Raw genomic sequence first — 230,686 nt, 5'->3', positions numbered from 1 at the left:
CGATGGTGGCGCCCCAGCTGCTCTTGTCGGTAGCCGGGCGGTGCCGCAGCACGAGCGGATCGCGATCAAGCAGCGTTACGACCCCTTTCCGCAGTTTACCCGTTCCTTTCCCATGGATAATTCGTACCCGGTAGATCTCTTTCTCGTGGCAGGCTCGCAGATAATCCGGCACCAGATCGCCAATGACACTTGGGTCGAAGACGTGCAGGTCGAGCACGCCGTTGATCGGGTATTCGGTTGGTTCGGAAGGCGTCATCGGAATATTGGAATGGAGGAGGCAAGAAGATCTACTCCGTGCGTTCGGCTTCTTCCGCATCGCCATAGATGCGCACGACACGCTCACCGTCTGCATCGATTGAGGCCCGGTACATGCCTTCGGTGTTGAACGGCATGGCTACCGTGCCGTCTGCATCCAGCGAAATGACGCCGCCGGTTCCACCCAGGTTGGGCAGGGCATCGTGGATCACAGCATCAGCGGCATCAGCCAGCGCCTGTCCGCCGTGCTGCATGCGCGCCGCAATGTCGTGGGCAACGACGCTGCGGATGAAGTACTCGCCATGGCCGGTTGATGAGACCGCGCAGGTGGCGTTATGGGCGTAGGTGCCCGCGCCAATGATCGGCGAGTCGCCCACGCGTCCGAACTGCTTGTTCGTCATGCCTCCGGTCGAAGTACCCGCGGCCAGATTCCCGTCGCGGTCGAGCGCTACGGCGCCGACGGTGCCAAGCGGTGCGTCCATGTCTTCGGAGAGGCGCAGGCTGGAGGTGGCATCGTCGCTTCGCGCCTCACGGGCCTGCTGCAGGCGGCGCTCCGTGTGGAAGTACTCATTGTCGACGCGCTCCAGGTCGAAGCCGTCTGCAAACGTTTCAGCGCCTTCCCCTGCCATCATAACATGTGGCGACTCATGCATGATGGTGCGCGCCAGCTGGATCGGATTGCGCACCGTGGTCACGCCGGTGAGCGCTCCGGCGTGACGGGTTGCACCATCCATGATAGAGGCATCCAGCTCTACGCGATCGTCGCTGGTAAAGACCGCACCGTGTCCGGCGTTGAAGAGCGGGTTATCTTCCATCACCATAATGGCCGCCTCCACAGCTTCGAGACTGGTGCCACCGTCTTCAAGCACTGCATAGCCCGTGTCGAGCGCTTCGTTGAGTGCTTCGCGATAGGCTGCATCTTCGTCATCGGACATCGCATCCGATGAGATCACTCCGGCTCCGCCGTGGATGGCCAGCGCGATGGGGGCCTCCGTCGAGGGCTCCGACGACGCCTCACTGTTGCATCCCAGAAGCAGGGCGCTTCCTGCGAGAAGACTTACCGTAGCGAGTATGCCGATAAGGGAAAAGAAAGTGTACCGCATGATAGACAGTAGGGGTCGGGTAGCGTATACGAAAACACACGAGCAGGGTAACGCCTGCATCCCGCAACCTACATAACAGGTGTGAGAAAGGCCACCGGCTTTGTGGCAGGCTCCTGTGGTGCGTTGCCAATACGGCACGCATCCGCCAGAATGACGCGCCGCGCCATGATTTCACGGCTCTTTTTCACGTATGGAGTGGATTGCGGTAGATTGGACTGCAATTTGCTGCTATAATGTGTCCACCAAGTACAGGTAAGGAACAAGTCAAGGCGTACCGTATTCGTGACAACTTACATTTGCGTTTGGTTTGGCTCGGCGTGAATATTAAGCGTGTACAGTTAAGATACGCCCTGACTTCCACTGGCGTTTACGTAGCAATAGCAGCAGATATATGGCGAAGGACAAAGAAGTCGTAACCAAGACGAAGAAGGACACCAAGTCCTTCAACCGGTATGATGCGCTCCAGGACATGAGCGACGAAGATCTCATGTCGCAGTTTCAGGCCGGTACCGTGGAGGCATTCAATATTCTTGTGGAGCGGTACTCCGACCGGCTCATGCAGTACCTCTATCGCTTTCTGGGCGATATGAAGCGCTGCGAAGACCTGTTGCAGGAGACGTTCCTGCGCGTACACCGCAACCGCCACTCGTACCGGCGCATTGCAAAGTTCTCGACGTGGCTCTACACGATTGCTGGAAACCTGGCACGCTCCGAATATCGCAAGCGCAAACGCCGCCGGATGCAGTCCATCCAGTCGGTGAACCGGGACAACGAAGAGTACGAGATGGAAATCCCGGATGAGTCGTTCTCGCCCGATAAGCACGCGGAGAGCACGATTCAGGACCACTACATTCAGGAGGCGATGAACGAGATCCCGCCCGCCTTCCGCGAAGTGGTGGTGCTGCGCGACATCCAGCAGCTGGCCTATGACGAGATTGCGGAGATCACTGGCCTGCCCATGGGCACGGTCAAGAGCCGCATCAACCGCGGACGAACCAAGCTGCAAGCGCTCCTGAAGGACGTCTACCCCTTCGAAGGCGAAAGCTGATGCCCGCACACCATACAGGTTCAGGGGGATGCAACATACGTTGCTTCCCCCGACACCCAGACCGCGCGCCATCGAGATACGCTCTCGGTGGGGCGTTTTTGTCGGTGCGTCTACGCTGGTACCCATGAACGAGAATTGTGAGCAGAGCCGACAATCTCCCTCGACGGACGGGCGCAAGCAGATTCTCGTGTACGTGTTTTAGTGTAGGAAGAAACAAGTGTAAACGTGCCATCACAAGCCGCTCCCCTGGAGAGGGGAGCTGTCGCGCAGCGACTGAGGGGTGGATCCGAAGCGGTACTTCATGTGACGCTCCCAGCCTGTGAGCCGTATGCTTCTGCCAGGGTGGAAGAGATGTTCGTAGAGCGCATGCCGTTCTGGGCTACAGGTCGCTAAACATGTACACACTCCCCGTTAATCCATACTACCGATACCGAAGGCGTCTGCGATAAATCCCGATCACAACTTCGTTACAATCCAGCCTTGCAGATCTGCGGGGGGGGGGGGGCTACTCTATAGGTGCATTTTAGCTGCCCGTCTGCGTATGCCGAGTGACATATCTATCGGCATGCGCCCCATACGATCGCCGTCGGTACGAGGCGTGATCGGGCTCAACGCTGTACACGGTTGTTTTGCTGCCGTTGCGCTGTACTCGTCTGCTTTTCTGGTTTCCTTTTCTGTGTCCCGTGCTGGTTCGTTTTTCTTGGCCTTCGACGGCCTCGTGTCTGCGTTCTTCGTCTCTACCGTCTTTACTCTACCCCATGCCGCTCCTGCTGCTGGGCGGGCTGCTCCTTGTTGCAGGCTGCGACTCGTCTGTAGATCTGCAACAAGATGATGCAGACCCCACGGCACGTACGGTGCCCGATGATTCATCGGGGCTGGCACTGGCGCCGATGCCCACCGGGTCCGAGCTGCTCACGCCGGGCGATCCGGCTCCGAAGAACAATGCCGACGCCTCCGCCTACGGCTGCTACCTGGCCTCGCGTCCCTATTCAGACGAGGTGGCCTTTCATAGCCGATATCTGCACTTTCCGGAGGAGGTTGTTGCCGAAGCGGGGAACGATACGCGGCGCGTGATATGGAGCGTTGCGGCTCGGACTGAAACCGCCCCGGCCCTCACCGGAGTCCGGTACATGCACTGTATCCTGCCCGACACCGACGCTGCGGAGCAGTTGGCGCGGGAGCAGATTCTGGAGACAGGACTGGAAGCGGCGGCGTATAAGGCGATCCAGGATGAAGAGGGGGTTGCATCGAAGAGTGGAGGGTGTACAACCATCACAGTACGAGAGGTGCTGTTCTGTGTAGGACCGGTTGACGGCCCGTTCCACACCTGTGATTATATCGAGTACGACATCACAGTCTGTGAAGACGATTCAGATGAGGGCAGCAGTAGCTTTCCTGACGGAGACGATGGGGGAGCCAGTGGCGGGGGCAATGAAAATGGAGACGACGGCCAAGGATGTAATACAGGGGATGGCCCGGCCACGAGCCCGGTAGAGAGCACACCTCCCGGATCAGACTGCGAGCCGGTCGATCCTTGCGAAAGCGACAACCCACCTGCGGATTGTGACGATGAGGAGGATGACGCTACCCCTTGCTCGGAAGTGGAGTTTGACAACGATACGCATGCTGAGATCATGGAGACGCTTGATGAATTGGGAATTCTTGAGTCTCTGAAAGACGAGTCAAACTTTGGGGCGAACCAGGGAGATCGATTGGAGAACGGACGTTGGATCGTTCGCAATGAGGATAGTACAATTGAGACAGAACCGTTCGACCAGACAGCAGACTCGCCGATTACACTTGGGAACCCAGGCCCTCCACCTGCGAATGCAATTGGATCGATCCATACGCATCCGTTTTCTGACGGAGAGGTTTTCACTGACCACGATCTCGTAGATGAAGCCGTCACAGATGAGGTTCTTGAAGATTATGGCGTTGATAACCTTGCAAATCCTGACTCGTTTCCTAATATAATATACGATAGTAAACCAAGTCCAGGTGACTATCAGTTCTCGTCTTCCTTTCTTGAACTCGACTATACCAATGAATCACATCATTTTGTAATAGATGAAAGCGGTGTTATCGAGTATCAGGGGGAAGACACTACCGGAGACGGAAACGTGGATAATGAGGGAAGCGCAGAATTTGAGCGATGTGGTTTCTGATTTACTGAAACCCTACCCATACAAAATTATGTTTAGTATAAGTTTAGATAAGACATGCATAAAATTATTCTTCTCACAGTCGCGTTCTTTGCTTTTACAGCCGCTGCACCAGTGGTGGCTCAAGAAGCCCCCAACTGTTCAGGCGTCACCAACGATCAGGCTGAAAATCGACTTGAAAATACTCTTACCGAGGATGGTTGGTTCTCTTCCCTCAAAAAAGAGAACTATGAGGTACCACCGGCAAGTGAGTTGCGGGTCATGACCAATGAGCAAGACCCCGAGGCCTGTGCCGAAATTGGACGTGGGGTAGGGGAAGACTCCAAATACGACTTTTATCTCTATACAGCAGGGTCGTACTATTTTGCGGTAGGCTACCCGCGTCGTGAAAATGGCGAATGGTCGTCCCCAGTTGGTGTGCTTGAAGTGTATGATGAGGATGCAAATGCTATTGCCTTTTTTGTCCCGTAGATGTTTCTAATCCCAGGCACAGAAATTCGGCTTTCAGGTCGAAATGCGTTTTCTTTCTCGACGTCCTCTGCGAACCTGCTGGATCGTTGCATGTGCCTTCTGCCTGCTTGCAGCTTCGGGCTACGCCCAAGACACCCCCAACTGTTCGGGCGTAGCCAACGATCGGGCCGAAAGGCTGCTCGAAGATGTTATCACTGAAGAACAGTGGAAATCCCGTCTTGAGTCATACAACATTGATGTATCATCAGTGGAAGAACTGCATGTTATGACGAATGAACGAGACACTGAGGCGTGTTCTAAGATTGGGCTGGACGTCGAAGCGGATTCTAAATATGACTTCTACCTCTACACGGCAGAACCGTATTACTTTGGGGTAGGCTTTCCCCGCCGCGTGGATGGCGAATGGACCACCCCCAACGGCATACTTATTGTATATGATGAGGAGGCAAACGCAGTTGCAGGATCACCGATATAAACCATATCATGCACTATCGACGTCCTCTGCGAGACTGCTGGATAAGACTGCTCATTCTCTGCCTGCTTGCAGCTCCGGGCCACGCCCAAGGCGACCCCAACTGCTCAGAGGTGACAAACGAACGAGCCGAGCGCCTGCTTGAAAATGTGCTTACTGAGGAAAGTTGGATATCTTCCCTCGAAAAAGACAACATTGATGTGCCACCAGTAAACGAGTTGCGTGTCATGACCAATGAGCAAGACCCCGAGGCATGTGCCGAAATTGGACGCGGGGTAGGAGAAGACTCCAAATATGACTTCTACCTTTACACAGCAGGACCGTACTATTTTGCGGTAGGTTATCCGCGTCGTGAGAATGGCGAATGGACCTCCCCTCGTGGTATGCTCACCATCTACGACGAGAATAGAGATGCCGTAGTTATATATGTAATATAATGTGTTTTCCTCAAAAGCGTATAAGATTACTAATTAAGCTTGTGGTCTCACTCATTCTCACAAGTGCAACCAGTGGACTTGCGTATGGACAGGCAAATGGCTGTCATGGAGTTGAAAGTAACGCCCCGCAGTCGTATATCCACAATTTTATCACAGAAGACTGGGATAGACTTGTTGAAGCAACACCTGGTTCTGAGTCGTTTCCGCCTCCTTCTGCTGAGTCCCTGCGAGTCATAACGAATGAACGGGACGCCGATGTTTGTGATGAAATTGGGCAGCCCCACGAAGTAGATGACTTTCAAAGTTACTTTTATACGGCAGGCGAGTATTACTTTGAAATGTACTACCCAAAGTACGATCCTGATAATCCGTCGACGGAAGGTCCGGTATTCATAGTTAATAAAAGAGACGCGGAGGGAGAAATACGCTCAATCTTTATGACGATTTAAGCTTTGCATGGGACAACAACTGAAAGAAACTTGCTCAATGCAAACGGGAGAAATAAAACCATTCGATTTACAAATATGCTGCGTTACAGAACGTGAGCACATCTGAATCGTGTTCAGTGCTATCGAGCACCTATACACTATGTCAAATGGATACCAGAGCTATCGTAGCTGCCCTGCTTCTCCTCCTTATAATGCCAAATGAACTTGCACACGCCCAGGCAACTGGCTGTCCCGAAGAAGGCAATAACCGGGCCCGAGCACAGGTGACGAGCATGTTAGACGGCCGTCAAGATATACTTCAGCGAGACGGCATCGACGCCTCTCCCAGCGAACTGCGGCTGATGACCAACGACCAGGATCCTGATGCCTGTGCTGAGCTTGTTCGCCCTTATCTAAACATGGAAGAAGGAGAAGATAGTTATCGCTATCAAAACTTTTTCTACACAACCGGGGACTACTATTTTAAAGTTCAGACCGTTCGTCCGTTAGAGGAGCGTCCTGGGGACGACCCCTGGGAGCCCTTAGCTGGAAACATTATGGTCTTCGACACTGAGTATAATCTTGTTGCTATATACGCGTAACAACATATCTAAAGGCCATGTATGCACAACCCCTCTGGCAACGCTGCTGGCTCGTGGCGTGGATGCTGTGCCTGGTCGCGGCTCCGGGCTATGCCCAAGATGTCGATGTTTTCCGTGGCGAGGATATGCATGGACAGACGAGCGAACGACCATACATCAGCTATGGAGATTTGCAGGGGGTGTCTATAGGGCGTGATGGCGCCGACGTGCAGACCCTGAACCGTGGTCTGGTATTCCAGGAGCTGTTGGAGGTCTCTTCAGTCGATGCCATCATCAATATGCTGGGGGAACCTGTATCGGTTGATCAAACCCGCCATGCGACAACATTGGACTACGAGGGAGCCCGCATTGAATACTACGAGCATGAGGGCTCAACTGGCGTCATAAACATTGAGATAGATGGTTGCGATTGGTCATTGACTGTTGCAGGGACCCGGTTGTATCCAGGCATGTACGTTGAGGCGTTGAGTCCATCTGTGCAAGCCGACCGCAAGGCGGGTGATACATCCACATTCGACGCTCAAGACATCGATAGCTTTATGGCTATCCCCATTGCAGCTCCTGACTCGGGGCGGGGCGGAGCCCCAGAAATGATGCAAGAGGGACGCGCGCAGTTCTTGTTGTTTGCGAATGATGAGACCGATGTTGTGGAGATGATTCGTTTCACTCGTCTGGGTCCCTGGTAGGCACAACTCGGAGCGCAGAGCAGTAGCGAGCGAGGTTTGAATCGAATATCAGCGCCTTAACGATTCGTATGAAAGCAAAACTGACCTCGCTGGCTTTCCTGCTTTTGTTATGCCCCATACTGGTTTCGGCACAAGCATCTTCATTCGACACCATCAACCGAGACGAGGTAGAGATTGGAGGGGCAATCACGTACGGGGATAGTGCTGATGATCTTACATCAGCATTCGGTGATCCCGAACATACCAGGGACTATTACCTGGAGATGGACGAAAAGACAGAGGTGCAGTACATCTACGCTGATGGCTCGGAGTTCAGGTTCATAGACGACAAGCTGCACAGTTTCAAAATTGCATCTCCCGACTACACATTGTCGCTGGGGGAGGCTCAGCTTCAGATCGGCGATTCGCTGGCGTCAGTGGCGTCTTCGTTTCCCAATTCACGCAGCTATATGGAGAACGACGCAACGGCGATGATCATCGGGTTGGGAACCGGTGACCATGACGTTTTGCTTGTTGTCTTTGATGCGGAAGAGACAGTGTGGGAAATCCGCCAACGCACGTTTTGACACACGCCGATGCGTTGTCGTGCGCGCCGTCGAAATATCAGACCACTCGCTCTACGAGTACGATCTGACTGTGGCCTATACCGCTGACCAGGGATGGACAGTCGTGGAGAAGACATTGATCGATGGAGCGGCTTCGTAAGTGCGTATTGCTTGTGCGGAAGCACACGACGACACGCGAAGGAGGCGCTTAGAACAGAAAGCCATGCGCACATCTCCAGCGGCACCCCATCCGCTCCCTACACCGCCACCGCACACGCTTCCAGCGCCTGCTCCAGATCGGCCCACAGCGCATCCGCGCTCTCTAAGCCGACGGAGAGGCGCACCAGTCCGGGCGTGATGCCGTGATCGGACTTTGCGTCGTCGGCCACTACGCCGTGGGTGAGCGAGGCGGGGTGCTGGATGAGCGTGTCGGTGGAGCCGAGGCTCACTGCCGCGGTGATGAGTGAGACCGCCTCGACTGTCGCCCGCGCGGCGTCGTACGTGCCCAGCTCGAATGAAATCAGCGTGCCGGGGCCGTCCATCTGCCGTGTGTAGCAGGGAGCGGTATCGTATCCCGGAAAGTGCACGGCCTGCACCGCCGGGTGCGCCTGCAGCCGGTCGGCCAGGGCGGTGGCGGTGGACTGCGCGCGCTCCACGCGGGCCGGAAGTGTGGGCATGCTGCGATGCATCAGGTAGGCGGCGTGGGGATGCAGCAGCGCGCCGGTAGCCACCCGCACATGACGCAGCGCCGCGGCCCAGTCCGCATCCGAGGTCGAGACGACCCCGCCCATCACATCGCCGTGTCCGCCCAGGAACTTCGTTGCGCTGTGCAGAGAGAGCGTGGCCCCGTGCTCCAGCGGACGCTGAATGACGGGCGGCGCAAACGTCGAATCCACCACCACCGGCACATCTCCTGCTTGATTCACCACCGCCTGGATATCCACCAGGTCGAGCGTCGGGTTGGCGGGCGTCTCGATCATTACGAGGGCGGTGGTGGAGCGCATCGCCTCTGCAATCGCATCGGGGGCGGCCCACGATACATCGATCCCGAGCAGGTTGCTGGTGAGCAGGTGGTCGGTCGTGCCGTAGATGGGGCGCACAGCTACAACATGCGGCGTGGCATTGTTGTCACAGAGCGTGCGCGTGGCCATCAGCACAGCGGTGACGGCGGCCATGCCCGAGGCATACGCCACGGTGTCGGTGGCGCCCTCCAATTCGGCAACGGCCTGCTCGGCCCGGGCTACCGTGGGATTGTGCAGGCGAGCGTAAACGGGCGTCTCGGCGGTGGATGCACCGTGCGCCAGCTCGGTGAGACTGCGAGCGGCAGCGTCCATATCGTCGAACGGATACGTTGACGACAGGTCAATGGGCGGCGCGTGCTTGCCCAGCGCATGAACAGAAGCGCGTCCGGCATGAACCGCGGTGGTGTACAGATCATCAGAAGCAGGCATAGCGCATCAGGGAGCGATGGGACAAGAACGTAACGGGCTCGTATAATCGGAAGCGCTTACAGCATCCGCAAACGTTCCGAATTATCTTCGTTCGATTCTGCTATGGCTACGCTCGACCAAACGGACTGCGAAATCCTCCGCATCCTACAGAAGAATGCTCGCATCCCCAACAAAACGCTGGCTGAACAAGTCGGACTCGCCGAATCCACCTGCCTGATGCGGGTGCGGCGGCTGCGCGAGGAGGGCGTCATCTGCGGCACGCGTACGGTGGTGGATGCGGAGGCGCTCGGCATTGGCGTGCAGGCGATGGTGGCCGTGCAACTGCGGAGCCACTCGCGCACCACGGTCGAGCAGTTTCAGCAGGCCGCGGTGCAGCGCCCAGAGGTCGTGGCCTGCTACCATCTGGGCGGACGCACCGACTTTCTGCTGCACGTCACCGTTCGCGATCCAGCGCATCTGCGCGACTTGATCCTGAGCGCCTTCACCGCCCGCGACGAGGTGCAGCAGGTCGAAACCTCGCTCATCTACGACCAGCAGCACACCGACGCCTGGCCCATCTATCCGGAAGCGCGCAAGGATTAAAAGATTTGTGATTTTGGATTCCACAGGAGCATTGCAACTCCTCCTTACAGTAAGATCTCTGGCTTCGCAAATGCGACGACACCGCCCTCAGAAAGTGAAAGCAAGTATACGCTATCACTGTCGATTTCTAAGTCATGAACTGGAAAAGGCAGGGTGAATTGAAATTGATAGGCTCCTGTTTCCTTATCAAAAACATCTACACGTGTGCTGGTTAGTACGTCTTGCATGTCATTTTCTTCATTCACTACAGCACCCGAATGGAGCGCGTACACGTACTGGTTATCGGTATCCAAACGTAGCGTCATCGTTGGGTACACATTGCGTGGAGGCTCCATCATGTCAACGCCTTCGCGGGCTCCAAGAAAATCAGGAGGGTTCACGTCATGCGGTGCCGACGTGTTGAAAACAACTTCACCTGTTTCAGATATGGCAACGATGTGGCTTGCGTGCTCAAAGCCCATGTACGCGGTACCCTCGTCTAAAACTGTAGGCCCCTTTTTGGCCACGAAGTTTTCCTCAAAGGGGACAAACGCATCTCCAAATTCGCTGAGTTGTACTTCCCAAGCCAGTTCGTCAATGACGATACGCTCGTCTTCATTAATCTGCAAAGCGTGCGCATGTGCGAGTACGTTCGGATCAGACGGTCGCCGAACTATTTTTGTATTCCCTATCCCAGGTTGGAATGGTACAGGTACATTTACACGATGCATGAACGTTCCTGTGTCACGGTCAAAAATAGACAGGAGCTGATTTTGTACGTCTCGGAGTGCAATATATTCGTCCTGAATAATGTGAAAGGAGCCCAGCCATTCAATATGACCGGGACCCGATCCTTCTTCTCCCACGTGTTGTTCGAATGATCCATCGGTGGCGTTAAATATCCAGAGCGGTCGTTCGCCTCGAAAGTCGCCAACAAGAACTGCCCCGTCATGAACGTCGATGAACCGTGGATCTACCAAAAATAATTAGGATGTATGTCGTCGGCCGTACGCCATAGCTCTTCCCAATCAGGCTGGATAACTTCAGGAACGTCAGCTACAGAAGCATTTTCGGGATTCAGATTATTACTGGAAGTGTAAGCAGAACCTTGATTGTCATGAGTAGTGATTCCGCAGCATAGTAAAACGATGAGCGTTATAGGAAAAAGGGGCTTCGTTTGCATGGCTACACGCATTTTCAAATATGAACGTTTAAAACAAAAAAGGGGCATACACTGCTTCGCAATGTATGCCCCTCTGGAACGGCTTGTGGAAGGTATAACGCTTTAGATCAACTACTGCATCTACCCATCGATTGCTATTGTGGCATTGCCATAGAATGAGATGCCCATGTACTCAAAGTAGATAGAAGGATCCGACTCGCATTCAATATCGCCTGAACTGCGACGTATATTTCCCATCATACCAGCTTCTACGACATCAGAGCACGTTGCGTCTTCAGACAAAACGGCTTTTACCGAAGGATGAACTTGTCCGGGTACTGTGACAGTTTCGTACGCCGTAGGCTCATCCTCTTCAGGAGAAGGGGCGTCTGCATGCACCACAGAAGTTCCCAGAAATGCGACAGAGAGAATCAGGAGGCTCGCGAGGAGTCCACCTCGCTGGAGGTTCAAAGCAGCCATAAGATGTTGGGCTTTGAATGATAAAGATTATGTTTACTTCAAAAGCAGGGTACGAGAAAAAAAGAATACCAAGCGGCCTCACGTGCGTTTGCATTTTCTTAATATTGGGGTCAGATTGAAGAAGTCGATCGTATCTGGCTCTGCGTGCACTCTCCTCAACTGTTAGGAGACGGAGTTTGGAATGCACGACTGCACACAGCTTCCATCTACCATCGTCCATCTCGCGATCCACCCATCTTGACCTGCTTCCGCAACAGCACACAAGCCCGCACCAGAAGTCAATCCAAAATCCGGACGTAAACCTTTCGTCGGGGGCGAATCCTCTTCGGAGGCCGAGCCGTCTTATGCTCTCCGGTAGTTCCCCTCCGTATCCCCAAGAGCACACTGATGAATCGCTTTACGCTCTCGATGGCCTGGCGCGATAGCCGAGGCAGCCGCGGACGGCTTCTGCTGTACCTGTCGGCGCTGGTGGTAGGGGTGGCGGTGCTTGTAGCCATCAACGGGTTTGGGGATAACCTGACGCGGACCATCGACAACGAGTCGCGGCAGCTTCTGGGGGCGGATTTTGCCCTGGAGCGCGACAGTGCGTTTCCGGATAGCATCCGCGCCGTGACCGATTCGATTGGCGGCACGCAGGCGCAGCGCATCTCGTTTTCGTCGATGGTGACTTTTGGTGCTGACGGCGGCACGCGTCTCTCCACCATCCGTGCCACTGAGCCGGGCTACCCGTTTTACGGTGCGGTGGAAACTACGCCCGAGGACCGCTACGACGGCTTTGCCGAGCGCGGCGAAGCGCTGGTGGATGCCACGCTTTGGAACGAGTTTGCCCTGTCGGAGGGCGACTCCATCCGCGTAGGACGCAACTGGTATCCGGTAGCCGGGCGCGTTGACCAGATGCCCAACGAAGCCGGCATCGCCTCCTCGTTCAGTCCGCGGGTGTATGTGCCCTACGCCGGACTCGACACCACCCTCCTTGGCCCCGGCAGCCGGGCTGAGCATGAGCTCTACTTTCAGTTCGATGACGACCGCGATATAGAGGCGCTGGTCGACACCATCCGTCCAGCCATGGAGGCGGCGGATGTAGACATCGACACGGTCGAGGAGGCAGCAGGCAACTGGCAGGAGGGGCTGGGCAACCTGTATCGGTTCCTGAGTCTGGTGGGATTCATGGCGTTGATTCTCGGATGTATTGGCATTGCCAGCGCCATGCATGTGTACATCCAACAGCGCCTGACCTCGGTTGCGGTGCTGCGCTGCCTAGGTGCAAAGTCCGGGCAAACCTTTCGCATCTACCTGACGCAGGCCGCTGCACTGGGTGCGCTTGGCGGTGCACTGGGCACAGCGCTGGGCGTGCTGATGCAGGTGGGCGTTCCATACGTATTGGAAGACTTTCTGCCTGTACCTGTCGCGTTCTCGGTGTCGCTGCGCGCGGTGGGGCTTGGACTTGGTATGGGCACAGCGGCAACTGTACTGTTTGCGCTGATTCCGCTCCTCCCGGTGCGGCGCGTGTCGCCGCTGCAAGCGCTGCGGCATCAGGAGGCGGGAACCGGCGGGCGAGACTGGGCACGCTGGGCCGTGGTCATCGCGATTGGCGGAGCACTCACGGGGTTTGCTGTAGCACAGGCGCCCACCTGGCAGATCGGACTCGGCTACGCAGCCGGACTGGTAGCGGTGTTTGGTGCGCTGGCTGCGCTCGCGTATGCGCTCATGGTCGGGCTGCGCCATCTCGTGCCTCAGCAGTGGAGCTACCCCTGGCGGCAGGGGCTGGCCAACCTGCACCGGCCTCACAACCAGACCACCGTGCTACTCGTGGCGCTGGGACTCGGTACGTTTCTGATCGCTACCCTGCTGATCTCCCAGGAAACGATCCTGTCGCAGATTCGCATCTCCGGCGAGGGCGAGACGCGTCCCAATATGGTTCTGTTCGACGTGCAGCCCGACCAGGTGCAGGGGATTACCGAAACCATTGAGAGCGCCGGAGCGCCGGTGCTCAACGCTTCGCCGATCGTGACGATGCGCCTGTCGGCGGTGAACGGACGCCCAGTTAACGAGCTGCGCGAAGATCCTGAGGTGCGTACCACATGGGCACATCGCCGCGAATACCGATCAACCTATCGTGATTATCTAACGGAGAGCGAGAAGATCATTGCGGGCACTTTCGTCACTGAGCGGGTAGATGGGCGCGAGCCTGTGCCCGTATCGCTTGAAGAAGGGATTGCCGACGAACTGAACGTATCGCTGGGCGACCGGCTTACGTTCGACGTGCAGGGGCAGCCTATCACCACCGAAGTGCGCAGTCTCCGCGAGGTCGACTGGCAGCGCATCGGCACTAACTTCTTCGTGGTGTTTCCGCCCGGTGTGCTCGAAGAAGCCCCGCAGATCTACGCCATGCTCAGCCGCACCAACAACACCAGTCACGCCACAACAGTGCAGCGTGCAGTGGTCGACGCATTCCCCAACGTATCGATTATTGATCTGACGCTGGTGCTGCGCACCGCGCAAGATCTGTTCGACCGGCTCGGGTACGTGATTCGCGTTATGGCGCTCTTTAGCGTGCTTACCGGGCTGCTTGTGCTGCTGGGTACGCTGCTCGTAAACCGCTACCAGCGGGCTGGAGAGAGCGTGCTCTTGAAAACACTCGGCGCCTCGCGCACAACGGTGCTTAAAATTTTGGCCATTGAGTATCTCTTGATTGGGGCGCTTGCTGCCGCAGCAGGCATTGGACTGGCCATCGTAGCGGGCTGGACACTCGCTACGTTTGTCTTTGATGGCGCCTTTGCAGTGGCTTGGGGCGAACTCGCGATTACCTTTGTTGTGATCGTAACGTTGGTTCTCGGACTCGGACTATTCAACAGCCGTACGCTTTACGACAAACCACCAATGGATGTCTTGCAGGCCGAAGCATAAGAACAAACCCCGTAATAGCGATAGCTCTCTCTGGTACGGAGCAGTATACGGAGCAACAATGCATGTGGGGCGGCACGCCGGCGCATTTAGCTGGATTCAACTGCACTTAGCTTCACTTTAGGTCTACACTTAGCATCCGGTAAATTCCGTACCATGGAGCAACGCATTAGACAAGCGCTTCCGAAATTTTGAACGCATTCTATGCTTGAACATTCGTTTACATGTCCATACTGTTGGGAGACGCTCACCGAACAGGTCGACCCGGTTGAGGGGACGCACGAGTACGTGGTCGACTGCTGGGTCTGTTGCCGGCCTATCCAGGTGCGTGCAGTGGTGAAGGACGGTCGGATCGTCTCGTTCGTTGCCCAGCCCTCAGGGGGGCACGCGTAGCGCCTCCAACGCGTCGTATCCATCACCACTGCGCGTCTGATACGAAGTCCACCTTCTGGGTTAGCACCCATACGTTTGATCCCTCATTCCGTATCCAAGAATCATTCTGTGAACGCATACCATGCCTGACACCGCAACGCAACTTTCTCCGCAAGCTGTACAAGACCGCGTCGACACCGTGCGCGAGCGTATCGCACAAGCCTGTGAGCGGGCCGGGCGCGATACCGATGAAATTACCATCGTTGCCGTGTCGAAGACGTTTCCGATGCAAGCGATTACGTCGGGGATTGCAGCCGGGCTCACCCACTTCGGCGAGAACCGTGCACGTGCCCTCCGCGACCGCGCTGAAGAACGTCCGGGTCAGTGGAAAGGGGGAGACGTATGCTGGCATATGATTGGACATCTGCAGACGAATAAGGCCAAATTTGTGGCCCGCCATGCCGACCGGTTCGAGGCCCTTGACAGCCCGCGCCTTGCCGAAGAGCTTGATAAACGCGCGGCGAAGAACGATCGAGTTATTCCCTGCTTTGTACAGGTGAATATTAGCGGTGCCGATCAAAAGTACGGGCTTCTTCCCAATGAACTCCATGATTTTCTGGATGCATGCGAGGCACACGAACATCTGAAGATTGATGGGCTCATGGGGATGGCTTCGTTTGTGGATGATTCTGAAACGGTACGTTCCGAATTTGCGCACCTGCGCACATTGGCTGAAACGTACACTGGAGGCGCAGCAAACATATCACTCGATCATCTTTCGATGGGAATGAGCAACGACTTTGAGGTGGCCATAGAAGAGGGGAGCACGATGGTCCGTATCGGAAGTGCTATCTTTGGTCCGCGCTCGTAAGGCCAGGCCTTTGGAGGCGGTCACCTGGGCGGTGGAGATGCTACGTGGTCACGCAAAGAGACTCGTGCAGCCCAGAAAGCAGGTCAATCTGAGGAGTACTCATAAATGACACTGTGTGCAGAACAGGCGAAACAGAATGGAGGGCTCCTCGTGAAACACCTGTGGCAGGTTTGTGCAATCGTAGCCCGTAATAGTCATGGTTAAAGCCGGGTTTTAAAGTCAAGCCTGGTCAAGTAACCGCTGGTGCCCAGATCACATGAGTACGTTCGGTGGCTGCGTTGCGCTGCAACGGTGTAGCACAGATCTTGTAGCATAGATCTTGCGCTGTTAATACGCACTGTAACAAACACCCCGCAACAGACTCTGCTTGAAGAGCGATCAGGCAGTCCTGAAGACGGCATCACGATTGAAACAGGGGCTGTTTACTGCTCACAGTCTTTCCCACACCGACAACTCAGCACATGAAGCTTACGCCCCTCGATATCCGTAAACAAGACTTCGACCGCAGCCTGCGCGGATACAGTGTGGAAGAGGTTGAGAACTTCCTGGAAATGGTGGCTGACCAGTGGGAAGAGTTGGAGAACGAGACGCGGCGTGCGAAAAATCGCGCCGAAGAGCTCGAACAGCAGATGTCGCACGTGGAGAAGGTCGAAGATGCCCTGCAAGAGGCGCTCTCGGCCACACGTGAGAACGCAGAACAGCATCTGAGCAATGCGCGCGACAAAGCAGAAAACATTGTTGAGCGTGCCGAAGCAAAAGCAGAGCGGATCAAGGCCGAGGCCGTAAAGGAGCGCAACGCCATTCAGCAGCAGACGCATGCCGTTGAGCAGCGTCGCCAGCAGATCGCGTCACGGCTGCGGGCGTTCCTGCAAGCTGAACTCGAAATGCTCTCGGAGTACAGGAAGGGCGACGCCGATCCTCAGGAGATGCCGCAGAATCTGCGCTCAGATATCGGGTCGCTTGATACACTGGCGGACACCGATATGCAGCGTGATATGCAGCGTTCACCCGCCGAAGCTACATCCGTTCAGCAGAGCGAAGCTGCGCCCTCAGAGGCAACGCCCAAATCCAAAAAACATGAAGCATCGACGCCTGAAGAGGCCGTTGTAGAGGCCACTGAACAAGCCTCGGAGCCGGTTCCTGAGGCGCCTCCGGAAGAAAAACCGGTCGCTCGTGATGAAGCGGATGCATCAGAACCTGTTTCGCACGAGGAGAGTGAAGATGTTACCGACGAGTTCGACTTTTCAGACGTACTCGGTGGAGGCGAAGACGAAGTAGAGAGCAGCACAGTAGCTTCTGCTAAAGAGACGCCTGCTGAAGAGGCAGAGATGGAGTTCGCTTCGATGTTCGACGAGCCTACCCAAGATAACGGCCCTTCTACTGAAGAGTTCGAATCGCCAGCGGCCGAAGTCGCCGAGGAGACAGAGGAAGAAGACGACGAGGAAGACGACCTGGAGCGAGCGATGCGTTCGCTCTTCCCGGTCCTTGAAGCCACAACAGGTGGCAAAAAGAAGTCGAAGAAGGGAAATAAGTCCAAAGACGCTTCATCGAGTTCAACCTCAACCTCTGAAAAATCGGGCGCAGAAGCGAGTCCGAGCGAGTCGCAGTTTGAGGCGATCAAGCGCGACGTACAGCAGCGGGAGTCGAAGCAGAAAGAGAAGGGCGCTTCGCAGAGCAAATCGCGTCGAACGAAAGACGAAGACGAGGCGTCGACAGAGGAAATCGAAAAGATCTGGAGCATTCTGGAAGACATGGACTAATTGGCCCGCTTTCGGAGCCGAACGAGTTGCATGTGTTGCTTGTATTTGCAAGCATAGAGAGGGTAGCGTGGCCCACGCGCTGCCCTCTTTTGTGTTGACCTCCTGCATAGTTTTCTGATTGTCATATGGCTGCGTCTGTACTGGATCCCGATACCCATCTTGCTCATGTCAATACAGCTGCGGAGGCGGTCCGTGCGCTTCTATCTGACATGCCACGCATTGGGATCATCGCCGACCCTGTAACCGAGCCGCTTGTTGAAGAGATGACGTCTGCAACAACGATCGATTTTGCAGACGTCCCGCATCTTCCAGCACTGGGCGAGACCAACGAGCATCGATTTATAGCGGGCCAGCTGTGGGAGCAGGATGTTCTCGTTGTGTCCCATGCCCTGCATCTATACGAGGGCATCTCGGCGCGCGAGAGTGCGCTGCCGGTTCGCATCATGGGGGCGCTTGGCATAGAGACCCTTATTGGAACTGCCGCAGCAGGGAGCGTGAACCCGCATCATACGCCAGGCGAGGTTATGCTTCTTGCTGACCATATCAACCTGCAGGGTGCCAACCCGCTTGAAGGGCCAAACGTAGACGCATGGGGGCCGCGCTTTCCCGATATGAGCAACCCGTACGACCCAGCGTTGCGTGAGGCGGCGCATCAGGCAGCGCTCCTGGCGGGCGAGCGTCTGCAGGAAGGGATCTACCTGGGGGTGCCCGGACCCAACACGCAGACAAAGACCGAATATCGCTTCATGCGTCACGTAGGCGCTGACGCGGTGGGCACAGGTCTGATTCCTGAAGTCATTGCGGCACGTCACATGGACCTCCGTGTGCTCGCAGCTGTGGTTATCACAGATGCCTGCTTTGCAGACACCCTCGAACCGACGTCCGCGGCGGAGGTAGCTCAGGCTGCTGAAACGGGGCGTGCGCGCCTGAAGCAGGTGCTCACGCACTTGATGCCCCGCCTGTAAGCGTCTGTTTCTTGTCTGGGCGGATGCGTTTGCATCCCCCTGAGACCCTGAACACGCCCACCCCACAGAGCACATGCGGCGTCTTTGCTGCATGTGTGCACGATGCACGTTTTTGCTTCACCTGTACAGCCCAAGTTTATGAGTCACTTCACCCCGATTGATCGCCTCTCGCTTCCGGATATGGAAGAAGATATGCTCGACTGGTGGGCCGATCATGACGTGTTTGATCGTACGCTGTCGGAACGCGAAGGCGCACCTGCCTACACGTTCTACGAGGGCCCGCCCACGGCCAACGGGCGTCCTGGTATCCACCACGTTATGGCGCGCTCTATCAAGGATATCTTCTGCCGGTACAAGACCATGCAGGGGTTTCAGGTGGCGCGTAAGGCTGGGTGGGATACGCATGGGCTGCCTGTAGAGATTGAGATCGAGAAGCGCCTTGACCTGCAGAGCCGCGCCGACATTGAGGAGTACGGCATTGAGGCCTACAACGCGGCCTGCCGCAACAGCGTGCTCGAATACAAAGACCTGTGGGATGAGCTGACCACCCGCATGGGCTACTGGGTTGATCTTGACGATCCGTATGTGACGTTCGAGACCGATTATATTGAGACGCTCTGGTGGCTCATCAAGCAGATCCATGAGAAGGGGCTGCTCTACAAAGGCTACAAGATCCAGTGGTATAGCCCCGGTTCGCACACCGTGCTCTCTTCGCACGAGGTGAGCCTTGGGTATGAAGAGACGCAAGACCCGAGCGTTTACATCCGCTTCCCCATGCATGGCCAAGAAGATACCTACTTCCTGGCCTGGACGACCACGCCGTGGACGCTCATTTCGAATACAGCGCTTGCTGTGGGCCCCGACCTTACGTATGTGCGTGTTGAGCACGACGACCCGCATCAGGGCCAGGAGACGCTTATCCTTGCCGAAGAGCTGGTTGATACGGTGCTGGGCGACGAGCCTTACAAGGTTGTGGAAACGATGCCGGGCAGCGACCTCGTGGGGCAGACGTACGAGCCGGTCTTTCCGTACTTTAAGGAGAAAGCCGGTGCAGAGGCTGCCTGGCATGTTGTACCGGCCGACATTGTGTCGACTGAAGAGGGCACCGGCATTGTGCATATGGCACCGGCCTATGGGGAAGAAGACTATGGCGTTGCGCAGGAGCAGGGCCTACCGCTCTTCAACCCGATCGATACCGACGGCTGCTTTACGGAAGCGGCCCCGCTGGTTGAGGGGGAGTGGTTCAAAGACGCTGATAAAGAGATCACGACCGACCTTAAGAAACGCGGTCTGCTCTACAAACATGAGACCTACCTGCACAATTACCCGCATGACTGGCGTAAAGGCACGCCGCTGATGAGCTACCCGGTTGAGAGCTGGTTTGTGGAGACGACGGCGGTCAAAGAGCGGATGGTTGAGCTAAATAAGACAATAAACTGGCAGCCGCCGGGCGTGGGCGAAGGACGTTTTGGTGAGTGGCTGGAAAACAACATCGACTGGGCGCTGAGCCGCCGCCGCTACTGGGGCACGCCGCTGCCCATCTGGCAGAGCGACGAAGACCCCGAGTACATCGAAGTCATCGGTTCGGTCGACGAGCTGCGCGCCAAATGCGGCGACCAGCTGCCAGACGACGACGCTGAGATAGATCTGCACCGTCCCTTTGTAGACGAACTTACCTGGCCGGCCCCCGACGAGGTAGGAGGCACGATGCGGCGCGTCCCCGACCTTATCGACGTGTGGTTCGACTCGGGTGCTATGCCGTTTGCGCAGTGGCACTACCCGTTTGAGAACAAAGAACAGTTTGAGCGCAACTTTCCCGCTGACTTTATTGCGGAGGGGGTAGACCAGACACGTGGCTGGTTTTACACGCTGCATGCGCTGGCTACGCTTATCATGGACGACGTTGCATACCAAAATGTGGTCGTAAATGGTCTTGTGCTCGATGACAAGGGCAACAAGATGTCGAAGTCGAAGGGCAACACGCTGGAACCGTTTGAGGTGATCGACGAGTTTGGGGCCGATGTGGTGCGCTGGTACATGATGAGCAACACCCCGCCGTGGGAGAACATCCGCTTCTCGAAGCGCGGACTGCGCGACCTGCGCCGCAAGTTCTTTGGCACGCTCGAAAACGTGTACAGCTTCTTCGCAACGTATGCGAATATCGACGGCTACACCTACACAGAGAACACCGTACCGCTGGAAGAGCGCCCTGAGCTCGACCGGTGGATCATCAGCCGTCTGCAGACGACGACCGACACGGTCACAGACTCACTCGACGACTATCACCCGACCAATGCAGCGCGGGCGGTAGAGCAGTTCGTAGATGACCTGTCAAACTGGTACCTGCGGCGTTCGCGCCGCCGGTTCTGGGCCTCGAAGCAGTCGCAGAACGGAACGGCAGAAGATGGCGGAGAAAGCGTACCGGCATCCAGTAAACAGGCAGCCTACGATACCGTGTATGAGTGCCTGGAGGCCGTGTCGCGCCTCATGAGTCCGGTGGCTCCGTTCTTCGGTGACTGGCTCTACCAGGCGCTGCACGAGGGCAACGCCAATCCAGCAAAGGACTCCGTGCATCTGGTCGACTTTCCAGCAGCCGATGACGAGCGCCACGACGAGGCGCTGGAGCATCGGGTGGGACTGGCACGCACCATCTCATCGGTCGTGCTGTCGCTGCGCAACGAAGCGGAGATCAACGTGCGTCAGCCATTGGGGCGCCTCATGGTAGTAACCGGCACGGGCGTCTCCGAAAACATCGTCGAACAGGTGCGCGACATCATTCTCGACGAGGTGAACGTGAAGACCATCGAATACGTCGATGGCTCCAGTGAAGTGGTTGAGCGCTCGGCCACGCCCAACTTTAGCCGCCTGGGTCCACGCCTGGGTCCGCTCATGCAGCCGGTCAACAAGGCCGTGCGTGCGCTCGACGACGACGCGATCGGGCGCTACCTGGAGCAGGGTTCTCTTGACCTGGAGGTGGAGGGCGAAACGGTGCACCTCGGGCCTGAGGACCTGGAGATCTCCAGTGCCGGTATTGAAGGCTGGCTTGTAGAGCAGCACCGCGACGTAACGGTGGCGCTCGATACACAGATTACCGAAGCGCTGCGTACAGAAGGGCTGGCTCGCGAATCCGTGAAGCGCATCCAGAATCTGCGCAAGGACGCTGAGTTTGAGGTTACCGATCGCATCACTATAACCTATGATGGATCGGATCGTATCCAGGCGGCTGTGAACGCATATGCCGATTGGATACGGAACGAGACGTTGGCCCTGGAGTTGCAGCCCTCCAATCAGCCTACGGGTGAGGCAACCCAGACTTTTGAGATTGGTGACGAACATCTCACAGTAGGCATCCAGCGAACGTCTCGCACGTGAGCGGGACCTGCCGAGCTATGCGAAAGAGAGATGCACATCGTACGCCCTCTCTCCAAGCGTTCGCACCCTCGCGCCTACTCCCTCCCTTGTAGTACGATATCTCTTATGCCAGATACAACTTCTTCCTCGGGTTCGAACACCGCGTCTTCTCAGGAAGGCCGTCGCAAAGAACGGCAATCGCCGTTCTCAGACGAAGAGCTTCAGCACTTTAAGGAGCTCATCATGGAACGGCGGCGCAAAGCCAAAGAAGATGTCGAACGGATGCGAGCGCAGATTGAAGAATCGCGCGAACAGGCCGGTGACAATACGGCGTACAGTTTCCATATGGCCGATGCCGGTACCGATGCTATGGAGCGCGAAAAGCTACACCTGATGATCGCGCGACAGCAGAAGTACATGGGCTACTTAGACCGAGCGCTTGAGCGCATCAAGAACGGCACGTACGGAATCTGCAAGGTGACCGGTAAGCCAATTGCAAAGGAGCGGTTAGAAGCAGTGCCCCATACCGAGATCTCTATCAAAGCCAAGAAAGAACAGAAAAAGCAAGAGCGTCAGTAACTGGGAGCCTGCTTCGGGCCGAACAGCCCGCTTTCTGTATAGTCCGCTTTCTGCACAGCAATGTATGGTGAGTGGTGCACAGTGCACGAAGAGAGGGATCTGCTCCCTGTGCCGATTGACTGCACGGCTGACTATACAGGCTGAATATGCAGACTGACGTCTTCTTTTCTCCGTCTATGTCTCTGTTTTTGTGCTGTATGTATGCGCGTTCTTTGGATTTCTCTCATTGTTATCGGTCTTGATCAGGCCACGAAATGGTTGGTTTTAGAGCTGATGTACCGGCATCAGTCCATTTCTCTTATCGGTGATTGGCTGCGCTTTACGTTTACTGAAAACCCGGGCATGGCCTTTGGCATCCAGTTTGGCCCGCCCGGTACGGTGGCACTCCTTGCGGTACTGGCCACTGGGCTCGTCATCTATTACATTGTGCAGGTGCGTGCCCTCTACCTGCCCTACCGGGCGAGTTTGGCATTTATTCTGGGCGGTGCTATCGGAAATATCATTGATCGTGTGTTCTATGGCGTGTGGCTGGGATATGGCGGCCTGTTCGAAGGACGCGTGGTAGACTTCATCCACGTAAGCCTATGGCAGGGCTTCGTGCACCCCGGTGTGCCCCTGATCGGGGGCAGTTATATGGAGCTGTTCCCAATATGGAATGTGGCCGACATGGCGATTGTGCTGGGAGTAGTTGGGGTACTGTTCTTCCACAACGCGTTCTACGAAGAGATGCTTGCTCGTGAACAGCAAGGCGAGAACGCGGTAGAGCAACCTACCCACGAGGGAGAAGCCCATTCGTCCAGTACAGAACGCCCTGCATCCAACGGGGTGCCTCCGGCTCACTCTGCAGATGCTAACGTTGCGCCACGCAACGAACCCCGGCGCGACGACACGTCTGCTTCCTCGTCGCCTGGTGCGTAACTCCGGCTTATACCGCCCGCTTTTATATTCTGCCTCATGCAGTGGTGCTTTCGTTATGTCTACAGACACCTCCCACATTCGCAACTTTTGCATCATCGCACACATCGATCACGGAAAAAGTACCCTGGCCGATCGATTGCTCGAGAGCACAGGCACCATAAGTGAGCGCGACCTGCAAGAGCAGACGCTCGACGATATGGACCTGGAGCGCGAACGAGGAATTACAATTAAGAGCCACGCGGTGCGTATGAAGCACACGGCTCCGGATGGAGAGACCTACACGTTTAACCTGATCGATACACCCGGTCACGTCGACTTCACCTACGAGGTGTCGCGTGCGCTCAAGGCGTGCGAAGGCGCGATCCTGCTTGTTGATGCTGCGCAAGGCATCGAGGCGCAGACCATCTCGAACGCGTACCTGGCTCTGGAGCAAGACCTGGAGATCATTCCGGTCATGAACAAGGTCGACCTGCCAGTAGCACGTCCCGACCAGGTCGCCATGTCGCTTGAGGAGCTGCTGGGCGAGCCAGCCGAGGATATCCTGAAGATCAGTGCTAAAACGGGCGAGGGCATCGACGAACTGCTCGCCCTCATCATTAACCGCGTCCCTCCCCCCACAGGCGACGAAGATAAGCCGCTCAAGGCACTCATCTTCGACTCCATCTACGATTCGTATCGTGGGTCGGTCGTCTACGCACGTGTATTCGACGGCACCCTGAACAAGGGGGATGCGATGCGCTTCATGGCCACGAAGCAAGAGTACGACGCCGAAGAGCTGGGCGTATTGCGCCTGGGACGTCAGAAAGTTGACACGCTCAAGGCGGGAGACGTAGGATACATTATCGGCTCCATCAAAGACGTGTCGCACACCCGTGTCGGTGACACGATCACGCACAAACACAATCCAGCAGACAAAGCGATTCCGGGTTTCAAAGAAGTGAAGCCCATGGTGTTTAGCGGGGTGCATCCCACGCAGTCTGAGGACTTCGAGGATCTGCGCAGCGCGCTTGAAAAGCTGCAGCTTAACGACGCCTCGCTCACATTCGAACCCGAAACGTCAGCCGCACTCGGGTTCGGGTTCCGCGTGGGCTTTCTGGGACTGCTGCATATGGAAATCATTCAGGAGCGTCTCGATCGTGAGTTCGGGCTCGACATCATCACCACCGTGCCCAATGTGGAGTATCGCGTGCGGGTCAGCAACCCGGGTGACGACGACCAGGAGCTTGTCATCGTCGACAACCCCAGCGAGATGCCCCATTATGGTGATATCGACGCCGTCTACGAGCCGTTTGTTGAGGCCGATATTATCGTGCCGAGCGAGTACATCGGAAATATCATGCAGCTCTGCGAAAATAGGCGGGGGGTCTACGTGAATCAGCGCTACCTGGATACCGAGCGCGTCAACCTGCAGTATGAGCTTCCGCTGGCTGAGATCGTGTTCGACTTCTATGATAAGCTCAAGAGCGTGAGCCGAGGCTACGCCTCGCTCGACTACGAATTCCTGGAATACCGAGAGAGCGACCTGGTCAAACTCACCGTACTCATCGACAAAGACCCCGTCGACGCACTTTCTACCATCGTCCACCGCGACAAAGCATACGAAATTGGGCGCAAGCTTGCCAAAAAGCTGAAAGAGAAGATTCCAAAGCAGCTGTTTGAAGTGCCTATTCAAGCATCGATTGGGCGTCGCATCGTAGCACGCGAAACCGTAAAGGCCCAGCGTAAGGACGTGACTGCGAAGTGTTACGGCGGCGATATTACACGTAAGCGCAAGCTTCTTGAGAAGCAGAAAGAAGGGAAGAAGCGTATGAAGCAGGTGGGCGAAGTTGAAGTACCTCAGGATGCCTTCCTGGCTATCCTGTCGGTCGATGATTAAAGGGATTGCAGGGTTCAGGTGTAGTAAGAGATGCGAAGTTTTTTTCTACGGGTGTGCATAGCCTGGCTGCTTGAGCGCCTCCACTCAAGCTGGATGTCCGTATCCCATAACGGTTCTGCCAGGCTGCAGATAATGCTTGCCGGTGCCGTGCTGTGCGCTATGGTGCATGTGCCCACGACCGCGGCGCAGAGTCTGATTGAACGCTACAAGCAGACGCGCCAGATGCAGCTGCTGGATCAGCTCTACCCGACGTCGCCGCTGCAGCCTCCGCAGAGCCGACCGTATCAGCATATCGCTACAGCCCTCGACTCGCTGTTCGAAGAGGCTGGCGCTCCCGTGCATGAAGCCCCTCAGTTTGCGGTTAAGCGGATGCGTACAGCACATCGCTTCGAGAAAGGCTGGCTGCAAGAGACATTTTCTGATACGGAGTGGTCGTTTTTCGGCCCGCAGCCACAGCGTACGCTGCTTGACACGACGCGAACGGTAGACCTGCGTGCTCGCATGCAGGCTCACTTTGGGGCGCCTACCTACGTGCTGGCCGACGACCTGCAGCCCAACCGAGAGGACTTCGACCAGTTTGCCTACTGGTTTGTGGTAAACGACTCAATTCCTGTTGTTGTGAGTGATGCCGACGGGCCTCGCAACCGGGGGGTCATTGTAGCGACCGAGCGCCGTTGGCGATCTGCTCTCCCCGAGGTGCGTGAAGCGGTGCTGCAGCCGATTCGCGAAACCCCCGACCGGGCTCCTTACGTTGACTATTTCTACGACCGCGTAGACCGTCGCTGGTATCGTGCTGGATATGACGGGACCCAGTTTTTCCTGGAGCCTGTATCTCGCCGAGCGCTTACTCCCGGACGGCGCCCATCACCCCGCACGCCGTAGCGGTCGTTTCGCATCCTTCTGATTTCTCTCCTGTGCTGTGGCTGACCGGTCTTCCTCTCGTTCGCGTAGGCGCAACGACGCCCCCTCTCAAAAAAGCGAGTTTCGCCAATGGATTGAGGCGATCGTTGTCGCCGTTGTAATCGTGCTGATCATCCGCACGTTCTTCTTTGATCTGTTTCGCATCCCTACGCCCTCAATGGAGCGCAACCTGCTCGTGGGGGACTACCTGTTCGTGTCGAAGCTGCACTACGGCACCCGCCTGCCGATGACGCCCCTGGCGGTGCCGTTTGGAAGTGCCTTCCGCGACGACCTCTATCTCGACGCGCCACAGATTCCCTACACCCGTCTTCCTGGCTTCTCGTCGATCGCGCGAGGCGATGCGGTTGTGTTCAACCTCCCGCCCGACGACGGCCCTATTGACCGTAAGATGCACTACATCAAGCGTGTCATTGGGATGCCTGGCGAAACGCTCCAGATTACGGACAAGGTGGTCACGGTCGACGGGAACCGTCTGCCGCTGGGGGAAGGCATGCAGTACTTCTGGACGGTACGCAAGTCCGATGCCCGGTACCAGGTGTCACGCAGCGAGCTTGAAGACCTCGCTATATCAGCTTGGCGCGAAAACCCGGATGGCGAGATGGCACGCACGCTCGCTACCGCACGTGCTGCACTGGAGGTGCGCAACTGGTCGTGGGTTGAAGACGTAGAGCCGCTCGTGCTGCGCAATACCAACTACGACTCCGTGCTTTATCCGCCCAACCAGGGGTTCACGCCCGATAATTACGGACCGCTTATCATCCCGGCTGCAGGAAAAACGGTCACGCTAAACGATGAAACATGGCCTGTGTATGAACCCGTCATTACGCGTTTTGAGGGGCGGTCGGCGCGGGTGATGACCGACTCAACGTATGCTATCGACGGCGAGGAGACAACCACGTATACGTTTGAGCAAGACTACTACTTCATGCTCGGCGATAACCGCGACGATTCAGAAGACAGTCGCTTCTGGGGGTTCGTTCCCGAGGATCATATTGTAGGAAAAGCCCTGTTCACGTACTTCTCCTGGGATGCAGAGGCCTTTCGTCCGCGTTTTAACCGGGTTCTACGGCCCATTCAAGATGGAGCCGTATTTACTGACACGCCGATCCTGGAAGACGGAAACCTGGTCGAGGCGGCTGCCACGGACGGCGAGTAAGACGCGCAATCAGCATACTCGCTGGCACGCATCAGGATACAGTGCGTTGGACATGCTTGGATATGTACCGTTGGCTAACCCTTTTTGCTAATCATGCCGAACATACCGTCACCTCCAACACCGCCTGAGTCGTCTGCATCATCGGGTAGCGTTGCTTCACGGATTGTTGCAAAAGTGAGCAGCTTTATTGGCCGGTTCTGGGTTGTCGCGCTCATTATTGGCGTTACGTGGTACCTGGTACAGGGAATGGGAGCACCCGTCGAACTCCCGGAAGATGTGCGCTCAGCCCCCGACTTCGCACTTGAGTCGCTGGATGGCAGTAGAGTACAGCTTTCTGATTATCGCGATAACGTTGTGGTCTTGAGTTTGTGGGCAACTTGGTGCGCTACGTGCCAGCAGCAAACCCCCGGCTTTGTTCAGGTGCAGGAAGAGTACGAAGAGAAGGGCGTTCAGTTTATTGGGCTCTCGGTTGATCAGGGAGGGCTTGAAGATGTGCGCACCTTTGTCGAGCAGCGCCAACCCGTCAACTACCCCATGGTGAATAGTCCGCGGGTTGCCTCGCAGAAGTACGGAACGACCCGAGGCATACCACGCACATTTGTTATCGATACAGATGGAATGATCCGATACGAGCACACGGGCCTGTTTATGACAGGAGAACTCAAACCGGTGCTCGATGCGGTGCTAAACGAAAACCAGGAGGCTTCTCTTTAAGATCAGAATATCGGCAATCGTGTCGAGCTGCAGGCGTTCAGGTAAGAGAAATAAGAGGAGAGCAAGATGTGCTTATGATGAGACGTGTTGTGCCTCCATGTGGTCTTTGAGGTTTGCCAGCAGTGTCTTCACCTCACGCTCGTTGTAGCGTTTGGCAACAGCCTCGGCAGCCTTTTTGAGAACAGGCACGGGGATGTCGTACTTTGCCTCGTAGACGACGCGGGTGCCGTTATTTTGCTCCTTAAAGGACCAGGCGATCTGCCCTTCAAGCCCGCCTTCCATCTCGAATTCGACATGTGAAGGCGGGTCGTACGCCGTTGCACGCACCTCACCCTTGAAGCGTATCCCCAGGAAGCTATACACATATGAGGCATGCGATCCGCCATTGGGGAGGCGCTCAATCAAGGTGGACTCTATCAGGCTGGGGGTGATGTCAGCCTGATGAGATGGCTCGTCCATGTAAGCAAATACGTCTTCAAGCGGAGCACCGATGTCAATCTGATCACGAACGTATACCATGGTGTTCGGTCGGGCTTTGTTTGATTGCAGGCCATCAGATAGAGAACAACGAGCGTCTGAAGAAAAAGAGCCGCTCAACAGGGAGCCCCCGCTACCGTGTTTCCTCGTCGCGTACGACGTCGAACATAGACGCGCCATCATTGCGACTTCGAGACCCGTGAGGGGCTTCAGGAGACGCTTTTGATGTCTCGTTTCCTGCTTTCGATGCTCCGTTAGGTCTGTTTTTTTGCTTGTTCAGCGCGCGCATCGCGTGGTTCATTAGCGCTTCGGTGTCGAGATCGTCGGCAGAGAGTGTGCCGGCGTCTCTTTCGCGCGAGCCATCTCCGGTAGAAGTAGGAGTGCCGTTGTCACTATGCAGATCGTTCAGGCGCTCCTTCAGCTTGCGGAGGCGATCGGCTGCAGTTTCTCCAGTAGCGTTTTCGTCGGCATCCGCAGAATCCGTCTCACGGGTAGCTGCTTTTGGAGAAGAGGAACGATCTTGCCCGGACGCTTGCATCGTTTCTTGTTCAGGGTGCCGGTGCGTATCGATAAGGCGCGCAATCACCTCATCAATCGAACAATCTTGCAGCGTTGCCTGTCGGGCCAGCCATGACCAGAGCCGCTTCGGAAGGGTCAGGTCGCGTGTCTCAAGAGCATTTAGAGGCGATGTAGCGTCGCGAGAACCAGGTGAAACGTTGGACATGGCAGGGTAGTGCTGATCAAGAGTAGCAGACAGTCCATACAGGATGCTACTCACGTGCTGTGCAAGTGAATACCTGTATGCACTATGTGATAGTCTCAACACAGCTCAGGTGTTTGTACCAATGTATCAACGAGCAGGAATGCCGGGTAACACAGAGGTAACGATGTGTGGTGTGAGGACTGCGGCCTGGTCCTTCGTCTTTGCGATGCTGCTTCAGGGGGCTATTCCTAACTATACGTAGTTGTATTGCGCAATAAGTGCTATGGCTGAAGATGAGGCGGTGGGGTTGTAGGGGCCGGCCGTGCATGCCAGCGTCCTTCAATCGTAAACACGGGATCGTCACCTTCTTTAGCCATCTCAGCATACACATGACCGGCTACGTCTGTGTCGGTAAGATGCTCAACGGTAACGGTGCCCGACTCAGCCTCGAAGGCTCCGTGCACCGGATGCTGCATGAAGATGATAGCGCCTGCAGGCAAACTCGCATTCTCTGCGTCCGGGCTTTCCTTATCTGTTGCAGGAGTCCGGTCAGCCCATTCGGCGGGCAAGATCGCATACTCTGTACGCTCCGAGAACGGACGGGTCCAGTAGAACGACCATCCGGTAGACCGGGCGTCGAGCTCAATGCCCGGTGTAGCACTGTTTATTTCGCGAACGTACGCATCCCCCCGAACGGTGTCGCTGATGAGTCCGTCCATGACAAGAACAAAGGTGCCCCGCTCTACATCGTCGTAAATATCATTTTCGGAACAGGCGGTCATTAGCAGCGCAAAGAACAGCGCAAACAGTACGCCGGACATTCTCACAGGCAGGGATCTACGGCGCGGCGCGTAGACGGAAGAGACAGACGAGTGCAGGTCGTTTTTCCTGTTGATCTGCGTGGAGTCGTGGGTATCTGTAAACATTCGTTTAGTGCGTGTAGAGATCAAGATAGAACCACCGGGGAGCGTCGTTGCACTCGTGCCTATGCACAGGGTTCAGAGCTCAAAACCGGCGCTTTCAATAGAGACATGATGGTGCTGTAACGCCCCATGCTGCTCCGTTACAAAAAAGATGGGCGTGAATCCGTTCGAGCACTTCTGCGTGCATGAGCGTCCCGCATTCTGAAGGAAAGTCATGTTATATGATAGGGGTTGACGTTCTTGCTATTCTCGTGGCGGTAGGCTACACCGCCAGTCTGCTGGTACTTACGGTGTATGGACTGCACTGGGGGTGGTGGGCATGGATGCGCAGGCAATATGCTGTAACCGGCTCTGATGCCCCGTCTTCCTGGCCAGTGGTTACCGTGCAGATTCCGCTCTACAACGAGCCCGAGGTGGCGGCGCGAGTAATCGATGCCTGTGCACAGTTAGATTATCCCGCCGACCGGCTTCACATCCAAGTCCTCGACGACTCAACCGACTCCACGTCTACACAGGTTGCAGAGCGGGTAGCATACTGGAGGCAGCGAGACCGGTCTATTGCTCACATCCAGCGCGACCATCGTGCCGGATACAAAGCAGGCGCCCTGGCCCACGGTCTTGACCACACCGAGGCGCCTCTCGTTGCGATCTTCGACGCAGACTTCGTACCGCCCGCCAACTTTCTGCGAGCGATGGTTCCGCATCTCGCAGGTCCGGAGGTCGGCATGGTGCAGGCACGGTGGGCTCACCGCAACACCCGGTCGAACTGGTGCACGTGGTGCCAGGCTGTGGGACTGAACGCACACTTCGGACTCGAACAGGCCGGACGCCATGCTGGGGCGTTCTTCATGCACTTTAACGGTACGGCAGGCGTCTGGAAACGCAGATGCATCGAAGAAGCAGGCGGATGGCAGTCCGATACGCTCACCGAAGACCTGGATCTGAGCTATCGTGCGCAGCTTTCTGGTTGGAAGCTGGTGTATGTAGACGACGTTTCGGTTCCTGCTGATCTACCAGACACGGTGGCTGCATGGCGTACGCAGCAGTTTCGCTGGACGAAAGGGGCTATCGAGACAGCACGCAAGCTTCTGGGCCCGCTCTGGCGGTCAGATGAGCGGATGCGTGCGAAGGTGGCCGGGACCCTGCATCTGCTGGCGCATCTCGCGTTTCCTGCGATCATAGGGGCAGCACTATTACACGCTCCGCTTCTGGTAGCCGCTGCGTACAGCAACGCAATTCCCTCAGCCTTGCTGCATGTGCTCACGGCTGGGGTGTCAGGGTTCGTTGCTTTTGCCGGGGCCGTCTGGGTAGCACAGCGGGCTGCGGGATGGTCGGTAGGAGACATTGTGCGCGGGCTACCTGCTTTCTTTCTTGGATCGATGGGGCTGGCCGTAAACAATACAAAAGCGGTATACGCTGCGCTACGGGGCAGAGCCATTCCATTCCGCCGTACCCCAAAAGGAGCGAAGACACAGGCGGCCCATGCAACGTCATTTACCACGCGTGCTGCAGAGGCGCTGCTCGGAGGGTACTGCGCATTGGGCGTAGGAGCATTGTGGATGCATCAGGTCTGGATTGCTCTCCCGTTTCAGGGGGCCCTCGCAGCCAGCTTCCTCCTGATGGCTCTCACTGATTGGTGGCAGCACGCCAAAAAGCACCAATCGGGGATGTCTCAGCCAGATGGCATACATCTTGAAGCTAAGCAAAACGGGGTGGGACCCGCTATCCCCGGTTATGACGATGTTGCGGCGCGCCGATGCGAAGAGGATGCAAACCCTGTCTGAGCTCTTTCAAAACAGCGGTACGCGTCGTACGTTGAGGGACTGTCTATCCTGTTATTCCTTTGTTACCGGCGACACCCCCGTATATGGCTGTATCCGTCATCCAAGATGCGCTGCACCTGTTGCGCGACGGCGCGTCTTCTACTGCTATTGAGCGTCTGGAAGCCGCTGTTACTGAGACGCCTGCCTATGCAGCAGCATATGTCCTACTGGCACGAGCCTACGAAGGGCAAAGTCAGTGGCGGCTGGCGCGCACAGCCTGGAACCAGGCACACGTGCTGGTGCCTCATAGCGCCACTGTGAAAGAAGGGCGGCGGCGCGTCTGGAAGCAGCTACAAGACCTGCAAAAGAAAGAGCGTTCCTCTGCTGTCCAGCACAACAGTCACGATAAGGGAGCCGCAGTCAGAGTTAGTCAAAACAGCGCGTCTGAAGACAACACACAGACCGAGGCCAGCCCTGTCTCATCGGAAAATGAGCGCGCAGCAGCGCCAGCGCCGAGATATGATGCAGAGAAGGCCGCTCAATCTCTTGAAGAGAACCGGGCTCAGGCACGCTCAGATCGTGAAGGTGAGCCCGAAGCAGCGGATCCGGAGGCGCGCTTGCCTTCCATCTCGTTCGACGACGGCCCGAGTGACCTGGAGGCATTGCGAGCCCAGACCAATCAGGCGGTAGAGCAGCAAAAATCCACATCGTCCTACTCCTTTGAGCCTGATGGAGAGCCCAAGCACTCCCTCGACGAGACCGATGCAGACCTGGACCGTTTGATTGAAGACCTGCAGGCGGCTCGCATCCCTACCGAGCCAGACATCGACGACGTACCTACCCCTGATCTCGACGACGATATCGAGGACATGGTGTCGGAGACGCTTGCGCGCATCTATGCGTCGCAGCAAAACTACCATGAGGCCGCTCGCATCTATATCCAGTTGGCTTCGCAAGAGCCCGATCGTTCTTCAGAGCTCCTGAAACAGGCGACGCTCATGCGGCAGAAAGCGGCTGCACAAGAAGGGGGCGACAGGCACGACGATGCTGGATAGAGGTGCTGCATCCTACGATACGTGGTACAGGCTTTATTACGAGGAAGAGGACACTTCAGAAGGGGCGTTGTGCGAGCCGTCGCCTGTCGATCCTGGCGACGTTCCAGAGCGACCGTCGCCCATTTGCTCTGTGGCTTTGGGAGCGTGAAGCTGAACCGGGGCGGCCGGGTGCAGATCAAGTTCGAAGAGGCGACAGCTTATCCCGACGTACACACAGCGTTTAACCAGAGCACGCTGTGTTGACGTAGAGGTAGAGGAGGCCGGAACGATAAGCTCTTCCACGTCATGCATCTCTATCAGGTCGTGGAGCTCTCTGGGAGTCCCCAGAATTGCGGTGCCCTGCACCCGCAGGCCAACGCGCTCTGTTTCGTTATCGACAAACCCGACGACCGTGCGTTCAAGCGATGGCTCTTCGCGGATATGACGCAGCGCGAGTACGCTGGGGCTTCCGCTCCCATAGATGAGCACGCGCCGTCCGTTTGAGCGTTGCGCCGCGATATACTGTCGCAGGCCGCGAAACCCAAACCGGATGCCAGCAATAGCTGCCGTTGCGATCATCCAATCAAGGACGACGATTGCGGGAGAGAGGTGCTCTCCGAATCCGGCTATCCATGCGGCCGAGACAACAGCGGCTGATGCAACGCCCGATCCTGCAACCAGCCGAAGAAACTCAGAGGTGCCTGCGTGGCGCCAGATGCCGTGGTAGAGGCCAAAGGCATAGAAGACGATTACTTTGATTGCCATAACTGCAGGCAGGGCCTGCAGCATGAGCCGGTCGTAGGGGGCCGGCGGAGCGCCATCGTAGCGCAGGTGAAAGGCGAGAACGAGAGCGGCGCCCACAAGCAGCAGGTCGGCGATTGTGCCGATAAGAGACTTCCAGTAGGGGCCGCCAGCAATGGCCTGCATGACTGCGCCGAACTTCTGCGTTGCCGTCTTGCGCTCAACGCGCAGCGGAATGTCGATGCGCGGGTAGTGTGTTGCCCCGGCCAGGTAGAGTCCGAGAATGGCACAGACGCTGATTCCGAAAAGAAGCAGCGCGATAAAGAGCGGGGTAGACGCCCAGTACGTGGCAATGGCAACCGCTCCGAAAAGAGCAGAGAGGCCCCAGAGCAAGACAACAGCCTGCCGTTCAGAGAGTCCCAACAGCACCAGTCGGTGCATGGTATGGTCGGTTCCTCCTTCTGTGACTGGGCGGCTGTTCAGGATGCGGGTGATGGTGACAAAGGTGGTGTCAAAGATCGGCACAGCCAGGACCATGACGGGGATAAGCGTAGCCGCTACGGGCTGGCCCTGTCCCTGCACCGTAAGGGCAATCGTGGCCAGGGTAAAGCCCAGCAGTAGGCTGCCGCAGTCGCCCATAAAGATGCGGGCCGGCTTGAAGTTAAAAGCGAGAAAGCCCAGTGTGGCCCCCGTAACGGCGAGCGATACAGCAGCAACGCCATAGAGTCCGGCAAGCCAGGCAATAGTAGCAAGCGCCGTCGTGGCAATGGCAGTGAGCCCTGCAGCCAGACCATCCATGCCATCAATGAGATTGACCGCGTTGGTAATCCCAACGACCCAGAGAAAGGTAAGGGGGATGTGTATCCAGAACGGCGCGCCCCGCCAGAACGCATAGCCGGCATAGATGAGAAGCGCAGTAGCTACGATTTGAACAACGACCTTGCTCTCAGGGCGGATGTCAAGCGCATCATCAGCAAGCCCAGACGCGAAAACGAGCCCGATGGCAAGCCACACGGGCCAGCTGTAGACGTCAAAGAGTCCAGCAAAGCTTAGTCCGCCTACGAACGCTGCGAAGATGGCGGTGCCGCCCATCAGGGCAACGGGGGTAGAATGCCAGCGCTCGTCGCCTGGCCAGTCAATCCATCCTGCGGTGCGCGCGCTCCATATGACAGCAGGCGTGACGACAAGAGCGAGGAGAAACGATGTAACGAGGCTGTAGAAAAGTGAACTCAACGCATCAAACTCTGCCAGCGCGGCGAGTGAAAAAAAGGGAGGAAAAAGGAGCGCATGCATATAAAGCACAGAGCGATGTTAGAAGGCCGTGCAGGCAGCCCGTATAGGGGGCAGGCAGAACTGCGGAATGTTAGGAGGCCGGCGTAATGAACCGGGACGTACGGTATGGTTCGAAGTACAGTTATGAGGCGATGTAGTGGGGGTGGGCACGCATACACGTATGAAGCATGCGATTGAACGCAGTAGCAGCACGCGCATCGGCATCAGTTACGGCAGCGCGAGCGCGCTGTCCGGCAGCGCGGCGGTGGGCGTCGTCGTCTGCCCATGAGGCGAGCGTATGGGTCAGCTGCTTTCCTGTAGGGGTAGGCAGAACCGATCCGCAATCGTTTTCGCGCAATACGCGTGCCGCCTCGCTCTCCTCAGGCCCGAGAAAGAGAGCTGGACGACCAGCGGCCATCACGCCATACAGTTTGCTGGGCACGACCAGCCCTTCCAGTGAGGGTCGCATGGTAACCAGATGAATGTCGGCAGCACTCAGGCTATGTGCAAGGGTTTCAAACGGTTGGTATGGAAAAAAGCGGACGTTATCCAGTCCGCGTTCTGCGGCCAGGGTCTGCAGGCGCGCTTTACGCGGCCCTTCTCCGACGAAGACGAGCACGGCACGGGGCACCTGGTCATGCAGGTAGGTAGCTGAACGCAACACAGCATCAAAGGGGTGTGCCAGTCCCATATTGCCAGAGTACATGACCACAAAACGGTCTTGTAGTCCGTGCTCTTTGCGAAAGCTGTTCTCGCTGTGCGGAATGGGTCGGACGGTCTCCGGGGGCCAGTTTGGAACCACACGGATATTCTGTTTCGGATACCCACGGGCGGCAATGCGCTCCTGCATGCAGCGACCCACCGTAACAACACGGGTGTGCCGGTGCAGCGCCCAGCTCGACACGCGGCGTAACAGGCGAGCCAGGAGCCCGTTTTGCGAGAGCACGCCAAGCTTCTCGGCTACTTCCGGGTAGACATCCTGCGCCCAGTGGATGGCGGGCACGTTCCAGTACCGCCCCAGAAGCGCACTTACGACAAGCTGTAGTGGCGGGTCGGTTTTTGAAACTACGACGTCGGGGCGGGGAAGTCGGAGCGCACGAGCCAGGAAAGCAGGATAGAGCGAGGCATAGGCAAGCGCACGCCGCAGCGTGCTGGCTCGCGTAAAGGCAAGTGCTGCTACCCGTTCAACGGCTACCCCATTGCGCACAGCCGAAGCCGGTTCGCCGTCAGCCGGGCCGGCCAGTACAGTAACGCGCCAGCCATGGCTAATCAGGCGTTCGGCAAGCTCGGCAAGAATGGCACCAGTGGCTCCCGTGTTTGGGGGATAGACCCGGTTGATGAACAGCACATGTGGTCGAGAGTCGCTCAAAAGAGAAGCCATTCGCTATGAGAGAAGAGCATACGTACCTTTTACGTTGCATATGCCTCTACAGAGTACGCCTAACATAAGATGCGAAAAGAGAAGATGAAAGAAAATGACGATGCGAAAAAGCGCTTTCGTCACAAAATGTTCTTTTTTTGGGGCTTCATGGTGCTATGTGGGGCGGATGCGAGCAGGTAATCCCGCAACGGTGTAGTGAGAGCCCACCACGAAGAGTATGTCTTCGGGAGAGGCCCCTTGCTCAAACGCGGCGATGTGGTCGGCGAGAGAGGCGGGAGGCAGGGCAGGCCACCCGTAGTCTGCGAGGGCATGCGCCAGGTGGTCGCCGGGCAGCGCCCGGTCGCTGGCGACCTCGACGGGCCATACGGCATCGACCCGGTGCGACTTGAGCACATCGAGCAGTTCGCCAAGTGGTTTGTCCTGCATCACGCCAAGCGCAACAATGCACCGGCCCGGACACGAGGGAAGCGATGCGCAGGCGGCTTCGAGACCGGCCGGGTTGTGGGCTACGTCGATCCAGATAGGGGGATGCGTGCCGATGCGCTCCATGCGACCATGTAAGCCCGCATAGGCACGAACAGCGCTCAGTCCACGGGTAACGGCGTCGGAGGTGAGGCGAACGTGCGAATGAAGCTCAAGCGCACGCACAGCGCAGGCCGCATTCTGTTTCTGATGAGCACCTGTGAGATCAAGATCGAGGTTCGTGTAGCAAGCACGGGGCGTAATGAGCGTGTCGCCGGAGGTACGTTGAGCATCGTGCCAGCGCGTCGTGCGTGCGGTCGGGTGCAGTTGGGCGTGCTGCGCGCGAACGAGTTCCTGTATGGCTGCTTCGGCTTCGCTCGGCAGGGGCCCAATAACGACGGGTTGATCCGGCCGGATGATGCCGCCTTTTTCGCGGGCAATCGCGGCGTGCGTATCCCCCAGTAACGCGGTGTGCTCCAGTGCAATCGACGTAATTACGGCCACCTCGGCGTGTACGATATTGGTGGCATCGAGGCGGCCGCCCAGTCCTACCTCTACGACAGCGAGGTCGACATTCTCGCGGGTAAAGTACTGCAGGCTGAGGGCTACGGTTGCTTCGAAGAAGCTGGGCGCGATGCGTTCGAATGCAGGCTGTGCATCCGAAACCATGCCGCGGAGCGTGTCTTCAGGAATTGGGGCGCCGTCGATGCGCATGCGCTCGGTAACCGACCACAGGTGGGGCGACGTGTGCAGGCCGACCCGGTGGCCAGCAGCTTGCGCGATGGCAGCGCTCATGGCTGCGGTGGAGCCTTTGCCGTTAGTGCCGGCAATATGAAGCGTGGGGAGGCTGTCGACTGGAATGGTTAGCGCTTCGATGAGCGCATGCATCCGGTCGAGGCCGGGTTTGTAGCTGCTGTCAGCGGTGCCCGCATACCGGGGCAGTGCGTGCAGCACATCGAGAGGGTCGGTAGCAGTCATGGTTCGCTCAGGCGCGTGATGCGGCGTGTGGTGCGGCTCTCGTGCGTCAGCGAGAGGTGGATCGCGGTATCAGGAAGCAGGTCGCCCATGCGGCTGGGCCACTCGACGCAACAGACCCCGTCGCCGTACAGGTAGGTGTCGTATCCCAGTTCGTACAGCTCGGCAGGGTCGTTGAGCCGATAGGCATCGATATGGTACAGGGGGAGGCGGCCCCCCTCGTGCGTATGTACCAGCGTAAATGTGGGACTGCGAATGGTAGCCGGGTCGTAGCCCAGCCCGGCCCCGATTCCTTTCACCAGATGCGTTTTGCCAGCGCCCAGGTCGCCGTGCAGTGCAAACACATCACCAGCGTTGGCACGGTCGGCGAGCTGCTCTCCCAGCGCATGGGTGGCCTCGGGCGAGGTGCTCTGCAGGGGAAGCAGATCGGACCAGCGGTCGGTGGTTGCAGGGGGCTTGTTCATCGTGCAAGCTTATCCATCATCAGGCGGGATCGATCAGATGCTCGTTGGGGCGCGAGCGCAGGTTGTAGGTGTTTGACATGGCCGCGCCGTAGGCACCGGTTGTTGCAATGAGTACCACGTCGCCCGGTTCGGTAGCGGGGAGCCGGCGGCTGTATCCGAGCACATCGCCGCTTTCGCAGATCGGGCCGACTACGTTGACGGTTTCCGCTTTGGGCTGGTCGAGCTTTGTCAGGTTCACGATCTCGTGGTAGGCCCCATAGAGCGCCGGACGCATGAGCGTGTGCATGCCGGCGTCGAGTCCGATGTACGTGACTTCGCCCTTCTTCTTGGTCTGCGTGACGCGTGCAACGAGTGCGCCGGCTTCGGCTGCGAGAAAGCGGCCGGGCTCCATCCACAGGGCGTACTGAGGATGCGATTGCTTAAATGCCAGGAGCTGCTCATCGAGCGCGTCAAGGGGCAGGCGGTCGCCGTTGGGGCGCTCCGGGACGCCCAGTCCGCCCCCTACGTTGATGACCTCCACGTCGGGGAAGTCGGCAGCCAGCGAGCCCAGAAACTCAGCGATCTCAGCCCAGGGTTCAGCGCGGGTGATGCCGCTCCCGACGTGCACGTGCAACCCCTGGACGCGAACGTTGTGCTCGTCGGCGAGGGCACGGGCATGTGGCAGCTCATCGGGCACGATTCCAAACTTCGACTGCGCGCCGGCTGTGCGCACGTGGCGATGGTGGCCGTGGCCGCGTCCGGGATCGATGCGCAGGAAGAGCGTTTTCCCCGCAAACACCTCAGGGTGTGCTTCAAGCGGCTGCACGTTATCGAGCGTGACGCGTACGCCGCGCTCGAAGGCGTGGCGATACTCGCTGAGTGCGGCAAAGTTGGGCTGGAAGAGCACGCGCTGCGGATCTACGTCGGGGACGGCCTCAAAGACGCGCTCGACCTCACCGGGCGAAACGCACTCGAAGCCAAGTCCTTCGCGGTAGACACAGCGCAGTACATCGGGGTGCGGGTTGGCTTTTACGGCGTAGTACGGCTGGTCGACGGCATCCAGCTTCATAAGCTGCTGCGCCCGGGTGCGTAGTGTGGGGGCGTGGTAGACGTATCCGGGTGTTTCGGTGGTGTCGGCAATATGTATCAGCGCGTCGCGTTCTGACTGCCACCATAGCGGCGTGGCCTGCGCCTCGGGCTCGGTGGTGTCGAAGAGCTCGGCCCACGACGGTCCGAAGAGCTCGTCGGCAGGGCGGGCGCTGAAGCGCTCGGCGTGAAGTTCGCGCACCAGGCGGGGGGCCTGTTCCGCATCCACGACAAAGCTGAAGTTGAGGTCGCTCGCCGCCTGCGATACGAGGTAGATGTTCTGTTCGTCGAATACTTCCAGGGCCGGACCGAGGTCGCTGAGCAGCGCCCGGATGTGCCGCCCTACAAGACTCACTACCGCGCAGGGCCCGATGACCCGTGCGTTGCAGAAGGCGTTTAGGTCGCGCACTACCTGATCGATGGTATCGGGTTCGAGAGCATTGGCTACGGGATCGAGCGTAACGGTGACGTTGGCCTCAGACGTGGCGACCATGTCGATGGAGACCCCGTTGTGCTTGAAGACGCTGAACACATCAGCGAGGAATCCAACCTGCTGCCACATCCCAAGCGTTTCCATAGAGATAGCCGTCACGTTGCTCTTGGCCGAGATGGCTTTCACCTGGGGCCCATAGTCGGGCACATCGTCGCGGATGACGGTGCCCTGCATATCGGGAGCGTCGGTGCAGCACACGTGCAAGGGAATCTGGTGCGTGCGGACCGGGTCGATGCAGCGCGGGTGCAGCACGGAAGCCCCCATCGTGGCGAGCTCTTGCGCTTCGTTGTACGTGAGCTGCTTTAGCAGGCGCGCCGACGGGATGTCGTGCGGGTTTGCCGTGAAAAGCCCCGGCACGTCAGTCCATATCTCAAGGCGCTCGGCTTCGAGCTTGGCGGCGAAGTAGGCGGCCGAGGTGTCGGATCCGCCCCGCCCAAGCAGCACTGTCTCGCCGATCTCGTTGCCTGCGATGAAGCCCTGGGTGAGTACAGCTGTGCTCTCGGCATCGTGCAGATGGTCCTGCAGGATCGGGTCGGGGTAGAACCCGCAGGTGGCCGACAGGTAGCGGCGGGCAGGATTGAGGTGGGCCTTGCGCTCAGAGCGCAAGACCTCGCGTGCATCCACCCAGCGCGTGCTGATGCCTCGTGCGTTCAAGAAGGCGGCTCCGAGTCGGGTAGAAAGCAACTCCCCCTGCGCCATGAGTGCCGCCTGCTGACGCGGAGATGGCGTCTGGTCGGGCAGTTCATGTACGAGCCCTTCGACGCGTGTGAGGGCTTCATCCAGGGCTGTTGTGTCTACACCGAGATCGCGCGCCAGGTCAAGGTGCTGTTTGCGAATCGCGCTGAGATGCTCGGTGCGTTCGGCCGGTGCAGAGGTATGCAGAATAGCATCAAGGCGGTCGGATATGCCGCTGAGGGCACTGCAGACCAGCATAGGACGGGCACCCTGCTCTATATGCTGTTCAGTGAGTGCGGCGATGGTGTCCCAGCGCGCGCGAGTCGACACGCTGGTGCCACCAAACTTACAGACGACCCAAGAGGATTCGGAAGCAGACATACATTGAAAAAGGATTGTGCACGATACAATACAGCTGCCGACACGTACCGTTAGGCTGCCGCTGGGTTCGTTGGCGGTAGCATCATTGCTGATTCCGTATCATTGCGCAGCCGAGCCGTGTTGTATGGAATGACGCTCGCGCGGCATGCATCCACCGGCCATGTCAGATCCGGATGTAGCACTTCGGTATCGATCCTCCACGAGGCACTGGATTTGGGATAGAAAGAGATGAGTAGGTCGATGGATGTTTTCCGCGCTCACACTACTATACGTTCATTACACCATCATGCACTTGTACGTCAACAAAGCATGCGGAGCTGGTGTTACTGGTCTGCTTCTACCTTTGTGTTGTTGACCATGTAGACGTCGCATTCAGGTAGACCTCGTAGGCGTCTGCATCCAAGGATTCAAAGGAGGGAAGCGAAACGCATCCTGGTACTACAAGCGCCGCAGCCACCACGACACTGCTCCAGATGAAGCGCCTCATAAGCGAAGGTCCGGGTGTAGGGGGGTAAGATGAGAAAACAAGCATGGTCTGGAAGCCTGCGGAGATGATGTGTGGAGATGAGATACGGAGATGTTCAGCAACGGGCATGCCCCTGCTGCATGACCTAACGACCAGACCATGCAGTAGGGGCATGCTGTTTATGAGAAAAGCTATTTGCAGCAAGAAGAGCAGCGGGTAGCAGCCGAGCCGGTAGACACTACGACTGCTGCGACGGCTGGCTGTCGGGGCCATCAGTCGAAGCATCGCCATCGGCAGAGAGAGACTCGGGGGCGCCATCGCCTTGCGCGTCGGTAATGGCTTCGACCTTGAAGTCGTCGAGCGCAAGCCCGTCGATGATATGGTCGTAGCTGGTGAGGTTGGTCGGGAGCAGAATCTGATTCTCGCGGCGCCCGAGCTTGGCCAGGGCGTGCAGGTACTGCTCCGCAAGCTGCAGCTTCACAGCCTCTTCGCCGCCGGGTGCATTCACGGCGCGGGCCACCTGCTCGATGGCTTCGGCGGTTGCGTCGGCAATGGCCTTGATCTCTTCGGCGCGCCCCTCGGCTTCGTTGATGCGCTTCTCGCGCTCCCCTTCCGACTCGTTGATCAGTTCCTGCTTTTCACCCTGGGCATCATTGATAGTTGATTCCTGCTGTCCTTCAGAGCGTGCTACCGTAGCGCGGCGCTCCCGCTCGGCGGTCATCTGTCGCTCCATCGCCTGCTGCACGGTGCGCGGCGTGTCGATGTTTTTGATCTCGTAGCGGTGCACTTTGATGCCCCAGGTCTGCTCGACCTCGCTCAGCACGTCGACGACACGCGAGCTAATCAGCGCACGCTCCTGGAACGTGGTGTCAAGCTCCATGCGTCCGATAACCGAGCGTGTGGTAGTCTGCGCCAGCTGGATGGCGGCAAATCGGTAATCGGTAACGCCGTAGCTCGCGTTTACCGGGTCGGTTACGCTAAGGTAGATGACCCCGTCGACACGAACGCGCACATTGTCTTCGGTAAAGCAGTCTTGCGGCTGCACAGGGATCGCCTGCTCGCGCAGGTCTTGTTTGTACCGCACCTCATCAACAAAAGGGATGAGCGCGTGGAATCCGGCTTCGAGGGTTTTGTGGTAGTTACCCAGGCGCTCAACAATCTGAGCCTCTTGCTGGGGCACGAGTCGGATAGCGCGCAGGAAGTGATAGGCCACATAGATGGCAAAGATAGCTAACAGCGAAGCGCTGAGCAGTTCGACGGTATCGTACATAATCAATCAGGCGTAAGCGTGAGCAGAAGGGCGTTAGACAGCCCGTTGGGGCCGGGGCCGCAGGTTAGGACGGGTTCGTCTGGTTGCTAATTTTGGAGGCGCCTTCGAAGAAGGTTTTCAGGTTCGCAGCCTCGACGGGGAGGACCGACACGTTGGCTTCTTCAATGATGCCTTCGAACTCATCGATGTACTGCTCGGTGAGCCGCATCTTCACAGCAAGCGAGCCGCCGGGCTGGGCGATCGCGTCGGCGATGCGTTCGATACCATAGGCGGTAGCCTCTGCGAGCAGCTCCATCTCACGAGCCTGCCCCTTTGCTTCGTTGATGCGCCTCTCGCGCTCGCCTTCCGAAAGCAAGATAGCCCCCTGCCGGTTGCCGGCAGACACGTTGATGCGGGCATCGCGCGTCCCGGTTGATTCGACAACTTCGGCGCGCTTTTCGCGCTCCGCCTCCATCTGCTTCTCCATCGTAGACGTGATCTGCTCCGAGGGCTGGATGTCTTCGATCTCGTAGCGCATCACTTTCACGCCCCACGGGTTCGACGCTTTGTCGAGCTCCTCTACGATCGCTTCGTTCATCTCGTCGCGCTCGCTGAAGGTGTCGTCGAGCGTGATCTTCCCAACCTCGCTCCGCATGGTGGTCTGGGCCAGGTTGATCGAGGCAAGCTTATAGTCGTTGATGCCATAGCTGGCCTTGTAGGAGTCCATCACCTTCAGGTAGATGATGCCGTCCACATCCACCTCGATGTTGTCGCGGGTGATGCATTTCTGCGGAGGCACGTCGATCACCTGTTCGCGCATCTCTTGGCGATACGCAACGCGATCAACGAAGGGGATGAGAAAGTGAAAGCCGGGTTTGAGCGTTTTCCGGTACTTGCCAAAGCGTTCGAGAATGGCCTCTTCGCGCATCTCCACCACAATAAACATGTTGTAGAGTACGAAGAGCGCAAGCCCGAGAAAGAGTAAGAGGGCGGTCCACATAGCGAGAGAGCGTCGTAGGGAAGATTCGGTAAGCGAAGGTTTGCACCCGGAATAGCCAGGGCATGCAGGGCGTTATTTCTGTAAGGCAGGTGCTGCTGGTGATAAGAGCCGAGGAATCAGGAAGAACGCGAACCGTCGCGTGAGCGAGGGGGCGTTTCGGACGAGGACGATCCGTTGGTGCTGCTGGCTGACTCCGAAGATTGTTCTGATTCGTTGAGCGCATCTGAGAACTCCTCGTCGAGGGCCGCATGGTCTATGGGTTCGATGACCCACGTGAGGTTATCGCGGTACAGAATGCGGGCCTTGGCTCCTTTCGGAAGCCGGCCCTCGGTGGTGCGGGCGTCCCAGGTGGCGCCGCGAAAGCGGATGCGCCCGGGATCCTCATCGCTGGTTTCTTCGACGACGTCTACGACCTGACCCATGGCCTCTGCGTCTTCGTTTGTCATCGCAAGGGAGAAATCACCGCCAAAGTAGCGCATTGCAATGGGGCGTAGGGCAATGGTTAGCGCGGTAGAGGTAAACAGCCAGACCAGCGCAGCACCCAGCGGATCCGAAATAAGCCCTGTCAGCGTTAGCAGTCCCGTCAGAATCCCACCGACTCCGAGGAAGAAAGCAATGCCGCCGGGCACAAGCAGCTCAAGCACCATCAGCAAGAAGCCGCCGAGAAAGAAGGTCCAGGTAAGCAGGTCTGCGTCCATTGCCGTTGGGTATGAGTCGTTTCAACTGGTACACATGCGACGGTGTAGCTGCGACTACATTACACTGTACGCCCGAACGGCGGCGTCGTGCCCTCGGCACGGCTTTTACGGCAGCGCTGTTTCGACTTTGTCTCAGATGTCCGCGGGTTGTCCTGCAACGCCCTGGAAGCGGACACAATCAGGAAACAGGCCCCCATATTTGCCTGATGAAGTACTATCTTACGAAGCAACATATAAAACAGCCTGCATATCTTCCAGTGTCAGACCTGCTGCCACATGACGTATACTACATGACGGGTAGGAGGCGAGAAGCAGATGCGAGGTAATGTGCGTTAGCGGCCCATTCGGTATCCGCGTGTACAAAGCTTAGCGAGATGTCAAGTTTAGCGTGATGTTGCCGGGGCGGTCAGTTGAAGGCGTTCGTCGGTCTGTTCCAGGAGGTCGTCGGTGAGGTGGCTGGCAACGACGGCAAGCCCGCCTGCATCCCGAAAGGATGTGAGGGCGTCGAGTGTGGCGGTGCGTGCCTGGTCGTCGAGGCTGCGCAGGGGTTCATCCATCAGAAGCACGTCGGGGTCGGAGACAAGTGCAGCGGCGATCTGCGTCTTCTTTACCATGCCGCTGGAGTACGTGGCAATGCGCTGGTGGCGGCGCTCGTCGAGGTCGAGTCGATCGAGCCAGGTGGATACGACCGCCTTGCCCGCGTCGGCATCGCTACCAGATCCAGGCCAGGCGTTCCGCGAGCGCATTACCCATTCCAGGAGCTCTACGGCCGTAAGCTGCTCTGGCAATACAGCCTCGGCATGCACAATGCCCACGTGCTGCAAGTACCGGTGCGGGGTGTCGTGAATAACGAGATCACCGTACGTGATCGTGCCCTCAGACGGGGTGGCGAGCACAGACAAGAGCCGCATGAGGGTCGTTTTGCCGGATCCGTTGGGGCCGGTTAGTACGGTAAGCGTGCCTGGGTCGAACGAGTGCGAGAAGTCTTCGATGACAGGCGCCTGGCTGCCGTACTGTTTGGTAACGGCGTGGGCAACGAGAGCAGCGGCCATAGACATACAGAGAACGATGAGAGCGAGTAGCGGTGTGGGGACAGGCGAATCCGGTGTTATGCCAGACGTTGGCGGTACGACAGCTCAACACGGGCGGTTGCGAAGAGCGCGGTTGCCACAGACACAACGGCATAGATGCCTGTCCAGAGCAGCGCGTCGGTGAAGAGGTATGCGTTGCTGAACAGCGCGATCGCGCCCATGCTCATCGCGAAGGGCGCAAGCCAGCGGGCGGCCACGAACCAGCGGGTAATGACCCAGTCGAGGGGGCGTTGCAGCGAAAGGTGCAGGGCCGGAGGAGCCATTTCGGGGCGGGCAAGCAGCAACACAATACCGTTCTGGGCCAGCAGAAAGAGCGCCAGGTAGCCAGCTACTACAACCGGTGCTACGCCCTGGTAGACCAGTCCCCAAAGAAGCACGTGCCCCAGCGCTACGAAGCGGCCCAGCGGCAGGCGACGGTCGAGCTGACGCAGCGCGGCCCACGTGGCCGGGCGCCAGCGTGATGCGACCCAGTACAGGCTGGCATACGGAACAGGGTCGCGGTCTGAGATGCCTACGCTTCCACCCAGCACCTCCTGGAAGAAGGCGTGGGTCTGATAGTAAAGGCGGTCGAACACAGGTGTAAGCCCTTGCATGCGCCAGACAGCCCAGCCGAGCACAGCCGTTCCGGCGGCTACGCTTGCCATGCCGGCGCCAAGGGCAGTGAGAATGCCTTCTCCGATTACGCCAGCGGCGCCAAGCAAGAAGCAGCGGGTTGTGCTGAACAGGTAGGGTACGAGGCCACGGGGTACGCTAAAGCCAGCGCCGCTCGTTTCACGAATGCGGGCATACCACTGCCCAGAAGCGCCGGTGCTCCACGCATGCGATACAGGCCCCAGAGCCACCGTGTCCACAAATCCGTAGAGGGCCACGCCGGCAACTACCAGCACCCCATTGGCAAGCGGAGCCACCGCCCCCCCCGCCAGGAAGGCAAGCAGGAGTGCAGGCAGCAGAAGCAGTCCGGTTGTGCCGGCCCAGCGCATGAGCTGGTAGCCGAGCAGGGCGCGCGGCGTAGGGTTTAAAAGCTGCAGTCCCGTGGCATACCGGTCAGGAAAGAGCATGTTAGACGCAGCCACCGACACCACGGCGGCGCTAAGCAGGGCCCAGTACCGCATGAGGGCTGCATGCCCCTCTGGTGTCGATGAAAAGACGCCCTGCACCACAATCGTGCTTACTACAGCGAGCAGCACGACATACGCCCCAAGCGCCAGCGGAGAACGAGCACGAAGTTGAGCGTACAAAGACACGGTGTAGCTGCGTTAAGAAGATAAAGCGACAACAGATTCGGCTCATGCACGCAAGGGCGTAACTGCACGTTCCCCTGCGCCTGACATCCACGCTCGTGTGTTGTACGTTATACCCATCCGCGACCTGCGCATCACCATATTGCGAATGTATTCATGCCAAACGCCACCGCAAGAGCGCTCGAAAAGCGTCTGTTAAGTGCATTTCCTCCGAACCAGCCCTACGTGCCCGATGATTGGCAGGTGGCCCTCGTGCCTGGAGTGGTGCAGTCATTTTTGCAGCATCGTCTGCTTGAAAAGCTTGACGAGGTGGTGCATGCCATGCGGCAGGAAGAGATGGCGTGGGTAAACGACAACGACTCTCGGCTGGAGGCGGCCCGTGCTAACTTCGAGAACGCGCTCCGCGAAAATGGACAGATCCCTACATCCGCCTGGCGCTCTATGGTGCGCAAGGCCAGTCATATCGGGGTTTCGTACCTGGTGCGCCCGGTGCCCACGGCGGCGGCGTATCTGTTTGGAGGAAGCGACAAGACGCTGGCGGTGGCGTACATCGCCTACCGGATGCAAGCGCTGGCGCCCTACGAATACCTGCGGCAAGGGCTCGACGCCTTCGCGCGGCACCGTGACGTGCAGCGGCTGGATGCGAAAACGTTTCGCCAGACGCTGACGCGTATCGATCGGATCCTAACAGAGGAGTACTCGGTTGACCGCTGGCTCGACACGCTGCAGCCCCTCTTTGAAGCAGCAGAGGCTGCCTACGAGGAAGAAGGATGTCCGGTCCGCGTCTTGCACCCGTTTTTTGCGCACAAGAAGCAGACCCTGTATGCCGATCGCCTGCGCGAGCTGCCCGACGACCGGTTGCTGACCCGCGATGAACTGCGCGCCGTGCTGGAGGGGCGAAGCGCAGGCACCGGAGCGTTCTCGGTCGAAGACTTTGGCGCACTCCTCGACAGCTTCGACGACGCCCCCGACACGCAGCAGAGACCCAGCCAGTCGAGTCGTTCCGACCGTTCCGACACGTCTGCGCCCGCCGAAGAGCCTTCCGGTGAGCCAGCCAATGACTCGGTCCTTTCGTCGGCACAGTCGCTGCTAAATGACAGAGAGCGTCCCCGCTCCTCTGATGCGGTAGCCGACGACGAACCAGCTGAAGCTGCACCAGACGAACCGGAAGCGTCGCCGCTCGGTAGTGCGCTGCGCGACGACTCGGACGAAGCGTCGCCGTGGGAGTCAAGCTGGGGGGTGCCAGCTCAGCCCCGGCCTGTATCTGACTCCTCTGTAGACCGCAATGCATCAGACAACGCATCGGGAAAAACATCGGGCAACGCACCAGAAAATGGGACGCAAGATGCGACGCAGGACAAGAAGAATGGGCCTACGCCCCGGTGGAAACAGTTTCATCAGGGGAAGGCGCAGCCGTCATCAGAAGGCGGCGAGTCTGCGTCTACAGCACGCTGGAAGCAGTTTAGTCCGCGCAAGAACCAGTCGTCAGAAGAGTCTGCAGCGGTGCAAGACCGTCCCGACGATGTCGAACAGCGCATGCAGGCCCTCGAAAACGACGTTATGGGTGCCGCCAATGCGTCGAAGCGTGACCTGTTCGTCCGCCAGCTTTTCAACGGGTCGACCGATCATTACATGAAGGTGCTCGCCCAGCTGCGCAGCGCCGATTCGTGGAACGAAGCCTCCCAGATTATTGCGCAGGAGGTCTTCCGAAAGAATAAGATTAACATCTATAGCGATGCAGCCGTCAGCTTCACGAACTCAGTAGAGCGCCGATTTCGTTAAGGTGTGCCCGAAAGGCAAGCAGGCGAGCGGTATTCGTACCAATATCATTCGGTTCTTCAGTGTAGTATGATGACCGCTCTACGGACGAACTGGTGGCGCGTGGGAGTGCTACTGCTGATACTGAGTGGAGCGGGAGCTGTGCAGGCGCAGCCGCTCCCTTCGTGGCCCGGGCCGGCGCTTACCATGCTCCTGCCGGGTGAGCCGCTCCCGTCGGCGCAGCGCCTGGCAAGCGGCGCACCCGGACCGGAGTACTGGCAGCAGGACGTAAGCTACAAGATCGAGGCAACGCTCGACCCTGAGGCGAAGCGTCTTTCGGGCACGGTGACCATCACGTACGCGAATAATGCTCCGGATGGGCTGGAGCATCTCTGGATCCAGCTGGAGCAGAACGCCTTCCAGCCCGAGAGCCGCACCGCAGCGCGCACGGGAGCGCGGTCACGCTTCGGCGGCGCTTTTGCTGACGGCGGTTACACGTTGCGTGAGGTGACCCTGCAGCAAGGCAACGACACGTCGAATCCGACCTACCGTGTAGACGGTACCCGCATGCAGGTGATGCTCCCCGAGGCATTGGCCCCGGGCGACACGCTTGCGCTCACCGTTGCGTACGCCTATACGCTGCCCGAGCGAGGCGCCGACCGCACCGGATGGGCACAGGTGGAGGGCGGACACGTCTTCCAGGTTGCGCAGTGGTACCCACGTCCGTATGTATACGACGACACGCGGGGGTGGGACCCGCTCCCGTACCTCGGCCAGGGCGAGTTTTATCTGCACTATGGTTCGTTTGATGTGCGGCTCACGCTGCCGCGCGAGTACGTAGTCTCTGCCACAGGAGCGCTGCAAAACCCCGAACAGGTTCTTACGGATACGCAGCGCAGCCGTCTACGGCGGGCACGGGCCTCGGACCGCCCCGTTGCCATCATTGCCCCCGACGAAGCTGGCACGGCGGCCACGCGCCCGGCAGGACCTGATGTGCTTACCTGGCACTTTCAGGCAGACGACGTGCGCGACGTAGCCGTTGGGGCATCTGACGTGTTCGTGTGGGAAGCTGCCCGCGCTTCAGCGCAGACCCATGACGTAGAGGTTGCGGCGTTCTACCCGCCATCAGCCCGAGGAAGCACGCAGCGAGACGGGTGGGAGGCCGCCGTGCGCTACCTGCAGTATGCGGTTGAGCACCACTCTGCAAACTGGTATCCGTACCCGTACGACCGGGCCCAGCAGGTGGCCGGGCCGGTGCGTGGCATGGAGTACCCCCAGATCGCCTTTGCCAGTTCCGACGCGCGCGGACGCGGGCTGTTTGCATTGACCGACCACGAGCTGGCACATACGTACTTTCCGATGCTTGTTGGTTCTGACGAACGGCGGTATGCCTGGCTTGATGAGGGCCTGGTCTCGTTCATGGGCACGTACGCACGCGCCGCCTTCTATAACCAGCCGATTGCGCGTCAGCTGCAGGCACAGGCCGAGGCGGTAGCCCGACACGCCGAGGCCGCCTCGCCCGGTGCCCCCACGGTCATGACACGCGCGGACAACATACCCCGCAGCGACTTTGGATTCCTGGCCTATCAGAAGCCAGCCGCGGCGCTCCATGTACTGCGCGAGCATGTACTGGGGCCAGACCGCTTCGATGCGGCATTTCGCGCATACATCGACCGCTGGGCCTACAAGCACCCCACTCCGTATGACTTCTTCCGAACCATCGAAGACGTTACGGGCGAAGATCTCGCCTACTTCTGGCGCTCCTGGTTCTTTGCGCACGACACGCTCGACCAGGAGCTGGTTTCGGTGGATACGAGCGGCGAGCGACCCTCGATTGTGGTGCGCCAGAACGAAGATATGATACTGCCCATGACCCTTCGTCTTACCTTCGAAGACGGGGACACCGGCACCGTGCAAGTGCCAGCCGATGCGTTCAAGTCTACCCGTACGCACACCGTACGCCTGGGTCCAACACAGCTCCCTATCGCCGTAGAAATCGATCCCGACCGCATCCTCCCCGATACCGACCGCAGTCATCATGAGTGGAGGGCGCCGTAGCAGCAAGGCAGTCGTAGGGCTCTGCGAGGCTATGATACATTTGTGAATAACCGGTCGATAGCACGATAACAGCCGCTACGGCATTGTACAAAGGGCCGCATCATTTGGCATCTTCCTGTCAGTACGTATCTTGTGGAGCCTATATGTAACTGATAGCCCCACCCGCTGATAGTTCTGTCTTTGTATGTCTTTTTCTGTTGCCCTCTTGCGCGGCGCGTTTGGGCTCGCCGTTTTTATTTTCATTGCGTATCTGTTTTCAACCAATCGAAAAGCCATTGACTGGAAGCTGGTCGGAGCCGGGGTCGGACTTCAGTTGGTGTTCGCGCTGCTTGTCCTGAAAACAGGTCCTGGCGAGGTACTTTTCGACACCCTCGCCAGTCTCTTTAACACGGTGTTGTCATTTACTTACGAAGGGTCAACATTCATCTTCGGCGAAACGCTCGGTAGCCCGGCTGAGGGACCGTTTGCATTTCACGTGCTGCCAACGATTGTCTTCTTTGCTTCGCTGATGGCGGTGCTCTACTATCTACGCGTCGTGCAGCCTCTTGTGCAAGGAGCAGGCTGGCTCATGCAGAAGACACTTGGTATTTCGGGATCCGAAGCACTGGCTACGGCCTCTAACGTGTTCATCGGACAGACGGAGGCGCCTTTGGCCGTAAAGCCGTACGTAAAGGGCATGACACGCAGTGAGCTCTTTGTGCTCATGTCAGGGGGAATGGCAACCATTGCGGGCGGTGTGCTCGCGGCGTACATCGGGTTTTTAGGGGGCGAGTCGGATGCCGATCGTATCCTCTTTGCCAAGCATCTGCTCTCGGCGTCGGTGATGAGTGCTCCCGCGGCTATCGTGATTGCGAAAATACTAATTCCTGAAACCGAGGAGTCAGAGACGAAAGGGATGGATGGTATTAATTACGAGCAGCCCAGCGATAACATTCTGGATGCGGCGGCTGATGGAGCATCGGAGGGATTGAAGCTTGCACTGAACGTAGGAGCTATGCTACTGGCTTTTATCGCGCTCATCGGCGTGATCAACGCAGGCCTCAACTGGATGGGCAACCCTACCGTGTTCGGCATGCAGCCATACGACATCAACACGCTTGTGGCCGAGTGGTCGAACGAGCGATTCGACGGCCTCTCGCTGCAGGCCGTTTTTGGGTTTGTGTTTGCGCCGCTGGCCTGGGCAATGGGCGTGGAAGCTGCTGATATACTCAGCTTTGGCACGCTCCTGGGCGAGAAAGTCGCCGTCAACGAGTTCATTGCATTCGCTTCACTCAGCGAACTGCGTGGCGTGATGAGCGAGCGCTCTATCATTATCGGCACGTATGCCCTGTGTGGGTTTGCAAACTTCTCGTCGATCGCCATTCAGATTGGCGGCATCGGGGGCATCGCGCCCGAGCGCCGCAGTGAGATTGCAGCGCTGGGGCTGCGTGCCGTACTGGGCGGTGCCCTCGCGTCGTGGATGACAGCGACGATTGCCGGCGTACTTGTTGCCTAAGCACGCGCAGTACAGTTGACAGCAATACAGTTGACAGTAGACTGGCAACGCGGCCTATTTTTCGGCATCGCCGTTTTCGTCCTCCCCAAAGTGGTCGAATCCACCCGGACGCATGGGGATGGCGGTGCCATTGCCCTGCTCCACAAGCACGCCTTTTGCTGCATCGGTTACTTCGCCGATGATTGTGTATGTGGTGTCGTCGAGCGCCTGTAGCGCAGACTCGGGGGCCGCGAAGAGCAGCTCATAATCTTCGCCACCGAAGAACGCATACACGTCCACATCGTCGCCGAAGTGATCGGCTACGTTGCGCGTTTCAGGGTGCAGCGGAAGCGTTGGTGCAAAAAGCCGGGCGCCGACGTCGCTGGCCTCGCAGACGTGGTGGACTTCAGACGAGAGTCCGTCTGATATGTCGATCAGGGCGTTGGGGCGAAACCCGGCGTTTCGCCAGCGTCGTATCGACGCTTCCTGGGCAGGCGGCGCCAGGTGGCGGCGGATCACGTACGGAAACGCGTCGAGCGCAGGCTGAAAGTCGTCGCCCTCTTCTTCAAGCCGGTTACGCTCATCTGCCAGGATCTTCAGTCCGGCATACGATGCTCCCAGATCACCCGTTACGCATAACACATCCCCCGGCTCGGCCCCGCTGCGATGTACCACCGCATCCTCGTCGGCGGTGCCCCACACGTTCATAGAGAGCGTGAGCGCATGAGCACTCGTGGTATCGCCCCCGACTACGGTAACGCCGTAGGCATCGCATCCCTTTTGGATACCTTCGTAGAGCGTGCGCAGGTGCTCTACCGTAATATTCTTGGGGATGCCCAGTGTAACCGTCGCGTACTGGGGCGACACGTTCATGGCCGCCAGGTCGCTCACGTTTACGGAGATCAGCTTGAAGCCGAGATGCTCCATCGGCATGAACGTGCGGTCGAAGTGGATGCCCTCTATGAGCGCATCGGTCGTGTGTACGTTTACAGTCCCGTCAGACTGCCGAATAACGGCTGCGTCGTCGCCAATACCAGTTACGACATCGTCGGGCAGGTCGGGGCTGAGGGCATCGCGCAGGTGAGCAATAAGACCAAACTCGCCAACGTCAGAGACGTCGGTGTACATTGGAGCATCTGGATCCATGTGTGGAATAAACAGGTAGTTGGGGAAGGCAGTGTGCTATGTACAATCCTCGCAAGAGAGTTTTAAATGCGAGGCACGGAGTCATGTTGAAGGAGAACGTGTGTGCACCTTCCGTGTGTGTACCTTCAGCGTGTGCGCCTGTAGCGCACGTAGTTTCTGCAGCCCCGATATCGCACAACGTGACGGAGCTGATACAAAGAGCGGGTGCACCAGAGGAAAGACGGCAATATTGCAGGAATGTGAGATCTTCCTGCGGCCATACTGCAACGACCTATTGGACATGGGGTTTAGGCGACACTTCATTTTTCGAACGCACGTCAAGCCTATGCCCACGTCCGAACACGCGCCAAGAGATTCCTCTGCGTACGCCCCCAAGAAAACCCTCGTTGTAGCCGGTGGCGGCGGCGGTGATGCCCTGGCCGCTCTTATGGTAGCCCGCACGCTGAACCTGAATCCCGAAGATGTGGTGTATGCCACTATTGTCTGGGAGCGCACGATCTACGACCCCCAGCCCGGTCCACGCGGACCAGAAGACTTCGAGACGATTAACGAAGTAGGGCGCTACAACCATGCGATCGGACCGCAGAGTGCGCTGGCAGAGCCTGCTGTCACGTTTATTCCTCGGCTGGCCGATGCGTTTGATGTTACGTACTACCTCATGAACATCCGCCGTGGGGCCGTGCATGTACAGCAGCAGGTCAAAGAGCTGCATGCGCTCCACGGATTCGAAGACATCCTGGTTGTCGACGTCGGGGGCGACATTCTTGCTCGGGGCGATGAAGAAACGCTTCGCAGCCCTACCGCTGACGGGCTCACGCTTGCGGGAATGCACGACGCCCCGGTGGATGTCCGTATAGCGGTAACCGGGTTTGGGCTCGACGGGGAGCTCACCGACGAGCACATGCGTGAAATCCACGATGAGTTGCCCCTCGACCCAGCGTATGGGAAACCGCGTCCTATTGCATCTGAGACCGCTTCGGCGTTCATGGACGCCTTTCAGTGGCTCCCCTCGGAGGTGTCAGGGATGACGTGTGCATCGGCGCTCGGGTATAGCGGCACCGCCGAGATTCGGAGCAGCGGGCTGCGCATCTGTCTGAACGAAGATAGCCATACGGTGCGTGTATATCCATACGAGCCGGTATGGAAGCGCAACCGGGTTGCCCAGGACTGCCGCGACACGACCTCACTCGACGAGGTGGAGGCCATTGTGCGCTCGTTTGGACTCACCTCTGAGATGGATTACGAGCGCCGCTCTGCCGAAAAGCTCGAAGCGCGGGGCGACAGCGTAGCGCCCACTGTGCTGAGCGAAGATGTACTCCAAACGCTCGACAGTGAGTTGATGCAATACAGCGACGACGCGAAGCGTGACGGAGTCGACTACCTGAGCATTCGGCGCATCGCGAAGGTGCTTGGTCTCAACCGGAGCGAGCTAAACGGCTTCAAGAAGTACCTGGCCGACACCCACCCCGATCGGCTGCGTCCGCCGGTGTGGGTGTGTTAGCTGGCTGCGTGTTGCTCGGAATCGCTCGCACCCCAAATTAAGAAATCAAAACAGGTTTTAGTACTCATACCCTTCAACCTCCTCGGGCGTGAAGTTAACCCCGAGCCCGAGGGCCATGCGGTTTACAAAGTTGAAGTAGGAGGTCACCATTGCCGTGTCGAGAATGGCCGTGTCGGAGAGGTCCCTGTCGCGGAGCGCTGCGATGTCGTCTTGCGTTACGGCACCGGGGGCAGTGGTGAGGGCACGCGCATACGCAACGAGCGCCTGCTCACGCTCTGAGAGCACCTCCTCTCCATCCCCCTGAAGCACGGTGTCGATGCGTTCATCGTCGTCCCAGTAGGCGTTGAGGGCCGCACGGTGGTGTTCTACGCAGTAGGCGCAGTCGTTGGCACCGGATACGACCACGGCGATAAGTTCGCGCTCGGCCCGCGACAGGTCGGTGCGAGCAAATAGCAGTTCGCGGTACAGGTCGTGGTGGGCACGCATGGTTTCAGGACGCAGGCTGTGCACCTTCATGATGTTAGCCGCCTTGCCCCGCGTTGTCGACACATGGTCGTACACGGCTTTAAGGGCTCTGGAGGCGTCGTCTTCGTCGATCGTTTCAATCCAGGCCATAAAAAAAGATGTCTTAAAGAGGTATTAAAGAGGAAAGCAGGACTGTAAAGAGGGAAAAAGAATACCCGCAGGCCGCACGGCCGACCCGGTCTCATCCCAGGGAAATCGGGCCGTTGGTGGGGGAGCGGCGCAAATCCCGTACGCGCGTTTACACCACGTGTTGGATGCGCCGTTTTGCCGCGCAGCCAGCGGGAAGTTGTGCATAGCAAACACGCAAGCGAAGCAGATGCTCAGGACGACCCAGAGGGCGGGTCGTAGCGGTCGCGCAGAAACGAAAGCGTCTGTTCAACCAACACGTCGGAGGGAGTATCAGGCGCGCTGCTGTGTGCCGGGTCGGCCTCTTTGACAAGCGCGACCGTGGCCTTGTACTGCTGCAGATATGTGCTGCAGGTTTCGCACTGGTTAATATGCCGCTCGAACTGGGCGTTCGTATCGGGATCGAGTCGGTCGTCAAGATAGGCCTCCAGGAAGCCGTTCACCTCTTTGCACGTGAGCATCCACTGGCGGCGCCATTCTGTAAGGAAGTTAGCCATGTAAGAGATTATGCAAATTCAGAAGCAAAGTGATTGTCAAGCAGTCCGCGCAGAGCTTGCCGCGCACGGTGCAGGCGAACACGTACGGCTCCGCGACTGATATTCAGAATATCGGCCGTTTCTTTGGTCGAGCGTTCTTCGAGGTCGCGCAGCACAATGACCTCACGGTATGATCCCGAGAGCTGGTCGAGTGCGTCGTGGACCAACTGCTTACGCTCAGATCGCTCCGCAGTCTGCTCCGGATCCCACGGTTCAAACGAGCCGGTGTAGCGTCCGAAACGGAACGACGGCTGCAGGCGCTCCATGTCGTCCTCGTTCATAGGCTGCTCGCGCTTGTTCTTGCGCAGCCAGCTACGGGCAATGTTGATGCCGATGCCCGTTACCCACGACGTGAGCTTGGAATCGCCTCGAAACGAGTCGAGGTTCTTGTACGCCTGCAAAAGCGTTTCTTGAACGAGACTACGGGCGGCCTCTCGGTCATTGACGTAACGCAGAATAACGTGAAAAAGCCGGGAGGTCTCCGATTCAACGAGAGCCTCAAAGGCAGCACGGTCGCCGTTGAGGATAGCTTCGGTATCGACGCGAGAAGAATCATCAGCCACGGCGTTGTACAGTAGGTGCAGAAGACACGGCGCACGTTACGGGAAAGCTACGTGCCTTCAGGATGCAGGGCGTTACACCGCTGACGTGCGGCGTTCTCACCGGTTCGCATCCGCTTCTGTCTCCGTGACGTGCTCTGAATCCTTCAACCATCCTTGCACAGCCCTTGCACAGCGGGTTGCGCAACGTAACGTCTCGCTCAAATACGTCTCATGCGTAACCTGACAACGTTATTTTGTAAGCAGGAGGAATATTTTGATCCGAACATGAGGCCGAGATTTATGTGTAATGTATGATTGTTTCATGCTCAAACAAGCGGCTCCGCGCTTTCGTAGCGCGACGACGCGGCTCATGCCACGTGTTATACGACCTTATTTATACGACCTTATACGGTGTATCGGCAAGCACAGACCAGCAGCTGCAGCGTCCGCTTCAGGCGTCTTTGATCAGTACCTATTTAGCTTATGAACCTTCCCCGCCACGAACAGCTAAGCAACTGGCTTCGCACACGCATTGCCGACGGCACCTACGAAGCCGACGAGCAGCTTCCATCGGAGCATACGCTCTGCGACCAGTTTGACGTGAGCCGGGTAACGGTGCGCCGCGCGCTGCAGACGCTGGAGAGCGAAGGCCTCATCTACCGCAAGCAGGGACTGGGCTCGTTCGTACAAGACCAGCGAATGCGTCCGGGACTGGTTCGTCTTACCGATTTTGCGGAAGACATGGCCCAGGCTGGGATTGCAGCGTCGTCGCGTATTGTGATGAACACGAACGTGGAAGTGCCAGCATCCGTATCCGCAAAGCTTGGCGTAAAGCCAGGCACGACGGTGCGCCGTCTCGACCGCACACGCCTGGGCGACGGGCAGCCGGTGGCTTTTGATTACACCTGGCTTCCGCTTAACTATGCGTCGCTCATCGAGCCGTACGACCTTGCTGAGCAGACGATCTACAGCATTCTTGAGACGGAGCACGACGTTGAAGTGCGTCGCGGGCAGTATCGCATTGAGGCAGCGAATGCCTCCGACACGGTTGCAGAAGCGCTGGGAGTACCTCCCAGAACGGCGCTTCTACTAATTTCGCGCCTCTCGATTGGCGCTGAGGATGCTCCCATCTACTACCAGCAACGCTACTACCGGACCGACCGGGTGGCCTATGAGCTGGAGTTGGAACGCGGCACCACCCCGCAACCGGCCGCTGCCGGCATGTCGCTACACGACTTCACGCCCGTGTTCTTGTCGGATGCCGACGGATCCTCCTAACTCGTCTTCCTACAGGTTTTTCTACCTGCAGACCAGCGGGATGCGACCGTTCGCTGTTGTCTGATGCGCGGCAGTACGCTGTTTAGTTCACGCCGTTTGCGGCACATAACGGGCCTGTTTGGCGAACCGTTGCTTACAGGCTGTGTAACAGAAGGGCTACGCCATTGGCCGTTCTTATCGTACCTTTTTCCACCATCCTGTCTTCTTCATGGCTACCGAACACGATCTTCCCGTAACGCCTTATGCTGCTTCGAACATTCAGGTGTTAGAGGGCCTGGAGGCGGTACGCAAGCGACCGGCCATGTACATCGGCGATGTGGGCATTCGCGGCCTGCACCATCTGGTGTACGAAGTGCTCGACAACTCGATCGACGAGGCCCTGGCCGGTCACTGCGACGAGATGACCGTCACGATCCACGAAGACGGCTCCGTGTCTGTCAAAGACAACGGGCGCGGCATCCCGGTCGACGAGCATCCGACAGAGAACCGCTCCGCTCTTGAGGTCGTGATGACGGTGCTGCACGCCGGTGGTAAGTTCGACAAAGACAGCTACAAGGTGTCGGGCGGACTCCACGGGGTGGGGGTGTCGTGCGTGAACGCGCTGGCCATCCGGTTTGTGGCGACGGTGTGGCGCGACGGCGCGGTATGGCAGCAGAGCTACCGGTGCGGCGTGCCCGAAGGGCCGGTCACGAAGCTTCGCGCGATGCGCGACGACGAATCCACGGGCACCCACATCCGCTTCTGGCCCGATGGCTCGATATTTAAAGAGACCGACTTCCGATTCGACACCCTCTCCGACCGGCTGCAGGAGCTTGCATTCCTGAACCGGGGGGTACGCATCGTGCTCGAAGACGAGCGCGAAGAGGATGAAGACCTGCGCTGCGAGGAGTACTACTCGGAGGGCGGACTGAAAGAGTTCGTCGAGTATCTCGACGAAGCGCGCAACCCGATCATCGATGATACGATCTACATCACCGACGAGTCGGGCGAGGTGCCGGTGGAGCTGGCTATGCGCTACAACGACAGCTACAACAAGACCGTGCTGTCGTTTGTAAACAACATCAACACGCACGAAGGAGGAACCCACGTGTCGGGCTTCCGCCGCGCACTCACGCGCACGCTGAAGGGCTACGCGCAGAAGAACGGCATGCTCAAGAAGCTGAAGTTCGACCTCTCGGGCGATGACTTTCGTGAGGGACTCACAGCCGTGCTCTCGGTGAAAGTGGCAGAGCCGCAGTTCGAGGGCCAGACGAAGACCAAGCTGGGTAACTCAGAGGTGCAGGGCATCGTCGAGTCGCTCATCAATACCAAGCTCGGACGCTGGCTCGAAGATCACCCCAATCAGGCCGAGTCGATCATCAACAAAGTTGTGCTGGCGGCCCAGGCCCGGGCGGCTGCGCGCAAGGCCCGCGAGCTGGTACAGCGCAAGAGCGCCTTCACGAGCGGCGGGCTTCCTGGAAAGCTGGCCGACTGCTCCTCGCGCAATCCGGAAGAGAGCGAGATCTACCTGGTAGAGGGCGACTCCGCTGGCGGATCGGCTAAGCAAGCCCGCGACCGTCACTTCCAGGCTATCTTGCCCCTGCGTGGAAAGATCCTGAACGTGGAGAAGGCACGGCTCGATCGCATCCTCGAGAACAACGAAATCCAGAATATCGTGACGGCCCTGGGCACGGGCCTTACCAGCACCGAAGAAGAGTTTGATCTCTCACGGCTGCGCTACCACCGCATCGTAATCATGACCGACGCCGATGTGGACGGTGCCCACATCCGTACGTTGCTGCTTACCTTCTTCTACCGGCAGCTGCGTCCACTCATCGAACAAGGGTACGTCTACATTGCCATGCCGCCGCTCTATCGCATCCAGCAGAATAAAGACGAGTACTATATCTGGAGCGATGAAGCGATGCGCACGAAGATGGCTGAACTGCGTGCCAATGGTAAATCCAAGCCCAGCCTGCAGCGCTACAAGGGGCTTGGCGAGATGAACCCGGAGCAGCTCTGGACGACCACGATGGACCCGGACACACGTAAGCTGCAGCGGGTGTCGATCGACGACGCTGCCGGGGCCGATCGGATGTTTAGTACCCTCATGGGCGATGCCGTAGAGCCTCGCCGCAAGTTTATCGAGCGCAACGCAAAGTACGCTACGATCGACGTGTAGCGCATGTAGCGTTATTTTTAACAGTGACGCTGCGCCTCGCACGCTGGTACCGCACGGTCGTGCGGGTCGGCAGGATGCGCAGCGCGGTCCCCTCACGGAGGTCTATCAAGCAGGTATATGAGCAGTCGTGACCTCTCTATCGTCGTTCCCATCTACAACGAGGCCGACTCGTTGCCTGAGCTGGCACGTCGTCTTAAAGCGGCCTGCCACGCGTATGCATTCGAGGTCTGGCTCGTCGACGATGGCTCAACCGACGACTCGTGGGCGGTTATCGCAGCACTCCACGAATCAGACAAACGGTTTCGGGGGATTCGGCTGCAGCGCAACTACGGTAAGTCGGCTGCGCTCGCGGTTGGATTTGACCACGTGCAGGCGCCTTATGTCATTACGCTGGATGCGGATCTGCAAGACGACCCCGACGAGATTCCCGCACTGGTCGCTCTGCTCGATGAAGGGCATGATCTGGTGAGCGGATGGAAGCGAGAACGGCAAGACCCGCTGTCAAAGACAATACCGAGCCGCTTCTTCAATGGCGTGACGCGGCTTGTATCGGGCATCGACATCCACGACTTCAACTGCGGACTCAAGGCGTACCGGCGTGAAGTTGTGCAGTCCATCAATCTATATGGGGAACTGCATCGGTACATTCCGCTTCTGGCCAAATGGGAAGGGTTCGACCGCATTACGGAGAAGTCCGTACAGCACCATCCGCGCAAGCACGGAACGACCAAGTTTGGGTTAGAGCGATTCGTCCGCGGATTTCTTGACTTCGTGTCTGTACTCTTCCTTACACGGTTTGCGGCACGTCCGATGCACTTCTTCGGAGGCGTCGGAACGCTCAGTTTCGTGATGGGAGTGGCTGTAAGTCTGTGGCTCTCTGTCGAGAAGCTCGTTTTTGGGCACCCCCTCGGCGATCGTCCGCTGTTGCTTCTGGGGCTGCTACTCATTCTATTCGGCGCCCAGATGTTCACGACCGGGCTCCTGGGCGAAATGATTGTTCGCCCGCGCATGGAAAAAACTGCGGCATACCGTATCGCAGCGCGCTACGACGACCGCGACATCGACGCTCCAACCCGTTCGTCATCCCGCGAAACCACCCGCGCTGAAGCCCCTGGTATGGACCCTGCTCAGCACCGGTAGTATGTGGCGTCGCAACAGGTTCTAAGTCCCAACAGGTAGGTCTGCTCAGCAGGGCGATATCGTCCAAGAGACAGGGAGGAAGCGTATAAACGACCAGAGGTCTATTCCGCTGCTTAGCGAGATAGACCTCTGGTTATTTAGGCAGCCTCTGAAAACGCTGTGCGAGCTACGTGCCCGCCTGGTGAATCAGATGCTGCATCACAAGTTAGGAAGAAGCGGCCCCCGAAAGACGTGGCTTAGCAGATAGCGTCTTTAGTAGGCACCGTCAAAGTCTTCGTAGTACTCGTCGTCGTAAAAGTACCCCTCGTCTTCGTCGTCGAAGTCATCGTCGAGATCATCAAGATCGTCGAGGAGATCGTCTTCGTAGTACTCGTCGTCGAGGAGGTCGTCGTCAAGCGTCTCGTAGGCGAACGGATCGTCGAAATGATACATCGTGTCGTCTACAGAGCCGTACAGGGTATCTTCGTAATACATAGCATGTAGGGTGTTGTCTGTTAGCGAAGCCACGGAAAGTTGGGGGAGTGCGATGCACTCATTAAAAACGTGGGTTCAATACGTGCGATCGACGCATAAACCAAACAGCAGGTTTCCAAAGTTAAGTAGAAGCTATAATTTCACGAAACCTGCCTTCTGATTGAATAAGAAGGTATTGTGAATGCAAGCTACATGCAGTAAAGCGTTTTGCCTACATCCGATGGTTTAGGCGATGTGCTCTTTTGGCGCACTGCGTATCAGGCTGTACGAGATGATGGCTCGCGATATAGCGATCCTTTTTCAGGTAAGAAAAGAGAATTGGGTCACTTTCGGCAGTGGACCGAAGTGCCAGTGTAGCCGTGCTATCTGCTATATGCTGCCACGTATCGATCAAAATACCCATTAAGCTCTGACTGGCAGTGAGCCGGTTTGGAATCTACGTGTGTTCACGCTCGTTATGAACATGATACACTACGGTCAACCCCTTAACGAATCTACTAACAACCCCTCTGTGCACCATGGCTGCTGAACAACATAGCGCATATCCCGAACCTTCCGACTTTAAAGTGATGCGTCCCTCGTATCATGAGAAAGATGACGGGTATGTCGTGGCGACCATCGCGATCTCTCCGTTCAAAGTATCGGGAGAGAGCATGACAAAGGCAGGGGCACGTCGCGCTGCGATCTACGAGGCATCGAAGACGTACCATTCATATCACCCATCGTACTCGGTAGAAAACCCCTACCCCGATCACTTCGTGGATGGTGAAGGAGCGACATGGCACCGTGTCCCGCCCTTCCAGCGCACTACGTACGGAGACTACCGGTTCATTGACGACCAGGGTGAGGAAGAGTACGCTGACATCGAAATGATGCTTATGTGGGACGTACGCCCTGAAAAAGAAGTTGAACCGGCGGACGCGTAACCTTCGCGTCCCGATCCCGCGCTACACGCTGCACCGCACGTGTCGCCGTGTTCTGCTGCCGTGTTGTGCCAGGCTCCCTGTTATGCCAGCCGTTGCAGAATGCGGCGTAGCGTAGACTTCGGCAAAAACCCCGTGTGCGTGTAGCGGATGTCCCCATTCTGATCAATGACATAGGTTCGAGGAATTGCTTCTCCGGGAAAGTGCCGTGCTGCCAGCGCTCCAGAAGCAATCTGCGGGTAGTTGAGTCCTTGCTCTTCAGCAAAAGGCTTAATCACCCGTACTCCCTGCTGGTCGGTAGCCAGTCCGACAAACTGGACCCGCCCGCTCCATTCTTCCTGCAGGTCAACAAAGCCGGGTAGCTCCACGCGACACGGCGGACACCAGGTAGCCCATACGTTCACGACCATCACCTTGTCGGCGTGGTCGGCTGTGTCGAACACATCTCCGTCGATCGTTTCATGCACAAACGTGGGGGCTGTGGTGCCGGGTGGATCCAGGTCAAGAATCGGAGGCCAAAACTGAAAGACCATGTAGGTGAGCACGCTCACAAGTACGGGCCAGTGCCAGTAGGTCTTTATGAGATACCACCCATACTGTACAGGTGTGCTACTGTCGGATCTGTCAGGAGATGTACGGGACGCGTCTGTTTCCATAATAGGTATGCGCGTATCGGTGCGCTGAAAACTGAGAAGGTGCTTTGTCGAAGAAGCCGGTATTAGCGACGTTATCGCTCAGGGGCGTCCTGAAAAGTGCATTCAGGCCATGCAGGTGGTACCTTTGTAACGAATCCAGTAGGTACGTTATGTTGGAGGATGCAGTGTGTCATGAAGGTGCACTTCTAAATAAGCCCCACTTCTGCTTGTTCTGCCCGGTCTCTGGTGGGGGACCGGGCTTTTTTTGTTGTACTGTCTTCGCTTGCACTGTCAGATACTGGTTTGTAGTCAGTTGGTTTGTAGTTACAAGTGGAAGGGGCGATATAGATCCCCGATGATAAATGGGTAGGGCTTCGATAGGCGATTGGGCACCCGCGCCCTCGAAGTCGGCATCAGCCCAACGAAAAAGCGGCCTCTCCCTGAAGGGAGTAGGCCGCTTTTGAGGGTCTTTCGCTGGTATAGCGAGCGATTCAGAGAGAGTTAGTCATCATTCCGAGAGCCACGAGAGCCACGAGAGGAGCTCCCCGACGAGCGATCGCTTCGGCTCGTGCGCGACCCGCGGGAGGTCGAAGACGATCCGCTGCTGCTTCGTGTGCGCGAACCGCTTGAAGAACGGGTCCGCGAGCTGCCTGATGAGGAGCGCGTGCGTGAGCTGCCTGATGAGCGAGTCCGCGAGTTGCTTGTACCGCGAGTACGTGTGCGCGATCCACTGCTGCTCCGCGTCCGGGAACGCTCTGAGGAGCGTGTTCGAGGCGCTTGGCGACGGGTCGCATCTGGGCGGCTCGGGGGCTGGCGTACGCGCTCAGAGGGAATAACCACGCGGCGGGAGCGAGCATCGTCGGTCCGCGCTTTGCGCTCGGATGAGCGAGCCTCCCGCGGCGTGGCGCGCGAAGAGCCGCGTGTACGTGCTTTGTCGCGCTGCCTATCCGGATTCAGGATCGGGCGCGGAGCCATACGTTCAACGCGCCGGACCTCGCGGTTTTCTTCACTTGCACGGTCGGTGCGGTCGCTCTGTGAGCGACGGTCGGAGCGCGCTGAGCGATCGCTTCGAGCCGAGCGGTCGTTTCGTACGGAGCGATCATCGCGGGTCGTGCGATTTCCGCGCTCGGTGCGGGGATTCTCCGATGTGTCTCGGTTGGTGCGCGAACCGCGCGACGTCGTGCTGCCGCGTTCGGTGCGCTCTCCCCGCACAGTGCCTCGCGACGACGTGTCGCGGGCAGAGCGTCCGCCGCGGGCTGTCCGGTCGCTTCCAGACGTGCGCGTGCCTCGTGTGGTGGTCCGGGATGAGCCGGTACGCTGCGAGTCGCGCACGCTTGGCGCGCGTGTGGTTCTGGTAGAACTCCGTCCCGTCGGGGTACGTGTGGTGGCGCCACCGCGGGTTGTAGTGCGGGCGGTACCGCGCCCCTCAGCTGTCCGGGGGGTGAACGTGCGCGACCGGATTGGACGGTTCGACGCTACGGGGAAGGTAGACCTGCCATAGTAATGGTTGTGTATGCCGCCGTAAAAGACCGATCCGCCGCGGTAGTAGTACGGACGGTGGAAAAACGAATGGCGGTAGTACGGGCGATAATGATACGGGCGGTGGTAGAACCGTCCGTATCCAAAAGAGACGCTAACGAACGTTCCGGACCGGTAGAACGGGTCATGGAAGAACGGATCGTAGAAAAACGGGTCGTAGAATACCACAGGGCGTACATGGCCGGCGCGGTAACTGTGCAGCGGACGGTGCGACTGGCGCGACGTGTAGCGTGGAGTGCGAACCAGGCTTTCGCCATAATAGGCTTCGTAGAAGGCCGGGTCTGCACGCTTGATAGCTGCGACCTCGGCCCAGTAGGTATCCTCGTCGATGTATCCGTCGCGGTAGTCCAACTCAAGCTGCTCAGCCCAGTCGAGCAGCTCTTGCGTTGTGAGTGGCCGGTTGGGACGTTCGGCGTGCCGCGGCCGTTCCTGCGTTGTAACCGGGGCCTCCGAGCGAACAGCCGGGCGCTCATGCTGGTCGCTCGTCTGCAGCTGCGTGTAGCACCCGGTGAGCAACAAAGGCAGCACGAGCACGCTCAGTGGAAGTATACCGAGATAGCGTGTCAAAATGCCTGTGTTGGTTCTTGTAGATTCCATAACTATACCCCCTCTTGAGTACCAGTACCGCTAAATGCCAATAGCACGATGCAGGCTGTGCGATGCTGCTAAAAGTTGCGCGAAATAAGGCACATGCTCCTGCTTCTTATTATCGTACACAGTATGTTAGACCATTGCATGTACTACTTGTTGCGAAAGCCGCCTGTACATGCGGCAAAGTAACACAGTGTAGCAACATAGCGTACGTCGGTATGCTGCTCGACATGCTGTACACAGATTAACGTAGCAAGAGGGGCGTTTCGTGCCAGTGAAAGTCATGTTCACGAAGACGCACTTCTTGCGCTGCCTGCCTGTGGTCTTGCCTCCACATTGGTTTACCTTCACCCTTCTGTCCTTACCCCATGGCTGACGCCGTTACCCCCCGCGACGCCGACTATTCGCAATGGTACATCGATGTAGTACGCAAGGCCAAGCTGGCCGACTATTCCCCCGTGCGTGGATGCATGGTCATTCGTCCCAACGGGTATGCGCTGTGGGAGCGCATGAAAGAGACGCTTGACGGACTGTTCAAGTCTACGGGCCATGAAAACTTCTACTTTCCGCTGTTCATCCCTGAGCGGTTTCTGGCTCGCGAGGCCGAGCACGTTGAGGGGTTTGCCAAGGAATGCGCCGTCGTTACGCACTCGCGTCTTACGCTAAACGAAGACGACGAGCTCATCCCCGACCCGGAGTCGAAGCTGGAAGAGAACCTCATTGTACGGCCCACCTCCGAAACCATCATCTGGAACACCTATGCCGACTGGATTCAGTCGTACCGCGACCTGCCGCTGCTCTACAACCAGTGGGCGAACGTCGTGCGGTGGGAGATGCGCACGCGTCTCTTTCTGCGCACCATGGAGTTTCTCTGGCAAGAAGGCCACACGGCACATGCTACCAAAGAGGAAGCTGTTGAGGAAGCCGAGCGAATGCTCGACGTCTACGCGACTTTTGCCGAAGAGTACATGGCCATTCCGGTCGTGCGCGGACGCAAAACCCCCAGCGAACGCTTTGCGGGCGCGGTCGACACGCTCTGCATTGAGGCATTGATGCAAGATGGAAAAGCGCTACAGGCAGGTACCAGCCACTTCCTGGGGCAGAACTTCGCGAAGGCGTTCGACTGCACGTACACCGATCAAAATAACGAAGAGCAGTACGTGTGGGCTACCTCGTGGGGCGTATCGACGCGGCTCATTGGGGCACTTATCATGACGCACTCCGACGATCAGGGCCTCGTGCTGCCCCCGAAGCTGGCGCGCGACCAGGTCGTTATTGTGCCGATCTATTTCAACGATGAGCAGCGAGCACTCGTGCTGGAGCATGCACAGCGTATCCAGAACGAGCTCAGCAGCGCCGACATCCGCGTGAAGCTTGATGCCGACGATAATCAGAAGCCCGGCTGGAAGTTCAACGAGTATGAGTTGCAGGGCGTGCCGCTTCGAATCGGCATTGGCCCACGCGACATCGAGAACGGAAACGTTGAGCTCGCACGCCGCGACACCGGCGAAAAAGAAATTGTACCGCAGCAAGGACTCGCCGCACGCATCCAGAATACCCTGGCCGAGATCCAAAGCGGGCTCTTCCAGCAGGCGCTCGACCGCCGCGAATCCAATACGACCACGGTCGACAGCTACGACGCGTTCAAAGCGGTCATTGAGGACGAAGGCGGCTTCGTCAAAGCGCATTGGGACGGCACCGAGGAGACTGAGGCTCGCATCAAAGAGGAAACGGGCGCAACCATCCGGTGCATTCCCTTTGACCGCGCCAACGAGCCGGGCGAAGACATGCTCACCGGCAAGCCCTCAGAAGGCCGCGTGCTGTTCGCTAAGGCGTACTAAATGCACGCCTCTGTAACACAGGGCACGGCAGGGGGGCAAGATAACACGACAGGCTACTCGTTGCTGTCGAAGGCGTGGGCCTGCAGCGCCTTCAGGTCGACCACGTCAAGCACGGCCGGATGCGTAGCCTCAAGCACCACGGGGGGCGCGCAGCCTTCTTCGTAAGCCTCTCGCCAGCGTGCTGCACACAGGCACCACCGATCGCCCGGATTCAATCCAGGAAAATTGTACGCCGGCCGCGGGGTGCTCAGGTCGTTGCCCCGCGCCTTCGTGAAGTCAAGAAACGTTTCGGTCATTACCGCACACACCACATGGCTTCCCCGGTCTTCCGGACCGGTAGTACAGTAGCCGTTGCGGTAAAATCCCGTCTCAGGGTCGTGGCTGCATGGACGCAGTTCCGTGCCCAGTACGTTCTGTGCCGACGAGGCCGTTCCGTTCGTTGCAATACGTGCGTCAGAAGATGAACTCATCAGGTTATTAGAGCGTTCTGGCATAAAATGTGTACGGTTGTTATCTTGTATACATGATGCACCGCACCGTTTGGGCTAAGTGTGGCTTTTGTGCCACAGTTGTTAAAATCGTTGCTGCGCGGTGTTGCTCCATAGGTAGCGCGCCGCGACAACACCTGCCGGTATACACGACGCACATACGGCATACGGTGCCTCCCCCAGAACCTGCCCACCCCATTCTTTCATCTGCTTCCAGCTGCCTCTGAGCTAAACGCTACGCCCTGTTGTTAAAGTTTTTCTGAAGCGTCTTTATGGCTGTCTGGATACGTACGAGTGCCTATCTGCTGAGTGCTCTTCTCGTTGCCATCGGGGTTGGAGTTCCTGCCGTACATGCCCAGAACTGGGGCACGGTTGAGGGCATTGTGGTCGACGATGCCAGTGCTGCACCGTTGCCAGGCGTTACGGTGTTGGTTGATGGAACTAACTTTGGGACGGCTACCGAAGAAGATGGCACCTATCAGATGCGCCTGCCTACCGGCACGTACGCCCTTCGCTTCTCAGCGGTAGGATACGAAGCTCGGATCGACTCGGTCGCCGTTGAGCGCGATGCCGCATCCCGCATTGACGTTGCGCTTGCTATCGATGTTGTCGAAATGGACCAGGTGCTCGTCGAAGAAGGCGAGTTTGCCCCCGACGCTGGCGTGCATCGCCTCGACCCAGAGACCGTGCAGAACATGCCCACGCCATTCAAAGATGGATTCCGAGCGCTCAAGGTGATGCCGGGGGTAGCTACCAATACCGAGCTTTCGCAGCAGTACTCCGTGCGCGGAGGCGGCTACAACGAAAACCTCATTTTCCTGAACGGATTCGAAGTATTCATGCCGTTTCGTCCGCGCCAGGGCGAACAGGAAGGCCTCGGCCTGCTCAACCCGGCGATGGCTGAACGCATGACGTTCTACACGGGCGGATTTCCGGTGCGCTACGGAGGCAAGCTTTCCTCGGCCCTCGACGTGCAGTACCACGAAACGCAGGGCGAGCGCATTCGCGGAAGTGCCGACCTCTCGCTGCTCGATGCCAGCGTACATGCCCGGGGCGCTGCTCTCGACAACCGACTCAGCTGGAACGCAGGCGTGCGCCACGCGCAGCCCGGACGCTTCTTCGGTACGCAAGACCTGAAAGGCGATTACGACCCCGTCTTTACGGATCTGCAGGGTACGTTCACGTACCGTATCGCTGATGGACACGAGATCGATGCGCTCGGTATCTACGCTGACCACAAGTTCGAACTCGATCCCACCAACCAGCGCACTTACTTCGGCATCCTGAGCCTCGACCCGGATGTCCCTTCTAATCTGCAGGCGCTCTGGGTCGACTTCGACGGCACACGCCAGGATGGCTACACCACTGAATTTCTGGGCACACGTCTCTCCAACCGGCTCAGCAATCGCTTCCGGATGAGTCACCAGCTGGCTTACTTTGGGACCCGTGAGTCGGAGTTCTTCAGCATCACAGGGGATTCGGAGCTGTTTCGCGTTGACCCGGCGGGCGACCCAAACTCTGGCGCTGGCCATTTTGGCATCGGCACGTCTACTCAGACCGACTTCGCTGACAACAGTGTGTCGGTCGAGACGCTGAGCGGAGGGGGGCGCTACAACTTCACGCTAAACCGAAACGCCATGGAGGCGGGGTGGGACTTGCGGGGACTGCGCTTCACGGATACCATTGACGAGCGCGCAATTATCGATACGCGCGTGCAACGCGACGACGGCGAGCGCGAAGACCTGCGCATCGTCGCCGACAGTCTGTTCGATGCTGCGCAATTCAGTGAGATGCAGGCAGGCGTCTACGCCGAGAATGCAATCGACGTACTCCCCACACGCGGACGCCTTGCCGTAACAGGTGGACTGCGTGCCGACTACTACTCATTTAACGAAGAGTGGACGTTTTCTCCTCGCTTATCGGCAACCTTTAAAGCCAGCGAGAACCTGTCGCTCAGCGGGTCATGGGGCCTCTATCACCAGGCGCCGACCTACCGCGAGCTACGGGGCAACCCTGATTTTGCAGAAGGGATTCGTGGCGCGCTAAACCGAGACATTCAGTCGCAGCGCTCTATGCAGGTTGTGCTTGGCGGAGAATACTTTCTTCCCGGGCGCCGGCTTTACCTGCGTGCAGAAGGCTACTACAAGCACCTGCATAACGTCATCTCCTACACGATCGAAGACATTCGCGTGCAGTACTCGGGCGAGAACGATGCAACCGGGTTTGTCTACGGTGCCGACCTGCAGCTGCGCGGCGAACTCATTCCTGGACTTGAAAGCTGGTTTAACTACAGCTACATGGTCGCGCGTGAGCGTATCCAGCCCGAATTTCAGAACGCGTTCAACCAGGGGCTTGTGCCGCGCCCGAGCGACCAGCGACATACCTTTTCTGCGTTCTTACAGGACACGATCCCCGGCGATGACAGCTGGAAAGCTCACCTGCGCTTGCTCTTCGGAAGCGGATTGCCATATACCCCCCCTGTGCCCGGCCCGCGCGATGAGGCTACCGGGCGCGTGCTGCAGATTCCCGGACCGCGCATGTCAGGCCGCATTACGGCGTATCGCCGTGTCGACCTCGGAGCTACGAAGCGCGTCACGCTGTTTGAAGCGGGGCAGCGCGCTCCCGTACATCTCGACCTGACGATGGAGCTCCTCAACGTATTCGATATGACGAACACCGTATCGTTCAACTGGATTCCCAACGCAGACAACGAGTGGACGCGCGTGCCCAACCGGCTTACGCCGCGCACGATAAATGCGCGCGCTCGCATCTCTTTCTAAAAATTGATTTTAAGGAAAGCGAACCTATTGCGCTACGCCGTGCCGACGCTACGAGTCCCAATCAGGGAACGCCCCGTCCATCCACGGTCTGTAGTGTGAAGCTACCGGCTACGTCTGCCGACGCTGAGGCTGGCTTGGGGAGGGCGTTGTGTTGGGCTCCCGCCGTTTCGGGTTGGGCACGCGGGGCGGCTGTGAGGGCGAGCCTGGCGACCGCTTCGGCTGACGGCGCGGCTGCCGACGACGCGGGTTCGGCGTTCGGCGGCGACGTGGGGCGTTGATGGTAGACGTTGCAGTAGACATAGTTCGTAGTTTACGTATTTGCAGCAGTAAACGCGCTTGGATTCATCCCTATCCGTTGCAGATCGATGTGTTGGGTCGCCAAATCATACAAATGCAACATTATTGTGTGTCTCGATCTTGCCGGGTGTCCGCATCAAGGGATAAAGTGCGCATGGGTTAAGTAGATATGCCGGTCTGTGATTTGAGTGTGATTGAGCATGTCTCTTTGCCTTATGCGGCATCCGGCATCATGCCGTTTACGTGTTCGCACCCTACCTATCTTGCAAGATTATGCTACGCTTTCTTTCCCGCTTTCTACCCGAAAGCATACAAGGCCCTCTGCGCACACTCACTTTTGGGTTGTTTGGAGCTATTGGAGTTGGCCTATGTATCGGTGCCGCTGTGATGCTGTATGACCCGCTGAGTATCATCGTACAGACGGGATCGGTACCCGAGAGTACATACAGCCCGTTGTTTATTGCAGGCGTCATGTTATTTATTGGCATTGGGTTCATATCTACATCTGTTGCGAACTACCGCCGGCAGAAGGCCTACAGGGAAGCTGAAAATCTGGAAGAACCCTGGACCGCTCGCGAAGCCTGGCAATCATCTACACTCACACATGAAAACACACAGTCGTGGGGGGGCCTCACAGCGGTGTTTCTGGGAGGTGGTGGTGTTCTGGCCGGATGGGCCATCTGGTCTGCTATCCTTACAGCAGAAACGCCGGAGTGGGGCGTGCTCTTCGTGCTGGTTTTCCCGCTGGCGGGGGCATTCATGGCTGTGCAGATGGTGAAAGCCTACAAACGTAAGCAGCGATTTGGCATCTCGAAAGCAGAACTGGAAACCATGCCAGTACGCATGGGCCAGCGGATGCTCGCTCGGGTTGAGGCGGCTATCGACCGCTCCGAGTTTCCAGAGCATGGGGCGCAGGTACAACTCTCATGCTATCGACGTACTGCCCGCTACGAGTCGAGCGGTAGTGGCAAAAATAAGAGCCGTACAGTAAAAGAACGCACCCACCTCCTGTGGCGCGGAGAAAAGCAGATGCGGGCTATGAAGTTTGATTCGAACGGTGCGCATATCCCGGTATCGTTTGAGACACCCGAAGATATGCCGCGTTCAACGGCGATCAAACGCTCTAAGAAATACCTGGCTCGTACTGGTAAATCAGATATTATCTGGGAGGTGGCTGTACGGGCTGAGATCCCTGGAACCGATTATAAGGCCCATTTCGAAGTGCCTGTGTACGAGCTTGAGGGACAGGCGCCTGAAAACAATAGGCAGAGCGCCCCCGAAAATGCAGCGGCAGCTCAGAACGGCGGCGCGTCAGCCGAGCAATCAGAGCAGGTCTTGTGGGACTTGAAGAACGACCAAGAGGCCCTCCGGGTTAGCACAGGCGAAGATGAAGCAGACTCCGACGACCCGTATGCCGAGTACGTAGTTGAGCCCAACCTCACTGAACCCATCAGTAAGAACATATCATTGAAGCGGGTTGGCGGGCAGGGCGTACGCATCCGCGTAGAGCCTGACCGGAGTTTGAAGGGCATCGCCAAAGTTGCGCTGATGGCTGCTGTGGGTATAGGACTGGTAGTGGCTACTCCGTTCTTTTTCGTGGCCAGCGTAATGGGAAGCATTTTTGCCCTTGTCATCGGACTGGCCTTTTCGTGGGGAGCATGGGTGGCGTGGACGCAGAAGACAACGATAACTGTTGCAAATGGCGAGGTCGATGTACAGGTAAAGGGAGGAGGCGGAAAGAGCGAACGTTTTCCAGTTATGGATGTCGAGGACATCGATGTACGAATATCGGGGACACGGTCCAATTCTGACTATCAGATTATAGTCCAGAAGCGAGGCGACGATAAAGGGTTCAACAGCGACACAGCCCAGGGGATAATGGATACCATGGGCCAGGTATTTGGGCAGAAAAGTATGAGCAATATGAAAAGCCACATGTCGGATATGCAGAATCGTGTGGCGCACCTTGACAATCTCCACAACAAGCAAGAAGCCGACTGGCTCGCCCAGCAGCTTCGCGATGCTGTGGAAGCGGAGAAACGGTATGCCTGAAGCGTGAACGGTCTTGTCGTGTTAGGATAGCACGTTTTACCAACGCGGCTCCTTGCCCGTGAACCCCCACCCGTGTCTAACAGAAGGTCTGAGTCACCAGCACGCGCTTCTCGTCTGATACGGCCACGCCGAGTCCCTGAGCCTGATACGAATCGCGGAGGATGTTCTGGCGGTGCCCTTCGCTGTCCATCCAGCCGTCGACGATCGCATCGGCCAGTTCGTCTTCGGTATTCCAGTCATACGAAACCGTCTCCTCGTCTCCGCGCCGTACCACACGGCGGCTGCTGTAGGCCGATGCATTGAAGATGTTCTCGCCGAGTCCGCCCGCCGAAGAAGGAGTGTCTACCACGTCCTCGACAATAGAAGAGCATGTCAGACCGGCTGCACGGGCCCGGTCGGCAGGACGCTCCCCGTCGGGGTTAATGTGGCTGAAGAATCCGCGCTCGGCCATGTCCTGACTGTGCGTGCGGCTGAGGCCGGCGAGGGCACTCGACCACGCAAGCGAAGAATGTCCGTTACGCGTCCGCACCTCGTTGATCCGGTCATGAATGGCTTGTTCAAGGGCATGGGTATCATAGGAAGGCATGCCTGCAGGGTCGTTGTTTGGTGCCGATGGGGCACTGCCTGCGCATCCACCCATACCTAATGCTATAACAAAGAGGAGTACGCAGCAGGCAGGAAAGGAGCGGCGTATGGGCGCGAGCGAGTTAGAAGGACGCATATTTATATCCGCTATTTATTTGTGAAGCAACTGTGACTCGACCTCAGGGTTATCCACAATGTGGATAACTGTTGCAAGCAAAATACGGAAATTGCGACGATCTGTATCAATAACGGTTTCTATATATCCCTGCTGAGTGGATTTGGAGGCTGATTTAGGATTGATTGTAATGTCCGTTATGTATATTGAGCGCTATCCACGTCGTGGGTTGTTTGTGGATAAATGACCCTTGCATCCATCGGACGATGCCGGTTAGTTGTGTATGCGTTTCGTCAAGGTCTGCGCGGTATTTTCGCGTTGATCGGCGTTTTCTGCGCTTATGGTCGTCTGTTACAGAAAAGAAAACGAGGTATAACCGCATGTCTGATTCGCAGCATTCATCCCTCTTCACCGGTGCCAGTGCACCGGAGTTGCCTGATCCGGAGGCACTCGAAGGAGGGCTTTCCATCGAACGGGTGTTTTCGTCGGAGGGCGAGCATCCCTTTGAGAGCGTCACCTGGGAGACGCGCGACGCCGCCATCAAGAACCCAAGTGGCGACGCTGTCTTTGAGCAACACGATGTCGAGTTTCCCGAGTCGTGGAGCCAGTTGGCGACAAACGTAGTAGCCAGCAAGTACTTCTACGGCGACCTGGACGCCGGGAATGGGAGTCCGGCCGAGGGGCAGCGTGAGCACTCGCTCAAGCAACTCATTGACCGCGTCACTCGCACCATCACCGAGTGGGGGCGCGAGCAGGATTACTTTGCCACGGATGAAGATGCCGACCGCTTCTACGACGAACTGACCTGGCTCTGTACCAACCAGTACGGCGCGTTCAACTCGCCGGTATGGTTCAACGTGGGACTGGGGCAGCAGTACGGCATTCGCGACACGGGTAACAAGAAGATCTACGGCTGGGACCGTGAGGCCCAGGAGGTCGTGCAGGTCGATCCGTACATGTATCCGCAGGCCTCGGCGTGCTTCATCGTCGACGTAGAGGACTCCATCGACGGCATCTGGAAGACGATGGGGGAAAGCGCGCGTCTGTTCAAGTTCGGATCGGGCGTGGGGGCGGACTGGAGCACGCTGCGCTCGTCCAAAGAGAAGCTCTCCGGTGGCGGCCAGCCGAGCGGTCCGGTGAGCTTCATGAAGGTGCAAGACGCTACGGGCGGCACGATCAAGAGCGGTGGGAAGACGCGCCGCGCGGCGATCATGCAGACGTTGAAGTGCTGGCACCCCGACGTTGAGCAGTTTGTGGAGGCGAAGCAGACCGAAGAAAAGAAAGCCTGGGCGCTCATTGAGCAGGGCTACGACGGCTCGTTTAACGGTCCGGCGTACGGGGCAGTCGACTTCCAGAACGTGAACCACAGCCTGCGCGTGACGGATGCGTTCATGGAGGCGGCTGAGCGCGGCGAATCTTTCGAACTGCGCGCGGTAACGACCGATGAGGTTGTCGAAGAGATCGACGCCGCCAAGCTGCTGCACAAGGTCAGCGAAGGCACCTACATCTGTGGCGATCCGGGTCTGCAGTACGAGGACACCATCCAGAAGTGGCACACCTGCAAGAACACAGGGCCGATCAATTCCAGCAACCCATGCAGTGAATATCTTTTCCTGGACAATTCGGCGTGTAACCTGGCGAGTCTGAACCTGCGCAAATATCAGCGCGAAGATGGTTCGGTGGATGTGGAGCGTCTTCGTGCTGCGGCACGCATCTACATTACGGCGCAGGAGATCCTCGTCGATAATGCCGGATATCCCTCCGAATCCATTGCCCGCAACAGCCACCTTTTCCGTCCGCTCGGACTCGGATTTGCCAACATCGGTGCGCTGCTGATGTCAATGGGCCTGCCGTACGACAGCGACGAAGGGCGCGCAGTGGCTGGTGCAATCATGGCAATTGAGCACAGTGAAGCGTATGCCCGCAGCGCCGAAATTGCCGCGAACAAAGGCATCGGTCCGTTCGAGGAGTACGCCACGAACGAAGAGCCGATGCTCAACGTGATGCGCATGCATCGCGATGCGGTGCACGACATCGACCGCGACGACTGCCCGGACTACCTGCTGCAGGCCGCCCACGAGAGTGCCGAACGGATGGTGGCGCTGGGCGAGCGGCACGGCTACCGGAATGCGCAGTCTACGGTACTCGCACCTACCGGCACAATTGGCTTCTTCATGGATTGCGACACAACCGGTATCGAGCCGGATATCGCACTCGTGAAGTATAAGCTGCTGGCCGGAAAAGGCGAGGGCATGTTTAAGATCGTGAACAAGACCGTGCCACTGGCCCTGAACCGCCTGGGTTACTCCGAAGATGAGATTGAGGCGATCATTGCCTACATCGACGAGCACGATACCATTGAAGGCGCGCCGCAACTCAAAGACGAGCACCTGCCGGTGTTCGACTGCGCGTTTGCGCCGTCCAACGGCGAGCGGTCGATTCACCACCTGGGCCACATCAAGATGCTGGGCGCGGTGCAGCCGTTCGTCTCGGGGGCAATTAGCAAGACGGTCAACATGCCGGAGGATGTCGATCCGGACGACATTGCCAACGCCTACCAGAAAGGCTGGGAGGTTGGCTGCAAGGCGGTAGCCATCTACCGCGAGAACTCGAAGCGGAGTCAGCCGCTGTCAACCAGCGAAGGCGGCAATACGCAGAAGTCCGACGCCGAGAAAGCCGCTGCCAAGGAAGCAGCCGCCCAGGCCGAGCCCTCGGGCGATGGCGCGATGCCTGACGCAGAGCCTGCCGAGCCGGAGATCCGCGAGAAGGTCGTATACAAGCCGACCCGCAAGCGCCTGCCGGATGAGCGTCCATCGATCACGCACAAGTTCTCGATTGCCGGACACGAGGGCTACCTGACGGTGGGTCTCTACCCCGAAACCGAGCAGCCGGGCGAGATCTTCATCACGATTGCCAAGCAGGGCTCAACCCTTGCCGGCATGATGGACGCCTTTGCGACCAGTGTGTCGATTGCGCTGCAGTACGGCGTGCCGCTGGAGGATCTGTGCCGCAAGTTCAGCCACATGCGGTTTGAGCCGAGCGGCTTCACCAACAATAAGCAGATCCCCATCGCCAAGTCGATGATGGACTACATCTTCCGATACCTGTCCATCAAGTTTTTGGATGCGGAACCGAAGACGTCCGGTGCGGCGGAGGGTACCGTGGACCCTAAATCCGCCGCTGTGGGGGACAACACCCGTAGCGGCGAAACGGCCTCTGATGCGGCTCAGGCCGAGCTCGATTTCGGAACGATGGACACGCCCTCATCCGAGATGCCGGCAACCAAACAAGCCCAGCCGGTCGACGACGAGGACTCGCTCATCGGTCAGACCATCGATGCGTTCATGGAGACCGCAACCGATACGCCAGCCCAGAAAACGGCGATGCAGATCACGGCGAAAACCACCTACAAAAACCAAGAGGATTCGCCCCCCTGCGCCAACTGCGGCACCATCACCGTCCGCAGCGGCGCCTGCTACATCTGCCCCGCGTGCGGGACGACGACAGGATGTGGGTAATGCTACGCCCGGTCATCGCCAAAACCAATCACGCCCGGTCGCCCTGCATGGGAGGCCGGGCGTGTTGTCGTTTGAGTGCTCATCCGTTGAGTGTTTATCCGTGCGAATGGAACCGATCCTGCATTCACCGGACCGGGTTGTCGTGAATGTACCGGTGGATGCGATGCAGGGCTTGGCGATTGCGGATGATGTGGTCATAGAAATTACGCGGTGTGCAAGTTTTCCATTATCCTTTTGGGCGCATATCCCCCTTTGTGGCTACGCGACATTTCCCCCTTCGCGAAGGGGGAAATCCCGAACAGCGTGAGGGAATGGGGGATGTGAAGACCACGCATTCTGCGACAAGGCGGCGATCAACAAAGGAGGAAGGAAACCTGCACATGCCGTTAGAAATTGCTTCGCCACACGGTAGCGCCCGGTGTATCGCAGTGGCGGTTGATCCGTTTACTTCGTCAGTCGCTCCGTCCCTTCGGTGATCATGTTTATTATCTGTGCTTCCCCACATGCAACCGCCTAACGGGCGCATCCGTTAAGCGCACGTCAACTGAACTGCTTGCCCCTCAACAACTGTTGTTCTATGCCCGACTCGTCTCCGTGGACCGTCTATAAGTTTGGCGGCACCAGTCTTGCCGACGCCGACCGTCTCAAGCATGTTGCTACGCTCATTCAGCAGTGTAATCCCCCATGTGCTACCGTCGTATCGGCGATGGGAGGCACAACCGACAGATTGCTTGCGCTCGCTGACACGACGCAGCCCCATGAAGCGCGCCTTGAACAGGCCAAGACGATCCGGCAGGCGCAGCACGCGTATGTTCATGCTGTGCTCAGCGAGGACGCGGCCCGCGATGCTGCCGACGCGGTGGATCGCGACGTGCAAACCATTCGCGACGTGCTGCAGACCGGCGAGCTCCTCGGCACGGTATCTGATACGGCCCGCGACCTGATTGCGGGATTCGGCGAGGTCTGGAGCGCACGGCTCCTGCACACCCGTCTCTGCCAGACGGGTGTGCAATCGGCTTTCTTGAACGCGCGGGACGTGCTCATCGTGCGTCACGACACGATGGGCCCGACGGTCGACCGGCAGGCCACGCGTGCACGCTGGGAGCGCTGGCATGCAGAGCATGCCGATGCCGATGTGCTGATCGTAACAGGGTACGTGGCGTCTACGCCAAAGGGGGCTCCCACTACGCTCGGACGCAACGGCAGCGACTTTTCGGCAGCGATCTTCGCGTCGCTGCTGGAGGCCAGCGCGGTGCATATCTGGACCGACGTAGATGGCGTGATGACCGCTGACCCGCGTCAGGTGCCCGACGCCCAGCGCCTCGACGCGATCTCGTATCAGGAGGCCATGGAGTTGGCCTACTTCGGCGCAAAAGTGATCCATCCGCGAACGCTGGCCCCAGCGTTCGACCGTGAGATCCCCATCCACATCCGCAACACCTTTTCGCCCGAAGATCCGGGCACCCGCATCCACCTGAACGGCGAAACAGAGCGTCCCGTGAAGGGCTTTGCTACGATCAACGACCTGGCGCTGGTCAATCTGGAAGGGTCGGGGATGATGGGCGTTCCGGGGATCGCCCGGCGGCTCTTTAGCGCACTGGAGGCCGCGAATGTGTCGGTGGTCGTTATCTCACAGGGCAGCTCCGAGCACTCCATCTGCTTCGCGGTGCCACAAGCCCAGGCCGATGCGGCCCGCGCCGCTGCCGAAGAAGCCTTCTACGCCGAGATCCACCAGGGCCACCTGCATCCGGTGCAGGTCACCGACCGGTGCAGTGTGCTTGCGGTGGTGGGCGACCGGATGGCGGGCACGCCGGGCATCGCTGCCACGTTCTTCGGCGCGCTCGGGCAGGCGGGCGTGAACGTGCGAGCCATGGCACAGGGCTCCTCCGAGCGCAATATCACCGCTGTGGTCGATGGCGATGACGCCACCAGGGCGCTGCGCGCTGCGCACGCCGGGTTCTACCTCTCAAACCATACCCTCTCGGTGGGTATCATCGGACCGGGTAACGTGGGCGGGGCGCTCCTTGAACAGCTCGACTCGCAGGCCGAGCGACTGCGTGAGGAGCAGCGCATTGACATTCGGGTGCGTGGCATTGCCAACAGCAGCTACATGGCACTCGACGACCAGCGCCTGAATCTGGACGGATGGCAGGAGGCACTCCGCGAGCAGGCGCATCCGAGCGACCTTGACGCGTTGGCCGACCACATCCAGACCGACTACCACCCGCACGCCGTGCTCATCGACTGCACGTCGAGTCCGGCTGTGGCGGCGCGATATACCCGCTGGCTCCGGCGCGGCATTCACGTCGTGACGCCCAACAAGAAGGCGAGCACCGCTCCCCTAAATGCGTACCGGGCGCTGCAGGAGGCGCGGCGCTCCGCCTCCGCCCGCTACCTCTACGAAACCACGGTGGGGGCGGGACTACCCATCATTCAGACGCTGAACAACCTGATCGAGACCGGCGACCGGGTGCTTCGCATTGAGGGCATTCTGTCGGGGACGCTGTCGTACCTCTTCAACGCGTTTGACGGCGAGCGTGCGTTCTCCGATATTCTGCGGGAGGCGAAGGCCAACGGCTTCACCGAGCCCGATCCGCGCGACGACCTGTCGGGCATGGATGTGGCCCGCAAGGTCGTTATCTTGGGCCGCGAAATGGGTCTCGACATTACGCTCGACGACGTCGCCGTAGAGAGCCTTGTGCCCGATGCGCTCACCAATGGCTCGGTCGATGCGTTTATGGCGGGGCTGCCCGAGCACGACGACACCATGACCCGCATCTTACGCGAGGCCCGCGAAGCCGGGCAGGTGCTTCGGTTTGTGGGATCGGTCGACCACACCGGCGCGGCGTCGGTGCGCCTGGGGCGGTACGACGACGAGCATGCGTTTGCGCGCATCCACCGCACCGACAACATCGTGCAGTTTCGCACCGAACGCTACAACGAAAACCCGCTCATCGTGCAAGGCCCCGGCGCCGGGCCGGACGTGACCGCCGCGGGTGTGTTTGCTGACCTGCTGCGTATTGTGGATGCGTAGGGGATGCGTCGTTGCGATAATGTGAGAATGCGATACGTGGGGACACGGCGCGCCGTGTCCCTACACGCGATGTACAATACAAATCGACACGATTCATATGGCAACAGACATCGATACCCAATCCGACACCCTCCCCACCACGGCTACGGCCCTCTCCCCCGGATCCATCGGCAATGTAGCTGTGGGCTACGACGTGCTGGGTGGGGCCTTCGATGCGGTACACGACCGCGTGCGCATCGAGCGGATCGAGACGCCCACCGTTGAGATTGCGTCGATTACCGGATGCGTGACGGAGCTGCCGCGTCGCCCCAAGGCCAACACCGCTACGGTGGGCCTGCTGGCGCTCATTGCGGACCGCGACCTCCCGTATGGCTTTCGCGTGCACATTCACAAGGGCATTCCGCTCAGCTCGGGCATGGGCGGATCCGCAGCCTCGGCAGTAGCCGCGATGAAAGCAGCGCAGGTCCTGGTCGACCCGCCCCTGACCGACGACGAGGTGCTGCACTACGCCTTGCAGGGTGAGCAGATTGCCAGCGGTGCCATGCATGGCGACAACGTAGTGCCTATGGTCTACGGCGGTGTGGCGCTCACGCGCAGCCTCGATCCGCTCGATGTCGTGCCCATTTCGGTGCCCGAGGGCCTGCACGCTGCACTGGCACACCCCCACATGCAGATCTCAACCCGCTCCGCCCGCGCCGTGCTGCCCGAGGCGGTGCCCGTGCCCATTGCTGTGCAGCAGAGCGCTAACCTGGCGGCGCTCGTAGCCGGTTGCACCCAGAACGACCTCGCGCTCATCGGACGATCGCTCCACGACGTCATGATTGAGCCGCACCGCGCCCGCCTTATCCCCGGCTTCGACGCGGTGCAGGCTGCTGCCTGCGACGCGGGGGCGCTGGGCGGATCCATCTCGGGCGCCGGACCCAGCGTCTTTGCCTGGTGCCGCGACGCCGCTACCGCCGAGCGCGCCGGACGTGCCATGCGCGCAGCCTTCGCTCACGAAGATCTCGATGCCGACGTGTGGATCGCTCGCGTGGCCAGTGAAGGAGCCCGACGGATAGATGCGCCCACAGACTCATAAGATATGCCCGCCTCTGTGATTGCTCCTCCCACAGCATCTACGTTGCAATGGACGTCCTCCTCTACACAATTCCTTACCTCGCCGGAGCTGTCGTCGTCGGTTTGCTGCTCCACAGGGTGGCATTCTGGGGGATGCGCACGCTCAACGCTCGCCTGGGCGGGGATACCCAACTACGCGCTGGATTGCTTGACCGCAGTTATCGTCCCTTGCAACTGCTGATCCCTATTCTGGCAGTGCGCGCCGCCTTTCCGCTATTTCTGCCTGGGCTCGATCTGGCATGGCAAGAAGGGCTGCGCATGACCTTGCACACGCTGTTTGTGGTGGGCACTGCGTGGTTGCTCACTGCTGCAGTCCACGTAGCCGAAGACCTCATCGCGGATCGCTTCTCGGTTGACGAAGAAGACAACCTGCGTGCCCGAAAAATTGTGACGCAAACACGCCTGCTCCGTCGCATCGCCATAATCATCATAAGCGTGGTGGCACTGGGCATTATCCTGTTCGAGTATGACACCTTCCGCAGTCTGGGCACCGGGCTGCTGGCCTCGGCGGGCGTCCTTGGTATCGTGATTGGGTTCGCGGCGCAGCGTACCATCGGTACGATCGTGGCCGGGTTTCAGGTGGCGTTTACGCAGCCGATTCGCATTGATGACGTGGTGATCGTGGAGGGCGATTTCGGGTGGGTCGAGGAGATTACGCTTACCTATGTGGTCGTGCGTGTTTGGGATCAGCGGCGCATTGTGGTGCCCATCACGCACTTCATCGAGCAGCCCTTTCAGAACTGGACGCGCGAGACATCGGAGCTGCTTGGCACGGTTTTTCTCTACGTGGATCATACAGTGCCCTTCGATGAGGTCCGCGAAGCGCTGGGTGAGATCATTGAGGCATCGGAGTACTTCGACGGGCGCGTGTGGCGCCTGCACGTGACGAACACCACCGAGCGTACGGTAGAGATGCGTGCGCTGATGAGTGCCCACAGCGCGCCCGACCTGTGGGAGCTCCGCTGCGCAGTGCGCGAAAAGATTGTGGCGTATCTACAGGAGACGCATCCCGACGCGCTGCCGCGGGTCCGCGCTGAACTGCACGACGAGGCCGGACGCGCTGAACGAGCGACTGAACGAGCGTCGGGGCCACCGGGTATGCCCGATCCCTCATCGTGACGACCGACCGCTCGCATCCCCCTGAATACACCTTGCCTCCGCATGCATTTCGTAAGCACCCGCGATCCGGATCACCATGCTACGCCGTCTGAAACCCTGACCCGGGGCCTGGCGCCTGATGGCGGACTCTACGTGCCCGCTTCGTTTCCGCAGGTGGATCCACTGGATGCGCCATCTGATGCCATCACCGACATCGCAGCGCACATGCTGGCGCCCTACTTCGAGGGCGACCCGCTCGCGCCTGTGCTCGCGGAGGTCTGTGCCGACACGTTCTCCTTTCCGGTGCCGCTGAACGAACTCGGGCGCGACACGGCGGTGCTGGAGCTTTTTCACGGTCCTACGGCGGCGTTTAAAGACGTAGGCGCGCGTTTTCTGGCCGCGGCGCTTTCGCATCTCAACGAAGGGGCCGATCAGCCCATCACGATTCTGGTGGCTACGTCGGGCGACACGGGGGCGGCGGTGGCTGCCGCATTCCATGAAAAGCCCAACGTGGAAGTGGTGGTGTGCTACCCAAAGGGGCGCGTGTCGGCGCGGCAGGAGAAGCAGTTGACCGGATGGGACCAGAACGTGCGGACGCTGGCAGTCAACGGCGACTTTGACGACTGCCAGCGCCTGGTGAAAGGCGCGTTTCAAGATGAGGTGCTCTCGACAGAAAAGCGTCTTTCGTCGGCCAACAGCATCAATGTAGGGCGCTTGCTGCCACAGCTCACGTATTACGCTGCCGCCAGCCGCTGGTACGTAGAGCGCCACGGCGTTGCCCCTGGATTCATCGTGCCCTCAGGCAATCTGGGGAATGCCGTCGCGGCGCTTTACGCCCGCGCCATGGGCAGTCTGATGCGTCCGGTCGTGATGGCGACGAACGAAAACCGTCCGGTCGTCGACTTCTTGGAGACGGGCACCTGGGAGCCGAAACCCACCCAAGAAACGCTCGCTACGGCCATGGATGTGGGCGACCCGAGCAACATGGAGCGCCTGCGTCACCACTGGCCGACCATCGAAGCGGTGCGTAGTCAGGTGGAGGCCGAGCGCATTGCCGACGACGAAATTGAGCGGCAGATCCGGCGTGGCCCGGCGATATGGGATACCGTGTGGGACCCGCACACCGCCACCGCAGCCGCCGTCCGCGAGCAACGCGACACGCCGCATTGGGTGCTGGTGGCCACCGCGCACCCGGCTAAGTTCGACACCGTGGTGGAGCCGCTCATTGGCGAAACAGTGCCCGTACCGGATGCCCTCCAGTCCGTGATGGAGCGCTCCACCCCCGCACCGGTCATCGAGCCTACGATGCAGGCGTATCGTGAGGCAGTGCTTCAGCACTGACCCGGTGGGCCGTTCCGCGAGGGTGGAGCCCCGGTCCGGTGCTACAGTTCGGTGCTACAGTTCGGTGCTACAGGACCGTGTCGAGTACATCCCGGAGCGTATTGGCTCCGATCACGTCGATGCCCTCCGGCGCGGTCGTGTGGTCGAGGTTATTGGTGGGCACCACCGCCCGCTCGAACCCGAGCTTCGCGGCCTCCTTCAGGCGAGGCCCCAGCTGACTCACCGTGCGAATTTCGCCTCCGAGCCCGACCTCGCCGATGAGCACGGCGTTGGTATCCGTAGGCACGTCGCGGAACGACGACACCGCCGCCACCGCGGTGCCCAGATCAACGGCAGGCTCGTTCAGCTTCACACCGCCCGCGATGTTGATGAACACGTCGTGGTCCGAGAACGCGAGTCCGACCCGTTTCTCCAGCACCGCCAGCAGCATCTGCAGGCGCGAGTACTCGAACCCGGTCGCGGTACGCTGCGGCGTGCCGTAGGAACTGGGCGATACGAGCGCCTGCACCTCTACAAGGATGGGCCGGGTGCCCTCCATCGAACAGACCACCGCCGAGCCGCTTACCCCGTACCCGCGCTCCGAAAGAAAAATCTCGCTGGGGTTGGGGACCTCGTGCAGGCCGGTTTCGCGCATCTCGAACACCCCGATCTCGTTGGCCGCGCCAAAGCGATTCTTCACGCTACGCAGAATCCGGAACGCATGGTGGCGGTCGCCTTCGAAGTACAGCACCGTATCCACCATATGCTCCAGCACGCGCGGTCCGGCGATCGTGCCCTTCTTGGTTACATGGCCGACCAGGAACGTCGAAAACTCGTCTTCTTTGGTAATCTTGAGCAGCGAGGCGGTGCTTTCGCGTACCTGACTGACCGACCCCGGCGCGCTCGACAGATCGGGACGAAAGATCGTCTGAATCGAGTCTACGATGAGCAGGTCAGGGTTGCAGGAACGTACGGCAGCGCCAATGGCCTCAACATTGGTTTCTGAAAGTAGAAGCAGCTGATCGCTATCTACACCGAGGCGCTGCGCGCGCAGCTTGACCTGCCGCTTCGACTCCTCGCCCGTTACGTATAGGATAGTACGGTCGGGCAAGAAGCGCCCCAGCTCGGTCATCAGCGTGCTCTTCCCGATGCCCGGGTCGCCCGCAATGAGGCTGAACGAGCCCTGCATGATACCGCCCCCCATAACGCGGTCGAACTCGGCCATGCCCGTTTCGAGGCGCGTTTCGGGGCCGAGCTCTACGTCGGTAATCGGTTCAGGGGGATTCGTGGTATCCCCATTGCTGCGCGAGGGCGATTTCGGGACACGGGCTTTTACCTTAGACGCTGGCTTCTCTTCGACCAGCGTATTCCAGGCGCCGCAGCCGGAGCACTTACCCATCCATTTGTGGGCGGTGTGTCCACATTCCTGGCAGACGTAGCGTGATGACGAACCCATACGGTGTAATGAAATGTACGAAAGGAAACCAAAGCAGGTGTGTAAACAGATGCGCACAGGAATGTAAGCGGGGCACCGGGTCCTGTTCGCTCCTGTACAGCGCATTTACAACGCATTATACGGGAAATCTGCCGCGCTGGTGCAGTGAAGCATCCGGAGGATACCGCGTTAACAGGAACCATTCTGCCGGGCGTGGCATGCACCTACTGCTGTCGTGATGACTTGTGCTTGTCTGCAGCTTGGGGTAAACCCACTTACCCACGACGTGTGCCCGCTGCTTTGCCCCCATTCGCAATCTATTCGCTGATCCTTGTGCCCTGGTGACTGACCGTCTTCTTGCTCCTTTAGAAGCTATCGGCAAGTATTTTATCTTGCTGGGGCGTGCATTCTCGTCGATGAGTGAGGTGCGTACGTACTGGGGAAACTTCGTGACCCAGATGGTGCGCATCGGCGTCGACTCGCTGCCGATTGTCGCTCTGGCCGCTGCGTTTACCGGAGCGGTACTTACCGTGCAGACCGCCTATCAGCTGCAGGAGTCGTTCGTGCCCAACACGATTATTGGCTCGATCGTCGTTCCGTCTATGATGCTGGAGCTGGCTGCGGTGATCACCGCATTCATCCTGGCCGGGCGCGTTGGCGCGCGGATCGCGGCTGAGCTGGGCACCATGCGCGTGTCTGAGCAGATCGATGCGCTTGAAGTGATGGGCCTCAACTCCATCAGCTTCCTCATTCTGCCCCGCGTACTGGCAGGCATCGTGATGTTTCCAGTGCTCTACATCTTCGCGTGCCTGATTGGCATTGGCGGCGGCATCCTCATCGCGGAGGCGGCCGGACTCCTCAGCATGACGGAGTTTATCGAAGGTGCGCGCCAGTTCTACCAGCCGTTCGACCCGTACTTTGGGCTGATCAAGTCGGTCACGTTTGGGTTTATCATCACCTCGATTGCCTGTTACAAAGGGTACTACACGCAGGGCGGTGCTGAAGGCGTAGGGCAAAGCACAACAGAGGCCGCCGTGCAGAGCTGTGTGTTTGTGCTCCTGGCTGACCTGGCCCTGGCCATTCTTCTGCTCTAATGCGCTAAACTCCCGGCTCTCCGGCGTATGGACTCGTGTTGTCGCGTACGTCTTCGCTTGCTGCATCCGTTTCAGGACCTGCATTGCTCATGATCGAAATCCAGAACCTGCACAAGAGCTTCGGCGCGTTAGACGTGCTCGAAGATGTATCGCTTGACATTGAAGATGGCGAGACGCTCGCGATTATTGGGCACTCCGGGTCGGGGAAGAGCGTCCTCATGAAACACATTGTGGGACTGCTCTCGCCCGACAAAGGCCGCGTGCTGGTCGACAACGTGGACATCTGCTCGGTGTCGTACCAGAAGCTGCGAGAGGTGCGCAAGCACTTCGGCGTGCTGTTTCAAGGCGGGGCGCTTTTCGACTCGATGACGTCGTTCGAGAACGTCGCCTTTCCGCTGCAGTACTTCTCCAATCTCGCACCGTCCGAGATCGACGACCGCGTCAACGAGTGTCTCTCGCTTGTACGGATGCCCGACGTGGGTCCCAAAAAACCAGCCGAGCTTTCAGGAGGGATGCGGAAGCGTGTTGCCCTGGCACGGGCTATTGCGCTGGAGCCAAAATACATCCTGTACGACGAGCCCACCAGCGGACTCGACCCTGAAACGTCAAACACCATTGATGATCTCATGCAGCACCTGGCTGAAGAGATGAACATAACCAGCGTAGTCGTGACGCACGACATGCACTCGGTGTTTAACGTTGCTGATCGGGCCGCCTTCCTTTATGGAAAGACGCTGCACTGGGTAGGACCCGTCGATGACATCCATGCACGAAAAGACGCCGTGCTCGACTCGTTTGTGACCGCTAACGAGTACCATGTAGGCACGCCTCGCGCCGCCTCTTCTCCTTCGTAATCAGACCACGCTCTACGCACTTTCATGAAATACAGTAATGAACTGAAAGTCGGCATCTCCATCATCCTGGCCGCCGTTGTGCTTGTTGTGGGGGTGCGTTACTTTCAAGACCTGCCGCTCTTTCGCGGCAGCTACATCCTGGTGGCCGACTTTGACAATGTAAGCGGGCTGTCTTCGGGCAATCCGGTGCGGCTGAGTGGCGTAAACGTAGGTACGATCGAGTCCGTGCAGCTCCGCCAGGACGACGAGGTGGTACGGGTCCGGTTTCGCGTCAACGATGACGTGCTCATTCCCGAAGGGTCTATCGCCGAAGTGAAAGGGTTCTCGGCCCTCGGCGGCGTGCGCCTCGGCATCCGGCCCGGCCCGGCCTCCAACCCACCCCTGCAGCCGGGCAGCACCATCGAAACCCCCGCTGGGCCCGGTATCCTCGACCAGCTTACACAGCGCGGTCCTGAGATAACGTCGCAAGCCGATACGGCGATCACCAACACCGCCCGCCTAACGCAGGCACTGGCTCAGCAGATGGAGGAAGGGGGCGACCTGCAGCAGACGCTGGCTTCGCTGCGTACCGTCTCCGCCAATCTTGAATCGGTAACCGACAGCGAAGAAGAAACCCTGCGCCGCACGATCCAGAACCTGGAGGGACTCACCGCCGACCTGCACGCCTTCACCAGCGAGAATGCTGATACGCTTGGCGTAACGGTGCAGCGCGTGAATCGCAGTCTCGACCGCTTGGAGCAGAACCTCGCCAACCTCGAACGCACCACCTCGGCCCTTGGCGCAATCTCCGAGCAGATTGAGTCGGGCGAGGGCACCCTCGGCCGCCTTGCCAACGACCCCAGTCTCTATAACAATATCGATTCGGTAACGGTGCGGCTCGACGACCTGCTGCGTGACATTCAGGAAAACCCCCATCGCTACCTCGAAGACATGACGCTGATGCGCGTGTTTTAGCGCCTCGTTCTCCGACGGCTCTGACGGCTCTGCCCACCTCCGCTCTGTATTTCCTGTAGGGATACGATGGCTTCCCCCTCTTCCGAGCGCCGTACGCGGTCGTTGCTCCGACACCTGCTTCGGCACACGGCCTCTACCAGCGACACCGCGCCTCCGGACCCGCCCCCGAAAAATGACAGCGCGCATGCGCGCTGGCTTCCGGTGCTTCGTACCGTGCCGGTGCTTCTGGCCATTGGGTTTATGCTTTCGTTCGTGTGGGATTTCGACGGGGTGGTCTGGAACCTTGGGGTGGTTACGCTTCCGGCTGAGGGGCTGCTTCGCATCCTATGCGTGAGCGGCCTCATCGGGTTTGGCACAAACTGGCTGGCCATCACCATGCTGTTTCAGCCCCGCGAGAAGCGTCCGATTATCGGACAAGGCCTGGTGCCGGCGCAGCGCGAGTACGTTGCGCACCGGCTCGCCAAAGCGGTATCGGACGAGCTGATCAACGCGGAGATCTTGCAGGATACCCTGCGCGCCAACGAGTGGCCAGCCCGGCTGCGGCGGGCCACCACCACGCTTACACACGACCTGATGAACGACCCGGGTTTTCAGGAGGCGCTATCGGACTGGCTGCGTGATGCGCTGCACGATGTGCTCGATGCGCCAGCCACGCAAGATCGGCTGCGCCAGACGGTGCTCGAAGCGCTGGAGCACGAAAACATCCCGGGCATGTCGGGGTGGATGCTGCGCACGGTGCGTAACCTGCGCCCCGATCTTGTCGAGGAGCATGTCGAAGCGCTGCTGGCCGAACTGCCACAGGCCGCGCCGCGCCTGTCGCATGAGATTGTAACGACCGCCGAGCGCTTCCCGGCGTACCTCCGCCTGCACCACCAGGCGGTCGACGCCACCAGTACCCTCGTGCTGTCGCGGCTCATCCAGCACGTACCCATCGACCGCATCATCCTGGAGAAGGTGCGCGCCTACGACGAACGTCAGCTGGAGCGTCTCTTGAAACGCACCACCAACACGCAGCTCACGTATATCAAGTACCTGGGCGCAGTGCTGGGTACGCTGGGCGGATGGGTCATCTGGGCGCCCGGACCGGCGCTGGCGGTGCTGGGCACGCTGGGCGGTGGGGTGGCTCTGCTGGATGCGATGCTCTACCGCTGGCAGCGACGATCATCCCCATCCCCGAACGGAGACCCTTCGGGCGGTGAATCGGCCTTGCAAGAGGAGCCAAGCGCTTCGGATGCACGTGTCGATTCGTGAACGCAAGCCGCCGGCGTCCCGCATCCCCCTGCAACAATCTCTTACCGTCTGCCTTCACAAAGCTGCCCTCACAAAGTAGCAGTGCGCCATGATTCAGAAAGATGTGCTCATGCGTCAGATTCAGCAGATGACCGAGGCGTTGGCGGAGGCGCTTGCGCTCATCAGCGACGGTCGCACCGACGAGGCACAGCACGAGATTGCGGAGGCGCTCGACGATCTAACCGAGCCGGGCACGCTACCGCTGCATGAGCGTCCGGTAGCGGATGCGATTGCGCACTGCACCATCGACGGCTCGCTCTCAACCGATCTGGCGCTACAGGTTGCGGATATGCTGCGCCATCAGGGCGACCTGCTGTGCCGCCAAGACCGGTTTGTGCAAGGGCAGCACTGCCACGTGCGGGCGCTTGCATTGTACGAGGCGCTGCTACAGGCATCGACGCCCGACACTCCGCTTCCGCTCGACATCCATGACCGCATGGCGCACTTGAAAGACCAGATCGACCCGGAGCAACTTACCGGCGACGAGCGCGCCGCAATCGACCTCACGTAAAACAGCACTAGGCCGTCGGCATCGGACTACTCCAGCGAGTCGATCTCTTGGGCGAGCTGCTGCTTGCGGCAGAGCGTAGCGTAGAGCCCATCCTCGTCGATCAGCTCCTCGTGCGAGCCCTTCTGCACGATGCGTCCTTCATCCATCACCAGAATGAGATCGGCGTCTTGCACGGCCGACATGCGGTGGGTTACGATGACGAGCGTCTGGTCGCCCTGGCGCTCGCGTAGGCGCTTCAGGATGCGCTGTTCGGTACGCGTATCGACAGCCGAGAGCGCATCATCGAAGATCAGGATGCGCGGGTTGCGAATGAGTGCGCGAGCAATAGAGGTGCGCTGCTTCTGTCCGCCCGAGAGCGTAATGCCGCGCTCGCCGACGTACGTGTCGAACCCATCAGAAAACTCCTTCACGTTCCCGAGCAGGTCGGCCTCGCGTGCGGCCTCTTTGATCGTTTCGCGTTCGGCCTCGATCGCGCCAAACGCGATGTTATTGGCGACGGTGTCGCTAAACAGAAACACATCTTGGGGCACGTAGCCGATGTGGGTGCGCAGCGTATCGAGCGGGATAGACCGCACGTCGCGTGTGTCGATTTCGACGGTGCCGCTGTCGGGGTCGAGGAAGCGCGGGATCATCTCGACGAGAGTCGTCTTTCCGGCGCCGGTGCGTCCAACAACCGCGAGCGTACCGTTGGCGGGCAGGTCGAAGCTGACGTGGTCGAGCGCGGGGACTTCTTCATCCTCGTACTGGAACGAGACATCGCGGAAGGTGATGCGCCCCTTCATGTCCGTGATTGACGGATCGGTCTGTTCGCTATCGGCGATGGCAGGCTCGGTATCCAGAATCTTGTTCAGGCGGATGACCGAGGCGGAGGCGCGCTGAATCATGGTAATCACGAACCCGAGCGAGGCCACCGGCCACGTCATGAGGTTCACGTAGATGATGTACTCGGCGATATTGCCGATGGTAATGACCCCTTCCATCACCATCTGGCCGCCCATCCACACGACGATGATCGTTGACATGCCCACAATGAGCAGGAACGCCGGGCGCCAGGCGGCCTCGACGAGGGCCAGGTCGAGGTTCCGCCACTTGTAGCTGTCGCTTTCCTTGTTGAGTGCCCTGGACTCGGAGCCCTCGCGCGTGTAGGCTTTTAGGACGCGCATCCCGGCCAGCGCTTCCTGGATGCGGCTCGTGAGCGAGGAGTACTGCTGCTGCAGGCGGTCGCTGCGCACGTGCACCATGTGTGCCATGAAGAACACCGCCACGGCGAGTAGCGGCATGGGCGCGAGCGCATACAGCGTGAGGCGGGGCGAGATCACGAACATGACCGACACGGCAACGAGCACCATCACGAGCGAGCGCGTCACGTACATGATAGCCGGCCCGATGTAGCGCCGCACCTTCTCGATATCGTCGGTCGAGCGCGTGATGACGTCGCCTGTGGAGTAGTTCTGATAGAACGCTGGCGAGAGCTTCTGCAGGTGGTCGTACAGCTCGTTGCGCAGGTCGTACTCGATATGGCGCGACGCCACCACGACGGTCTGGCGCATCAAGAACTTAAAGATACCACTGATGATGGTAAGCGCCACGATCACCAGCGCAAAGAGCAGGAGTCCGGTAAAGAAATAGACGTAGAGGCTGCTCTGGATGGTGCCGCTCTCAAAGACGTTGTAGAGCCGCACAAAGCGCGGAATGCTGTCGATAGCCTGGCGCACAACCATGGGTACCGTAATCTGGAACCCCGCCGAGATCATCGTGCACAGCAGTCCCGGAATGAACAGGTACTTGTACCGCCAGAAGTAGTGGTTGAGTGTTGAGAGCGGGCCCATGAGAGCGGGGTACGAGACAGAAAAACACAGCATGGAGAAACCAGCGCTGGGCATGTGAGATCCATTCGCGGTTGCCGACACGGCTAAATGTATCAGGATTGCAGCATGTGACGGGTGATTGGTTGCTGTTTAAGATCCTGTCAGTGGTCCCATCAGGGACTTTACATGGAGTGATTCCGGCCAGAGCGCAGCGGAGATCTGGGATTCAGGAGCCACGCTGGAGAATTGCCTTTTTGGTAGGATGCGAGGGCTTGAGGCCCAGGCGAATAGGGTGTGCTCTGATTGTAAGGCAGGCGTTGAGATCCTTCCGCCTGGCGGCGTCAGGATGACTTGGGTGGTAGGGGCGTGCCTGTTCAGAGACATAGGTTTACCATACGTATTATGCTGAATGCAGCGGAAGAATCTCGTGCCTTTTATTGAATACTATGTCTCTCATATCCGGGTAAATGAAAATTCAAGTTTCTGATTTGTAACACTTCTGACTTGTCCCCCCCCCCCCTCAGAATTGGCTATACTTCGAATGTAGTTAACCAAAAACAAACATAAATATCTTTTGTTGTGAAATACAGTAGCTTAGCATTACCAATCTTGATAAGTACATTTCTCTTTTTCGGTTTTAGTTTGGAGTCTGAAATCACTCCGTTACAAAATGAAGTTCCAGTTGGAGAAGAAGTCGAGTATTCAACTGCACTTCCGGCAGCAGATTTATTAGTTCTTGAGTTTCTGTCTTTCGATATGGAGGCAGACCTATCACAATACCTTACAAGTTGCACTGCTGGTATTGCTGCAATAAACTGTGACAAGCAGATGCGGTCGAATGCGCGAGGAGAAAGAACAGGATGCGAGAGTTTTTCCTGTGATACAAATACGTGCTGCGCAAATGCGTGCACTGGACCTGGTGAAGGAGGACCGGTCCGGTCTGGATCATAGCAGTTATCGCTAACCGATGCGGGAGCTTTTCCTTCAAGAAGGGCTCCCGCATTTTTTTGTTGACGTCTGAGCAAACTGTAAAATACATATAAATTAAAGCAACTCGAAAATAGTTATATGCGCCATATCTTTTGTTCTATTGCTTTCTTATTAATCTCATCGATCTTGGTGTTTCCGAAGGCAAACGCCCAAGAACTAACCGACATCATCAACTGGACCGGGGCAATCATCCTGGAAGAAAATGAGGAAGTATTTACCGATCGTGTCAATGTTCGGGTGGAAGCTGATGGATTTCTGATCAGCGACACCAGAGAAAATCAGGTGCGGGAATACGCGCGCACTGGTGAACTCCTCAACTACTTTGGTGAGGAGGATCCGGAAGCACCTGGAGGATTCTGGTTTCCTTCCACCCCTTTACGAATGAGTGAGGATACCATTCTTGTCCCGAACACTGGAAACGGATCGCTTTCACTTGTAGATCAAAATGGAAATCTGTTGGAGCGTCACAGTCGAATCGCGAAGTCAGGTGACTTTGATGTTGCCACACTCCCTGTAGATGGGCACGTGTTGTTCGTGGGCTCGGCGAACGGTCGCCAGGGCACACCGAATTTCCTGCATCACCTGGACCCTTCGGCTGGTGAGGTCACGAAGAGTTTCTATCCATTGCCGGATGCGTTTGGCAGCCATGCGGGGTTTTTATACGACATCTCGCCAATTGTGAGAGCTGACGTGTATTCAGGAAAGATCGCAGTCGGCTTTCTTTTCTCTAATAGAATTACACTCTTCGACATTGAGGGAACCCTTCTTGCCGAAATTGAGCCGACTCTTTCAAGTTTTAAGAAAGTGGATCAGACGGAAGTGATGCCTGAACGGGATGAGTGGCAGGAGGAACTGGCACGGCGATCTCTGTTCAATACGCTCTTCTGGCTCAATGATGAGACGCTGCTGGTTCAATTCACCAATTCGTATTTTGACGAGCAGGGGGAGCGGCAGTTCAATGATGTGTTGGCTGCGGTGACTATAGAGGGTGAGGTGCTTTTTGAAATAGAGGACACGCCACGCTTGCTCGCGGTTGACCCCGATACGGGAGAACTCTTTTTCGCGCATCCCGACCACGATTTTGAGTCGCACTGGCGGGTAGGACAGATCAGGGAGGAGGTGTTACCATAGCGAATGCGTATTGCCCTGAGCGTACAGATATGGGACAGCGATCCTTTTGAAGGACGTTCTTCTTTGGTATTACGACCCTCGATGAATTACTGGTATCGCCATTTCCTACTTCGATTTGGAAGAGGCCGTCTCTGCAGCACGGGCGCTGGCCTCGGCGTAGCTTTGTAGGGCGACCTCGTCGCCATCGCGGTCGGCAATGATATCAATCAGGTCGATGTACTGGCGGGCCATGAGGCGGTTCAGCGTCTGGAGCGCCTCGATGGCAGCACGCGGGTGGCGGTTGTTTAGACTGCTTAAGTCGGGGCGGAAGAGTCCGTAGACCCGCACCGTAGTGATGGCCTCGGCCGTTTCCATGCGGCGGAAGTCGCCCGCAAGTGAGAGGGCCCCGAACAGTCTGCCCGACCCCACAATGCGCATGTCGGTGCGTTCGTGCTCCCAGTCGGCGCAGAGGCGCACCTGGCCTTCCTCCACCACGTACAGGCCGAGTCCGGGGTCGCCTTCGTGGTAGATCACCTCGCCGGGCTGGTAGGTGCGCGGGTGCATGGCCGAGGCGAGCGCCCCCAGGGTGCGGCTGGAGCAGGCGCCGAACACAGCGGTAGCCCGCAAGGCCTCGCGGGCGCGCTCTTTTTCGGCATCGGTGCCGGCCTCCTGAAGCTGCGTATAGAGGCGCTTCGTGGTGCGTCGCACAAATCCGAAGACAGACATAGAAACAGGCAAGAGCAAGGAGAGATACGGCGGAACGCGTTATCTAAAACGCATGACCGATACCAAAGTGCAGGCGCGGGTCGCGAAATCCGTTGCGAAAGATATCGTCTTGCAGGGGCGAGGGATCGTGCACGCGGTACGCAAGGTCCAATCGCACAATAAAGAACTCCCAGGCGAGCCGCAACCCGATGCCTGAGCCGACGCCAATCTCCTGCGCAGCCTCGGGGAGCCGAAAGCGTCCGCTAGCGCGCTCTAAGACCTCGTCGTCGGGGGCAGCAGCCAGACCGGGGTTGCGCGGGCCGAACCATACGTTCCCGGCATCAACAAACCCGGTGAGCAGCCAGTCGGCAGCCAGCAGCTGCCGGATGATGCGCGTGCGAAACTCGACATTCGCCTCCAGCTTGATATCGCCCCCAAGAATATTGGCAATCTCGGCATCGGAGGTCATATTTGGGGCCGTATCAGGAGAGAGGAGCGTAGCGCTGCCCGGGCCCAGTTTGCGCAGGGCCCAGCCGCGCACGCTGTTTCCGCCGCCGCTGAAGTAGCGCCGGTCGAAGGGGACGACATTGGGAATCCCAAAGGGATGCGCAGCACCGCCAAACGCGCGAAGCGCCACCGTAGACCGCTGGCCGACCGGAATGTAGCGGCGCAGGTCGACTTGTCCGCGCACATAGGGCCGATAGAGCAGCGACTGGCCGCCCAGCCCGGGAACGGCATTCGACAGCGTGCCCGGCGAAAACGCAAACCAATCGAGAGCAAGCGGGATGAGGTTGCCGACTTCGACGGAGCCTTCGTAGACGTGGCCCTGATTGCGGCGCAGTGGGTTGGCGGTGATCGACTGCAGCGTGTAGCGCATAGCGCTGTTGAACTGCGGCTCGGTGTAGTCCTCAATAATCTGTGTGCGCTGCACTGGATCGGTAATGCCGGTGCCATTCCCATCTCCAGAACCAAGAACGCGGTCAAGAAAGCGCTCGCTAAACTGGTCGAGCGTATCGGGATTGCTCACGCTCAGGTCGACAACGTCAACCAGCGATCGCAGTGATTCGGTGTGGTCAAGCTCCAGGCGAAGCTGAGCGCCAATGCGAGCACGTATGCGCAGGCGCAGGTCGTCGCGGCGGGCAGTGAGAGCACTTAGCGAGATGCGTGTGCGCGCATCCGCAAGCCGAAACCAGCGGTCGAGTCCGCCAAACGGGTAGATGAGATACGGAAGTGTAAGCGAGGGGGCGGCTTCAAGCTGTACCGATGTGAGGGAGTCGAGGTTGGTGGCGACCGAAGCCGCTGTGCGCATCTGAAAACGCTCGCCTCCCCCCAGCAGGTTGGTGTTCTCGTAGGTGAGCCCAACGCCCAACCCGAGTTCGTTCTCAACATCGGTAACGACCTCACGCTGCAGGGCAAACGTTTCAGCACGCAGCTGATGCCGCTCGCGCGTTCGCGCCTCTATCTGAATGGGAACGAATGCTTCATCGGTTTCGGGAATAGGACGCGCCTTCGCCAGTTGGGGCGAGAGATTCGTAAACGTGAAGACACCCGTTCCTTCGAGACGGCGTTTGGTGGCAAGCAGGCGTTCCTGGCTGTAGTACATGCCCGGTGTGAACTGAAGCGCACGCTGCAGCAAAGCCTCGCTCAGACGGCGCTCTGAAGCGATGGTTGCGGTCACTGTAGGCGTATATCCGGCGCTGCTGTCTACGTCTACCTGAAGCGATGAGCGGCGCGTATCGGCTTCGGGCGTTGGCCCTTCAACGCTGAAGCGAACGTCGCCAAACCGGTAGCGCGTGCCGGTCCGAATGCGCATTTCGACGTCGAACGAGTCGGGCTGTGGCGTATACACCAATGCACGAATGGAGTCGCGCGAAACCGCCGCGTATCCGCCGTTGCGCAGCGCGCGCAGCACACGCTGGCGTTCCTCAAGGAGCAGAGGGGTCACGTAGCGCTGCCCTTCAATCTGGAGATGAAACGGATTGCTGTCGGCTGAGACCGCATCTTCGAAGACCGACTCGTTTATAATCTCAGCCTGTACAGACTCGGGGGCGCCCTGAATGCCAGCGTATTCGAGCGATCGCAGATAGGTAGGTGGCCCCTCGTCAATAAGGAAGTGCACCGTAACCCGGTCGTCGCGGTCTGTTTCGTGCACCTCGACCTCAATCTCGGCTTCCCGAAACCCCTGCTGTTCGTAGAACACCTGCAGGCGTTCCACATCGTTCTGAACGATGCTACGGTCGAGGTAGGCAGGGGCTTCCCCACTCGACCGGAACGCATCGCCCACACGCCCTCCGATTGTATCGCCAAACTGATAGACCCAACGCCACCACGTGAAGCCGGGGATGCTCAAGATGCGGCGGTTTGCCTGCGTCTGGATGCGTTGCTGAATCCGCGAGGTGCGAATGGTCTCGTTGCCTTCGATACGAACGCGGCGTACCAGCGGGCTGTCTTCGGGATTACCGTGTGCGGCTTCGCTGGCGCGCTGCGTAGCCTGCTGCGCTACGCTTTCGTGGAGCACCTCCCCGCAGGCAAGCATAAGCAGCAGACTGGCGCAGGCGCTACGAATAAAAAGACGAAGTGTGGGGGACACAGAGTACAGGGTAGTGAGCAAAGAAAGCAAAAGCGTCCTGATGAAGGCAGGACGCTTTTACGTAGAACGGGGTTTAAATGGTTGCACGTGGTGCAGGGCGCAGCTTAACGTAGCTTAGTACGTAGGCACGCTGTCGTCGATCTCCTCGCTCCATGCCAGGATGCCGCCCTTCAGGTTCGAGGCGTCGTAGCCGTGCTGACGCAGAAACTCGGTGGCCCGTTCGGAGCGTGCACCCGAGCGGCAATGCACGACTACAGGTTGATCTTTTGGGGCGTCGAGCTCTTCGAGGCGGCTCGCGAGCTCATCGACTGGGATCAGCTGGTCGGCATCGATCGATGCGATGTCGGCTTCGTGGGGCTTGCGCACGTCGAGGAGGAACGGAGCGTTGCCGCTGTCGCGGGCGGCCTTTAGCTGCTGAACAGTGGTTTCGGGAACGGCCATATCGTCGTCGGTTGATTCGTCGGGATCGGGGATGCCGCAAAACGCTTCGTAGTCAATCAGTTCCGTCTGCGTGGCGTTATCGCTGCAGATCACACAATCTGGATTCTTCTGTACGGTGAGCGTGCGGAAGTTCATGCGCAGCGCGTCGATCATGAGCAGGCGCCCAATGAGCGGGTCGCCTATGCCCGTAATCAGCTTGATGACCTCGGTGGCCTGTAGCGTGCCGACCAGTCCCGGCAGCACGCCCAGCACGCCGCCTTCGGCGCACGACGGCACAAGTCCGGGAGGCGGCGGCTCCTCATAGAGGCAGCGGTAGCACGGGCCGTCTTCGGTGGCAAAGACCGAGACCTGCCCTTCAAACCGAAAGATAGAGGCGTAGACGTTGGGGGTGCCGGTAAGCACGCAGGCATCGTTTACCAGGTAGCGCGTCGGGAAGTTGTCGGTCCCATCGGCTACTACGTCATACTGATCGATGATATCGAGCGCATTCTCGCTGCTCAATCGCACCTCATGGCGCGTGATGTTGACGTGCGGATTCAGGTCGTGCAGGCGTTCTTCGGCAGCTTCGAGCTTGGGGCGGCCAATGTCGCTGGTACCGTACAAGATCTGCCGCTGGAGATTCGAGGCTTCAACGGTGTCAAAGTCGACCAGCCCGATGTGTCCGATGCCAGCAGCAGCCAGATAGGTGGCCGCCGGCGAACCCAGTCCGCCTGCACCCACGAGCAAGACCGAAGCGTTTTTGAGCTTCTCCTGGCCTGCGCGTCCAAACTCGGGCAGTGTTAAATGGCGATTGTAGCGGCGCAGCTCATCGGTCGAGAGCACCGGTTCGGCAGTTGTAGTAGACATAGGAGCGTCGGTTTACTGAGACAGGTAGCGGTAAGATGTTAAGTGATTGACATGTGGGTTACATCATCGCAACTCGCTCAAACCCCCTCTCTCTTCGACATCTCCCCCTTGGCTAAGGGGGAGAAACCTGTAGGGAGAGGGGGTTCGAACAAGACAAAACTGCGATCTTCAATCCCCTTATCATTTGGTGTTTAACCAGTGCCGCTGTGACAAATGATGCGTGTGGACAGTGAGGGTCATCCGCCTGCAATGGATGGCACAATGGAGAGCGCGGTGCCGTCTTCAAGGGCGGTGTCGGTCCCGTCGAGATAGCGAATATCGTCGTCGCCCGCATAGATGTTCACGAACTGGCGCAGCTCCCCACCTTCGGTGTACAGGTTGCTCTTCAGGGCGGGGTAGCGGGCAACGAGATCGTCAAGGGCCTCATCTACGGTTGCCCCTTTGACCTCTACCGTGGCCTGGTCGTCGGTAAAGCTGCGCAGCGGGGTGGGTATTTCGATGGTGATGGTTGGTGTGCTCATAAACGGAATAAAGGTAGAGGGATAGAAGGTGAGTTAGCGAGAGGATTCAGCCTCTGTGTGAATGGGTTCTTCGTTAAAGCGAGAACGATCGCGGATCAGTTGCCACGCGGTCAGATCTTGGGGCGTCCCCTCGTACACGGAGACAATCACATAGGTGTAGCCTGGAAAGGTAGCCTGATCTAGATCCGTCTCGGAGGGCTCAGCAGGGTGGTCGGGATGCGAATGGTAAACCCCTACGATATCGCGTCCTTCGCTACGAGCCGATTGCTGGGCCTCCCGAAAGGCTTCGGGCGGGATGAGGTAGCGCCGCTCGCGGTTGGTATCTTGCTCGTTATCAACACGGTGAATCGCCGTCACGACGTTCGTACCCTCCTCCACGGTTCCCAGCAGAAAGCCGCAGATCTCTTCCGGGTAGCCCGTGGCTGCGTGGGTGCGAATGGCGTCTAATACATCAGGTGTGGTCTGCATGATTGCATTGCGAGTAAGGGAAAGCAGAAAGCGGGATACGAAGCGTTAGTCATCGCTCAGTCAGTCATCGCTTAGATAGCGTGTGCCGGTGTCGCAGAGGATGGTGACGACGTGTCCGGCGTCGAGCGTTTCGGCGATGCGAAGGGCGGTCGCTACATTTGCGCCCGCTGATGGACCAACGAGGAGCCCTTCTTCCTGGGCCAGCCGTTTCGTCATCGCGAGCGCGTCTTCGGTCGAGCAGGTAGCGTGCGTATCCACCAGGGTATCGTCGTAGATGCCCGGCACCTCGGCGGTAGGCAGGTGCTTGAGGCCTTCGAGTCCGTGTAGCGGGGTGTCGGGTTGCATGGCGATGCAGATGACGGGTGCGTTGTGCTCTTTGAGGCGCCGCGACACGCCGGTGAATGTGCCGGTGGTGCCGAGCCCGGCCACAAAGTGGGTAACGGCTCTGCCCGTCTGGTCGATAATCTCGGGGGCGGTGTGCATGTAGTGGGCCTGCCAGTTGGCGTCGTTGTTGTACTGGTCGGGATAGAAGTAGCGATCGGGGTGGGCCTCGACCTCACGACGGACGTACGCCTGCGCGCCGTCGGTGCCTTCCATCGGATCGGTCAGAATCAGTTCGGCACCGTATGCGCGGAGAATAGCCTTGCGCTCGGCAGAGGCGTTTACCGGAAGCGCAAGCGTCACGTCGCGGTTTAGAGCGGCGGCGATCATGGCATACGCAATGCCCGTGTTGCCACTGGTCGCATCAATCAGCGTGTGATGAGGCTGGTATGCCCCGCTGGCGAGTCCGGCTTCGATCATCTGGCGGGCCGGACGATCCTTTACCGAGCCGCCGGGGTTGAGATGTTCGGCTTTGGCCCACAGCGTAACCGCATCAGGCAGATGCGCCCCGATGCGGTGGAGCGGCAGCAGCGGAGTGTCGCCGATCTGGTCGAGCAATGCCGGACGCGAATCGGTTTTCGGGGCCTCAGGCACAGGGGGCAGGGTGTCAGGGTAGGACATCAAGAACAGGGGGCATCAACGAAAAAAGCCTCTCGCGGTAGACCGGAGAGGCTGAAGCAGAAAGAAACACATGATGTGCATGCACGCCTTACCTCCAACAGCCTCGCGGCTGGCACCGACAGCAACAGGGACAGCAGTGTGCGTTTTGCATTCGGGGTGGAGGGAAAGACATCAAGGCAATCGCATGTATCTGCCTGATGATAAGTCAACGGGCATGCTCCGTTCCAGCAGGGGTCTTAACGTTGCGGAGTCTTCCAATCTACGTGAGTGTAGTGAACGAAGGGCACTGGGGTGCAGATGCCCTCGCTTTGTATCAGTGTGGAAGGAGCGCAATCCGTTACCGTGCCTGGAGTAGCGGCCATACGTTTTGGGCGCAGGCGAGCGTTGCCAGCACGTCTTTTTCGCAGTAGCGGGCGACCTGATCGATTTCGCCCTGTGCTACAAGATCAGCCACGCGGCTGCCGTCGCCCTCGTCTTTGGGCGAATCTACGCCGACCAGTTCGCAGAGCTCGTGCAGACGGAGGGGCATAGGCCACAGCTTCATGAGATCGAGGTGTGGGGCGTCGTTGAAAGGATACGTATCGAGCAGCTGTTTTCCGAAGGGGGTAACGCCGTGGTGCACGCTTCGCGCTTCAACAAAGGGCACATCGAACTGCTTGCCATTGAACGTGACCCATCGGACCGACGACGCGTTGGAAGTGATGTGCTTGATATCGTTCCAGAAGCGTTCCAGAAGCTCACCCTCTTCGTCGGGCGTTGCCGCGGTCCAGCTTTTTGGGCGATTCGGAGCGTTGCCGAGCGCCCCTCGAACCGCGCTGATGCAGCAGACCCAGCTGAGAAACGGATGCAGGCTTCGCACCAGGCGCGAAGCGTCTTCCGGATCCTCATCGGGATGCCTTTCGCGACGCTTGGCAAGCCGCTCTTCATAGCGCGACTGCTGCGCCTCTGTGTAGCTGTCGGTAGGAAACGGGCATGTTTCGATGTCCCAGGCAATCAGTTGCATGGCAGAGTGGCGTTTGTGTGAGGAGCGTGTTGCATCACAATGCATCACAAGATAGCCAACACAGGTGGGAATCGCTACCGGACGTTGCCTTTCCGGGGCAGATAGGGAGCGGTAATGAGCAGCGAAGACGTGCGTATCAAAACAGAGAGGCCCGACAGCCAGGGGCAGCTATCGGGCGGAAGGTGTGGAGCCACGGGGATTCGAACCCCGGACCTCTTGCATGCCATGCAAGCGCTCTACCAACTGAGCTATGGCCCCGCTTGGTAATTACAGTCGTTTACTATTGAGAACCGAGTACATTGGTTCCGTTACGTGACTTCAGCCAGCTCCTTTCACCCACATTCCATAGATGGTGGTTGTGCAGGACGTACTTTGCTGAACTCTCACGGTCTAATTTACAGGGGAGGAGTTTGAAGCAGCGGGCGATGGGTCGTGTTCGGTATCAAACCACTCAAAGAACGCATCAGCGGCGGCATGTGAGAAGGAGATGGGAGTGCCTCCAAGACGGCGAATCTCGTCTGCCTCCTCATCCTCAAATACGCGAACCAAGACAGGGGTATCGTCATCAACATACTCGAAAAGTGGGGCCAGATCGGAAGGGCGCCGGATCATAGACACGACGGCGCGGGCGCGATGAACACCGGCATCTCGCAAAACAGCTTTGTCGGCCCCATCGCCACGGAGGCAGACTGCTCCCTGAGTGCGCAACTTATCAACGACCGCCGGATCTTCGTCAATTATAAGTAGGTCGATGCCTTTATTACGGAGCGCATCTATGATCGGCTGGGCGCTCTTCCCCGCACCAAGCACGACGATGTGATTGCTCGGTTGGGTATCAAGGCTTTCGCTCCGGCTCGTCGGGTGCCAACGCATGAGTTGCCATACCACCTTGTTGGTGGTTAGCATGGGAGTCAGCATCATGGTGATGACGGTGGTGAGCGCGATGGTGGTAAACAGGTCGTTAGTGATCTGCCCGAGTACTAGCCCCTGCAGGGCCACAACAAGCGAAAACTCACTGGTTTGGGCCAGTAGCAACCCGCTTTCGATTGAGGGACGTGCTGACATCCCCGTTCGTTCGGCAATGAGGACAACAAGAGGCGGTGTTACAAGCAGCACAACCAGTGAAAAGACGGTAGCATGCCATACATTGACCACCCCAGGGGCAACAATAGCAACCCCTAATGCGGTGAAAAAGATAGCAAGGAAAAAGTCATAGATGGGGCGGAGTTGTCCATGTACCAGTCCACTAATTGGAAACCCGGAAAGCGACACGCCGGCCAAAAAGGCTGCAGATACGAGCGGGGCATCCAGCAGCCAACCCAGTCCCATAAAGGCAAAGAGCACCGACAAGATAACCAGGAGTAAGCTTTCGTTATCGAGCTCCAGATCTACAATGAGCTTTGGGGCTACGTACTGCACCATTAGCACCGCGAGTGCACCTAACAGCAGTGTTCCCCCTACCCCTTGAAGCATAGCCAGCGTACCATCACCCACGCGGGTGAGCAAGGGAATAAGCACAATGATGAGTACGTCTTGTACGAGAAGAACGCCTGTTACGGTGCGCCCAAACGGCTCAAACATCTGACGACGTTTTTGCAGAAGGCGAACCGCCACAAGCGTAGAACTGGCCGCCAGAGCAAGTCCGATGTACAGGCTATCGACCAACACATAACCGAGTGCCGATGCCACCGCGATGCCTGCTCCTGCCAGCGCCAAAAATTGAAGCGTGCCAATTTCAATAGCCAGCTTTTTATAGTGCCCCACCCGGCGCGCGCTCAGATCGGTGCCATCTAAAAACAGCAGTATTGTAACCCCCAGTATCATCACATCTTGCACGAATTCCTAATCGCCTAAGAGGGAAGTAGTCCCCAGGATCAGCCCGGCAGCTAACAAGAATGGAATAGCAGGCATGCGGAAATAATGAGCAGCCCCGAACCCAATAGCAGCAACTGTAAGAAGAACCGTGATTTCGACCATGATTGCAGGGGCTCTGTAGGTAGGTTAGATGCTTACGGGGAAGAGCACATCTTTCAATCGGACTTGATGTGGGCTTGCAAAGCACTCAAAATACGATTCGCACCAGCCTGCTGTGAGTTGAGCATATGATCTGTATTAAGGACCTTTAGATCATGTCGGACAGAGTGATCGAACGCATGAATGCTGCATGGAACGTTCGCCTGATTAGCTTTGAACGCCAGTAGATTGTTGATTTCCTCAATATTGAGCGCAGAGACTACCAGTTGAGCCGACTCAAACCGTGCTGCCTCGATAACCATAGAATGACTGACATCACCTTGCAACCCCTTACACGGTAAGCCCTCCAGCTTTTTTGCATCATAATCAATTGCCAAGACAGTTTGGCCACGCTGGCAAAGGTCGTTAACAATGCGTCGTCCCATTGTATTCATGCCAACCACAATAACATGATTGCTCAGTGGCGCATCTTCGGGCTCTTCGGTTTCAGTTGACGCCCCAAAGATGCGAAGGAGCCCCCAGCGATGCATGAACTCGTACAACTCCTCATTATACAGGATCATGTAAGCCGATATTCCGATCGTTGCAAATCCAATGATCGCAATAAGCGATAGGATCGACTCTTCAATCAGACCTGCGCTCAGCGCCATCGCGGCAAGAATAAACGAGAACTCACTGATTTGGGCAACGGTTACACTCGTCAAAAACGAGTTGCGCTCTGAGTAGCCCATCCGAGTAATGATGATCATAAAGATGAGCGGGTTGCCAATCAGAACGAAGAGCGACAGCACGAGCGCCGCATCCCAGTACTGGAGGGCAGCTCCCAGTTCCATCTGCAGCCCCAGGTACACAAAGAACACAGCAATGAAAAAGTTAACGAGCGGATTCACGCGCCGCCGCAAGTCATGATTATACGGAAGCTGTGCTAAAGCGATACCTGCGAGAAAGGCACCGATCTCTACCGAGAGCCCCATTTCTTCGGCGGCCAGTACAAACAGAAAACACCAGCAGAGGGCCCAGATGAATGACACCTCTGGAGACCGAGCCACCCATCCAAACAACGATGGGAGCACGTAGCGTGACGCCAGAAGCGCAACAACGAGCAGCCCAATCATGCCGGCAAATGCAACTCCCAGGTTCGACAAGATTTCTGCCGTTTCTACCGCGTCGGTTTCGGTCATACCTGCAACAAAGGTGAGGGCAACAACCACCACCAAGTCCTGGACCAGAAATATTCCCACCGCAATACGCCCATAGAGTGCGTCCAGGTCATCTTTCTGCTCCAGCAGTTTTACAACAACGACCGTGCTGCTAAACGTTAGGGCAATGGCAATAAACAGAGCCTCAAATGGATCAAAGCCCAGTAGGTAAGCAAAGCCAAATCCGCCTGCTGCGGTGAACACGACCTGGCCCAATCCAGCAGCCACGGCTACGGGTCCCACATCCTTAATTTTAGCGATGCTAAGCTCCAGCCCAACCAGAAACAACAGAAGTGCAATGCCAAACTCGGCGATCAGCTCCAGTGTGTGGGTTACTGAAAGGATCCCCGTAACGGGCCCCAAAAGCAGACCCGCTACGATATACGCCACAATGTTAGGAACGTTGAGCCATCGTGTTGCCAGTACAACGATAAAGGCCCCGCCGATGATAGTCCCTAAATTGAACAGAATGTCAAGCTCGCCCATATCGTACTACTGTGAATCAAAGCAAAGATGGAAATAACCATGCTGAATGGGAAGCCCTCTTTTGTGTTCACCGTATTACGACCAGAGGAGCCAACTTCCTTAGCACGTGCATGGATCGGTAGAGCGGGCTCAATGTAAGCTACACAACTCATCGGTATACCGCATTATCAGAGCGCTTTTCGAGAAGCTGTTGCTGCTTATAACGAAGCGCCTCAGGCGTCAAGTCTCCATGTATCAGGGCCTGCACGTATTGCACCAGTTGCTCGCCAGCCAGTAGGTCTGTTACCGTAACGTACAGAGCGCCTTGATTGAGCAAGTCGAATGCTGAGTCTACAGTGTCTGCACTGAGAATGGTGTCGGTTCCGGAAGCCAAATTGAGAATACGGCGCGAGAGCGGCTCAATAGGAACTGTTGAAATGACAAGTCGGGCTGCTTCAGGATGGGCCTTTTCCCAGGTATATTTCTCCATCGCATCGCCAAAGACAAACTCTTTGCACTCCAGGCGCACCGTGTCGCGCAGTACAGGATCATTCTCGATTACGATGTACCGTTGACCAATCGCCTCACAGGTTTCAACGAGCTGCTGCCCCTGGCGACCATAACCGACGATGATTACGTGGTCAGTAACATCATCTGCGCAGCTGCTCCAGGCATCGATTTTGTCGTGCCGCCCAACAATCAGCCCACGATCAGCGAGGGCCCGGTAGATCTGTTCGTCATAGCGTTGACTGAGGCTGGAAGTGATCATCGTCACCGCAGTGGCCAAAATGATGGCATCGAATACCGACTGCTCCAGAAAGCCAAGAATGAGCGCTTCAATGGCAATGATCAGGGCAAACTCGCTCACCTGGTCGATACTTAGACTCGTCAGTGTTGCCGAGCGTGCTTCGTAGCCCTGGTAAATTAGGATAGCAGTGGTTACAATCGGCTTTGCAACAGCTGTTAACAACACGAGTCCACTGGCAAGAAGTACCTTTTCTACTGTAGGAACCGCCACGAGTGCGCCGATCGTCACAAAGAAAATGGCAATAAAGAAGTCTTTGATCGACTCAATGCCATTATACAGCCCCATGTAGCGGTCTTTGTCGTGCCGAACGGCGAGCCCCGCAGCAAATGCTCCCACGACGATTGAAACGCCAATGGCTTCGGCTGCACTCATAAACAGGACGAGGAGCGATACCGCACCAATAATCATCAACTCCGATGATCCGCCGGCCAGTCGCCCGAGCAGATCGAAGACGTACCGATTCACAAGGACGGCCCCGACGAGCAGCATCAACCCGTACCCGATCTGTGTGGCAATCGGGTCCATCGCAAAGGCCTCGGCGCTCAATATGAGTAGCAGAACAAGTGCAATCAGGTCTTGAACAAACTGGATGGACTGAGCCAAGCGCCCCCGCACGAGGTTGCGGCGAATTTCTTTTTGGAGAAGCGCTGTCCCCACAATAGTCGACGACAGAGCTGCGGCAATTCCGAGATAGATCGACTCCTGCAGGGGAATGCCAAAGGCCAGTCCAGATCCGATCCCAAGCGAGCCCACGACAAGAATCTGCCCGAGGGTAGCGATCTCGCTATCAAGCAATACCGTACGCACGGTATCGAACTGGATACCCACACCAAATGAAAAAACGAGCAGCGCAATGCCATACTGAGCGAGCTCCAGGGTGAGTTCTTCTTCGATAAACATCCCTGCCACAAGTCCTGCTACAATAAGTAGCGGGACAGTGGGCAGTTCAAACTTATTTGCGATAAGCAGGAACGGCCCGGCAACGATAAATATGATGGCGAGGGCGGTGAGAAGATCAACCATCAAGGTTACCTACCATTTTTTTATGCATTGCAGGAAGGGGGGCGGGGCTACGGAGCAACTCGGCATCGGCTTTGGCAATTCGTTTAAACGCGCCCTCATCCTCAAGATAAGCCTTGAGGTAGGACGAAAGCCGGTCGCCTGCCAGCCGCGTGCTCATAATGACGCAGTGTGCCCCCCGATCGTAAAGCGCACGAGCATCATCGATTTCCGTTGCCTCGACAAAGACAATCGCTTCGTCTGATGTTTCACGAAGGAGCGCGCTGTTTACATCCAGCTCGACGGACGAAGAGATCACAAATGCGGCACGCTTGAGTGCAGCGTCTTTGCGAATCGTGGCGTTGCGAAAGTCGCCATAGAGAGCGGTGTACCCTTCCTCTGTAAGGACTTGAATATGATCGACGCGCCGGTCTACCACGACGACATCTTCGTAGCGTTCAGCGAGCAGGGGCAAGATATTTCGGGTAACCGCATCGTAGCCGATTACAATTGCGTGGTTCTGATATTCCTTCTTCCCGCCTTCGAACGTGCTTTCTGTCTCCCAGCGTTTGAGATATGGCCCAAGGCGTGTGTAAAGCGCATGGTTGTATTCGATGAAGTAGACCGACACCGCCATGGTGATAAGGGCGAGCAGCGTCAAGTAGCCCAGCACTTCTTGCCCGACGAAATCACCGGCGAACGCCGCCACGCCGAAGATGATACCAAATTCGCTGACCTGGATCATGTTGATGCTGCCGAGAAAGGTCGTTTCCAGGTCAAACTTCTGCCAGTTAATGAGCGCGAAGAAGATAAGGAACTTCACGGGCATGAGGACAAGCGCAGTAATCACCGCTTCCTGCCAGTAGAAAAGCAGGGCGCTGGCCTCAAGATCGAGCGCAACCGTCACAAAGAAGACCATCACGAAGAGGTCTGTGAGCGGGTTGATGCGATCCTTTAGCTCCTTGCTGTACGGCAGCTGCGCGATAGCCAGTCCGGCAAGGAAGGCCCCCATCTCGATCGAGAGATACGCCTCAATGCCGAGCGGGGCAAGGATCACGTTGATCTCCTTAGAGATAAGCACGAAAAGGAAGGCCCACGAGATGGCAATCAGGAAAAACACCTGCTTGTTGTCGGCAATACGCCGAAACAGCGGAGGCAGCGCATAGCGGGAGGCCGCGAGCGCGGCGACGCTGATGATGGCTACCAGCGTGAGCACGATGGCCAGCGTAGTCCCCACTTCAGCGAGGCTCTCGGGGCGTCCGGCTGCCACCACCGCCAGCAGAATCACCACCACCACATCCTGTACGAGCAGTATACCGACATCGATCTTACCGTGCAGCGAGGTAGCCTCGTCTTTGTCGGTGAGCATCTTAATCACTACAGCGGTAGAGCTGTACATCACCGCCAGAGCGATGATGAGTGCCTCCATACTGGTGAACCCCAAGGATAGCGCAATACCACCTCCAGCAAGGGCTACAAGCACCATCTGCGGCCCCGAAATTTTGACGACTGGAGCAAGGACGTGCTGCACCTCGTCGAGCCGCATCTTGATGCCAAGAAGGAAGAGAAGAAAGGCCAGACCCAGTTCAGAGAGTGTTTCGGTAAGCTCGCTGACTTCAACAATGCCCAGCACAGCAGGCCCGATGAGCACTCCGGCAACGATGTACCCCACGATTGTCGGCTGGCGCGTCTGCTTTGCCACAAAGCCCATGACCGCTGCGCTAAGCAGGATAATGGCAAGGTCAGCGGTCAAGTCCATAACAAAAATAAGTATGATAGTGAAGCTTCAACAGCCATTAGGCTATCCAAGCAAACTAATCAAAGGATCGATACCAACAAAAATCGTGTTCGGTGTATATGATCCAGCCAGGTACGCCCCACGAGAGTGTGCATTGGGGCCGAGTACGAGCCAAGACGTAACTACTTAACACGCAAGTTACACCGTCTATTTTTACACTGCGACACCTAAGCTGAACAGCATGAGAGCAAAATTAGTGTATCTTTACCAGAAGCAAGGAAGCGGTGTTCGATGCAGGGCATGAATCTAAGGTGCACCCGCAAGCGGGTTCAGCAGCGAGCATAACGATTAGAGAAGAGGGGCGGCAGTCTGAATGGGCTCTGAAGCGAAGTGGCCAGCGAGATCTAACGACATCTGTGCTCGTTGGTAACGAACCCTCGTTCCTATGCCGTTCGAAATGGTCTTTGGCGATAATTTCGCGAGGCCAGGTCTTCGTCAGGAAGCGCATCTGCAGTGCATCCGTAGCATTCGCACAGTTGCACCGTATCTTTCATCCAAAACATTCCGCTTTACTATGACCATTGCCCTCGTGGGAACCGGGCAAACCGGATCTGTCGTTGCCAAACAGGTGCGCACAACCGGTCACACGCTCATTGCTACGTATGATGCCGATCGTCCACTGCTGGATGCGGATCCGGAACCGCTTACGAATGCCGATGTCGTGATCGACTTCTCGCTCCCGTCGCTTGCTCTTGATCACATTGAGCGCTACTGCACCGTAGGCGTGCCGGCTGTTGTGGGTACCACCGGCTGGTACGAATCGCTCGATACGGTACAGGCATTGGTTGATGCGCACGAGGCAGCCCTCCTGTATGCTCCTAACTTTTCAGTCGGCGTAGCCGTGCTGCGGCGGGCCGTCCAGAAGGCGGCTACGCTGATGGATGCGCTGCCCGACTACGATGCCTTTGTGCATGAGGTGCACCACCGCAAGAAAGTGGACAGCCCCAGTGGGACTGCGCAGATGCTGGGCGAGGTGGTGCGCGATGCGTTGCAACGAAAAACCCACATTGAATCTGAAACGCAACACGACCGGATCGATCCGAAGGCGCTGCACGTCTCATCTACCCGTGCAGGGTCGGTGTTTGGCGAGCATACCGTCGCCTTCGACAGCCCGCATGACCAGCTGCGCCTCTCGCACAAAGCCAAGGGGCGCACCGGATTTGCCGCCGGAGCCCTGGCCGCTGCCGAATGGTTGCCTGGACGCACCGGACTTTTCACGCTCGACGACATGCTCGACCACCTGATCAACGATTAACGTTTTAAGTAGGCCCACAAAAAATCTTCGAGTATGTCGTTGCGAGGAACGCCGCGTCGGTCGCAAGCTCCCTCCTCGCGATGACAAAGTGCAAATGTATTTTTTACTGATTTACTTAATGGATGCGCAGCATGCCGCGTAAAAGCGACTGCTCTGCTCGTTGCCCCCCCACTTTTTCTGCTCATTAACGCCCCTGCTCCCTATGTCAACCTCTATGCTCTTTCGAGGATCGGCGCCTGCACTCGTTACGCCCTTTACGCCCGATAACGACCTCGACGAATCGGCTTTTCGCACGCTCATTGAAGCACAGATTGAGGGCGGCGTGGGTGCGCTGGTGGTTTTAGGCACCACCGGTGAGAACCCCACCGTTACCGACGACGAACGCCGCCAGCTGGTTGATTGGGCTGTAGACACTACCGATGGGCGCGTGCCGGTTATCGTAGGCACCGGCACAAACAATACCGCACAGAGCATTCGCTTCTCAAAAGAAGCCGAGCAAGCTGGAGCCGACGGGCTGCTGGTCGTGGGGCCTTACTATAACAAGCCATCGCAAGACAACTTCGTGGCCCACACCGCTGCCATCGCCGACGCTTCGGATCTGCCCATTGTGCTCTACAACGTGCCGGGGCGTACCAGCTTCAACATCACAGCCGAAACGACGCTGCGCCTGGCGGAGGAGGTGCCCCAGGTGGCAGGCATGAAAGAGGCTTCGGGCGACTTAGGGCAGATCACAGATATTCTGGCGCATCGCCCTGACGGGTTTGCGGTGTATGCGGGCGACGATGAGATGACATTGCCGGTGACGCTGCTTGGTGGAGACGGCGTCGTTTCGGTGATCAGCAACGCGTTGCCTGGCGCTTTTAGCATGCTAACACGAGCAGCCCTCGCCGGCGATATAGCTACGGCTCAGAAAAAGCATTTTGAGCTGTTGGATGCGATGCGGGCGTGCTTCTACGCCACGAATCCCGTACCCGTGAAAACAGTGCTGGCAGCTACAACACAGATGCATGAGCACGTACGCCTTCCGCTGGAGCCACTACCCCTCGAATCCGCAACGCGGCGCCGTGTGATCGATGCCTTTGCTCCACACCTGGAACTCCTGTAAATGGGTAGCAGCCCACCAAAGAGCTGACACGAGCCAGCTATCGTGTGTCGCGGGGCGCGAGCCAGGCGACCAGGGTAGCAATGACCGCAGTGTAGAGCGAAGATCCAAGCCAGAGCGCGTTCACCAGAAAGGTGTTGCTGGTTTGAGCCTGAAGCGCCAGCAGAATCACCAGCAGTCCGTTGTGCATCAACGTGAGCAGAAAGCCCCCCAGAAAAGCCTGATTGGCCTGGATGAGCACGGCGTCACGATCGTCAGAGAGCGTAACGCTTCCCAGCAAAAACCCGGTGATGGTTTTTACCAGAGCGTGCATGCCCCATGTGCCATAGGCGACGTCGAGGGCAAATCCAAGAGCAAATCCGCTTAGTGCGGCTGTGCGCCGGGAGACACGTAGGGCGAGCCATGCCAGGAAAAGCAGTACGGCATCGGGCGTGGCCCCCCATATGTCAAGATGCTGAAGCACCACCCACTGCACGAGCACCAGTCCGGCGCCAGTCAAAATGTAACGGGTGATCGGAGTCATAGAAGGGGGCGAAAAAAAGAAACGGCGAATGCCTTAAACGGCAAGAGCGCTACAGCAGGTGCGCTACAGCACGGGGGCGTCGGTAAGCGTCTGCACAATCTCATCCATGGTGCGACGTACGCGGTAGGCCCCGCCTGAATAGTTGTTCGCCATCATCGAAAAGGCAACGCGCGATCCGTCGGGACGCGTTACGTAGCCGCTCAGCGCACGCACGTATCGTAGCGAGCCGGTCTTCGCCTCCACATTGTAACGTGACAGGCGATACTCCATCGTTGTGTTACGCTCACCGCTGCCTGCCAGTGAAGTTTTGAAGGCCTCCGATTCGGGGTGGTTTTCCATATGCTGGAGCAGCCCGGTTAGCGTTTCGGGAGTGACGAGGTTGCGCCGAGAGAGTCCCGAGCCGTCGTGGATGGCGGGCGGGCGGGCCACGCCAGCCTGACGCAGAAACTGCCGAATCCGATTCTCGCCGCCCTCTACCGATCCGCCCCATCCGATGGTGCGCAAGAGCTGCTCGGCGTAGAAGTTGTTGGATCGCTTGTTAATGACTGCAACAATGTCAGCGAGTGGGGGCGAAAGCGATACAAAGAGAAGCGACCCACGATCGGGCACCGTATTCAGGGTATCGGCATCAACACGTGTCAGATCGGTTTCAATGCCGGCCTCTTCAAGTGCAAGCACGAGGCTACGCATTGCAAAGTCGGTTGGCGTAGTCACCGGTACGTTAACGGTGCCTCTGTATGAACGGGCCACTGAGCCGTGTAGGCGAATTGTGTTCGATTCGAATGCGCGGTCCAGATGAAGAGCATTGCCTCGCCACCGGCTGCTTGTTGTGGCTTCATTGTTAAGGGTGAGCGCTCCGTTCGGGTAAGGACGAATGTCGGGCGGCTGTCCGGGGGAAGTGGCCTGTATGCGGAGCGCCACGACGTTGTCACTGTAAGCAAGCGCCCCGCTGGCGGTGCCGATGTACCGGCTGGCCTGGCGTGTCACGTACCCGATGTCCCAGCTTTCCGGGTAGGCAACGCCGTCAAAACGGCGGGCATCGCCAATAAGGCGCCCCTCAATGCGCTCCACGCCCTGCTCGGCGAGTTTTTGGGCCCATTCTTGGAGCGGGTCACGTTGCCAGATCTCAGTGCTCCCAAACGTAGGGTCGCCCGACCCCCGAAGCGTAAGGTCGCCACGCATCACCGCTCCTTCGGTGGTGCCATTGAAGTGCAGTTCCGTTTCGTAGCGGTACGAGCTGCCCAGTCGGTCGAGTGCAGCAGCAGTCGTGAGCAGCTTTTGCGTCGACGCAGGAATGAGCCGGTGATCGGCATGGTGCCCATACAGCGTATTTCCATTCTCAAGATCAACTACGTGGATACCCCAGAACGCTGGAGTAGACCCCCAGTGTGCATCCAGAATGCGGTCTATCTCGCTTGAGAGCGCAGAGGAGGGGTCACTGGTAAGGGGTTGCGCGGCGCCGGGTAGCGGACTGCTTGTGACCAGCACAAGCAGTGTAGCGAGACATCCGAGAGAAAGAGTACGGAGAGCAAGCAAAGCGTTCATGGCCGGTCGGTAGAACATCATCAGGAGCAGAGCGCGCCCGTAGATCCATATCGGAACTGCACTGCGTAGGCTTAAGTTGGGGCGCATCCGTCAGGAAGTCAACTATCACCCAAAATTGTGCCATGCCACGGCCTCGTTCATCTCGCTCGCGCCGTCGAGGCGCTCAGCCTCCGGTCCTTCAGCCGATCAACTACAAGTTGCTGCTGGCCAGTGTGCTCAGCGTTGTCCTTGGGTTCACGCTCATGTACATTGAGGGGGCCCTTGAAGGTACGCTCTCGCTGTACGTATCCCCTTTGATGCTCATGGGGGGCTACCTGGGTGTCATCTATGCACTTCTTTACACGCCGGGTGCGGCAGAAGAGCAAGAGAAAACAGAATGAGCGATGCGCTGCGGTATCCCCCCGAGCGGTAGGGGCGCGCAGGTAAATCCGAAACGCAGAAACTACGCACTCTGATTCGCAACCAGCTCGTGCTCAGCAAAGAAATAGGCTGCTTCTTTCTGGCCGTTTGCAACGGAATCTGAGCCATGCACAATGTTTGTCGAGATGGAGTCGGCAAAGTCAGCGCGAATCGTGCCTTCGTCGGCCTCTTCCGGGTTAGTTGCACCAATAAGCGTGCGGAAGTCAGCAATAGCATTTTCTTTCTCAAGCACAACCGGCACGCATGGACCGCTCGACATGAAGTCGGTCAGTTCATCGAAAAACGGTTTGTCCTTGTGCACAGCGTAGAATCCTTCTGCTTCGCGCTTGGAGAGCGTAATCATTTTTAGCCCACGCACAGCAAACCCTGCGTCCTGAATGCGGGCGAGGACCGTGCCTACCAGTTCTTTCTGCACACAGTCGGGCTTTAGGATAGCAAGGGTACGTTCAATAGCCATAAGTCGTTGTCGGGAAGAAAGGGTAAAAGAGTGTTGGCCGCTTCTGCAGCCGTTAAAGATACGTTCCCGATACGAACAGGCTAAGTGAACCGGTGTTGATTCGAGATGAATCAACGGGCGATGTTTGGTGAAATACTCTCAAACCGACTGCGCTCCGTCAGTGACTCGTCCACCGTCACTTGCCCAGTATCTGCGATACGGAGACCGATGTTGCCTCGATAGCACGCGGCATAGGGAGAGTGTCTTTGCGGGTGTAGCTGCGCCGGTCGGAATATTCGTTGCCTGATGGGTGCTGATAGGTGTATACCCTGTCTGCCTCGAGCGCTGCGATCCATACTTCGGGGATGCTGACGCGCGCGCACAGCGGCCCCTTCACCTCTTGGTCGAACGTAAGCGAAGAATCGGCGACCTCCACCACGAGAAGCACGTCTTCAGGGCGGGGATGACGCGATGCGTAATCGTCGCGTCGGGGCTTCAGCAGCGTGACATCTGGCTCTGGCTTGAATCAGGCGGAAGCACAATGGGATCTTGAATGCTGATGAGCACTCGCTCGGACGGTAGCAATGTGGAAGACAACCGGTTTAGGTGGCGTACGCACGCAGCGTGCCGGCTTCCGATGGGCGACATCTGGTAGAGGTGGCCGTCAATGAGTTCGATGCGGCAATCTGTATCCAGCATGCCCGTCTCCCCCATCCGGTGATAGTCGCTCACCGTGAAGCGGAGCGGAGTTGGCTCTGAGACCGGTGGGGAAGCAACGGGCATGGCAGCGACCGATTAAAACGGCCAGGTAGAGCGTTATACGTGCTTTTCAGCGTGGTACGACGAACGTGTGAGCGGACTGCTCTCGACATGTTCAATGCCCTTCGCCTCACCTACTTCCTTGTACCAGGCAAACGTTTCAGGCTCAACCCAGTCCTCAACCGGCAGGTGCATCTTAGTAGGCTGCATGTACTGTCCGATCGTCATCACATCGAGGCCGATCTCGACGAAGTCGTCCATCAGTTCGAGTACCTCTTCGGGCTTTTCGCCAAGACCGACCATGATCCCGCTCTTGGTACGGAGGCCGTCTTCTTTGGCCCATTGCAGCACATCGAGCGAGCGCTGGTAGTCGGCTTGCGGGCGAACGCGCCGGTAGAGGCGGGGTACCGTTTCCATGTTGTGGTTGAAGATGTCGGGGCGCGCATCAAACACGGTCTGGCACGCTTCGCGAAGGCCACGGAAGTCGGGTGTGAGCACCTCTACAGTGCAGCCCAGGTCGTGCAGACGGTTGATCGTATCCGCAAAGATGGGAGCGCCGCCATCCTTGCGTTCGTCTCGGTTGACGCTGGTTACAACGGCGTGCTGTACACCCATGAGGTCGGCAGCTTCAGCGACACGGCGCGGCTCGTCCCAGTCGAGTCCATCTTGAGGACGGCCAGTCTTAATCGCGCAGAACCCACACGACCGGGTGCAGATGTTGCCCAGAATCATAAATGTGGCTGTGCCGGCGCTCCAGCACTCGCCCATGTTAGGGCAGTTGGCGCTTTCGCAGACCGTATGCAGGTCATGCTCATCGATGATGCTACGCACCTTCTTGAATTCTTTACCTTGTGGCAGCTTTACACGCAGCCAGTCCGGACGCTTTCCTTGTTTGTTCTTGTTGGTGTCTTCAACGACAGGAAGTTCGAAAAAGCCCGGATCACCATCGCCTGAGGACGTCAGGGCTTCTTTTTCAACAGAGCGCAGGCGAAGTTCATCGGGAGTCTTGGGGGCGGGGGCGCCAGAGTTAGACATGCATCAAAGCAGGTTTTGAGCGGAGCTCTACATGAGGCAGCGGGGAAAGATTTGCTGCTTTCTACGTAACGATATGTCCGGTGGAGCGTTCCTCTACACCAGAGCATGCTCCTGTCTCTGTTCGATGCTTTCTACGGATATAAAATGCACCTTCCAGTATGACCGAAACAGACGTAGCAACAGCCACACATCCGATCGAGGCCGACGACGTACGCGACGTACTCTCGCGCCACATGCTGACCAAGGGCATGATGCGCATGGTTCTCGATATGGATGCGAGCCAGGGTGTGCGCCTCAAAGACAAGTCGGGAGGCGAGGCCTACATTGACCTATTTGGATTCTACGCTTCCAGTCCGCTTGGAATGAACCATCCCAAGCTGGCGCAGGATGAGGCGTTTCGCAAACGACTCATGGATGCTGCGCTAAACAAAATCACGAACTCGGATGTGATGACCGAGCACATGGCGCGGTTTGTGGATACATTCAGCCGGGTGGGTATTCCGGCCTACCTGCCGTACACCTTTTTTATATCGGGCGGTGCGCTTGCGATTGAGAACGCGCTCAAAGCAGCTTTTGACTGGAAGGTGCGCAAGAATTTTGAGAAGGGATACCGGCGCGAAGTCGGGCACAAGGTCTTACACTTAGATCAGGCCTTTCACGGGCGCAGCGGATACACGATGTCGCTGACGAACACGTCGGATCCGCGCAAGACGATGTACTTTCCGAAGTTCGACTGGCCGCGCATCACCAACCCCAAAATCCACTTCCCGATCGACGAGGCGGAGGAGGAGCGTTTGCATAAGAAAGAGCAGCAGGCCTTGCAACAGGCCAAGCGCGCCTTTCACGACCACCCCGACGAGATCGCTGCCGTTATTCTGGAGCCGATTCAAGGTGAGGGAGGCGATAACCACTTCCGGACGTCCTTCTTGCGCGACCTTAAGGCGCTGGCCCATGAGAACGATGCCCTGCTGATCTTCGACGAGGTGCAGAGCGGCGTTGGCATTACGGGCAAATTTTGGGCGCACCAGTCGCTTGGCGTAGCACCCGACATCATGGCCTTCGGCAAAAAAACACAGGTGTGCGGCATCCTTGCCGGACGCAAGCTCGACGAAGTCGATGGCCACGTATTCCAGACCACCAGCCGTATTAACTCCACCTGGGGCGGGAATCTGGTAGACATGGTGCGCTTCGATCGCATTCTCGAAATCATCGAGGAAGATGAGCTGGTTGCGCACGCTGATCATGCCGGTGCGCATCTGCAAGAGCGGCTGCACGACCTGTCGGAGGCACACGGAGCGGTCACCAATGTACGCGGACGCGGGCTGATGTGCGCATTCGATCTGCCCACGCAGTCGTATCGGAATGCCGTGTTGGAGCAGTGCTTTGAAGAGGGAGTTATTATTCTGGGATGCGGGGATGCGTCGGTGCGTTTCCGGTCGCCGCTCACCATCACAACCGATGAGATTGATGAGGGCATTGAGCGCATCGATGCGGCGCTGCATGCGACCCCTTCTCCTCATACATCTCATACAGCCTGATGAGACAGCCTGATCAGGCTGTCTCCTGAGAATGCCTCAAGGGCGCATTCGCTGTCGTGAGCCCCCATGCCCACCACTTGGCGTCCGGCCGGATGGTGGGCATGGTATTTGGTCGATATGTCATCGTAAGAGCTTGTTTGGGTTTTGGTTTGACGGCAAGAGCGAGCGCCGCTGAGGCGAAAATTGAACCACGGGCATAACCTTCGGCCCCAGTCCAGCGCCGTCGCTCGGAGCCCAAATTAAGAAATCAAAACGGGCTCTAAGGGTAGATATTGCGCTTTACACGTATGCAGGCTATACTTATGGTACCTTGTAACGGTATCCGACGGAGCGCGTCTACGTCTGCCGAAATGTCGAAGCACACACATCGTGTGCTCACTACACAATACACGGCCACTACAACTGTTTTAGGTATGAAGTCAGTACTCCCTTCTGCACCGCGAATGAGCTGGTTCATCGGCATAGCCGGTATGCTCGTCTGGTTCCTCGTGGCTGCCCCTGCCATTCAGGCTCAGCAGGTTCCAGGTAGCACCGATGGGCTCGTAATCAACGAGCGGATCCCCTTCGAGTCGGTGATGTCGTACGACGAGGTCTGTGGATACGAGAACGATCCGCGTAACATGAACACCTTTCTTGAGGCCGATATTACCGCGGTGCCAAAGTCGGAGCAGGCCGATATCAACGTTGACTACGGCCCTGGATTCACGCAGGAAGCGCGCCAGGCCTTTCAGCGAGCGGTAGACATCTGGGCAACGCACATCCAGTCGCCCGTACCCATTACGATTGATGCGTCGTTTCAAGATCTGGGAGATGGCGTGCTGGCTTCGGCGGGACCACGGTTTATCTATACCGTTACGCTGGCCGACGGGTCAGAGGTCGTGTATGGCGATGCGTTGGTCAACGCGCTTACTGGGCAAAACCAGAGTCCAAGCGAGCCAGACATCATCGTGAACGTAAATAGCAATCGGTCGGACTGGTACTTCGGAGAAGATGCACCTGCCTCGAACGAGATTGACTTTACCTCGGTGATCCTGCACGAGATTGGGCACGGGCTCAACTTCTTCAACCTGACCAGTGTCGACAACGGAGAAGGCTCCTGGGGCATTGGACAGGGGCCCGACCGGCCTGAAGACCAAAAAGTACCCGGGGCGCTGGAGGTGTTTCTGCAGCATGAGTCGCCCTCCGGTGTCTTCAACGAACTCATTGACCGCAGCATCTACCCGAACCCGTCCACTGAACTGGGCGACGCACTGACCAGCAACGCCCTCTTTGCATCGGGGCGGTCGCTCGACATCGCCGCGGAAAACAGCACGGGTCCGATTCCTGCCCAGATCTATGCTCCGACCACTTACCAGCCGGGGTCGAGCATTGCGCACTTCGACGAGGCCACCTACCAGGCAGGCGATCCCAACGCACTCATGACGCCACAGATTGGGTTCAACGAGGTCGCCCGCACGCCCGGACCGCTCTTCTGCGGACTGCTTGACGACATGGGGTGGGAGCTTGCCCCGAACTGTGCTGCTGCTGTAGGAGCTGAGGTCTTTGCTTTCGAGGCACAGGCCGAGTCGCGCACTGGCAACGTGGTGCTCTCCTGGCAGACGGGTCCTGCTGCCAGCGACATCGACGAGTACATTGTACGACAGCGCAAGTTTGACGGAAGCTTCGAGGAGGTGGCTCGTTTGCCCGGTGGCGCGGATCCTCAGATTGAGATCGATGATCTTGCCATGGGCCGGTACACGTATCAGCTTCAGTGGGTGCGGGGTGGCGAAGTCGACGGAGAGAGCGTTGAAGAGCCCGTAGTCGAGATCAACGTGTTTGATCTTGCTGCTGACGTTGAAACGCCCGTCGACAACCAAGGGCGTACCAGCGTTTCTCTGGGCTGGAGCACCCCGCCAGACATCGCAGACTTCGTCTTTGAGGTCGAGCGTGCTCCAGGTGCAAGCCCCGAGCCGGAGGACTTTGAGGTCGTCTCGACTTCAGCAACCACAACTGCACAAGAGCGCCTCGACCTGCAGGCGGCCGGTAGCTACCAGTACCGAGTACGCTCAACGGATGCCGAAGGCAACGTTCTGACGAGCGAGCCGATCACGGCTCAGGTGCCTTTTGAAGCGCCGGTCGTGTTTACGGAAGCGTATCCGAATCCTTCTCAGGGCAACTTTACATTTGACCTGACAGCAGCCGAGTCGCAGGTCGTTACCGTAGAGGTGTACAACACGCTGGGACAGCGCGTCTACCGCGACCGCATTGGACTGCAACGCAACGTGCCGCGCACCCTGCAGCTTGAGACCAGCCGGCTGGGAAGCGGAATGCACTTTGTACGCATAACAGGTAGCGACTTTGTGGAGACCCGTCAGGTTGCGCTCGTGCGATAGACGCGCCCCAAGCCTGAGAACCTGTTTGGGTTTTGGTTTGCTGGCGAGAGCAAGCGCCGCTGCGGCGAAAATTGAACCACGATAATTGAACCACGGTAGAGGTTCGTAGCCGGGGTTACGGGCCGACACGAGGGCGCAAGCCCGACTGACGCCCGTATATCGGGGGCAATTTTCACCAGGGGCATGACCTTCGGCCCCAGCCCAGCGGAGCCGCTCGCAGCGCCCCGACCACAGGGAGGAAGTACTCCTGGGGTGCCCAAATTAAGAAATCAAAACAGGTTCTGACATCATAGAACATGACGCCTAAACGGTCCGGTCTGAACAGTTCGGCCTGAACGTTGAACATCATGGTTCAACAAAAAAGCCCCGCTGCGTTGCTACGCAGCGGGGCTTTGGTATGGGTGTTAGTCCTGCATGTGAAATGGCATGGGAGATGCTTAGGCATGGGAGATGCTTACACAGCGCACAAGAGCCGTGGGGCGACCAGGCATCCGCTACGCGTCTGCCTGGCCGTTTGTAGACAGCTCGGTCTGGTCTTGGGCGGGGCTGTCGGTACCGGTATCGTTTTCGGAGGCCGATGCTGACGGTTCGTTGGGCGAGTCATCCTCCGCATCCGCCTCAACCAGATCCTCGAGGGCTACGCGGGTTACGTCGGCAATGGTATCATCATCCTTCAAGTTGATGACACGAACGCCTTGCGTGTTACGACCCATAGTGCTAATCTCGTCTACACTGGTGCGAATCATAATGCCATTCTCCGTAATTACCATGAGATCCTGGCCATCCTGTACGCCCTTGATCCGTGCGAGTGGTCCGGTGCGTTTGGTCGTGTTAAGCGTAATGAGGCCCTTGCCGCCGCGTCCCTGCACGCGGTAGCGATCGAGTTCGGTACGTTTGCCGTAGCCATGCGCCGAAAGTGTAAAGACATCGGGTGACTGGTCCGGATCAACAGAGACCATGCCCACCAGCGTCTCGTCGTCTTCCAGCGTCATGCCGCGTACGCCCTGCGTGTTGCGGCCGGTTGGGCGCACATCGTTTTCGTCGAAGTGCACGGCGCGTCCGCCCGAAGAGGCAACAACGATGGTGTTCTCTCCGGCCGTAAGCGCAGCTTCGAGGAGCACATCGTCTTCGTCGATCGAAATGGCGATGATGCCGTTTGATCGGGGACGGCTGAACGCTTCCAGCACGGTTTTCTTAACCTGCCCGTTGCGGGTCGCCATCACCACGTAGTGGTCGTTCAAGAACGCCTCGTCCTCGAAGTCCTCTTTGCTAACAGAGAGGACCGCGCGGATCCGGTCGTCCGGGGCAATCTCGATGAGGTTGCGAATGGAACGGCCCTTTGCGGTGCGGCTGCCTTCGGGAATTTCGAAGACGCGCAACCAGTAGCACTGGCCGTGATCGGTAAAGAAGAGCAGCATGTCGTGCGAGTGCGTCACGAACAGATGCTCAATATAGTCGTCGTCGCGCTTCCCGCTGGCTCGTAGTCCGACGCCGCCGCGTCCCTGGGCCCGGTAGGTGTCGACGCTTGTGCGCTTGATAAGCCCCTGGTGCGTGACGGTGACCACCACATGCTCCCGCTCGATCAGATCCTCGATAATAATATCGCCGCCGCCTGTGTAATCGATTTCGGTACGGCGTTCGTCGTTGAAATCCTCTTTCACAGCCAGTAGCTCGCGGCGCACGATGTCCATACGCTCGGTGCGATCTGCGAGGATGGTATGGAGCTGCTTGATCTTCTCCATGATGTCGCGATACTCGCTCACGATCTTCTCACGTTCGAGTCCGGTAAGCCGGCTCAGGCGTAAGCGCAAGATCGCGTTGGCCTGTTCTTCGGTGAGCCAGGCCTGCGGCTGGGGCTGCGGCGTAAGGTCTCGATACTCGGCCCCGAGAAGGCGTTCGGCGATAGGGGTATCTTCTTCGCGGTCTATAGGATGCGCGGCGGGCAAGCCCAGCTCGTCGAGGTCGGCGCGAGTGAGCGGGTCGGGATAGCGCCCGCCGATCAGGTTTTCGCGAGCGGCTGCGGTATCCGGGGAGTGACGAATGATCGTGATGACTGCGTCGAGATTGTCGAGCGCACGCGTGAGCCCTTCGAGCACATGCGACCGCTTCTCTGCTTTCTGCAGGTCGTACTGCGTGCGTCGCTCCACGATCGTGTGGCGATGCTCCACATAGTGATGCACCGCTTCTTGCAGGTTCAGCACCCGGGGGCGTCCGTTCACGAGCGCGACCATATTCACGCCGAAGGTGTCTTGCAGGCGCGAGTGCTTGTACAGCTGGTTTTTGACAACCAGCGGCACCGCATCCTGCTTGAGCTCAACCACAATACGCATCCCATCGCGGTCGCTCTCGTCGCGCAGGTCTGAGATGCCTTCGATGCGGTCGTCGCGCACACGCTTCGCAATGCGTTCGATGAGCGTGCTCTTGTTGACCTGATAGGGAATCTCCGTGATCACGAGCGCCATGCGCCCCTTCCGGATCTCCTCTTCGTGCATCTTTGCGCGCATGATGACGCGTCCGCGTCCGGTGTGGTAGGCCTCGTACACGCCCGCGTAGCCGTAGATAATGCCCCCTGTAGGAAAGTCGGGCGCCGGCAGATGCTGCATGAGCCCGTCGATGTCGATCTCCGGGTTGTCGATGTAAGCGACCACAGCGTCGATCGCCTCACCGAGGTTGTGCGGTGGAATCTTCGTGGCCATACCCACAGCGATGCCGTCGGCCCCGTTCACCAGCATATTGGGAAACGCCGCCGGAAGTACGGTCGGTTCTTCGAGTGTGCCATCGAAGTTCTCCTGCGTGGCTACGGTCTCTTTGTTGATGTCGTCGAGCATGCGCTCGGCGATCTTGATCATGCGCGCCTCGGTATACCGCATGGCGGCGGCCGAGTCGCCATCAACCGACCCGAAGTTACCCTGCCCATCGACCAGCGGGTAGCGCATCGAAAAGTCCTGCGCCATGCGCACCAGCGTGTCATAGACCGATGAATCGCCGTGCGGGTGGTACTTTCCGAGCACCTCCCCGACAATACGGGCGCACTTCTTGTAGTTCGTTCCAGCAGTAAGGCCCAGCTCACTCATGCCGTATAGCACGCGCCGGTGCACGGGCTTGAGGCCGTCGCGCACGTCGGGGAGCGCCCGGCTTACAATCACCGACATGGAGTAGTCGATGTACGAGGACTTCATTTCGTCCTCGATCTGAATAGGGATAATGCGGCTGTCGTCGGTTTCCATATGTGAGTCGACTATATACTCATCTCAAAAAGGAAATTCCCCCCTTGTTGGTGACCACGGTATGGCTAAAAGGGGAAGGAATGCTAAGTGTAGTAGTATAACAAGGCACGAATCAAATAGCTACTATTTGCACGAAGAGCAAGGCCCTATAATCCTGTATTAGCGGTTCTTCATGCAGCAGCGCGGCCTATGTTTTCATGGGGGGGGCATGCAAGATGATAGATAACTCAAGCTGGATTCGAATCGGACTGCTTGTTACCTTGGTGGCCATGCTTTGGGCAATGGTCTGGTGTTCTCCTGAACGTATTTTTGATATGTCTGCTACTACTGACTCAGATACCCACACTGCACGCACGCCACCGGGGGTTGACCTGCAGGGGCACCGTGGCGCGCGGGGCGTGCGTCCAGAGAATACATGGCCAGCGTTTGAGTATGCCCTTGCACTTGGCATTCCCACTCTGGAGATGGACGCGGTGGTGAGTGCCGATGGTGATGTCGTGGTGTCGCACGAGCCATGGATGAACCCGGCTATCTGTACGGCTCCCGACGGGCGCACGCTCTCCGAGAATGAGGCGCAGGAGCACAACCTCTACCAGATGACCTATAGCGAAATTGCAGCGTACGACTGTGGGAGCCGAACGCATCCGTCGTTTCCAGACCAAGTGCCGACCGCAGCTCAAAAGCCGCTCTTGCGTGATGTGCTTGAACGCGCCGAGGCGTTCGTGCGCCGCACCGGCCGCGATGCAGTCTTCTACAACATTGAAACGAAGAGCCGCCCCGAATGGGAAAACGTCTTCCACCCGCCTCCCGATGTGTTCGCTCAGCATCTGATCGATGTGGTGCAGCAGGCTGGCGTATCCAGCCGCACCACAATTCAGTCGTTCGACCCGCGCACGCTACATTACACGCGAGAGGCCGCTCCCGGACTCCGACTGGCCCTGCTCGTGTCGCAGCAGGCAGACAGAGGGGTGTCGCATAACGTTAGCGATCTGGGGTTTGTGCCCCATATATACAGCCCCGACTATAAGCTGGTTACTTCATCCATGATTAAACAGGCCCGGTCGATTGGAATGCAGGTGATTCCATGGACGGTGAACAGCCGCAGCGATATGCGACGTATCATAGAAATGGGGGGAGATGGGTTTATCACCGACTATCCGGCGCGCGGACAAGACGTGCTGGCTGAGACCTGAGCTGGCACAAACGAATGACAGAGCTGTGTGGGCAAAATACAACATATAACAGAAGCAGATAGAAAGTTGGATCCACGTGCGACAGTGCACGATGTGCGAGGCGCCTCAGGCAGCTACAAGGGTGGATGTTAAACAATATGCCACGAACGGATATGCAACGAAACGACACAATCCGTGTCTTCAGGGACTACTGCGACTGTATGTCAGTTGTAATGATGGTACAATGTTAGATATTAAGGCCCAGACATCAAACCATGCGAAAAGGCCAGCGTGTTAAAATTGTCTCATTGAAAGCATATGCTAAAGCAAGATGGTGACGTGGAATGCTCATGCAGCGCTCTGAGCCAGCAAGCCTGTTTATGTGAGGAGCAGTTAACGCATTCGTTTCGTGGCGTGTAGCCCGTCTGCAGGTGGCCATGCTTGCAGCAGGGTTGGTTTCTTTGTAGAACGACCATACGATTATGTCAGTATCCCGTCGCTTAGTACATCTTGCAATCGGTGTCGGCCTGGTCTGCACCGGGTTGCTGGCGGGCATCCTGCTCATGCTGGTCTTTCCTGGTGATGAATCCGGTAGTACCTCCGAAGACACCCGACCACGTATCGAACTGGGGGGGAACACCGTTGCGCTGCCGGCCCCCTCTACATCGACAGCCGACTCCAGCATTGCCTCTGATGGCATTCCGACTCTGCAGGGGCTCAACACCGCCTTCCGGCGTGTGGCCGACCGCGTTACTCCGACCGTCGTCTTCCTTCAGGTCGAGACAGAGCGTGGCAACGAGCGCAGCCTCCGGTTTGACGGCGACATGGAGCGGTTTCTTCCCCCGCGACCCCGGCAGAGCGTGGGCAGTGGCGTCATCCTGAGTGCAGAAGGCCATATTGTAACCAATGAACATGTGGTGTCGCGTGCGCAGAGCATCCAGGTCACCCTTCACGACAAACGACAGTACCAGGGCGAGGTGATCGGCGTTGATCCGTCTACCGACCTTGCGGTGGTAAAGGTGGATGCAGACGAGCCGCTCCCTACCGTTCCGCTTGGCAACTCTGATGCCTTGCGAGTCGGAGACTGGGTTGTGGCGGTTGGCAATCCGTTTCGGCTTACCTCCACCGTTACCGCTGGCATTGTGAGCGCGCTCGGACGCCAGGTCGACATCATCGATGACACCTTCAGCATTGAGGATTTCATTCAGACCGACGCCGCGATCAACCCCGGAAATTCGGGAGGGGCGCTGGTTAATCTGAGCGGTGAGCTCGTAGGTATCAATACAGCGATTGCTACTGAGAGCGGGTCGTACGAAGGCTATGGGTTTGCGGTGCCTACGCAGCTTATGCAGCGTGTAGTAGCCGATCTCATTGAATATGGCGAGGTGCGCCGCGGATACCTGGGAGTGAGCATCGAAGAGATTGATGCCACACGTGCCCGCCGCCTGAATATGGATCGCATTCAGGGCGTATACGTGGGTACGGTACGTCCGGGAGGCGCTGCCGACCAGGGGGGGCTGCAGGATGGAGACGTGGTGCTTTCGATTGACGGGCGCGACATCGATGCGCCGAACATGCTGCAGAGTGCCGTTGCACAGCGCCGCCCCGGCGAAACGATGGAGCTTCGCATCCTACGCGATGGACAGATCCAGACCAAGCGTGTTGAGCTGATGGGGCGCGAGGCGTTGGCGTACCAGGAGTGGCTTTCAGATCTCGATAACAATGAAGCCCCTTCTCCGCGCCCCGGCCCCCGTGAGGATCTGCCCCGCGATGAACCCTCAGACGACGAAGCGACCGTAAGCCTTCCTTCGTGGGGACTGGGGCTGCGAGCGCTGACAGACGTGCACCGCACTGCCTTTGGGATTGATCGGGGCGCTTATGTGGTTTTCGTCGAAAAAGACAGCCGTGCTGAAAACGCTGGCGTCTCGCGCGACGTAGTACTTACCCATGTGGATGGCACCTCCGTAAATGATGCCGAAGAGGTTGCCCAGCGCTTCAAAGAAGCTACCGACCCTCGCGTATTAGTGCGTGTACAACGCCGCAATGGTACCAGTGCATTTTACGATATTGAGCGGCCATAGCGGTCGCGTCCGAACGCCTGCTCTTACTCTGTTTGTTTCTCTGACTTCATGATTCGATACCTAACTGCTGGCGAGTCGCACGGCGAATCCCTCATTGGAATTGTCGAGGGGATGCCCGCACACGTTCCGCTCTCCCCGTCCGATATTAACGAGCACCTGGCACGCCGCTGGCTGGGCTATGGGCGTGGTGGACGCTCGAAGATTGAGAATGACAAGGTGCATATCTATTCGGGCATCCGATTTGAAAAAACACTCGGAAGTCCTATCGCAATGCGCATCGACAACGGAGCGTACAAGAAAGACAAAGCCGGATGGCCCGAGAAGATGGCCATAGAAGGCGATGGCGAGGGCATAGAACCGGTCACGCTCCCGCGTCCGGGACACGCAGACCTGGCAGGTATGCAGAAGTACAACTTCGACGATATGCGCCCGGTTATCGACCGGAGCAGCGCACGCGAAACGGCCATGCGGGTGGCCTGCTGCTCAGTGGCCCGTACGCTGCTGCGTCATTTCGGCATTGAAGTAGGCAGCCACGTGACGCGCATCGGGAAGGTCGGATACGACGGCCCCGGCGACTGGTACGATCGCGTAGAGTCGCTAATTGATGGTGGAAGCGCCCGCGCCGTCTATGAGAAGGCTGATGCAAGCGAAACACGCATGCTCGACGAAGACATGACGACGCGCTGTATCGAGCACATCGAAGAGGCTAAGGCCAACCGCGATTCCCTTGGAGGTACCTACGAAGTCATCGCGACTGGCGTGCCACCTGGACTCGGGTCGTATGTGCACTGGGACCGCCGCCTTGATGGGCGTCTTGTGCAGGCGATTTGCTCTATCCAAGCTCAGAAAGCCGCAGAGATTGGGGATGGCGTGCGCAATGCCAGCCGCCCCGGCTCTGAAGTGCATGATCCTATTCTGCCTGGCGAGGGCGATACATACCCGCGCCGTACCAATCGTGCGGGCGGACTCGAAGGGGGCACCACCAATGGCATGCCTATTGTAGTGCGTGGCTATATGAAGCCCATTCCAACGCTGATTAAACCGCTTGACTCGGTCGATACGGCGACGAATGAAGCACAGCCAACGCGCTACGAGCGCAGCGACATCACCAGCGTGCCTGCTGCTTCTACCGTCGCTGAAGCCACGGTGGCATGGACGCTTGCCGAGGCGCTGCTCGAAACATACGGCGGCGACACGATCGACGACGTGCGCGCTCACATGGAGAGCGACCGGGCCTCTCGGTCCCGGTAGGCCCAATGATAGCAGATACGGCTCTGAGAGGAAATAAGCCTCGCACAAATTGACCATTGCCCAGTCCGCGGGGGGCTCGCTACGTAAGATGTCGCTTCGGGGGATGGGGACATATGGCTAACACGCGTAGCAACCTGTTCATAAAGTGAACTAAACGGTTGACTCTCGCGGTGGCATCCCCTATGTTAAGAAAGAATCTGTATTATATAACAAATATATTACGGGTTCAGCGGTGCATTGATTGCAATTGGTCTCCACGCTTGTTGCTCTTCTCGCAGGACCTACCCTGAGACTCCCCCACGCCACCCGTTTCATCTGCGTATCTGCCTTGCTGAACGCGCCGCTTCCGACAACGCACGCTTTTGCAGTACACCCCTATGACGCGTAGCTCTCTTCGTGTTTGCATTGCAGATCTACCTGCACCGGTCGTGCTTTTGGATGCCGATGGAAACATCGAAGCCGAAAGCGACCGGTGGCGCCGTACGTTTCGCGTACTGGTGCCTGGCGCTCCACAAGACGTCTCCCTTTTTGAGCTTATTGACGATCCTGAGGGGGCGTGGCATGAAGCGCTGCAGCGGTGTATTGATGAGGCCCGGATGCTGCAAGGGAAGCAGCGCGTTATGCTCTTTCCAGAGGCCGGGCCGCGCTGGGTCGACTGGGAGATGCGCCCCGTCCCCTCCGACGATGAGGAAGAAAACGTTACCCACGCGGCCCTCTTTGCCACCGACCGTACCAGCGAGCGCCAGACCGATCGGCTGCGGCAGCAGGTAGAGGCCCGGTTTGACACGCTGCTCGACACCATTCAGGAGGGGGCGTTGCTTATGGATAGCGAAGGCATCTTCCGAGACTGCAACGACACGGTGCCCGAGATATTCGGGCGGCCGCGTTCGCAGATCATCGGGTCGCACTTCGGCGACAGCAAGTGGACGGGGCTACGGCCCGACGGCACGCCCCTGGCCAACACCGAGTTTCCGTTCTGGGTTGCTTATTACGAGCGCAAACCGGTGATGGGCGAAGTCATGGGGATCTATCCACCCGATGCACCGCCCCGATGGATTCGCGTTAATGCCCGTCCGCTTTTTGAGTTGGACGAGGAGGATCCTTACGGAGTGTTTATCTGCTTTGAGGATATCACCAACGAGCAGCTGAAAGATGAAGCGCTTCAGACCTCGCGCGACGTGCTTTCGAGCGTACTCACCAGCTCGCTTGACGGCATCGTGGTCTACTCGGCTGTGCGCGACGCTCGGGGCACGATCGTTGACTTCGAGTGTGTGCTTGTGAATCCGCAAGGTGAGACGCTCCTTAAGATATCGGCGGAAGAGATGGTGGGAACCAAGCTGCTTGAGCTGCTGCCAGAGCATGCCGATCAGGGACTGTTTGATGCATACGTCAATGTTGTGCGCACGGGTGAGCCTTACGAGAGCGAGCTTCGCCTGGCCGATACCGAAGGCGGCACAACATGGTGCCAGGTTATGGCAGTAAAGATTGAAGACGGCATCGCCGTCACCTTCCGTGATATTTCTGAGCGACGCGAAGCCGCCCAGGCGATGTCGGTTGCCAATGAGAAACTGGAACAGCGCAACCGCGCACTGCGCGACTTCGCGTACATTGCCTCGCACGACCTGCAGGAACCTCTCCGCAAGATCAGCGCCTTCTCGAACCTGGTTGTTGAAGATTACGGCGACAAGGTCGATGATACCGGAAAGCACTATTTAGACCGGATGCAAGATGCGGCGCAGCGCATGTCGCAGCTCATCTCTGATCTGCTGGTGTACTCGCGCATTACAACACAGGCACGCCCCTTTAAACCGGTTGACCTCAATAAGATTGTCGAGAACGTGCTCAATGACTTGAGCATGCGTATCGAAGACGTGGAGGGAACGGTTGAAGTGGGAGACCTCGCGACCATTGAGGCCGATTCCACGCAGATGCGTCAGCTCCTGCAAAACCTCATCGGCAACGCCCTCAAGTTCCACCGCCCGGATGTGCCTCCCAAGATAACGGTCGACGCCACAATGGTCGATCGCGACACACTTAATGGCGGTCCCCCGGTTGCTGCCTCCTCTAACACGCTGTGCCGCCTTCGCATCACCGACAATGGCATTGGCTTTGAAGCCAAATACGTCGATCGCATCTTTACTCCTTTCCAGCGGCTGCATGGACGCGGCTCCTACGAAGGTACGGGGATGGGACTGGCTATTTGCCGGCGTATCGTAGAGCGCCACGGTGGAAGCATTGGGGTTGAAAGCGTGCCTGACGAAGGATCTACGTTTACCGTCTGGCTTCCTGCCGAGCACTCTTCAGCCTCTAACGATACGTCCACTGCGCCCGATGAACATGACCAATTCACGACAGAGAAGATCTTGGATGAGTGACGAAAGCATTCGCATCCTCCTTGCCGAAGACGACCCTGACGACCGGCTCCTCACGCGTCAGGCTCTTAAACGCAGCCGCCTTGCTAACACCATTTCGATGGTGGAAGATGGCGAGGAGCTCATGCAGTACCTGCGTCATGAAGGGCCGTACAGCAACCCCGAGGATGCGCCGCGTCCGGGGCTTATCTTGCTTGACCTGAACATGCCTCGCATGGACGGGCGCGAGGCGCTCAAGATTATCAAGTCGGACCCAGCGCTCCGGCGCATTCCGATCATTGTACTGACGACATCAGAAGCTGAGCAGGATATCTTGCAAAGCTACGATCTTGGAGTGAACGCTTTCGTAACAAAGCCCGTAACGTTTGATGGGTTGGCCGATGCCATCCAGGCACTCGGCGACTTCTGGTTCGAAATCGTGAAGCTTCCCCCGCAGTACGAAGAAACCGAATGATAACAGCCACAGAGGAGATCGACGTACTCCTTGTTGAAGACGACGAGGACGACTTCCTGATTACACGGGCCTTGCTCTCTCGCGCTGAGAGCATCGAGTGTAATCTTGAGTGGGCCTCCAGCTATGATGAAGGCCTGAATGCTATTCTGTCGGGCGAGTATGACGCCTGTCTGGTTGACTACCGTCTGGGAAAATACACGGGTCTTGACCTGCTCAAGGCGATCAATGATCGGGGCAACCACACGCCTATTATCCTGCTTACTGGCCAGGGCGACCTCGAAATTGATCTGACGGCAATGGCTGCCGGTGCCGCCGACTATCTCTCCAAAGAAGAAATCGATGCTCCGCTCCTGGAGCGCTCCATTCGATACGCCGTGGAACGGGCCCAGGCCGATCAGCGCATCCGCGAACAGGCTGCGTTGCTCGACAAGGCACGTGATGCTATCATTGCGTACGACATGGATGGTTCGGTGGTCTACTGGAATAAGAGCGCCGAGCGCCTCACCGGGTGGACCGCCGAGGAGATGGTTGGTGAACAGGCCCGCAACTACCTGTACACCGATGCACAGCGTGAAAAGCTGGACCAGTGCTTCGCAACCATCGAAGAAGACGACGAGTGGACCGGCGAGCTTAAGCAGCAGACCAAAGACGGTGACGATCTGGTCGTGGAAAGCCGGTGGACGCTCGTGCGCGATAACACTGGCGAGCCCTCGTCGGTGCTGGTCATCAACACCGATATTACGGAGCGGAAGCAGCTGGAGATGCAGTTCCTGCGCTCGCAACGCATGGAAAGCATTGGGCGGCTGGTTGGAGGGATTGCCCACGACCTCGGCAACCTGCTCGTGCCTATCTTGCTTGGCGTTAAGGTGCTTCAGCAGCGTTTCGACGACGACGACCAGGTCGAGCGCACGCTGTCTATGATTCAGAAGAGCGCCGAGCGGGGATCGGACATGGTTGAGCAGGTGCTGGCCTTTGCACGGGGCGTAGAGGGCGAGCGCGTCGTGCTGAATCCGGGAAGCATCATCGAAGAGGTCGAGAAAATCATCCAGGAAACGTTCCCCGATGATATAACGGTGACGACCGCTGTCGCTGATGATCTTGACGCGATTATGGGGGATGCCACGCAGATCCAGCAGGTGCTCATGAACCTGAGCGTGAATGCCCGCGACGCAATGCCGGACGGAGGCACGCTTACAGTCAACGCGGAGAACATCACGCTCTCGGCGAGCGACGCCCGCCGTAACATCGACGCCGACCCCGGCCCCTACGTGCGTATCACCGTGTCGGATACCGGCACTGGCATCCCAGATGATGCCATCGATAAGATCTTTGAGCCGTTCTTCTCGACTAAGCCGGAAGGCGAGGGAACCGGTCTGGGGCTGTCTACCGCGTACAGCATCGTGAAGAGCCACAACGGGTTCATCGATGTGCGGAGCGAAGCTGATGAAGGAACCACGTTCCGGATATTCCTGCCCGTAACAACGAAAAGCCGAAACGCGACAGGCGATGGAGCCGACGATGAAGAGGCACGCGGACAGGGAGAGGTGGTGCTTATTGTTGATGATGAGGACTTCATTCGGGAAACGGCGCAGCAGACGCTGGAGAGTGCAGGATACCGGGCGATCGTAGCCCGACATGGCAAGGAGGCACTCGAACTCATGGAGGAGTACCACGAGGCCATCGATGCAGTCATCACAGATCTACGTATGCCCGAGATGAACGGGCATGAGCTCATCGCCAAGCTTCATGCTTCATATCCTGACCTTCCTATCATCGCAGCCAGCGGCGTAGCCGACGGACAAACAGATGCCGCCCTTGAGGCCGGCGCCCGGCGGTTCTTGCCTAAGCCGTTCACAGCAGAGAAGCTCTACGGATCGCTGAACGAAGTGCTTGGCACGTCGAAGAGCAAGGCCAAGTAAAGAAAAGCCCGATAGATAGGCTATACGAATAGATAGACCATAAAAGAGCCGAATGCTCAACACCGGCTCGGGAAGGCCCCTGCGACATGTCTACTCAAGTGCAGGGCTGTACCTGGTTTTTATCCACCGGGTTACTCTTCTGCCCCTCAGAGCCTGTTTGGGTTTTGGTTTGCAGGCGAGAGCGAGCGCCGCTGAGGCGAAAATTGGACCCCGATGGAGATTCGTAGCCGGGGCTACGGGCCGACATCGGGGGCAATTTGCACCAGGGGCATGACCTTCGGCCCCAGTCCAGCGCCGCCGCTCGGAGCCCAAATTAAGAAATCAAAACAGGTTCTAAAGGCACTTCCTCGCTGCGCTCACAGTACTGCGTTGCTGGCACACCTCGCAATGACATCCGCAAAGATTCTTTTGTGGGCCTACTCTTAGGAAAGGCAAAAGCACACGGGCTGGCGTGGTGCCTCGTCCCCTTCTCTACCAGCGCGCCCGGTATCCACGCACGTCTACGTGTACAAAAGGGCCCCGGTGGGGAGCGGGCCCGTAGATGCCGATACCTCCGGTGTAGTCGCCCGAGCCGTTCTCCTTGACAGACGTGACGAGCTCTGCGAGATACACGGCATCAGCGCGGGTCACGCGGCCGTCGCCGGTCAGGTCGTCCATGCGGCCGTTGCCGTTTGCATCTACGAAAATGTCGGCAGCATCGCCGTAGAGGTGGCGGCTGTACACGGTGGTGTTGCCGATTGATGCGTTGTAGAAGGGCGTACGGTAGGCGCTCATCACATGCAGCGTTTCCACGTCGTGTCCTTCATTGCGCACCGCGGCAAGAACCCCTTCAAGCAACTGCAGCAGGGGCGTTTGTAGTAAGATAAACTCGGGGGTCGCATTGGTCTGCTTAGAGAGGAACTGCTGCAGGGTGAAGTGGGGGGCGACCGGCGCCGTCACGATGTCTTCCGTGACCCGAATGAGCCCCTCTGGCGGCTCGTAGGCTTCGAGTCCGCGACGGGGCTCCTGCTGATAGCGTCCCACCCGGTAGCCATCCAGGTTGCGGATATCGTGATCCCACGGAGTGAGTACAAACACCTGCAGCTGAATGGTCTGCCCCGTGGCCATATGACGGATGCGCAGCGGGTAAAGTCCGGGCGCCTCGGGAGCAACAAACGGCCAGGGCGCCTCGGACTGCCAGGTGAGCGTATCGGCGGGTGCCTCAATGTGAACCGTGGGTGGGTCTGTGGCGCGTCCTGCTACAGCGAGGGGGACGGTTTCACCGGGCAGGGCCATAACGGCCATGATAGACCGCTGAATCCAGTGGTCGTTGAACTTGACGGCGAACGACGCGTCATTGGGGGCGTCAGCCGGGGCGGGTGAGGGCTGTGCCCAGACCGAGGACGTGAGGGCGGCTGTGCCGAAGCAGAGGCTGGCCCAGATCAGTATGCGTGCAACGTGATGAATCATGATTGCATCGGACGGTGAGTAGCCAAAAAGAAAAGGAGACCTCAAGAGGGCAACGCGGTTCCAGATCATTGGATACGTGGCACTCTATGGCAGGCGCCCCGTATTCCCAGACCATATATGCCGCAATATCAATACCAGACCACTCCATTCGCCATGCGTCGTTTGCTCATTGTTTTGATTTTTGTAATCGGTGGATACGGACTGGGAGGCGCTTCGGGGGTAGCCTACGCCAGCGAAGAGGAAGGGCCGCTTCAAGACGTGCTCCGCGAGCGTATTGAGGCGCTCCGGTATGCTCCGCAAGGCCACTTGCAACGCGACGTAACGACGCTGCGTGCGGTCGAGCACCTGGCGGCGTTCTATGAGACGCGCTCTTTTGCACCGGTATGGGTGACGCCCACCCACCAGCGGATGACCACATACGCGCTGCGTGCGGCGCTGCGACAGGCAGAAGACGAAGGGTTGCGCACGGCCGATTATCATCTGGATGCGATGAACGAGACGTTGCAGGCGCTTCGGACGGCGGCGCTTGATGAGCGAAGAACGCTTCTGGTTGACCTGGAGCTCATCTGCAGCGATGCGTTCTTGCAGTATGCCAGCCACCTGCTTGGTGGCCGGGTCGACCCGCAGCAGCTTATACCGTCGTGGAACATTGAGGCACGTGCTACGGATCTGATGGGTTCGTTTCAGGCGCTCAGTAACGGACAGGCCGTCCACGAGGCATTGCAGTCGCTACGCCCCCAGCATGCTGAATACGACGCGCTGCGGGCTGCGCTGGCTCGGTACCGGCGTATTGCGGATGCAGGCGGGTGGCCTTCGATCGCGGAAGGGAGTACGCTCGATCGGGGCATGGAGGACGAGCGCGTGGTGCAGCTCCGTGCCCGCCTTGAGGTGACGGAGGCGCTGGCTTCGGCGCCCGACTCGCTGCTGCCGGTGTTCGACGCGCCGGTGGATGAGGCGGTGCGCGCGTTTCAGAGGCGACACGGACTGACGCCTGACGGGCGCGTTGGACCGGCGACCCGTGCGGCGCTAAACGTGCCTGTGGAGACGCGTATCAACCAGCTCGTGGTAAACCTGGAGCGCTGGCGCTGGCTGCCGAACGATCTGGGCAGACGCTACGTGCTGGTGAACATTGCATCGTTTGATCTGCAGGTTGTAGAGGAGGGCGAAACGGTGCTGGAGATGCCGGTGGTTGTAGGGCGCTCCTACAGACAGACCCCGGTGTTCTCGGATGAGATCTCGTACCTGGTGCTGAGTCCGTACTGGCACGTGCCCCACAGCATCGCCACGCGCGACAAGCTTCCCGAATTTCGGCGCGATCCGTCGGCAGTAGCCCGGCAGGGGTTCCAAATCTTTCAGGGATGGAGCACGCAGGCACAGCCCATCGACCCGATGGCGATTGACTGGGAAGCGCTCTCCGCTCGGAACTTTCCGTATCGGCTTCGCCAGAATCCGAGTCCGAACAATGCGCTGGGGACGGTCAAGTTTATGTTTCCGAATCCGCATAGCGTCTATCTGCACGATACGCCGGGGCGGCAGCTGTTCGGACGCGACACCCGCGACTTCAGTTCGGGGTGCATCCGTGTAGCGCGCCCGCTCGACCTGGCCGAATACCTGCTCCGTGACAGTCCGGGCTGGGACCGTGCGACGATAGAGCGCAACATGGGCCGTTCCGACGAGCGCACCGTTGTGCTAAACGAGCGTGTGCCTGTGCATCTGCTGTACTGGACGGCCTGGGCTCGAGCCGATGGCACGGTGCATTTTCGCGATGACGTGTACAGCCGGGACATGGACGTGCTGAGGGCGCTTGCCAGCCGCGTGACAGTGCCCCCGATGCTACACAATCTGCTGCAGTCGACCAACACGCCTTCTGCACGGACTACGCCGTAGGTAACGGCATGTGCAGGTTTCCTTCCTCCTTTGTTGATCGCCGCCTTGTCGCAGAATGCGCGGTCCTCACATCCGCCATTCCCTCACGCTGTTCGGGATTTCCCCCTTCGCGAAGGGGAAAATGTCGCGTAGCCACAAAGGGGGATATGCGCCCAAAAGGATCATGGAAAACTTGCACACCGCGTAAGATAGGTACGTAAGATAGGCACGTAGCGCCGTCGTTAGCATGTTGACTTGAGATATAAACAGACCGGAGCGTACGAAAAGCCATGTCCTGGATTCATCCTGGGCAGGTGGTGCCGCACCTCGCAGTTATCCATACCCAACACCGGAAAGGCGTGGATAGATGAGCAGCATTCTGCACAAATGTGCGTAGCGGGGGCCGCTATACACCGGTAGGTTGAAACATAAACGCATAAACACCAGACAGACACTGGAAAGACACCGGAAAGACGCCGGGCCCCTGTTAGTCCGTTTGTGCATATTCTCACCTACCCAGGATTGCTATGTCTCTCTCTTCTGAGCATCTGACGTTTGCCCTCCTTTCGTTTGAAGGGCCCGACCCGTATGCGCAGGCTGGGGGACTTGGCGTGCGCATTACCCACCTGGCGCATGCCTTAGCTCGCCGCAGGTTCAACACGAAGCTGTTTTTCGTGGGCGATCCTGGCGCGCCCGGCGAAGAGCACCGGCTCAACGGACGACTTACCTACCACCGATGGTGTCAGTGGATCAGTGCGCATCATCCCAATGGCGTGTATGAAGCCGAGGAAGACAAACGCCACGAATGGAATGCAACGCTTCCCGAGCATCTGCTGACCAATGTCATCCGGCCCGCGCTGGCTAATGGGCGTCTGCCGGTGATCTTGGCCGAGGAATGGCATACAGCCGAGACCGTGATTCGCCTACACGATCTGCTTCGTGCGAACGGATTAGCTCGCCGGTGCCTCATCTTCTGGAATGCCAACAATACGATGGCCTTTCACCGCGTAGATTGGGCACGCCTGCAGGAAGCGGCGCAGATTACGACAGTAAGTCGTTACATGAAGCACCTGATGTGGCAGCTGGGCATTAACCCATTGGTGATTCACAATGGCATCCCCAAAAATATGCTGGGGCCACCCCCTACAGATCAGAAAACCGCGTTGCGAAAGACGCTGGCTCCTAAAAAGGACACTCTGATGCTTTTCAAGGTAGGGCGTTTCGATCCGTCCAAGCGCTGGCTGATGGCTGTAGAGGCCGCGGCCCTGCTCAAAGAACAGGGCTATCCGGTGGCGTTTCCGATATCCGGAGGCATCGAGCCACACGGCGAGGAGGTCTTGCGGAGAGCCCATGAACGAGGCCTCTCTATTGCCGAAATAAACGGCGAGCCGTCTAACTGGAGAGAACTTATGGCGCTGTTGAACGAGGCGCCTCGGGCTGATATCTACAACCTGCGCTTTTTCATGACGCAGGAGATGCTGCGCACCTTCTATGCAACGGCCGACGCGGTGTTAGCGAACTCAGGGCATGAGCCGTTTGGACTGGTCGGGTTGGAAGCGATGGCCGCTGGGGGCATTGCATTCACCGGATCCAGTGGCGAGGAGTATGTGCTGGATGGCCGCAACGCCGTCATGCTTGATACAGACCGCCCCGAAGAGATTGTATCCAACCTAATACGGATACGAGAAAACCGGCAACGAGCCCAGTCGATTCGCTTGTTTGCGCGCTCCTACGCCGAGGACTTCACGTGGGACTGTATCGTAGATGTGCTGCTGGATAAGATCTTGTTCTGTGCGCAAGAGCAGCATATGCTCCGCTACGAGGCCGAAGCGAACACCTACAAGCTTCCCTCGCAGGTCGAAGATGTCGTTATCTATACCGTTGTTCACCAGCCGCACCGGCCCTGGTTGCCCGCAGCGCATCTTTCTGGGTCGATGTCGATGGAAGAGCTTGACCACGCGCTCTTCGATGCCGATATGAACGAACACTACTTCCACAAGGTAGCGCGCACGTGTTACTATTCGGCGCTTGATCGGTTTGAGCGACTTGTGGAAGAGGGACTGGCGCTAGCCATTGGGTTTTCGTTGTCGTTTATCGAGCAAGCGAAGGCATGGGATCCTGCTTTGCTGGACCGCTTCCGCACGCTGGTGCAGCACGAGCGGGTGGAGCTTGTCGCGGTAGAACCGTCGCACAGTTTTATGCTACTGTGGGATATCGAGTCCTTCAAGCGACGGATGCACCACGCTGTCGATGAACTGCAACAGGTGTTCGGCGAGCGTCCGTCCATTGCCGACACCACCGAACTCATGATGTCTGACACAATCTACCACGCGCTGGAGCAGGTTGGTTTCGAGGCGGCCTTCATGGATGGACGCCCCTGGGTGATGCAGTGGCGAGAGCCCACGCATCTGTACCATCATGGCTCGGGGCGTATGAAGCTGCTTACGCGCCACTACCCGTTGAGCGATGATGTTGGCTACCGGTTCTCTGATAAGCAGTGGGGCGGCTGGCCGCTAACGGCTGATCGTTACACCCAGTGGATCGCCTCGGCGCCAGGCACGGTAGCGGTGATCGGCTGGGACTTTGAGACGTTCGGAGAACACCACCCGCCGGAAAGCGGCATCTTCGACTTTCTGGAGCATCTGCCCTGCGAGGCCAAGCGCCACGGGCTGTCATTTGTAACTCCCAGCGAAGCGCTACAGCGCCACGGAGAAACAAGCCACGCGCTTCCACTTCCCGCTTTCGCCAGCACCTGGGCTGGAAGTGGAGGACTCGAATTTTTTCTGGGCAACGAGGCCCAGCAGTCGGTCTTTCAGTTGATGATGCAGGCGCACCAAAAGGCGCTGCTTACCGGTGATCCTGCACTCGTAGAGCGGGCCGCGCGCCTGGCACAATCCGATAACCTGCATCTCATCCAGTGGTATGGCCGGCATGGCTCAGAGGCCGAGGTCTCGGCCTACTTCACCCCCGACGAGTGGTGGGCGCTCTCTTCTGACGGCATCATCTGGGAGCTGCAGCAGGTGTACAAAAACTTTATCGCCATGCTGGATGCCCACCTTCCGCAACGTCAGGAAGCCGAAAGCGGCATTCTGGCTCTGCGTCCTCTCCAACCAAAGCAACGCGCTCCTGCATTGGAGTTTTAAGACATGTGACAGCGACTCCTTTCCGCTAAGCAAACAGCACAATGGCTGAACATACGCTTGATCCTCCGCTTCCCGCTCCAAAGGCTGCGGACGAGCTCAATGTAAAAACCGGACTTCCCCGTCCCCTCGGCGTGCACCGGCGGGGAAACGGTGTCAATTTTGCTGTTTTCAGCCGTCATGGTACGCGCGTGTGGTTGGAGTTCTACGATGCGATTGATGATGAAGCCCCCACCCATCGGGTTGAACTGGTTGCGCGTCAGCATCGCACGGGCGATATCTGGCACATCTGGGTGCAGGACGTGCCCGAGAGGCAGCTCTACGGCTATCGCGTTGATGGACCCTACGAGCCAGAAAACGGCCATCGTTTCAATCCATACCGCCTGCTCATCGACCCGTATGCCCCGGCGATAACGCATCTTGACGACTGGGACTTTGGCAAGGCCCGGGGCTACGATGCAGATAGCACGAACAGCTTGTATGAGATGGCGCGCGTGAATAACGCGCACGTGACGCCTTCATGCGTGGTGGTGGATAGCCGCACCGGCTGGGAGCCGACACAGCCTTTGCGGCACCCGTGGTCAGATACAATTATCTATGAGACGCATGTGCGGGGCTTTACGGTGCACGAAAGCGCCGGCGTGGAGCACCCCGGTACGTATCTTGGGCTAACCGAGAAGATTCCATATCTGAAAGAGCTTGGCGTGACCACCATCGAGCTGATGCCGGTGCACGAGTTCAATGAGTATGAGATTACGCGCGTAAACCCGCTTACTGGCGAGTCTATGCGCAACTTCTGGGGATACAGCCCGGCGGCCTTTATGGCGCCCAACGCAGCCTACGCCAGCATGGGCAATCAGGGCGAACAGGTGGAAGAGTTCAGGGCGATGGTGCACGCGTTCCACAAGGCCGATATTGAGGTGCTGCTTGATGTCGTGTTTAACCATACGGCCGAAGGCAATGAACGAGGCCCCACGTTCAGCTGGCGCGGGCTTGACAATAAACTGTACTACTTTCTTGATGAGAACCAGGCGTTCTACAAGGACTTCACCGGCACGGGCAACACGCTGAAGACCTACCATCCGGTTGTTCACGACCTCATTCTGGATGCCCTTCGCCACTGGGTTGTAGAGATGCACGTCGACGGATTTCGCTTCGACCTGGCGTCGGTGCTGGGGCGCGATGAGCAGGGCAACCTGCGCACCGATCCGCCTCTTCTGGAGCGCATTGCGCAAGATCCGGTGCTGCGCAACGTCAAAATGATCGCTGAGGCATGGGATGCAGCCGGCGCCTACCAGGTGGGGCACTTTCACAAACGGCGATGGTCCGAGTGGAACGGCCGCTTCCGCGATGACGTGCGGCGCTTCTGGCGGGGCGACAAGGGCCTGCTCGGCGCGTTCGCTGAGCGCCTTACCGGCAGCGCCGATCTCTACGAAAGATCAGGCAAAGGCCCCGAAAGCAGTATTAACTTCGTGACGGCGCACGATGGCTTCACCCTCAACGATCTGGTCAGCTACGAGCGTAAGCACAACGAGGGCAACGGCGAGTTCAACCGCGACGGTTCGGATAGCAACTACAGCGCGAACTACGGTATCGAAGGGCCGACCAACGACGAAGCCATTCAGGCGGTGCGCACCCGGCAGGTTAAGAACTTTCTGGCTACGTTATTTCTGTCGCGTGGCGTACCCATGCTCCTCCACGGCGATGAGTTCCGGCGCACGCAGCAGGGCAATAACAACGCATACTGCCAGGATAATGAAGTCGGATGGATGCTCTGGGAGCGGCGCGAGATGCACAGCGACATCCACCGCTTTACGAAAGAGATCGTTGCGTTTCGGAAGCGCCATCCGGCCCTGCAGCGCATGGCGTTCTATCAGCCCGAGGAGGTGCATTGGATCGGCCCCGACGGCGAATCGCCACGCTGGGACGCCCCCTCAGCACAGCAACTTGGGTTGCAGGTGCAGCAGGAGAATGGTATCATGCTCGTACTGCTATTCAACGCAGCAGATGAGGCGGTCGATTTTCGCATTCCCGACCCCCCCGAAGATCTGGACTGGTACCGCGCGATCGATACCATGCACGACGCTCCCAAAGACATCCTCGCTGAGGGCGCCGAGGAGCCGCTCAATAGCATCGCTGCGTACTCTATGGGACCGCGTTCTACCGTGGTGCTTGTAGGACGCGGATAACAGGCGGCAGCGTGCTGCACGCCGTCTGGTTCGGCTGGCCCAAACGCGCACACAGCACTGCCAGAGCGCTTCGCGAACCACGGAAGGGAGACCTCTATTCACTTCGCGCACCTGTATAACGACAACTCGCCGGCCCTTTCGTTACACGCTACTTCTACATGAACGCCTGGCAGCGACGCATTGTGTGGACGATGACAGGGGTTGTGGCAGCGGTCGTCTCTTATGCGGTGGTGTACCAGTGGGGGATGCAGGCGTATGAGGGGCTCTCGGTGCCTTTCACGCAGGCCGTTCAGGTCGTCATCGAAGCCATCACCACAGCGGGATTTGGTGGACATGCGCCGTGGTCGAGCACCGTGATGAATATGCTGGTGCTGGCGATGAACCTGACGGGCGTGCTGTTTGTCTTCCTCGCTATCCCATTGTTTGTAGTTCCACTCCTTCGAAATGCTTTCGAGAAGCACCCCCCGACCACATTCTCCGGAAGCGAGCATATCATCGTAACACCGTATACCGCACGCATCGACGCGCTGATCAGGGAGCTCGAAGGCCGAGACCAGAGCTACGTCATACTCGAACCGGATCGCACGAAAGCAGACCAGCTCCACATGGATGGATACGCTGTGGTACATGGTGATGCTGAGTCTACTGAGGCGCTGGAGCGCATCCGACTTTCCGACGCCAAGGCAATCGTGACAGATGCCCCAGACGAGGTTGCCACCAGCATTGTGCTCTCGGCTCGGGAGCTTAACGGGGCTATTCAAATCGTAACGGTCGCCGATAGCGAAGAGCTTGAGCCGTATCACTGGTTAGCAGGCGCCGATCACGTGCTCTCGCCGCGTCAGTTGCTTGGCAGAAACCTGGCGCACGAAGTCCCCCTTGTCCTGTCTGTACTCGGACGTTCTGCCATTGAGATCGGGAAAGACCTTGAGATCGCAGAGATCGACGTGGTGCCGGACAGTCCGTTGTGTGACCAATCTCTTGCGGACTTGCAGTTGCGCGATCGATTCGGAATTAACGTGTTGGGAGCATGGTTTGAGGGGGTGTTTACCAGCCCGGTCTCCCCACAGACCACGCTCGATGCCACAACGCGCCTTCTCCTGGCAGGCACCCCCGAAAGCATCCACGGGATTCAGAAAGAGATGAGCTCGGTAGTCAGCCCCCGCACCCCGCAACGCATAGTAGTGATAGGGTATGGCAAGTCCGGGCAGGCTGCGGTAGAGGCCATGGCGGGCACCAATGCACAGTTCACGATTGTCGATGCCCATGATACCCCTGGGGTCGATGTAGTTGGAGATGCCCGCAACCCAAATATATACCAGAAAGCACGTATCGCAGATGCCGACAGCGTGATCATCGACACCGATGACGACGCAACCACCTTGTTCGCCACGCTCATCACACGCGACGCAAATCCGGAAGCGCATATCGTAGCCCGCGCAAACGAAGAAGCGAGCGTGCGCAAAATCTACCGGGCCGGTGCAGACTACGTGCAGTCGCTCTCTACAATTAGCGGGCGCATGATGGTGTCAACGATCTTAGCTGAAGAAGAGGTGCTGACGCTGCAGACGAAGATCGACATTGTCCGGTTAGATGCCGGGCGCCTGGTCGGGCAGACCCTTGCTCAGGCAGACGTGCAAGCCGCCACCGGATGCATTGTGGTGGCTGTAGAGCGCGAAAGCAACGTAATAACGTCGCCCGACCCCAGGGGCGTTGTTTTTCAGAACGACGATCAGGTGATCGTGCTCGGCACGGACGAGAGCGTGCAGCGCTTTGAAAAGGCGTATCTGCGCTGACGAGCAGCCTCGGGCGTAGCCTACCGAAGCTGGGCCCCTGACCCTGGGTCGGTCGCTTCGTCGAGTGCAATGCGGCCGGCGGGCATCGGCACGCCTGTAAACGGATCGTCGCTGAGAAGCAGCGAGCCGTCGAGGTCGCAGTAGTCCAGCAGCGGCGTGAGGTGCGCCGCCGGAGCGATAGAGGCGTTGCTCTCGATCATGCAGCCGAGCATCACCTCCAGCCCATGAGCGCGGGCCGCGTGCACCATGCGATGGGCCTCCTGCAGCGTGGCGCATTTCATGAGCTTCAGATTGGCGATGTCGGCCCGGTCGGCGATGCGGGGGATGTCAGACAGCGTCACGCACGACTCGTCGAGCGCAATGGGCAGCACCGACCGGTCGTACACGAACTTGAGCGCCTCATGCTGTTCGGCGGGGAGGGGCTGCTCGACAAACTCCACGTCGTAGTCGGCCAGTACCTCAATCATGGCCAGGGCCTCGCGGGGCGTCCAGGCTTCGTTCGCATCCACACGAAGCGTAGCATCCGGCGCGTGGGTGCGTACCGCGTCGATGATCTCCCGGTCGCGTGCGGTGCCCAGCTTGACCTTCAGGGTCGGATAGCCTGCCGCAACCGCCTCCTGCGTCTTCGCGATCATCCGCTCGGTTGAGTCGATCCCAATAGTGAACGAGCTGGTGAGGGCTGCCGTGGCATCGAGCCCCCAGAAGCGGTAGAGCGGCAGTCCGGCCTGTTGCGCCCGCAGGTCATGTAGCGCCGCACTGATCGCCATCTTGGCGGCTGCGTGTCCGCGCACAACCGCGTGCATCCCGCGCTCAATCTGCTGCAGCGCGTTCGGGTCACCCACGTTCGTCACTACGTCGAGCAGCTCCGGTAGCACCGCCATCACGGTATCCACCGTCTCGCCGTAGCGCCGCGACGGGGCCGCGCCTCCGACGCCCTCGCGGCCCTCCGCATCGGCAACGCGCACGATAACATTCTCGATCTCGTGAACCGTTTCGCGCGCAATAGTGAACGGGTATGTCGTCTGGAGCGCAATGCGCTCAGCGGTAGTAGCTAACACAAAGAGGTAAGGTAGCGGTTTAATGTTAAGTGATTGACATGCGGTTTACACCATCGCAATCTGCTCCAACCCCCTCTGTGTGTCGAGCTTCGCCGAGGCGTGATCCTGTGGACATCTCCCCCTTCTCCAAGGGGGAGAACCCCGACACGAGCCCGTAGGGCGACTGATGGAGCGAAGCGGAATAAGGGCGAGGGGGTTCAAAAAAGACAAAGCCGCGGTGGCCAATTGCCTTACCATTTAGCGTCTATCCACTACCAGAGATAAAATTATGAGAGGGCGTCAAGCAGCGTATCCGGACCAAACCGTACGGGGTCGGTGGCGGGCAGGCCAAGCGCGTGGGTGTAGTGCTGAACAGCGGCCTGGGCGTCGTCGTCATGCGCTATCGAGCGCGTGTTGAGAGCGCCGCCAACCACGCGAGCAGGGTGTAAGGGACGAGCCAGGCCTTCGTAGAGGTCCACGTAAGCAGGCGGATCGGGCAGGGGGAAGTCCTCGCCCTTTGCTGTGCGTGCGCCCGGCCTCGTGGCAGAGCACCAGCGCGTCGGGCATGGCGCCGTGCAAGATACCGCACGTAACGGCCGAGTACGCAGGGTGTATGATGCTGCCCTGCCCTTCGACGAACAGCCAGTCGTGGTCGTGGCCTTTCTCAAGGATCATCTGCTCGACGGCCCCGGATACAAAGTCGCTCACGATCGCATCGATGGGGTGGCCCCACCCGGCGATCATGATGCCGGTCTGCCCGGTCGGGATAAACGCGGCGCGCTCCCCGCGGGACTGCGCCGCACGCGTCAGCTCCAGCGCCACTGTCATCTTGCCTACGGCGCAATCGGTGCCTACCGTTAGCACCACGGTGGCCGGCACGTTGCGGGCACGCCCCTGGCTAACGGCGAGCCCGCGTGGAGGCCGCCGGACGTCGCGAATGGTGGCGCCGTGCTCCTGGGCAAGCGCTGCAAACTCGGGGTCGTCCTGAAGAAAATCATGCAGCCCGGCCATCACGGTACAGCCTCGCTTCAGTGCTGCGCGCACATCAGGCCGCCATGACGCGTCGAAGCCGCCACCTACGTTGGCAATCCCGATGACGAGCGCGTCAACCTCGGGGGCATCCGCCATACGCGCTACGATGGGAGCATCCTGCACATCAGGCAGCAGGGCGCGTACCCGCTCTCCGGCATGGCTCCGATCGATGACCGCCGCCACGTCGAACGTGCTGTACCGGAGCAAGCCAACAGCGGTCTTGGCGAAGTGCGGAAACTGGTCGTGGGCGAGAAGGGCAACGCGTTTCATAGGGGGCAGAAGCAGCAGAGAGCAAGCAGCAGGCAAGGGGATGCGGAGCGCAGGCGAACAACAGCAGGCGTCGCGCTGCCGTCTATCAGGAGAACAACGCGTGCTTGAGATCGCGAAGCAGTATGCCATAGCATCCAATGTGAAATCGGAGGCGTACAGCATAGGGTAGCGGTTCAATGTTAAATGATTTCCTGTGGTTTACATCATCGCAATCTGCTCAAACCCCCTCTGTCTGCCGACATCTCCCCCTTGGCCAAGGGGGAGAAACCCGTAGGGAGAGGGGGTTCGAAAAAGAAAGAGCTGCTGCATTCAATCGCTTTATCATTTAGCGTCTATCCACTACCCAGCATAGATGTCTAACATAACCGCCCGCCGCATGAATCGCTACTCGCCCTGTTCAAAAAGTAATTGAGCGGCCTGTGATACCCTGCGTCCATTAGCTTCCAACGTAGCATTATCTCGAACGCGTTGCCACAGCACTGCATTTGGGCGGGTCCGCCTGGCGAGCAGGGGATGGTTCGACTGCGGACGCCTGCGTCGGCCTTCGCTCACCATGATAGGGTTTTCGGAGGGGGAGCTGATCGGAACGAGGCAGGGTCTACACACGAGCAAAGCGAGATCTCGGATCCAACTCGCGAAAGGCAAACGCAGGTGTGCTGCCCTCCTTCTGGTTGGGCTCTTCGCATCCCTGCTCGAATAACCCATCCAGCTGTCACTACGCCGAAATCGACGATATCGGCACGCGCTGCACCGCATCCGTCATCCAGCAGTCTTGATATGGCGCCTGCGTCTGCTTTGACAGCCGAAACACGTATCCGACAGGGCCAGACTCAGTTGAGAGCATTACACCCATGCGCGCTTCGGTGTCGGTCTGCTGCACCTCGCTGTACTGGGCCCCGTCGTGGTTGATCATTGGGCCGTATGCGTTCGTTTCAAAGAGCAGCCGAAACCGTTTCAGCGGACCCGTAGCGCGTTTGTTGGCTGGCGAGGCGAAGCGAAACGCCGCCTCAATACCAGCATCCGGGTGCGGGTCGTTGTTGCGGCCCAGCGCATCCACCTGAAGGCGGACGACCTCTTCCACAGAAAGCGCAGGCGATGGCTCGGGCAACGAGTCAGGTTCGGTAGACATTGGCAGGCCAGAAGAGGATACAGGCGAAAACATACCGCCGCCGCTGCCAAGCAGAAGCAAGGCAACAGCGGCGATTATCGTTGCGAAGAGGACAAGGCTACGCGTATGAATCATAGAGGAGGCGGTGTGCAGGAACGTGTCGTAACTCCGCGACCTCCGACTGCGCTGTATGCCAGCAACAACGCGTCACGGCTAAGCATCTGAAGACTACTCCAGGTGATGATAGTCCAGCTCATGCTCTTCATCAATAGCCCGTTGAACGGGCGCAGACGGCGTATCTGCTGGCTGCGTGTCGACCTGCATGCGGCCGTCTCCCGTCGGAATGCAGCGGATGTTCTGCTGCCAGGCGGGGTCTTTCTCCGGGTAATCTGTTCGGGCATGGGCGCCGCGCGACTCGGTGCGCTCCAGGGCACCTCGTAGGATCGTCTCGGCTGTCGTCAGCATGCATCGCACGTTCTGCGCATTTTCGTAGCGCAGGGTAGTGCGGTCGGCTTGCACATCCATGTCCTCCGCATCGGCCTGCACCTGCTGGAGTTGCTGCAGTCCGGCAAGCAGGCTATCTTCGTTGCGAAGAATGCCTGCGTGCTCCCACATCAGGGTGCGGATGCGCGTCATGAGCGCCTCCGGTGTGTGCGACCCGCTCGACGCGGCAAGGGCGTCCTGGGCGGCGATGTGTTCGCGGACACGAGCCTCGGGAAGGGGCGTGCTCGGCCGCGTATGGAGCGTTTCGGCAATGTGCCGCCCCGTAACCTGTCCGAAGACGATGGTTTCGACCAGCGAGTTGCCACCGAGCCGGTTGGCTCCATGCACGCCAGCGGTACACTCGCCCACAGCGTAAAGCCCACTGACCTCGGTCTGTCCGGTCTCGAAGTCAACCTCGATGCCGCCCATTGCGTAGTGCGCAGTTGGCGCGACTTCCATGGGCTCTTTCGTGATGTCGACGCCGTGCTCGGCAAATTCCTCAACCATGCGCGGCAGCCGCTCGTGAATGTAGGCGTCGTCGCGATGCGAGATATCGAGCAACACCCCGTCGTTTTCGGTGCCCCGCCCCTCGCGGACCTCCTGCTCAATCGCACGTGCCACCACGTCGCGGGCATCCAGCTCCATCTGGTTTGGCGAGTACCGCTCCATGAAGCGCTCGCCCTCTGCGTTATAGAGGCGCCCGCCCTCGCCGCGAACAGCCTCGGTGACGAGGTGCCCGGCTTCGTCCTCCGGACGCACCTTTCCGGTTGGGTGGAACTGCACGAACTCCATATCGCGAAGCGGCACGCCAGCGCGGAAGGCCAGTGCCTGGGCATCGCCGGTGTTTTCGTCGGGACGCGACGAGCTGCGGCGGAAGAGCGAGGTGTGTCCGCCCGCAGCAATGATGACCGCATCCGCATCAAAAGCCACGGGCGTGCCCGCGTCCATGTCGAATCCAACGGCCCCAACGGCGCGCCCGTCCTCCACCACAAGGTCGGTGATGTACAGATTCTGGCGATACGGTACCTCAAGGTCCATGGCCTTCTGCACGAGCGTTTCCATGAGCGCCTTGCCCGTACGGTCGCCTACAAAGCAGGTGCGCCGAAACGACTGCGCGCCGAAATAGCGCTGGTTGATTTTGCCGTCGTCGGTGCGGTTGAAGTCCATGCCCCACGCATCCAGCTCGCGAATACGTTCGGGGGCCTGCTGGCAGAGCAGCTCCACCGCGGTGGCGTCGTTCACGAAGTGGCCCTCGTTGAGCGTATCCGCCGCGTGGATCTCCCAGCGATCTTCCGGGTCGAGGCTGCCGAGTGAGGCATTGATGCCCCCGGCAGCCCAGATCGTATGCGCGTCGCCATGAGCACGCTTTCCAAGAACGAGACAATCAACGCCGCGCTCAGCCAGTTCGATACTGGCACGGAGTCCGGCCGCACCAGCACCGATGATAAGCACATCGGTCTTGACGGATTCGGTAGGGGTAGATGCAGACATAACAGGGGCTTGGCAGTATAATTTGCTGGATATCAGAGTACGCCATGCAAGACTGCATTATGCAAGACTGCATTGCAGCAGCGCAGACAGTACGGCTATTTAAAACACGTACGAAGCGGATAGTTTTTGTCTGCGGCTTCTCACAGCATAGAATTGGAGAAACGTAACAGGTGTACGGTTCTTGTTGGAGAAGAGCAGGGGCGTCACATCCACGGATCATTCTCACGAGTCATCATAGCCGGCGAAGTGCCTCGTAGCTCCTGGTATCCGTGCAAAAGCCATGGTAAAACAATTTGTTATCCGTTATGATATGCAAGTGATATCAGAGAGGAAGGGGGGGGTTGTAGCGCACGACCAAAAAGCAACCGAGCCAAGCCATATAGCCAAGCCATACAGCCAAGTCATACAGCCAAGTCATACAGCCAAGCCATACAGGGTAGTGGATGAACAAAAAGCTACGCCAGTGGATTTCCGACATCTCGATTATCCCGGAGTGGACAACGGAGTATGACTCGTCTGCTGCGCAGGGTGATGTGATTGCGGGCATTACAGTGGGGGTCATGCTCATCCCTCAGGGCATGGCCCACGCCGTCATTGCGGGGCTTCCGCCGATCTATGGACTCTACGCTGCGTTGGTCCCGCTCATCATCTACCCTTTCTTTGCAAGCTCTCGCCACCTTGCCATCGGGCCCAGCGCGGTCGACATGGTTATTGTGGCGGCCGGGGTCGGGGCTATTGCACAGGTGGGATCCGACCAGTACATTGCGCTGGCTATTCTGCTGACGCTCATGGTGGGCGTCATTCAATTACTTATGGGGGTGGCCCGGCTTGGCTTTGTGGCGAGCCTGCTGTCGCGGCCGGTCATTGCAGGGCTTACGTTTGGGGCGGCCCTCATTATCGGGTTCAGCCAGTTTGATCAACTCCTTGGCATTGATCTGCCGCAGACGCAGTACGTGTACGTGCTGCTGTATGAGGCCGCACGGCGCATCGGGGAGGTGCACCTGCTTTCGCTGGGTATCGGGCTTGGGAGTATTGTGCTTCTCGTTGCTATGCCATACATCAAACCGGCTATTCCGGCGGCGCTGGTCGTCGTAGTGCTTGGCACGCTGGCCGGGTGGTTCTTTGCCGTTGAAGATATGGGTGTTCGCGTAATCGGCGATATTCCAGCCGGACTTCCGGCGTTTACAGCGCCCGCGCTGGGTTTAGGTGATATGCAGAGCCTGCTATCAGCGGCGATCGCCCTGGCGCTGGTCCAGTTCATGAAGAACGTGTCGCTTGGGCGCATCTTCGCGGCGCGTCACAACTACACGATCAATGCCAACCGGATGCTCATCTCTGCCGGTATGGCCAACATTGTAGGCAGCTTCTTTCGGAGCCCGCCCGCAGGAGGAAGCTTCTCGCGCACCGCGGTGAACGAGCAGTCGGGCGCTCAAACGCCTGTGGCGAACATCGTATCGGCGGGGGTTATTGGGCTCACGCTTCTCTTCCTGACGCCGCTGTTCTACTACCTGCCGATGCCTGTGCTCGCCGCGATTATTATGGTCGCTGGTTTTAGCCTGATTGATGTGCAGGAGCTGCGCGAGCTGCTGAAGACAAACCGGCGCGACGGATATATTTCGTTGTTTACAGCCGGGTGCGTGCTGGTGGTGGGAATCCAGGAAGGAATCTTGCTCGGCATCGTGGCTACCGTGATTGCGGTGCTCTACCGCATCAGCCGTCCCAACATGGTTGAGCTCGGACATGTGCCGGGGGCGCGGGTGTTTCGGGATATCAACCGCTTCGAGAACACCGAGAAGATCGACAAGGTGCTCGTGTTGCGCGTAGATGCGTCCTTCTCATTTGCGAATGCCGACCACTTCAAGAACTTCATTCTTGAGAAGACCAGACGCGAGAAGCGTGAGATCCGGGCTGTGGTGATTGACGGCACCAGCATCAACGCGCTCGACACGACAGCAACCGACGCGCTCTGGTCGGTGATTGAGACGCTCGAAGATCGAGGCATTGCGCTCTACTTCGCAGGGCTCATTGGGCCGGTGCGAAAGGTTGTCATCCGCGCCGGGCTGTTCGACAAGCTGGGCGAAGAGCGCTTCCATCTCGATCCGCACGAAGCGGTGGAGCATATCCTGAAGCAGCTGGACGACGAGGACGAAGGGGCGCGCCTGTCAGGCTACCGCGCCAACATTGCAGAGACCGACGAGCCGGAGACGCCGGATGCCGCATGATGCCAGCAGGGCATGGACTCCAGTGCCCTGCTCATTTCTTCAGCAGCTGTTTCTACCGCTGTGTTGGTCCTTCGGGCGGATGTCGGCGGTGAGACACTTGCAAGTTTCTTCTAAGCTTGGGAGGTAGGTTCTACGGCATCTGCATCCGCGGTCTCCTCCAGCTCCTCCTGAATCCCGCGAAACTGCTCCAGAGCAGCGCCCAGGCGCTCTACAATGTCACTGGCCAGCACATCTGGCTCCGGCAGGTTCTCAGTGTCTTCCAGGCTGTCGTCTTTGAGCCAGAAGATATCGAGGTTGGTTTTGTCGCGCTCGATGAGCTCTTCGTACGTGTACGACTTGAACCGCTCGGTCTCTTCGCGGTCGTGCCGCGCACCCGGATTGTAGCACTCCACGAAGTCGCTCAGGTCGTCCTCCGTCATGGGGTTGCGCTTGAGCGTGAAGTGCTTGTTGGTGCGCAGGTCGTAGATCCACAGCGTCTCGGTCCACGGTGTCTCGCTGGCGGGCTTGCGCTCGAAGAATAGGACGTTGGCCTTTACGCCGTTCGCGTAGAAGATACCGGTGGGAAGACGAAGCAGCGTATGGACATCGTACTGGTTTAAGAGACGCTTACGCACCGTCTCGCCGGATCCGCCCTCGAAAAGCACATTATCGGGGAGGACAACCGCCGACGTGCCGCCAATGGATAGCATGTTGGCGACATGCTGCAAGAAGTTGAGCTGCTTGTTAGACGTGCTCGTCCAGAAGTCGTCTCGCTCGTAGGTGAGCGTCTGCTTGGTGGATTCCCCCTTTTCGTTGATCACCGTAAAGCTGGCTTTCTTGCCAAACGGTGGGTTTGTGAGCACGAGGTCGTAGCGATTGCTCGGCGCACTACGAAGCGCGTCTTTCACGATGATGGGCGGGGTCTCCCCGTCGCCGATGGTCTCCGGACCGATGCCGTGCAGGTACAGGTTCATCGTGCAGAGCCGTGCCGTGTTGGGGACGATCTCCCAGCCTTCGAAGGTGTCGGTGCGAAGCCGTTTCTTCTGGTCGCGGTCCAGCGTGTGCTCGTTGGTGATGTGGTCTTTTGCCGCAAGGAAGAACCCGCCTGTCCCACAGGCGGGATCCGCAATGGTCTGGTCGGGCTTTGGGTTGACAGCCTTCACCATGGCCTTGATAAGCGGACGGGGCGTGAAGTACTGCCCAGCACCGCTCTTGGTGTCCTGGGCGTTCTTCTGCAGCAGCCCTTCGTAGGCCTCGCCCTTGACGTCTACGTCGAGGCCCATCCACGTTTCTTCGTTGATGTAGTCGATGAGACGGCGCAGTCGGGCAGGGTTCTGGATGCGGTTCTGCGCCCGCCCAAAGATGATCCCAATCATGCCTTGCTGGTTTTGAAGCCCTCGCAGCGTCTCCTGGTACTGACTGATAAGGGCTTGCCCACGCACCTTGGTGCCCTCTTCGTCTTTTAGCAGCCGTTCCCACTGGTATTCCTCCGGGATGGCCGATTCTTCGCCAACCTCGCGGCGCTCCTGATCCATTTTCAGGAAGAGCAGATACGTGAGCTGCTCCACGTAGTCGCCATAGCTGACGCCATCATCACGCAAGACGTCGCAGAAATTCCAGAGGCGTTGTACGATTTGGGGTGGGTTGGGCATACAGAATCTGTAATGATGGTATAGAAAGAGGGTAGTGGGTAGACGCTAAGTGATAAGGCTATCAGACACTGCAGGTTTGTCTTGTTCGAACCCCCTCTCCCTTTGGGCTTCTCCCCCCTTGTCCAAGGGGGAGATGTCGGTAGACAGAGGGGGTTGAGCCGGATCCGATAGTGTCAGCTACACGACAATCACTTATCATTGAACCGCTACCAAAAAGAGCGCTCTACAGGTTGTATTCTTCGCCGGGGTCTATGTAAACCCGGCTCAGAAACTCGTCGTGCAGGTGATCGAAGTCAGCGTCGGTCGTGAGCAATGTTGCATTGATGACGGAAGCGGTGGCTGCTATCCACACGTCATTCTTTCCCATGTTGCGATCGGAGTTGCCCAGTGGGCGGTCGGGGAGCTTGTTCTGACTAAACGCGTCGATCTCAGCGTATCGGTCGATTATATCCATTGACTGGACAGGAACGGCGTTCACGCTGTTTAGCAGCCTCTGAAGCGCGCTCTTCTTCTGCTTCCCCCAGTCAAACTGGTACGCAAGGGATTGCAGCTCACCCTTCGTTACTACAGAAATGAGCGCGATGTTATTGCTTCCAAGCGGGTCGTACTCCTGATCGATGTATCGACCGTATGAGGCATCCCGAACATATCCAACGAATACGTTGGAGTCCAGGACGTAGGTATTCGAGTTTGATGACATGCCGATGGGTCAGTCGAGGGCGTCGAGTATCTCGTCGATGGATTCGTTTCCTGGCCAGGTGCCACGTGCTCCTTCGATATCGTCTCCGGCGTCAAGCTCCGACAGATCACGTTCGCTAAGGGGCTTTTTCGCAGCGGCCTCCTCCTCAATTTCGGCTTTCGATTGCTTGAAGAAACTATCCTGCGCACGGGCAAGACGCATAGTGCGTGCTTCCATAAAACGGAGAGATCCGCTGGGGGTGAAGTGCGCCTGGCCCTGAACTGTGACTTCCTTACCCCACAAACTGCTTAACTCTTCAGCTTGGACTTCCGAAGATTGGAGAACCCCTCGAATAACATCGCCCGCATCGGTCTTGAGTTTGAACGAGCGCTCACTGTGTCCGATCACGTCCAGTTTTCCGGAAAGTACGACCGAAAACGAGGGGGGCGTCTCTTGCTTGAGGCGCTTCGCGTTCTCGATATGCGTTCGATTGATGTTGAACGTGGTGTCTCTGGTCTCTTTGTTGCGAATCGTAAGCACTTCCCCGTTCTGTATCACGTTGCCAAAGCCTGCAATGGCAGACAGCACACCGCTGTCGTAGCGCGCACTTTCGCGGTTGTTGTCGGATACGTCGGCCAGCGCGTCTCCCAGCAGCGTGAGTGCGGTCCACTCACCATTGGGCTTCGACTGCCAGAGATCCTGCTGCTGTACCACTTCTCGTGCCGTTGCCTGCAGAGGGGGCACCTGTACGGGGAAGATCGTTGAGCCTTTATTGAGACCGGTGATCAGAAATCGTGTGGACTCGGTGACCCAGTCCGGTTTCGGCCCGCGACGCGTACTGGTCCCTTCAACCGACAGGCGAAGCACCCGTCTGGAAGCGTCGATTAGGGCATCAAGCAGGTCGCGCAGGGCCATCGCATCAATGGTCCCCGGATCTGCACTCAGCCCGCGCATCTCAATGTCGTAGTCCACTGTGTCCACGACGTTAACCGGGTGTAATAGGAGTGTCAAAGGGGTGTTATAATACCTGTACACGTGCAGATGGGTTCTTTAGAGTCCCATCTCAATCTGTGCACCCTCGCGTACGACAGATGTGGGAGAATCCACAGGAGCGCTGTGCTGCGCTTCATGCGGTACCAGCTTTCCACTGAATGCTTGCTTCAGAATGCTCTGCCGCAGCCGCTCAGCGCGGGTCTGTTCTTGCTTCGTGGTTGCGGATGCGTCGTCGGCAACGGACAGCAGGCGCTCGACCTCGGCGACGATTTGTTTTTGTTCGGCAAGGGGTGGAAGCGGTACGAGAAATTGTCGTATATCACCGATGTTTACTCGGGATGCTGTCGTGCCCATCAGTTTTTGCTTCCACTGACGCCCTATCGTTGGAGAGAGAAGTGCTTTGTGGAAGTAGCGTGGGTCTACTTGGTTGGGCAATCGAAAAATCATGATTCGTTGCCCGAGACAGAGATTGATCCCCTCTGGAATTACGGCTGTTAACCCAACCGTACCCTCTCGAGAGAAAAGCACATCGCCAGGTTCTGGAATCATGCGGCGTGTCCACTCTTGGTAAGTTTTCTTGGAAACGGGTCTGAGTTTGTCATATTCGATTTCGCTCTTGCTCATACACGTCGTATCGACACAATAATAGCCTGTATCGATGTCCTCGAACGGTGCAGTCTTATGCAGGCAGTCTACTGCACGCTGAACCACTGCTGTAAGCCGAGCCCATTCCCATTTACTGGGTAACTCAGAAGGGATGTGCTCCTTAGTGATGGGTTCAGCCTCTTTTGGCTTCCTTATCTTTTTGGCATTGTAAAGCTCTGTTTTCTTCGCTTGTATCCGCTCCAGCAGCTGGTCGGCGGGTTCGGGGGTGTGGGTGCGGCGCCAGTCGGCGGTGAGGCGGCCTTCGACGGCGGCTTGCAGGACGCTCAGCCGGTAGCGCTCCAGTTGCTGTTCGGCCACGGATAGCTCGCCCATCCCGGCGTCCAGGTTGGAGAAGAGCTCTTCGATCTTGGCAACGATCCGGCGCTGTTCGGGGAGGGGTGGGAGGGGAACGGGAAACCGGTACAAACGTCCCGATTCAAGACTCGCGACTGTTGTACCATGCTTCGAGCATTGACTGAGAATTGAGCGTTCAACGGCACGAGTATAATAGAGAAGAAACTGTGGTTCTATTTCTTCAGTGAGTACAAGCGCTTTAAGGTCTTGGTTGATAGTAACTGGGACTGTGGTGAGAGCAGTTGGAAGCGTGTGCGCCAAAATTCCGCTGCGTGTCACAAAAAGGATCGAGTCAGAAGGCACCCGCTTTGTTGCTGATTCTGCGATGGCTGTCTCAGTAACATGGTCTTCGGTATCATCGATCTCCAGACGCTTCATGTCTTTCGGAGAGACCCAAGGAATATCTCCCTCCCAATAACTGGTTTTTCGTTTTGATGGTGTTCCGCCTCCAGTCCATTCGCCTATTTCCTCAAAGGTCTTCCACTTCCAGTGCTCTGGTATCTCAAAGGGTTTATCCACTTCACTCATGCAGCAACAACCTCATTTCATTGGACAAAAATAGCGTATGTGGCCTCACGTCATAGAGTCCGGTGGTGGCGATCTTCGGTCCATCGGGAAGGGTTGAGCCGGATATAGTGACGGATGCGTTCGAGTTCTTCCGCGTTACGCACGACCCGATCGTGAAAGTTGCGGTGCCACTGGAAGTCAGGCATGAGACTACGGCGAACGTACCGGGTAACGGCGGCCTTATACGATCCGATGATGGTCGACAAGGACCCCGCCACCGAGTGTCCGAACCTGCGGGTGTGGGCGGTGTCGGTTGGCCGAGTGCTATCGGTAGTAAGGACACGAGATCTCGTGTCCTTACTGCCCGCACCTTCCGCACCTTCACCATCAGGCTGGATCATGACCAGGCCGTGCACATGATTGGGCATGATCACATACGCATCCAACGTGACCTGCTTATGATGGTCGGGGATGGCCTGCCAGCAGTCGCGCGCTACGCCTCCCACCTCCGATAGATGTACGGCATCGTCCTGTACGGTACCGAAGACACATGCTCGGTTTCGCGTCAAGATCGTGACGAAGTAGGCACCCGGTTGCCTGTAGTCGTGGGCATCCCACCGCATGGACTGTCGGTTGTGCCGTTCTGGATCATAACTCATGCAGCAACAACCTCATTTAGTTCGTCGAGAATAGCGTCCAGTTCGTCGGTATCGAAGAGCGCACGGGCCCTGTACGAGCCGCCTTTTTCGTCAAACGGTGCGTACGAGAAGTCGTCTTTCTCGATGGTAAGGCTGGCCGCCAGATGCTCTTTGATCATCTCCAGCCATTCCATCTGCTCAGGCGTGAAGCGGTTGGTCCGGTCTTGCTCACTGAGCCATGCGTAAAACCGCTCCTCGACCTCGTCCCGAAACGGAGCAAGCTCTTCGGCTTCCCCCATCGCATGGCGTACAAGCGAGATGATGTCGGTGAGCAGCCGCTCCTCGCGCATCCCTTTAACCTTGTCGCGCTCCAATCGTGCGTACGCTTTCCACAACTCCTCAGGCGTGGTCTGGAGCGGGGGTTGCTTGATAGCCTGAGCCAGCTCCTTCACCTGCTCAAACGTAACGTGGCGCTCGCCGTGGGGTTGGTTGTAGAAGATCTGAAGCGCGGTAATCTCGTCTTTGTGCTCGTCCAGGAACGCCTCAAACGAATCGACCTGCTTATGCGCCCACGAGGCACTCGCAGGCGTCTCGTGCTCCACGTCGATCACTTCATCCTGGCTCACGTCGTCGATCGTCAGGTAATGGCGTTCGCGCACCTGCTTGATGGTGTTGCGCACGCTTGCGTCCTCAATGGGGGCGCACGCTTCGTCGGCCAGCGCACGGGCGGCTTCTTCAATCTGTGATTCCAACGGCGCATCGGTATCAAACATGGACTGTGCCCGTGCGTGTTGCTCGTCGTAATCGGCGGCCTTCACGAAGCCCTCGGCCAGTGCCGTCATCGTATCGGTGTGATGATCACGCTCTTCAGCACTCTGAGCAAGCGCTTCTTCTATTTCAGCACGTCCTTCTGAATTGAGCTCTCGGTTCATGCGTGCGATGCGGTCCGCCAGTGAGGCCATGCTGTCCTCATCGCGGGCGCTCCCTTCAACGGCCCCCCGCATGAGCTGGTCGAACGAGACGGACTGCTTGCGGTTGAGCGGCTTTGCATCTGTCTTTTTGTCTTCGGTGACGCCTACCGCATCCACCAACACGAAGTGCGTTTTAGAGCGGGCCTCATCACCAGAGACTGCCCGGAGATCCGAAGCATCAATGGTGCGGGTCCCACGCCCCAGCATCTGCTCGAAGTAGACGCTGCTTTTCACATTGCGCATAAAGAGCAGCAGCTCCAGCGGCTTGATATCGGTTCCGGTCGAAATCATATCCACCGACACGACAATGCGTGGATACACGGAGTTGCGAAACTTTTGGATGATGTCTTCCGGGCTTTGAACGGTGTACGTTACCTTCTTCGCGAACCGGTTCCCCTGCTCGAATGTCTCCCGCACAATGCGCAGCACATCGTCGGCATGGGTATCGTCTTTGGCAAACACGAGCGTTTTCGGAAACATCGACCGGTCTGGAAACAGCCGGTTGCGCACTTCATCGCGGAAGGTAGATACGACGGTCCGAATCTGACTCGGCGCCACCACATCGCGGTCAAGCGCCGTTTTCTTGTACTCCAGGTCCTCATCAAGCTCCAACATGCGCGTGCGCCGCGTCTTCTTCTCGCGCTGCTGCACCTTGAATCCGGCATCGACCGTACTGCCCTCCTCGCTAATCTTCGTGCGGATGCGAAAGACCTCGTAGGGTACGTTCACATCGTGCGCTACCGACAGCTTGTACGGGTATTCGCTTACCAGCTGCTGGTTGAAGAAACCGAGCGTCTGCTTGGAGGGCGTGGCGGTGAGTCCAACCAGAAAGGAATCGAAGTACTCGAGGACCTGCCGCCATACGTTGTAGATGGAGCGATGACACTCATCCACAATGATGAAGTCGAAGTGCTCAGGCGGAAGCGCCTCGTTGTACACCACATCGCGGACCTCACCGGTGTAGGTTGTTTCGAAAGACGAGGTATCTTCGTCCAGGTCCTCCGGGTCACCGCCCTTGAGCATCGAGTAGGCACGCTGGATGGTCGTGATGCAGACGTCAGCCACCGGGTCTACGGCATTCGACGTGAGATGCTGCACGTTGTACTCCTGCGCAAAGGAGCGTCCCGTTTCTGGAAGCGTGTATTGCTGAAACTCTTTTTCGGTCTGCTTCCCCAGGTTAGTGCGGTCCACCAGGAAGAGAATCCGGCGTGCTTTTGCATGCTTGAGTAGCCGGTAGCATTGCGTAACGGCCATGAACGTCTTGCCGCTTCCTGTGGCCATCTGAACAAGCGAGCGCGGATGATTGCCCGCGAACGACTTCTCCAGTTCCTGAATCGCTTCGTACTGGCAATCCCGCAGGGTCCCACGTTCCACGGGCGGCATGTGGCGGAGACGTGTACGCAGCGTCTCCGACTGGCCGATTCGCTCCCTGAGCGTTTCCGGCTTGTGGAAGTGAAAAACCCGGCGCGCCCGTGGGTGCGGGTCGCGAAGATCCCGAAAGTTGGTCTCGGTGCCCGTTGACTCGTACACGAAGGGAAGCGGCTCCTCGGCAGGCGGAATGCGCTTGGGCTCCCCTTTGGCATAACGGGCCGTCTGCTCGGCGATGCCTCCGAGGGTGGTGCCCTCGGGTTTTGCCTCGACCACCCCCACCGCTTTGCGATCCACCACAAGCAGATAATCTGCGTGCCCGGTGTCAAACGGATACTCCCGAATAGCAATGCCTTCGGCTCCAGTGCCCGGATCGTAGGCATCAGGATCCTGCACATCCCACCCGGCAGCCCGGAGCATGGCGTCGATGGTTGCGCGGGCTTTGCGTTCTGGTTCGTGTGACATGGAGATTGGGAATGGTCATAGGAGAAGAGCCTTTTCGCATCCGGCGGAAGCTAAAAGAGATTAGTCGCTGTGGCTTTTAGTGCTGAAACGTGCTCTAAATGTAGAAAAGCAGGAGTACACTTGCGAATTCGATAACAGCATGCATGGGGAAGACCGCTTCCCCACATTTTCCCCGCAGACGTGCAATTGCTCCCGTTTCGTTCGAGATTATGCAATGTGGGGAGAAACAGGAATGCACCGCACTACCAATTTCAGGCGATACGGGGCGCTTGTGCTGATTCTGTTGATGTACCCATGGGGCTCGTCCCCCGCCCCGCTCTCTCGAAGAGACCAGGCCTTTGATCTTTTCTATGCCGCGTCTCTATTAGGATTCCCTGAGGCTGCTCTGACCTTGTTACTCCGAGTTTTGCAGAATGCATTCACGAAGTGCAGGCGCGATCCAGAAGCCAGCTTCATTCTGTAAGGCGTCCAGTGCGTTTCGCAACGAAGACAACTTTCCGTCCTTGTGAGCGCGGAGCAAAATGCCAATTGCGCCTGTCACGGGCAACCCTATAGCTCGTGCGTGCTTGCGTCCCTCACGTTCATCCAGAAGGAGAAGCGAGGCGGCGGTAGCAGCGGCCAGTGCAATGGCCTCTGATTCACCCTGATCAAGGCTCTGCCGAAGGGTGCGCACGTGAGCACGTTCCGCTACCTTCTGTACGCGGATCCAGCCCTCTGATACGGCGGTGCGCAGCTTGGCTGATCCGGGGCGACCGCTGTCCATCTCCAACTCATCACGGACAGCTTATGGAATCAGTACCTTTCCAAACTGACTGCGTACCAGGTCCAGACGGCCGATAATACTCAGAATCTGTTTTGATATGCCGTTAGAGGCGGCTGAGGGCCAATCGTAGCGACGCGAGCCGGACCATGGCGGCACTCGTCTCGGCCAGGCGCTCGTACTCCTTCGCAAGTCGCCGCCAGCCCCCCAACCAGCCGAGTGTTCGTTCGACAATCCAGCGCTTCGGCTCGACGGAGAAGCCCGGCTCTTCGGAGTCGGATTCGGTGATCTCAAGCCGAAGCCCAAGCGCTTCCTCAAGGTCGTCTTCGAGATCGCCGCGGTAGGCCTTGTCAGCGAAGACCGCTTCAAGACGTTCGCTTCGCTGTTCAGCCCGTTCAATGAGCTTGAAGGCGTGCTGGCTTTCGTGCTCATTGGCGGCGTGAATGCCGACGGCCCACGTCCAGCCCTGCGTGTCCGTGAGTATGTGCCGTTTGCGCCCTTTGACTTTTTTATTGCCGTCAAAGCCGCACAGACCGCCTGAGCGGGTGATCGAAACCGATTGGCAGTCAATAATTACCACGCTGGGCTCGGGTTCGCGCCCGGCTTCTCGCCGTGCGCCTCGCCGGGCTATGCTGAGCAGACGTGCGATTACGCCGCGCTGTTTCCACGTTCGGAAGTAGTAGTACACCGTCTGCCACGGCGCAAATCCACCAGGCAACATTCGCCACTGACATCCCGTTTTGACCACGTAGAAAATCGCATCCAGAATGTCGCGGCGCAGGTCATGTTGGCGGTGGCGCGAGGTATTGAGAACCGCTTTAATGTTGTGCCATTGGGAGTCCGTCAAATCGGAGCTATAGTCTTTGCGCATAGCTTCGGTGTCGCTTTCGGTGAAACGTCTGTTCACCACCGAAAACGAGGCGGACTCCCGTTCGTTTTCACTCGCGACGTGTGAAATCAAAACAGGTTCTCAGGTTGAGAAGCGGAGAGGTGTTGCTGACGACCGTCATGAGAAATGCGTGGTGTAGTGCAGGTAAGCGTCCCGGTCACGGGTGTGCCTCGCCGTGCGCATACGCCAGATCTTCGTCCAGTTCGGCTTCGCCGTAGTGCCGCTCGATGCCTCGTTCCCCCAACAGCTGGGCAAACGCATACGGACTCAAGCTGGCCAGTTCGCGGGCTTTTCCGAAGGAGAGAAGTTCTTCGCGGTACAACGCAACGGCCAATGTACGCTTGACTTCCGACGCCTTGCGGTCATCGGGAAGCACAACCGCCTCAGCGATCGAAGACGGAATGTGAACGTCAAGACCGTTGGGCATGGCGCTCTTAGAAGCTAAGGGAAAACGCGGGTGTGCGTGCTACTGAAGCACTCAGCAGACACCGCATAAACGGCATATATTCAACACGATATGGTACCCAGGGGGGGACTCGAACCCCCACGTCCTCGCGGACAACGGATTTTGAATCTAACTCTGTTGTAATTGCAGAGCTATAAGATACAATAGCTTACCGAAAAAGCATTTCTTGCTCTTCCCCGTATTTTCCCCAGGTTACGTGTTTGGAGGATTCAAATCCAAACACGATGGGGAGTTCCAAGGTGGTATTAAGTCACCAAGGCTAAGCTATTCATAGGAGAAAGAGCTATGTCAGAGAAGCCAGATGATTTATTGGACGAGTACCGAGTCCCTGACTCGATTACAGAGGCATCACAAACCAGGTTGGCCGAGATTGGATTAGGAGATGGCCACGACGGCGGGACAGCACGGATGCTCTTACAAAGCAGGGATTCCGAGTTGCAAGAGGAAGTTCACAAATACAGAAACGGTGATCTTACCGCATACTGGTCAGCTTCAAACAGCCCGTTTGACTTTTTGGAAGAGTGGGAACCGAAGATAAAGTATTTTGGGGAGCCTACGCCTACGGGTGTTAAAGTCGGCTTCGATCTAAAGACCGATTCCGGCTTTGGCATAGTGTCACAGACAGATGATCCCAACACCTGGGATAGTCGGTACCCAAAGTATACGCGTGCCGTTCGGCAAAGCTTGAAACGGATTACTTCCGCAGTTGAATCTAAAAAAGATTCCCCGCTCATTTTGATTCCAGAAGTACGGGCGATTCGCAAAAGTGCATCGGAGCAACGGCAACGATATGCTAAAAAGGGCTGTGAACTGTTGGGGAAAGCACGTGAACTCCTTAATGGACTGGTTCGCATTGCGCTTCATGGCTCAGAAAACCCGCCTCCTCCTTCACCTGGCGGCTATTCTCTTCAAACTTATCCAGTCAGAGGAAAGGCTGACAAGACGCTTCGTGAGCAAAGAAAACGAATTGCTGAGCGCAACAGCTCCACCTTTCTATTCAGAGTTGAGATAGAGCGCTTCTGGAGACATTTCGCTGGATGCGCTGAAGTGAACTGGCACTTTACAGAGATCACAACAGATGCTGGAGTCACAGAGAAAGTGGCTAAGCGGTACGAGAGGGTTCTCCGCAGTATCGAGCGTAACCTCAGATCTGTAGATGACCACATCGTCCACTCTGCGTCTCTTGAAATCGCTTGTAAAGTTATCGAGGCAAAGATTGTTGAGGCAGATAGGATGCCCGAAGTTGAGGAGGTCATGCCTGACGTAAGCCCAACCTACCACAACCGGACAATTCGAGCAGGGGATACACTTAGGCATTATGAAGCTCAAGAAGGTAATGTGCCTTCGTTTGAAAACTACGGTGCCTTCACCGACTGGCTTGCGACTCGCGTTCCAGAGCAGTTCGGTGGGAAAGAAGTCGGCCCAACAAGCTACAGAAATGCTCTCAAGGCAACAGGATGCTGGTGTAGTAAGCGTCCAGGTACAACTGAGGGTCTTGAACAGACGATACAGAAAACCATGGATTTTGCAAAAGACAATACTGAAAGAGGAAAGTAAAACTGGAATTGACTTTCTTTTTCCTCTTTGAACGCAGCGCATCTGCTCATCGTGAGGAGATGCGAGAAGACGCAAGACACTAATCACCGTCGCATGAGAGCGCAAGAAAAAAACCCACTCTGTGCTAAGGACACAGAGCGGGCGGAAGAGTCTGCGCCACATGGGACACAAACACCTATAAGTATGGATAATGTCAACCTTTCGAAGGAGAAACGCAAGAATCCAGGATGGCTTTCCAATCGGCTTCAGACCGTCGAGGAGAAGCTCGACCATTTATGCACGCTGCTGGAGAGCGCAAACAGTTCACAAGAGCAGCTGCTCACCCGTGAGCAAGCCGCTGAGCGGCTTAGCATCTCCACACGTACACTGGACACACTCGAATCCGATGGCGAGATACGTGCGATTCGCATTCGTGGCCGTGTGCTCTACGATCGGGATGCACTCGATGCATTCATCCGAGCCTGTGCGAGGAATTAAGCACTTGACAACGCATCGTCGTTTTCCTTCGACCAAAGAAAAAGCCCCAACTGTAGCGCAAAGCTTTGAACGGGCTATGCTGCAGTCAGGGCTTTCCCTTCCAAAATGGATCACACAAACGGTAAAAGCACGAACAAGGTTCATCTTAAGCCCTCTGGCGATGACAGTACAGAGCAGAACCCCAACTGGAGAATCATCCGAGAGAATACCAAATTGCGACGTGAGATGCGCAAAAACGGGATGGATCCGGATATGCATCTCAACGCGCCGGAGAACTCTGACCTGATAACTGGCCCCAATGGTTTCGAGTGGGGACCACCGGTACCACTTGACCTCCATGAGCAGCCAGATCCCGTTCCTCTGTATGCACTCCCTGACTGGGTAGAGGCACACGTAGAATCGGTCTCTGACTTTCTTCAGGTACCGTCTGACCTGCCTGCTTTACTTGCTCTATGCACCATGGCAGGCACGCTGCAGAAAAAGGTGGAGGTTGAGCTCAAGCCTGGATGGACTGAGCCGCTTACGCTCTGGGGCGTTGCGGTCCTCGATAGTGGAACGCGGAAGAGCCCGGCGTTCTCGCTTATGACGGCTCCCATTGGCAAGTACGAATCTGAGCTTCGACAGCAAGCCGATGAACGACGGCAACGGGCTATCGACACCAAGGAGATCCTTGAGCAGCGCCTACAGCGTGCCAAGAAGCAGGCCGTGAAGGCCACAACCCAAACCGACCGCGACATGGCTGAGAATGACGTACGTGCAGCCCGCGACGAACTGGAGGATCACGAAGTACCAACGATCCCTCAGCTCTGGATCGACGACATCACAAGTGAAGAGCTGCTGCGTCTTATGGGCGATAACAACGGGCGGCTTCTTGCGATGAGTCCGGAAGGCGATCTCTTTAAGTACATGGCTGGACGCTACGACAGCACCGGCGCTGTGCTCAACACCTACAAAAAGGCATGGACAGGCGACGAGGCCGCCCGTGACAACCGCATGTCAAGAGACGATTCCGACGTGCCGAACCCGGCGCTCTCGGTCGCACTGTGCGCACAGCCGACTGTGCTTCAAGACCTCGCCCAGAAGCGCACGTTCCGTGGAGAAGGCTTGCTCGCTCGTTTCCTTTACGTGGTCCCTAAATCTACCGTTGGGTTCCGTAAAACCGGTGCGGATGTACCTGCTCTTGATGATGCTGCTAAGGCACGTTATGAGCGGAAGCTTACAACCCTTTTGGAGCTGACGCCGGATGGTACCAATCAGTTTGACGAGTGGGTGCCTCACACGCTCCAGTTGACCCGTGAAGCACAGAGCGTACTATGGGACTTCGAATCGTCTGTTGAGGCGATGCTACGCCCCGAAGGACGCCTTGATGGTATCACGGACTGGGGTTCTAAACTGGTTGGTCAGATGGCTCGAATAGCCGGTATCCTCCATGTCGCTGAGTCAGACATTAGCGATCCCGTACAGGCTGGAACGATGCTGGGTGCAGTCAAAATCACTCGCTCCTTTATTCCTCATGCGTTGAATGCTTATGCCTTATTGGAGGCTAATGAAAAGACGCGGACGGCCCAGTACCTGTACCGGCGTATCTGCGAAAAACTTGGCGTGACCCCGAGTGACAAAAGTGACAAAAGTGACAGAAGGGTGGAATCTGAGACTTTTGTCACTTCTGTCACTTTTGTCAACATGGGGTCTCTCTCAAAACGGGACCTATGGCGGGCCGTCCAGAACAAAGGAGATTTCACCTCTGCAGACGATCTGGACTCCGTCCTTGTACAACTCGAAGAGCATGAACTTATCCATGTGCACCAACCGGAGAGTAATGGAGGCCGCCCTCCAGGTCCACAAATTTACGTGAACCCGCGTGCCGTGCAGTAGCGCCGTATTCTCTTTCACCATACCACAAAGGTTCCACCCATCCCATGAGACGAACTCTAAGCAATATCACGATGCGCAAGAAAGGAAGTCGCTACTACGCACGGCTCTATGACCCCTCGCGTCGTCCCAAGCGTAAAGAAGTGGCCCTACGTACATCAAAGAAGCGGCCTGCACGAAAGCGGCTGACGCAGCTGGAAGCACAGTATGAGCGGGGCGAAATTGATCCGTGGACCGATCCTGTTCGATTCGAGAAGTTGACTGTTCAAGATGCCATTCAGGCATTTCTAAACGCAAAGCAGGATGCGTGGCGTTCAACGACCCACAATGTGTACAGGCAACAACTGGAGGCATGGGAGCGGCTCTGCCCGCCTACGCTTATGCTCAAGGCGCTTCGGGCTGAACACCTTCGCCCATATATCTATGAGCACGTGGAGCCCAATAGCCGAGCAGATACGTTATCCAGTGCCACGAAGAGAAAGCGATATCGCCACATACGGGCCTTTATCAACTGGCTTATGGAGACCGGACGCCTCACCCATAATCCACTCCATGATATAGCTCAACCAGATGCAGAAAAGAAGCCTCCGGTCTTCCTATCCAAGAATGATTTAAGGACGCTTCTCTCCTGCATTCACGACCATGGCCAGACCGTCACCAATCAGGCAGGAGAGCCATCAGATGTACAGTGGCTTATCGACCTCATCAATGTAGCCGTGTGCACAGGAATGCGACGTGGTGAGCTGGTGAACATTCAGTGGCAAGACGTAAACTTAGAACAGAAGACCGCTACCGTACGCAATCGCGACGCATTCACCACCAAGAATGGCCATGAGCGCCGCGTTCCCATTCGAGCAGAGGCTCTTACTACCCTGAAGCGACTCCATAGCGAACGAGAGCCCGCACCATGCGACATGGTGTTCGTAGACCGGCAAGGCCGAGCCATTCGCCCAGACCGAGCCACAAAACGCTTCAAGTTCTTTGTTCGAAAGGCAGATTTGCCAGACAGCGAGGCGCTTCATTTCCACAGCCTTCGACATACGTGTGGTTCGTGGCTGGCATCCAATGGCGTATCCATACGCTTAATCCAAGAGATCCTCGGCCACACCAGCCATACTACATCGGAGATCTACGCCCACATCAGCCAGGAAGCTGCTGGACGTGCCATCGAGCACGCATTCGGAAAAGAGAAAAGGTAGACGGCTGACCGGCTAACGCCTAACACGTTGAGCGCATCCACAATCATACACAGCCTACAAGACCATGAAATCTGATACGACCCACTCGCTCACTGAAACTGCTCAGCTTCATGACATGAGCAAGGGGTACCTGTCTCGATGCCTGAAGGAAGGCAAGGAAGCCAAAGGGCATGACTTACGTCCATACGCCGTTTACACCGAAAATGGACACGTGAAGCACTTTGAATTCCCACCGGACTATGTATTTCCCACCGATAGCCTTCCAGCCTCCCAAGGTTCGAGTATGGAGACTACCAATAACGCTATGCCTGTTGAGTCCTCCCCTCCAGAGCAGCGGGTGGCAAGCACAGAGGAAGTGGAAACACAGCCATATACCGTAGAACTCTACCAGCGCAAAGATTGGCTTTCCAAAGAGCAAGCCATAGAGCTCATGGCGATGTATTTGCCCATCGATCCCAAACACGCCAAAGATCCTGACTCTAAAACCAGCCAACTGCTTCGAACGATCACAATGTCTTTTGAGCACAAAAGGACCCAGAGCTATGGCTCAAGATCAAAGTCCTACGTACTGCGCGGAAAGGTGCTGGCAGTGATCAGACAGGTGCAAAATCAAGGTATGACTGAGGCGCTATGGACTGTTGAAAGTAAGGAATGGCAAAATCATATCCACGAGGAGCTCGGACTCAGTAAGGAAAATGGACTGGACGTTGAAGCCCACTCTTCTTGGTAAACAGTGAGAAAACGAAGTCTAAACAGGCATACGTTTTCCAGGAAACAGACCAGAAAACACGTACGCAGCAGCAGGAAACGGTGGTTTTATGGCTGCCGTTTTCCTGTTTTGTTGTTGTACCCACTGCTTCAGCGAATAAGAAAGGTCCGTATGGCAAGTCTGCGCACACGAGGCCATGCGCTCTATGGAGTTACCTCTTCTGTACGGACAAAACTGCATGAACGCAGCGATTGCCGAACAGCAAGCCTTCTGGTATTAGCCATTGCGCAGCTCTTCTACTCTATCCTCAAGCGTGCTTATGATCATTTCGTAGGTCGGCTTAATTCGAGCACCAAGGTCTGTCTCTTCCTTAGCAGACATACGAAGAGACTCATATTCTTCAATGTACTCTTTTATCTGCACCTTCGACTCATCATCAAACAAGTCAGCGTAAGGGGTGACCTTATTTATGACTTTTATCAAGCGCTCAGCGAGTGCTGCAGCAGGGTCGCCATTGAATTTCTGGAGGTCATAATCTATTTGCTTCACCTCTTTCAGGAGCTGCTCTATTTCTTCTGTCTCGTAGTCCATAGCAGATTGGGTGTAATTTGGTGAATATTTGGGGGCGTTGGTGTGTCGCCAAGTAGCATTAGCTTACTTTCGTCGCTGCACCGCTTTACGCTCATGCATCATAGAATTGATGCTGCACGTACTCGGCTATCTCGCTGGGTCTCAATTCGCTCGTGGAAGGCCCAGTCCGTACGTAAAAGTGTTCATCGTTTTCGTGGTCAAGATACACTGGAACGACGCTGGGCTTGCAGTCCACGCGCATCACGTGTTCTCCGTCTATCGTATCAACAGACATCCGAAGGAATCGTACTGACGAGGTACCTATACGCTCTTTCACGATGTTTGTGAGGTGAAGCATGGCCTTGTCCGAGTTATCGAACCGGTCGTACTCCATGAAGCCTGTCAGTTCTCCATCGTCGTCAACTCCAATTAGGAGTGTGCCTCCGTCGCTGTTCAGAAACGCCGCAATGGTTTTCAGGCAAGCATGCTCGATCTCTTTGTCATTTCGTTCCGCATAGAGATGCCAGCGGAGCGTCGACTTGAACTCAACTGTCTCGGATTCCCCTTCTCGGATGATCGACTCTGTTGAAGTATCACCTGACCCATTACTTGCAGAGTCTGATGCGTCAATCAGGCGCTGCATGAATTGGTTGATACGCCCCGCTATCAACTCGCGTCGCTCTTTAAGAAAGGCTTCGTAGTTCTCCACCTCCCACAATGCAGGGTTCATGGGAATCATAAACTTCTCCAGGTTGCCTGGATTAGCTTCCTGAACCTTGGGAAGATACTCTGCAGGGGGCTTGGAGAATATGTCCATGTTGCCTTCTCGTGTTAATGGAACGCGATTGGCAATCTCATGCACGCGCTTCTTGTCAATCAGATTGCTTCCCGTGTCGTATCCCACTTCGCTGAGCACGGACTTCGGAAAAATGTGATGGCGCTCCAGGGAATACTGGCTTCCGATTGGTTTGCTGAGCTTCAGCCCGTTTGACCAGTCTACGCCTCCACTTGCGCGTATCAGCACCTGCATCATGTTGTAAAATGGATGCGATACGCTACGCGTGTCCAACTGCGAAGATTTCACTTCGGGACTCCCGTGGTCCTCGCGCAATGTGGCGATAAGCCCTTCAATGGGGTGGTCATCATTGAGTGAGTTGAGATCACGTTCCAGTTTCTGGTCTACACTTCCACTGTAGCGACGAAGATATAGCGCTGCATACATCCAGTACAAAAGACGATTGCGCTTTCGCTCATCCTGAAACGCATGCTTGTTCTGAGCCAGATAGCCCAGCATTGGAATAAGCACATTCGTCGTGTTCAGATCATCCGTGCTGTAGATGTATGCACGGTCTCGAAGAAAATTGATGAGGTAGTCCATAAGCCGATCAAGAGCATTCCAGCCCGAGATAAGCTCGTCTTCAGTTGCATCATGGAGAATGTGGTATTCAGCCCGTCCATTGGTTACGGCATTCGTGGCGCGAATAAAGAACGTAAGCGCAAACTCAAACCCCTGCTCTTTTAACTCGGCCCGCTTCTCCTTGAACACGCGTCTTGCGTCGGGCCACTGACTGCACATGTGGGCCAGCGCGATGTCAGCTTCGCTCAAGGCCGTTCCGTTGCTGTTGACGCGGTCGAAAACAGTAAGAGCGTGTTGCAGATTCGCGTCGTTCTGCACGTACATCACAGGCGGTTCAGAATTCAGAATACCCTTGAGATCGTCAAGGTTCTTCTGAAGCTCCGCGAAGACTTCGAATCGTTCACTTTCATCATCCGTGATCTTTTGCGCAATCGATTTGGGTTCAACTGCGCCATTATATCCAAAACAGTCTGCCACCCGAACCCACCTCGGGTTATTTTGCATCTCAAGCTTTCTGTAGTAGCGTAGATCACGCGTCCCCAAGTTGTAGTAGAGCTTCCGTGGGTCTTTTCTGCTATCAATATCTCGATCGGAATAAAACGGAGGGATGCTATCCTTGGTCAGCATATAAAGAGATGTGAGGCGTTGCTGGCCATCCAGCAAAACCTCAACGCGTCCGTTCGACTCGAAATTGGGCATGTTCTTCAGAGCAGGCACGTCAGCCGTTTTCCAAAGTAACAGAGATCCAACGGGATATCCCTTAAGGAGAGAATCGACAAGATCACGGCTCTGCGACCGTTTCCAGGTGAACTCACGCTGGAACTCAGGGAGTACGATCTCGCGGTTCTCTATTTTTGTAATGAGGTCTTGTGTGCTATCGGGCATGAAAGAAGTTATACGGTCTTTGAATAGAAAAGTATGGTGTTGACGGGGCGCATCGGTGTAGAGTCTCCTTTAGCTCACCCCTCCGGCAACCCCAACTCCGGCAACCCCTCCACGATGTCCACGGTCTTTATGCTGACCGTGGTGACGCGCTTAATGAGGTCTACGATGTACCATTTGTTGTCGGGGTCGTTGGGGTCGTGGGTGATGTCGTAGCGTTTGTAGGTACGTACGCGGTACTGGTTGACGAGCCATTCCAGCGCGCTCCGGTTGCCCAGACGGTAATCGTGCGCTCGTTCGGGGATGTCTTCGAGCGTGAGGAAGTCGTTGTACTTGATCGCAGTCTTGTTCTGGCGAAACCGCATTTTCTCAACGCGCCACTCGTAGTCGGCATCGTCGTCTTCCACTTCGTTCAGCGGGTACGGGTCTGCGTCTTCGTAGCCTACGTGCAACTCGGCCAACTGCGCACCGGCCTCCACGAAGCCGCGAAATGCTTCTGCATCGGGCGCAAAAGGGATGCGGGGGAGTTGCCGCTTGAGGTTGCCTTCGTAGCGCTCACGGTAGCCTGTGTGGTGTAACACGCCATAGACGTAGTGGAAGATGTGGCGCTTGGTGATGGTCGCATCGTCGTAGTGCGACCGGAAGCGCTCCAACGCCCAGTCGGTCACGTTCTCGCGGCGGTTTGTGCCGTCTTCGTCGTAGACGTAGAAGGGGAAGCATTGGGAATCGCCCGTGAGGTGGAGGTCTACAATCTGATCTGACGTAAGACAGTGAAACGGCTTTGTATTACCAACAGCCGAATGACAGATGACTTGGTTTCCCGAATTGTTTACCGGAAAGACCTGTGGAAAAATGCCTGGAAGGTACACAAGAGAATCAGAAAAGTAGAGTGTCTTTTTACAAAACGGACGGTATAACGCTTCTCGCTTAGCCTCTTGGTCAAAAGAGAAGATTATCCCTGACTTTAAAGCTCTTCTCAGCGACCGATTCCACTTTATTTTAGTGTCATCTGAAACAATGAAATTGCGGACGTTGATGTCTCGCTCATCTCTCTGATCCCAGCGTCTCACTTCAGCGTTATACGTCTCAATGAGCGTCTGGACACGCTCGCTCAAGCCTTCAAGATTGAAATCATATACCCAAGCATCACGGCCTGTCTCTACGCCTCGACTATACTTTTTGAAGATTGCTTCTGCTTCACCCTGTTCGGCTTTCTTGTCCTCCTTCGAGCCAATCGGAATGTACGACTCAAACTCTCGCGTCGTCGGTTCCACCAGCCAGCGGTGTTTCTCATCTGGTTCTAACCCCTCCCATTCAATGCCGTGCCAATCCTCAGCATCATTCATCACGCCGTAGCGCTCTTCCTTCGTCAAGAACTCTTCCATCCGGTAATAGCGGATGTCGCACGTCTCAGCATCGCCGTCCGCGTGCTTCACAAATAGGTTGATGCTCACCCCGATCTGAATCCCAAATACGTTATGTGTGGTGCCGCTGAGTTTCGGGTTCTTTCGTACGTTTCCTCCGCAGTCGAGCACGTAGACCGCGTCAAAGTCTTCCGATAGATGCTTCCGTACTCCGTCGAACGCAAGATTGTCCACGAAGCTGTTGTTTGTTACGTAAGCGACGATGCCCTCTTTACCAATCCGATCCGTCGCCCACCGAATTGCCTTGACGTATGGATCGGAAAGTGCGTTCTTATTCGTTGCGTTGGAATCAGCAGAATAGGTCTCACGCACACGTCCGTCCACACGTTCGTAGCTACGGTTTTGATTATTGTCGTTAGCATTCACCTGCCACGCATTGTACGGCGGATTGCCAATGACAACAGTGATAGACTGCTCTTGCTGTTGTTTGACGCGCTCGGTGTTCTCTGGCGTGAACAGTTGTGGGGACTGGCGCTGGTCTTCCGCCTCGAACGTATCCACCAGGCACACGCCCTGAAACGGCTCGTAGGTGCTCATACGCTCGTAGTAGGCGTGCTCAATGTTGAGTGAGGCAATGTAGTAAGGCAGCAGCATCACTTCGTTGGCGTGCAGCTCTGGGTCGCCCTCGGCCCCGTATTTCTGCGGAAGTTGGCGGCGGGGAATCTCCTGCATTAGGCGCACAATGAAGTTGCCCGTGCCCGTAAACGGGTCGAGCACGTGCACATCCGAATCACCAATTGACACGCCGAATTCTTCCTTCAGAAGCCCCGTCACGCTGTTCGTCATGAAGTCCACAATCGGTTGCGGCGTGTACACAATGCCATGCGTATCGGCTATATCGACCGCAAATCCCTGAAAGAACTGCTCATAGACCGTGTTGAGAAACTCCTGCTTCTCGGAGAAGTCGGTGGCTGCGTCGGCGGCGTTCTCGATGGCCAGATAGAAGCGGTCAAGCGGCTTCAGGAACTCGGTGCGCGAAAAGGAGCGTGACGTAAGCGCATCAATGACCTGCTCAATCTCACGTGCAATGATGTTGCGGCGCACAAACGCATCATTCTGGAAGACCGTACGGAAGAGGCGGCTCGTGAGCAAGTGCTGAATGAGCATCTCTTCCACGGCCTCCCGCGAAAGGTTCGGGTTAATGGCCTGCTGGCAGAGCGCAAAGAAGTCGCTGAATGCCTCTCGAAAGCTCGCGTTCTGGTCGAGCTCGTCTTCAATGATGCCGCGTAGCGCCTGCCCAATGTCGGGAACGCGGTCCTTGAACTCGGAGACAGCGGCTTCCCACTCTTCATGGGCAGGCTCCTCGTAGTCAAAGAACATGCGCAGGCAGTCCACGAGGTGCTGCGGGTCCGTAATGTCCGCATCGAACACAATGCCCCCGTCCTGCACCAGCACAGCCCGATTGGGCTCCTGAAAGATAATGTTGTTCGTCGGATATCCCTTGTCGATCTTCTTCTGGATCTCATGGTCGAGATCGTCGGCGCTGTCCTTCGCTTCCCAGAAGCCCTTGCGCAGATCGAAGTGATCCACGAGCACGCCGTCTGGACGAAGACCGTTTTCGCGTAAGGTCTTTTCAGGCACGAGCGTCCAGCCCATCTGCTGCCCCCCGTGGTTGAGCAGATCCCGAAACGCTGTGCGCACAGCGCCCTCGTGTTCGGCCCCTACGTCGGCATAAGCCTGGAGCTGGTCGTAATAGTCCTGAACGGCCTGATGAGAGGGTTTGAGGTTAACCTTAGACATGTGAAGTAACGGTTTGGATGTGTAACCACGCACGTACAGACACGCTTATGGGCTAAGATGCGTTTCGTGCAATGCGGGGAAGACCGCTTCCCCGTATTTTCCCCGCAGACTTGCAATTGCTCCCGGTTCTTTCGAGATTATGCGATGTGGGAAGAAACAAGAACGCCCCTGACGTTCCTGCAAAACAGGTGTCAGAGGCGTTAAAGGCATGCTTTCGGTCTGTACCCAGGGGGGGACTCGAACCCCCACATCCTCGCGGACAACGGATTTTGAATCCGTCGCGTCTACCAATTCCGCCACCCGGGCAGGTGCAGGGCTTTCGTAAACAAAATCACCCTGCACGGTTCCGTGCGCGCCATGCGTCCATGAAGCGTTCACGCAGAAGCGTTTACGCAGAGCACTCACAGAGGAGCGTTCACGGCCCCGCATCCGCGCCAAGGCCGTGCGCGCCGCCCGCTACGCCAGCCGCTTCGCCAGCTCCGGGTAGTAGTGGATGATCGTTTCGATGCCCTTCGCAAACCGGTCGAGGCCGAACTTCTCGTTGGGCGAGTGGATCGCATCCGACTCCAGGCCGAAGCCCATGAGCACGCTGTCGAGCCCCAGGCGCTGCTGAAACTCGGCGATGATCGGAATCGACCCGCCGTGCCGCACGAATACGGGCTCGCGGTCGAACGTCGCGTTCAGCGCTGCCGCTGCGGCCTGCATGATGGGCTGATCGGGCTCCACAAGCACGGGCTGTCCGCCGTGCAAGCGCGTTACGGTGAGCGTCATGGTGTCGGGGACGCGCTCGCGCAGGCACTGCTCAAAGGCGTCGTAGATGGCCTCGGGCGCCTGGTCCGGCACCAGACGCATGGAGACTTTTGCGTGGGCTGCGGCGGGAAGTACGGTCTTGGCGCCTTCGCCGGTGTATCCGCCCCAGATGCCGTTCACGTCGAGCGTGGGACGCACGGAAATAGCCTCCAGAATGCTGTATCCGTTTTCGGTGCGCGCGGTGTCCAGTCCGATTTCGTCGAGCCAGTGGTCTTCGTCGAACGGCAGGTCGGCGATGGTGGCACGCTCCTCATCGGTGAGCGGACGCACATCGTCGTAGAAGCCAGGGATGGTGATTCGGTGATCGTCGTCGTGCAAGTCGGCCAGCATCTGACTGAGCGCGTTGATTGGGTTCTCGACCGCGCCGCCGTAGAGGCCGGAGTGCAGGTCGCGGTTGGGCCCTTGCAGGGTTACCTCCAGGTACGCGAGTCCACGCAGGCCGTACACAACGGTGGGCTGCTCCTCGGCCAACATGCTGGTGTCGGAGATCAGCACGAGGTCCGCATCCAGGCGGTCGGCATACGTATCCAACACCTCGGGCAAGTGCTGCGAGCCGATCTCCTCCTCACCTTCGATCAAGAACGTGAGGTTAACGGGCGGCGTGGTATCGGACTTCAGGTACGCTTCGAGGGCCTTCACGTGCATCAGCATCTGGCCCTTGTCGTCGCACGAGCCCCGTGCCACCAGGTCGCCATTTACGCGGGTCGGCTCAAAGGGCGGGTGGTCCCACTCGTCGAGCGGATCGGGGGGCTGCACGTCGTAGTGGCCGTACACGAGCACCGTGGGCGCATCGTCGTGCGGATGATGCGCCGCATACACTACCGGATGCCCGTCGGTCGGCAGCACCTCCACATCGGCAACGCCCAGCGCGCGGAAGTGCTCGGCCAGCCAGTCGGCTGCGGCCTGCACATCGTCGGCATGATCGGGGTCGGTACTCACCGACGGGATGCGGAGCAGCGTTTCCAGTTCGTGCACGAAGTCGTCTTGATGGGCCTGCGCGTAGGCAAGCGGAGCGGTCGAATCCATAAGTGAATGGCAAGTGGGTAAAAGAAATATCGGTGCGATGTACGCGCGCTCCAGACGCAGGTTACGCCCAAATCGGAACGCGCTGGAGACATATACAGAGGATATACAGAGGACTGCAGGGGTAGCAGGGGATGCGAAGCGGTAGAGCCCGCGTGTCTGTGCGCCGCGTACAGCGCAGTCTCCGGGTCCTACCCAACGCACTTCGTACCGGATGCGCACCGCCCGTGCCCCCCTCGCATGGACGGATGCGTACAGCCTGCCGTATACAGCCTGCCGTATACATTCCGTCGTGTACAGTTTCCGGTACCACTACAGCGGGATGTTGCCGTGCTTCTTCTTGGGCGGATTGGCAACCTTGTTTTCGAGCATATCGAAGCCGCGAATGAGGCGCTGGCGCGTTTCGTGGGGCTTGATCACGTCGTCGATGTAGCCGTGCTCGGCTGCCACGTACGGATGCGCAAACCGCTCACGGTATCGCTCGATAAACTCGTCCTTCGCGGCCTCTGGGTCGTCGGCCGCCGCGATCTGGCGGCGGTAGATAATCTCGACCGCGCCCTTCGGTCCCATCACCGCGATCTCGGCGGTGGGCCACGCAAAGTTCAGGTCGCCCCCGATGTGCTTCGAGTTCATCACGTCGTACGCGCCGCCATAGGCCTTGCGCGTAATGACGGTGACCTTTGGCACCGAGGCTTCGCAGAGCGCATAGAGTAGCTTGGCCCCGTGCTTGATGATGCCGTTCCACTCCTGGTCGGTGCCAGGCAAGAAGCCGGGCACGTCCTCAAAAACGAGCAGCGGGATGTTGAACGCGTCGCAGAAGCGAACAAACCGTGCACCCTTGAGCGAGGCGTCGATGTCGAGCACGCCCGCAAGCACGGCCGGCTGGTTGGCGACCACCCCCACCGAGCGCCCGTCGATGCGGGTAAAGCCCACGATCAGGTTCTCGGCGTAGTCGGGCTGCACCTCGAAGAAGTCCTCGTCGTCAGCGATGTGGGTGATCACGTCGCGCATGTCGTACGGCTTGTTGGGCGCGTCGGGCACGAGCGTGTCGAGGGCGTCGGGGGCGGCGCTGTGCTGCACGTTGGTGCGGCGGGGCGCATCCTCCTCGCAGTTCTGCGGCAGATAGCTCATCAACTCGCGGATGCGCAGGAGGCAGTCTACGTCGTTGCTGCACGTAAAATGCGACACGCCGCTCTTTGAGGCGTGGGTGCGCGCGCCGCCCAGCTCCTCGCTGGTCACGTCTTCCTGTGTTACAGTCTTCACCACGTTCGGTCCGGTCACGAACATGTAGCTGCTGCCCTCGACCATGAAGGTGAAGTCGGTGATCGCCGGGCTGTACACCGCGCCGCCGGCACAGGGACCCATGACCGCCGAGATCTGGGGCACGACGCCCGAGAGGTCGGTGTTGAGCTTGAAGATGTCGGCATAGCCGCCCAGCGACACCACTCCTTCCTGGATGCGCGCCCCGCCCGAGTCGTTGAGCCCAATGAGCGGCGCGCCGTTTTCAAGAGCCAGCTCCATGAGGCGCACGATCTTGTCGGCATGGGCGCGCCCGAGCGATCCGCCAAACACGGTAAAGTCCTGGCTGAACACGTAGACGGTGCGCCCTTCGATGGTGCCGTAGCCGGTGACAACGCCGTCGCCGTAGGGGCGCCGCTCGTCGAGTCCGAAGGCGGTGGACTGGTGGCGCACGAAGCTGCCGAGCTCCTCGAACGAGCCGTCGTCGAGGAGGATGTCGATGCGCTCACGAGCCGTGAGCTTGTCTTTGTCGTGCTGGCGTTGAATGCGCTCGGGGCCGCCGCCCTGCTGGGCAGCTTCGCGGCGCTTGTCGAGTTCGGAAAAGCGGTTGTCGGCGTCGGGCATAAGAGAACCAGTCAGGTTGATAGAGACGAGCGATTCGGGCGGAAGCGGTTACAGAAAAAACCGCCTGCGGCATCCGGCGGGAATGGGTGCGTGTGGAAAACGTACAGAGTACTGCAGGGAGAGTGCCGCACGTACGGGACGGCCAGCGGGTTTCTCCATCTGGTTCTTCATGTGGTTCTCCACACGGTGTTGCGCGGGTTTATTCGCTGGAAGGCCTATGTCATGCCCATCAGCATGCGGACAGCATGCGGACAGCATGCGGAGCATCGCATCCAGAATCCTGTGGAGGACGTCTGTCCAGAGCTCCTGTCAAGAACCCCTGTCAAGAACCCCTGTCAAGAACCCCTATCCTGACGCCGTGACAGGCGACGTGTACAGCACAAACTATACAGAGAGGTTCTGCATGCTATGCGGGCATCAATATAGGCAGACGAATGGCAATACGCACTCTGCGAGCGAGCCGGCGTCCGTATCCCACAGAAAATTCGAAGCAACTTATTGGCTGATGATCATTTGATGATGCAACGCTCGCGTGCTGGCACGGTACAACGGCACGCGTATTTTTTGGCTGCATCCCCCACCCCACATGAAGCGATTTGAAGAGCTGTTTGCCGAGCTGTCGGCCAAAGTGGAGACGAACGATCCCGATTCGGGTACGGTAGCGCGTGTGGCCGAAGGGCCTCATACGATTGGCAAGAAGGTGCTCGAAGAGGCGGGGGAGGTGTGGATGGCTGCCGAACACGAGGGCCGCGAGCGCACGGCCGAAGAGATCGCGCAGCTGCTCTACCACGTGCAGGTGATGATGATTGCCTGCGATCTTGACCTCGACGACGTCTACCGCCACCTGTAGAGCTCGCGGCCTGTACGCCCTGCACCGCGGGCTGTATTGCCGGGGCGCACCTGTTGTGTGTGATACCCGTGCGTGATACCTGTGTGTGATGCCGGTAGCGCGCCGCCGGGGGGCCGGATGCGCTTTTCATTCTGTTATTTTCTACCTACTGCTTTTTCGCTTTGTCTATGCTTCAGATTGCCCTGCCCAATAAAGGTGCTCTGGCCGAAGGGGCCGCCACGCTCGCCAGCGAGGCCGGCTACCACTGCCGCCGCCGCGGACGCGAACTCTCGGTGCGCGACACCGACCACGGCGTCGAGTTCGTATTCTTGCGTCCGCGCGACATTGCCACGTACGTGAGCAAAGGCATCATCGACCTGGGGGTAACCGGACTCGACCTGCTGCACGACAGCGGCGCTGACGTCACGCAGGTGATGCCGCTTGAGTTTGGCAAGGCGCGCTTCTGCTACGCGGCCCCCAAAGAGCAAGCCATTACGCCCGACGACTTTACCAGCGACACGCGCATCGCCACGTCGTATGTGCATGTGGTGGAAGAAGACCTGAAGGCGCGTGGCATCGACGCGACGGTGGTGCCGCTCGACGGCGCGGTTGAGATCTCGATTCAGCTGGGCGTGGCCGACGCCATCGCCGATGTGGTGCAGACGGGCCGCACGATCGACGAGGCCGGGCTGAAGGTGATCGGCGATCCGATCATCGAAACGCAGGCGATGCTGGTTGCGCAGAACGGAGTGATCTCGGATAAGGAGGCGGCGCGCCACTTTCAGGAGCGCATCAAAGGCATTCTGGTGGCCCGCTCGTACATCGTCGTTGAATACGACCTGCCAAAATCGAAGCTCGACGCCGCCCACGAGATCACGCCCGGCATCGAGTCGCCCACCGTGTCGCCGCTAAGCAGAGACGGATGGGTAGCCGTGAAGTCGATGGCGAAGCAGTCGCGCGTCAACGAGATCATGGATGAGCTCACCGCTATCGGTGCCAAGGGCATCATCATTACCGATATTCGAACATGCCGGATCTGACCGGGCGTTCCTCCGGTGCGCAGAAGCGCAGCACGGCGTGTATCATTTGTTCGGTCCGATGCGTATGTTATTCGTATACTGCATGCCTGATTTGTACACCGACCGATCCGCTGTTCTTCAGACTTGTCTGCTGCTTTCGCCATGAACCGACTTCTTCCCCGTAACGTACTGCTGCTTCTGCTTCCGATGATGCTCGTACTGAGCGGATGCGGGCGCAATCTCATGGACCACCTGTCCTCGCCCACCGGCGGCTTCATCAGCATTCTGGTGATTGTCGTCGCGATCGTGGCGCTCATCGACCTGCTGGGCGACCGTGGGCGCAGCCCCGGAAGTAAGATCATCTGGGCGCTCATCATCATCTTTATGCCGCTCCTGGGCGCGATTCTCTACTTCTTTCTCGGACGCTAATACGACGCGCACGATTTCCTATGTTTGATGCGCTCCACAGGTCTCCAAATGTTCCTTCCACGCCCCGTTCATTGCCGTTCGGGGCGTGGCTGCTTGTGGTGGTGATCATGACCGCAGGGCCGGGCTTGCTTGTGGGATGCGGCACGAGCAGCGCTCCGGTCGACCGCGCCTCGGCACCGCCTACATCCGACTCAACGGCGTTGGCTGCGGCCTACGAAACGGCCATTGCGCGTGCCGCCGAGCTGGGCCCCGACGCTATCGTGACGACGCTCACGCCCGTGGCACCGCACAACGATACCCTGCGCTGGCACGTCGACGATGACGGCACGCGCTGGGTGCAGGTCGTGACCTGGACCGACGACGCCCCGCTTCCTGGTGCCAATGCGCCCGTCTCTGCCGGCGACACGCTAACTCTGACCGGCGACGTGTGGACGACGCTGGTGCCGGCGATCCAGCAGTTCTGCCAGTCGCTCCGCCCGCTCTCAGAGGCGCAGCGCGATCGTCGCGTGGAGCAGCACCTCGGCCTGCCGCCCTACGCAGGCTACACCCGGTTCGTGACGCTGTGGGCCTCCACCGAAACGCTCTTTCGCCCGTGCCCCGACCCCGAAACCACCGACCGGCAGTGCGAACCCCACGCGCCGAAGCCCCAGACCCGGGTGCAGGTCGCTCCCGAGCACCTCGAATGGCTCGACGCGCAGTACGCCTTCTCGCACCAGCCCGGCGGTTACCCGTTCACCGGACTGGGCTACACCTACGACTGGGGGCGCCCCGATGAGCCGGTCGGCATGAGCGAGTTCGTTATTCCCGAAGGCGCCCCGGTTCGCGTTGTGGAAACCACCCCCACGCAGAGCTACTGCTCCGAACGCCCGTAGTGCGGGTCGTTTAGCGCCTGTTTGGGTTTTGGTTTGCAGTCCAGTGGAGCCGCTCGCAGCCCAAATTGAGAAATCAAAACAGGCTCTTAGCGTACCACATTCCACCCTCACGCGTTATCAACCACCTGACCTTGCTACGTTCATGACTGCCCCCCGATTTCAACTCATTCTAAGCCTTCTGGTCGTTGCAATCATCGGGCTGGGATGCGAACGCCCGGCCGACCTGGGCGATGCCGCGTCGCCTGCACCTGACCGAACGGCCGTGGACGAGCCGGTTATCCTCGTTTCGATTGACGGAATGCGCCACGACTACCTGGAGCTACACGGTGCACCTACTCTGGAGCAGCTGCGCGACGAAGGGGCCTACGTCGCGCGCTTCATCGCCTCGTTTCCGACCAAAACCTTTCCAAACCACTACACGCTGGTTACAGGCTTGCACCCGGGCAACCACGGGGTTGTGTCGAACAGCATGTACGACCCTGAATTTGGGGAGCGCTTCAGCATGGGCAACGACGATGCCGTTACCGACGGTAAGTGGTGGGACGATGGCGAGCCCATCTGGGTGACGGCCGAGCAGCAGGGGCGTACCGCAGCTACCTACTTCTGGCCCGGCTCCGAAGCCGAAATCGACGGCACCCGTCCGAGCCACTGGCTGCCTTACGACGGACGCGTGCCCGGCAACGACCGGGTCGATCAGGTGCTCGAATGGTTGGAGCTGCCCGAGGCAGAGCGCCCCTCGTTCCTGACCCTCTACTTCAGCAAGGTTGACTCGCGCGGGCACCGCCACGGCCCCGCATCCGAAGAAGTCGCCCAGGCCCTGCGTGAGGTGGATGGCTACATCCAGCGCCTGTTCGATGGGCTGGACGAGCGCGGCATTCGTGCTAACGTCCTGATTGGCTCCGACCACGGCATGGCGCCCATCTCGTCCGACCGCACCATCCTGATGGATGAGCATATTGATACCGACGATGTTTTCATCGTCGACTACACGCCCGTAGCCATGATGAACACACGCGATGGCGTGGACCCGGCACCGATCGTCGAGGCGCTTGATGCCCTCGACCGTGTCGATGCCTATCATCGAGACGACGTGCCTGCCGATCTGCACTTCGAAGGCCACCGGCGCATCCCCGAAATCATCGCGATCGCCGAGGACACCTGGTCGCTCTCCACCACCGATTACTTCGAGCGCAACCGCGACCGGCTGGAAGGCGGCGCGCATGGCTACCCGCCACAGAACGACAGCATGCAGTCGCTACTCATTGCGCACGGACCGGCTTTTGAGGCAGGCAAGCGCATCGACACGCTGCAGTTTGTGGATCTCTACCCGCTCATGACCCACCTGCTCGACCTGAACCCGGCCCCGCACGACGGATCGCTGGAGGCGGCCCAGCGGCTGCTCAACCCGGAGTATGCACCAGTCGCTGCAGCACGATAGCATAGCACGATAGCATAGCAGGTATAGCGCTGCGCGTTACCTGGTTCACACAGGGACAGGCAGCGACGGAGCACACGCGATGCAGCACATGCGGCAGAGCACAGGGGATGCGTCACGTTTCTGTGAGAGGGCAGGCGCGTGCCGAACTCCCCTGCGCGCCGCCACCTACAACGTAGTCCGCATGCACGACTCGCACATATTCTCTCGTACGTACGGTTTATCGCTACATGGCTACTCGCAACGCGCTCACGCCCGGTCAGCTGCGCCGCACAATCGACCCGGCTGACTTCACGTTCGACACCACCGCCGACCTTGACGCCGACACGGCGATCGTCGGTCAGGATCGTGCGCAGGAGGCGCTGGAGTTTGGCATGGCCATCGACCAGCCCGGCTTCAACGTGTTTGCGCTGGGGCCGACCGGCACGGGCCGCCGCCGCATGGTGCGCCGCATGCTCGACGCAGCGGCTGAGCGCGCACCAGCGCCGTCGGACTGGTGCTACGTCAAGAACATGGACGAGGAGCGCACTCCGCGTGCGTTGCAGCTCGACGCCGGCGCCGGGGCTGCGTTTCGAGATGTGATGGACGACTTCATCGAGGCGGCCCAGGCGGCGCTCTCGGCTGCCTTCGACAGTGAAGAGTACCAGGCGCGGCGCCAGATGGTCGAAGACGAGGTACGGTCGGAGCAGGAGGAGGCGCTTGAAGACCTGCAGGAGCGCGCCCGGAGCGAAGACATTGCACTCATCCGCACGCCCAACGGGTTTGCGTTCGCGCCCATCCGCGACGGCGAGGTGGTCTCGCCCGACGAGTTTGAGGCGCTCGAAGATATCGACCGCGACGCGGTGCAAGAAAAGATCGATGCGTTCGAAGATGAGCTGCAGCAGATCATGCGCAAGCTGCCCGAGCGGCAGCGCGAGGCGCAGCAGCGGCTCAACGACCTCAACGAGGAGATGGCCCACCACGCCATCGACCCGCTCATCGACGAACTGATGGAGGCGTATAGCCACCATGATGCCATCCAAGCCCACATCGACGCCCTGCAAGACGACATCGTAGAGAACGTGGGCCCGCTCGTGCAGCAGCACGACCAGGCCAGCGGACGCGCAGCGCTCTCCGACGACAACTCGGGTGGCACCATGCCCTGGATGGCCATGCAGGGCGGTCCGTCGTGGGATCGCTACCGCGTAAATCTGCTCGTGCACCACGACCCCGATGACGGCGCGCCGGTAGTCGTCTGCGACAACCCTACGTACGCCAACCTGGTCGGACGCGTCGAGCAGCAGGCCCAGATGGGCGCGCTTGTTACCGACTTCAGCCTCATCCAGCCCGGCGCGCTGCACGAGGCCAACGGCGGCTACCTCATCATTGAAGCCCGCAAGCTGCTGCAACAACCCTACGCCTGGGAGGGCCTCAAGCGCGTCTTGAACAGCCAGGCGATCGACATCGAATCGCCCCAGCAGGCACTCGGACTGATCCGCACCGTGTCGCTCGATCCGGAGCCTATTCCGCTTAACGTGAAGCTGGTGCTTGTGGGCGAGCGCTGGCTCTATCACCTGCTGTGTGCCTACGACCCGGACATGGAAGAGCTGTTCAAGGTCATGGCGGACTTTGACGACCGCATGGACTTCGACGATGCCCATGTGCAGGATTACACGGAGCTGCTGGCGACGATGGCCCGCGAGGCTGATCTGCCGCCGCTCGACCGCTCGGGCGTGGCGCGCATCATGGAGCGCAGCCTGCGCATCGCACAGGACCAGCAGAAGCTGTCGGCCCAGGTGGATGCGATCCGCGACCTCTTGGTGGAGGCGGGCTACCGGGCCCGTAAAGACGGAGCCGACCAGATTGCAGCGTCGCACGTGCAGGCGGCACGCGCCGCCCAGACGCGCCGCGCCGATCGCCTGCGCGAGCGCATCTACGAGTCCATCGAGCGCGATACCCTCTACGTGGACACCGACGGCGCGGTGGTCGGGCAGATCAACGGGCTCTCGGTGCTGGAGCAGAGCGGATTTGCGTTTGGGCGACCCAATCGCATCACGGCCCGCGTGCGACTCGGCCAGGGCGACATCGTCGACATTGAGCGCGAAACCACGCTTGGCGGTCCCCTGCATGCGAAGGGCGTGCTCGTGCTGTCGGGTTTTCTGAGCGGACGCTACGCGCCCGAACATCCGCTGTCGATGCAGGCGAGTCTGGTGTTCGAGCAGTCGTACGGCGGCATCGACGGCGACAGCGCCTCGTCGGCCGAGCTCTACGCGCTGCTTTCCGCGCTGGCCGAGGCCCCAATCAAGCAGTCGCTCGCCGTTACCGGTTCGGTAAACCAGCATGGCGTAGTGCAGCCGATTGGCGGGGTCAATGAGAAAATCGAAGGCTTCTTCGATATCTGCATGCGCGACGGACTCACGGGCGAGCAGGGCGTGCTCATCCCCCAGAGCAATGTGCCGCACCTGATGCTGCGTGCCGATGTGGTGGAGGCCGTTGAGGCAGGCGACTTCCACGTCTATCCGGTCGAGACGATCGACGAGGGCATCGCGCTGCTAACCGGCGAACCGGCCGGCACGCGCGGCGACGACGGTTCGTATCCCGCCGAAAGCATTAACGGACGCGTTGAGGAGCGGCTGCTTGCGTTTGCCCGGCAGCGGCAGCGGTTCGGGCTCAACGGCAAAGCCGAACGCGACGAGCCGGCAAGCACGTCTGCCAGCTAATTTGTATGTTGAATTGCCACGGTGCGCCTTCGCACAGATGCGGCGCCGGACTGTATATTCGTGCGGGGCGCTCCGGGTATCTTGCCTGTTCTTGTTCTGTCTTGCTTTTCTATTGGATTCGTACGCATGTCGCTGCTACGCCACGCGCTGGTCGGATTGGACGGATCGCCCGCCAGTGAGGCGGCTCTCACTACCGCACTTCATCTCGTACAGCCGGGTCTGGGGCGCGCTACGGGGTGTTACGTGAAAGATGCCGCGCTTCGACGGGCGGCGGCGCTGGGCACGACCCGCACCATTCAGGCGGGCCGCGCTACGGCGATGCCGCTGTCGACGCGCTACGTAGAGCGCGCCTTTCAGGAGATGTCGGATTACGTGCGCTGGCGCCTCAATGAGCTGGCGCATGCCTACAACGTAGACGCCGAGATGCAGACGGCGACGGGGCATGCAGCGGCATCGCTTCGCAACCAGGCCCAGCGGTCTGACCTGATCGCGGTAGGCTCGCAGGGGCTGTCGACCCACGGAGGCACGCGGCTGGGAAGCACGACAAACGCGCTCATCGACGAAGCAGAGCGTCCGCTCCTGATTGCGCCCCCACAGCAGTACGCGCTCAACCACCTCACGCTCTACTACACCGACACCCCCGAAACCGAAGCGGCCCTTCACTGGGCGGTGTACGCCTCCTACGCGCTCCACGTCGAGCGCATCCAGGTGCTAATTCCGGCTCCCGACGACGACACCTACCGGGCTCGCCGCGCTGCGCTCCGGGCCACGCGCCCTCCTGCCGACACGCTCTGGCATCCCATGCGATGCACGCCCCTGGAAGCGTCGCATCCGGGCACGGCCCTGCAGCGCGCCGTCGACGGTCTGGTGGTCGCCCCGATGTCCTTTCTGCGGACGGCCATTGCGCACCGTGCTGCGTTCCTCCACGAGCTCGACCAGCCGTTGCTGCTGGCTATAGCACCCCCAGAGCGTCCCTCTACGCTTCAAGCGCCCTCGTTTTCCGTAGCCTGAAAGCCTGAACCGTTTGTGCGCGAACGCAACCGGGTGGTCCGTTAGCGCGAGAGGCGTCGGCTCCCCCGTTGCCACCGGAAGGTCTCCTTTTTTGAACGTATCATTCTGTCTCCTCTACCCAATGCCCAACCTTGACGCTGATGTCGCGCTCCTTACCGAATGCAGGTACGCCGTTCCCACGGCCCCCGAAGGCGACTGGTACGTCGAGCAGATCCTCCACGACGACCGCCTGCTTCAAGAAGCCCTTCAAGAGCGCGGCGTAACGTCCACCCGCATCGACTGGGCCCATCCGGACGTAGACTGGTCGACCTTCTCCTGTGCCGTTTTTCGCACTACGTGGGACTACTTTGAGCGGTTTGAGGCGTTTACGTCATGGCTTGAGGCGGCGACCTCGCAGGTCCGGCTCTGCAACACGCCCGAGCTGGTCTGGTGGAATCTCGACAAGCACTATCTGGCCGATCTGAACGAGCGCGGCATTCCGGTTGTGGACTCCCAGTTCATCGAGCAAGGCGCTCGCCTCCGTCTCGAAGAGCGACTTGCCGCGTTAGGCTGGGGCGAGGCGGTGATCAAGCCCTGCATCTCGGCGGGAGGGCGCGACACCTACCGCGTCCAAAAAGAGGATACAGGTGCTGTAGAGGAAACCGTTCAACCGCTGCTTGAGGACGCGTCGTTTATCCTGCAGCCCTTCCTGAACGACATTGTAGACACCGGGGAGGTGAGCCTGATGGTGTTCGATGGCGACTACACGCATGCCATCCGCAAGTCCGCCAAAGATGGCGATTTTCGGGTGCAGGACAACCACGGCGGTACCGTACACCCCTATGAGCCATCGAACGAGCAGATAGAACTGGCCCTGCGTGCGATGGATGCGTGCGACCCGGTACCGCGCTATGGGCGGGTGGACATCGCGCGCACCAACGAGGGCCGGTGGGCGGTGATGGAACTGGAGCTCATCGAGCCCGAGCTCTGGCTGCGCGACCACCCCCCGTCCGCCGACGCCTTTGCCCGCGTCATCGTTGATCTGCTTGACGCGTGATGCCGGTCTATGCCACACTGCGTTGGTGGTGAGACCGGGGGTATGCCGCTGTGAGAAGCAGGCCTCGGTAGCGCCACTCCAGAACCGCCAGCCCGCCGACATAGACCGCCTCTCCGACGAAGTGTAGAAAAGCAAACAGCGTTGCGGTCGCTGAGAAAACGGCCACGATCCCTAAGCAGACGCACGCCATACGAGATTGGCCACAACGAGCAGTTTGATCAAATGCATCGGACGTTCCCGCCGAATGGCAAGCACGAACGAATACGATCCGTAGAGCAGGTTCACCGCTCCAGTGAAGAGAAGCAGCTCCTGGGGCAGTCCTTCTAAGAGCCTGTTTGGGTTTTGGTTTGCAGGCGAGAGCGAGCGCCGCTGAGGCGAAAATTGGATCACGATGGCGGTTCGTAGCCGGGGCTACGGGCCGACATCGGGGGCAATTTGCACCAGGGGCATGCCCTTCGGCCCCAGTCCAGCGCCGCCGCTCGGAGCCCAAATTAAGAAATCAAAACAGGTTCTAAGCGACCGAGCCACTCACTGAGCGCGATTACGGTTGCTCCCGCCAGCGCTGCACCGATACAGTCCGCACACAGCAACTGTCTAAAGAAAGTCGATCCGAGGGCCTTCATAAGCGGTATTACGGCAAAGCTCCGTGGCGAAGGCACCGGTAACCTATCAACGAGTCACCAGAAGCGCCACCCGTGTTGGGCCCACCGAAGAAGCCCTGTGCCCTTCGTCGGCAGTGTTGGGTTATGCCTACCTTTCCTGCTGCTCCAGAAATGCACCTGGTGTCACAATCGAAATGTCTCGAAACGGATGCAACGCCAACAGATCATCGTCTCCGCTTACGATGGCTTCCGCCCCTCCCTCCACAGCAAGCTCCAGAAACTTGTTGTCGTCCGGGTCGCGGCAGGCCTCAATTTCTCCTACTGGTTCGACCACCTCTACGCGTTCGACGAGCGCTTCAAGAAGGCAGTGGATAGACGCTAAGTGATCAAGCAATTGGCCACCGGAGTCGCCTATCAGTCGAACCCCCTCTCCCTACGGGTTTCTCCCCCTTATCCAAGGGGGAGATGTCCACAGGATCACGCCTGCGGCGAAGCTCGAAGACAGAGGGGGTTTCAGCGAACCGTGATGAAGTAACCTAACATGGCAATCACTTGCCATTGAGCCGCTACCTTCAAGAAAAGCTTCACGCTCTTCCGCGCTCAGATAGCGATCAAATTTGTCGCGGCCGAGCACGTCCACCAGTTCGTTGAGCGTATCGGGCGAAACCACGACACGGCCGTGCCGAAGCGACCAGCGAAACGCACGGTCGGGTGTGGACCCTTCGAAGAGCGCCGCGCTGATAAGCGTATTCGTGTCGAAGACATGGCGTGGCTTACGAGTCGTCATCAAGAATCCCTTGGAGCTTCTCGGGCGTGAGACCGTGTTCTTGAGCGCGTCGGCATATCATCGGGAGGACATGGCTGTTTCCGCGCAGGCATAACGTGGAAATTTAGCCGCGACGGGCTTCGAAACGTATGGAGAGGAATGAGGAGACGCGAACTTTTGAAAATGGCAAGAGCCCGTCGTCGGCTGCAATGTGTGTTATGCAGCCCGGTCTGTGCTATGGAAGGTTCTCTAAGTCATCCAGATCTTTATGACGACCGCTGGCCCGTTTGTTCTTCTTTAGGCATTCCAGCCCGATAATTGCTGCATTTACCCCTCCCAACTCGTCCTCAATTCGTTCGTCATAGCAAGATGAAAAGTCAACCCCGCTTGCGCTCGGTAATATCTCAACACGAAGGGGCGGATGGCCCATGCGTACAAGGCGGTCCTCATCCAAAAACAAGGTCGCATCCAATTTTGGAACGTCGAATCCAAATCTGCGAAGTGCTTTCACCACCTGACCTGCATTCTCCTCCGTTTGCTCGATCCAAAGATCCAGATCTCCAGTGGTTCGGGGATATCCGTGGTAGCTTACTGCATAGCCGCCGACCACGAGATACCGCACATCATGATCGTTCAGCAACCTCAAGAGTTCGCTGAATTCGGTCGGAAACTGGATCGTAGGCATAATTGATCTGGCGCATCTGTTCTAAGGCAGTGAGACGCTCTTGGGACGTTCTCGACAGCCAATGCACCTTGTCTTCCTCGTCGGCTTCCGAAAAAGAGGAGACCGAAAATGCGGACCGATCTATGGAAGGTTCGTCGGACATGAGAAGGACCTCGCTGTTAAAGGGAGAGCGTTGCTTAATATCATACTGATGCGCATAGAAGTCGCTCCATCGGGTTGCATAACTTATAATTATGTCAACCCGCTGGACATAGGCAAACCCCATAAGTACGAGCAATTTGCTATTTCCCAAAAGGATAAGCCAATCTGGTGTCGGCTTATGTCAACCAAGTGGACATAGGACGTTATGGATTCGCCTCCCGACGGGTCTATCTTGCTGAAGGGGCTTGTATATGTATTTCATGGTACCAAGGCCCTTCATAAATCGCAAGTCTCCGGCGCTCGGTCCACTGTTCCCATGTCCCAACAGCCACCCAAGCTGCTTGATCAAGTCCGCACGGCGTGCCGTCGCTTGCAGTACAGCTATCACACTGAAACGGCGTACGTCCGCTGGGTGAAGCGGTATGTGCTGTTCCACGACACACGCCATCCGCGTACGATGGACGCCGCTCATATCCGTGACTTCCTAAATCACTTGGTCCTGGAGCGCAACGTCGCGGCGTCCACGCAGAACCAGGCCCTTCATGCGCTCCGGTTCCTCTACAGCCGTGTGCTGCGCATCGAGCTGGACACTATCAACGACCTGGAGCCGGCTCAGCGTCCACGACGCTTGCCGGTGGTCTGCACGCGCAACGAGGTCCGGCAGGTACTGGGCGCAATGAGTGGGACCAACCAACTCGTTGCTGCGCTGCTTTATGGCGCGGGGCTTCGTCTCTCGGAAGCTCTCCGCCTTCGGGTCAAGGCTCTCGATTTTGAGCGGGGTGCGTGCATCGTCCGAGATGGCAAGGGGCGCAAAGACCGCGTTACCGTTCTTCCCAGCCGCCTGCATACGCCGCTGAAGCGTCATCTGCGGACGCGAAAGGTGTTACACGAAACCGACCTCAGCGAGGGGCACGGCTCGGTACACCTCCCAGACGCGCTGGGACGCAAGTATCCGAACGCCGCGTACGAATGGAGATGGCAATTTGTGTTTGCATCCACCAAACGATCTACCGATCCCCGAAGCGGACAAACCCACCGCCATCATCGTTCAACCTCTGCTGTGCAGAATGCGGTGAAGAAGGCCGTGAACGCCACAGGCATTTCGAAGCATATCACGTGCCACACCTTCCGCCACTCCTTTGCGACACATTTACTGGAAGATGGCTACGACATTCGAACCGTACAAGAGCTGTTGGGGCATGACAGTGTGGAGACGACGATGCGGTACACGCATGTCTTGAATCGGGGCGGACGCGCGGTACAAAGTCCATTGGAGGCGCTCTGACACTCATTCCTGAACACGTTTGGGGAGCTGCTTCCGGCAAGCCGCCTCCTGGACCTGCGAGGGGGTGTAGCAAACGCGGCGTTGCGAGTCCGCTGGATGCGCTGGCGAATTAGGATACATCCACCAGCTTTTCCTTGGCCGGGCGCCGTAGCTGTTTGATCGCGTATTCGCGCTGCATGGCGGCGGACTGGCTGTCGTACGTTTCGGTGTGGATGACCTCGACGGGCGTGCGTCCGCGGGTGTATTTGGCGGCGGTGCCGGCGTTGTGCTCGGCTACGCGGCGCTCCACATCGGTGGTGTAGCCGGTGTAGTAGGTGCCATCCGCGCATTCGAGGATGTAGACGTGGTGGGGCATGTCAGATTTGGTTGTTGTTGGTGACACAAGATTGCAAGCGTTTCCTATCGCTGCGCCTACCAGCGGGGGCCCTTTTGTCTTGGTAATCACCGCCCGGGATCCCATAGCCGGGGACCGCTTGCGTCCTCGGCGACAGTCATTCGTTCCCCACGAAGAACACGGCGTTGCTCATGAGGAGCTGGCCGTTGTGCCAGAAGCCGCGTACGAGCGGGTTGTCGACCAGGTAGGTGATGCGGCCCTGTCCGTGGGACTGCACGCCGAAGACGAGCGTTTCCTGCAAGGCGGTCTGAGCCTCGTGGCCCATGAATCCGCTAACGGGGGAGGCGTCTTCGAGCGCGGCTACGGTCCAGCCGCTGTCGAGGTAGGCGAAGGCGCGGGCGGAGCGTTTCATGGTGAAGTAGCGCTCCACGCCAAAGGCCAGCGGGTGCGAGGTGTCGAGCGTGGTGGCGTGCACGCTGCCAGGCGTGCCGCGCGTGGCAGCGTCGCGGGCGCGGTCTTCGTAGCGGTGCAACTCGGGCGTCTCCGCTTCGTCTTCCACGTCTTCGTCAGGCACCGGGGCAGCGAGGGCGAAGCCGTCGTAGGGCGACAGGGCGCTGCTGGCCGACCCGAAGGCGATGAGGTGGCCGCCGCGCTCAATCCACTGCTGCAGCGCCGCCACGCGCTCGTCGGAGAGCCAGTCGCTGTACTGCCCCTCGGGCATCACGAGCACGTCCAGTTCGTCGAGCCAGGCATCCTGAAAGTTGCCGGGCTTGAGGAGCGTGGCCGGATACTGCAGCTGCTGGTCGAAGAAGTGCCAGATCTCGCCCACGTTGAGCGAGGCGAGCGGCTCCCCGGCCAGCACGCCCACATGCGGCGCATCGATGTAGCGGATGTTGGCCGATCCGAAGTCGGGCGCTTCATCCATGAAGCCGGTGGCGGTGCGGTAGAGCGAGCGCTCGTGCTCGGCTGCGGTTTCCTGCACGATCCCGTCGAAGCGTTCGCCCATCGCGCGGTTGTTGGTGCGCAAGATGACGAGCGTGCCGGGCTCGAAGGTGCGGCCCTCGAATTCGAACGCCTCGCGGGCAAAGCGCACCTTTACGTCGGACTCCAACAGGTCGGCCAGAAACGCGGCGTCGGCGATGCTGTGCCAGTTGGCGAGGTAGGCATACGGCGCGTCGGTGTCGTTGCCCTGCAGGGCGGGCGGTGCAGCCTGCGTATCCCCTGAAACCGACACGTCGCTGCCCAGCGCGTAGGCGTCCAGCCCGTAGGCGTAGGGCAGGCTCCAGCCGGTCATGTCGTAGGTTACGGAGTCGACGACGGTGGTCTGCGGCTCCATCAGCACCTTGGCGAGGCGGCTTTTGGGTTGGCTGAGCGAGACCACGAGATCGCCGGGCTCAACAGATACCGACTGATTCGTCTGGTCGGCGTAGCGGAGTCCGCTCGTGCTGGCATCGGTGCCCGGCCCCGCGATGGTGGATTCGATGCCCTGGCGCTCCAGGTGGCGGTGCAGCGCGTGTACGCGGTCGTCGGGGGTGTTGGGTACGCCGGCGGAGGCGGCATCGCGGGCTTTGATGAGATACGCTGCATAGTCGCCAGGGGGATTCGCGGCGGTCTCTTCAAAGTGGGAGACGAACGAGGACACGAGGTCGTCGGCCTCGCGGGCGGCGGTTTCGACGGTGGAGAGGCCGGTGACGTGGTGGCGAATGAAGCGGTCGTGCAGCGTCAGCGTGTCGCCTTCGAGGGTATGCACCATGAGCCCTGCGCGTCCGGAGCCGCCCTGCTCGTAGGTCATGCCAATGGCGCCGTTAAAGGTGGGCCAGGTGTCGCCGAAGCCGGGGTAGAACAGGTCGAAGCGCTCGCGGGTGAAGTAGCGCCAGTTGTTGTCGTCGAAGTAGCGCGTGTGGTTGCGGCCGACGGTCTCCTGAAAGGAGCGCTGCCATTCGGCGATGTCTTCGTGAAAGGGATCCGCTGCGGGCGCAAAGTAGTGCGGCGCGTCGATGCTCTGCTCGTGGTAATCGACGTGCACGTGTGGCATCCACTGGTTGTAGAGGTCCAGGCGCTGCTGCGTCTCTTGCTGCGTGGCCCAGGCCCAGTCGCGGTTCAGGTCAAAGTAGTAGTGGTTGGAGCGCCCGCTGGGCCAGTCTTCTTGCAGCTCGCGGGCCATGCGGTTCGGGTTGGGCGTGGCTCCGGCGGTGCGGTTGTAGAAGTTAACGTAGCGTTCGCGTCCGTCGGGATTCATGAGCGGATCCATGATTACGATGGCATCCTCCAGCCACGGCTGGGTCTGCGTGTTCGACGGATCGGCCAGCTCAAAGAGCGTTTGCATCGACGATTCGGTGCTTACGCTCTCGTTGCCGTGCACGTTGTAGCTGAGCCACACGATAGCCGGCGCCAGCTCGCCCGGCGTGCCGTCTGCAAGTCCGATACGCCGCAGGTTGTCCTGGCGGATGGCGTCGCGTTGCTCCAGCAGCTCGGGGCTACTCACGTAGGCTACCATAAGCGGGCGCCCCTGGTAGCTTTCGCCGTAGCGCTCAATCTCGACGTTGGGCGACTGCTCAGCCACGTGCTCTACGTAGTCGACGACCCGGTGGTGCGAGGTGAACTGCGATCCGAGCTCGTAGCCCAGAAAGTCAGCGGGGGATTGAAGGGCATCGGTCTGGGCCGTGGCGGGGGCAGGGGCGCCTGCGGCAGAGAGCCCGATAAAAAGAAGTGTGCACAGTACGAGACGTAGCGAGCGAGGCATAGGCGAGAGCATGCGCATAAGCGATACAGGACGATGGTGGAGGCATGGGAATACGGAGGCTGGCACGGTGGGCCGGTGTGGCAGCCGCCTTTCGCATGCCATAAAACCTATGGAATCCGTTATGAATCCATTACAGAAGTCATAATGTAAGGGATGCGCCGGTCGGTGTCCAGCCCAAACGCATGGAGTGGGGCTGGGAACGCACGGAAACCGCTTCCGTAGCGAACAAACCGTTTTACACACTGCCTTTACACCATTGTTTTTGACCGATCATGTCTACGATTAACATTTCGCGTTCGCACAGCATGGGCCGAACCGCAGCCCGAACCGCAGTTGAGAAGGTAGCCGAGCAGCTTGAGGATAAGCTGGGGGCGTCGTACCGGTGGGAGCAGGATACGCTGCGTTTTAACGGCGGCGGGGCCAAAGGGCAGATTGAGGTGGAGCCGGAGACGGTGCGTGTGGAGATTAAACTGGGGATGCTGCTTTCGGCGATGAAGGGGATGGTGAAGAAGCAGGCCGAGGGGTATCTGGATGAGTATCTGAAGTAGATTAGGGATCGAGGGGGGGATGTGTGGAGGGGGCTCTTCCAGGCCTTCCAACCCCCGTACTGCCAAACCGCCGCGCCTACGCCGTATCCGCAGGCGGCCAGCAGCCGAGGAGGCGGCGCGCCACCACGAGCTGTCCGATGTGGTAGGCGGTGTGGCTGATGGTGATGAGCACCGAGCGCGCCATGGTGTGGGTATCGTGGCCGGGCACCGTCTCGAACGGATCGGTATCGTCGAGAAACCCGAGCAGGGCTTCGCGGTCGGCGACGACCGACTCGCAGCTGCGCGTCCAGGCCGCAGGCGAGGGCGGAGCGGGCGCGTCGGGCCAGTAGTCGGCGGGCCAATCCCCCGGCGCGTAGTCCTCGTTGGTGCAGTAGCGCAGCAGGTCGTCCTGGGCGAGGCGGATGTGCTCGACCAGCTCCCAGCCGGAGTACGGCAGGCCGTCGGGGCGCACGCTGCGCAGGTCACGCGGCCAGTCGGCGGTGGCGTATTCAAAGGAGGCGTGCGCGGGGAAGTCGCCGCGCAGGCTCTTGCGTAGATGGTCGTTCAGGGCAGCAGGCATGGGGGCCGGTCGTCAAGGAGTGGAAAGTGCTTGCTTGTTGGACGGACTGCTGCTACGTTGGTTGTGCGACTGGGCCGGCGTGGACGGGCCGGCGTGTCTCGTTCTTCTGTCTCGTTCTTCTGTCTGGGTTCGCTACCGCTATGGCCCGCTGGCTCCGTCGCCTGCTGCTTATCGGTGCTGCAGGATGGATTATCGTGCTCAGCACGCACTGCCACCAGCCGCCGATTGAAACGCCGGGTGCTGCGGTTGAAGAGCCCGCGCACACGGTGTACGTGATCCGCCACGGCTGGCATGCCGGAATCGCTGTGCGCACCGATGCACTGGGCGAATCGGCGTGGCCGGTGCTCGACGACTTTGCAGGACATCGGGCAGGACATCGGTACGTAGAGGTTGGCTGGGGCGACGCAGGCTACTACCCGAACCCGAGTCCGAGGGTAGGCTCGCTGCTGCGCGCTGGCGCCTGGCCCACGGCGAGCGTGGTGCACGTAGCGCTCTTCGACAGGCCCGTGCAGCAGGCCTTTCCGCGCCACGACATCGTGGCCATCGAGGTGTCGGATGAGGCCGTGCAGCGCTTCGCTGCATTCGTGCAGGCTACTTTCGAGGGCGAGCGCCCCGATCCGGTCGCCGACGGACACTACTACACGAGCGCCTTCTACCCGTCACATCTTTCGTACCATGTGTTTAACAACTGCAACCACTGGGCGGCCTCGGCGCTGCAGGCGTTGGGCTGCGACATGCAGCCGGCGCTGACGATGCGCGTAGAACAGCTTCTCGATGATGCTGCGCACTGCGGACGCGCCATTCAGTCGGCGCCCTGATTGTCTACGACTGCTTCCAAGATCGCCTCAAGACCGACGCCACGTTATGCATGTGCACTTCTGTCTGCCCGACCTCGCCGACCATCCTACCGGCGGCAATCGCTACAACACGGCGCTGCGTGCAGCGTGGCCCGAGGCCGACCGCATCACGACCAGCACCGGCTGGCCCCGTTCTGCTGGCGACCCGCCCGAAGCCGACGTCTGGCTCGTGGACAGCCTGCTGGTGCGCACCCCCGAAATGCCCCGTGTCTTGAGCGATGCCCCCCCGGCTGTGCTGCTCGCACACTACCTCCACCTGGCCGATCCTACGCAGGCGCACACCGAAGCCATCATGCAAGAGGCGCAGTATCTGCAGCGTTTTGGGGGATGCGTGGTGCCCAGCCATTTCGTGGCAGATCGCCTCAGCGAGCATGGCATGCCCCGCGAGCACATATGGGTTGCTGCGCCCGGACTGTCAGCAGCCTATCGGCACGGACGGCCTCTCGCACGGACGCCGGAGCCCCCTTCTCGTCTGCTCACCGTTGCCAACCCGTTTCCAAACAAGCAGGTGGTACCCTGCCTGCACATGCTGGAGACGCTGTCCGATTTGCCGTGGACATGGCGCATCATCGGCGACGATGCGCTCGACCCAGAGCATGCAGCACGCACGCGCAGAGCGATTGAGGACTCGCCGCAGCGTGAACGCATCACGCTGCAGGGGCCACAGCCCGCCGAGGCGGTGCGCGCCGCATACCGCGCTGCGGATGCAGTGCTGTGTCCGTCGCGTTTTGAGACGAGCGGGATGGTGGCGCGCGAGGCGTTGGCCTGCGGCGTGCCGGTACTGGGCTTTCAAGTCGGTGGGCTGCCCGAAACGCTCGGTGCTACGGCTCAGAATGGGCTCGTAGAGCCGTATGACTTCGGGCGGCTGGGCGAGCGGCTGCGCGCGCTGCTGACCACGCCATCGCGCTACCGTGCCTGGTACCGCGAATCCATCCGTACGAGCCGCGGCAAGCCGGCGTGGACAGAGACCGCCGCCCGCGTCCGGCGTGCGCTGCAGCAGGTGGTGGCGGCGTAGGAACCGGGCGCGCAGTGTATATCCTGCCGCGCATGCTCATGGAGCGAGCATGCGATAGGGAATGCCCTCGGGACGTAGCGGGGCCGCTTCGTGCGGCGGGGCGTTGTGCTGCGCATTGTACTGCGCGAGGGCACGCATCGTGAGCGAGTAGAGCCCCTCCAGCGGCCACTGCTGGTCCGGCGCGTCGGGCAACGCAAGTCCGCGCGTGAACCCCTGCTCCAGAAACGGCTGTAGCCGGTCGGGGTCGCGCGCAAAGATGTGAATGGGTACGTCCGAGTCCTCCAGCGGAAGCACAGGCGGCTGGTGATCGCCAAAGACCCACACAACGGCATCGTCGGACGCATCCGCCTGCAGATAGTCGCGGATGAGCCGCCAGTTGTGGGTAACGGTGCGTAGGTAGCGTATTTCGGGCGGCTGATTGAGGATCAGGCGCTGGGTGAGGCTATCGGGCAGCAGGCCGTCGCGGGTGGACTGAGTGTGCTGGCGAATCCATCGGCGTGCGGCGCCATCGGTGTCGGTGGGGGCCTGGTTGAATCGTTCCCAGTGGTCAACGTAGGGAGCCAGCCCGTGTCGCCAGAGCGCGTGGGCGTCGGCCATCGCAAACAGAAGAAAGAACGGCTGGTCGTGAGGCAGCACGTTGTCGTGTGTGAAGTACAGGCTGTACTGATCCGGGATGCCCCCCCATCCGTAACTGGGGCCTTCATACTGCAGGTCGTCGTAGAAGAGCACTGTATCGAACCGGTACGGGTCGTGTAATGGCAGTCCGGGACGTGCCCGGTTGGGCGGTTTGAGTCCGATCGTGTGGTAGCCGTGGTGCTGCAGCGTACGCACCAGTGTGGGATACGACGGATGGCTCTTGAAGCGGTCGTCGAGCACCTGCCGATGGATATGTGACCCACTCAGGAGGGTGGCGTGAGTGAGCCACGAGCGTCCGCCACGAATGGGAGCGGGGCCGGTTGTTGTGGCAACATGCCATCCGTCGGCGGCGAGTGTTTCTTCCACGCGACGAAGGACCCGCGCAAATGGTGCCTGCAGGTCGGGATGCGTCGTGAGCACCTGCCCGTACGATTCGATGATGAACCAGTAGAGGGGCGGGCGATCGGTGAGGGTGAGGTCGGTGTACGCGTAGTATGCTGAGTCTGGTGGTGCGTCGCCCATCTCCTGCAGCAGGCTGCGTAGCTGCCGGGAGGCGTCAAGGTTGGCATGGATCTGCGCGGTGAGGGTGCGCAGGCGGTCGTCCTCGCGCACTTCGCGGTAGGCACGGTGCTCGGTGCCCCATTCTTCGGCCGGGGCGTGCCACAGCACGACTGGCCAGGCCACAAGGTGGAGTCCGAGCAGCAGCGCCCATCCGGCCGGCGTGCTGCCGCCGTGCTGCAGCGCCTGCATGCATCGGGGAATCATGGCCAGCAGGCTGCCCAGTGCGAGGAGCGCCCCCGCGCCTGTCAGCAGCATGGTGGGCTCGGCCTGCTCAGAGATCAGGTAGAACGCGTTGGTCAGGAAGCGAAGGTCTTCGTACAGGATGCCGTGCCGTTGAAACGCTGTGTAGACGAGGGCGTCGTACAGCGCGTACAACAGGTAGCCGATATATACAGCAGTGGCAATCCACCGCGTGCTTTGCCGGACCGTATATGCAGTTGCTGCAAGCAGCGTGGCAAGTACCAGCACCTCAACGCTCCACGGTGCAAACGGAGACACGGGAATGGGCGTGAGGTAGCCGGGTAGCATAAGGAGCAGGCTCAAGATAGAAAGCGCTGCAGCAAGTGCCCCGAACGAGGTGCCCTGCGAGGCTTTGAGACTCATGGAAGTGCAGTCGTGTGCCGGAATATGAATGATTGGGTTGGTCGTGCCTAAAGAACGAAAGAGTATTAATGATTAGCGAGGTGCTCCGCATCCCCAAACGAAAACGGGGCCTGCTTCGTTGCGAAGCAGACCCCGAGTGCGTATCACAGACAAGACGCAGATAAAGCGCAGAGACGTTACGCCGCCTGCGTCAGCTGCTTGTCGAGCCGCTTGGTGAGCTCTTTTTTGGGTACGGCCCCCATGACCTGATCAACGACTTCGCCGTTGTGGAAGATCATAAGTGTAGGAATGGAACGGACGCCGTACTGCTGGGCCGTGCGTGGATTGTTGTCCACGTTTAGCTTACCTACCTTGGCACGACCCTCGTATTCTTCAGCAACCGCGTTAACGGTCGGAGCAATTTGGCGGCATGGGCCACACCAGGGCGCCCAGAAATCAACCAGTACAGGCTGATCGGCGTTGAGAACGTCGTCCTCAAAAGTACTGTCGGAAAGTTCGAGGGTAGATTCGGCCATGGTAATATGTTCGGTTATGAAAGAAGCAGTTGTGTTATTCGATCATCACGGGGCATCGTTCCCTGCCCTTACTATTCGGTAGCACAGGTGCCGCTATCGTAACACCCGGCTTAAGACCCATCCGGGTTCTGATGGCCAGGCATGCGGCATACACGATGACATGATGCACGGTACGCACGGTACGATCGCAGACACACACCGCTATGAACAGCAACGACCGCGCCATCATCTCGCTCACGTCACTTGGGCACGGGATGGTGCACACATACGAGCTTTCCATTCCGATCTTGATGACATTATGGCTGGTCGAGTTTGACGTGTCGACAGCGGTACTGGGTAGCGTCGTTGCGCTGGGGTATGGACTCTACGGTATGGGCGCCCTTCCGGCAGGCGTTCTTGCGGACCGATGGGGCTCGCGCCGGCTCATCATAGGATGCCTGGCAGGCATGGGACTGTCGTTTGTGGTGCTGAGCTTGGCGTCGGGGCTGTGGTCGATTGCAACTGCGCTGGTGCTGTGGGGGCTGGCAGCAAGCATCTACCATCCAGCAGGGCTCACCCTCATTTCGCGGGGGGTGGTGAAGCGCGGGCATGGGCTTGCGCTGCACGGCATGGCAGGCAACGCAGGCATCGCCCTCGGACCGCTCTGCACGGCGCTGCTGCTTGTTGTGGTAGACTGGCGCGTGGTGGCGGCGCTGCTGGCGCTCCCGGCGCTCGGGGCAACGCTCTATGCGGCACGCGCCTCGTTTGATGAAACCGCTGCCGATGCGGTCTTCGATGAGAGCACCGGCGAGTCAGAAGACCCACCGCCGCAGTCGCTTGCACAGCTATGGAGCACCTCGCGACTTCTCTTCGCATCGGGATTTGTCGTCGTGTTTTTTGTGGTCATGTTTTCGGGACTCTATTACCGGGGGATACTCACTTTCCTGCCCGACCTGCTTGAGCGCTTCGTGCAGATCGACATCGGCCTGCAGGTGGAGTCGGGGCGCTACGTTTATGCTGCGCTTCTCATGGTCGGTATGGCCGGGCAGTACCTGGGCGGCTGGCTTACGGATCATGTGCGCACCGAGCGCGCGCTGACCGGAGGATTTCTCGTGCTGGCGGCCATCGGTGTTGTGTTCTGGCCGATGGCCCTTGCCGGGACGGGCCCACTGCTCGCCATTAGCGCGCTACTGGGCGTGGCGCTCTTTGTTGTGCAGCCGCTCTATCAGGCAACAGTGGCTGAGTATACGCCCTCGGAAGCACGAGGCCTGTCGTACGGGTTTACCTATCTCGGCGTGTTTGGCATCGGTGCACTCGGCGCAGCGGTTGCTGGCACGGTGCTCAATTACTATGCGCCCGCCGTGCTGTTTGGCGTGCTTGCCGTGTTTGCTCTTTCCGGTGCTGGGCTGAGTGCATACCTGGCCGTGCGCGCAACGCATCCGTCTGAGGTATAGCGGCCTTTCGTTGCGGAACCGCATCTCACCACAGACCCGTGAGCGGCCTATTGTAGCTACTCGTTGATTAGCAAAATAAATAACGGATATTAAGAAATCGGCGTATGTCCCTGTCTGTGCACGCTGTGGATCGAATCCCAACCCTCTGTTCACAACCTGTGGATAACTTGTGTGCAGCCGCCTATCGCCGGATCGGTTACCGTATTCCTGTGTCAGGAATGATTGCCAAATGCCCTTCAGCGCCTGTAAAGCGGATATTATTGTCCTAACATATTTATGTCCGTTATTTGCAAATGCTCTAAAACCGATGTGTACAGCTTGTGGATAACTTTACGGGCACTGAGGGGCTGATTATACCGGCCACTCTTTTTATATCCGTTATTTTTAATTTGTGGGCGGATACTTTATCTATAAGTCGCTGGAATGTAGACCATACTACAGCGGGATACGGAGGACGATCAGCCAGCGAGATGCGTATAGCGACTTAAGACGCGGCCGATCAGCAGATCGCATGTCCGGCTTCCTCCCGTCTGTTACGCCTGTATATATGGCGACATGCCACTCCTTAGTCATCCCCCTATAGCTCCCCCAAAATTATGCTTCGTACCATACCGTTGTTTTTCTTATGCACGCTACTCGTAGGTGTGCTGATCATCGGGTGCGCCCCCTCACAATCTGCTGATGAGGGAACAGAGACTGACGGTCCTCCCGTAGAGCGAGTTGCTGACACCGATCGTGCCGAACAGGTCGATGGGGAGGTTCAGCTGCGCGACGATCTTACGGTCGCTGCCCGTAGCGGACGATCGGCCTCGATTATGATAGCCGCCGGTGGCGGACGCATCGAGCTCAGTCCGGCTGAAGCGCAGCGTCTGGCAGCTACCCTTCACCGCGCCGCCTTCGACATTGCCGACGAAACGGCGAAGCGGGGCATCATCGGCCCGATTCCTGAGCCGGTCTGTGAGCCGAACCCGGAAGCAGCCCTGATGGCTGTGCCCGGCGGTGTCTTTTCGCCGTGCCCAACGCCAATCATGGATCCCTCTGTCGAACAAGCCAACGCGCTTTACAATCCCGACGCATTCGGGCGTGAGGCCGGTGAGTGGCTGGAGCGTGGCACGCGCGTACCCGGTGGGTTCATGCTTCCCGAAGAAGCACTACGGTAACGCATCCCAAAAATACAAACTCACTTCCTTTACGGGGCCTGCGGTTCTGATGCTGCGGGCCCTTTCTGTTCGAGGTCGGCATCCAGGCTATCGAGTTGCGCTTGAACAGCAGCGGCCTCATCGGGGCGTGCCTGTGCCGTGTAAAGGGTTAGCAACCCCTGTAACGTGGGACGCTCCCGCTCTGGCGCGTAGTCGCTTCGGCTGCGAAATATGCTGTTGCTGGATTCAAGGAGGGGGGCGGCATCGGAAAGCCGTTCCTCTGCCGCGTAGGCAGCGCCAAGCAGCCCACGAACAAGCGCAATTCGGATGTCGCGAGCGGCAAGTTCATTCTCAACGATTTCGAGCGACCGTTCGAGATAAGAGATCGCCTCTGAGGCGCGCCCTTGCTCAAAAAGCACCCGCCCTGCGCCAATGGTAGGAAATGCGTTCCATAGATGCATCGGTTCCAGGGGCGAGGCATCGTAAGCCGTAATAGAGGCCCGGTATAACGAGAGAGCAGTATCTAACTGTCTGCGGTCCTCGTACACGCGGCCGAGAGCGTATTGCGTCGTCGCCACCTGGTAATGATGCGGGCCGTAGGCGCTCTCGTAGATCTGAAGCGCACGCTGATAGTGCTCAACGGCTTCGTCGAATCGCTGGCCCCTATGAAGAGAGAACGCGAGCTGGTAGTGCGCCCGAGCGGCACGTGGACTGTTGGGTTCGTGGCTCTCATACGTCGAGAGCGCCTCGTGAAAGAGCGCGAAAGCCTCTTCCTGCCTATCCTGATAGATGTGTACGTCTCCGAGTCCGAGCAGAGCTTCGGCCCGATGCAACGAATCTACGGGCTGCGCCAGGGCGTCCTGATAGGCCTCCTCAGCGGCTCCGAAGCGGCCCTGTCGGTATAGAACGGACCCCCGAAGTCGCAGTGCTTCAAATCGGTTTCGGGCCGAGGGCAGAGACGCCAGTTCGTCGAGAACAGATGTGGCCTCCGTATACGCTCGTTGTTCGCGCAGCGCCTCGGCTTGCAACAGCGTAGCGGCCGCATATTCGGGATGATGCGGACCGTGGATGTCCGACCAGAGCAGGCGCGCCCGGTTGGCCAGCGAGTCGGCTGTGTGCACCTCGCCCAGGCTCATGCTCAGCCGTCCGAGTCCCTGAAGCACCGACGCTTGCACCAGCGGTTGGTCTTGCAGCTGCTCGGCGCGGCGCATGCTTGGGTGCAACAGGTCGCGCGGAGCGATCATGCCGCCCTGCGCCTCTACATGAGCGGGATCTACGTCCTCAAACGTCTGCAGGAAAAAGTCGAGCGTCTGGTTGGCGCGCTCGGCTTCGGCGGTAGCGCGATGGGCCTGCCAGAGCGTAGCTGCGCCGCCAGCCAGCAGGGCCGAAACGGCTATGAAGGCCGCGAGCACGGCCCACCGGTGTCGCTTCACAAACTTGCTGGTACGGTACCAGGTCGTGTCGTCGCGCGCCTGTACCGGATGGCCCTGCTGAAAACGCTTCAGGTCGCCAAGCAGGTCGCCTGCCGTTGCATAGCGGACCTCGGGCTCTTTCTTGAGCGCTTTCATAATGATCGCGTCGAGATCGCCCTGTAGCCGGGTGGGCGAGTAGGGCGTGCGGTCAGACGCCGACGCAGAGGGGGCATGCCGCAGCATGGTGCTGGGCCGTGAAGGAATAGAGTAGACCACTGCCTCGGCGATGTCCGTGGCGCCGTAGCTCTTAAACTCATAGGGGCGCTCACCCGTCAGCAGTTCGTACATCACCACCCCGAGCGCATAGACATCTGTAGCAGGCGTTACCCGGTCGTTCTGCACCTGCTCGGGGGCTGCGTAGGCTGGCGTCATGGGCTGCCGCTGCGTGCGGGCACCGGGGTCTTCGTCGTCTTCGGCCAGGAGCTTCGCGATGCCAAAGTCCAGCAGCTTGACCTGGCCCTGCGGCGTCACGAGAATGTTGTCGGGCTTGAGGTCGCGATGCACGATAAGGCGGCGGTGCGCATACTGTACGGCATCGCAGACATCGGCGAGCAGGCTGATGCGTTCGTCTAGCGACACCTTGTTCTCACGGCAATACGTACGCAGCGGCACGCCCTGTACGTGCTCCATGATGAAGTAGGGCTGCCCCTCGCTGGTCACGCCGCCGTCGATGAGCCGAGCGATATTCGGATGCTCCAGCTGGGCCAGGATCTGGCGTTCATGCTCAAACCGCTGTACGACAGCAGACGAAGCCATGCCGCGCTGGATTACTTTCAGCGCCACGTTCTTTTCGAATGAACCATCGGCCCGTTCAGCGCGATACACTATGCCCATCCCCCCCTCTCCCAGCACCTCAACGATGCGATAGGCGCCGACACGAGCACCCGGCTTCAGGGTGGGGGCGCTACCCCGAGTATGCTCGTCGACGGCTTCGCCCACGAACGTCTCGGCGAGCGAGGCCGCTCCTGCTTCCAGAAAGCTGGTGGCTTCCGCTTCGGCCTGGAGCAGTGCTTCTACCTCCGCGCGAATAGCATCCGGTACGTCGGCATCGTTGAGGTGCGCCTGCTGTTCACCCGGCGGCAAGTCGCAGACCGCATCGAACAGATCGCTGGCGGCTTTCCATTGCTCTGGAGAAAGATGCATGGTCGATGTAAAAATTGGCACGATAAACCAGTACGTAAGCCGCGTGGTACAGGCAGAATGTAACCCCGGAAGCCCTACCTGTCGTACGGTGCCTGGTGTACGTAGGGGCAGGCGGGAGGCCAGAGAGGGCTGAATGCGGCAAGAAATATCTTACACCTTAGGCAATGCCTTTTGCACGCTCTGTACTGTGTTTTGATCGATACGAACGTTTCGGCGTAGACGCAGCAACGCCTTTATCGCTACCAAAGCAGCCATTACTGCAGCTATCGCTATGAATCCCTCTGACTTGCTACAAGACGACACGGACGGCGATGCGCCGCTGAACCCGGGTCTGCTCATCGACTCGATTGCCGAGCGGCACTGGATGGTCATTGCTCGGCATGCCTGGCAGCAGTACCAGAAACGGGGGCGTGGCGCCATCGTCTTCCCAACACCGGGCGGTGACTCAGGATCTGCCGACCAGGGCACTGCTCCACTTCGCTATCTTACGTTCAATGGCACGGACGACCAGATTGCGTCCAGTGGGATGCACACGCTGCATCGCCTGACGACCACGTACGATCCCGAACAGCAGGTCGTGCTCGCCATCGTCTTACCCGATGAACGCACGGTGTTCGACGTGTATGACCGTGAGCCTGCGCCTGTTGATACGGAATAGCACCACACAGAAAAGCGCGACAAGAGCAAGAACGGTCATGCAACGATTCGGAATCCTCTTCCTCCCGAATCCACTGTTGCGTTCGCCTATGTAACGCGGTGTGCAAGTTTTCCATGATCCTTTTGGGCGCATATCCCCGTTTGTGGCTACGCGACATTTCCCCCTTCGCGAAGGGGGAAATCCCGAACAGCGTGAGGGAATGGGGGATGTGAGGACCGCGCATTCTGCGACAAGGCGGCGATCAACAAAGGAGGAAGGAAACCTGCACATGCCGTTATGTACCTATGTAACTCAGCGAAGATATGTTTACACGTTGTCACTGTGAGGAGGGAGCCTGCGACCGATGCAGCGATCGCAGGCCTTTGTTTGACGCTCCCGTGCCATCGAACGGCATGAGATGGCATCCAGAAGCGCTTGTTCGCTGCCAACATCGATCACTTCGAGATTAGCAACTTACCAGGTATGTCTACTTAGCGGATGTCTACTTAGCGTACTATGTGCAGCCCTACGAAAGGGCGACTGTGATGCCAAGGTACAGTGCAAACCCGACAGCGAGGAGCATGCCATATCCGATAAGCAAACCCACGGTCTTCATGAGCGTCCACGGCCACGATTGAGCGTAGACGCGCCGCAGGGTGAGCAGCAGGTACCCAAAGAGCACCAACCGTACGAATCCATTTGTGCCTCCGGGTAGAATTGAGAGGCTGGACAGGTTGTGGAGGGTGGCAACCAGAAGCAACACGAAGAGAAACGCATGCAGGTGGAGCGCCATAATGAGATGCTCGGCATACAGACGGCCCGTGCGCCAGTACAGCATTTTGAGAAGCCCCGCAAACAGCGGAAGCATAACGAATGCAAGCACCGACAGGCGTCCGACAGCGCGTTCGACAAAGCGATCGGGGTTGTCGAGGGTGCGCAGCAGTCCGAGCGCGGCTCGCCGGGCCACCTGACTGCTCACTTCAGGGGCGCCGGTCTGTCTGTCCACAAAAGCGTGGAGCGATTCGCGAATGTCATCGGAGACAGCGAGCAGCGAGCCGGCTGCGGACGTGTCGGTGCGGTGAGAGGGTGTGGCGCTTGTGTCGTCTGGTGCGTACGGTGCGGTGCCGGCGGCTACATCGGCTATATCTTCCGCCTCCCCTGCACGAAGCGGCTCCCAGTCTGATTCTGTGCCTATCAGGCGCCCCTGCGAGAGGCCTATAACAAGAAAGAGCACGAAGCTGAAGAACACAAACAGACGCAGGGGCGATACGTATCGGCGCCGGCGTGCCGCAAGATATTCGCAGGTAAGCTGGCCGGGAACGAAAAGCAGACGGGCCAGCGTGCGCGCGAGCCGGGTGTCGAGATTGAGGGTTTCGGTGAGGGCTTCGCGCGCCAGCATGCTAACGGGAGCAATGCGCGACCGGGCACGCTGTCCGCACCGGTGGCAGTAGGCGCCGCGTAGCCGCACCGTGCAGTTGCGGCACACGACGTCGCGTTGCGAGGTCTCGGCAGGAGGGGCAGGCATGGGTCAAAAACCATTAGTATCGGGGAGGGCCCCACATCGGGTTGCAACGGATGCGTACAACACGCGCCTCGTGTTGTATGTATTCTGTAACGTACAGCATCTATCTACTCCAAATGCATTCCCACGGTTGCCAGCCCCCCGACGATATGGATACTGCGCTGCACGTTGACCTCGACCTCATTCGCCGCTATAACAAGCCGGGGCCGCGCTACACGAGTTACCCGACCGCGCCGCACTTCTCGCGCGACTACGACGTAGACGCGTTTGCGGACGATCTGGGCCGGGCTATGCCCGACACGCCCCTGTCGCTCTACCTGCACTTGCCGTTCTGCCGATCGCTCTGCTACTACTGCGGATGCCACATGAAGGTGACGCAGAATCCTGCGACGATTCAGCGCTACGTAGAAGCCATCAAGCGCGAGATCGATCTGGTGGCGGAGCGTCTCGACACGCGGCGTCCGGTTGTGCAGATTCACTGGGGCGGGGGCACGCCTACGTACCTCACCGCGGCTCAGATCAAGGAACTGGGTACGCACCTGTACGACCGGTTCGAAGTAACGCCGGATGCAGAGGTCAGTCTCGAAGCCGATCCGCGCGGGCTTACCGAAGACCGTGTTGCGGCGGCGGCACAGGTCGGATTCAACCGCATCAGCTTTGGCGTGCAAGATGTGAATCCGGTCGTGCAGGCGGCGATCAACCGCATCCAGCCGACCGACACGGTCGCCGAGGCGTTCGACTGGGCGCGCAATCACGGGTTTGGTGGCATCAACATGGATCTGGTCTATGGACTGCCGCATCAGACCGAAGAGCGGTTTCAGCGTACGCTCGGCGTCGTTGACCGGCTGAACCCAGATCGTATTGCGCTCTACAGCTACGCGCACGTGCCGTCTATGAAAAAGCATCAGCGCGTGATTGATGAAGACGCATTGCCGGCGCCCGAAGAAAAGCTGCGTCTCTTTAAGCGCGGCATCGAGCACCTGACGGGGCCGGGCGGCTACCGGTTCATCGGGATGGATCACTTCGCACGCCCAAACGACGCGCTCTCAAAAGCACAGGACGAGGGCGACTTGCATCGTAACTTTCAGGGCTACTCCACGCATTCCGATGCTGAGGTGGTGGCGTTCGGTGTGTCGGGCATCAGTCAGATGCGCGGCGCGTACGCGCAGAACGTGAAGGCGCTGCCGGGCTACTACGACCGCATCGACCGCGGCGAGCTCATGACGTATCGCGGCGTGCGCCTGACCGACGACGATCATCTGCGCCGCTATCTGATCGGGGAGCTCATGTGCAACTTCCAGCTCCGCAAGGCCGACGTAGAGGAGCGTTTCGGCATCGATTTCGATGCCGTGCTGGGGGATGCGTGGGCGCGCCTGGCTCCGCTCGAAGCCGACGGGCTCGTCACCTGCACGCCCGAGGCTGTGCATGTGCGTCCGGCGGGCCGGTTGCTCATCCGCAACGTGGCGATGGCATTCGATGCTTACTGGGCCCACGAGGAGCGTCCGGTACATGCGCAGACCGTGTAGCGAAGGGATGGGGCCTGATCGGTAGCACGACGACGAACGGGACGCCCAGGTAGCAGCGCAGCAACACGAACAGAACCAGCCGCCTCGCGTGTGAACGTGCATAGTATGGCGTGTATCACTTCCCAATTATGCTGTTGGATGCGGACGCCGATTGTCCGTTGCATGGGTGAGATGCATACACGCTACTGCTTCGATCACGCATCCCCGCTCCTGCCCCCTTCCGCTGATGGCCGACTCTGCGCTCCCTGACCGTTCCCCGCTCATCCACCACCTGCATGCGCTTCTGGATGCGGCACCGGGTACCCACACCGTCGTGTTTGTCGCCCAGACGCAGCTCGGAAAGGCCCTCGAAGAGGCCGCAGCACGCATCCAGTCGAGCATTGGACTGCGGTGTACGACCATTGCCGCCTATGCCCGCCGGCTGGCACAGGCCGATCTGCTCAAGGCCGGAAGTCAACGTCTTCCATCGGGTATCGACCAGATGCTCGCAGCGTATGCTGTTGACCAACTGCCTGTCGAAACGCGTGAACAACTGCTACAAGGCAGCACCGCGGCACGGCTCTCGGGCTCGCTCGCCCAGACGTTTTCGGTGCTTCGCAAGCACGGCGTACAGCCCAAAGCATATCAGCAGGCCCTGAAGGCTGCCGAAACCACTACGGCTCAGCAGGAGGCGCAGGCGAAAGCCTACCGGTACTACGTAGATGCCCTGACAGAAAATAAGTACTACGACGAGGCAGATGTGCTGCAGCGTGCCACCGCACTCGTGCAGGAGACCACCGTGCACGAGCCGCAGCGGAGTCAGTACGCCATCGTAGACGACGTGGACGTGCCCGGCTACGCTCGCGAGTTGGTCGAAGCACTGGCTAATGCGAGCTCGTATCCGCTGCGTCGGCTCGGACAGGAGCATCCTACCAAGCAGGCGCCCGTGCTAAGCGCGGCCAAGGTCTTTCCAGATGCGAAACCGCCCGCTCGTCCGGAAGCCGGACCCACGGCCCAGGCGGTGCACGCGTCCAGCCGTGTGGCACCGGGCAACGGGGCGAGTACGCTGCGCATCCCCAAAAAACTGCATTTCCGGACGACGGTCGGACTCGCCGAGGAGGTGCGGGCGGTGTTTCGCGACATCCAGCGGCGCGGTCTACGGTTCGACCAGGTCGAAATCGCTTACACTGCCCCCGACCCGTACCTCGCCACGATCGAGCAGCAGGCCGGGCGGCACAATGTGCCTGTATCGCTGAGCCCGGGCCGCCACTTGCGTGAAACGCGCCCGGGCCAGGCGCTCATGGCCTACCTCGACTGGATGGCCGGTCCGCAGGAAGCGGCGCCGTTCATCCATCTGTTACGGGCCGGACACCTTACCCTGCAGCGCACAGCGGGACTGGCTCTGTCGGATGCCGAGATCGCAACCTGGCTCGCCGAACGGACTTACCAGCCGGGCGCTACAAACCTGCTTAAGGGGGTGGCACGTCATATCGAACACGCGGAATCGCAGGATTATACCACCGATGCGCAGATTGAGCAATGGAGACGCCTCCACGAATCGCTTCATAGCCTGCTCGATAGCCTGCCCTCGGGGTCGTCGGATGTCGAAATGGTCGCAAAGCACTGCGAGACGTTTCTGACGCAGCACGGTCCGGTCGATAAGCCCACGGGCACCGCAGAGACCTTCGACGAGAAGGCACGCGGTCGTATCCTGCAGTACCTGAACACGCTGCAGCGAAGCGAGGGGGAGGTGTACAAAGACTCAGCCACGCGCCTCGCCGACTACATCCGCACGTGGGTGCGCGAGACGTTCGTGGGCGCGCAGCGTCCGCAGCCGGGCGACGTGCACGTGGTACCGCTCACCACGGTCGGCTACGCCAACCGTCCGCATCTGTACGTGGTGGGGATGGATGCGGAGAGCCTCTCCGTGACGCTGAACGACGACCCGCTTTTGAGTGACGCCGACCGCCGGCGCCTCAACGAACACGAGCAGATTACGCTGCCCCTCACCGCCAACCGGCGTCAGGAAGAAGACTGGCGCGTACGGCAGGCGCTTTTGCGTCACCACGGCGATGCTACATTCATCATGCACCGCTTCGACCTGCGTAACAGCGAGGAGCGCTTCCCCGGCACGCTCTACCTGCAGTTGCGCACCGTTGTGCAGGCGGCCCTTGGGTCAGATCCTGAGGAGCGCGACGAGCTCACCGTGCAGGATGCGCAGCACACCCTCGACGCCCTCGACGTATGGGGCCTCACCGAACAGGCGCTATCGGATGCGAAGCGCGGCACCGAATCTGCTTCTGACTACCTGGCCCGCGCTGCGTCGCACATCTTGCATGGAAAAACCGCCGAAGAGGCCCGTGCCTCGGACGAGGTTACTGCCTACGACGGCGTGCTGCAAGACCCGCCGTATCCTGAACTCGACCTGCTTGACCCCGATACCGACACCATCGCCTCCGCCTCGCGCCTGGAGATGTTTGCGCGTACGCCCTATCTCTATTTCGTAAAGTACGTGCTGGAGGCCGAGCCGCTTGACGAGCCGGCCCTCGACGATGAAGACTGGCTCGACCCGCTCACCCGCGGTACCATCTTGCACCGCACCTACGAGCTGTTCTTGAATCCAGAAGACGGCGGGCTTGGCCGCATGCCCACGCTCGACGACGAGGAAGCGCTTGAGGATGCATTTGAGACGGCTTTCAAAGAAGCCACTCAGCAACGCGGTACACCGCCGAACGATCAGATAAAAGCCGCTGCGAAAGAGGGCCTACGCGCCGATGTGAACGCCTTCCTCCGCGCCGACGCCGCGCGCGGAGCCGACCATCCTGACCTGATGCCCGAGCGTTTTGAGTGGAGCTTCGGCAACCGTCCGCGCGACGAGCATCCCGAAGTCGAACTGCACACCGAGCGCGGCACGCTGCGGCTGCGTGGTGCGGTGGATCGCATCGATGCACGCAACGGAGAACTGCTCATCTGGGACTACAAGACGGGCGGGATGCGCGATTACGATCCGCTCGACGGGCTCCGCAATAAGCGCTGGTCGCTCCAGTGGATGCTCTACGCCCGTGCCGCCGAAGAGGCGCTGGGCGGTTCGGTCGCACGCTCGGGCTACTACTTTGCCACTGCCCGCCAGATGGGACGCACCGTGGCGTATCCCCCCGACAGCACCGGCGACAGCCACCCCGACACGTACCGCGAAGATCTGGTGGGCATCCTGAACACCCTCTCTCAGATGGCACGCCACGGCGTGTTTGTGCCCTCGGGCGATTCGCTGAAGCAGAGCGACTGGCGCTACAACTACACCCCGCTCGTGTACGACCGCCGCGCCCGACGCGAGGAGATCCGGGCCAAAGACTGGCCCGACGATCTCCCGCACTTGCATCATGATTGATGCGTGGTCTTCCCCTTTCGATGCGTAGAGGATGGCGCAAGAAAAGTAGGGACACGGCGCGCCGTGTCCCTACGCACTTGATTTTATTAATCCTGGGGCCAACAGTCCCCCGTTAGACCATACCCCCGGACGCGCCCGCACCTTACGAAGATATTCTCCCACCCAACCCCACCTCCTATGCTTACCACCACCTCCGACGCCACCGCCCGCACGCGCATCGGTCCGTATGCGGGCGATGCGCTGCCCGACCTCGACGGCTTCGACCCCGACACCAACTTTCTCGTGCGCGCCTCTGCCGGAGCCGGAAAGACCACCTCGCTCGTAGCTCGCCTCGAAGCGCTGGTACGCACGGGCGTACCCATCGGCGACCTTACTGCCATCACCTTCACGCGCAAGGCCGCAGGCGAGATGAAAGAGCGTCTGTTCGAGCGCTTGCAGATGCTGCAGCACAAGGCGCCTGCCGGATCGGCCGATGCGCGGCGGTTGCGGCAAGGGCTCGACGACCTGTCGCAGTGCTTTGTGGGCACCATCCACAGCTTCTGCGCGCGGCTCTTGCGCGAGTTTCCGCTGCAGGCCGCCCTGCCGCCGGACTTCGACATGGAGCTGGACGGGCGCGAGATCGACGAGATGAAGCGCCGCGCCTGGCAGCAGTACCTGCGGCGCATCCACAAAGAAGCGCCCGAGCGTATCGATGCGGTGCAGGCTGTCGGCTACACCCCCGCTGACCTCTACGACCAGTTCACCGTGCTGAGCCGCTACCCCGACCTCACGCCGTACACCGAAGACATCCCCGCACCCGACCTCGACGAGGCCACCGCCACCGTTACCGAGTTCGTGCGTGCCTGGGGGCCGTACCTGCCCACGCCGCTGCCCGACACCAGCGGATACTGCTGCAACGCCCTCGCTGCTATTGCGCAGGCCGACCAGATGCTGCGTGTGAATCCCCCTGAAACGCCTGCCGAACAGGCCGCGCTGCTGTCGCTCTTTGAGGGCCTCGCCAAAGATGACAATCGCAAAAACCGCGATGGACGCCGTGGCCGTATGACCCCCAGTCACTGGAAAAAGAACAAGTCCCAAGCCAAAGAGCTGCAAGACGAGCACCTCGCGCCGCTGGTCGACGAGGTGGTCGATCCGCTCATGACCCGGTGGCACGCCCATGCGCACCACGTATGTACGCAGTTTACGCACGGTGCCATAGAGCCCCTGCTCACCCTGCGCCGCGAGCGCGGGCAGCTTTCGTCGAACGACCTGCTTCTCTACACCCGCAACCTGCTGCGCGATCACCCGAGTGTGCGTCGGGCGCTGCACCAGCGCTATCCGCGCCTTATGGTCGACGAATTTCAGGACACCGATCCGCTTCAGGCTGAGATCCTCTTCTACCTGACCGGCACCGACCACGAAACCACCGACTGGCGCGCCACCAATCCGGCGCCCGGATCGCTCTTCGTGGTGGGCGACGACAAGCAGTCCATTTACCGCTTCCGCCGAGCCGATATGGCCATCTTCAACGAGGTGGCCGACCTGATCGACGCCCAGCCGCACGGCGAAGCGCTCACGCTTACGCGCAACTTCCGCTCCACCGCGCGGCTCTGCCACGCCTTCAACACCATGTTCGACGCACCCTTCACCACCGACCGCGCCGAGGCCGATGCCGACCCGACGCACGACCTGCCTGCCGATGCCGTACAGGCCGCGTACACCGACTTCGACCCCCACCGCACCACCGATCCCGCCGACCCGGTGCTCTACCAGTCGACCATCGCATACAAGAAGTACAACAGCTCCGACGCCATCGCGCAAGACGATGCCGAGCGCATCGCCCGGTACATCCACCACGCTGCCACCACCAACGAGCCACTGCAGCGTGGCCCCGACGGTGCCCTCGTTAGCGGACAGCCCGGCGACTTCATGATTCTCACGCGCGTTACCTCGCGTCTCTCCATCTACGCCGAAGCGCTGGCCCGCTACAACATCCCCTATGTCGTGATGGGCGGCAAAGACGCCCACGAATCCCGCGAACTGCACGCCCTCGTGCAGCTCCTCACCTGCGTCTTTCGCCCCGACGATCCCCTTGCGCACCTTGCCTACCTGCAAGGCCCGCTCGTCGGCTTCAGCGATGACGACCTGTATCGGCTTAAACAAAATGGGTTGGTTTTAGGGGATACGAAGCAGCCTGCCTCCCCCAGTGCTCCATCCGCGCTCCGTGAGCGGCTTGCCACGGCCCACGAGCGTATTTTGGACGCGAAAAAGGAGCTGCACAACCAGCGCCCCGCACCAGCTATGGAGGCCATTCTCGACGAGAGTCAGCTTTATGCCCGCGCCGCCGCCGACGCCACCGAAGGCTCGCTCAACGCGGGACGCTTGCAGCGCATTCTGGCCGAGGTGCAGGCCTTCGACGCCCGCGGCTTCTCCGCCTACGACATCTGGCGCGAGCTGCAGTACATCGCCGAGGGCAACGCCGACATCGACGGCATGACGCTCGACACCGGCTCCGACAACGCGGTGCAGCTCTTGAACGTGCACAAAGCCAAAGGATTGCAGGCCAATGTCGTCTTCCTGGCCGACCCGTATGGCGGGTCGCGTAGCGGCGGCATCACCGAGCATGTGCGGCGTCAGGAAAATGAGATTGTGGTGCCCGTGCTCAACGCATACCAGCACAACACCAGCGTTGCGGCTGCGCCCGAGGCGTGGCCCGAGTTTGAGGCGGTCGAGGCGGTGCTGGAGGATGCCGAGGCGCACCGTCTGGAGTACGTCGCGGCCACACGGGCAAAGCAGATGCTTGTCGTATCCCGCTACCACCACAAGAACGACGGCTACAAACCGGGCTACTGGCGCGCCGTGGATGCATACTGCACTGACCACGATATAACCGAACTGCCGGCTTCGGAGGGGGGGCGCCCCGAGGCGCCCACCCCGCACGTGCTGCGCGATCTGCAGAACCACCTGAACAAGCAATGGAAACGGCGCAATAAACTGGCCGAGAAAACTTACGAGACTGAATCCATCACGGATGCTGTAAACCACGGCACGGAACCTCCCGCAGCGGTGCGTGGCGGCTACTCGAAGGAGTTCGGAAACGCACTGCATGAACTCATTGAACAGGCAGTACTGCGGTATCCACACGCGCCCGAGTATACTGATGCTGCGTTGCGGGCTATGCTAATTCAAAAGGAGGCTGAATCGACCGATTTTGACAAGCTGATACCGGCTCTTCGACGCACGCTTGATACGTTTATCCAGAGCCCGCTCTGGAGCGCACTCAATAACGCTGAGACCATCTACACCGAACTGCCACTCAGCCGCCTGCTACGGGACGAGGCCGGTCCGGATGATGCTGATCCCGCCGACACGGTACAGCACGGTACCATCGACCTCGCCTATCGCGCAGATGGTGCATGGCATCTGGTCGACTACAAAAGCGATAAGGTGTCCAGCACGGATCATCTTCGGGACCTTGTGGCAACTTATGCCCCGCAGCTCCGGCTGTACGCCACGGCGTGGGAAGAAGCCACGGGAGCCCCCCCTGAATCAGCTCATCTCTGGTTCGCCGATGCACCGCGCACAGGACTTGATGACTGGCAGCCTGTCGCCCTCGACAAGTAGAGACACGGCGCACTGCATCCCTACCCCAACATCGCATGATTCGCCTCGAAGATAATGGATTCGGTGTTTTCAGCAGTTATGGTGTGCAGGTGCGTATTTGGTGACATAGCACGGGGGTATAAAGGCATAGAGAACAGCGATGAAGCATGTGATGGAGTATCCGTGGTGTTTGAGACTTTTTCCGATTGTGTAACCGCCAGAAGATAGGTCCGGCTATGTCGTTGTCGGATGCGTTGTTCTCACGGGCCTTAGCCGACTCGTTCATCCAGGCGCGGTAGAGAAAGAGAGATGCTGAGCACACGATAACAGGCAAACAGAAAAACGCCGGACGGAGAAACATCTCCATCCGGCGTCGCAACAAAATAAAGTTGCTGGGGTGCTTACGCGTCGGGAGTAAGTACGCGGTCAATGACATGGATGACGCCATTCTCCGCTTCCAGATCTGTCTGTTGGATCATTGCTCCGCCAATACGCGGCGCTCCGTCTTTCTTGTCGATCGTCAGCGTGCTCCCATCGAGCATCTTCATTGAAGAAGCCCCCAGCACATCTTCAGCCGACTTGCGTCCCTTTACGACGTGATGCTTCAGGATATTCTGCAGCTTACTTTTGTTGGAGGGTTTCATGAGTGTGCCCCACGTTTCGCGCGACAGCCCTTCAAATGCTTTGTCGCTTGGTGCAAATACGGTGAACGGTCCACGCCCTTTTAGCGTTTCTACAAGATCAGCCTGTTTGAGGGCGTCAACGAGGGTTGTGAAGTTCTTATCGGAAGCGGCCAGATCGACGATCGTGGCAGCTCTTTTTTTGGCTACAGCCATGGTGACATACGAGTAAGATGATCATAAGGCGAATAGATCGTTTCAAGAAGCTGTTTGGACGTTTGGCTCTGGAGGCAAGCCGTAAGGCTACCACAAAGCACAGCGTAATCGATCTAAAACATCCGGGACGCTGAGGAGAGATGCTTCCACATGTCTGCCAGGCATCCATGATGCTATGACGTCCAGTATAGCTTTCATGGTGGCAGGAGGTGTACAACTATCGCATGCCATACCCCCGGCACCAATGGCGGGTTTGGCACTAATCCAGGCGGACACCACAACATTATTGCGAATATCGCGACATGCGGTGGGATGCCTTACGAGCGAGAAAGAAAGCTGCCAGCGCGACGCGTAGTGAGGCAGCTGCCTGAGAGAACCGCTTACTTTCCGATACAGAACTGCGAGAAGATCTGGCCAAGCACGTCTTCGTTGGTGACCTCGCCGGTGATGGCGCCAAGGGCGTGCAGTGCCTCGCGCAGGTCGAGCGTGAGTAGATCGCTTGATACGCCTTCATTGTAGGCGGTTTGCGCACGCTGAAGCGCGGTCTGGGCCTCTTGCAGATGCTGACGATGGCGCTTGTTCATGACAACAGCCGAGGCTTCAGTGTCGCGCAAGTCGGCATCGACCTGGTCGAGAAGCGCAGTGGTAAGGCGGTCGAGCTCGTCCGCGTCGTCGAACGCGTCCAGTGCGGAGAAGGACAGCGCATGCCCCACGTCGAGATCGGGCGTGCGTGAGGTCTCAACCATGTCGGATTTGTTGGCAACAACAACGGTAGGCACCGACGGCTCCGCATCCGATAGCTCTTGGAGGAACGCGCGCTCATCGGCGTCGAGTCCGCGCTGCTGGTCGTAGACGTAAAGCAGCACGTCGGCCTCGCGAATGGAGGCTTCGGCGCGGCGCACGCCTTCGGCTTCGATCTGATTGGAAGTGTCGCGCAGGCCGGCCGTATCCACAAAGCGGAAGAGGAGCCCATCAAGCTCGGCCTCGGCTTCGATCTCGTCGCGCGTGGTGCCGGGCGTGGCGCTCACAATGGCGCGGTCGCGGCCCACGAGCGCGTTCAGCAAGGTGGATTTGCCTGCGTTGGGTCGCCCACCAATCACCACACGCACGCCGTCGCGCAGCAGTTCGCCGGTGCGGTACGAGTCGAGCAGCGTGGAGACAAGCCGCTGCGCCGCGCTGAGCAGGGAGGTGAGGCGCTCGCGGTCGGCAAACTCGACGTCTTCTTCAGAGAAGTCGATCTCCAACTCCATAAGCGCGCAGAGGTCGAGCAGTTCCTCGCGCAGGTTGGAGAGGCGGTCGGAGTAGCGCCCGCGCAGGTGTTGCATGGATACGCGGTGCGCCTGCTCCGACGAGGCGTGGATAAGATCCGCGACGGCTTCGGCCTGGGCCAGGTCAAGCTTGCCATTCAGAAAGGCGCGCTCGGTGAACTCGCCGGGCTCGGCCATGCGTGCACCAGCCTGGAGGAGCGCATCGAGCACAAGCTGCGGCGCCAGGTCGCCGCCGTGGCACGACACCTCAACGACATCCTCGCCCGTAGCAGAGCGTGGCCCCTGAAAGACCGTGATAACCACCTGATCAAGCTCCTCATCGTTCGCATCCACCACGTACCCGACGTGTGCGGTGTGCGAAGGCACTTCCGTGAGGTTGGATCCCCGAAAGCGCTCGTTCACGATGGCACGGGCCTCAGGCCCCGATACACGAATAATGGCAAGCGCTGCACGTCCGCGTGCCGTGGCAATGGCAGCGATGGTATCAGACTCGGCAGGCATGAAGGCAGACGCGTCGTGTGTCTATGAAAGGACCTGCTTATTTGCGCTTCTGAGCCTCTTTCTGAGCCTCTTCGGCTTTCTTGAGCAGGCGCGAGAACCACCCGTCTGATTCCTTGCCGTTGCTCGTGCCGTTGAATGGCGTATCGGGCTGCTGTTCTTTCTCCTTATCAAGCTGCCAGTAGATGTACTTCTGCTGCGCAGCAGTCACTACGTTGTAGAACAGATAATAAAGACTCAGCGCTGAGGCGAACCGGTTGAAGATGAAGAAGATGAAGAACGGCAGCACGTACATGAAGACCTTGGCCTGGGCCCCGGTGCTTCCGGTACTACTCATCTGGATGCGCATCGTAAAGATCATAGAGACACCCATCAGAAGCGTAAATCCAGCTACGTAATCGCCGTAAAACGGAATGCTGAACGGAAGCTGAAGAATGGGGTCTGGCGCCGACAGGTCAGCGGCCCACAGGAAGCTCTCTTGCCGCAGCTGCACCGACTGTGGGATGTAGAGGTAGAGCGCAATAATGATGGGGTACTGCAAGAACATAGGCAGACAGCCACCAATCGGGTTAACCCCCGACTCGCGGTAGAGCTTCATCATCTCCTGCTGCTGCTTCTCCATGTCGTCCTCATACTTCTCCTTGATCTTATCCATCTCTGGCTTCAGATCACGCATCTTCGCCATGGAGCGGTACGAAGACTTGGTGAGCGGGTAGACGACCACCTTGATCAGGACCGCCAGCAGAATGATGACGAGCCCGTAATTTGGAAATACGCCGCCCAGGTAGGTAAGCGCAGGGATGAACACAAAGGTAGCGAGCGGACGTGTGATCCATGCGAAGATGGCCCAGCCGTAGTTCACCATGTCGTACAGGCTGCGCCCGTACGCCGCCAGGTTGTAGTAGTCGATCGGCCCCATGTAGAGCGAGAACGACTGCACGTCGACATCAGACGACGAGGAGGGGAAAAACAGGCGGGCCTCGGTGCCTTCGCCGCCTGCAATGGTCTGAGCGGCCCCCTCTTCGCGGATAAGTTCAGCGCCTTCAACGGACCGCTCGTCGTCGGGCATGAGCACCGTGGTGAAGTACTTGCTTCGGTGCCCGACCCAGCTTACGGATCCAGAAAGACGGTTTTCGGCGAATGCGTCGTCGTCGTACACGAGCCGCTCCAGCGACCCCCCGGAGTGGGCATAGACGCCCGAGTCGATGCGTTCGCCTTCAGGGTCGTCTTCCGTGAAGGGCACGCCGTAGTCCCACACGACCTCGTACCCATCCCGTGTAGCGAATGAGGCGGGGTTCTGCTGGGCGATCTCGAAGTTGAGATCGTACGGGTCGGCTGTGAAGGTGTAGGTATAGCTGAGCGACCCTTCGCCTTCGGGGCCAAGGGTCGCTTCGAACGTAAGCGATGCTTCCTCGCCCGATTCAACACGCAGCGTGTCAGGGGCATCCGAGGCGAAGTATAGGGAGCGCGTATCCACCAGATGGCTGGAAGGCGTCATGAACGTGACGCCGGGCACGCCGCTTCCTGGTGCGTCGACTATGTTCACCGGACTCTCGCGGTCGAATTTGGTGTAGCCCAGCAGAGTGAATCGTTCGATGACGCCGCCCCGCGTAGAGAATTCGGCTGTATACTCTTCGGATATGACCGTGATGGTACGCGCTTCCCCCGAGGTAGCGCGTGCGGTGGCCGGATCAGACGGCGGGTCGGCGGGGGCCGCTTCAGCGTCTGGAGCATCAGGGCTCTCTGGGTCGTCTGCAGGTCGGTCGGCATCGGTGAGCGGCTCAGCATCGTCGGGGGTTGTAGTCTCGGGGGCGGGCGATTCGACCTCTGCCGTTTCATCGTCGGGAGACGGCTCGGGCGATTCGGGGCCATACCAGATGAGCCACCCAAACATGATGAGTCCGAAGAGCAGCGTGGCAATCAGGATATTGCGCTGGTCTTCGGAAGACGGTTGGTTACGCAGCGTAGACAAGGCAGCCGAGGGGCTAAAAGATACAATCGAGACGGAGGGCTTGTCTGTTTCAGGAGCAACAGGCAAGCATAGGAAGAACGCCGCAGCGCGTTAATCGTGTTCAGGGAGGGCCGCTGCGACTTTCTGTAATACGGCAGGCACATCACGCCAGATACACGTGTCGGCGCGATCGGAGCGCCCGCGAAACAGCATCATTGCGATAAGAGGCAGTCCGGTACTCGGAAGGCCGTCGCGTAGCATGTACTGATGCTGCCGATACGCTTCACGCATATGCCGGCGCACCCGGGTGCGCTGCACGTTGGTGGCGTGGCGCCTGCCGGGGGCAAACCCAATTTGGACAGGGACGTCGTGGCCGACCTCTTCGGGCGTTGCCCATCGGTAGAGCATGCGCACGCATCCGTGCGCTTCCGTTCCCACGTCAGCACGTGAGCGGTCAAAAAGCGACGCAATGAGCCGCTTTCGTTTGAGCCGGTGCGTACGCGGAAACGTGTAGCGACGGGCTGAATCGGACATATCAGTGCGGCACCGGCAAACAAGGAAGCGCTATACAGGCTTACCAGACGACGTATCGCTTACCGTCAGGTTCTTGCGTCCTTTCTTGCGGCGGCGCTTCAGAATCTTGCGTCCATTTTTGGTTTTCATGCGCTTGCGGAAGCCGTGCTTGTTCTTCCGCTTCTTGCGGCTGGGTTGATACGTGCGTTTTGGCATAGTAGACAGATTGATCTATGATCACAATGATAACAAGCGACGTATTCCAACGGAGCCTTCGCGTAGTTGTTTTACGGGATACGTGCGAAGAGATCGCCAAGACACGACGGAGGCTTTGTGGAAAGTGTGGGAACGTGGCTGCAATGCTTGACATTGTACACCATGCTTGTGCATAATAGTCGGCGCATGGGTCCTTAGCTCAGTTGGTTTAGAGCGCCTGCCTTACAAGCAGGAGGTCCCTGGTTCGAATCCAGGAGGGCCCACTATAGTTTTGCGTAAACCCCTGTTTTGCAGGGGTTTATTAGATCAGTGGTACAACGTAGGTACAACAATCTTGTCTTTTGACATCCGGGTATCATCCTTTTTGTGAGGTTTATGGTAATTTGTATCTACATCATGTTGTGTACCAGTTGTCTCTCAGGCCCCGTCTACCCATTTTATGTCGGATATTAGTCTTACCGAACAAGAGACACGTAATCGACACATTACCTTTGCTATTCGGGATGCCATTTGGCCTCCAAAACGTATCCGTGAGGAGTATCCACTGACACCAGGGCCCATTATAGAATTTGGCGATTCTTGCACAAGTGGTCCTGGAAGGCAGACAGATTGGATTTTGGAGTACAAGCCTATTTTAAGGTAGAGAAAATCTCAAAACCTAAGCCACTTATGCCATATGTATCTAGCAACTCTCTAAAAAACGCCATTGAGAATCTAAAGGGTACAGCCGGCCATATGCTGAAAATTTGGCTTGTGCTCAAGCAGATGGGGATGACCGCAGATAATCCAGTCTCAATAAACACAAGCAACTCGACATCGGCATTGGAAAGGCTTTTCGGATACGGTGATCCTGAAGGGAGTTTCTTCGTCCCGTTCTCTCACACGAAGAGATTTATAACAATGAAGGAAGATGCCAGCCGCTCTATCATACAGACAAACTTAGTCAGGTGGGCGGAAAGCGGATCAGTGGTCACGGTGGATCCCACAAGCTACCTCAAAATTGAGAAGGGGCATGATAATGTAGTGAAGGTAAAGCCTGGTCGAAACTATCCGCAGGGTTTAGGTCAGGGGGAAGATGGTTTCGCTTTGAGCGAGGATACACGTGTCACAATACCGATTGTCCCATTTGGGGTATGGTACTATCGGCAAGAATCGGTCCCTGAGAATCCTGATGCGCGAAGTTTTCGGGAGGCTTTGAAGCGAGATTTGAGCTTAACGACTGGGGAAGTGCAAAATATATTCGTCTCGGGCGAACCTGATTGGGATGTAGAAACCAATCATAGTCCATTGTCTGACAATGATTTGCAAACCATTGTCTTGGAAGCAATTGAAGAAGGTTCGCAAAAGGCGAAAGTCATAGAGCAAACAATGGAAGAACATATCACAAAAGTTAAAACGCGCGTGACTACAGCAGTTGATAAGCCAAATTGGTTAGTTTCCGATCCTCAAGAACGACTGAAAAGTGTTCTCGAAAGAGGTTCAAAAGCCGTTTTGCTGTATGGTCCTCCTCGAACGGGAAAGACCAGAGCATGCTTGCAAGTATTATCAGATTCGGAATCTGAGCGAATACAAATTCACGAGGGTTGGGGGTATGACGACTTAATCGTTGGGCTTAGACCTCATCCTGGAGGGGAGTGGAAATACAAATCTGGTCCGCTTCGAAAGGCTATCGAGGATGAGAAGGACTATATAGTGTTGGAAGAGATTAACCGAACTGATTTCAGCCAGGCAATCGGGGAAGTTTTTTCATTAATCGAAGAGGCCTACAGAGGTCCAGACCATGCGATAGCTCTCAAAGATGGCGATTCCTTTTTTATCCCAGAAGACACAGTCATCATCTGTACGATGAATACACTTGACCGCTCGACAGAGAATATTGACGATGCTCTGTTTGGTCGTATGGACGCTGTAGAGTTCCCTCCAAGAGTTGAGCAACTCACTGATATCCTCAACCAAAACGGAGTAGGTGAGGCAGATGACTGGCTTGAGCTATTCGCGTTTATCCAAGATTACCACCCTGTAGGGCATGGTTATTTTGCTTCGTTAACTCCTGATACGCCTCCACTCGATTTCTATATGACTCGAATTAGGCCGATTTTGCAAAAGCATTTGGAGGGTTACAGAGAAGATGAGCTAGATGCGATCGATGAAAAGGTAGATCAACTGTTCGGGCAGTAATGGACGTTTTCGAGGCCCCTGATAATTCGACAACTGAAATCGTTAATTTTGAGTTAGATTGGCTACCCGCTGCAGCATATGAATATGTAACACCAAGAGTGGTGAAAGCGGGCCAGGGAAAGACGGTTCATGTAAAAGTTGGACCCTATGTAGGCGCTATTCCGCTTAAAGGAGACCGTGTACTTTACCTCACTCCTCGTGTCGGGAGAAGGATGTTCTCTCGGATGCTTGTTGTCTCGGAAGGGTTAGCGAATTCTGTTGGTGCTGAGTTTGATGAGCTGGCCCAAATCGCCTATGACCAGGGAGACGGGTCTTGGATGCAACTTCTCAAACGCCCCTACGCTGCTAAGCTGCGACAGATTGAAAAAGAGAGCTTAATGCCGGAGCGGAGACGGCGAAGAGACCAACTGGGTTTTGTGCGTGGACATCTTGAGGTTCTCCCTACTCTCAAATCGGTAGCCCGCAGGGAGCCCCGTCCCGTTCACTGTAGGTATTCTGAGAAGACGTTCGAGACAGCAGAAAATCGGATGCTCTCTGCTGCGGCAGCTCAACTACTCAATTTGGGGGTTGCATCATCGACGGAAGCACCCGCTCTTGCGCGTTGGGCAAATTGTTCAGACAGGAGATTGAGCTTCGCTGATTTTCAGCAAGTGGTCAACGGTCTTATTTCGGGGCGCTATACTGGACCGAGAGCGTATTACATTCCTGCCTTGGTTATGGCCCGTCTCATCTTAGCACAAGGCAATATTCAGTTTGACCATACAGAGCTTGTTGAGGCGGAGGCTTTAGTTACGAACATGGATCTTCTCTTCGAGCGCTACACGCGGAGAACGATTTCCAGAGCACTGTCTCCTCAAGGTCTCACAGTGAAAAAGGTCGCAGGAAGCAGTCAAGCTCCCAGCCTTTTTCTTGATGGGACTTGTACTATGGAGCCAGATATTTTGGTGTCTGATGCGAAGGGCGATCAGCTCGTCATAGATGTTAAATACAAGCCGGATGCTCATCGGATAGAGTCATCGGATTACTATCAACTTGCTACCTATCTAGACGCCTTTGACTGCGATACAGGTATGTTAATTCTCCCTTCTCGTCACGAAGAGAGTCTAAACCGGCGCCGCACTTTGGAAGGAAAGGTAGTCTACGAGCTTCGAGTCCCGATGCAAGATTACAGTGAGACGGAAAGAAGTCTTTCAGAAAAGGTTCTCACACCTCTAAATTCATAGGAGCCCCATTCAACCGGGATTTCGCTGTTTCGAGATAATCATCATCAATATCAAAGCCTATAGATTTTCTTCCGAGTTGCAGTGCTGCTAGAGAGGTTGTTCCAGATCCGACAAACGGGTCCAAAATAGTGTCGTCTTTCCGGGAAGTGAGACCTATGCAACGGCCTGGAAGAGCTACAGGGAAAGCTGCTCCATGGTTATCTTTTCCGCTTGCCGTTGGAAAACACCAAATGTCAGTCATTTTATCTGCTTCGTAGTCTTGGTACTGACCTCCAAGTCGGGGGGAAAGGCGCTGGTAAGCATCTTTGTCAAAGTACGGGCCTCGTTTAAGGGAAAGGTGTATTATGTATTCTCCTTCCCTTGTAGCTCTAGTTCGAACAGGTTCAGGAAGAGAACCGTCTTTTTTCCAAGTAATGAAGCTTTTGACCCAATATCCGATTCGGGAGGCTCGATCAGCTATTTTATTTGGTATTAGGCACAGTTCTCCATCCTTGAGATGAGAGTGCCCCGCGCTGTAGCGTCGACAATCGTAGTCGCTCCAGCTTCGGGAGTCATTGCCTTTCATTGCGTTCAGAGTCTCACTCGCATTCGAGCGAATTTGAGTACGTGTATTGTAGGTGTCCATCAAATTCCACCAGATTGATCCCTCTTCTTTTAGAGCCTCTTTCAAATAGAAAAGAATCTCTGTGGTGTGTCTGATAAAACCCTCTGGTGTTTGTTCATGCCCAAATGGGCATGTTTCCCCATCTGCCCACAAGACACTGAAATGTGTGTCATAGAGACGAAGGCCCCAGTATGGAGTTGACGTTATAACTGATTGGATAGACTCAGGAGGGAGACGTCTGATTAAGTTCTTTGCGTCCCCTTTGAAAAATGAATGACGGTCATCGATTTCAAGACGATCTAGATCCCCTGACTCCGATGACCTGTCAAGTAGATAGGATGGAATTCTGCTGCGCGGGACAAACGTCTCTCTGAAAGCATCTTGCCTAAGTAAAACAATAATCTCTCGGAGTGTTACAGGTCGCTTACTTCGAGTACCGATTACTTTGCGAACAAACTTGGGATCCATTCCGACAAGGCTTGCAACCAACTGCTGGTCAAATTCTCGTTCAAGTTCCTCATCGCTAAACGAGATCTCTAAAGATTGTATAGACGAATGTGGCTTGATATCCCTGAGCGGAGTTTCCATGTCTGTATCCTTGCAGTGCGATGGTTGACGATATTATCTCAAACAAAAACCTACAACATAATATAAAATTTGTAGGACCTACAAACTATTGTTATGTTCACTTGATCCGGTGTGGAGGATAGACTTCATATTCACTCTCTCGTTCTTTCTGCATCCGGTTTAGTTCTTTAATGACTGCCCGTTCGACGATCTCAGAGATGGGTTCGTCTTCATGGAATGATGCCGCTCTTAGGAGTTCTAAAACGCTCTGTCGAATAGAGGTATTGAATTGGTGCTTAGGCTGGTTTTGATCAATATCGATCGATTCCCCAGTGTCACTTCTGTTGCTCATAACTGTAAGTCACCCTATAGAGACTATTGAAAGTGTAGGGTCTAGCCCCTACAATCTGATACCCAAAATCTAATGACTGAAAGCATCGGTAGCAACTGCACTAAATCCATACCTTGCTCAATTTATTTGTTGAGGCCCTCTCCATATGGGTGCTATGGGGATTTATAGTCTTAGTCAAGGGATGATGGTCAACATTATGAGCAGGCTCAATTGTTGTTTACCTGCGCCCCAGCTTCTCCATTAGCGCCTTGAACGCGAGATTATAGACCTTGGAGTGTGGGAGGCCGAGATCTTCCGAAATAGCCTTCAGAGCTTCGGGGTCTTGTGGCGTGACAGCTACTCGGCGCTTGCGTTCAGTGGAGTTGTTTGCCTTGGATGCGCTCTTCTCTTCCGTGGAAGAGTCCTCCCTGGAAGACGTCTCCGAGGATTGCTCCGCACCGTCTGGGGATCCCTTGGTCTTGCGGCGTGGGTTGCCCGTAATGGGTTTATATGGCTTGTTCATGGTGAGTAGGGGGTATGTCTGTGGAAAACGAGCAGGTGATACCAGTGGATGCCAATCGACTCAGATGGATACCGGTGGATGCAGATAGATACAGATGGAATCCAATGGCATCCAATGGGCACCAACTGAAGCCAGTGGCATCCATGGGCAGCCAGCAGATGCCCATGGATGCCTAAACGGGCAGATTTAATGGGTGTAGCATGGCTTTATCGCCATAACCGCCTCTTCAGCGAAGAGGATACGTTGTACGAGGAGCGCTCGTTGCTATGGGCATCCGGCTGATTCTCATGGGGCGGCGCACCACGCGCGACCCAGTCACAGAAAGCCATGAGGGCTTTGACCATGTAGGTTCGAGAGGCGTAGGGAAGGTCCCATACAGGAACGCCACGCAACTCCGCTTCCCGCATGTACTTTTCGTTTCGCGGGATGGCCATCTGGAAGACCTCCACATTGGCATCCGTCATGTCAACAAGCTGCTCGATGGCTGCAATCTCTTCCTGAGCGTGCGTGTCGCGTGGATCCGTGAAATTGGGGACGAGCACCACACGGCATCCCGTGTGGGCCATCTCTTCAGCCACTTTGATTGCACCGTCAATGGACAGTCGCCCATTCACCGGGCAGATGACCATATCCTTCGTGTTGATCTTGACGTGCTGATCGACAAAGTCCAGAATAGACTCAGCAGGAGGCGTGTCCACGAGCAGGTGCGATGCCCCTACTATGTGGCGAGGATCGACCGTTGCGATGAGGTCGGCTGCGCTCCTACTACCTGGTATCGTGATTCCATCTTCGCCCTCCCACTCATGCTGGGTGGCCCAGGATATGGCGTTGCACTGCGCATCCACGTCCCAGAACGTCCAGGATTGACCCTGCGCGGCCATATAAAGAGCGAGATGGACAGCCAGCATGGTCTTCCCCGTGCCGCCTTTGTGATTGTGGACGAGTATGAGTTCGAGATCATTCATGGTTTGTAGATGCTTGAGTAAAAGTTAGTGTGTAAGCTATCATTCGATAGGCTGCTCTCCTCAGCTCATGATAGTGGGTTGTGCCGGATGACCACGCACAGTGCGCGACATCGGAGAGGGTTGTGTTGTGGTGCTACGACTCCAGTTTCCCACTTCGCGCGGGTGCTCGCAACCCTCTACCTTAGGTTTCAAGGTGGGGGTGGGGTTAGAAGCGATCAATCCAGGATTCTGGAGTCGTGGCACAACGAGCCGGTACTTTTTACCCCTGTGTGGCGAATGAGCACCCTTAGAAGGGGATTTCTCCCTCAGGTGGGTTATCCGATCCATCTTCATCTCCCCATGTGTGGTGCCACGACTCCAGATCTTCAGATGGATCTGGGTTCCCCCCTCCCCCCACCTTGTCATCTGGACGAGGTGGGGAGCCCCCCCGCGTAGGTTGCAAACTTTGATTCGTGGCGTCGATCTCTTCTTCGTCGCGTCGCACCGACCACTGCTTCCCCTCTCGGCCATCCGATATGATGGTGAGATACCATCCACCGGCGAACCGGCGGTCCTTCCGATAGCCAAATGCGTTTCCGAGTGAGCGCGTGATAGGCTCCCGGTAGCGCAGACGAGATCTTATTTCATCGGGGAGCCACTCGACGATGCGTTTGAGATTGGCATCCCGCATAAAGTCTTCTTCCTGTATATCCTCTTCCATGGCACCGGCCAGTTCGCGTACGGTAAAGCCGATCTCAGAGCGCGATTCTTCCCACGTATGGATGGCTTCGAGTAGGTGGGCCCAGTCGTCGTCTTCCACAAAGACACTGTCGGTCAGCTCATCAATATTACCCAGAAATCCGCTGACCCCGACATGCTCCAGGATCCCACCGACGACCGTGCGCCAGCGCTCAAAGGAGCCCAAGACCGGGACATTTTTCGGTTCTGGACGTCCGGCAACGACCCACTTTCGAGCCATGGTGAGCAGCGCTGCAGAGAGCTCTGCGCGGTTTTCCTTCGTCCACTGTGGCTGTTGGTGGGTGAATCCGTCACGTGTCCACGGCTTGGCCATACGCGTGTCGAGGCGGATGAGAAAGCAGCGCCGCACCATATCGCCACTCGGACGTAGATTGTTGCCAGTGGCACACCATACAGCCGTGGACGGCACACGCATCTGCGTAGAGACCCCGAGAATGCGGTCGGACCAAGTGTCTGACGTAATGGCCCGTCGGAGGGATGGACTGTCGAGCGTGCCGCTCACATCATCTACAATGATAAACCGCTCTCCGGCGCGCAGCTGGGCGGTGATTTGCTTGCGCCACTCCGCATCGCCTATGGGTGCACTCATTGTGGCAGGCACTATGCCTGTGCCTATGATACCGATGATCATGGCGAGGAGGCTCTTCCCAGATCCAGCGCGGGTTGCATCAATGATGGCCAGTGGGGTGTTTGCCCCCTTCAAGAGTGGAAGCACAATCAGGGTAAGGGCTAAAGCCAGTGCGCCCGCAAGGCTCGCTTGATCGGCAAAGGGGTGGTCGCACCATGCCTCGTTCACAAAGTTAAGGGCATCCCGTACGTCCTGCTCCGTAGGCTTTTCAGGGACCGAGACGAGCGAGTGTCCATCCGGTAGGTAGTACAGAAGATTGGTCTCTTCGTCGTAGCCCGGCGTGTCACAGACTGTACCATCCGGTCTCAGTATGGGAACATGCGTGATACCATCCAGCACAGGAAGGTCGAGGAGATGTCTGATTCGCCGTACCATGCGTAGAGGCGGGTCTTGGGGCTTCATCTTTTCTCCGACGCAGTTGGTGCAGCGACTGATGAAGTCGTCGAGCTCAGGCTCTGCAACAGGCGCAATCTCAGGCTTTCCTTGAGGGTCCTTCTCTACACGGGCAATGCCCGACCGTCGGTACAACTCCGGTGGGTCGTTAGCCATCTTTATAGCCTCGCAGATCTCATCGACAATTTCCGATGAGGGGCGGTCGGAGATTTCGATGACAGGGGCCTTCTGTGCCAGTCTCTCCCGCCGTGCTTTCTGCTCCTGGCGTTCTTCCTCGTCCTGCAGTCGCTTACGGGTTGCTTCCACAGCACTCCGAAGGTCATTCAGGTTGATCTTGGTTGCCGCCTTGATTCGCTTTTTAAGCTTTGGATACCGATCTGGAGAGACTGCTGCGAGCAAGTCGATGTGCTCGAAGACATCGTCAGCAGTGCCTTCCGCTTCACAATATTCGACGAGATCTGTGGCGGTCTGCGGCGTCCATTGGTGCCGATCTGTGGCCTTAACGAGTGTGCGTAGCTCTTGGAGGCTTCCCTCACGTTTCTTTATCCAGTCGGTCATATCCTCCTTTGCACGCAGCCGTGGAAGCGGGAGAATACAGACTGACGTTGCGCAGCGCACGATCTTGTCGGCGATGGCTCTCATGAAGTCACGCCCAGCGGTGTCATTATCCGGCAGACACACGACATCAGCGCCTTCAAGTGTGTCAGTCATTGATTGAGCCCACTTCTTACCCGGATCAGGGCCTTTGCTGGCGCCACCGGGGTTGCATGTCGCCGTGAGACCGAGTCGTTCGAGTGTCTGGACGTCCTTCTCACCTTCGACGAGGTATACCGTGTCACTATAGTCGATTGCCTTCCGTACACGCGGCAGTCGATAGAGCACGGGATCCACGTCATGGCGACCGCTAACGTATCCGGGCTTCCGGTCGTATTTGCCTGCATCCGGATGGTCCGGCAGGTATGCATGTTGGAGGAAGGTCTTCTGCCCGTAGGCCGGGTGCTCTGGATCCCGCATTTCGTAACGGACGACCTGGAAGAGCGGGTTGCCGTTGGCATCGTGGTAGGTGTATCGGTCCACCAGATCGCCTTCCCACGGCTTCCAAGATGCGTCGGCGTCATCGGGGAAGAGGTCACGCCATTCCAGGCCCATAGCGTGGACTACGTCGGACGCATCGCAGTTTGCATGACATTTCAGCAACACCTTGCCGCCCGGTTCGGCCTCTGTAATAGAGAGCGAGGGAGAGCTATCGTCATGTGCTGGGCACTGCGCTTGATAGCCCGAGCCGGTCTCTGATACGCTGTTTAAGCATGATAATACAGTTTGGAGTGGGGTATCCCTTCGGATCCCCGTAGAGGAATCTTTGTTCATAGCAGTACTATTGGTGAATTTCCTTCTCTGGGAATGAATCCATATTTGGCCTCAGGCAGCGTTGCCGCGCTGCTTGAGGCTTTTCCTTGTCTGGTGGAGCTCGGTGGTGTACCATGAGGCTCTATTGTTGTCTGTGAAAAGAACGAAGCGTGTCGCTACACGTCACGTGCATCCACACGGCCCTCATCGAAGTACTCCTCGATGGATTCGCGGTGGTACCAGATGCGTCGTCCATGCTGGCTGTACGTCACGCGCTCGTTGTCGCGGAGGTACTGCAGCTGGCGATTCGTGAGTCCATAGCGCTCTTTGACCGTATCCGGGTGGAGCCATTCAGCCTTATCGGCCTCGCGAAGTGCATCGGGGACGTGTCGAATCATCGAGTCGCGTACGATATCAGCGAGTGCGCTGCGGAGTGTGTCGCCATCAGCGACGATGATGCGGTCTGAGTCAGTTGCCATGTCGTGGCTATGGTATAATTCGTTGTCTATTGCAGTCCATGGTATGTCGAAGGGCATCCAAACAGCGAAAATTTCGGTGCCTAAACGAAAATTTTTGCTTTTAAACTCAATGGGGTCAATGTTTTGGATCTAAAAAGCCTTGTTTCGCGCCTCTTCCTCTTTTTCGGGTGACACCATATTATCGAATTCCTGCCGGTATCGCCCTAACCCTATGTTGTCGCCATTACTTTTTTGCAGTGGGCTCTCTTCAAGCAGATGTAGGTGATCATATAGAGCCTTTTTGTTTGGGACCATCTGGTTACTCTCCTTGCGCCAGAATTCTTTCGACCCCTTCAGGAGTTCGAGGGTCTTCTCGCGTGTCCGATGGAAATCATACTGCCGGTTATCAAAGTCCTGGAAGTGCCCTGGTGGCCACTCTTCGGCCTTGCCGTACATATCAAACTCTCGGAGTACCATCTTTGCCATCAATGCCCGGAAATAAAGCAGCGCGTGCGTATTACCGTAGGAGTAAGCAGCCTCTTCAAGGTCATCGGCGTAGCACCGAAAGTAGAAGAGTGCTTGATCGAGTGTCATGTTAACGGGCATGTGATTCAAACCGCAGTCGAATCCCCACGATGGAAGCGAAACACACATCCGTTGCTCAGGAGCTTGGAACGGAGATAGAAGGTCGTTTCCCTCCCTTTTCGGCCTTGAAGCGATCAGAGAAGCCGTCTCTGAGCGCTCCGATCGAATATGCCAGACACGTTCTTCTACGGATGCGTCTTTGGGTATGATATCTCTTAAGTTTCTGTTTGCATCCTCAGACTTAGCTCGCTCCAGAATATTGTGCAGGCGCATGGCTTCGTCCGGCGTCGTTGTCTCTGGAGTCAACTCCCCTGCGTGATGAGCAACAACAGGGTACTGATCCATCTTGTCACGCCATGCCTTTTGTTCTCTGTCAGATATCGTACGTGTTGCTCGAAATGTCTCATTTATCAAAGTAGCCAGCTCTTTCGTGTGCTCGCTGAGCCGCTTAACTGTTTGACGCAGACGGTGAGCACCTTGCGCTCCATCGTCCAAGTATGTGCAAAACTCTTCGCGTGTCTCGCGAATCAGGGAAATACCCATGTTTTGAGCCAGGCCCCAATCTGAATCGGATACCATCTGATTTCCATTACTCAGGAAAGGACTCAAAAGGCGCTCAGGGGGACGCTGCGTGAACGCAGGAACGCCCGGAAAAGGCCATGTTTGCGGATGTAGAAGCTGGTAGCGACTGCTCAGGCAGTGTGTGGGCAAGGAGTAAGACCACGACGTTCCAGTCAAGTCACGGAGCCACTCGCGCGTGTCTTCGCTGTATTCATTACTCATCATTCCACATGCTATCGGTGAGACTGTCAACGGCGTCCTGGTCGAAGGAGGAGAGGTAGCGTTCGGTGATCTTGAGATTGGAGTGCCCTAACGCCTTGCTGACGGCGTACAGATCTCCTGAACTCTTGCGTGCCAGGTCCGCAAAGCTGTGCCGTGCGACGTGAAAAGTCACGTCGTCGGGGTTCTCAATCCCGGCTTGAGCGGCTAACTTCTTGAGACTGCGGTTCGCCATCTGATTCCACACAGAGATGCGCTTGCGCAGGTGAACCGGGTCGCGTTCGTCTCCCTTGTCTAAGTATGGGAAAAGATAGGGCGTCTCGTCATCATTGGACCAACGCGCTACGATATCGTGTGCGGGATCTGGAAGTTGTACACTCACCGGTTTATCGGTCTTCATCATCCGGTAGCGTAACCTTCCCCCTGCAACCATACCAGGGCGTAGGCGGCACACGTCGCCAAAGCGGACGCCACCACCATAAAACGCAAGAAGGAACGCATCCCGATCACGTAGCAGATCAGAGCTGGGGGGAGGATCCAGTTCTTGGAGCGCCTGCATATTCTCCATGGAGAGCCGTCTCCGGTCGGTCGCTACGCCCTTTGGCAACTCGTATACCTGAAATGGGTCGCTACCGGCATCCAGCAGCTGTTCCTTAACCGCCTGATTGATGACACGGCGTACACGAGACAGTTCTTTGCGGGTGGTATTCGGGTTGTTACCGCGCTCCTCACGGCAGTGACGTTCCAGTTTGCGGAGGGCAGCAGGCGTAAGGTCATTCCATGAGATCTGATTGCCCAGTGTGGCCTGTAGCTTGTTCAGCGTAGTATTGTACTTCTTGCGCTCCCAGTACTGGTCACGATCCCTGAGCCGCCCGATAAACGACTCAAAGTAAGCAGTAAAGCTGCCTCCACTACTCGTTATTTGGGTTTTTACGGCCTCTGCGCTATCAGATTCGAGAGCGGCCTCTTCGGCTTGCAGTCTGACACGGCGTATCTTCGCGTTGTATGCCGACGCGAGTTCGTGTGTCTTCCGAACGGTCTTCTTTGTGTCATTCCAGTATTCTGGTGCGATTTGGACACCAGTGGATACAAACCGGCTCTTCCGGTTAGCGGTGATACGAATCCAAACAGGAGCACGTCCGCTGTCGCGTTTCTTGCTCTTGCGCAGGACAGGAGTTACGGTGATCGCCATGTGTACGATGTAGCTGATTTGTTGTACCAATATCCAACGGTGGTACAACATAGGTACAACAAACCACGAAGTCCACTGCAATGAATATTAACAAGAAAATACGCTGATACGCTCTGAAGGGTGATTTGGTGTGGTAGTTGAGAAATGAAGTAACCGGGCATGCCACTATATTTGGGCCAGG

173 protein-coding genes, 3 tRNA genes and 3 pseudogenes (1 of these 179 cut by a window edge) are annotated in these 230,686 nt (G+C 58.3%); 88 read left to right on the top strand and 91 right to left on the bottom strand.

What is annotated here, in order from left to right; all coding sequences use genetic code 11:
• Nucleotides 1-256 carry the 5' portion of a Smr/MutS family protein gene (locus ACZ48V_RS00895; protein ID WP_464540747.1) on the bottom strand. The gene continues 47 nt to the left of window position 1, outside the view, so 256 of the gene's 303 nt are visible here — the first part of the coding sequence; its start codon is at nucleotides 254-256; its stop codon lies beyond the left edge, outside the window.
• Nucleotides 257-287: 31 nt separating this feature from the next.
• Nucleotides 288-1,358, bottom strand: a complete 1,071-nt coding sequence (locus tag ACZ48V_RS00890) for an isoaspartyl peptidase/L-asparaginase family protein (protein WP_464540745.1) — start codon at nucleotides 1,356-1,358, stop codon at nucleotides 288-290.
• Between the two features lie 391 nt (nucleotides 1,359-1,749).
• Here ACZ48V_RS00890 and ACZ48V_RS00885 point away from each other — a divergent pair, with 391 nt between their 5' ends.
• The 9 genes from ACZ48V_RS00885 to ACZ48V_RS00845 all read left to right on the top strand — a co-directional run bounded on the left by ACZ48V_RS00885 (nucleotide 1,750) and on the right by ACZ48V_RS00845 (nucleotide 8,230).
• Entirely contained in the window at nucleotides 1,750-2,406 is a 657-nt protein-coding gene (locus ACZ48V_RS00885) for an RNA polymerase sigma factor (protein ID WP_217992495.1), read from the top strand.
• A gap of 758 nt (nucleotides 2,407-3,164) precedes the next feature.
• Nucleotides 3,165-4,571, top strand: a complete 1,407-nt coding sequence (locus ACZ48V_RS00880) for a hypothetical protein (protein WP_464540744.1) — start codon at nucleotides 3,165-3,167, stop codon at nucleotides 4,569-4,571.
• 54 nt (nucleotides 4,572-4,625) lie between these two features.
• On the top strand, nucleotides 4,626-5,039 hold the full coding sequence (locus ACZ48V_RS00875; protein ID WP_464540742.1) for a hypothetical protein: 414 nt from the start codon (nucleotides 4,626-4,628) through the stop codon (nucleotides 5,037-5,039).
• Between the two features lie 43 nt (nucleotides 5,040-5,082).
• Nucleotides 5,083-5,514, top strand: coding sequence for a hypothetical protein (locus ACZ48V_RS00870; protein ID WP_464540740.1), 432 nt, complete (start codon nucleotides 5,083-5,085; stop codon nucleotides 5,512-5,514).
• 8 nt (nucleotides 5,515-5,522) lie between these two features.
• Nucleotides 5,523-5,948 carry a hypothetical protein gene (locus ACZ48V_RS00865; RefSeq protein ID WP_464540739.1) on the top strand — a complete coding sequence of 142 codons (426 nt, stop codon included), beginning with the start codon at nucleotides 5,523-5,525 and terminating at the stop codon, nucleotides 5,946-5,948.
• A gap of 41 nt (nucleotides 5,949-5,989) precedes the next feature.
• Nucleotides 5,990-6,397 carry a hypothetical protein gene (locus tag ACZ48V_RS00860; RefSeq protein WP_464540737.1) on the top strand — a complete coding sequence of 136 codons (408 nt, stop codon included), beginning with the start codon at nucleotides 5,990-5,992 and terminating at the stop codon, nucleotides 6,395-6,397.
• 191 nt (nucleotides 6,398-6,588) lie between these two features.
• Nucleotides 6,589-6,978 (top strand): hypothetical protein, encoded by a 390-nt coding sequence (locus ACZ48V_RS00855; RefSeq protein ID WP_464540736.1) that lies wholly within the window; start codon nucleotides 6,589-6,591, stop codon nucleotides 6,976-6,978.
• 17 nt (nucleotides 6,979-6,995) lie between these two features.
• Complete coding sequence (locus ACZ48V_RS00850) at nucleotides 6,996-7,664, top strand: hypothetical protein (RefSeq protein ID WP_464540734.1); 669 nt, start codon at nucleotides 6,996-6,998, stop codon at nucleotides 7,662-7,664.
• Nucleotides 7,665-7,732: 68 nt separating this feature from the next.
• Entirely contained in the window at nucleotides 7,733-8,230 is a 498-nt protein-coding gene (locus ACZ48V_RS00845; protein ID WP_464540732.1) for a hypothetical protein, read from the top strand.
• A 236-nt stretch (nucleotides 8,231-8,466) separates the two neighbouring features.
• Here ACZ48V_RS00845 and ACZ48V_RS00840 read toward each other — a convergent pair whose 3' ends face one another.
• The gene (locus tag ACZ48V_RS00840) at nucleotides 8,467-9,660 is read right to left on the bottom strand and encodes a trans-sulfuration enzyme family protein (RefSeq protein ID WP_464540730.1); all 1,194 of its coding nucleotides are present in this window, start codon (nucleotides 9,658-9,660) and stop codon (nucleotides 8,467-8,469) included.
• A gap of 102 nt (nucleotides 9,661-9,762) precedes the next feature.
• Between ACZ48V_RS00840 and ACZ48V_RS00835 the strand changes: the two genes are divergently transcribed.
• Nucleotides 9,763-10,242 carry an Lrp/AsnC family transcriptional regulator gene (locus ACZ48V_RS00835; protein ID WP_464540729.1) on the top strand — a complete coding sequence of 160 codons (480 nt, stop codon included), beginning with the start codon at nucleotides 9,763-9,765 and terminating at the stop codon, nucleotides 10,240-10,242.
• Nucleotides 10,243-10,286: 44 nt separating this feature from the next.
• Here the strand turns inward: ACZ48V_RS00835 and ACZ48V_RS00830 are convergent, their stop codons facing one another.
• On the bottom strand, nucleotides 10,287-11,201 hold the full coding sequence (locus ACZ48V_RS00830; protein ID WP_464540727.1) for a 6-bladed beta-propeller: 915 nt from the start codon (nucleotides 11,199-11,201) through the stop codon (nucleotides 10,287-10,289).
• Nucleotides 11,202-11,524: 323 nt separating this feature from the next.
• Nucleotides 11,525-11,863, bottom strand: a complete 339-nt coding sequence (locus ACZ48V_RS00825; protein ID WP_464540725.1) for a hypothetical protein — start codon at nucleotides 11,861-11,863, stop codon at nucleotides 11,525-11,527.
• Nucleotides 11,864-12,250: 387 nt separating this feature from the next.
• Here ACZ48V_RS00825 and ACZ48V_RS00820 point away from each other — a divergent pair, with 387 nt between their 5' ends.
• From ACZ48V_RS00820 to ACZ48V_RS00765, 12 genes are all read left to right on the top strand, one after another.
• On the top strand, nucleotides 12,251-14,770 hold the full coding sequence (locus ACZ48V_RS00820; RefSeq protein WP_464540723.1) for an ABC transporter permease: 2,520 nt from the start codon (nucleotides 12,251-12,253) through the stop codon (nucleotides 14,768-14,770).
• Between the two features lie 201 nt (nucleotides 14,771-14,971).
• A complete protein-coding gene (locus ACZ48V_RS00815) occupies nucleotides 14,972-15,160 on the top strand; it encodes a zinc ribbon domain-containing protein (RefSeq protein WP_464540721.1) in 189 nt (62 codons plus the stop codon).
• A 121-nt stretch (nucleotides 15,161-15,281) separates the two neighbouring features.
• The gene (locus ACZ48V_RS00810; protein ID WP_464540719.1) at nucleotides 15,282-16,010 is read left to right on the top strand and encodes a YggS family pyridoxal phosphate-dependent enzyme; all 729 of its coding nucleotides are present in this window, start codon (nucleotides 15,282-15,284) and stop codon (nucleotides 16,008-16,010) included.
• Between the two features lie 461 nt (nucleotides 16,011-16,471).
• Nucleotides 16,472-17,770 (top strand): DivIVA domain-containing protein, encoded by a 1,299-nt coding sequence (locus ACZ48V_RS00805; protein ID WP_464540718.1) that lies wholly within the window; start codon nucleotides 16,472-16,474, stop codon nucleotides 17,768-17,770.
• Between the two features lie 125 nt (nucleotides 17,771-17,895).
• On the top strand, nucleotides 17,896-18,735 hold the full coding sequence (locus ACZ48V_RS00800; protein WP_464540716.1) for a purine-nucleoside phosphorylase: 840 nt from the start codon (nucleotides 17,896-17,898) through the stop codon (nucleotides 18,733-18,735).
• A 138-nt stretch (nucleotides 18,736-18,873) separates the two neighbouring features.
• Nucleotides 18,874-22,107 (top strand): isoleucine--tRNA ligase, encoded by a 3,234-nt coding sequence (gene ileS, locus ACZ48V_RS00795; RefSeq protein ID WP_464540715.1) that lies wholly within the window; start codon nucleotides 18,874-18,876, stop codon nucleotides 22,105-22,107.
• A 105-nt stretch (nucleotides 22,108-22,212) separates the two neighbouring features.
• Entirely contained in the window at nucleotides 22,213-22,665 is a 453-nt protein-coding gene (locus ACZ48V_RS00790; RefSeq protein WP_464540713.1) for a TraR/DksA family transcriptional regulator, read from the top strand.
• Between the two features lie 201 nt (nucleotides 22,666-22,866).
• The gene (locus ACZ48V_RS00785; protein ID WP_464540711.1) at nucleotides 22,867-23,583 is read left to right on the top strand and encodes a signal peptidase II; all 717 of its coding nucleotides are present in this window, start codon (nucleotides 22,867-22,869) and stop codon (nucleotides 23,581-23,583) included.
• A gap of 55 nt (nucleotides 23,584-23,638) precedes the next feature.
• Nucleotides 23,639-25,459, top strand: coding sequence for a translation elongation factor 4 (lepA, locus tag ACZ48V_RS00780; RefSeq protein ID WP_464540709.1), 1,821 nt, complete (start codon nucleotides 23,639-23,641; stop codon nucleotides 25,457-25,459).
• Between the two features lie 132 nt (nucleotides 25,460-25,591).
• Nucleotides 25,592-26,341 carry a hypothetical protein gene (locus ACZ48V_RS00775; RefSeq protein ID WP_464540708.1) on the top strand — a complete coding sequence of 250 codons (750 nt, stop codon included), beginning with the start codon at nucleotides 25,592-25,594 and terminating at the stop codon, nucleotides 26,339-26,341.
• Between the two features lie 37 nt (nucleotides 26,342-26,378).
• Nucleotides 26,379-27,536 carry a signal peptidase I gene (gene lepB / locus ACZ48V_RS00770; RefSeq protein WP_464540706.1) on the top strand — a complete coding sequence of 386 codons (1,158 nt, stop codon included), beginning with the start codon at nucleotides 26,379-26,381 and terminating at the stop codon, nucleotides 27,534-27,536.
• 93 nt (nucleotides 27,537-27,629) lie between these two features.
• Nucleotides 27,630-28,250: a peroxiredoxin family protein gene (locus tag ACZ48V_RS00765; protein WP_464540704.1), complete on the top strand. Its 621-nt coding sequence runs from the start codon at nucleotides 27,630-27,632 to the stop codon at nucleotides 28,248-28,250.
• 72 nt (nucleotides 28,251-28,322) lie between these two features.
• On the opposite strand, the gene ACZ48V_RS00760 is transcribed toward ACZ48V_RS00765, so the two are convergent.
• From ACZ48V_RS00760 to ACZ48V_RS00750, 3 genes are all read right to left on the bottom strand, one after another.
• The gene (locus ACZ48V_RS00760) at nucleotides 28,323-28,769 is read right to left on the bottom strand and encodes an SRPBCC family protein (protein ID WP_464540702.1); all 447 of its coding nucleotides are present in this window, start codon (nucleotides 28,767-28,769) and stop codon (nucleotides 28,323-28,325) included.
• A gap of 91 nt (nucleotides 28,770-28,860) precedes the next feature.
• On the bottom strand, nucleotides 28,861-29,451 hold the full coding sequence (locus ACZ48V_RS00755; protein WP_464540701.1) for a hypothetical protein: 591 nt from the start codon (nucleotides 29,449-29,451) through the stop codon (nucleotides 28,861-28,863).
• A gap of 260 nt (nucleotides 29,452-29,711) precedes the next feature.
• Nucleotides 29,712-30,251, bottom strand: coding sequence for a hypothetical protein (locus ACZ48V_RS00750; RefSeq protein ID WP_464540699.1), 540 nt, complete (start codon nucleotides 30,249-30,251; stop codon nucleotides 29,712-29,714).
• A 323-nt stretch (nucleotides 30,252-30,574) separates the two neighbouring features.
• Between ACZ48V_RS00750 and ACZ48V_RS00745 the strand changes: the two genes are divergently transcribed.
• Together ACZ48V_RS00745 and ACZ48V_RS00740 are read left to right on the top strand one after the other, a co-directional pair.
• Nucleotides 30,575-32,137: a glycosyltransferase gene (locus ACZ48V_RS00745; RefSeq protein ID WP_464540697.1), complete on the top strand. Its 1,563-nt coding sequence runs from the start codon at nucleotides 30,575-30,577 to the stop codon at nucleotides 32,135-32,137.
• Nucleotides 32,138-32,220: 83 nt separating this feature from the next.
• A complete protein-coding gene (locus ACZ48V_RS00740) occupies nucleotides 32,221-33,171 on the top strand; it encodes a hypothetical protein (protein WP_464540695.1) in 951 nt (316 codons plus the stop codon).
• Between the two features lie 36 nt (nucleotides 33,172-33,207).
• Here the strand turns inward: ACZ48V_RS00740 and ACZ48V_RS00735 are convergent, their stop codons facing one another.
• The 10 genes from ACZ48V_RS00735 to ACZ48V_RS00690 all read right to left on the bottom strand — a co-directional run bounded on the left by ACZ48V_RS00735 (nucleotide 33,208) and on the right by ACZ48V_RS00690 (nucleotide 46,807).
• Nucleotides 33,208-35,184 carry a hypothetical protein gene (locus tag ACZ48V_RS00735; RefSeq protein ID WP_464540693.1) on the bottom strand — a complete coding sequence of 659 codons (1,977 nt, stop codon included), beginning with the start codon at nucleotides 35,182-35,184 and terminating at the stop codon, nucleotides 33,208-33,210.
• A gap of 121 nt (nucleotides 35,185-35,305) precedes the next feature.
• A complete protein-coding gene (locus ACZ48V_RS00730; protein WP_464540691.1) occupies nucleotides 35,306-36,532 on the bottom strand; it encodes a glycosyltransferase family 4 protein in 1,227 nt (408 codons plus the stop codon).
• Between the two features lie 165 nt (nucleotides 36,533-36,697).
• On the bottom strand, nucleotides 36,698-37,984 hold the full coding sequence (locus tag ACZ48V_RS00725) for a bifunctional folylpolyglutamate synthase/dihydrofolate synthase (RefSeq protein WP_464540689.1): 1,287 nt from the start codon (nucleotides 37,982-37,984) through the stop codon (nucleotides 36,698-36,700).
• Nucleotides 37,981-38,445 carry a tRNA (adenosine(37)-N6)-threonylcarbamoyltransferase complex ATPase subunit type 1 TsaE gene (tsaE, locus tag ACZ48V_RS00720; RefSeq protein WP_464540688.1) on the bottom strand — a complete coding sequence of 155 codons (465 nt, stop codon included), beginning with the start codon at nucleotides 38,443-38,445 and terminating at the stop codon, nucleotides 37,981-37,983. Before tsaE ends, ACZ48V_RS00725 begins: the two co-directional genes overlap by 4 nt.
• Before the next feature lie 19 nt (nucleotides 38,446-38,464).
• Entirely contained in the window at nucleotides 38,465-41,059 is a 2,595-nt protein-coding gene (locus ACZ48V_RS00715; protein ID WP_464540686.1) for a bifunctional aspartate kinase/diaminopimelate decarboxylase, read from the bottom strand.
• Between the two features lie 704 nt (nucleotides 41,060-41,763).
• A complete protein-coding gene (locus tag ACZ48V_RS00710; RefSeq protein WP_464540684.1) occupies nucleotides 41,764-42,795 on the bottom strand; it encodes an SPFH domain-containing protein in 1,032 nt (343 codons plus the stop codon).
• Nucleotides 42,796-42,859: 64 nt separating this feature from the next.
• Complete coding sequence (locus tag ACZ48V_RS00705; protein ID WP_464540682.1) at nucleotides 42,860-43,774, bottom strand: SPFH domain-containing protein; 915 nt, start codon at nucleotides 43,772-43,774, stop codon at nucleotides 42,860-42,862.
• A gap of 116 nt (nucleotides 43,775-43,890) precedes the next feature.
• Entirely contained in the window at nucleotides 43,891-44,472 is a 582-nt protein-coding gene (locus ACZ48V_RS00700; RefSeq protein WP_464540680.1) for an NfeD family protein, read from the bottom strand.
• A 383-nt stretch (nucleotides 44,473-44,855) separates the two neighbouring features.
• Nucleotides 44,856-45,524 (bottom strand): ABC transporter ATP-binding protein, encoded by a 669-nt coding sequence (locus tag ACZ48V_RS00695; protein WP_464540678.1) that lies wholly within the window; start codon nucleotides 45,522-45,524, stop codon nucleotides 44,856-44,858.
• Between the two features lie 56 nt (nucleotides 45,525-45,580).
• On the bottom strand, nucleotides 45,581-46,807 hold the full coding sequence (locus ACZ48V_RS00690) for a hypothetical protein (RefSeq protein WP_464540676.1): 1,227 nt from the start codon (nucleotides 46,805-46,807) through the stop codon (nucleotides 45,581-45,583).
• Nucleotides 46,808-46,960: 153 nt separating this feature from the next.
• On the opposite strand from ACZ48V_RS00690, the gene ACZ48V_RS00685 reads away from it, so the two are divergent.
• The 3 genes from ACZ48V_RS00685 to ACZ48V_RS00675 all read left to right on the top strand — a co-directional run bounded on the left by ACZ48V_RS00685 (nucleotide 46,961) and on the right by ACZ48V_RS00675 (nucleotide 52,115).
• On the top strand, nucleotides 46,961-48,586 hold the full coding sequence (locus ACZ48V_RS00685; protein ID WP_464540674.1) for a hypothetical protein: 1,626 nt from the start codon (nucleotides 46,961-46,963) through the stop codon (nucleotides 48,584-48,586).
• A gap of 66 nt (nucleotides 48,587-48,652) precedes the next feature.
• Entirely contained in the window at nucleotides 48,653-50,620 is a 1,968-nt protein-coding gene (locus ACZ48V_RS00680; RefSeq protein ID WP_464540673.1) for a M1 family metallopeptidase, read from the top strand.
• 184 nt (nucleotides 50,621-50,804) lie between these two features.
• Nucleotides 50,805-52,115 (top strand): NupC/NupG family nucleoside CNT transporter, encoded by a 1,311-nt coding sequence (locus tag ACZ48V_RS00675; protein WP_464540671.1) that lies wholly within the window; start codon nucleotides 50,805-50,807, stop codon nucleotides 52,113-52,115.
• A 54-nt stretch (nucleotides 52,116-52,169) separates the two neighbouring features.
• Here the strand turns inward: ACZ48V_RS00675 and thiL are convergent, their stop codons facing one another.
• The gene (thiL, locus tag ACZ48V_RS00670; RefSeq protein WP_464540669.1) at nucleotides 52,170-53,240 is read right to left on the bottom strand and encodes a thiamine-phosphate kinase; all 1,071 of its coding nucleotides are present in this window, start codon (nucleotides 53,238-53,240) and stop codon (nucleotides 52,170-52,172) included.
• A 325-nt stretch (nucleotides 53,241-53,565) separates the two neighbouring features.
• Between thiL and ACZ48V_RS00665 the strand changes: the two genes are divergently transcribed.
• On the top strand, nucleotides 53,566-54,741 hold the full coding sequence (locus ACZ48V_RS00665; protein ID WP_464540667.1) for a DUF1152 domain-containing protein: 1,176 nt from the start codon (nucleotides 53,566-53,568) through the stop codon (nucleotides 54,739-54,741).
• Between the two features lie 57 nt (nucleotides 54,742-54,798).
• On the opposite strand, the gene ACZ48V_RS00660 is transcribed toward ACZ48V_RS00665, so the two are convergent.
• The 3 genes from ACZ48V_RS00660 to ACZ48V_RS00650 form a co-directional block, all read right to left on the bottom strand.
• Nucleotides 54,799-55,356, bottom strand: a complete 558-nt coding sequence (locus ACZ48V_RS00660) for a peroxidase-related enzyme (RefSeq protein ID WP_464540665.1) — start codon at nucleotides 55,354-55,356, stop codon at nucleotides 54,799-54,801.
• A gap of 230 nt (nucleotides 55,357-55,586) precedes the next feature.
• Entirely contained in the window at nucleotides 55,587-55,889 is a 303-nt protein-coding gene (locus tag ACZ48V_RS00655) for an anti-sigma factor family protein (protein ID WP_464540663.1), read from the bottom strand.
• A gap of 8 nt (nucleotides 55,890-55,897) precedes the next feature.
• The gene (locus tag ACZ48V_RS00650; RefSeq protein WP_464540662.1) at nucleotides 55,898-56,491 is read right to left on the bottom strand and encodes an RNA polymerase sigma factor; all 594 of its coding nucleotides are present in this window, start codon (nucleotides 56,489-56,491) and stop codon (nucleotides 55,898-55,900) included.
• A 462-nt stretch (nucleotides 56,492-56,953) separates the two neighbouring features.
• On the opposite strand from ACZ48V_RS00650, the gene ACZ48V_RS00645 reads away from it, so the two are divergent.
• From ACZ48V_RS00645 to ACZ48V_RS00635, 3 genes are all read left to right on the top strand, one after another.
• On the top strand, nucleotides 56,954-57,748 hold the full coding sequence (locus ACZ48V_RS00645) for a GntR family transcriptional regulator (protein ID WP_464540660.1): 795 nt from the start codon (nucleotides 56,954-56,956) through the stop codon (nucleotides 57,746-57,748).
• A 208-nt stretch (nucleotides 57,749-57,956) separates the two neighbouring features.
• Nucleotides 57,957-59,909, top strand: a complete 1,953-nt coding sequence (gene gyrB / locus ACZ48V_RS00640) for a DNA topoisomerase (ATP-hydrolyzing) subunit B (RefSeq protein ID WP_464540658.1) — start codon at nucleotides 57,957-57,959, stop codon at nucleotides 59,907-59,909.
• Nucleotides 59,910-60,026: 117 nt separating this feature from the next.
• Entirely contained in the window at nucleotides 60,027-61,049 is a 1,023-nt protein-coding gene (locus tag ACZ48V_RS00635; RefSeq protein ID WP_464540657.1) for a glycosyltransferase family 2 protein, read from the top strand.
• 252 nt (nucleotides 61,050-61,301) lie between these two features.
• Here ACZ48V_RS00635 and ACZ48V_RS00630 read toward each other — a convergent pair whose 3' ends face one another.
• Entirely contained in the window at nucleotides 61,302-61,523 is a 222-nt protein-coding gene (locus ACZ48V_RS00630) for a hypothetical protein (protein ID WP_464540655.1), read from the bottom strand.
• Nucleotides 61,524-62,041: 518 nt separating this feature from the next.
• Between ACZ48V_RS00630 and ACZ48V_RS00625 the strand changes: the two genes are divergently transcribed.
• Nucleotides 62,042-62,449 (top strand): hypothetical protein, encoded by a 408-nt coding sequence (locus ACZ48V_RS00625; RefSeq protein ID WP_464540653.1) that lies wholly within the window; start codon nucleotides 62,042-62,044, stop codon nucleotides 62,447-62,449.
• A gap of 80 nt (nucleotides 62,450-62,529) precedes the next feature.
• On the opposite strand, the gene ACZ48V_RS00620 is transcribed toward ACZ48V_RS00625, so the two are convergent.
• Both ACZ48V_RS00620 and ACZ48V_RS00615 read right to left on the bottom strand, forming a co-directional pair.
• Nucleotides 62,530-63,102: a TlpA family protein disulfide reductase gene (locus tag ACZ48V_RS00620; RefSeq protein WP_464540651.1), complete on the bottom strand. Its 573-nt coding sequence runs from the start codon at nucleotides 63,100-63,102 to the stop codon at nucleotides 62,530-62,532.
• 480 nt (nucleotides 63,103-63,582) lie between these two features.
• On the bottom strand, nucleotides 63,583-65,217 hold the full coding sequence (locus ACZ48V_RS00615) for a hypothetical protein (protein ID WP_464540649.1): 1,635 nt from the start codon (nucleotides 65,215-65,217) through the stop codon (nucleotides 63,583-63,585).
• A gap of 362 nt (nucleotides 65,218-65,579) precedes the next feature.
• Between ACZ48V_RS00615 and proS the strand changes: the two genes are divergently transcribed.
• Nucleotides 65,580-67,052, top strand: a complete 1,473-nt coding sequence (gene proS, locus ACZ48V_RS00610) for a proline--tRNA ligase (RefSeq protein ID WP_464540647.1) — start codon at nucleotides 65,580-65,582, stop codon at nucleotides 67,050-67,052.
• A 53-nt stretch (nucleotides 67,053-67,105) separates the two neighbouring features.
• Here proS and ACZ48V_RS00605 read toward each other — a convergent pair whose 3' ends face one another.
• Nucleotides 67,106-67,522 (bottom strand): DUF2237 family protein, encoded by a 417-nt coding sequence (locus ACZ48V_RS00605; protein ID WP_464543153.1) that lies wholly within the window; start codon nucleotides 67,520-67,522, stop codon nucleotides 67,106-67,108.
• Between the two features lie 290 nt (nucleotides 67,523-67,812).
• Between ACZ48V_RS00605 and ACZ48V_RS00600 the strand changes: the two genes are divergently transcribed.
• A complete protein-coding gene (locus ACZ48V_RS00600; RefSeq protein ID WP_464540646.1) occupies nucleotides 67,813-70,320 on the top strand; it encodes a TonB-dependent receptor in 2,508 nt (835 codons plus the stop codon).
• Between the two features lie 108 nt (nucleotides 70,321-70,428).
• Here ACZ48V_RS00600 and ACZ48V_RS00595 read toward each other — a convergent pair whose 3' ends face one another.
• On the bottom strand, nucleotides 70,429-70,620 hold the full coding sequence (locus ACZ48V_RS00595) for a hypothetical protein (RefSeq protein ID WP_464540644.1): 192 nt from the start codon (nucleotides 70,618-70,620) through the stop codon (nucleotides 70,429-70,431).
• Between the two features lie 270 nt (nucleotides 70,621-70,890).
• Between ACZ48V_RS00595 and ACZ48V_RS00590 the strand changes: the two genes are divergently transcribed.
• Complete coding sequence (locus ACZ48V_RS00590; protein WP_464540642.1) at nucleotides 70,891-72,669, top strand: hypothetical protein; 1,779 nt, start codon at nucleotides 70,891-70,893, stop codon at nucleotides 72,667-72,669.
• A gap of 76 nt (nucleotides 72,670-72,745) precedes the next feature.
• On the opposite strand, the gene ACZ48V_RS00585 is transcribed toward ACZ48V_RS00590, so the two are convergent.
• Nucleotides 72,746-73,255: a CAP domain-containing protein gene (locus ACZ48V_RS00585; RefSeq protein WP_464540641.1), complete on the bottom strand. Its 510-nt coding sequence runs from the start codon at nucleotides 73,253-73,255 to the stop codon at nucleotides 72,746-72,748.
• Nucleotides 73,256-73,749: 494 nt separating this feature from the next.
• Between ACZ48V_RS00585 and ACZ48V_RS00580 the strand changes: the two genes are divergently transcribed.
• The 5 genes from ACZ48V_RS00580 (at nucleotide 73,750) to thrC (ending at nucleotide 83,476) form a co-directional block, all read left to right on the top strand.
• Nucleotides 73,750-76,887 carry a vitamin B12-dependent ribonucleotide reductase gene (locus tag ACZ48V_RS00580; RefSeq protein WP_464540639.1) on the top strand — a complete coding sequence of 1,046 codons (3,138 nt, stop codon included), beginning with the start codon at nucleotides 73,750-73,752 and terminating at the stop codon, nucleotides 76,885-76,887.
• A gap of 577 nt (nucleotides 76,888-77,464) precedes the next feature.
• The gene (gene thrA, locus ACZ48V_RS00575) at nucleotides 77,465-79,921 is read left to right on the top strand and encodes a bifunctional aspartate kinase/homoserine dehydrogenase I (RefSeq protein WP_464540638.1); all 2,457 of its coding nucleotides are present in this window, start codon (nucleotides 77,465-77,467) and stop codon (nucleotides 79,919-79,921) included.
• Nucleotides 79,922-80,018: 97 nt separating this feature from the next.
• Entirely contained in the window at nucleotides 80,019-80,999 is a 981-nt protein-coding gene (locus ACZ48V_RS00570; RefSeq protein WP_464540636.1) for a homoserine kinase, read from the top strand.
• Between the two features lie 47 nt (nucleotides 81,000-81,046).
• The gene (locus ACZ48V_RS00565) at nucleotides 81,047-82,156 is read left to right on the top strand and encodes a mechanosensitive ion channel family protein (RefSeq protein ID WP_464540635.1); all 1,110 of its coding nucleotides are present in this window, start codon (nucleotides 81,047-81,049) and stop codon (nucleotides 82,154-82,156) included.
• 42 nt (nucleotides 82,157-82,198) lie between these two features.
• Nucleotides 82,199-83,476, top strand: coding sequence for a threonine synthase (gene thrC, locus ACZ48V_RS00560; RefSeq protein ID WP_464540633.1), 1,278 nt, complete (start codon nucleotides 82,199-82,201; stop codon nucleotides 83,474-83,476).
• 67 nt (nucleotides 83,477-83,543) lie between these two features.
• Here thrC and radA read toward each other — a convergent pair whose 3' ends face one another.
• The gene (gene radA, locus ACZ48V_RS00555; RefSeq protein ID WP_464540631.1) at nucleotides 83,544-84,911 is read right to left on the bottom strand and encodes a DNA repair protein RadA; all 1,368 of its coding nucleotides are present in this window, start codon (nucleotides 84,909-84,911) and stop codon (nucleotides 83,544-83,546) included.
• Nucleotides 84,912-85,231: 320 nt separating this feature from the next.
• Here radA and ACZ48V_RS00550 point away from each other — a divergent pair, with 320 nt between their 5' ends.
• The 5 genes from ACZ48V_RS00550 to ACZ48V_RS00530 all read left to right on the top strand — a co-directional run bounded on the left by ACZ48V_RS00550 (nucleotide 85,232) and on the right by ACZ48V_RS00530 (nucleotide 89,593).
• Nucleotides 85,232-85,984, top strand: coding sequence for an MlaE family ABC transporter permease (locus ACZ48V_RS00550; protein WP_464540630.1), 753 nt, complete (start codon nucleotides 85,232-85,234; stop codon nucleotides 85,982-85,984).
• An 89-nt stretch (nucleotides 85,985-86,073) separates the two neighbouring features.
• On the top strand, nucleotides 86,074-86,838 hold the full coding sequence (locus tag ACZ48V_RS00545; protein ID WP_464540628.1) for an ABC transporter ATP-binding protein: 765 nt from the start codon (nucleotides 86,074-86,076) through the stop codon (nucleotides 86,836-86,838).
• Nucleotides 86,839-86,862: 24 nt separating this feature from the next.
• A complete protein-coding gene (locus tag ACZ48V_RS00540; RefSeq protein ID WP_464540627.1) occupies nucleotides 86,863-87,792 on the top strand; it encodes an MlaD family protein in 930 nt (309 codons plus the stop codon).
• Between the two features lie 66 nt (nucleotides 87,793-87,858).
• The gene (locus ACZ48V_RS00535) at nucleotides 87,859-89,043 is read left to right on the top strand and encodes a DUF445 domain-containing protein (protein ID WP_464540625.1); all 1,185 of its coding nucleotides are present in this window, start codon (nucleotides 87,859-87,861) and stop codon (nucleotides 89,041-89,043) included.
• A gap of 88 nt (nucleotides 89,044-89,131) precedes the next feature.
• A complete protein-coding gene (locus ACZ48V_RS00530) occupies nucleotides 89,132-89,593 on the top strand; it encodes a hypothetical protein (protein ID WP_464540624.1) in 462 nt (153 codons plus the stop codon).
• Nucleotides 89,594-89,619: 26 nt separating this feature from the next.
• Here the strand turns inward: ACZ48V_RS00530 and ACZ48V_RS00525 are convergent, their stop codons facing one another.
• On the bottom strand, nucleotides 89,620-91,422 hold the full coding sequence (locus tag ACZ48V_RS00525) for an ABC transporter ATP-binding protein (RefSeq protein WP_464540622.1): 1,803 nt from the start codon (nucleotides 91,420-91,422) through the stop codon (nucleotides 89,620-89,622).
• Nucleotides 91,423-92,469: 1,047 nt separating this feature from the next.
• Between ACZ48V_RS00525 and ACZ48V_RS00520 the strand changes: the two genes are divergently transcribed.
• Nucleotides 92,470-93,522 carry an NHL repeat-containing protein gene (locus tag ACZ48V_RS00520; protein ID WP_464540620.1) on the top strand — a complete coding sequence of 351 codons (1,053 nt, stop codon included), beginning with the start codon at nucleotides 92,470-92,472 and terminating at the stop codon, nucleotides 93,520-93,522.
• A gap of 105 nt (nucleotides 93,523-93,627) precedes the next feature.
• Here the strand turns inward: ACZ48V_RS00520 and ACZ48V_RS00515 are convergent, their stop codons facing one another.
• The 12 genes from ACZ48V_RS00515 to ACZ48V_RS00460 all read right to left on the bottom strand — a co-directional run bounded on the left by ACZ48V_RS00515 (nucleotide 93,628) and on the right by ACZ48V_RS00460 (nucleotide 108,281).
• Nucleotides 93,628-94,227 (bottom strand): Crp/Fnr family transcriptional regulator, encoded by a 600-nt coding sequence (locus ACZ48V_RS00515; RefSeq protein ID WP_464540619.1) that lies wholly within the window; start codon nucleotides 94,225-94,227, stop codon nucleotides 93,628-93,630.
• Nucleotides 94,228-94,270: 43 nt separating this feature from the next.
• Complete coding sequence (locus ACZ48V_RS00510) at nucleotides 94,271-96,796, bottom strand: BamA/TamA family outer membrane protein (RefSeq protein WP_464540617.1); 2,526 nt, start codon at nucleotides 96,794-96,796, stop codon at nucleotides 94,271-94,273.
• A gap of 114 nt (nucleotides 96,797-96,910) precedes the next feature.
• Nucleotides 96,911-98,083, bottom strand: a complete 1,173-nt coding sequence (gene moeB, locus ACZ48V_RS00505; protein WP_464540616.1) for a molybdopterin-synthase adenylyltransferase MoeB — start codon at nucleotides 98,081-98,083, stop codon at nucleotides 96,911-96,913.
• Nucleotides 98,084-98,319: 236 nt separating this feature from the next.
• Entirely contained in the window at nucleotides 98,320-98,604 is a 285-nt protein-coding gene (locus ACZ48V_RS00500; RefSeq protein WP_464540614.1) for a ubiquitin-like small modifier protein 1, read from the bottom strand.
• A gap of 33 nt (nucleotides 98,605-98,637) precedes the next feature.
• Nucleotides 98,638-99,072, bottom strand: a complete 435-nt coding sequence (locus ACZ48V_RS00495) for a M67 family metallopeptidase (RefSeq protein WP_464540612.1) — start codon at nucleotides 99,070-99,072, stop codon at nucleotides 98,638-98,640.
• Nucleotides 99,073-99,132: 60 nt separating this feature from the next.
• Nucleotides 99,133-100,074: a PLP-dependent cysteine synthase family protein gene (locus tag ACZ48V_RS00490; protein WP_464540611.1), complete on the bottom strand. Its 942-nt coding sequence runs from the start codon at nucleotides 100,072-100,074 to the stop codon at nucleotides 99,133-99,135.
• A gap of 337 nt (nucleotides 100,075-100,411) precedes the next feature.
• Nucleotides 100,412-101,077, bottom strand: a complete 666-nt coding sequence (locus tag ACZ48V_RS00485; RefSeq protein WP_464540609.1) for a ribonuclease H-like domain-containing protein — start codon at nucleotides 101,075-101,077, stop codon at nucleotides 100,412-100,414.
• A 185-nt stretch (nucleotides 101,078-101,262) separates the two neighbouring features.
• A tRNA-Ala gene (locus ACZ48V_RS00480) sits at nucleotides 101,263-101,335 on the bottom strand.
• A gap of 132 nt (nucleotides 101,336-101,467) precedes the next feature.
• Entirely contained in the window at nucleotides 101,468-102,901 is a 1,434-nt protein-coding gene (locus ACZ48V_RS00475) for a cation:proton antiporter domain-containing protein (RefSeq protein ID WP_464543151.1), read from the bottom strand.
• A 206-nt stretch (nucleotides 102,902-103,107) separates the two neighbouring features.
• Nucleotides 103,108-104,736, bottom strand: coding sequence for a cation:proton antiporter (locus ACZ48V_RS00470; RefSeq protein ID WP_464540608.1), 1,629 nt, complete (start codon nucleotides 104,734-104,736; stop codon nucleotides 103,108-103,110).
• A gap of 148 nt (nucleotides 104,737-104,884) precedes the next feature.
• Nucleotides 104,885-106,546: a cation:proton antiporter domain-containing protein gene (locus ACZ48V_RS00465; protein WP_464540606.1), complete on the bottom strand. Its 1,662-nt coding sequence runs from the start codon at nucleotides 106,544-106,546 to the stop codon at nucleotides 104,885-104,887.
• Nucleotides 106,539-108,281 (bottom strand): cation:proton antiporter domain-containing protein, encoded by a 1,743-nt coding sequence (locus tag ACZ48V_RS00460; protein ID WP_464540604.1) that lies wholly within the window; start codon nucleotides 108,279-108,281, stop codon nucleotides 106,539-106,541. Before ACZ48V_RS00460 ends, ACZ48V_RS00465 begins: the two co-directional genes overlap by 8 nt.
• Nucleotides 108,282-108,834: 553 nt before the next feature.
• Here ACZ48V_RS00460 and dapB point away from each other — a divergent pair.
• Together dapB and dapA are read left to right on the top strand one after the other, a co-directional pair.
• Entirely contained in the window at nucleotides 108,835-109,575 is a 741-nt protein-coding gene (gene dapB / locus ACZ48V_RS00455; RefSeq protein ID WP_464540602.1) for a 4-hydroxy-tetrahydrodipicolinate reductase, read from the top strand.
• 202 nt (nucleotides 109,576-109,777) lie between these two features.
• Entirely contained in the window at nucleotides 109,778-110,680 is a 903-nt protein-coding gene (dapA, locus tag ACZ48V_RS00450; protein ID WP_464540600.1) for a 4-hydroxy-tetrahydrodipicolinate synthase, read from the top strand.
• 37 nt (nucleotides 110,681-110,717) lie between these two features.
• Here dapA and mreD read toward each other — a convergent pair whose 3' ends face one another.
• Complete coding sequence (gene mreD, locus ACZ48V_RS00445; RefSeq protein ID WP_464540598.1) at nucleotides 110,718-111,200, bottom strand: rod shape-determining protein MreD; 483 nt, start codon at nucleotides 111,198-111,200, stop codon at nucleotides 110,718-110,720.
• A 63-nt stretch (nucleotides 111,201-111,263) separates the two neighbouring features.
• Nucleotides 111,264-112,745, bottom strand: a complete 1,482-nt coding sequence (gene dacB, locus ACZ48V_RS00440) for a D-alanyl-D-alanine carboxypeptidase/D-alanyl-D-alanine endopeptidase (protein WP_464540597.1) — start codon at nucleotides 112,743-112,745, stop codon at nucleotides 111,264-111,266.
• 122 nt (nucleotides 112,746-112,867) lie between these two features.
• On the opposite strand from dacB, the gene ACZ48V_RS00435 reads away from it, so the two are divergent.
• Nucleotides 112,868-113,125, top strand: a complete 258-nt coding sequence (locus ACZ48V_RS00435; protein WP_464540595.1) for a hypothetical protein — start codon at nucleotides 112,868-112,870, stop codon at nucleotides 113,123-113,125.
• Nucleotides 113,126-113,187: 62 nt separating this feature from the next.
• On the opposite strand, the gene ndk is transcribed toward ACZ48V_RS00435, so the two are convergent.
• From ndk to lipA, 3 genes and pseudogenes are all read right to left on the bottom strand, one after another.
• Nucleotides 113,188-113,616: a nucleoside-diphosphate kinase gene (ndk, locus tag ACZ48V_RS00430; protein ID WP_464543149.1), complete on the bottom strand. Its 429-nt coding sequence runs from the start codon at nucleotides 113,614-113,616 to the stop codon at nucleotides 113,188-113,190.
• Between the two features lie 181 nt (nucleotides 113,617-113,797).
• A pseudogene (locus tag ACZ48V_RS00425) lies at nucleotides 113,798-114,300 on the bottom strand (Uma2 family endonuclease).
• A 117-nt stretch (nucleotides 114,301-114,417) separates the two neighbouring features.
• Nucleotides 114,418-115,395: a lipoyl synthase gene (gene lipA / locus ACZ48V_RS00420; RefSeq protein WP_464540593.1), complete on the bottom strand. Its 978-nt coding sequence runs from the start codon at nucleotides 115,393-115,395 to the stop codon at nucleotides 114,418-114,420.
• Nucleotides 115,396-115,553: 158 nt separating this feature from the next.
• Between lipA and lat the strand changes: the two genes are divergently transcribed.
• Nucleotides 115,554-116,933 carry an L-lysine 6-transaminase gene (gene lat, locus ACZ48V_RS00415; protein WP_464540591.1) on the top strand — a complete coding sequence of 460 codons (1,380 nt, stop codon included), beginning with the start codon at nucleotides 115,554-115,556 and terminating at the stop codon, nucleotides 116,931-116,933.
• Between the two features lie 413 nt (nucleotides 116,934-117,346).
• Nucleotides 117,347-119,305, top strand: coding sequence for a T9SS type A sorting domain-containing protein (locus ACZ48V_RS00410; RefSeq protein WP_464540589.1), 1,959 nt, complete (start codon nucleotides 117,347-117,349; stop codon nucleotides 119,303-119,305).
• A 494-nt stretch (nucleotides 119,306-119,799) separates the two neighbouring features.
• On the opposite strand, the gene gyrA is transcribed toward ACZ48V_RS00410, so the two are convergent.
• On the bottom strand, nucleotides 119,800-122,532 hold the full coding sequence (gyrA, locus tag ACZ48V_RS00405) for a DNA gyrase subunit A (RefSeq protein WP_464540587.1): 2,733 nt from the start codon (nucleotides 122,530-122,532) through the stop codon (nucleotides 119,800-119,802).
• Nucleotides 122,533-122,846: 314 nt separating this feature from the next.
• Between gyrA and ACZ48V_RS00400 the strand changes: the two genes are divergently transcribed.
• The 6 genes from ACZ48V_RS00400 (at nucleotide 122,847) to ACZ48V_RS00375 (ending at nucleotide 131,781) form a co-directional block, all read left to right on the top strand.
• Nucleotides 122,847-123,725 carry a glycerophosphodiester phosphodiesterase gene (locus ACZ48V_RS00400; RefSeq protein ID WP_464540585.1) on the top strand — a complete coding sequence of 293 codons (879 nt, stop codon included), beginning with the start codon at nucleotides 122,847-122,849 and terminating at the stop codon, nucleotides 123,723-123,725.
• 461 nt (nucleotides 123,726-124,186) lie between these two features.
• Nucleotides 124,187-125,785: a trypsin-like peptidase domain-containing protein gene (locus ACZ48V_RS00395; protein WP_464540583.1), complete on the top strand. Its 1,599-nt coding sequence runs from the start codon at nucleotides 124,187-124,189 to the stop codon at nucleotides 125,783-125,785.
• A gap of 48 nt (nucleotides 125,786-125,833) precedes the next feature.
• Entirely contained in the window at nucleotides 125,834-127,036 is a 1,203-nt protein-coding gene (gene aroC, locus ACZ48V_RS00390; protein ID WP_464540581.1) for a chorismate synthase, read from the top strand.
• 377 nt (nucleotides 127,037-127,413) lie between these two features.
• A complete protein-coding gene (locus tag ACZ48V_RS00385) occupies nucleotides 127,414-129,411 on the top strand; it encodes a PAS domain-containing sensor histidine kinase (RefSeq protein ID WP_464540579.1) in 1,998 nt (665 codons plus the stop codon).
• Nucleotides 129,404-129,862, top strand: a complete 459-nt coding sequence (locus tag ACZ48V_RS00380) for a response regulator (RefSeq protein ID WP_353561635.1) — start codon at nucleotides 129,404-129,406, stop codon at nucleotides 129,860-129,862. The genes ACZ48V_RS00385 and ACZ48V_RS00380 overlap by 8 nt, the downstream gene beginning before the upstream one ends.
• Nucleotides 129,859-131,781 carry a hybrid sensor histidine kinase/response regulator gene (locus ACZ48V_RS00375; RefSeq protein ID WP_464540577.1) on the top strand — a complete coding sequence of 641 codons (1,923 nt, stop codon included), beginning with the start codon at nucleotides 129,859-129,861 and terminating at the stop codon, nucleotides 131,779-131,781. Before ACZ48V_RS00380 ends, ACZ48V_RS00375 begins: the two co-directional genes overlap by 4 nt.
• A 471-nt stretch (nucleotides 131,782-132,252) precedes the next feature.
• Here ACZ48V_RS00375 and ACZ48V_RS00370 read toward each other — a convergent pair whose 3' ends face one another.
• Complete coding sequence (locus ACZ48V_RS00370) at nucleotides 132,253-133,230, bottom strand: D-Ala-D-Ala carboxypeptidase family metallohydrolase (protein ID WP_464540575.1); 978 nt, start codon at nucleotides 133,228-133,230, stop codon at nucleotides 132,253-132,255.
• Between the two features lie 153 nt (nucleotides 133,231-133,383).
• On the opposite strand from ACZ48V_RS00370, the gene ACZ48V_RS00365 reads away from it, so the two are divergent.
• From ACZ48V_RS00365 to ACZ48V_RS00350, 4 genes are all read left to right on the top strand, one after another.
• The gene (locus tag ACZ48V_RS00365; RefSeq protein WP_464540573.1) at nucleotides 133,384-135,117 is read left to right on the top strand and encodes a L,D-transpeptidase family protein; all 1,734 of its coding nucleotides are present in this window, start codon (nucleotides 133,384-133,386) and stop codon (nucleotides 135,115-135,117) included.
• 506 nt (nucleotides 135,118-135,623) lie between these two features.
• Nucleotides 135,624-138,239 (top strand): glycosyltransferase, encoded by a 2,616-nt coding sequence (locus ACZ48V_RS00360; RefSeq protein ID WP_464540572.1) that lies wholly within the window; start codon nucleotides 135,624-135,626, stop codon nucleotides 138,237-138,239.
• A gap of 41 nt (nucleotides 138,240-138,280) precedes the next feature.
• Nucleotides 138,281-140,425, top strand: a complete 2,145-nt coding sequence (glgX, locus tag ACZ48V_RS00355; protein ID WP_464540570.1) for a glycogen debranching protein GlgX — start codon at nucleotides 138,281-138,283, stop codon at nucleotides 140,423-140,425.
• A 158-nt stretch (nucleotides 140,426-140,583) separates the two neighbouring features.
• Nucleotides 140,584-142,218: a potassium channel family protein gene (locus ACZ48V_RS00350; RefSeq protein WP_464540568.1), complete on the top strand. Its 1,635-nt coding sequence runs from the start codon at nucleotides 140,584-140,586 to the stop codon at nucleotides 142,216-142,218.
• A 20-nt stretch (nucleotides 142,219-142,238) separates the two neighbouring features.
• Here the strand turns inward: ACZ48V_RS00350 and ACZ48V_RS00345 are convergent, their stop codons facing one another.
• The 4 genes and pseudogenes from ACZ48V_RS00345 to ACZ48V_RS00330 all read right to left on the bottom strand — a co-directional run bounded on the left by ACZ48V_RS00345 (nucleotide 142,239) and on the right by ACZ48V_RS00330 (nucleotide 147,639).
• Nucleotides 142,239-143,276, bottom strand: coding sequence for a dipeptide epimerase (locus ACZ48V_RS00345; RefSeq protein WP_464540566.1), 1,038 nt, complete (start codon nucleotides 143,274-143,276; stop codon nucleotides 142,239-142,241).
• A gap of 266 nt (nucleotides 143,277-143,542) precedes the next feature.
• A pseudogene (locus tag ACZ48V_RS00340) lies at nucleotides 143,543-144,557 on the bottom strand (DUF1611 domain-containing protein).
• 715 nt (nucleotides 144,558-145,272) lie between these two features.
• Nucleotides 145,273-145,686, bottom strand: a complete 414-nt coding sequence (locus ACZ48V_RS00335) for a DUF4864 domain-containing protein (RefSeq protein WP_464540564.1) — start codon at nucleotides 145,684-145,686, stop codon at nucleotides 145,273-145,275.
• A gap of 207 nt (nucleotides 145,687-145,893) precedes the next feature.
• A complete protein-coding gene (locus tag ACZ48V_RS00330; protein ID WP_464540562.1) occupies nucleotides 145,894-147,639 on the bottom strand; it encodes an L-aspartate oxidase in 1,746 nt (581 codons plus the stop codon).
• A 443-nt stretch (nucleotides 147,640-148,082) separates the two neighbouring features.
• Here ACZ48V_RS00330 and ACZ48V_RS00325 point away from each other — a divergent pair, with 443 nt between their 5' ends.
• Entirely contained in the window at nucleotides 148,083-149,861 is a 1,779-nt protein-coding gene (locus ACZ48V_RS00325) for a SulP family inorganic anion transporter (protein ID WP_464540560.1), read from the top strand.
• 110 nt (nucleotides 149,862-149,971) lie between these two features.
• Here the strand turns inward: ACZ48V_RS00325 and ACZ48V_RS00320 are convergent, their stop codons facing one another.
• The 9 genes and pseudogenes from ACZ48V_RS00320 to ACZ48V_RS00280 form a co-directional block, all read right to left on the bottom strand.
• Entirely contained in the window at nucleotides 149,972-151,492 is a 1,521-nt protein-coding gene (locus ACZ48V_RS00320; protein ID WP_464540558.1) for a type I restriction-modification system subunit M, read from the bottom strand.
• Between the two features lie 223 nt (nucleotides 151,493-151,715).
• Nucleotides 151,716-152,192: a type II toxin-antitoxin system VapC family toxin gene (locus ACZ48V_RS00315; RefSeq protein ID WP_464540556.1), complete on the bottom strand. Its 477-nt coding sequence runs from the start codon at nucleotides 152,190-152,192 to the stop codon at nucleotides 151,716-151,718.
• A gap of 9 nt (nucleotides 152,193-152,201) precedes the next feature.
• Entirely contained in the window at nucleotides 152,202-153,152 is a 951-nt protein-coding gene (locus ACZ48V_RS00310; RefSeq protein WP_464540554.1) for a hypothetical protein, read from the bottom strand.
• A 69-nt stretch (nucleotides 153,153-153,221) separates the two neighbouring features.
• Complete coding sequence (locus ACZ48V_RS00305; RefSeq protein WP_464540552.1) at nucleotides 153,222-154,691, bottom strand: restriction endonuclease subunit S; 1,470 nt, start codon at nucleotides 154,689-154,691, stop codon at nucleotides 153,222-153,224.
• A gap of 50 nt (nucleotides 154,692-154,741) precedes the next feature.
• Nucleotides 154,742-155,329 (bottom strand): transposase, encoded by a 588-nt coding sequence (locus ACZ48V_RS00300; RefSeq protein WP_464540550.1) that lies wholly within the window; start codon nucleotides 155,327-155,329, stop codon nucleotides 154,742-154,744.
• Entirely contained in the window at nucleotides 155,326-158,112 is a 2,787-nt protein-coding gene (locus tag ACZ48V_RS00295; RefSeq protein ID WP_464540548.1) for a type I restriction endonuclease subunit R, read from the bottom strand. Before ACZ48V_RS00295 ends, ACZ48V_RS00300 begins: the two co-directional genes overlap by 4 nt.
• Before the next feature lie 394 nt (nucleotides 158,113-158,506).
• Nucleotides 158,507-158,884: pseudogene (locus ACZ48V_RS00290) on the bottom strand (PIN domain-containing protein); the annotation flags it as partial.
• A gap of 94 nt (nucleotides 158,885-158,978) precedes the next feature.
• Nucleotides 158,979-159,833 carry an IS5 family transposase gene (locus ACZ48V_RS00285; protein ID WP_464538143.1) on the bottom strand — a complete coding sequence of 285 codons (855 nt, stop codon included), beginning with the start codon at nucleotides 159,831-159,833 and terminating at the stop codon, nucleotides 158,979-158,981.
• 85 nt (nucleotides 159,834-159,918) lie between these two features.
• Entirely contained in the window at nucleotides 159,919-160,188 is a 270-nt protein-coding gene (locus tag ACZ48V_RS00280; RefSeq protein ID WP_464540546.1) for a UPF0175 family protein, read from the bottom strand.
• 324 nt (nucleotides 160,189-160,512) lie between these two features.
• On the opposite strand from ACZ48V_RS00280, the gene ACZ48V_RS00275 reads away from it, so the two are divergent.
• The 5 genes from ACZ48V_RS00275 to ACZ48V_RS00255 all read left to right on the top strand — a co-directional run bounded on the left by ACZ48V_RS00275 (nucleotide 160,513) and on the right by ACZ48V_RS00255 (nucleotide 166,062).
• Complete coding sequence (locus ACZ48V_RS00275; RefSeq protein ID WP_464540544.1) at nucleotides 160,513-161,784, top strand: hypothetical protein; 1,272 nt, start codon at nucleotides 160,513-160,515, stop codon at nucleotides 161,782-161,784.
• A gap of 183 nt (nucleotides 161,785-161,967) precedes the next feature.
• Nucleotides 161,968-162,261: a helix-turn-helix domain-containing protein gene (locus tag ACZ48V_RS00270; RefSeq protein ID WP_464540542.1), complete on the top strand. Its 294-nt coding sequence runs from the start codon at nucleotides 161,968-161,970 to the stop codon at nucleotides 162,259-162,261.
• A gap of 225 nt (nucleotides 162,262-162,486) precedes the next feature.
• Nucleotides 162,487-164,136 (top strand): YfjI family protein, encoded by a 1,650-nt coding sequence (locus ACZ48V_RS00265; RefSeq protein WP_464540540.1) that lies wholly within the window; start codon nucleotides 162,487-162,489, stop codon nucleotides 164,134-164,136.
• 44 nt (nucleotides 164,137-164,180) lie between these two features.
• Entirely contained in the window at nucleotides 164,181-165,332 is a 1,152-nt protein-coding gene (locus ACZ48V_RS00260) for a tyrosine-type recombinase/integrase (protein WP_464540538.1), read from the top strand.
• A gap of 64 nt (nucleotides 165,333-165,396) precedes the next feature.
• Complete coding sequence (locus ACZ48V_RS00255; protein ID WP_464540536.1) at nucleotides 165,397-166,062, top strand: hypothetical protein; 666 nt, start codon at nucleotides 165,397-165,399, stop codon at nucleotides 166,060-166,062.
• Between the two features lie 255 nt (nucleotides 166,063-166,317).
• Here the strand turns inward: ACZ48V_RS00255 and ACZ48V_RS00250 are convergent, their stop codons facing one another.
• The 6 genes from ACZ48V_RS00250 to ACZ48V_RS00225 form a co-directional block, all read right to left on the bottom strand.
• The gene (locus ACZ48V_RS00250) at nucleotides 166,318-166,632 is read right to left on the bottom strand and encodes a hypothetical protein (RefSeq protein ID WP_464540534.1); all 315 of its coding nucleotides are present in this window, start codon (nucleotides 166,630-166,632) and stop codon (nucleotides 166,318-166,320) included.
• Between the two features lie 91 nt (nucleotides 166,633-166,723).
• Nucleotides 166,724-168,853, bottom strand: coding sequence for a GmrSD restriction endonuclease domain-containing protein (locus ACZ48V_RS00245; protein WP_464540532.1), 2,130 nt, complete (start codon nucleotides 168,851-168,853; stop codon nucleotides 166,724-166,726).
• Between the two features lie 74 nt (nucleotides 168,854-168,927).
• Nucleotides 168,928-172,014, bottom strand: coding sequence for a type ISP restriction/modification enzyme (locus ACZ48V_RS00240; RefSeq protein WP_464540530.1), 3,087 nt, complete (start codon nucleotides 172,012-172,014; stop codon nucleotides 168,928-168,930).
• Between the two features lie 222 nt (nucleotides 172,015-172,236).
• Nucleotides 172,237-172,320 (bottom strand) — tRNA-Leu (locus ACZ48V_RS00235).
• A 150-nt stretch (nucleotides 172,321-172,470) separates the two neighbouring features.
• Nucleotides 172,471-173,850 carry a dipeptidase gene (locus ACZ48V_RS00230; protein WP_464540528.1) on the bottom strand — a complete coding sequence of 460 codons (1,380 nt, stop codon included), beginning with the start codon at nucleotides 173,848-173,850 and terminating at the stop codon, nucleotides 172,471-172,473.
• Nucleotides 173,851-174,159: 309 nt separating this feature from the next.
• Nucleotides 174,160-175,710, bottom strand: a complete 1,551-nt coding sequence (locus ACZ48V_RS00225) for an acyl-CoA carboxylase subunit beta (protein ID WP_464540526.1) — start codon at nucleotides 175,708-175,710, stop codon at nucleotides 174,160-174,162.
• A gap of 586 nt (nucleotides 175,711-176,296) precedes the next feature.
• Here ACZ48V_RS00225 and ACZ48V_RS00220 point away from each other — a divergent pair.
• The 8 genes from ACZ48V_RS00220 to ACZ48V_RS00185 all read left to right on the top strand — a co-directional run bounded on the left by ACZ48V_RS00220 (nucleotide 176,297) and on the right by ACZ48V_RS00185 (nucleotide 185,040).
• The gene (locus ACZ48V_RS00220; protein ID WP_464540524.1) at nucleotides 176,297-176,560 is read left to right on the top strand and encodes a phosphoribosyl-ATP diphosphatase; all 264 of its coding nucleotides are present in this window, start codon (nucleotides 176,297-176,299) and stop codon (nucleotides 176,558-176,560) included.
• A gap of 167 nt (nucleotides 176,561-176,727) precedes the next feature.
• The gene (gene hisG / locus ACZ48V_RS00215; RefSeq protein ID WP_464540522.1) at nucleotides 176,728-177,579 is read left to right on the top strand and encodes an ATP phosphoribosyltransferase; all 852 of its coding nucleotides are present in this window, start codon (nucleotides 176,728-176,730) and stop codon (nucleotides 177,577-177,579) included.
• Nucleotides 177,580-177,720: 141 nt separating this feature from the next.
• On the top strand, nucleotides 177,721-177,987 hold the full coding sequence (locus tag ACZ48V_RS00210; protein WP_464540520.1) for a PLDc N-terminal domain-containing protein: 267 nt from the start codon (nucleotides 177,721-177,723) through the stop codon (nucleotides 177,985-177,987).
• Between the two features lie 20 nt (nucleotides 177,988-178,007).
• Nucleotides 178,008-178,859: a hypothetical protein gene (locus ACZ48V_RS00205; protein WP_464540518.1), complete on the top strand. Its 852-nt coding sequence runs from the start codon at nucleotides 178,008-178,010 to the stop codon at nucleotides 178,857-178,859.
• Nucleotides 178,860-179,001: 142 nt separating this feature from the next.
• Nucleotides 179,002-180,297 (top strand): alkaline phosphatase family protein, encoded by a 1,296-nt coding sequence (locus tag ACZ48V_RS00200; protein ID WP_464540516.1) that lies wholly within the window; start codon nucleotides 179,002-179,004, stop codon nucleotides 180,295-180,297.
• Nucleotides 180,298-180,524: 227 nt separating this feature from the next.
• On the top strand, nucleotides 180,525-182,993 hold the full coding sequence (locus tag ACZ48V_RS00195; protein WP_464540514.1) for a Lon protease family protein: 2,469 nt from the start codon (nucleotides 180,525-180,527) through the stop codon (nucleotides 182,991-182,993).
• A gap of 126 nt (nucleotides 182,994-183,119) precedes the next feature.
• Nucleotides 183,120-184,004 (top strand): universal stress protein, encoded by an 885-nt coding sequence (locus tag ACZ48V_RS00190; RefSeq protein WP_464540512.1) that lies wholly within the window; start codon nucleotides 183,120-183,122, stop codon nucleotides 184,002-184,004.
• 121 nt (nucleotides 184,005-184,125) lie between these two features.
• On the top strand, nucleotides 184,126-185,040 hold the full coding sequence (locus tag ACZ48V_RS00185; protein WP_464540510.1) for an ATP-grasp domain-containing protein: 915 nt from the start codon (nucleotides 184,126-184,128) through the stop codon (nucleotides 185,038-185,040).
• Nucleotides 185,041-185,211: 171 nt separating this feature from the next.
• On the opposite strand, the gene ACZ48V_RS00180 is transcribed toward ACZ48V_RS00185, so the two are convergent.
• The 4 genes from ACZ48V_RS00180 to ACZ48V_RS00165 all read right to left on the bottom strand — a co-directional run bounded on the left by ACZ48V_RS00180 (nucleotide 185,212) and on the right by ACZ48V_RS00165 (nucleotide 187,093).
• The gene (locus ACZ48V_RS00180) at nucleotides 185,212-185,430 is read right to left on the bottom strand and encodes a hypothetical protein (protein ID WP_464540508.1); all 219 of its coding nucleotides are present in this window, start codon (nucleotides 185,428-185,430) and stop codon (nucleotides 185,212-185,214) included.
• 360 nt (nucleotides 185,431-185,790) lie between these two features.
• Entirely contained in the window at nucleotides 185,791-186,036 is a 246-nt protein-coding gene (locus ACZ48V_RS00175) for a putative toxin-antitoxin system toxin component, PIN family (RefSeq protein WP_464540506.1), read from the bottom strand.
• Between the two features lie 39 nt (nucleotides 186,037-186,075).
• Nucleotides 186,076-186,429: a PIN domain-containing protein gene (locus ACZ48V_RS00170; protein WP_464540504.1), complete on the bottom strand. Its 354-nt coding sequence runs from the start codon at nucleotides 186,427-186,429 to the stop codon at nucleotides 186,076-186,078.
• Between the two features lie 214 nt (nucleotides 186,430-186,643).
• On the bottom strand, nucleotides 186,644-187,093 hold the full coding sequence (locus ACZ48V_RS00165) for a hypothetical protein (RefSeq protein ID WP_464540502.1): 450 nt from the start codon (nucleotides 187,091-187,093) through the stop codon (nucleotides 186,644-186,646).
• A gap of 457 nt (nucleotides 187,094-187,550) precedes the next feature.
• Here ACZ48V_RS00165 and ACZ48V_RS00160 point away from each other — a divergent pair, with 457 nt between their 5' ends.
• On the top strand, nucleotides 187,551-188,519 hold the full coding sequence (locus ACZ48V_RS00160; RefSeq protein WP_464540500.1) for an integron integrase: 969 nt from the start codon (nucleotides 187,551-187,553) through the stop codon (nucleotides 188,517-188,519).
• A gap of 109 nt (nucleotides 188,520-188,628) precedes the next feature.
• Here ACZ48V_RS00160 and ACZ48V_RS00155 read toward each other — a convergent pair whose 3' ends face one another.
• A complete protein-coding gene (locus ACZ48V_RS00155; RefSeq protein ID WP_464540498.1) occupies nucleotides 188,629-188,874 on the bottom strand; it encodes a GIY-YIG nuclease family protein in 246 nt (81 codons plus the stop codon).
• 136 nt (nucleotides 188,875-189,010) lie between these two features.
• On the bottom strand, nucleotides 189,011-191,614 hold the full coding sequence (locus tag ACZ48V_RS00150; protein WP_464540496.1) for a M14 family metallopeptidase: 2,604 nt from the start codon (nucleotides 191,612-191,614) through the stop codon (nucleotides 189,011-189,013).
• Nucleotides 191,615-191,868: 254 nt separating this feature from the next.
• On the opposite strand from ACZ48V_RS00150, the gene ACZ48V_RS00145 reads away from it, so the two are divergent.
• On the top strand, nucleotides 191,869-192,144 hold the full coding sequence (locus ACZ48V_RS00145) for a polyhydroxyalkanoic acid system family protein (protein ID WP_464540494.1): 276 nt from the start codon (nucleotides 191,869-191,871) through the stop codon (nucleotides 192,142-192,144).
• 76 nt (nucleotides 192,145-192,220) lie between these two features.
• Here ACZ48V_RS00145 and ACZ48V_RS00140 read toward each other — a convergent pair whose 3' ends face one another.
• Complete coding sequence (locus ACZ48V_RS00140; protein ID WP_464540492.1) at nucleotides 192,221-192,703, bottom strand: DinB family protein; 483 nt, start codon at nucleotides 192,701-192,703, stop codon at nucleotides 192,221-192,223.
• Between the two features lie 140 nt (nucleotides 192,704-192,843).
• Here ACZ48V_RS00140 and ACZ48V_RS00135 point away from each other — a divergent pair, with 140 nt between their 5' ends.
• Complete coding sequence (locus ACZ48V_RS00135) at nucleotides 192,844-193,521, top strand: DUF2459 domain-containing protein (protein ID WP_464540490.1); 678 nt, start codon at nucleotides 192,844-192,846, stop codon at nucleotides 193,519-193,521.
• Between the two features lie 46 nt (nucleotides 193,522-193,567).
• A complete protein-coding gene (locus ACZ48V_RS00130) occupies nucleotides 193,568-194,575 on the top strand; it encodes a glycosyltransferase family 4 protein (protein WP_464540488.1) in 1,008 nt (335 codons plus the stop codon).
• A 36-nt stretch (nucleotides 194,576-194,611) separates the two neighbouring features.
• Here ACZ48V_RS00130 and ACZ48V_RS00125 read toward each other — a convergent pair whose 3' ends face one another.
• Together ACZ48V_RS00125 and trxA are read right to left on the bottom strand one after the other, a co-directional pair.
• Nucleotides 194,612-196,375, bottom strand: a complete 1,764-nt coding sequence (locus tag ACZ48V_RS00125; protein ID WP_464540486.1) for an alkaline phosphatase family protein — start codon at nucleotides 196,373-196,375, stop codon at nucleotides 194,612-194,614.
• Between the two features lie 176 nt (nucleotides 196,376-196,551).
• Nucleotides 196,552-196,890 (bottom strand): thioredoxin, encoded by a 339-nt coding sequence (gene trxA, locus ACZ48V_RS00120; protein WP_353564134.1) that lies wholly within the window; start codon nucleotides 196,888-196,890, stop codon nucleotides 196,552-196,554.
• Between the two features lie 203 nt (nucleotides 196,891-197,093).
• Here trxA and ACZ48V_RS00115 point away from each other — a divergent pair, with 203 nt between their 5' ends.
• Both ACZ48V_RS00115 and ACZ48V_RS00110 read left to right on the top strand, forming a co-directional pair.
• Nucleotides 197,094-198,323, top strand: coding sequence for an MFS transporter (locus ACZ48V_RS00115; protein ID WP_464540484.1), 1,230 nt, complete (start codon nucleotides 197,094-197,096; stop codon nucleotides 198,321-198,323).
• Nucleotides 198,324-198,919: 596 nt separating this feature from the next.
• Entirely contained in the window at nucleotides 198,920-199,483 is a 564-nt protein-coding gene (locus tag ACZ48V_RS00110) for a hypothetical protein (RefSeq protein WP_464540482.1), read from the top strand.
• A 29-nt stretch (nucleotides 199,484-199,512) separates the two neighbouring features.
• On the opposite strand, the gene ACZ48V_RS00105 is transcribed toward ACZ48V_RS00110, so the two are convergent.
• On the bottom strand, nucleotides 199,513-202,077 hold the full coding sequence (locus ACZ48V_RS00105; RefSeq protein ID WP_464540480.1) for a protein kinase domain-containing protein: 2,565 nt from the start codon (nucleotides 202,075-202,077) through the stop codon (nucleotides 199,513-199,515).
• A 271-nt stretch (nucleotides 202,078-202,348) separates the two neighbouring features.
• Here ACZ48V_RS00105 and ACZ48V_RS00100 point away from each other — a divergent pair, with 271 nt between their 5' ends.
• Nucleotides 202,349-202,735, top strand: coding sequence for a hypothetical protein (locus ACZ48V_RS00100; RefSeq protein WP_464540478.1), 387 nt, complete (start codon nucleotides 202,349-202,351; stop codon nucleotides 202,733-202,735).
• A 505-nt stretch (nucleotides 202,736-203,240) separates the two neighbouring features.
• On the opposite strand, the gene ACZ48V_RS00095 is transcribed toward ACZ48V_RS00100, so the two are convergent.
• Nucleotides 203,241-204,239, bottom strand: coding sequence for a DUF3667 domain-containing protein (locus ACZ48V_RS00095; RefSeq protein ID WP_464540476.1), 999 nt, complete (start codon nucleotides 204,237-204,239; stop codon nucleotides 203,241-203,243).
• 146 nt (nucleotides 204,240-204,385) lie between these two features.
• Here ACZ48V_RS00095 and hemN point away from each other — a divergent pair, with 146 nt between their 5' ends.
• The 3 genes from hemN (at nucleotide 204,386) to ACZ48V_RS00080 (ending at nucleotide 212,732) form a co-directional block, all read left to right on the top strand.
• Nucleotides 204,386-205,762, top strand: coding sequence for an oxygen-independent coproporphyrinogen III oxidase (hemN, locus tag ACZ48V_RS00090; protein ID WP_464540474.1), 1,377 nt, complete (start codon nucleotides 204,386-204,388; stop codon nucleotides 205,760-205,762).
• A 226-nt stretch (nucleotides 205,763-205,988) separates the two neighbouring features.
• On the top strand, nucleotides 205,989-209,129 hold the full coding sequence (locus ACZ48V_RS00085) for a PD-(D/E)XK nuclease family protein (RefSeq protein ID WP_464540472.1): 3,141 nt from the start codon (nucleotides 205,989-205,991) through the stop codon (nucleotides 209,127-209,129).
• Nucleotides 209,130-209,306: 177 nt separating this feature from the next.
• Nucleotides 209,307-212,732 (top strand): UvrD-helicase domain-containing protein, encoded by a 3,426-nt coding sequence (locus tag ACZ48V_RS00080; RefSeq protein WP_464540470.1) that lies wholly within the window; start codon nucleotides 209,307-209,309, stop codon nucleotides 212,730-212,732.
• 380 nt (nucleotides 212,733-213,112) lie between these two features.
• On the opposite strand, the gene ACZ48V_RS00075 is transcribed toward ACZ48V_RS00080, so the two are convergent.
• The 5 genes from ACZ48V_RS00075 to rpmH form a co-directional block, all read right to left on the bottom strand.
• On the bottom strand, nucleotides 213,113-213,547 hold the full coding sequence (locus ACZ48V_RS00075) for a fasciclin domain-containing protein (protein WP_464540468.1): 435 nt from the start codon (nucleotides 213,545-213,547) through the stop codon (nucleotides 213,113-213,115).
• 380 nt (nucleotides 213,548-213,927) lie between these two features.
• The gene (gene mnmE / locus ACZ48V_RS00070; protein WP_464540466.1) at nucleotides 213,928-215,316 is read right to left on the bottom strand and encodes a tRNA uridine-5-carboxymethylaminomethyl(34) synthesis GTPase MnmE; all 1,389 of its coding nucleotides are present in this window, start codon (nucleotides 215,314-215,316) and stop codon (nucleotides 213,928-213,930) included.
• 37 nt (nucleotides 215,317-215,353) lie between these two features.
• Nucleotides 215,354-217,285 (bottom strand): membrane protein insertase YidC, encoded by a 1,932-nt coding sequence (yidC, locus tag ACZ48V_RS00065; RefSeq protein ID WP_464540464.1) that lies wholly within the window; start codon nucleotides 217,283-217,285, stop codon nucleotides 215,354-215,356.
• A gap of 90 nt (nucleotides 217,286-217,375) precedes the next feature.
• On the bottom strand, nucleotides 217,376-217,798 hold the full coding sequence (locus ACZ48V_RS00060; protein ID WP_464540462.1) for a ribonuclease P protein component: 423 nt from the start codon (nucleotides 217,796-217,798) through the stop codon (nucleotides 217,376-217,378).
• A 30-nt stretch (nucleotides 217,799-217,828) separates the two neighbouring features.
• A complete protein-coding gene (gene rpmH / locus ACZ48V_RS00055) occupies nucleotides 217,829-217,993 on the bottom strand; it encodes a 50S ribosomal protein L34 (protein WP_410335954.1) in 165 nt (54 codons plus the stop codon).
• A 188-nt stretch (nucleotides 217,994-218,181) separates the two neighbouring features.
• Here rpmH and ACZ48V_RS00050 point away from each other — a divergent pair.
• The 3 genes from ACZ48V_RS00050 to ACZ48V_RS00040 all read left to right on the top strand — a co-directional run bounded on the left by ACZ48V_RS00050 (nucleotide 218,182) and on the right by ACZ48V_RS00040 (nucleotide 221,394).
• A tRNA-Val gene (locus ACZ48V_RS00050) sits at nucleotides 218,182-218,256 on the top strand.
• Nucleotides 218,257-218,662: 406 nt separating this feature from the next.
• A complete protein-coding gene (locus ACZ48V_RS00045) occupies nucleotides 218,663-220,171 on the top strand; it encodes an AAA family ATPase (RefSeq protein WP_464540460.1) in 1,509 nt (502 codons plus the stop codon).
• Nucleotides 220,171-221,394 carry a 5-methylcytosine restriction system specificity protein McrC gene (locus ACZ48V_RS00040; RefSeq protein WP_464540458.1) on the top strand — a complete coding sequence of 408 codons (1,224 nt, stop codon included), beginning with the start codon at nucleotides 220,171-220,173 and terminating at the stop codon, nucleotides 221,392-221,394. The genes ACZ48V_RS00045 and ACZ48V_RS00040 overlap by 1 nt, the downstream gene beginning before the upstream one ends.
• Here the strand turns inward: ACZ48V_RS00040 and ACZ48V_RS00035 are convergent.
• The 7 genes from ACZ48V_RS00035 to ACZ48V_RS00005 form a co-directional block, all read right to left on the bottom strand.
• The gene (locus ACZ48V_RS00035; RefSeq protein WP_464540456.1) at nucleotides 221,375-222,586 is read right to left on the bottom strand and encodes a DNA-methyltransferase; all 1,212 of its coding nucleotides are present in this window, start codon (nucleotides 222,584-222,586) and stop codon (nucleotides 221,375-221,377) included. The two genes, ACZ48V_RS00040 and ACZ48V_RS00035, sit on opposite strands and share 20 nt — an antisense overlap.
• Nucleotides 222,587-223,134: 548 nt before the next feature.
• On the bottom strand, nucleotides 223,135-223,419 hold the full coding sequence (locus ACZ48V_RS00030; protein ID WP_464540454.1) for a hypothetical protein: 285 nt from the start codon (nucleotides 223,417-223,419) through the stop codon (nucleotides 223,135-223,137).
• Nucleotides 223,420-223,625: 206 nt separating this feature from the next.
• On the bottom strand, nucleotides 223,626-224,384 hold the full coding sequence (locus tag ACZ48V_RS00025; RefSeq protein ID WP_464540452.1) for a ParA family protein: 759 nt from the start codon (nucleotides 224,382-224,384) through the stop codon (nucleotides 223,626-223,628).
• Between the two features lie 286 nt (nucleotides 224,385-224,670).
• The gene (locus ACZ48V_RS00020; protein WP_464540450.1) at nucleotides 224,671-227,292 is read right to left on the bottom strand and encodes a hypothetical protein; all 2,622 of its coding nucleotides are present in this window, start codon (nucleotides 227,290-227,292) and stop codon (nucleotides 224,671-224,673) included.
• Between the two features lie 374 nt (nucleotides 227,293-227,666).
• Entirely contained in the window at nucleotides 227,667-227,969 is a 303-nt protein-coding gene (locus tag ACZ48V_RS00015; RefSeq protein WP_464540448.1) for a hypothetical protein, read from the bottom strand.
• Between the two features lie 129 nt (nucleotides 227,970-228,098).
• On the bottom strand, nucleotides 228,099-229,112 hold the full coding sequence (locus ACZ48V_RS00010) for a hypothetical protein (RefSeq protein ID WP_464540446.1): 1,014 nt from the start codon (nucleotides 229,110-229,112) through the stop codon (nucleotides 228,099-228,101).
• A 196-nt stretch (nucleotides 229,113-229,308) separates the two neighbouring features.
• On the bottom strand, nucleotides 229,309-230,505 hold the full coding sequence (locus ACZ48V_RS00005; RefSeq protein ID WP_464540444.1) for a tyrosine-type recombinase/integrase: 1,197 nt from the start codon (nucleotides 230,503-230,505) through the stop codon (nucleotides 229,309-229,311).
• Between the last annotated feature and the right edge of the window lie 181 nt (nucleotides 230,506-230,686).

The sequence above is a fragment of the Longimonas haloalkaliphila genome (assembly GCF_055379825.1).
Note: the sequence above shows the minus strand (reverse complement) of the source record. Positions and strands in the feature narration are given on the sequence as shown.

Bases quoted from the DNA above. Each gene is read 5' to 3' on its own strand.
- ACZ48V_RS00890 (WP_464540745.1), bottom strand. From the start codon at position 1,358: ATGCGGTACACTTTCTTTTCCCTTATCGGCATACTCGCTACGGTAAGT.
- ACZ48V_RS00885 (WP_217992495.1), top strand. From the start codon at position 1,750: ATGGCGAAGGACAAAGAAGTCGTAACCAAGACGAAGAAGGACACCAAG.
- ACZ48V_RS00880 (WP_464540744.1), top strand. From the start codon at position 3,165: ATGCCGCTCCTGCTGCTGGGCGGGCTGCTCCTTGTTGCAGGCTGCGAC.
- ACZ48V_RS00875 (WP_464540742.1), top strand. From the start codon at position 4,626: ATGCATAAAATTATTCTTCTCACAGTCGCGTTCTTTGCTTTTACAGCC.
- ACZ48V_RS00870 (WP_464540740.1), top strand. From the start codon at position 5,083: ATGCGTTTTCTTTCTCGACGTCCTCTGCGAACCTGCTGGATCGTTGCA.
- ACZ48V_RS00865 (WP_464540739.1), top strand. From the start codon at position 5,523: ATGCACTATCGACGTCCTCTGCGAGACTGCTGGATAAGACTGCTCATT.
- ACZ48V_RS00855 (WP_464540736.1), top strand. From the start codon at position 6,589: ATGCCAAATGAACTTGCACACGCCCAGGCAACTGGCTGTCCCGAAGAA.
- ACZ48V_RS00850 (WP_464540734.1), top strand. From the start codon at position 6,996: ATGTATGCACAACCCCTCTGGCAACGCTGCTGGCTCGTGGCGTGGATG.
- ACZ48V_RS00845 (WP_464540732.1), top strand. From the start codon at position 7,733: ATGAAAGCAAAACTGACCTCGCTGGCTTTCCTGCTTTTGTTATGCCCC.
- ACZ48V_RS00840 (WP_464540730.1), bottom strand. From the start codon at position 9,660: ATGCCTGCTTCTGATGATCTGTACACCACCGCGGTTCATGCCGGACGC.
- ACZ48V_RS00835 (WP_464540729.1), top strand. From the start codon at position 9,763: ATGGCTACGCTCGACCAAACGGACTGCGAAATCCTCCGCATCCTACAG.
- ACZ48V_RS00825 (WP_464540725.1), bottom strand. From the start codon at position 11,863: ATGGCTGCTTTGAACCTCCAGCGAGGTGGACTCCTCGCGAGCCTCCTG.
- ACZ48V_RS00820 (WP_464540723.1), top strand. From the start codon at position 12,251: ATGAATCGCTTTACGCTCTCGATGGCCTGGCGCGATAGCCGAGGCAGC.
- ACZ48V_RS00815 (WP_464540721.1), top strand. From the start codon at position 14,972: ATGCTTGAACATTCGTTTACATGTCCATACTGTTGGGAGACGCTCACC.
- ACZ48V_RS00810 (WP_464540719.1), top strand. From the start codon at position 15,282: ATGCCTGACACCGCAACGCAACTTTCTCCGCAAGCTGTACAAGACCGC.
- ACZ48V_RS00805 (WP_464540718.1), top strand. From the start codon at position 16,472: ATGAAGCTTACGCCCCTCGATATCCGTAAACAAGACTTCGACCGCAGC.
- ACZ48V_RS00800 (WP_464540716.1), top strand. From the start codon at position 17,896: ATGGCTGCGTCTGTACTGGATCCCGATACCCATCTTGCTCATGTCAAT.
- ileS (WP_464540715.1), top strand. From the start codon at position 18,874: ATGAGTCACTTCACCCCGATTGATCGCCTCTCGCTTCCGGATATGGAA.
- ACZ48V_RS00790 (WP_464540713.1), top strand. From the start codon at position 22,213: ATGCCAGATACAACTTCTTCCTCGGGTTCGAACACCGCGTCTTCTCAG.
- ACZ48V_RS00785 (WP_464540711.1), top strand. From the start codon at position 22,867: ATGCGCGTTCTTTGGATTTCTCTCATTGTTATCGGTCTTGATCAGGCC.
- lepA (WP_464540709.1), top strand. From the start codon at position 23,639: ATGTCTACAGACACCTCCCACATTCGCAACTTTTGCATCATCGCACAC.
- ACZ48V_RS00775 (WP_464540708.1), top strand. From the start codon at position 25,592: ATGCTTGCCGGTGCCGTGCTGTGCGCTATGGTGCATGTGCCCACGACC.
- ACZ48V_RS00765 (WP_464540704.1), top strand. From the start codon at position 27,630: ATGCCGAACATACCGTCACCTCCAACACCGCCTGAGTCGTCTGCATCA.
- ACZ48V_RS00760 (WP_464540702.1), bottom strand. From the start codon at position 28,769: ATGGTATACGTTCGTGATCAGATTGACATCGGTGCTCCGCTTGAAGAC.
- ACZ48V_RS00755 (WP_464540701.1), bottom strand. From the start codon at position 29,451: ATGTCCAACGTTTCACCTGGTTCTCGCGACGCTACATCGCCTCTAAAT.
- ACZ48V_RS00750 (WP_464540699.1), bottom strand. From the start codon at position 30,251: ATGTCCGGCGTACTGTTTGCGCTGTTCTTTGCGCTGCTAATGACCGCC.
- ACZ48V_RS00745 (WP_464540697.1), top strand. From the start codon at position 30,575: ATGATAGGGGTTGACGTTCTTGCTATTCTCGTGGCGGTAGGCTACACC.
- ACZ48V_RS00740 (WP_464540695.1), top strand. From the start codon at position 32,221: ATGGCTGTATCCGTCATCCAAGATGCGCTGCACCTGTTGCGCGACGGC.
- ACZ48V_RS00735 (WP_464540693.1), bottom strand. From the start codon at position 35,184: ATGCATGCGCTCCTTTTTCCTCCCTTTTTTTCACTCGCCGCGCTGGCA.
- ACZ48V_RS00725 (WP_464540689.1), bottom strand. From the start codon at position 37,984: ATGACTGCTACCGACCCTCTCGATGTGCTGCACGCACTGCCCCGGTAT.
- tsaE (WP_464540688.1), bottom strand. From the start codon at position 38,445: ATGAACAAGCCCCCTGCAACCACCGACCGCTGGTCCGATCTGCTTCCC.
- ACZ48V_RS00715 (WP_464540686.1), bottom strand. From the start codon at position 41,059: ATGTCTGCTTCCGAATCCTCTTGGGTCGTCTGTAAGTTTGGTGGCACC.
- ACZ48V_RS00710 (WP_464540684.1), bottom strand. From the start codon at position 42,795: ATGTACGATACCGTCGAACTGCTCAGCGCTTCGCTGTTAGCTATCTTT.
- ACZ48V_RS00705 (WP_464540682.1), bottom strand. From the start codon at position 43,774: ATGTGGACCGCCCTCTTACTCTTTCTCGGGCTTGCGCTCTTCGTACTC.
- ACZ48V_RS00700 (WP_464540680.1), bottom strand. From the start codon at position 44,472: ATGGACGCAGACCTGCTTACCTGGACCTTCTTTCTCGGCGGCTTCTTG.
- ACZ48V_RS00695 (WP_464540678.1), bottom strand. From the start codon at position 45,524: ATGGCCGCTGCTCTCGTTGCCCACGCCGTTACCAAACAGTACGGCAGC.
- ACZ48V_RS00685 (WP_464540674.1), top strand. From the start codon at position 46,961: ATGCCAAACGCCACCGCAAGAGCGCTCGAAAAGCGTCTGTTAAGTGCA.
- ACZ48V_RS00680 (WP_464540673.1), top strand. From the start codon at position 48,653: ATGATGACCGCTCTACGGACGAACTGGTGGCGCGTGGGAGTGCTACTG.
- ACZ48V_RS00675 (WP_464540671.1), top strand. From the start codon at position 50,805: ATGTCTTTTTCTGTTGCCCTCTTGCGCGGCGCGTTTGGGCTCGCCGTT.
- thiL (WP_464540669.1), bottom strand. From the start codon at position 53,240: ATGGATCCAGATGCTCCAATGTACACCGACGTCTCTGACGTTGGCGAG.
- ACZ48V_RS00665 (WP_464540667.1), top strand. From the start codon at position 53,566: ATGCCCACGTCCGAACACGCGCCAAGAGATTCCTCTGCGTACGCCCCC.
- ACZ48V_RS00660 (WP_464540665.1), bottom strand. From the start codon at position 55,356: ATGGCCTGGATTGAAACGATCGACGAAGACGACGCCTCCAGAGCCCTT.
- ACZ48V_RS00655 (WP_464540663.1), bottom strand. From the start codon at position 55,889: ATGGCTAACTTCCTTACAGAATGGCGCCGCCAGTGGATGCTCACGTGC.
- ACZ48V_RS00645 (WP_464540660.1), top strand. From the start codon at position 56,954: ATGAACCTTCCCCGCCACGAACAGCTAAGCAACTGGCTTCGCACACGC.
- gyrB (WP_464540658.1), top strand. From the start codon at position 57,957: ATGGCTACCGAACACGATCTTCCCGTAACGCCTTATGCTGCTTCGAAC.
- ACZ48V_RS00635 (WP_464540657.1), top strand. From the start codon at position 60,027: ATGAGCAGTCGTGACCTCTCTATCGTCGTTCCCATCTACAACGAGGCC.
- ACZ48V_RS00630 (WP_464540655.1), bottom strand. From the start codon at position 61,523: ATGTATTACGAAGATACCCTGTACGGCTCTGTAGACGACACGATGTAT.
- ACZ48V_RS00625 (WP_464540653.1), top strand. From the start codon at position 62,042: ATGGCTGCTGAACAACATAGCGCATATCCCGAACCTTCCGACTTTAAA.
- ACZ48V_RS00620 (WP_464540651.1), bottom strand. From the start codon at position 63,102: ATGGAAACAGACGCGTCCCGTACATCTCCTGACAGATCCGACAGTAGC.
- ACZ48V_RS00615 (WP_464540649.1), bottom strand. From the start codon at position 65,217: ATGGAATCTACAAGAACCAACACAGGCATTTTGACACGCTATCTCGGT.
- proS (WP_464540647.1), top strand. From the start codon at position 65,580: ATGGCTGACGCCGTTACCCCCCGCGACGCCGACTATTCGCAATGGTAC.
- ACZ48V_RS00605 (WP_464543153.1), bottom strand. From the start codon at position 67,522: ATGAGTTCATCTTCTGACGCACGTATTGCAACGAACGGAACGGCCTCG.
- ACZ48V_RS00600 (WP_464540646.1), top strand. From the start codon at position 67,813: ATGGCTGTCTGGATACGTACGAGTGCCTATCTGCTGAGTGCTCTTCTC.
- ACZ48V_RS00595 (WP_464540644.1), bottom strand. From the start codon at position 70,620: ATGTCTACTGCAACGTCTACCATCAACGCCCCACGTCGCCGCCGAACG.
- ACZ48V_RS00590 (WP_464540642.1), top strand. From the start codon at position 70,891: ATGCTACGCTTTCTTTCCCGCTTTCTACCCGAAAGCATACAAGGCCCT.
- ACZ48V_RS00585 (WP_464540641.1), bottom strand. From the start codon at position 73,255: ATGCCTTCCTATGATACCCATGCCCTTGAACAAGCCATTCATGACCGG.
- ACZ48V_RS00580 (WP_464540639.1), top strand. From the start codon at position 73,750: ATGTCTGATTCGCAGCATTCATCCCTCTTCACCGGTGCCAGTGCACCG.
- thrA (WP_464540638.1), top strand. From the start codon at position 77,465: ATGCCCGACTCGTCTCCGTGGACCGTCTATAAGTTTGGCGGCACCAGT.
- ACZ48V_RS00570 (WP_464540636.1), top strand. From the start codon at position 80,019: ATGGCAACAGACATCGATACCCAATCCGACACCCTCCCCACCACGGCT.
- ACZ48V_RS00565 (WP_464540635.1), top strand. From the start codon at position 81,047: ATGGACGTCCTCCTCTACACAATTCCTTACCTCGCCGGAGCTGTCGTC.
- thrC (WP_464540633.1), top strand. From the start codon at position 82,199: ATGCATTTCGTAAGCACCCGCGATCCGGATCACCATGCTACGCCGTCT.
- radA (WP_464540631.1), bottom strand. From the start codon at position 84,911: ATGGGTTCGTCATCACGCTACGTCTGCCAGGAATGTGGACACACCGCC.
- ACZ48V_RS00545 (WP_464540628.1), top strand. From the start codon at position 86,074: ATGATCGAAATCCAGAACCTGCACAAGAGCTTCGGCGCGTTAGACGTG.
- ACZ48V_RS00540 (WP_464540627.1), top strand. From the start codon at position 86,863: ATGAAATACAGTAATGAACTGAAAGTCGGCATCTCCATCATCCTGGCC.
- ACZ48V_RS00535 (WP_464540625.1), top strand. From the start codon at position 87,859: ATGGCTTCCCCCTCTTCCGAGCGCCGTACGCGGTCGTTGCTCCGACAC.
- ACZ48V_RS00530 (WP_464540624.1), top strand. From the start codon at position 89,132: ATGATTCAGAAAGATGTGCTCATGCGTCAGATTCAGCAGATGACCGAG.
- ACZ48V_RS00525 (WP_464540622.1), bottom strand. From the start codon at position 91,422: ATGGGCCCGCTCTCAACACTCAACCACTACTTCTGGCGGTACAAGTAC.
- ACZ48V_RS00520 (WP_464540620.1), top strand. From the start codon at position 92,470: ATGCGCCATATCTTTTGTTCTATTGCTTTCTTATTAATCTCATCGATC.
- ACZ48V_RS00515 (WP_464540619.1), bottom strand. From the start codon at position 94,227: ATGTCTGTCTTCGGATTTGTGCGACGCACCACGAAGCGCCTCTATACG.
- moeB (WP_464540616.1), bottom strand. From the start codon at position 98,083: ATGTCTACTACAACTGCCGAACCGGTGCTCTCGACCGATGAGCTGCGC.
- ACZ48V_RS00500 (WP_464540614.1), bottom strand. From the start codon at position 98,604: ATGAGCACACCAACCATCACCATCGAAATACCCACCCCGCTGCGCAGC.
- ACZ48V_RS00495 (WP_464540612.1), bottom strand. From the start codon at position 99,072: ATGCAGACCACACCTGATGTATTAGACGCCATTCGCACCCACGCAGCC.
- ACZ48V_RS00490 (WP_464540611.1), bottom strand. From the start codon at position 100,074: ATGTCCTACCCTGACACCCTGCCCCCTGTGCCTGAGGCCCCGAAAACC.
- ACZ48V_RS00485 (WP_464540609.1), bottom strand. From the start codon at position 101,077: ATGCAACTGATTGCCTGGGACATCGAAACATGCCCGTTTCCTACCGAC.
- ACZ48V_RS00475 (WP_464543151.1), bottom strand. From the start codon at position 102,901: ATGATACTGGGGGTTACAATACTGCTGTTTTTAGATGGCACCGATCTG.
- ACZ48V_RS00470 (WP_464540608.1), bottom strand. From the start codon at position 104,736: ATGGGCGAGCTTGACATTCTGTTCAATTTAGGGACTATCATCGGCGGG.
- ACZ48V_RS00465 (WP_464540606.1), bottom strand. From the start codon at position 106,546: ATGGTTGATCTTCTCACCGCCCTCGCCATCATATTTATCGTTGCCGGG.
- ACZ48V_RS00460 (WP_464540604.1), bottom strand. From the start codon at position 108,281: ATGGACTTGACCGCTGACCTTGCCATTATCCTGCTTAGCGCAGCGGTC.
- dapB (WP_464540602.1), top strand. From the start codon at position 108,835: ATGACCATTGCCCTCGTGGGAACCGGGCAAACCGGATCTGTCGTTGCC.
- dapA (WP_464540600.1), top strand. From the start codon at position 109,778: ATGTCAACCTCTATGCTCTTTCGAGGATCGGCGCCTGCACTCGTTACG.
- mreD (WP_464540598.1), bottom strand. From the start codon at position 111,200: ATGACTCCGATCACCCGTTACATTTTGACTGGCGCCGGACTGGTGCTC.
- dacB (WP_464540597.1), bottom strand. From the start codon at position 112,745: ATGAACGCTTTGCTTGCTCTCCGTACTCTTTCTCTCGGATGTCTCGCT.
- ACZ48V_RS00435 (WP_464540595.1), top strand. From the start codon at position 112,868: ATGCCACGGCCTCGTTCATCTCGCTCGCGCCGTCGAGGCGCTCAGCCT.
- lipA (WP_464540593.1), bottom strand. From the start codon at position 115,395: ATGTCTAACTCTGGCGCCCCCGCCCCCAAGACTCCCGATGAACTTCGC.
- lat (WP_464540591.1), top strand. From the start codon at position 115,554: ATGACCGAAACAGACGTAGCAACAGCCACACATCCGATCGAGGCCGAC.
- ACZ48V_RS00410 (WP_464540589.1), top strand. From the start codon at position 117,347: ATGAAGTCAGTACTCCCTTCTGCACCGCGAATGAGCTGGTTCATCGGC.
- gyrA (WP_464540587.1), bottom strand. From the start codon at position 122,532: ATGGAAACCGACGACAGCCGCATTATCCCTATTCAGATCGAGGACGAA.
- ACZ48V_RS00400 (WP_464540585.1), top strand. From the start codon at position 122,847: ATGTCTGCTACTACTGACTCAGATACCCACACTGCACGCACGCCACCG.
- ACZ48V_RS00395 (WP_464540583.1), top strand. From the start codon at position 124,187: ATGTCAGTATCCCGTCGCTTAGTACATCTTGCAATCGGTGTCGGCCTG.
- aroC (WP_464540581.1), top strand. From the start codon at position 125,834: ATGATTCGATACCTAACTGCTGGCGAGTCGCACGGCGAATCCCTCATT.
- ACZ48V_RS00385 (WP_464540579.1), top strand. From the start codon at position 127,414: ATGACGCGTAGCTCTCTTCGTGTTTGCATTGCAGATCTACCTGCACCG.
- ACZ48V_RS00380 (WP_353561635.1), top strand. From the start codon at position 129,404: ATGAGTGACGAAAGCATTCGCATCCTCCTTGCCGAAGACGACCCTGAC.
- ACZ48V_RS00375 (WP_464540577.1), top strand. From the start codon at position 129,859: ATGATAACAGCCACAGAGGAGATCGACGTACTCCTTGTTGAAGACGAC.
- ACZ48V_RS00370 (WP_464540575.1), bottom strand. From the start codon at position 133,230: ATGATTCATCACGTTGCACGCATACTGATCTGGGCCAGCCTCTGCTTC.
- ACZ48V_RS00365 (WP_464540573.1), top strand. From the start codon at position 133,384: ATGCGTCGTTTGCTCATTGTTTTGATTTTTGTAATCGGTGGATACGGA.
- ACZ48V_RS00360 (WP_464540572.1), top strand. From the start codon at position 135,624: ATGTCTCTCTCTTCTGAGCATCTGACGTTTGCCCTCCTTTCGTTTGAA.
- glgX (WP_464540570.1), top strand. From the start codon at position 138,281: ATGGCTGAACATACGCTTGATCCTCCGCTTCCCGCTCCAAAGGCTGCG.
- ACZ48V_RS00350 (WP_464540568.1), top strand. From the start codon at position 140,584: ATGAACGCCTGGCAGCGACGCATTGTGTGGACGATGACAGGGGTTGTG.
- ACZ48V_RS00335 (WP_464540564.1), bottom strand. From the start codon at position 145,686: ATGTCTACCGAACCTGACTCGTTGCCCGAGCCATCGCCTGCGCTTTCT.
- ACZ48V_RS00330 (WP_464540562.1), bottom strand. From the start codon at position 147,639: ATGTCTGCATCTACCCCTACCGAATCCGTCAAGACCGATGTGCTTATC.
- ACZ48V_RS00325 (WP_464540560.1), top strand. From the start codon at position 148,083: ATGAACAAAAAGCTACGCCAGTGGATTTCCGACATCTCGATTATCCCG.
- ACZ48V_RS00320 (WP_464540558.1), bottom strand. From the start codon at position 151,492: ATGCCCAACCCACCCCAAATCGTACAACGCCTCTGGAATTTCTGCGAC.
- ACZ48V_RS00315 (WP_464540556.1), bottom strand. From the start codon at position 152,192: ATGTCATCAAACTCGAATACCTACGTCCTGGACTCCAACGTATTCGTT.
- ACZ48V_RS00305 (WP_464540552.1), bottom strand. From the start codon at position 154,691: ATGAGTGAAGTGGATAAACCCTTTGAGATACCAGAGCACTGGAAGTGG.
- ACZ48V_RS00300 (WP_464540550.1), bottom strand. From the start codon at position 155,329: ATGAGTTATGATCCAGAACGGCACAACCGACAGTCCATGCGGTGGGAT.
- ACZ48V_RS00295 (WP_464540548.1), bottom strand. From the start codon at position 158,112: ATGTCACACGAACCAGAACGCAAAGCCCGCGCAACCATCGACGCCATG.
- ACZ48V_RS00280 (WP_464540546.1), bottom strand. From the start codon at position 160,188: ATGCCCAACGGTCTTGACGTTCACATTCCGTCTTCGATCGCTGAGGCG.
- ACZ48V_RS00275 (WP_464540544.1), top strand. From the start codon at position 160,513: ATGTCAGAGAAGCCAGATGATTTATTGGACGAGTACCGAGTCCCTGAC.
- ACZ48V_RS00270 (WP_464540542.1), top strand. From the start codon at position 161,968: ATGGATAATGTCAACCTTTCGAAGGAGAAACGCAAGAATCCAGGATGG.
- ACZ48V_RS00265 (WP_464540540.1), top strand. From the start codon at position 162,487: ATGCGCAAAAACGGGATGGATCCGGATATGCATCTCAACGCGCCGGAG.
- ACZ48V_RS00260 (WP_464540538.1), top strand. From the start codon at position 164,181: ATGAGACGAACTCTAAGCAATATCACGATGCGCAAGAAAGGAAGTCGC.
- ACZ48V_RS00255 (WP_464540536.1), top strand. From the start codon at position 165,397: ATGAAATCTGATACGACCCACTCGCTCACTGAAACTGCTCAGCTTCAT.
- ACZ48V_RS00250 (WP_464540534.1), bottom strand. From the start codon at position 166,632: ATGGACTACGAGACAGAAGAAATAGAGCAGCTCCTGAAAGAGGTGAAG.
- ACZ48V_RS00245 (WP_464540532.1), bottom strand. From the start codon at position 168,853: ATGCCCGATAGCACACAAGACCTCATTACAAAAATAGAGAACCGCGAG.
- ACZ48V_RS00240 (WP_464540530.1), bottom strand. From the start codon at position 172,014: ATGTCTAAGGTTAACCTCAAACCCTCTCATCAGGCCGTTCAGGACTAT.
- ACZ48V_RS00230 (WP_464540528.1), bottom strand. From the start codon at position 173,850: ATGGATTCGACCGCTCCGCTTGCCTACGCGCAGGCCCATCAAGACGAC.
- ACZ48V_RS00225 (WP_464540526.1), bottom strand. From the start codon at position 175,710: ATGCCCGACGCCGACAACCGCTTTTCCGAACTCGACAAGCGCCGCGAA.
- ACZ48V_RS00220 (WP_464540524.1), top strand. From the start codon at position 176,297: ATGAAGCGATTTGAAGAGCTGTTTGCCGAGCTGTCGGCCAAAGTGGAG.
- hisG (WP_464540522.1), top strand. From the start codon at position 176,728: ATGCTTCAGATTGCCCTGCCCAATAAAGGTGCTCTGGCCGAAGGGGCC.
- ACZ48V_RS00210 (WP_464540520.1), top strand. From the start codon at position 177,721: ATGAACCGACTTCTTCCCCGTAACGTACTGCTGCTTCTGCTTCCGATG.
- ACZ48V_RS00205 (WP_464540518.1), top strand. From the start codon at position 178,008: ATGTTTGATGCGCTCCACAGGTCTCCAAATGTTCCTTCCACGCCCCGT.
- ACZ48V_RS00200 (WP_464540516.1), top strand. From the start codon at position 179,002: ATGACTGCCCCCCGATTTCAACTCATTCTAAGCCTTCTGGTCGTTGCA.
- ACZ48V_RS00195 (WP_464540514.1), top strand. From the start codon at position 180,525: ATGGCTACTCGCAACGCGCTCACGCCCGGTCAGCTGCGCCGCACAATC.
- ACZ48V_RS00190 (WP_464540512.1), top strand. From the start codon at position 183,120: ATGTCGCTGCTACGCCACGCGCTGGTCGGATTGGACGGATCGCCCGCC.
- ACZ48V_RS00185 (WP_464540510.1), top strand. From the start codon at position 184,126: ATGCCCAACCTTGACGCTGATGTCGCGCTCCTTACCGAATGCAGGTAC.
- ACZ48V_RS00170 (WP_464540504.1), bottom strand. From the start codon at position 186,429: ATGACGACTCGTAAGCCACGCCATGTCTTCGACACGAATACGCTTATC.
- ACZ48V_RS00165 (WP_464540502.1), bottom strand. From the start codon at position 187,093: ATGCCTACGATCCAGTTTCCGACCGAATTCAGCGAACTCTTGAGGTTG.
- ACZ48V_RS00160 (WP_464540500.1), top strand. From the start codon at position 187,551: ATGTCCCAACAGCCACCCAAGCTGCTTGATCAAGTCCGCACGGCGTGC.
- ACZ48V_RS00155 (WP_464540498.1), bottom strand. From the start codon at position 188,874: ATGCCCCACCACGTCTACATCCTCGAATGCGCGGATGGCACCTACTAC.
- ACZ48V_RS00150 (WP_464540496.1), bottom strand. From the start codon at position 191,614: ATGCGCATGCTCTCGCCTATGCCTCGCTCGCTACGTCTCGTACTGTGC.
- ACZ48V_RS00145 (WP_464540494.1), top strand. From the start codon at position 191,869: ATGTCTACGATTAACATTTCGCGTTCGCACAGCATGGGCCGAACCGCA.
- ACZ48V_RS00140 (WP_464540492.1), bottom strand. From the start codon at position 192,703: ATGCCTGCTGCCCTGAACGACCATCTACGCAAGAGCCTGCGCGGCGAC.
- ACZ48V_RS00135 (WP_464540490.1), top strand. From the start codon at position 192,844: ATGGCCCGCTGGCTCCGTCGCCTGCTGCTTATCGGTGCTGCAGGATGG.
- ACZ48V_RS00130 (WP_464540488.1), top strand. From the start codon at position 193,568: ATGCATGTGCACTTCTGTCTGCCCGACCTCGCCGACCATCCTACCGGC.
- ACZ48V_RS00125 (WP_464540486.1), bottom strand. From the start codon at position 196,375: ATGAGTCTCAAAGCCTCGCAGGGCACCTCGTTCGGGGCACTTGCTGCA.
- trxA (WP_353564134.1), bottom strand. From the start codon at position 196,890: ATGGCCGAATCTACCCTCGAACTTTCCGACAGTACTTTTGAGGACGAC.
- ACZ48V_RS00115 (WP_464540484.1), top strand. From the start codon at position 197,094: ATGAACAGCAACGACCGCGCCATCATCTCGCTCACGTCACTTGGGCAC.
- ACZ48V_RS00110 (WP_464540482.1), top strand. From the start codon at position 198,920: ATGCTTCGTACCATACCGTTGTTTTTCTTATGCACGCTACTCGTAGGT.
- ACZ48V_RS00105 (WP_464540480.1), bottom strand. From the start codon at position 202,077: ATGCATCTTTCTCCAGAGCAATGGAAAGCCGCCAGCGATCTGTTCGAT.
- ACZ48V_RS00100 (WP_464540478.1), top strand. From the start codon at position 202,349: ATGAATCCCTCTGACTTGCTACAAGACGACACGGACGGCGATGCGCCG.
- ACZ48V_RS00095 (WP_464540476.1), bottom strand. From the start codon at position 204,239: ATGCCTGCCCCTCCTGCCGAGACCTCGCAACGCGACGTCGTGTGCCGC.
- hemN (WP_464540474.1), top strand. From the start codon at position 204,386: ATGGATACTGCGCTGCACGTTGACCTCGACCTCATTCGCCGCTATAAC.
- ACZ48V_RS00085 (WP_464540472.1), top strand. From the start codon at position 205,989: ATGGCCGACTCTGCGCTCCCTGACCGTTCCCCGCTCATCCACCACCTG.
- ACZ48V_RS00080 (WP_464540470.1), top strand. From the start codon at position 209,307: ATGCTTACCACCACCTCCGACGCCACCGCCCGCACGCGCATCGGTCCG.
- ACZ48V_RS00075 (WP_464540468.1), bottom strand. From the start codon at position 213,547: ATGGCTGTAGCCAAAAAAAGAGCTGCCACGATCGTCGATCTGGCCGCT.
- mnmE (WP_464540466.1), bottom strand. From the start codon at position 215,316: ATGCCTGCCGAGTCTGATACCATCGCTGCCATTGCCACGGCACGCGGA.
- ACZ48V_RS00060 (WP_464540462.1), bottom strand. From the start codon at position 217,798: ATGTCCGATTCAGCCCGTCGCTACACGTTTCCGCGTACGCACCGGCTC.
- rpmH (WP_410335954.1), bottom strand. From the start codon at position 217,993: ATGCCAAAACGCACGTATCAACCCAGCCGCAAGAAGCGGAAGAACAAG.
- ACZ48V_RS00045 (WP_464540460.1), top strand. From the start codon at position 218,663: ATGCCATATGTATCTAGCAACTCTCTAAAAAACGCCATTGAGAATCTA.
- ACZ48V_RS00040 (WP_464540458.1), top strand. From the start codon at position 220,171: ATGGACGTTTTCGAGGCCCCTGATAATTCGACAACTGAAATCGTTAAT.
- ACZ48V_RS00035 (WP_464540456.1), bottom strand. From the start codon at position 222,586: ATGGAAACTCCGCTCAGGGATATCAAGCCACATTCGTCTATACAATCT.
- ACZ48V_RS00030 (WP_464540454.1), bottom strand. From the start codon at position 223,419: ATGAACAAGCCATATAAACCCATTACGGGCAACCCACGCCGCAAGACC.
- ACZ48V_RS00025 (WP_464540452.1), bottom strand. From the start codon at position 224,384: ATGAATGATCTCGAACTCATACTCGTCCACAATCACAAAGGCGGCACG.
- ACZ48V_RS00020 (WP_464540450.1), bottom strand. From the start codon at position 227,292: ATGGGCCTGGAATGGCGTGACCTCTTCCCCGATGACGCCGACGCATCT.
- ACZ48V_RS00015 (WP_464540448.1), bottom strand. From the start codon at position 227,969: ATGGCAACTGACTCAGACCGCATCATCGTCGCTGATGGCGACACACTC.
- ACZ48V_RS00010 (WP_464540446.1), bottom strand. From the start codon at position 229,112: ATGGTATCCGATTCAGATTGGGGCCTGGCTCAAAACATGGGTATTTCC.
- ACZ48V_RS00005 (WP_464540444.1), bottom strand. From the start codon at position 230,505: ATGGCGATCACCGTAACTCCTGTCCTGCGCAAGAGCAAGAAACGCGAC.